The sequence below is a fragment of the Yoonia rosea genome, from assembly GCF_900156505.1.
Lineage (GTDB): Bacteria > Pseudomonadota > Alphaproteobacteria > Rhodobacterales > Rhodobacteraceae > Yoonia > Yoonia rosea.
On sequence record NZ_FTPR01000001.1, the window covers coordinates 1419840 to 1642624 of the forward strand.

Genomic DNA, 222785 nt, shown 5'->3' on the forward strand with positions numbered 1-222785 from the left:
ACTTTTGCTGTCACGCAGCGCAATCATCACGGTGCCTGGCGGGGTCACGCTCTTTGGGCCCGGAAACTCGCCCGAGAATATGCTGTTCTTGTTGGATGGAACCGTCAGGGTCCAACAGGTATCGGATACCGGGCATGAGATTGTGCTCTATCGCATCCATGCGGGCGAAAGTTGCGTTCTGACAACCGCCTGCCTACTGGCTTATGAAAACTACGCGGCCGAAGGAATATCGGAAACTGCCGTGCAGGCCGCTGCGGTTCCGCGCGAAGTCTTCGATGATCTTGTGGCCCAGTCCAAGTCGTTTCGGGATTTTGTTTTCGCGGCGTTTTCCAAACGCATCACAGACCTGTTTTTGATGATCGACGAAGTTGCCTTTCAGCGGATCGACGTCCGGCTTGCAGATAAATTGCTCAAACTCTGTGACGGGCAGGATGTCGTCGCAACAACACATCAGAAGCTTTCGGTCGAATTGGGGACGGCACGCGAAGTCATCTCGCGACAGCTTCAGGAATTCCAGCGCCGCGGCTGGATCGAGCAGGCGCGCGGCAGCGTGACAATCCTTGATCGTGCGCGCCTCGAACGACTGGCCGACCATTCCGCGTAACTGATCTGCGCGCTTGGTGACAATATCACCGAAGTCTGGGCCGCTAAGGTCTATGAAGAATATATCTTTCATAGGAAACAGCAAAATGACTAAGAATATTGGCACTATTGACCGTATTTTCCGGCTTGTGCTTGGCATCGTCCTGCTTGCCGCACCGTTCGTCAGCGGCATGGCCGTGTTTCAGTCCGGCACTGCAACGATCATTTCCGTTATCGTTGGCCTTATCATGCTTGGCACCGCAACACTGAAGTTCTGCCCGCTTTACCGCATCTTTGGCATTCAGACCTGCAAGATTTGATTGCATCACGTGGGCGGCGGCACAACGCGCGATGAATTTATCAAGTTCCGCACCGCTCGTGATGCGCAGCTGGCCATGCAAAAGCTGATCATCCCGTAGCGGCAAAGGAACATGCGCGCCCGAGAAATCCCTGCCGAGCAAGACGGCAACCCGATGCTGAAAGGACCGATCAACGCCCTTTGATCAGAGAGAGAGTCATAATGGATATCAAGCCACTGACCGCCGGTCTCTGTGTTAGCCCACAGATTAGGCCCGACGATATGCAAGCCATCAAAGACGCGGGTTTTCGCGCCAATATCTGCAACCGCCCTGATGGCGTACGTCAAGAAATACGACGCGCATCTGAATTTCTTCCATAACCTTGTTGCGGTTGATGGTCCTGCCAAGAAAGCATGGTTTGACGTGGCCAAGCCCGACATGCCGATGGAACGGGTCGAGATGGACTTTGACATGATGCATGTCTGCCCGCCACAGACCGCACCCGATTTCATCCGCGTTTCGCCACTGGCAGATGCGGCGGGCTGGGTTGATGTCGATCAATCCACTTTGCGCCACAAGACCTATGATAATATCTGGTCGCTGGGTTATGTGATGAACGCACCCAACGCCAAAACGATGGCCGCGGCACGTATCCAAGCCCCTGTTGTGGTCGAAAACATGGTGGCTGACATGGCGGGGAGATCTGCAGTGGCCCAATATAACGGCTACGGGTCCTGCCCGCTGACGGTCGAGCGCGGCAAGATCGTTCTGGCCGAGTTCGGCTATGGCGGGAAACTGTTGCCCAGCTTTCCCAAAGCGATCATTGACGGCACAAAGCCATCCCGTGCGGCATGGTTCCTGAAAGAAAAACTGCTGCCGCCGATCTATTGGAAAGGCATGCTCAAGGGCCGAGAATGGATGGCCAAACCTGAAAAAGTGACTGTGTAGTAAACAACAAAGACCCCCGCACCATCCGATGCGGGGACACCCAAACCGCCAGAGAAGACCATGAAAACCGATATGACGCGCTACCTGCCCATCCTGACATGGGGCCGGACATATAACCGCACTGCCCTGTCCAACGATCTTGTTGCCGCGTTGATCGTGACGATCATGCTGATCCCGCAATCGCTGGCTTATGCGTTGCTTGCGGGGCTGCCGGCCGAGGCCGGTCTTTACGCGTCGATCGTGCCGATCATGCTTTATGCGGTCTTTGGCACCAGCCGTGCACTGGCGGTCGGACCTGTGGCCGTTGTGTCCCTGATGACGGCTGCAGCACTGAGCAATATCGTTGAACAAGGCACGATGGGCTACGCGGTTGCCGCCTTGTCGCTTGCTGCACTTTCAGGCGCGATCCTTCTGGCGATGGGGCTGTTCCGCCTCGGTTTCATCGCGAATTTCCTGTCCCACCCGGTGATTGCGGGCTTTATCACCGCATCAGGCATCATCATCGCGGCCAGCCAACTCAAGCACATTCTCGGGATCAGTGCGGAAGGCCATAACCTTCTGGAACTGGTCATCTCGCTGACAGAGCATCTGGGCGAGACCAACTGGATCACTGCGATCATCGGCATCCTTGCCACAGGATTCCTGTTCTGGGTGCGCAGGGGTCTGAAACCCCTGCTCAAGCGGTTTGGCCTGCCGGATGGTGTGACCGGTGTCTTTGTCAAAACCGGCCCCGTGGTTGTTGTTGTCGCGACGACGGCGGCGGTCTGGGGCCTTGGGCTGGCGGACAAAGGTGTCAGCATCGTCGGTGAGGTGCCGCAAAGCCTGCCACCGCTAACGCTCCCGTCATTTTCGCCGGACCTGCTGTGGCAGCTTTTGCTGCCGGCCTTTCTGATTTCGATCATCGGCTTTGTGGAATCGATTTCCGTCGCTCAGACCCTTGCCGCCAAGAAACGCCAGCGTATTGATCCCGATCAGGAATTGATCGGTCTTGGTGCGGCCAATATCGGTGCTTCGCTGACAGGTGGTTTTCCCGTCACGGGCGGATTTTCACGCTCTGTCGTGAATTTTGATGCGGGCGCGGAAACACCCGCTGCCGGTGCCTTTACCGCAATCGGTCTGGCCATTGCCGCGCTTGCTCTGACGCCACTGATCTATTTTCTGCCCAAGGCAACCTTGGCTGCCACAATCATTGTGGCCGTGCTCAGTCTGGTGGACTTCTCGATCCTCAAACGCAGCTGGAACTACTCAAAGGCCGATTTTGCCGCTGTTCTGGCAACGATCCTGCTGACCCTCACGCTGGGTGTCGAGGCGGGTGTTTCCGCAGGCGTCGGGCTGTCGATCCTGCTGCATCTTTATAAATCCTCCAAACCGCATATCGCCGAGGTCGGTCAGGTGCCCGGCACCGAGCACTTCCGCAATATCCTGCGTCATGACGTGATCACCGACCCGTCCATCGTCACCTTGCGCGTGGATGAGAGCCTCTATTTCGCCAACGCCCGCTACCTTGAAGATAAAATCCAGAACCGCGTCGCGAAAGACAAAGATATCCGTCATGTGATCCTGCAATGTGCAGCAATCAACGAGATTGATCTCAGCGCGCTTGAATCGCTTGAAGCCATCAATGAAAGACTGAAAGAGATGGATGTGAAGCTGCATCTGTCCGAGGTCAAAGGCCCCGTGATGGACCGCTTGAAGCGCGAACATTTCCTGTCGGAGATGACCGGTCAGGTGTTCCTGTCCCAGTTTGAAGCCACCAAGGCCCTGCGTCCGGCATTACCCACCTGATCAACCTGATCCATCCGGCACGGACCGCGCGGCTGGTCAAACCCGTTGCCTCAGGCGCGTACCTGTGCAAATCAGTCAAAGGTGTTTACCGCTTAAACTTAAGGCGAGGCGCGTCAGCAACTGAAAGAGCGGCAATATCATGGGCTTGTTCGAGCGATATCTTTCCATCTGGATCGGGTTGGCGATGGTTGCGGGCATTGCCCTTGGCAGTGTCGCACCAAGCCTCGTGAATCTTGTTGCGGCGGCCGAGTTTGCCAGCGTGAACCTTGTCGTTGCCGTTCTGATCTGGGCGATGGTCTATCCCATGATGGTCGGGGTCGATCCGGCCAGTCTGAAAGATGTGCTCAAGCAGCCCAAAGGCCTGGCCATCACGCTGGTGGTCAACTGGCTGATCAAACCGTTTTCGATGGCGGCATTGGGTGTACTCTTTTTTGAGGTGGTCTTTGCCGATCTCATCGCACCGGCGGATGCGCAGCAATATCTGGCGGGTCTGATCCTGCTGGGTGCCGCACCCTGCACGGCGATGGTCTTTGTCTGGTCGCAACTGACCAAAGGCGACGAAAGCTATACGCTCTTGCAGGTCTCGGTCAATGATGTGGTGATGGTCTTTGCCTTTGCGCCGATAGTGGCGTTTTTGCTGGGCGTCACGGATATCATCGTGCCGTGGGAAACACTTGTTTTATCGGTCGTCCTGTTTGTCGCTCTGCCGCTTGCGGCGGGTCTTTTCACACGTGCGCGGTTGGGGTCTGCGGCACGGATCGCGGCTTTTCAGGCACGCATCAAACCTTGGTCGGTAATTGGTTTGGTCGTAACCGTTGTGATCCTCTTTGGCCTGCAAGGACAAGTTATTCTTGACCGCCCGCAAGTGATCGCCCTGATTGCGGTGCCGATCCTGCTGCAATCCTATGGCATTTTCGCGCTGGCCTATGCGGCGGCCTTTGCCTTGCGCGTGCCACACCGTATCGCCGCCCCCTGCGCCCTGATCGGCACGTCGAACTTTTTCGAACTGGCCGTTGCTGTGGCGATCAGCCTGTTCGGGCTCAACTCGGGGGCGGCCCTGGCCACCGTCGTGGGGGTTCTGGTCGAAGTGCCTGTGATGCTGTCTCTGGTGGCCTTCGCCAACCGGACGCGCGGCAGGTTCAGCGACAGATCGGCATAGCGAGGGCGACAACCGGCGGATCTATCATGCGTCCGGGTCGAATTGCTCGATCACGTCGACCTGAATGTTGGTTTGCACGGGGCCTGTCCACTGGCTCGTGCGCCAGATGCGGCCCGTCCCGGCATCAAGATAATGGACGTTGTTGAAATTCTCTCCGGCCTGCGTCGTGCAGATCTCGACAACTTCCACCACCTGCCGCGTGGCCTCTGCCACCTCGATGGCGAGGGTACGCCCCACCTGATTGCGACAGGTCGCTGTGATCTGTGCAAATTCCGTCCCACGCTTTGCGATATAATAGGTGCGTGTCACCTCGGCAGGCCATGCCCCCGCGCGCGTCTCTCGCACAAGCGGATCATCACTCTGTGTCGTCACCGCCTGCAAGTTGGTGCCAAACCCAAGGGTGGCATAGACCAACCCGCCCTCAAGCGTGATGCCACGGTTATCGTTCGCGTTATAGATAATCCGTCCGTCGCGCATCTGGATCGCCACCCCTACCGCCCCCAGCCCGATTGTCGGACTTAACACCAGCACAGCCGCAAGATCGGCCGCTTCGATGGCGGCGCGATTGACACCTGGCACCCGCATTTCGACCTCAGGGTTGGGGTTCAGGATTGCATCACGCATCTGCCCCAAGGTTCCGATACAGCCCGAGAGCGAAGCAATCAAACCTGCGCAAACAACACCTTTGATCAATTCCAGAACTCCCCAAAGCCGTCTTCGATACGTCGTTTATCCGACGCACGCAGTTCATCATAAAGCAATCCGGTGCCGGACACGCGCGACCCGAAGTCACCCGATTGGCCACCCACAAACAGATTGGTCCCCCCGACACCGCCCTCAACCGACGTCCAGGACAAGGGAATGGAGATTTCAGCACCGAATTTCAGCGGTGCTGTTTCCTCTTCGCTCCATGTCGTCGATGCGGCAATCCGCCAGCCGTTGCGGTAATTGCGACCGATGGTCATGCCCACCGCAAAATCATCCGCCAGATGCTGGCCCGCGTCGAGGATGACGAAATTGCCGTTTGTGCCGACATTGGCATAAATGCTGCCAATCAGCGTCGAGGCATCCGCGTCTTCAAACCCAAACCAGCCTTCGTAGGCGCGTTTCTGCACGTAGGTTGCCTCAAGCCCCAAGGCAAAGTTCTGTTCCGGATCGCGCCAGATCACTTCGCCGCTGACACCGCCATAGGCACGTTCAAACAGACCGGCAGATACGCGGCTGTATAGCTCTGGCGCGATCCGGAAACGGTGCCGAACCGACAGCGACTGCAGGAACGCGATATCCGGCGCGTAGGACGTAAAGTCAGACCGCGGTTGTGGTTCGGCGGGCGGGTCTTCCTGTGTCCATTGGTTCAGGAAGCGGTAGCCAACGGATGCCGCGGCGAAGGTCTGCGGTGAAAAACTATAGCGGGCATTGGCATTGAGTGTGCCCGTCAGTTCCAGCGTGTCCGACGTGATGAAATCCGCTTTGAACGACGGCGACAGCCCGTAAGTGAAGCGCGGCTCAAAACTGTCCGCGATCAGCCCCTCGGGCCGACTGCGCGGGCTCGCCTCAAAGGACGTGGCGTCCCACGCCAATTCTGCGGCATTGGGCGCACCAACCGCACGATCAAGCCCCGCCCGATCCAGTACCACGACATTGCTGTCAAAGGCCCCTGTGTTCTGTGTCACACGGAATGTCGTGACGCTGGCAGGCGCGACTGCCGAAAGAATACGCGCAACCCGGCCCGCCGTACGCGCAAAGACAACATCCTTGGCGGATGAGGCCGTCACATCAATCGTGTCGTCCTCCATTGCAAAGCGGCTGATACGGATATCTTCTTTCTCGGCGCGCTCGTTCAAGAGCGCCAAGACCTGCGCGGCGGTCGGTTGGGGCCGGCTGGCGCGCACGGGCGTGTTCGGCACGTAAGGATGCGGACCCCGCCCCATGTTTTCCTGCGCCAGTGACTGTGCGGGATTTGCTGCGAACTGCAATCGCAGGCCCGCGTTGCCTTGGTTGTTGACCAAACCGGTGACGGTCAGCCCGTCCAGAACCTCATAGGACAGGCTAGCAGCGAATGTTTCATCGGCCTCTGCACCGGCGATATCGCTGTATTCCGCAGCAGCCACAAGGCCCGCGACGCCAGTGTCCCAGACGATATTCGCGAAAGGCGCGGCGTCGCCTTCAAACAGGTGATCCGTCCGGATGGTTCCGTCATCTGTGCCACGATTTTCCGGCACAGCCAGCGCGTAGCGCCCCCACCCCATGCCGACTGAGGCCGCAAACGCACCAAAGGTCTTGCTGGCCAGCACATATTCACCCGACCCGCGATCATCGCTGCCGAAACCCACGATCCCGACAGTCAGACCGGGCGTGTAGGTGCCCTCTTTCAACAGCCGCACACCAAAGCTCAGCTCGTTGCCGCTCGAACTGCCTGTGTCATCATCATAGGTCGGAAAGCTGATCCCGATCTCAAACCAATCGCTCGGCTGAAGCCCAAGAGACAGCGCGCGGTAGTCTTCGCGGAAATCAAAAAGAATAGCGAAATCATCGGCGATGCCACTGGCCGCGCGGGGCGTATCTATTGCCTGTGACAGTCCCCCGATGCCCTCTGCAGCGGCGTTGGTCACAAATAGGGATGACAAGATGATAGTAAGGGCGATCCCGTAGGGTTTATGGCGCATGTGGTTCTTTCAACCCTTCGGTAACTGATCCGCAATAGTCAGGGCAAACTAGCCAAGGACGCAGGGCAATGTCGAGGCATTTGCCCGAATTGCATAGAGACCCTGAAAAATGTTGTTCCGCATTTACGTGAAATTAAGCCAGCGACCGTCATACGCATTCTGGGCAACAACAGCGACTTTGGCACTATGAAAAGGAGTAGTCCCAGAATGACTGACGACACGGCAAGTTTTGAACTTCCCAAGATCATGAAGGTTGATGATTGTGAGACGTTGCACGGGTTTCTGGCCGGTGCCCAAGGCAAACACATCGCATTTGATTGTTCAGCAGTCGAAAGGCTAAGCGGTCTATCGGCGCAAATTCTGGTGATGGCGGCGGGCGTGTGGCGCGGCCAGTCGCTTGACGTTACTTTTGGCAGCCCCTCGGATGGGTTCGCACAAAGCGTCACGATGCTCGGCCTGAACGATCTTCTTTTCCCAGATCAGGTGACAGCATGAGCGCGCACATCCTTGCCATTGACGATTCGCGCACGATCCGTGCCTTGCTGACCGCAACACTGGAAAAAGCGGGCTTTGCCGTGACCACCGCAGTGGACGGGGTGGACGGTGTCGAAAAGTTCCAAAGCGCCAACGCCGATCTGGTGATTACAGATGTGAATATGCCGAACAAAGATGGCTTTGGCGTGATTGAGGATATCCGCCAAGGGGCCGTGAACCGCGCGGTTCCAGTCCTTGTTCTGACAACAGAAAGCGGGGCCGCACTCAAGGAACGCGCACGCAAGGCCGGGGCGACAGGCTGGATTGTTAAGCCTTTCGATGACGACGCTCTGGTATCGGTCATCAAGCGGCTGACAGGGGCCTGAACCATGACAGACAGTGCAATTCTTGACGCCTTTTTTGAAGAATGTGAGGACCTTCTGGTCGCCCTCTCGGACGGCCTGGAAGACATGCGCGAGGGCAAGGCGGACAGTGAAACCGTGAATGCCGTGTTCCGCTCCGTCCACTCGATCAAAGGTGCGGCTGGTGCCTTCTCGCTCGAGGATCTCGTGAGTTTTGCACACATCTTCGAAACAGTTCTGGACGACGTTCGCGCTGGCAAGCTCGCAACAGATGACACACTCTTGCGGGTGCTGCAGCGGGCCGGTGACATTCTAGCGGATCTGGTGGATGCCGCCCGTGACGGGCTTCCGGCCGATGCCGATCAGGTGGATCCGGTTGTCGCAGAACTGCAATCCTTTTTGGGTGCCGAAGGCCTTGTCGAAGAGGAATTCGTGTTCGAAGCCCTCACTTTGGCCTTTGACAATGCCCCGACTACAGCCACCTATCAGGTCCAATTCAGGCCGAGCCGGGAGTTTTACGCCACAGGCAACGATCCGGCTCTGGTGATTGCAGCCCTGCAAGACTTGGGGCCCTGCACGGTGCGCACCCTGACCGGCGACGTTCCTCACGATTTTGCCGATTTCCAGTGGGACGAAGGCTATCTGACCTGGCAGGTGGATGTGGCGGATCAACAAAATGATTTGGCGATCAGAGAGGTCTTCCAGTTTGTTGACGACCTCTGTGATCTGCGTATTGCCGAGGACTTTGGCGACGAAGCGGCCCCCTTGGCCGACGACCCTGCGCCCGACGTCGCATTATCGACGGAAACCGCAGGACCTCCATATGAAACAGCACAAGAACCAGTCGTAGAGCGTGTCGTACAGCCTGCCGTAATGGAGGACGCCCCTGCAAAGACTGATAAGCCTGCCAAGCGACCTGCAAGCACGTTGCGCGTCGATCCCGAACGGGTGGACCGGTTGATCAACGCGGTTGGTGAGCTGATTATCAACCAGTCCGTTATTTCTCAGCGGATCGACGAAGCGGGCCTGCCCAATAGTGCCGAACTGCACGGTGATCTGGACGACTACAAACTTTTGGCCCGCGAAATCCAGGAAGGTGTGATGGCGATCCGCGCACAGCCTGTGAAACCGCTGTTTCAACGGATGTTGCGTATCGCGCGCGAGGCGGCCGATGCCACAGGCAAAGACGTCAACCTCGTGACGGAAGGCGACGGAACCGAGGTCGACAAGATCGTTGTCGAACGGCTGGCTGATCCTCTGACCCATATGATCCGCAACGCCATTGATCACGGCATTGAAAAGCCGCACGATCGCGTAAGTGCTGGAAAACCCGCGACCGGCACGTTGCGTCTGACAGCCAGCCAGCGATCAGGCAGTATCGTGATCGAGATTATTGATGACGGGGCAGGTCTTAATCGCAAGCGCATCAAAGAGATTGCAATCAGCAAGGGGCTCATATCTGCAGACCTCCAACTCACCGAACAGGAAATTGATCACCTGCTGTTTGCGCCAGGGTTTTCCACGGCTGCAGAGGTCACCAATCTGTCGGGTCGCGGTGTGGGCATGGATGTGGTCAAAACGGCGATCACCGCATTGGGCGGCCGCATTACGATCAGCAGCATCACGGGCCAAGGAACCACGTTTTCGATCACCCTGCCGCTCACACTGGCAGTCATGGACGGGATGATCATTAATGTCGGCGGTCAGACAATGGTCGTGCCAATTTCCAGCATCCTCGAAACCATCCGTCCCACCAAAGCTGATCTTTCGCGGATTGGCCTGCATAGCCAGTTGCTCCGCATTCGGGGCGACTATGTCCCAATTATTGATTTGGCAGAACGGCTTGGGGTGCGCTCGTCATCAGACACTATGACGGATCGGGTGCTTTTGCTCATACAAACGGAATCTGTGACGCAATGTGCCTTGGCCGTGGATGATATTTTCGACCAGCGACAGGTTGTCGTGAAAAGCATGCAAGGCAGCTACGGAGAAATTGCGGGGATTTCAGGGGCCACGATATTGGGCGATGGCAAGATCGCCCTGATCATCGATCCCGACGCCATTGCCGCAGCACCTACCACCGAATTGAAGTTGCAAATCCAAGCCCAAAGAGAGGTCGCACATGCAGCAACATGAAGATCCCAAAGCCGCAAAACAGATTGAATTTGTGACACTGGTTGCAGGCGGACAAAGCTTCTGCATCGAAATCACGCAAATTCGCGAAATCCGGCGTTGGACACCGGTTACCCTGTTGCCGCATTCACCACCCTATGTCCTCGGTGTTATCAACTTGCGCGGTGCCGTCATTCCTATTCTAGACCTTGCGGCCAAACTCGGCTTTCGCGCAATCGAGCCGACAGAGCGTCATGTCATCATCATCATCTCAGTTGAAGAACGCACTGTGGGCCTATTGGTTGAATCTGTTTCTGAAATCTTGGGGATCAGCTCCGACATGGTGCGCGAAACGCCACGCACCGAAGAAGATGAATCTACCCGCGCAATCAACGGGATCATCCCAACGGGCGATGACATGATAAAAATTCTTAGTCTTGAGGCACTCTTGCCCTCAAAGCTTGCGACGGCCGCATGATGCAGCGTATCCCGTCCTCATCTGGGGAAACACCAAACGATTTCACGTTTTCGGATCATGATTTTCAGATGATCTCGAATCTCGCGAACGCGCGCTACGGACTCTTCTTGCAGCCATCCAAAAAGGCGCTTGTTCACTCGCGCCTCGCAAAGCGCTTGCGCGCTCTCAAACTTGCCAGTTTTGAAGACTACTGCAGTCTACTCAACAAGACTGAGGGCGATGCGGAGCGTCCACATCTTCTGTCAGCACTCACAACGAACGTGACTCATTTTTTCCGTGAGATACACCATTTTGACTTTCTGAAAGACGTGCTGATGCCGCAGTTGATTGAAAAGGCGCAGGCAGGCAATCCAGTGCGGATTTGGTCTTCGGCCTGTTCATCCGGGCAAGAGGCGTATTCGATTGCGGCGGCGCTCATTGCCGCCGCACCGAAAGTCTCACAATATGACGTCAAGATCCTTGCCACAGATATCGACCCACAAGTGATTCAAACGGCAAAACGCGCCGTCTATCCTACCGAGCAGATCGCGACATTACCGCCCTTTTGGCGCGACCTGCTGACCGGTTCCAAGAGATCGCAATCCGGCGAATTCAGCATTGATCCGACGTTACAAAACCTCATCTCCTTTGGCGAACTCAATCTGATTGCCGACTGGCCGATGAGGGGCAAGTTTGATGTCATCCTTTGTCGCAACGCGGCCATTTATTTCGATAAAGCCACGCAAGCGCGCCTTTGGGGGCGTTTTGCCGAAGTGATGGTTGAAGGGGGGCATCTTATGATCGGCCATTCAGAACGGTTGAGCGGCCCGGCACAGTCAGCATTCAAAAGCGTCGGCATCACGACCTACCAAAAACTGACTGGGGCGTCGGCCCCTTCCAAAATAACGGATAAAGGAGACAAAAATTGAGCCTGAAAGACTCCTTGCGGGTAATGATCGTTGACGACATGGGCGTCAGTCGCGGCCTTTTGGTACAAGCGATCGAAGAGATGGGCATCTGGAAAAACCAGGCCGAGAATGACGGGCGCGCGGCCCTCCAAAAACTGATTGCAGATCCGGTGCACCTTGTGCTGTCTGATTACAACATGCCCGGCATGGACGGGCTGCAACTGTTACAGGCGCTGCGTCAAAATAGATCAACCGCGCGGATCGGCTTTATTCTGGTAACAGGCAACCCGACACCTGACCTGGTCAGCAAGGGCAAAGCGCTTGGCTTGAACAACATCATTAAAAAACCGTTTACCACAGCGACGATGAAACAGTGCATCGAGAGCGTGGTAGGTCGCTTATGAACGTGTTGCCGCGTAGTAGCCGGAATACAGAGGTCTCACTGAGTCAGGTCTTGCAGCAAACAGGGACCTGTCTGACGCAGTTGAGCGAAAAAATTCTTGATCTGGAACACACGATTTGGGGGGTGCCCACCTCACTCGGCGAACATGTGACGCACGCCAATGCGTTGCAGGCACTCGATTTCATGAAACAGGCCACCGATGACCTGGCGGGTCTGCTTGAAAGGTTGGGGAATGCTGTCCCGCCTGCCTTCGCAATAAGCGAGAGTGATGTGATCACCCCTATGAAACTCGAGATTTTGCGCCAAGTCATCAGTACCAATGCGAATGACTTGAACGCAGTCGAAAATCACATGGAAAAACAGGAGGTGGAATTGTTCTAGAACCGCCGCAATCTCATGAAACACGCTCTTTTGGGATCGGTCGACGTTGAATTTGCAGCATCCTATCGGATGCATGACACCCATAGCACCGATCATTCAAGGGCGCGCAGTAAACACGTGCCAGCCTAACTTTATCTAACGAAAAACGGCCACTCACCACTTCCGGACCACAAATGAAATTTCTGATCGCACATCAATCTCAGCTTTCCATGGGACGTGTCCGGCGTGCGATAGCTGCGGCGCATCCACAAGCACAGTTTCTGACAGCAACTTCCCTGACCGAAGCCTACAATTTGTCAGAACATCATGAACCGGACTGCGTCTTTATCTCGGAAACACTTGCCAGTCTTCCGGAATGCGAGCTTCTCTTGTCTTTATTTGGCATTCTCAAAATCACTTGCGTGGTCTTGACTGAGGCAAACACGCGCGCCGAAGTCTATGCGCTTCCTGACTCCCTCGCAAAAATCCCTGAAGCAGATTTGGAACAGCACCTTGGCAAGATCGTGAAGGCCGCGGGCCAGGCAACCCCCGTTGCACGCGCTGATCCGAAAAAGGAAAGTGCTGTCAGCAACTATGATCCAAACAAGTTTATCCTCATCGGCGCGTCCACTGGCGGGATCGACGCATTGATCACAATCGCACAACACTTTGGAGAAAACTGCCCGCCAGTTTTGATTGTACAGCATACCGGCGGCAGCTTTGCCAAAAGTCTGATCCGCCTACTGAATAGCGCGTGCCGTGCCACGGTGACACCTGCCGAAGACGGGTTAGACATAGAACCAGGACATATCTACCTCGCACCTGACGATAGATTCCATCTCACGCTTGCCCAACGCAGGAGACCGTCCATTCATCTAAAGTCTCACGATTTGATATCGGGGCATCGGCCTTCGATTGATGCGCTCTTCATGTCGGCCTTGCCACTGGCTCCACAAGTCACAGCCGCACTTCTCACGGGGATGGGTAAAGATGGCGCAGCCGGTCTGACCGAATTGCGCAGGGCCGGCGCGCATACGATAGGACAAGATCAGCATACCAGTGTCGTCTACGGCATGCCGCGCGTGGCCATGGAAATGGGTGGCGTGTGCCTGCAACTCCCCCTCGGCAAAATCGGGCCTGCGCTTTTGAAGGCATCAGCAGGAAAGATGCGCGCATGACTTCTACACAGAAAATGATCACAATCATTCAGGGCGACTATGCCGTTTCCAGAGATTCGGCCGTTGTCATGTCTACAGTCCTGGGATCCTGCGTCGCGGTTTGCCTGTATGATGCACAGGCCGGTGTGGGTGGTATGAATCACTTTTTACTGGCTGGAACAGGTGCTGCGCGCGGAAACGATCTCCGCTACGGCGTCAATGCGATGGAACTCTTGATCAACGAACTGCTTCGTGCCGGTGCAGAACGCCACAAACTCACAGCGAAACTCTTTGGCGGCGCGCGCATGACGGATCATTCCCGCGACATTGGTCAATCCAATGCACGTTTCGCGTCTGATTTCCTGATGCAAGAGGGTATTCCCTGCCTGTCCAAGAGCCTTGGCGGTGATCAGGCGCGCCGCGTGCAGTTTACACCGACGACCGGTGCCGCACGCCAGTTGCAGATTGCAGGTGTCGCGCCCGAGATCATTCCTGAAAAGCCGGTGGCGGCACCTGCGCCGGACATCACGCTTTTCTAGTATGAGCCGGATTTTTCATCGATCTCCTGAAGACGCTTCAGCAGGGATGACGTGTCCCAACGCCCGCCGCCAAGTTTTTGCACGTCTTTATAGAATTGATCGACCAGTGCTGTCACAGGCAAGCTCGCTCCGTTTTCATCGGCGGCATCAAGGCAGATACCCAGATCCTTGCGCATCCAATCCACCGCAAACCCGTGGTCCCATTTATCGGCCAGCATTGTCTGATAGCGGTTCGACATCTGCCAACTGCCAGCAGCACCTTGGCTGATCACCTCGACAACCGCCTCACCATTAAGGCCTGCCTTTTGCGCAAAATGAAGCGCCTCGGATAAACCCTGCACCAGACCCGCAATCGCAATCTGGTTGCACATCTTTGTCATTTGTCCGGCACCGCTGTCACCGATCCGCCGGCAGAGCTTGGCATAGGCAGCAATCACAGCCTCGGCGCGGGCATAGCTGTCTTCGGCGCCGCCACACATGACCGAAAGCGCACCATTTTCGGCACCCGCCTGCCCGCCGGATACAGGTGCATCGACAAAAGCAATGCCTTTTTCGGCAGCCACATCATGCAATTCCCGTGTGACTGCCGCAGAAACTGTCGTGTGATCGACAAAGATGGATCCTGCCGGCATGGCCGCAAAGGCCCCGTCTTCGCCCAAACACACTGACCGCAGGTCATCATCATTCCCCACGCAGGCCATAACCAACGCGGCCCCTTCCGCTGCTGCACGCGGCGTTTCGCCCAGCGCGCCACCGTGCTGCGCCACCCATTTTTTTGCCTTGGCCGTTGTGCGGTTATAGACCGTCACATCATGCCCCGCCGCCTGAAGGTGACCTGCCATGGGGTACCCCATGACCCCGAGACCCAAAAACGCTAGTTTCGTCATCACAGTTGTCCTTATCTTTCGTGAACTTAGCGCAATACTTAGTCCACCAGCTCCCAAGGTATAGTGTAGGCGTTCAACGCCGTGCCGATTTCTGCATCAGATGCATCACCTGTCTTGACGATATGGGCAACCAAACCGCGCTTTTTATCTTCGCTCACGTCACGTACCTCCGCACCAACATCCTTGAGAGCGGCGTTGAAGACGCGGGTGATCGCCAATCTGCGCAGGTCTGGCTTAAAGATTTTTCCAACCGCCGTTTTTGGCAATTCATCCAATATTCCCAGATACTTGGGATGCGCCGCGCGTTCGTGTACATGTTCCTTGGCATAGGCCATCAGGTCTTCTTCCGTCACCTCTGCCCCATCGACAAGTTCGACATAAACGCAAGGGACCTCACCTGCGTGTTGATCTGGCTGACCAATGGCACCGGCAAAGGCCACAGCCTCATGCCCGGCCAAGGCTTCTTCGATCTCTGCAGGGTCGATGTTATGACCGCCGCGGATGATCAGGTCCTTGGCGCGCCCCGTGATCCAGAGGTAGCCGTCACTGTCGAACCGCCCCAGATCACCCGTCCGTAAATATTGCTGGTCAGATTCCTCACCAGGATAGAAAAGGTTCTTGTTCTTGTCGGCCTCGGTATAAGTCTGGCCGCCAAAGACTCCGGGGTTGGAAACGCAGATTTCGCCGATTTCATCCACGTCGCGGATTTCGCCATCGGCGGGATTGACGATCTTGATGTCTGTGTAGGGGAAAGGCAAACCAATGGAGCCGACGCGCTTTTCACCAGCGGGCGGATTGATCGAGACAAGGCATGTCGCTTCGGTCAACCCGTAGCCTTCACAGATCGTGACACCTGCGGCCTCTTCAAAGCGGCGATAAAGCTCGAGCGGCAGTGGCGCCGAGCCGCAGAAGGCCAGCCGCAATGTGGAAATATCCGCATCGACCTTGCGCTGCATCAGTGCCGACATGGCCGTGGGCACGGTGATCATGAAGGTCACTTTGTGCTTTTCGATCAGCTTCCAGAAGTTATCGAACACGCCCTCGCCACGATATCCTTGCGGCGTGGGGAACACGATCTGCGCCCCCGACCCCAGCGACGCGCCCAATGACACGATCGTTGCAAAGACATGAAACAACGGGAGCGGACAGATTTGCACGTCTTCTTCGGTAAAGAGCAAACGATCGCCCAGCCACGCATTGTAGATGATACCAGAGTACCTGTGCTGCACGACCTTGGGCATGCCCGTGGTACCGCCGGTGTGGAAATAGGCGGCGACCCTGTCGGTCTTGCTATCCTCAAAATTCAGCGTCTTGGGCAGTTTGTTCATCTCGGCGTTGAAATCAAGCACCTTGGCCTTGTGGGCAACGGGGTTCTTGGGGCGGATCAGCGGCACGATCAGGCGCTTAAATCCTGTCAGATAGCGGTGCAGATCAACTTCCAGCACATGGGTGACATTGGGGGCCAGGCGCACGGCCTCGGCGGCCTTTTGGGCGACATCGGTTTTTGGAAATGCCTTGAGGGTGACAAGCACCTTGGCCTTGGTTTCCCGCAGGATGGCGGCTATTTGTTCCGCGTCAAGCAGCGGGTTGATCGGGTTCACGATCCCCGCCACCTGCCCGCCCAGATATGTCAGGACCGTTTCGGTCGCATTGGGCATCAGGTAGGCCACGACATCATCTTCGCCGACACCCAGACTGCGGAACATGTTGGCGGCTTGTGCCGTCTTGTCGCGCAGGGTGTTCCAGTCAAGCGTTTCGCATTTCGCATCGGGCTCAGAGAACAGGCTGAAGGTGACAGCTTTTCGTGCCCCATGTTTGGCGGCCGTCCGGCAAAGCAGTTCAAAGGTGGTTGTGGCCTTATCGCGGGCCTCCCACGGCTTTTCGTTTTCGATAGCGTCCCGGTCCGCGACAGTTGCAAAAGCCATGTCGTCTCCTCCCTGTTTTCTTTTTTTGCAGCGTGACGCTGCCTCCCTGAAGGAACAGGGTGGTGAAAAACATAAACAATCACAAGTCTGACGCTACGAAAAACGCAGCTATTCCGCCGCGACACCTTCTGTGAACTGCAGCCGCGCCAACCGCGCGTAGAGCCCGCCTTGGGCGACAAGCGCGTCATGTGTACCTTGGGCCGCGATTTTGCCGTCTTCCAGAACGATGATGCGGTCGGCCTTTTTGACGGTGGCCAGCCTGTGCGCGACAATCAGTGTCGTGCGGGTCCGCGCCAGTTCTTCGACCGCGCGCTGCACCGCATATTCGCTTTCAGCATCCAGCGCGCTCGTGGCCTCGTCCAAGAGCAGGATCGGTGCATCGCGCAGAATGGCGCGCGCAATCGCAATCCGCTGTTTCTGCCCACCCGAGAGCATTACACCGCGTTCGCCGACATAGCTTTCAAAACCATCAGGCAACGCTTTGAGAAAATCATAGGCGGCGGCAGCTTTTGCGGCCTCTTCAACCTCGGCGTCGGTGGCAGTGGGCCGGCCGAAGCGGATATTTTCGCGCGCCGTATCGGCAAAGATCACAGGATCTTGCGGGACAAGCGCGATGTGCTGGCGGAACTCCGAGCGCAGAAGCTCTCGCAGATCCATGCCGTCGATTTTGACCGCACCGGATTGCGGGTCGTAGAAGCGCTGCACCATCTGGATGATGGTGCTTTTGCCCGCCCCGGACGGACCAACGAGTGCAACGGTCTCACCGGCCTTAATCTCAAGGTTGATGCCATCAAGGGCAGAAACCTGCGGCCGGGACGGATAGTGGAACTGCACGTTCTCGAATTGCAGCGTGCCTTTGACGGGCTGGGGCAATGTCTTGGGCTCTGCAGGATCCTGCACGGTATCTTCGGCGGTCAGAAGCTCGACCAGACGTTCCGTAGCACCAGCGGCGCGTTGCAATTCACCCCAAACCTCGGACAGGGCCGCGACAGCGCCGCCGACCATGATGGTGTAGATCATGAACTGCACCAACCCGCCTTCGGTGATTTCGCCGGCGACCACGTCTTGTGAACCCATTTGCAAAAACAACACGATCGCGGCGAAGACCATGAAGATCACAATGGCCGTCAGCGCCGCACGCGTCATGATCCGGCGGCGGGCAGAGCGATAGCTTTGCTCGGTGACTTCGTCGAATTTGGCGCGGCTGAGTTCTTCGTGTGTAAAGGCCTGCACGGTTTGCGCTGACAAGAGCTGTTCGGACGCATCGCCACTGGATTCAGCAATCAGGTCCTGATTTTCCTTGGACAGGCTGCGGACACGGCGACCGAGAAAGAGGATCGGGAACAGGACCACCGGGATAGGCCAAAGGACCATCACACTCATCTTGACCGAGGTCAGCAACATCAGGATTACGCCACCGATGAAGATCAGGATGTTGCGCAATGCGATCGAAACCGAGCTGCCGATGACCGAAAGGATCAATGTGGTATCTGTGGTTATGCGGCTAAGCACCTCACCCGTCATGATTTTTTCGTAAAACGCAGGGCTCATGCTGATCATGCGGTTGAATACGGCCTTGCGAATATCTGCGACAACCCGTTCACCTAGCCGCGTGACTAAGTAATAGCGCAGCGCCGTTCCGAATGAGAGCAGTACAGCGATAATCAGCATTGTCACGAAGTGCTGGCTGATCTCGCCGCTGGCCAGCCCGAAGGTATCAACAACCTGCCCCGCTGCCATTGGCAAGCTCAGCGCGACCATGGCTGTAAAAACAAGCGCAAAGCCTGCCGCGATCATGTTGTAGCGGTAGGTTCTCATGAAAGGCCAAAGGGCTTTCAGCGCGCTGACACGTTTGCCGACGGGCCGATCTTCGGCGGTGGATTTTTGGGTCTCAGCCATGCACTGTCCTCAGGTTCTGGGGATGACATAAAACTGAACCAACTGTTTCACAAGGCAACCCTGCGCATCTGCGATATTTTGGTTGTCAGAAAGTGATTGGAGCGGGCGGCGGGAATCGAACCCGCGTCTCTTGCTTGGAAGGCAAGGGTCTTACCATTACACAACGCCCGCGCACAGTTAGGCATCTATTGCACCGCGGAATTGAGGTCAAGATGTGCAGGTCTCGTGCGCTCGGAATTTCCGGACCAAACCCAACAATCGACGGATTGCGGCATTTTGCGCCCCCGACCGCACCAACAATATGACTCGGCGTTAAGGCAACTCTGGTGTTAGCGTCTGGAGAGTTGCAGTCGCTCTGCGCGCCGCCACGCTTTACAACCGAAAGAGGAATACGAAGACATTCATTTCAAACTGGGAGGAACGACATGAATCTGAGACCTGACCCGACATTCCACGCGTCACCCAAACTGGCGATGGAAGCGCCGATCGAGAATTATGCTTTTACCGTCATGCTCAGCCCTGATGGATCGCAGTCTGACGGTATCGCCGTCATCGACCTTAAACCGGGTTCGGATACCTATGGCCAGATTGTCCATCAGGTGATTGTTCCCAACAAGGGCGACGAGTTTCACCACTTTGGCTGGAACGCCTGTTCGTCCTCGCTCTCGCCACTGTCAGGACACGCGTTTCTCGAGCGCCGGTACCTCATCGTCCCGGGTATCCGCTCTTCGCGGATTTATGTGATCGATGTCAAAGATCCCCTCAAGGCCCATATCCACAAGACGATTGAGCCTGAAGAACTTTTTGCCAAGACCGGCTATTCGCGCCCCCATACAATCCATTGCGGACCGGAAGGCATCTATGTGTCCTGCCTTGGCGGCGCAGGCAAAGACGGCACCGACGGACCGCCGGGCATCTTTATCATGGACTGCGAAACCTTTGACATCATCGGCCAATACGAGATGGATCGCGGCAAGCAGGACAAGCACTATGATTTTTGGTGGAACCTGCCGCAGGACTATATGGTCAGTTCGGAATGGGGCCTGCCGCCACAGTTCGAGAACGGCATCGTACCCGAGGATCTTTTATCCAACAAATACGGCCACTCGATCCACTTCTGGGACCTGCGGGCGCGCAAAAATATCCAGACAATCGACTTTGGTGAAAACTACCAGATGGCTCTGGAAATCCGGCCGGCGCATGACCCGACCAAATCTTATGGCTTTTGCGGCGTTGTCGTTGATACCACCAACCTTCAAGGCGCCATCTTTACGTGGTGGCGCGACGAGGATGGCATCTGGCAGGCCAAGAAGACGATCACGATTGACCCTCGCCCCGAAGATCCGGCCAACCTGCCGCCCCTTTTGCAGGGCTTTGGTGCCGTACCGCCGCTGGTGACCGACATCGACCTGAGCCTTGATGACAAGTATCTCTATGTTGCCTGTTGGGGCATGGGCGAGATGCACCAATATGACGTCTCGGACCCCATGAACCCCGTCTTGGCGGGCAAGGTCGAACTGGGCGGGATCGCCAAGGGTCACAAGCACCCCAACGGCAAAGGCTTTGCTTACGGTCCGCAGATGGTCGAGATCAGCCGGGACGGCAAACGCGTCTATTGGACAAACTCGCTTTATTCGACATGGGACGATCAGTTCTATCCGGACGATGAAGGCGGGCAGATGGTTATGGCCGACGTGGGCGAAAACGGTGGTCTGAAGTTGAACAAGGATTTCTACATCGATTTCCCCAAGGGCCTGCGCGCGCACCAGATACGGCTTGAGGGCGGAGACTGCTCGACAGATAGTTTCTGCTATCCTTCCGTCTAAGTGCTGGGTGAAATGACATCGGTGGCGGCCCTTTGGGGGGCCGTCATTGTTTCTGGTCTATACCACGGGATCAATCCCGGAATGGGTTGGCCACTGGCGGTCTCTGCCGCCCTGATGGAGCGCCGGCACAAGGCCATGCCAAAGGCGCTGGCGATGCTTGCCTTGGGTCATTTTCTGGCGATGATCGGCATTTTGCTGCCTTTTTCCGTGATGATCGCCTTGATCCAGTGGGAAGTCGAAATTCGCATTGGCGCCGGTCTGCTGGTGATCGCAATGGGGTGTTACCTGCTGATCAATCGCAGACATCCGAAGATTCTGGCGCGGGTGCATCCCGCGCGGCTTGCGCTTTGGTCATTCCTTGCTGCGATGGCACATGGTGCGGGGCTGATGCTTGTGCCGATCTATCTGGGCATTTGTGCGGTCGGTCAGGAAGAAACAGGGCACTTGGCCGCGCAAAGCCTGATGGGCGACAACATTATGACGGCCTTTGCTGTTGCGGCCGTTCACACATTGTCCATGACGCTCGCGGGCGGGCTGATCGCCGTGGTGATCTATGTCTGGCTTGGCCTGAAGTTCCTGTCGCGGACATGGTTCAATCTGGATGTGGTCTGGGCGCTCAGTCTGGTTCTGGTCGGTGCGTTCGGCATTTACGCCGCCAAGCTGGGCCACTGAGCCAGCCGCACAAAGCCCTGCGGCACAGGGCTTTGTGCATTAGGCGCGTATCAGACAGCCGCCGCGATGGCCTTGCCACATGTCACTGTATCTGCTGTACCGCCGAGGTCACCGGTGCGCAAAGCCGGATCTGTCAGAACGGTTTCAATGGCTGCCATGATGCCCTGTGCAGCCTCCGGATGCCCCAGATGTTCCAGCATCATCGCACCTGACCAGATCTGACCGATCGGGTTCGCGATGCCCTTGCCCGCGATATCGGGGGCAGAGCCATGCACAGGCTCAAACAAGGATGGGAACTTGTGCTCGGGGTTGATGTTGCCCGATGGCGCAATGCCGATGGTACCGGTGCAGGCCGGCCCCAGATCGGACAGAATATCACCGAACAGGTTCGACCCTACGACCACATCAAAGCGGTCGGGATGCAGCACAAACATCGCCGCGAGAATATCAATGTGGTACTTATCAACCGTGACATCGGGATAGGATTTCTGCATCTCCAGAACACGTTCGTCCCAATAGGGCATCGTGATCGAAATTCCGTTCGATTTGGTCGCAGAGGTCAGCTTGCCACCACGCTTGCGCGCAAGATCGAAAGCATAGCGCAAAATCCGGTCCACACCCACGCGTGACATGACGGTTTCCTGCATCACGATCTCGCGGTCGGTGCCGGGGTACATGCGCCCGCCGATGGATGAATATTCGCCTTCGGTGTTTTCCCGCACGATCATCATGTCGATATCACCCGGTCCGCGCCCCGCCAAAGGAGACGTGACGCCCGGCATAAGCTTGGCAGGCCGCAGGCTCACGTATTGGTCGAACTCACGGCGGAACTGCAAAAGCGACCCCCAGAGCGAGACGTGATCCGGCACCGTATCCGGCCAGCCCACAGCACCGAAGAAAATCGCGTCATGGCCGCCAATCTGATCTTTCCAGTCATCCGGCATCATCTGGCCATGCTTCTGGTAGTAGTCGCAGGATGCGAAATCGAATGTATCAAAGTTGAAATCGAGACCGTATTTCACGGCCGCTGCGTTCAGGACACGGATACCTTCAGGGACTACTTCCTTGCCGATCCCGTCACCGGGAATAACCGCAATGTTCATCTTGTTCGTGGCCATGATCGTGTCCTTTTACATTGTGATGGACAGGCGAGAAGGAGCGCCATAGGGCCTGTGGTAAGGCCCTCAAACTGGTGCGGTCTTGGCCTTGTGACGCATGTCCATGCAGTGATTGCGAAATGAAAGCGAGATGATGGTGTAATTCACCAAGCCGTCAGGAAATGCAATCCACAGCTAGCAGACCAAAACCAAGCCGTTTGCGCAGCCTTCTCGCTCAGAGGGACTGCCGCACGAAATCTGCAATGTCCCGTGCAGGCCCGCGCGCCGGACAAACGCGCGCCTTCGCGGCCTTTGGCATAATCACGGTGCACGCACCCGGATTTGACAATGATCAATCGCTGCGCGGCCAACGGCCCTAATTTTGTCGCTGGGCATCACTGCGTATACACCGCAGCCCTTTGAAAATGCCGGATATGACCTAATTAGAGAAATAGTGATAACAATTTTGCTTTCGCGTCACAGGCGCATTGATGGAGGATAAGCTGCACAAGGGGCATCTCCATCGCACATTTGACGCGGAACCTCTCGTTTGGAGGCTGAGATGTTGGACCTTGCTGCGCGTACTCTTTTGTTTCCTGTCCTTGTTGTCCAAGGCGCCCTGGTGCGCCGGTCGGCCCTGCATCTGGATGATCCGTCCGGACGGCGCCATGGTGTGAGCGGACAGGGACCTGACCTGCGTCTTTTGATCATCGGTGACAGTTCTGCGGTCGGCGTCGGGACATCGCATCAGGAAGAGGCCCTTTTGGGTCATATGCGCAAACGGCTGTCCCAGACCAACACGGTCTATTGGTCGGTCGATGCCAAGACAGGCGCGACAACGGCCGAAACGATCGCGCGGCTACAGCAGCATGCGCCTGAGAAATTTGATGTGGTGTCGGTATCACTGGGCGTGAATGACATTACCTCACGCGTGCCTCTTGCCAAATGGCTACGAAGTGTTTCAACTCTGCTCGATCTGATCGAAGACAGGTTTGAGGCCGATGTGATCTGCGTGTCGGGGATTCCGCCGATCCGGTATTTTCCTTTGCTGCCACAACCGCTGCGCTGGGTCTTGGGCGCACAAGCCACACGCTTTGATCAGGCGCTGCGCGCGCTTGTCGCTGACCGGTCCGGATGCCGGTTTGTCGAAATGGATTTTGAACCCGACGTGACAAAAATGAGCCCTGACGGCTTTCACCCTGGGCCAAAGATCTATTCTGAATGGGGCCGAAAGGTCTATCGCGCGATCCGTCGCGATATCCGGCAGCTGCATAAGACCTGAAGCTGACTTGGCTTGAACTCTAGCTGCCGCTGAGACATCATGAATGCTCCGGCCGGTGTTGTACGCCGCCATCAAGTAATTTGCAGAACCAAGGCGATTTTTCATGAGCGGACTACTGGCCCTACTTGACGATGTCGCAGCGATTGCCAAACTCGCTGCCGCGCAACTTGACGACATCGCAGCACAAGCCAGCAAAGCCGGTGTAAAAGCCGCAGGTGTTGTCATTGATGATGCCGCCGTGACACCAAAATATGTTACCGGCCTTCCTGCGGCCCGCGAATTGCCGATCGTTTGGAAAATCGCGCGTGCGTCTTTCTTCAACAAGCTCGTCATCCTGCTTCCGGCAGCACTTCTGTTGCAGGCCTTTGCACCGTGGCTCCTGACCCCGCTCTTGATGCTCGGCGGTGCGTATTTATGTTTTGAAGGGGCCGAGAAAGTCTGGCACCTCTTCGCGCCGCACAAAGAGCACGGCCCCCAGCAGGCAAAGACGCTTGATGCGGCGCATCTGGAAGAGCAGCGCGTTAAAGGGGCCATCAAGACAGACTTTATCCTCTCTGCCGAAATCATGACGATTTCACTTTCGCAGATCGACACTGATAGCTTTTGGATTCAGGCGGCCGCACTGGCAGCGGTCGCGATTGGTATCACGGCACTTGTCTATGGCGCGGTGGCGCTGCTGGTCAAAGCAGATGACTTCGGGATGTTGCTAAGTGCGCGGGGTCGGCTTTCCCTGACGCGGGCGGTTGGACGCGGGATCGTGAAATCAATGCCTGCGACCATGATCGTGATCGCAACCATCGGTACTGTCGCGATGCTCTGGGTGGGGGGCAGCATCCTGGTGCACGGGATCCGCGATCTTGGCTGGGCTGTGCCCTATGACATGATCAAACATGCCGCACAGGTAGTGGCTGATGGTGCCGGTACAGCACAAGGCTTCCTGCGGTGGTTTGTGACTGCAGGCCTTGACGGGATCATCGGGCTGGCGGCCGGGTTTGTACTTATTCCGATTGTCCTGAAAGCGGTAGTGCCGACAGTGACATGGCTCTTTCCCGAAAAAGCCTGATGTGATGAAAACCGTGCAGCACCCGCGCGATTTTGGGTTGCTGGCGGCGCGTTGATCAGCTTATTCCCAAGGTTAACCTCGTATTTGGCGTGACATGGGAAGCCCTGGAATAGATGAAACTCACGCTTTTTATGGTCTTCTATCGTCTGCTGTGGGCCCTGCTTTTGCCGCTTGTCCTGCTTTATCTGTGGCGCAGGGGGCGGCGGGATCCTGATTACACCGCGCACCTGGCCGAGCGCTTCGGGTTCTACAGTACCCCTTTGCCGCAACAGGCCATCTGGTTGCACGCCGTCAGCATCGGTGAGACGCGCTCGGCCATCGCGCTGATCCGGCGCATCCTTGCACGCGGGGACAAAGTGGTCCTGACGCACTTTACCCCCGCAGGCCGCCGCGACTCGACCCGCCAGTTCGCAGCCGAGATCGCCTCGGGGCAGCTGGCCGTTGTTTGGGCCCCTTTCGACATGCTGTGGTGTTACCGGCGTTTCTTTGGCGCGTGTCAGCCACAGATCGGCTTGCCCCTTGAGGTCGAGGTCTGGCCCGCCATGATCTATGCCTCCCGTGCCGCCGGTGTGCCGCTTTATATGTGTAACGCACAATATGCCCCCGGCCCCTTCGCGCGTGACCGCAAATGGCTGCGGTTCCGGCGATGGTGTATCGCCGCCTTTGCCGGTGCTTTTGTAAAGTCCCAAGGTCAGGCAGAGCGGTTTGCCTTGGTGGGCCTGAAGAATGTGAAGGTCACGGGCGAATTGCGTTTTGATCAGCCGGTCCCGCCGGCGCTGATAGCCGCAGCGCAAGAGTTGCGCCCTGCCCTTGCGCCAGAGCGCGAGATTGTCACGATTGCCAGCGGGGTTGAACGCGAAGAGGATCTTTATGTCGCGGTGCTGTCACAGCGCATTGCAACCTACCGCGCCACAGGCAAAGCGGCACCGTTTTTCATCTATGTGCCACGCGCGCCCGAAAGGTTTGATGCGGTCGCGGCCAAATTGCAGAACGCAGGACTGTCGGTGTGCAAGCGTAGCGATGTGCTTGATGAAACACTCAAGCCGCTCACCACGATTGGCGATCACGACGTTTTGCTTGGCGATAGTCTGGGAGAGATGTTCTTTTACCTGTCTCTCGCTGACCGCGTGATCGTTGGTGGCGGCTTCACACCGCGCGGGGCGCATAATATTATCGAGCCGCTGTTGCTGAAAAAGCCGGTCCTGACAGGTCCTTGGGTCTGGCCGATCGAATTCCCCTTTACCGAAGCCGCAGCGGCGGGGGTTGCGATGAGCGTAACCGATCAGGACGCACTCCTGGATGCGCTGAATGCACCGCTTGTGCATCAAACCGGACAGATTGACGCTTTCCTTGCCCAGCATATCGGCGCAAGCGAACGCACTTTGCGCGAAATTGATGCGGTCATCGGTAAAACACCCAGGACTTCATAGCGTGGTTGCATGGCCACAACGCATGGCGGAGCCAACAATCTGACAGCAGATTCAGCTTTGAACTGCTGGCAATTGTGACATGCCCTGTCCTGAACCGCCCAAAAAATGAGATTTTGAGGCGTCCAGAGCCTCATCACGACCCCAATTCCTTGCAAAAACGAACAAGTCTGGTCCTGCGGACGCGCAAAAAGACCGCCAATCTGGGCGTTGATGCAGTCAAACAACACACGTTTCAGGGTCAGATGACCCTACGTTAGCGGTAACACGCAGCACCTACCCGAATGCATCTGTCCCATCTCTTGCGCCACCATCGTGGGCGAACGGCACCTGCACAGCGGCATGTATAAACCGTTGTTAAAGCGGTCCATTTTTTGGATCGTCTTAACCTGCACCCCAAAACGCCAGCCTTACGAGATGCCGAAACCAAGGGCGTTTGCCACTTCCAAGGATCAACCACACCTGCCCCTGAAACGCACCTCAACCACAGCAAACACAACGAAGTGCAGGTGATAGAGGCTCAAAAAAACTAACAAAGAAACAAGATTTGGACACAAATTGATCCAAATCAGCTGTTTGTTTCGACATCAGATGAAGGACACGAGAAGGGTGCGCCCATCCATCACAGTGGCTTTGGCTTTTTGTTTGGTCTGAGCCGGGGCAAGAGATTTAAAGAGGAGAATCAGCATTGGCTTACGATCTCAAGAACCAACTTAAGACCTCGGCGGCAGCTGTCGCTTTGGTATCGGGACTTATGTTCCCCGTCGCAGGTGCGGCAGACCAGATCAGCCTGAAGTCAACAGACGGCACGATTGATCTGGTTGGTGAATTCGTAGAATTTGCCAACGACACATACATTATCCGGACATCGCTTGGTGACCTGCGCATTTCTGCGCGCAGCGTGGTTTGTGAAGGCGCAGCCTGTCCGTCATTTGAAGACATCACCGCTGACGTCGCGATTGTCGGCTCTGACTCGGTCGGTCTTGGTATGATGCCATTGCTGATGACCGGTTTTGCTGCATCCCTTGATGCAGAAGCCGAGATCACCAACCCCTCTGCTGGTGAATCGCTGGCGTCACTGATTGATGACGGTGGTTTTGGTGACGAGATCGGGACATTCCTTGTGTCGTCCACCAATGACAACAACGCGTTTGAATCCCTGCTTGATCGTAGCGCGATGATCGGCATGACATCCCGCCGGATCACACAAGACGAAGCGCGCGCACTGCGTGCAGACGGTGCTGGCAGCATGGTAAGCCCCGAGCAAGAGCGCATCATCGCGGTGGACAGCATGGTTATCGCGACACACGCATCCAACCCGGTTGAGACGCTGACACAGGCGCAGCTTCAGGGCATTTTCTCGGGTCAGATCACAAACTGGTCCCAGGTTGGTGGTCCGAACAAGCGCATCACAGTGATCGCACAGGACGAAGACTCTGCCAGCCATGACTACTTCATGTCATACCTGTTTGGTGAAGAGCGTCCTGACTTCAGCCCACAGGCGATTTCACCTGACGACCAGACCGTTTCCAACGTTCTGTTCCACGACACGAATGCCATCGGCTATCTTGGCTATGCGTTCCAGCGTGGCGCCAAGCCGGTGACGCTGGTCAACGAATGCGGCATTGCAAACACGCCGGATGCGTTCTCGGCGAAAACCGAAGAATACGAGCTTGGCCGTCGTATGTATCTGTATAACCGTGCAGACAATCTTGATACGAAAGCGCAACAGTTTCTCGATTTCGCAATCTCGAGCGAGGCCGACAGCGTTATCGGTAAATCAGGCTTTATCGACCTGGGCATCCTGCGCCGCAGCCAAGCGGAAGGCGATGCACGCCGTGCCGCACTGAACACCGAAATTGCCCGCTATGATGTTGGCTTTGAAGGTGAAGTCATGGGCGACATGCTTGCGCAGATGGACAACTACGACCGTCTTTCCACAACATTCCGCTTCCGCACGGGTTCATCCCGTATCGATGAACGCGGTCGTTTGGACATGCAGCGTTTGATCGATTATCTTGAGGATGCTCCTGAAGGCACAGAACTGACATTTGTCGGCTTTACCGATGACGTTGGTGCCTTTGAAGGCAACCGCCAACTTGCGATCCAGCGCGCAGAAGCCGTGCTGGAAGAAGTTCGCGCTGTTGCTGATGACCGCCTGAACAACGTCACAATGAAAACCCTTGGCTATGGTGAGATTGCACCATCGGCTTGTAACGTGACCGAGCGTGGCCGTGCGATCAACCGCCGTGTTGAAGTATGGGTCTCCAAGACACAAGAGAGCTAAAACCTGCGCAGCGATACGGGCAACGATTGCCCGTATCCTTGCATCGGAAAAACAAAACGGGCCCTTTGGGGCCCGTTTTTTTGTGGTGAACTTTCCAATGCGCCGGAAACGACGATCAGTGCCACTCACCTGCAGCGGGGCAAGAAATCTGTGGTCTATGCAGGAATGACAAGCTTTAGGTCATCTTCTGGCGCATCAAGCGGCAGATGGTTCTCTTCAAGAACCAGCAAATTCTCGATGCCGATCACATCGCTCTTGGTTTTATAGCCGATCAGGTCTTCGACATTCATATCGAGGTGCCGCGCCATCAGCATCGTTTCTTCCGAGGAAAAGTTGGTCAGCCCGCGCGCTACCTCGGCGCCCTCCTCGTCATAGACATGCAACACATCACCCTTTGTGAAATCACCTTGAATCGAGATCACATCATGCCGCCCGACGCCGCAGTCCCCTGCAACAAGAGCGGCAGCAACGGCGTTTGGCACCACCAAGGTGCCCGAGACCTGCAATCTATTGCTGAGCCAGACCATAAGCGGCGACGCTGTCTTGCCCGTGACAAGGCAGCGGGTGAACCGACGCTCGTTTTCAAGAACCGATGAAATTGGGCGCTCAATGATACCCTCGGCGATAATGGTCTCGACACCCGCGTTCTGCGCCATGTTTGCCGCTTGCATCTTCGTCAACATACCGCCGCTGCCCAGCGCGCTGATGGCAGTGGTAGACTCCAGATGTTCGCTGACGTCGTTAATTTCGGCGATGAACTTGGCATTTGGTTCGGACGGGTCACGATCATAGAGGCCCTCAACGCTGGTCAGAATGACCAAGAGATCTGCATCCACCATCTGCGCCACTTTGGCGGACAGGCGGTCGTTGTCGCCCACACGCAGGTCACGGGTTGCGACAGAATCGTTCTCGTTGATGATGGGCAGAATGTCGTTTTCGAACAACCGTAGCATCGTGTTTTTGATGTTCAGAAACCGGCGTCGATCTTCCATGTCATCGACTGTCACAAGCATCTGTGCGACGTCCATATTATGCTCTGAAGCGATCTGTCGGTAGGCATTCATCAACAGCGGCTGACCACAGGCAGCGGCCGCCTGCTTGTCCAAAATGCCCGCATCTTCGGGGCGTTTTCCGACCATGTTCAGGCCCAAAGCAACCGATCCGGAAGAGGTCAGGATGACATCATGTCCCTCTTTTTTCAGCGCGGCCAAATCGCTGAGCAGGCCATTGATAAAGGCATAGCGCAGGGTCAGGTTTTCGTCATTCGCAAGCAGACTTGAACCGATTTTGACGACAATCTTTTTCTTCTTTGGCATGGAAGCCTCCGGTAAATTATTGTTTTTAATGAATGAAAAGCTATCGGTTTGCGTCACACGACGCAGCCCTGTAGCACTGCTCATTCAATGATTCGCCGACGTATAACATGTACTGCGCCCCTGAACGCAAACAGGTCGCCGCATAGAGCTGCCGATACGCAGGCCTGTACCGAACCGGTGATTGACAAAAAATAGTCCGGCTGATGCGCGATGCGATGCTGCAGAGCAGCAACCAAGAAGTGCGTCCCGTCAGCTCGGAAGAAGGAGACGAAAATGAACATACTTTTGATTGGCTGCGGAAAGATGGGCGGTGCGATGCTGCGGCAGTGGACAAACCACGGCGGGAACAGTTTTACGGTCGCCGATCCTGCGGCAAGTGACCTTCCCGACGGTGTGGCGCATGTGTCAAAAGCGACAGATTTGCCTTCACAGGAATTCGACGTGGTTTTGATCGCAATCAAGCCACAGATGATTGCAGATGTGCTGCCCGCCTACACACATGCGCTCAAAGACGGCGGCATCTTTGTCTCGATTGCGGCGGGCACCAGTGTTGCGTCTTTGGAAAAGGTCGTGGGTGACGCGGCGATTGCGCGGGTCATGCCGAATATGGCCGCACTTGTCGGCATGGGCGTATCGGGGCTTTACGCCAACGGCCGCTGCACTCCCCAGCAGACACGCGACATCGTGGCACTTATTGACCAGACCGGCACGTGCATTGCCGTTGAAAGCGAAGACGAGATCGACCGCCTGACCGCTGTCAGCGGCAGCGGGCCGGGCTATGTCTTCGAGATATTGCGCAACTATGTCGCCGCCGCCGAGACGCTTGGTTTTGACCATGAGACAGCGCGCACGCTGGTATTTGATACCGTCACCGGTACGGTCGAAGCCGCGCGCCAGTCTGAGTTGAATTTGGAGGAACTGCGCAATTCTGTGACCAGCAAGAACGGCACAACGCAGGCCGGGCTGGGTGCATTGATGCAGGACGGGACGCTGGACACCCTGCTCCACGGCACGTTGCAAGCGGCCTACGCCCGCGCAGAGGAACTAAGATAGGACGGAAAGGGAACACAATGAACGATATGAGCACCGAACCGAAAGGGTCCGACATCGCCACCATCGTGGCCGATCTTGGCCAGCGCGCCAAAGCAGCCGCCCGCGATCTGTCCATGGCCACCACTGCGCAACGCAATCTGGCACTGACCGAGGCGGCCAAGGCCCTGCGCGCGAAGACCGCCGATATTCTGGCCGCGAATGATAAAGACCTTGAGAGCATCCGCGACAGTGGCAAGGATGCCGCGTTCATCGACCGGCTGAAACTAACCGATGACCGCGTGGCCGCCATGGGAGATGCGCTCGATGCGATTGCGGCACAGGATGATCCGCTTGGCCGCACACTGGCCACCTTCGACCGTCCGAACGGCCTTAGGATCGAGCGCATCAGCGTGCCAATCGGCGTGATCGCCATGATCTATGAATCGCGCCCGAATGTGGGGTCCGACGCTGGTGCACTATGCATCAAATCCGGCAATGCGGTTATTCTGCGTGGCGGTTCAGAAAGCCTCCATTCTTCGCGCGTGATCGTCGCGTGTCTGGCGCAGGGCCTTGCCGCTGCGGGCCTGCCCGAAGATGCCGTGCAACTGGTCGACACCCGCGACCGCGAAGCGGTGAAGGCGCTGCTGCACAGCACAGACACGGTTGATCTGGTTATTCCGCGCGGCGGGCGCGGTCTTGTGTCCCTTGTGCAGCGCGAGGCACGCGTGCCGACGCTGCTACACCTTGATGGCAACAACCATACCTATGTGCATGAAAGTGCCGATATCGAAAAAGCCATCGGCATCATCCAGAACGCCAAAATGCGCAGAACAGGTATCTGTGGCGCGACCGAATGCGTTGTCGTCGACGCCAAGATCGCTTCACAGGTCCTGCCCTTGATGGCCGTGGCTTTGAACGATTGCGAATTGCGTGGCGATGACGCGGCACGGGCGATCCTGCCGGACATGGTGCCCGCAACGGATGACGATTGGCACACGGAATACCTAAGCAATATCCTGTCCGTGAAAATTGTGGATGATGCCGATGCGGCCATCGCATTCGTTCAGGCCCACTCCTCGGGCCACACCGATGCAATCGTCGCCGAGGACGCGCAAGCCGCGAAACGCTTTATGACGGCGATCGACTCAGCGGTAGTCATGCACAACGCCTCGACCCAGTTTTCGGACGGCGGTGAGTTTGGCATGGGTGCAGAGATCGGGATCGCCACCGGCAAGATGCATGCGCGCGGCCCCGTCGGTGCAGAGCAGCTGACCAGTTTCAAATACTTCGTTCATGGTGACGGGCAGCAAAGGCCCTGAGGCCAGCAAGAAGCGCCAAATGATTGCGGGGCCCCTATCACGGGGGCCCTTATCTGCTTTCACAAAGCCGCCATAGGCATTAGGCAGGCCTATCTTCGCTATTCCGGGGCATACCATGGCGCAAAAATCCACGATCTATAAAGTCGAGCTTTCTGTCTCCGATATGGATCGTCACTACTACGAGACCCATAAACTTACCGTTGCCAAACATCCCTCAGAGACGGACGAGCGGATGATGATCCGTCTTGTGGCCTTTGCGCTGAATGCCGGTGAACATCTAGAAATGACCAAGGGCATTTCCACCGATGATGAACCCGATATCTGGCAGAAGAGCCTGAGCGGCGAATTGGAGTTGTGGGTCGCGCTCGGCCTACCCTCTGAAAAGATCATCCGGCAATCCTGCGGCAAAGCCAAAGCCGTGCGCATCTACGCCTACGGCGGCAAACCAGCCGAGATGTGGTGGGAGAAGGTCAAGAACAGCACCACCCGCTTTGATAACCTGCAAGTGATGAATTTCGTGGAAGAAGAGACCAAGGCGCTTGGCGAACTGGCCAATCGCGCGATGAGAATTCAGGTGAATATTCAGGACGAGGAGGTGATGGTCAGCGTGGATGATACCATCGTCTATGTGACCCCACAGGAATGGAAGCGCGCCCAAGACTGAATCGGCGCGCCACCAGAGAATATTATCCCAAAACCGTGGTGACCGCCTGCACAGTTGCCGCAACCACCTGATCGGCTTCGTCATGGGTCAGACAGAACGGGGGTGCAAAACCCAGAATATCGCCCTGGGGCATCGCACGGGCAATCACACTGTTCTGCTCCAGCAGCTTGGCTGCAATTTGTGGGCCGATTTTGTCGCCCGCGTCATAGAACGTCCGGCTGTCTTTATCGGCCACGAACTCGACCGCGCAGATCATGCCTGTGCCGCGCACGTCGCCCACATGGGGATGATCGGCGAGTGCGGCGCGCATCTGATCATTCAGGTAGTTGCCGACAGTCCCCGCGTTCTCGACCAGCCCCAACGTGTCGATCAGCGCCAGATTGGCGACACCCGCGGCCGCACCGATCGGATGCGCCGAATAAGTCCAGCCGTGGCCGATGGGCCCGTTCTCGTCCGTGCCTCTTTCAAGCACAGACCACATCTTGTCAGAGACAATAGAGCCCGACAGCGGCGCGTAAGCGGATGTCAGCCCTTTTGCGATCGTGATCAAATCGGGGCGCATCCCATAGTGATCAGACCCGAACATCGTGCCAAGGCGCCCGAAACCGGTGACCACTTCGTCTGCGACCAGCAAAATATCATGGCGGTCCAGAACGGCCTGAATGGCTGGCCAATAGCCTTCGGGGGGCGGCACAATCCCGCCTGTGCCAAGCACAGGTTCACCGATAAAGGCCGCGATTGTGTCAGCCCCTTCGCGGTCAATCATCGCCTCCAGTTCGGACACACAATGCGCCACAAACGCGGCCTCGCTTTGTGCCTGATCCGCGCGGCGGAAATAGTATGGTGCCTCTGTGTGAATGACCTGCGCCAGTGGCAGATCAAACTTTTTGTGGAACAGCTCCAACCCCGTCAGCGATCCGGTCATCAGGCCAGACCCGTGATACCCCCGCCAGCGCGAAATGATCTTCTTCTTTTCGGGACGGCCCAGAATGTTGTTGTAGTACCAGATCAGTTTGATGTTGGTCTCATTCGCATCCGACCCCGACAGACCGAAATAGACCTTGGACATATGATCCGGCGCACGGTCCAGCACCATCTTTGCAAGGGTGATTGACGCTTCGGTGCCATGCCCCACATAGGCGTGGTAATACGCCAGTTCCTTGGCCTGTTCCGCAATAGCCTCGGCAATCTCAGGCCGCCCGTAGCCGACGTTCACGCAGTAAAGGCCGGCAAATGCATCCAGCATGCGATTGCCGTCGCGGTCCTCGATGTAACAGCCCGAACCACCCGTAATCACCCGGTGCGGCAGGTTTCCGCGCGCAAATTCGGCTAGGTGGGTGGAGGGATGAAAGAAGTTCTCACGGTCCCATTGTTGCAGCTGATCATTATGTAGCATGACTTATCCCTTCGCGTGGCGGCGCGCCGCCTCATGATTATTGAAAGGAGCCTGTGTGCACGCTGCGGGTCAGAGTTGACGCCGCCAATGAGCAGAAAAGGCTCCGCTCACCCAAGCAGCAGCGCGCAATGCCTTTATTGCCAAGGTCGTATGATCGTTGAACCATGGCCCAACATGCAAGATCAACCATAATCTTCGGCGCAGAGGCCGAAACCGACACGCAGCGCGGCCTGCAATCACGTCATCAAACCAGCCAACGCACAAGAAGCGGCACGATCAGGCTTGTCAGCAGCGCATTCAATGCCATTGCGATGCCAGCGTAGGCACCCGCAACCGGATTTACCTGAAACGCACGCGCCGTCCCGATACCATGGGCGGCCACGCCCACCGCAAATCCGCGCGCACGCCAGTCCGTGATGCGCAGCAGGTTCATGACAGGTGTGACTGTCACGGCCCCGATGATCCCCGTCAGGATCACCAGAACAGCCGTCAGCGCCGGTAGCCCGCCGATGGCTTCCGATATCCCAAGTGCCACGGGTGCGGTCGTGGATTTCGGGGCCAATGACAGCAGCACCTCCATCGGAAGAGAAAAGGCACGCGCCAACAAAATCGCTGACCCGGCCGCCACGAGAGACCCTGCAATCAAGGCCAGGACAATCGGTGCAACCGAGGTGCGAATGGTTTCACGATTTTCCCAAAGCGGCAAAGCCAACGCGACCGTCGCGGGGCCCAGCAGAAAATGGATGAACTGCGCCCCCTCGAAATAGGTCGGGTAGTCCGTATTGGTCAGCCAGAGAACAGGTGCGATCAAAAGAACTGACAGCAGCACCGGATTGGCCCAGGGTGGGTTGCCAAGCCTGCGCGCCAGCCCATCCGCGACCAGATAAGCCAGCGTCGTTGTCGTGAGCCAGATCAGCGGCGTTGTGGACAGATAGCTCCAAAGCTCGGCAACGTCGGTCATGTGGTCTTGCCTTCAATAAGATAGCGCACACCAATAAACGTGCCGACCGCCGCCAGCATGGAAAGCACGGTCGATACAGTCAGGATGAACAGCAATACCAGCCCGTCATCTGAAAACACCTGCAAGTTGCCGATCACACCGACACCTGCAGGGACAAAGAGAAACGACAGATTGGCCAATATGACCGTTGTTGTGGGCCTCAGCTGTTCCGTGAGTGCGGGCCTCAGGCTCAGGAGCAGGACCAACAACGCAAGCCCGAGCACCGGACCGGGGATCGGCAGGCCCGCGCCACGGACAGTAATTTCACCCAAGAGCTGGCAGCCTAACAGAAGACCAAGTGTCTGAAGCATGAGAATTCTCCGCTGAAGGTACTTGCCCTTTCAGTCTGATCGCAAACACGCTGCAGGACCAATGGAAATGTTCAGGTCTTTAGACGGGGATGCGCTTGCAGGCGTTCGTGAAAACCGAAATGTCTTTGGCAAAACGCTCAGGTGCCTCAAGGAACGGCGCATGGCCGATCCCTTCATATGGCACGTATTGCCCGTTTTGCATGGCATGCGCCGCCGCCTCTCCTGTCGCTGGCGTGACAACCTCATCCTGCGTGCCGTGGATCACCAGAGCGGGGCAGTTCATCTTGCCAAAGACGGGCCGTAAATCCACATCGGCGCGGAACAAGGCCCTGCGGACATGGGCAGGGCAAAGCATGTTTGCGCCCACCATTTCCGCATAAGTCCTGCGGTCCAATGGCGCGGAAGTGCAGGCATCGACAAAACGCGCCGTGGCGGCAAGTCGGCGGGGCACGTCATCGGTGTAAAGATCACGGTCGAGGCCCGGGCTTGCGGGCCCCGCCATCCAACTTTCGCGGTGGGCTCCGATAGCGAGAACGCCACCTGCAAGGACGACACCAGCGATATCGGCATCGCCCTTGACGTCAAGATAGGCCGCAATCACACGCGCGCCGTAAGACCACCCCACCAGCACGGGCATATCCAGTTTTGCCGCATCCATTACCGCCTGAACATCCTCTGCCCAAAGGGCAGTGTCGGTATAGGCCGCCTCGTTTTCCGGTTTATCTGAGCTTCCATGCCCCCGAAGGTCCATTGCGACGACAAAGTAGTGATCTTGCAGTCTTTCCCAAAGGGGTTGCCAACACATCCACTGCTGGGCCCAGCCATGGATGAGCAAAATAGAAGGACGTGTCGCGTCACCAAAACAGGTGAATGCGATACGCGTCCCGTCCGATGAGATGGCATGTGACGTTGACATAAGGTTCGGTAACAGCGTTCGCTGCAAAGGAAAAGGCGCGGGCCTTCGCAGGGTCGGACGAGGCTGTATCAATATCGACAGGCTTTTTCGCGCACGGCAATACAAATCGCGCATTAAAGACGCACATCTTGTTGCGTTTCACCAACAACACAACATGTCTGGCTCTTAAGAAAAATGGTGCCCCCACACGGACTCGAACCGCGGACCTACTGATTACAAATCTCTTTTGCCGGAAATACCACCATTTACCGAAACGTGGCCATCTTATTGACTTGTTTACCGAATATCAATTTGATTTACCGATTTGGAAGCATCGATTTACTGCAATTTCCCGAACAGACGCGTCCTATATGCGTCCTAGGGTGTAAGGTGAAAAATGGCGAACCGTAACAAAACACCTGCAAAAGCGCGCCTCAGTGCAAAATTTATCAATAGTCTCGTTGCAGGTGACAGAGACTACTGGATAGCTGAAGAAACCTTCCCAAAGCTGAAGCTCAAAGTAACGCCTTTGGGTAATCGGAGTTTTGTTTTGCGGTACCGCAACGCGCAGGGAACGGAAAGAAAGCTAAAGCTTGGGGACTTTCCTGACATCAACGCCGACCAAGCCAGACAGCTCGCGAGCCGCTATGCTGCTGAAGTTGCCAGCGGCGGCGATCCGGCGGCACAAAAGCAGGAAACTCGCCATGGCCTCACGCTGTCTGATCTAGGACAACGCTTCCTTGAGGAACATGGCGAGTTGCACCTAAAAGCCACAACGCTTCAAAACTACAGACAGATATTGAAAGCCGTTATCGATCCGAGCCTTGGTAAGCAGCCCATTGTCAGTATCTCGCGGGCGCAATTGCTAACGCTTCAGAAAAGCATGGCGAACAGACGGTATCAGGCCAACCGAACAATCGGTTTCATTCGTACGCTCTATAATTGGGCTAAGAAGAACGGACTTTATCAGGGCACAGATAATCCTGCACAAGGCATACCGCCATATAGGGAGCGTAAGGTTGAGAGTTTGTTATCAAAGGAGCAGACCGCCGAACTCTGGGAGGCCATCAAGCAAATTCGGCGAACGCATCCGGGACGAGAAACTGCCCTAAACGTCATAACCTTTTGCTGGCTTACTGCATGTCGTCGAGGCGAAGCCTTCAAACTCCGCTGGGAAAACGTCGACTTCGAGCGTTCGGAAGTACACTTTGTCGAGGCAAAAGCTGGCAGTCGCAAGCAAAAGATGTCGACGCAGCTAAAAGCATTTCTAAGTCAGCTCAGTAGTCACGGTAGCGATGCTTATGTGTTCCCAGGAATCAAACGCGATACTCCGTTGACTGACATTAAGAAGACTTGGGACCTTGTTAGACAGACCGCGGGGCTCCCAAATTTCCGCCTACATGACATACGGCATAACGTTCTAAGCGATATTGCCGCGGAGTATGACCTTGCAACGGCTGCTGCTGTCGGCGGACATCAAAGCATCCGATCCACGATGAGGTATGCTCAGGCAAGGCAGCAAACAACGGCTGATGCACTCGAGAGGTTAGGAAGCAATATTGCAAGGTATACAGAGGAAGATAGCTAATGCCGCTACCCAAACGTCGAATTCGTCTTCGCCATATTGAAAAGAACAAGACAGGTGTGAAAAAAGAACAAGCCGCCAAAGTGAAGAAGACTAGGCGTCCGGTTCATACCGCAGCTGGCGAGTTGAATGAGATTGCTGCAGCCGAGTTCTTGAACAAGTCAGTTCAAACGCTTCGAAACCGTCGCAGCCTCGGAAAACCACCAAAATTCAAACGCGTAGGAAGGTCTGTATATTACATGCTGTCTGATCTTGAAGATTTTCGAACAGCAATCACAAGAAACGGAACCATTATTTCGGAATGATGCGTTAGCACCCCCGGGGCATTGCTAACTGTCGGAAAAATTTTGAGTGTCTATCAAAATCACCATCTCACTTTGCCCGGCATCACAGATTGATAGGTCACTTTTTCCTCTCAGTACCGTCACACCCGCTACCCTAGTAGTTCTGTATAACGAATTAAGAACTAAGTATCTGACAAGAAACAGTAAATGTTCATTTTAACGTCAATAGCCCGACCAACTCTATCACTACAATCGATTGTAACTTTTTATACAAACATATCAGCCACTTAGCGGTTTTGAATCAAATATGTATTCACACGCGTAAAAAACCCCTCATTTCCTGAAAGCACCTTTACGGAGAGCGTGCAGATTCCCAGATGTTCTGTACACAAGCGAACCAACATTCGTAGGAGCACAGCATGGATTTTTCGGACAAATATATTTCTTACATTCGTGTCTCGACTGACCGACAAGGAAAAAGCGGCCTTGGGCTAGAAGCACAAAAAGCGGTTGTCGACGGATTTGTAGAACAATCTGGAGGTCAACTAATTAATGAGTATGTCGAAGTAGAAAGCGGCAAGCGCAATTCACGGGCACAACTCCAAGCCGCTCTCGAAGAATGCAAGCACAAACACGCCACTCTCATCATCGCCAAGCTAGACCTGCTTGCCCGCAACGTCTACTTTATATCCGGTTTGATCGAAAGTGGCGTTCCCTTCCGTGCTGTGGATATGCCCGAAGCAAACCGCTTTGTTCTCCATATCATGGCCGCAGTTGCTGAACACGAAGGCAGGGCAATCTCGGAACGTACCAAAGCAGCCTTGGCAGCAGCAAAAGCTAGGGGTGTTAAACTTGGCAGATCATGCCAAGCACTTGCGGATCGCAAAATTGCAGATGCCGATGATTTTAGCGATAAGCTGGGGCCTTTGATCAAACAACACAAGATTGACGGGCTGTCGGTTAGAAAAATTGCGAAAAGGCTTAATTTCGACAAGGTGCCGTCTTACAATGGTGGAAAGTGGTACTCTTCTACAGTTCAACGGGTATGGAAGCGTTACACTAGTCGCAATTCTATAACCATCGGGAAAACCCCCAGCCCCCCATGTCAAATCCTATAGTAAGAAGAGACAGTTTTGTTCGATCACTGTCCGCCCAAACCCAGATCACAGCTGAAAATGCTTTTATTGATCGCATCCGCCTTGATGTGGGTGATTGGGCGCTTTCCGGTGATACAGATCAAATATGTGATGCTCTCACAAATCTTCGAGAAGCTGAAACCTATACGGCTAATGGTGAGTGCGTACAGCTTTTCAACAATCATATCATTGAAGCGATTTGGAATGTCCGAGGGCTAAAATTCAACTCCAACCCAAACAGAGACAATTTAGCGCAAAATGCTCCGCTGCTGTCTGGAAAAGTTGACCTAGCAATGTGGCAATATCGACCTGTGAGCCGCCAACCCGGCGAGCAAGCTCGTATCGTTTTTGAAACCCAATTAAACCTAACCCGTTTCATTCAAGCTCAGCGACTGAAGCGAATAACCCGACTTGATCGGCCAAAACTTGCATCAGAGTATATACTTGCGATTTCTCCAGAAGAAAGCTGGTATGAAACCGAAACCCCACTGAGACCGGCAACCAACCTGATTATTGGTCCCAATAAAAAGTATGCATTTGCACTTAGCCAGTCGATGACACAACAACTCGAACACTATTTAACCGTTGCATGTGACACTTTATCGAATGTGATGTTGGAGGCATTTGATGGGTCCAGAGCAACCGCTACCCACATCCCCTACTTATCGCTCAAGGAAATTGAGTTTTATTGGGAGTTCGATTCCGATGCGCCAATTGATTGGGTGCTTTCAATGAGGGAAATACTCGCGCAGCAAAGCGAAAGCTTCGGCGAGGATATGTATCAGACGACACACCCTTCCTTACAAACCCAAAATCAAAGCCCTTGTTTCACACTCCGGATGACACAATTCATCAGGATAAAGGTATACGCCAAAACCAATAGACGAGTTCGATTCGAAGTCAAACTGAAAGAAAATGCGATAAACAATACGGCTGGTCGACGAACGCATGACAGTATCGACGGCGTTTTATCCATGATTGCTCCACTCGCTCAGGAGGCAGCAAAAAGACTGCGACCAGTCCTGCAATCGATTGCAGCGGAGCCTCAACCGCGGGGCAGTTTTACAGCAGTCGAGCTGATGCACCAAATTCTCCGTGCATCTGACGATCCACACGTCTCCGAGACGATCATCGCGTCCCTTGTAACGTTTGGCCGTATCGCACCTTACAATAACGATCCGATCCGTCACGCGATCAAGAAATTAAAAGAACTCAAAGTCCCGATTCTTCGCCCTCGTATCCCACGCAGCCGAATTTGCGTGGTTACAGACGAATATCGCGACGCTTTGGCCAGCCTTCGGCTTTATCGATAGGTTTCATCCGACAACTGAACTGCTATATGCCGCCTTCTCTAATCCAAACACCACCCGTTCTGCGGAAACCGGCACCAAAATCAATGCTCGGCGACCGAAGCACCCTAGCATCGCCAAAGCCCACGAGACGGCTCTCCAGGTTGCCAACTATTCCCATGATGGCCGCGGAGCACAAACCGCTAGGTTGGATTGTCAAACAAGGCTACAGCTCGGAAGGCGGTAACATTAGACTCCTAGCAATCGGAATTGCTTTAGACATGAGCTGATCCCAACGCACAAAGGGGAACAAAGATGGAACAATATTACCGTTCCTAACGTTTAACCGTGGTCAACCGCGCAACATCTAGCTATCATAAATATGGCAAGTACCTTATGACGGGCGTTCGCCGCTACACACGTACTTTGACCTGAGGGCCAAAATGAACCAGAACAGAACTATCGTCAGCTTGTTTTCCGGCATCGGTGGGTTCGAAGTAGGATTTGCGAAAAGTGGTATTCCAACCTCTTTGGCCTGCGAGATTGAACCCACTGCGCAACTTGTGCTGAAGTCTCACATTGCCAATACTCGGATCTATGACGACGTGTCCGAGCTGAAGTCCATCCCATCCGCATTTGCTGTTACCGCTGGATTTCCGTGTCAAAACTTGAGCTTGGTTGGCGATAATAGTGGCATTCAGGGGCGTGATACCAAAATCGTCTTCGACATGTTTTCGCTTGTTGCGAAGTCACCAGATCATGAATGGTTAGTTCTTGAAAACGTTCCTTTCATGCTCTGGCAGAGAAAAGGCGAAGCTATTCGTTTTGTAACAGAAAAACTATCCAGTTTGGGCTACAAATGGGCATACCGAGTGGTCGATGCTAGGTCATTTGGGATACCTCAGCGCAGGAGGAGAGTAGTAATTGTTGCTTCGAAAAAACACGACCCAAGAGATGTTCTTTTTTCCACGGACTGCGACTCGCCTTCATGGATTGAAGATGATGGCAAAGTTCCTTGCGGTTTCTCATGGACCGAGGGTCGGTATGGTCTAGGGTGGGCTCCTAATGGTGTGCCAACAATCAAAGGCGGTTCGAGGATAGGAGTGCCTTCTCCTCCCGCGATTTGGTTTCGAGATACTGGCCTGATTGGCACACCATCCATTGAAGACGCAGAAAGGCTTCAGGGTTTTGATGCGCATTGGACAAAAGCTGCAACAGGCCCGAAAGGGCAACTTGGAGCCCGATGGAAACTGGTGGGAAACGCCATACCTGTGGGAATCGCTGATTGGGTCGCTCGGCAACTTGTTAGCCCAGGGACATTCTTGCTGGATGATCGAGTTAAAGTTTGGAAAAGTAGGATCTGGCCGAATGCTGCATACGACGTCGGCGATGGTGTCATGAAGGTAGACATTGGTGAGTTTCCAGAAAAACACCAATGCGAAGGGCTCAGCAAATTTCTTTGCTTCCCAGTTAAGGAGCTTTCAGAGCGCGCATCCCTAGGATTTCTCAAGCGAGCTAGAGAAGGAAAGCTTCGGTTCAAGGATGGCTTCTTAGACGCAGTAGAGCAGCATGCTAACACAATGTCTCAGAAAAATTATGTAGCTGCCCGTACTGCGGCAGAATGACGGGTCGTTCTTATGAATTACGAAAGTAAACGGGACTTTGCTACAGAAAAACCCGGCGTTCTGAAAGAGTCATTCACTACCGACGGCCAACGTATCTTTCGGAGAGTTCACGATACGGATGGAAACGAACTTTCTCGAAGCGCTGTCGGGTTAAACTGCTCTTTGGAAGGGAAAACTCAACTAGAGCTTTCAGGGTTGTTTTACCAGCATTGGTTGCGCCTCAAGAATCCAATCGAAAGCAATCCTCAACGGGGGGCAATGCGAATAGTTGATCTTTTTGCTGGTTGCGGAGGGCTTTCACTTGGAATTGATGAAGCCGCAAAAGCGTGCGGTTTTAGACCCCAGCACCAGTTCTTTTCCGAGATTGATAGCAAGATTGCAGACGTCTTCTCAGAGAATTTCTCCACGTTGAACGGGCATGTTGGTGACATATCGGAACTTATCGACGGTGTTATAGGAGAGCGCCCGACCTCCGCAGAAAATCATTTTATTAGTCACGTAGGTAGCGTTGACTTGCTTTGTGGAGGGCCTCCTTGCCAAGGTTATTCTGACCTAAACAATTATACTCGCCGCGACGATCCAAGGAACTCACTTTATTTCTTAATGGCTCGCGCCGCCGAGCTTTTGAAACCAAAGGCACTTCTAATTGAAAATGTTCCGGGCGTCTTGAAGGATCGGACAGGGAGCTATCAGTCTACGATCTCAAATCTAATTGCGCTTGGCTACAAAATTGAAACTATCACCCTCAATGCATCTAGTTTTGGAGTTCCTCAAAGCAGGAAAAGAACATTCTTGTTTGCTGCACGATCAGTTGAGCAAGCTACCAACTGGCGAAGGTCAATTGAAGAACTCAAAAGTAGCAATCTGCGAAACCCGCTTTGGGCTATTTCCGATATTTCGGAATACACAGAGAGCCAAGGCTTTCGGGCCCCATCCAAGCTCTCAGCAGAAAGCAAAATGCGGGTAGACTGGCTTTTTGAAAACGATGAGCATGAGTTGCCCGATCGACTTCGACCGGACTGTCATCGTTTGAAATCCCATAGCTATAACTCAGTTTACGGCAGGATGTATGCGGAAGGATTGGCACCAACGATCACGACGGGCTTCTTGGTCATGGGACAGGGACGTTTCATTCACCCCACAAAACGAAGGACCTTAACCCCTCATGAAGGCGCTCGGTTACAGACATTTCCTGACTACTTCAAATTTGGAACACAGATACGGTCAAAATACGCAAAGATGATCGGAAATGCAGTCCCACCGCTATTCGCATATTATGTTGGCTTGGCTACGATTCATGCGGCCATTGACTAATAGTAGTAGCTCGCCTTCTATTTCGTTCCATTTTTTGTTTAGGTTGATTGTACAGACGGAAAAGTGGTGCCCAAGAGTTGAGAAATCTAACCTCAAATCCTCATCAATCCTTGGGTAAAGCAACATTCCAGAAACTGAAAGATCGGAACTAAGCGTACTTTGATGCGATACATAAGCCTGGATCTGATAAAAGTGATCTGATCTAATACGTTTTGAGCCAAATCTTTTCTGGAAAATTGACCCTGAAAACTTTGTATCTATAATCAGTACGCAGTGGTCGCCGAAAACGGAAACATCCGTTTGCATTGACGGAATCAGACTTCGAAGCCGAGGTAGAACCTCCAACCCCACAGGTGCAAAACGCTTGGATGCAATCGAATATCTCGACCCTAACTTTGCCTTCAAAAAATTTCGAACAAATGCCTCAAACAGTCTCCGCATCGCCAATTCATCATTTATGTAGTCGCTAAACCAACGCAATCCTTTACCATCGGACACGTACATTTGGTCAAATAGAAGCTCACATAGCGCCAAAGGAAACCGATAGCGTCGCATAGAACGATCTAGGTTAATTGCCGCAAACCGGCGCTTTGAAAGCGGAACATCAGCAACAACTTTGAGCATTTTGAATATTTTAGCGGCCTGTTCTCGGATGCCCTGATCGATTGATCGATTGGACACAAGGGCCTTGAATGTTGCTTTAATTATTTGGTTTTCTATACCATCCACTTCCATGCTTGGATAATGACAAATCAGCATCCCAGCTCTGAAATCCGGGAGTAGAGTGGACCGCGTTACGTCAATTTTGCCACGTACTCCATGCATGCGCTCAGTCCTAAAACCGTGCTTCTTAGCTAGAGATTCACGAAGAATTTCTTGTGTCGCCTCGCACAGCATGGATGCAAGGAAGTCAACCGGGGCCTCAATGTCAGACGCTTGAAGTGTCTTGAGGCTGCCCGGTCGAAACTCTCCCCATGCATAAACAAACATGTGAAAGAAATTGAGAACTGGGATTTGAACAGCCATCCGCGTTAAACCTGCGGGTCGCTTTCTTCGCCTAATGGCGACTCTGGAACAATTACTAACGGTTCTTTTAGCAATGCCAGTTGTTCAGTTACTCTTTCTTCATCATCCATCCAATAATCGCGCAGAAGCGGTTCTATTTCATGTTTGACTATGTTGGAGTACCAGTCCTCTGGCGACTGATCCTTGGGTATAAAACCACAGAAATAGCTATGACCCAATTCAAACCCCGGGCCCAGCGCTCGCGTATCTTCCGTAATTACTCTGTTCAGATTCAAAAATCGCTCCGACACTTCGTCTATTAGTCCAGAGGGCACACAATTGCGGGACAAGAATTCATGAAACTCAGCAGTCCCGTATGCGGGCTCTAGATCAATAAAAGAGAAACGGCGGCGCAACGCATAGTCGATAATCGAAAGTGACCGATCCGCAGTGTTCATAGTAGCCACAACGAATACGTTCTTCGGTACAAAGAACGTTCGCTCGTTTTCAGGGTCCGTGTAAGCTAAAGAGACGGCAAACTCGCCATCTCTTTTTGTAGCTTCAATTAGTGACAAGACTTCGCCAAAAACTTGTGAGACATTCGCCCTATTGATTTCATCGATGAACACAACATATGGGTCGCCTTGGTTTTCTCTGGCTATATCACAAAACTTTAAGAAGGCCCCCTCCAAGACGCGGAGATTGCCCTCACTTGAGGGCCTCCAACCGACAACAAAATCTTCATACGAGTAAGCCTGATGAAACTGTAAATTTAGAACCCGACTTTGATCAAGTGCCGTTTCATTTGAAATGCTTTTCCCGACCACAGTCTTGCCAGTGCCGGGCGGGCCTTGGAGACAGATGCACTTTTTGCGCATCAACTCTGATCGAATAGTCCGTCTTGTTTTCTCTAAAAGAAATACTCCATCGGCCACTGGATCATCGTAGTCACTGAGATTCTTTGTTAGGTTCCTCCGATCACGGACTTTTACTTCTTTTGCTTTTGAAAAATCGTAGTCTAAGAATTCACAAATACCTTGAGCAGTTTTACGTTGATCTTTGTCGAAGTAGACCCCAATGACCCGCCAATCTGGTTTGGCGCCAATAAAAACGGAAATGCCACCTAAAATATACGCGTTTCGATCCATGTAGCTGAGGATTTTTGAGTAGGTTTCGGTCTCACCAGTACATCTACCGACAAACACCCAATCAAGCATTTCGACATCAGACCGGACTCGCTCAGCGATTGTTTCACTTGCAGCCCTTCCAGTCTGTTTGTCATCATTGAGTGCACGGATACTGATATGATTTCGAGGTATGCCAACTGCTTTCGCGAGGGGCCCAGCAAACGCGTCTCTTTGGCTGTCCGTTAACTGGTTCCGGCCACTATCACTTGTACCACTTCCTCCGAGATTTTCGTAAAGGTCTCTCAGGTTAATTTTGGGCTCTGTTACTGCTTCGTTTCCGCCTCCCACCAAATCAGCCTCAGTCTGTTCATTCATCCCTAATGCTCCCAGCATTGCGTCAACACATTTATCTGCGCAAGTATGCGAGATTGCTACGATAGTTGCAGGTACGGTTGCAATTCCTTTATAGGAACGACTGCGTCCCTTAGATTTACGCGTCCTATGTACGTCCTGACGGATCGCTCAAAGATGCCGCACTCAGGCCTTCAAACTAAAGCATTGTTTTTAAATGATAAATTGGTGCCCCCACACGGACTCGAACCGCGGACCTACTGATTACAAATCAGTTGCTCTACCAGCTGAGCTATAGGGGCACTGGTGCACCGTCGGTGGCGCATCGGATCGTCCGAATGCGCGGCGTATAGCAGGGACAAACGGCGGTGTGCAATGGTGTTTTCGCATCGCCCGCAGAAAAAATTGTCCTCAGGCGACGTCCGCACCACTGATGCTATGATACCTGCTTTCGCGCAGGGCAAATCGCCCTATGATGGCGCCACCCCGAACCCGCAAAAGGACCCTTTATGCAAATCGCATTTCATATCGGCGCGAATTGCACGGATGAAGACCGGCTTCTGAAATCTGTTTTCAGGAATGCCGATGCCTTGCTGCAGCAAGGTATCGCGGTTCCGGGCCCGGGGCGGTATCGCAAACTGCTGCGCGAGGCCATCGACGGTCTGGATGGCGCGCGCCCAACATCTGACGCCCGCGATGTGCTGCTGGATGCGATTGTCGAGGACGACAAGATCACTCGCCTTGTTTTGAGCAACGACAATTTCCTGACGATTCCACGCCGGATTTTCGATCACGGCGTCTTTTATCATCAGGCCGAAAAGAAGGTGCGCGGTCTGCACAGTCTCTTTCCGGATGATGACATCTCGCTCTTCATGGGGATGCGGCACCCTGCAAGCTTTCTGCAGGAAACCGCAACGCGTGCCGGTGTGACAAATCTGGGGGAGTATCTTGGCCTGCTTGCGCCGCTTGACTTGCGCTGGTCAGACGTGATCCGCAGGATCAAAAGGGCCGCACCGCAGATCCCGCTTTATGTCTGGTGCAACGAAGACACGCCATTGATCTGGGAAGAGCTGATCCGGCTGTTTTCCGGCGTTCCCGCGGATATGCCGGTTGCGGGCCAGTTCGATGTGCTGTCCGGCATCGTCACTGCCGAAGGACTTGAGCTGCTGACATCAGGGATCGCAGCGCTGGACCATAACGATGTTGACGCGCGGCAGGACCTGATTGCCGATATACTGGAAACCCACGCCCTGCCCGAGCAGGTGGAAGATCGCATCGACCTGCCCGAACTGAACGACGCGGTGGTTCAGGCCATGACGGCGTCCTATGAGGCCGATCTTGATCTGATTGGCCAGATGGAAGGGGTGGCGCTGATCCTCCCCTTCGATTGAGGCCTACATGCCCAAAGCGGCCAGATACATTTCCATAACAGCTTCTTCTTCGGCCAGATCATTGGCGTCGCGCTTGCGGATGGCGACGATCTTGCGCAGGACTTTGGTGTCATAGCCACGGCCTTTGGCTTCGGCCATCACCTCTTTTTGCGCGTCTGCGATGTCTTTCTTTTCCGCCTCAAGCCGCTCGTAGCGCTCAACAAACTGCCGGATTTCCTGGCCTGCGACGGTGCTTGCGGTATCGGTCACTGAATCGTTCATCAAAGCTCTCCTGAAAAGTTGCCTTTCACTAGCCCCTGCCCCCGAAACCCGCAACCCTTGCGCCGACACCTGTGGCACGCTAGGTCCGGCAAAAAGAGGTATTGATCATGGAAATCGTTGTTTGGATTGGTGCGGGTCTTTCGGTCATCGGGCTATGCGGGATCGTCTATAGCATTGTGGCTGTCACACGGGCCAAACGCGCGAACCTGCCCGATGAGGAACTGCGCGCGCGCATCGCAAAGGTCTTGCCGGTCAACCTTGGGGCGCTACTGATTTCCGTCATTGGCCTGATGGCTGTCGTGATCGGGGTGATGCTGGGCTAAAGGTCTGCCCCTTCGTGCATGACAATCGTGGCCATTGCCGCCAGCGCCGGAACCGCTGCCCCGTATTTGCGCGCCATTGCAGGGTTTGAAGCATTGCCAGCCGCGGCACGTGCCGCAACCCCCGCCAGAATTGCCGCCAGCCGGAAGAAGGCGAACACCAGATAGAAAGGCCAGTTGTCGATAGCACCCAAGCCGCGCCGTGCCGCATAGGCGGCCACATATTGCGCCTCATCCGGCAGGCCGCAAGCTGCGCGGTCGATCCCGGCCAACCCGCGCATGTCGCCCGCGTTGGGCAGCCGCCACTGCATGCATTGATAGGCCAGATCAGCCATCGGATGGCCCAGCGTTGACAGTTCCCAATCCAGCACGCCGATGATTTGCGGCGTATCAGGCGCAAACATGATATTGTCGAGCCGGTAGTCCCCATGCACCAGCGCCACCTGTCCGTCATCGGGCGGCATATGGGCGCCAAGCCATGCCATGATATCTGTCATTGCCTCTGATGGGGTGTCGGTTGAGGCTAGATATTGCTGGCTCCAGCGATCCAGCTGGCGGGCGAAGTAATTGCCCGGCTTGCCGAAATCAGCCAGACCAACTGCCGCGGGATCGATATCATGCAAAGCCGCCAAGGCCGCATTCATCGCGTCATAGATCGCCGCGCGTTCATTGCGGTCACTCTCGGGCAAGGCCGGATCCCAAAAGATTCGGCCCGGCAGATAGCGCATGACGAAAAACGCGCGTCTGCTGGGCGACATCTCGGCCTCTGCAAGATGCAGCACCGCAGGGACCGGCACATCCGTGTCTGCCAAGGCCTGCATCACACGAAATTCACGGTCCACAGCATGGGCCGAGGGTAAAAGCCGCCCAGGCGGTTTGCTGCGCAAGACATAGGTGCCGCTGTCGGCAGTGAGCTGATAGGTCGGGTTTGACTGGCCTGTGCCGAATTTCGTCACCGCCGTCAGTCCCGCAAATTCGGGGATCGCATTGCTTAGATATACATCCAGATCAGGCAGGCTGATCCCAAGGTTTTTTGCGGCTTCTTTCATGACCGCATTAGGGCTGGCCGCTTGCGAAACTGCAAGCCTTTGATTGACACCCCGCCCCCACGGTGCACGATAGCGTAACACAAATACGGGGCGCGAAAATGGACCTTGGACATACCGAGCGGCTTTTGCCGGTACTTGCGGCAGTGAAAGCGATGATCACCGATGAGATCGCCCCTTTGGACGAAGAGTTCCTGTCCGAAGTCAGCATCGGCGACCGTTGGACATTCACGCCACGCCAGACCGAAATTCTTGAAGGCCTCAAGGCCAAGGCAAAGGAACGCGGGCTTTGGAATTTCTGGGACACTTTCCGCGATGGACCGCAGCTGAATACAGTTGAATATGCCTATCTGGCCGAGGAAATGGGCAAGAGCCATCTGGCCGCCGAGGTCTTTAACTGCAACGCGCCTGATACCGGCAATATGGAGGTCTTTGCCCGCTACGGCACTGACGCCATGAAAGAACAGTGGTTGAAACCGCTGATGGCGGGCAGGATCCGCTCGGCCTATCTGATGACAGAGCCGGATATCGCGAGTTCGGATGCCACAAACATCGCCATGCGCTGTGAGCGCGACGGGGACAGCTATGTCTTGAATGGCCAGAAATGGTGGGCGACGGGTGCAGGTGATCCGCGCTGTGCCGTGCATATCGTGATGGTACGCACCGCCTATGAAGGACCAAAGCATCAGCAACACTCCATGATTGTCGTGCCTGCCGATACCCACGGCATCACGAAACTGCGCCCGATGGAGGTTTACGGCCATGACGATGCCCCCCACGGCCATATGCATTTCCGCTATGACGATGTGCGTGTGCCTGCTGAGAATATGCTGCTTGGTGAAGGGCGCGGTTTCGAGATTGCGCAAGGGCGGCTTGGACCAGGACGTATTCACCACTGTATGCGCGCGATCGGACAGGCCGAGAAGGCGCTGCAATTGATGTGTGAACGGTCATTGGCACGCGAGGCCTTCGGCAAACCATTGGCGCAACTTGGCGAGAACTTCGACATCATCGCCAAGGCGCGCATGGATATCGAACAGGCACGGCTTTTGTGCCTGAAAGCCGCTTGGATGATGGATCAGGGCGACAAACGCGCCGCGGCCCCTTGGATCAGCCAGATCAAGGTGGTCGCCCCGCAAATCGCACTCGATATCACGGATAAGGCCGTGCAGATGTACGGGGCAGCCGGCGTGTCACAAGATACCCCGCTGGCACGGCAATGGACCCATCTGCGCACCTTGCGGCTTGCGGATGGGCCGGATGCAGTACATCGCAGGCAGGTCGCACGGGCCGAACTGGCCCGTTACTCGGTGGGGCAGAACAGCTCGTAAACCCGTTCAAGCAGAGGGCGGATGCGCGGGTCGGAAAGGCTATACCGCATGCTACGGCCGTTGCGCTGACAGGACACAAGCCCCTCGTTGCGCAGACGCAAAAGTTGCCCAGAGACATACGACTGGCTCGCGCCAAGCGCTGTTTCCAATTCGCTTACACTCAGATCACGCGGAACTAGCGCACATAGAATGCGCAATCGGCCAGGATTGGAAAGCGACTTGAAAAGGTCAGCCGCTTCCGCTGCTGCCTCGTCCATTGGGTCTGCGAGTTCTTGAACCGGATTTGTCATGCGAAATAAAATACCTCATCGTTAAATACATTTCAACATTGAAATGTGTTTCGAACTCCCTATTTTGTACTCCAAAGGAGATTCGATATGACCCCTCATGTAAAAGCATTCTTCGACGACGCAACCAACACAGTGTCATATGTCGTCCGCGAGCCGGAAGGTCGCACCTGTGCGATTATTGATAGCGTGTTGGATTATGATCCCGCCTCTGGGCGCACCAACATGAAATCCGCCGATGAGATCATCGCTTGGGTGAAGGCCGAGGACCTGCAGGTTGCATGGATTCTGGAAAGCCATGTCCACGCCGATCACCTTTCGGCGGCGCCTTATCTGCAAGAGCATTTGGGCGGCAAGATCGGGATTGGTGCGAATATCACCATCGTGCAGGACACATTCGGCAAGGTCTTCAACGAAGGCACCGAATTCCAGCGGGATGGGTCGCAGTTCGATGCGCTGTTTGAAGATGGTGACAGTTTCCACATCGGACAAATGCGTGCTGACGTGCTGCATACACCCGGCCACACACCTGCTTGCCTGACCTATGTCATCGGCGACGCGGCCTTTGTGGGTGATACACTCTTTATGCCTGATTTTGGCACCGCCCGTTGCGACTTCCCCGGTGGCTCTGCCAAGGATCTCTACACCTCGATCCAGAAAATCCTGTCCCTGCCTGATGAGACCCGCATTTTTGTGGGCCACGATTATAAGGCGCCGGGGCGTGATGAATTTGCGTGGGAAACGACTGTCGGCGAGCAAAAGGCGCTGAACGTCCACATCGGTGCAGGCCGCCCGATGGAAGAGTTCGTATCCATGCGGCAGGAACGGGATGCAAAACTTGGCATGCCACGGCTGATCTTGCCGTCATTGCAGACAAATATGCGCGCGGGGAACCTTCCCGAGCCGGAAGACAACGGGCAACGCTACTTCAAAGTGCCCATCAACACACTGTAAAACCACGGAATGGAATAGGACTAAACATGCCAATAGATTGGATCATGGGGCTTGTCGGTGGCGTGCTTATCGGGACGGCCGCTGCGATTTTCCTGCTTGTGAACGGGCGGATCATGGGCGCATCGGGTATCATCGGCGGCCTCGTCGATGGCAGCGGGCGCAGTGACTGGCAAGAGCGTGCGGCGCTGATTGCGGGGCTGTTTGTCGTTCCCGGCGTCGCGGCACTGGCGATGGGCGGATCAGAAACAAACCTGACCGGCAACTGGGCCATCATCATCGTGGCCGGCCTTCTGGTGGGCGTTGGGACGCGTTTTGCCAATGGCTGCACCTCGGGCCACGGCGTCTGCGGGATTTCGCGGCTGTCTTTGCGCGGCATCGTCGCAACCGCCTTCTACATCGGTGCCGGCGGCCTGACCGTCGTTCTCTTCAAACATATTCTGGGAGTGATCTGATGCGCACCTTCGTTTCTTTCCTTGTCGGGTCACTCTTCGGCCTTGGCCTGTTGATTTCCGGCATGACAAACACGGCCAAAGTGCAAGGTTGGCTTGATATCTTTGGCGATTGGGACCCGACGCTTGCCTTCGTGATGGGCGGCGCGATCATTCCGATGGCCGTCGCATGGCGGTTCACAATCGGGCGCAAACCGGTGCTGGCCGAAGCCTTCCCGCCCGCGCCCGAGCAGAAGCTGGGGCGGAACCTTGTGCTGGGCTCAACACTCTTCGGCATGGGCTGGGGGCTTGCAGGACTATGCCCTGGACCGGCCATCGCCTCGCTGGGTTTCGCAGGTCCTGGCGGTTGGCTCTTTGTCGGTGCGATGATTGCTGGCATGTTGGCGGCACCTTCCTTGCGCGCACGTATGGACCAGCGGGCTGTGGCGGTTTAAAGAACGCTTATGGATATTCGCCAGATCAGCCCGACCTACGCCGTCACGCCACAAATCGCAGTGGAGGATATCCCTGCGATTGCCGAAGCCGGCTTTCAAACAATTATCTGCAACCGGCCGGATGCAGAAATCCCGCCATCCCACCACGCCAGTGTGATTGAGGCCGCGGCCAAGGCCGCAGGGCTGAACTTTGTGATCAACGAAGTGACGCATCAAACGCTGAACATGGATATGGTCGCCGCGCAGAAGGCCGCGATGGACGCATCAAGCGGTCCTACCCTTGCCTACTGCGCGTCGGGCACGCGGTCGACGATTGTTTGGGCGCTGGGACAGGCCAGCGAGATGTCGGCAGACGACATTCTGTCTGCCGCATCGGCGGCAGGCTATGATCTTGGCGGGATGCGGCCACAGTTGAATGCGCTTGCAGGCAATTAAAGCGGGTCTGGATCGAAAGACACATCCGGGAAATCCGGCATATCCGCACCCGTAACATCAAGCGCCTCTGCTGCGTTCGGCAGATCAAGCATTTCTGATGACGTTTCTGGTAAATCTGCCGGAAGCGTCATTGCGTCAACATCCATGACATCGGGCATCCCGAGATGCGCTGCGGTTGTTTGATGCGGTAGTTCTGAAAGCTGAGGCGAAGGGGCGGCTTCGAGCCGCACAGCACGATAGCCGCCGATTTGACCCAGCTTTGCCTGCGCCACCTCATGCCCGTCAGGGGACAAAAGCCGGACCGAGTTCACCGTACATCCGGGCAGCGGCAGCACAGTACCCACCTTCAACGCCTGTGCGGTCGCCAGTGAAATCGGCGCGCGATACAAAAGCGCTTCAAGACAGGCGGGCGCATCATGGACATTTTCGCGAAAGATCTGATGCCAATCAACGGGCACAGGCGGTGCCGCCTCTGGCACGGCCGCAACTTCGACTAGCGGCAGCGCGATCACCAATTGCGCGCGACGGTCCGCAACCCCAAGATCAACGCTCATCCTGACAACCCGATAAGTGCAGTCCACCAAAACAAGCCCGGCGGCACGCGCGCTTTCCACCTTTGCGCCAATAGCGATACCATCCATCCAGCCTTCCAGCGGGGTTCCAAGAACAGCCTGTGGAAAAGCGCCAAGAAAACTCTGCAGCACAGGATCGCAAAGCGCCTTGTCCGTCTGCGTGGGGGCCCGCGTATCCGCTGGCCGTGTCAGGACCGCCCCGATGGTTTCCATTTCAAGCACGGCCGCGCGCATTTCCATATCAAGCGCAATCAGACCGGACAGCGCCCCGTCGCGTTCCAGCCCCACAAGCATTAGATCCGCCCCCAGGGTCGCCAGCATATCATCCAGTGCGATCACCTCTTCGCCCACGCTTTCGACCGTGAGCACCAGACCCACACTGTCATTCGCGGCCTTTGTTAGCGCCAGTCGCACAGCCCGCGAAGAGGTCAGCGGGTTTTCAGTCTCCCCCTGCCCTTGCGGACGGGTCATCCGCCGCAGCAATGTCACTTGTGTGCCTGTCGTCATTTGCCTGCCACAGATATTGAAACTCTCTGATAGGCAAAATTGGTTACGTCTTTTCTAACGCCGCCGTTGTTTTCGCTTGCGGCAACCGAACCCGAAACGCGGCGCCGCGGCTTTGGGCAAGATAGAGCACTTCGCCACCCAAGCGCTGCATGATTTCGCGGCAAATCGCGAGCCCAAGCCCCGCACCGCCCGCCTTGGACCCATCCGCCACCCGCGAGAATTTCTCAAAGATCAGGTCCTGCTTGTCAGGCGCAATGCCGCTTCCGTTGTCGATGAAATCAATGAGGTAACCGGTGTCATCCTCGCTGACCTTGATCGTCAAATGCGGGGCCTTTGCATCACAGTATTTTTGCGCATTCGCGATCAAATTAATAAAGACCTGCCCCAGCCGGTCGATATCTGTGGTCAGGGTCACATCCTCGGACGCAGGGTCACGACTTACTTTCAAAGGGCCTTCATGCAGCCCTGCCGCCCGCACCGCACGGTCAAGCAAATCCGACAAATGCCCTGTCTGCTCGCGCAGTTCGACCTGCCCATTCTCAAGCACCGACAGATCGAGCAAATCATCCAGTAGCCGTGTCAGGCGCACGGCCTCGTCATAGATAATGCCTGCATATTTCTCATGCTCTGCATCACTTGTGACCCCATCACGCAGAATGTCCGAAAAAGACCGGATCGAAGTCATGGGCGTACGCAGTTCATGGCTGATCTGGCTGAGAAACGAATCCTTCTGGATCGACAGCGCCGTCAGCTTGTCGTTCGCTGCGCGAAGGGCGCGCGCGGTGCGTTCCTGCTCTTTGGATTTGGCCTCAAGCCGGTTCGAATATTCCAGAATTTGCGCAGCCTCATCTGCCACTGCGATCAGGTCTTCCACGGACACGCTGCTGCCACCAATCAATTGGCCGATCATTGCGTGGGCGGTCGCCGCCCCCACAGAGCCTGCAAGACTTCGCTCGAGCCTTTCGATGAAATCCGAGGTCACCTCGGGCAAATATCCGACCTTGCCTTGGCGCAGTGCCTCTGCCTCAAAGATCGCCTGCGCTTCTGCGCCGCCAAGAATGCGCTGGGACATGATCAACAGATCCTCGGCTCCTGTTGCGGCACCAGTCCAGGCCGGCGCGGCGGAAGAGTGATCAAACACATTCACGAATTGCGCGCCCTGCAAGCGTTCCAGCGGGGCGGGGAACGTGACCAGTGAAAACAGGATAAAGGCGGCAGTATTCAACAGCATGGACCAGACGATCCCGTGGACCAGCGGATCAAGACCGTTCGCGCCAAAAAGCGCTTGTGGTCTCAGCCACGACAACCCGTATGGGCCCTGCTCCATCACCGTCTGGCTGATAAAAGCATCAACACCAAAGCTTGGCAGGAAAAGGGTCCACATCCAGATCACCAAGCCGGTGATCAGCCCCGCTGCAGCGCCGATGCCCGTTGCACCGCGCCAGAAGATGCCCCCGATCATCGCGGGCAGCATCTGCACCGACCCGGTAAAAGAAATCAAACCAATCGCCGCAAGCGCTGCACCGCCACCGGAGAGACGGTAGTAGACAAACCCCAGCAGCAGAATACCCGCAACCGAAAGCCGCCGAGACAACAAGATCACGTGGCGCACGTCACCAGACATGACTGCCTGCTGGTTACCTTGCAAATATAGCCAGAAGGGTACGACCATATGGTTAGAGACCATTGTCGCCAAGGCAATCGTCGCCACGATGACCATGGATGTGGCCGAAGAGAACCCCCCAAGGAACGACAGCACCGCCAAACCGCCGCGCCCTTCGCTGAGCGGAACAGTCAGAACAAAAAGGTCGGGGTTGCTTCCGGCAGGCATCAGATCAAGACCGATGACAGCGATGGGCACCACGAAAAGGCTCATCATAAAAAGATAAAGTGGAAAGGCCCAGCTTGCGATATGCAGGTGGCGTTCATCCGCATTCTCGATCACCAAGACCTGGAACATGCGCGGCAGGCACAGGAACGCAGCGCCTGAGAGAAAAATAAGGCTGATCCAGCGCCCGCTTTCCTGATTCCAGAGCACAATGTCGGACTGATCAATCCGCGTCAGCATCTCGCTTGGTCCACCCGCGATACCCCAGACGACAAAAATGCCGACAGCAACCAGCGCGCAGAGCTTGACCACCGCCTCAACCGCGATGGCGATGACAACGCCGTGGTGGCGCTCGTTGGCATCAAGGTTGCGGGTGCCAAAGATTACGGTAAAGACAGCAAGACCGATCGCGACCCAAAAGGCCGCAAAGTTAAAGTCGTTTCGCTCCCAGCCGACTCCTTCGGTCTGCGCAAAAACGGCAAAGGACAAGGTGACGGACTGCAATTGCAGCGCAATATAAGGCATGGCCGCGATCACCGAGATCACGGTTACGATCACACCCAATTGCGTTGATTTGCCGAACCGCGATGACACCATATCCGCGATTGATGTAATCCGCTGCGCCCGCCCGATCCGCACCAGGCGGCGCAAGACCCACCACCAGCCAACCATAACCAAAGTGGGGCCAAGGTAGATGGTGACAAACTCAAGTCCGGAACGCGCGGCATAGCCAACGGCGCCATAAAACGTCCAGCCGGTACAATAGATGCTGAGCGAGAGTGTGTAGATCCAAGGCGAGGTCAGCCAATTGGAATGCCCTCTGGCCGCGCGGCGTTCCGCCATAAAGGCGATCGTAAAGAGCAACAGCACGTAAGCTAAAGCAATGACAATCAGGGCGTTGAAGGACATCATTCCTCTGATGTTTCCTTATCAACCTGCTGCGGGTTTGACCGGATCAGACCAGACAGCACCGCCGTCAACCCGATCAAAACGATCCAGACCCCGAAGATATAGACCAAGGCAGACGCGTTTGTTGTGGCACCTTGTGCATCGTCCTGCCAAGTCAGCGGTATCATCAGCAAGACCGCGCCAAACACAGGAACAAGCTTGGCCGCGTCACGCACCCGCCGCTGGCGATAACTGGCCTTTTGAAAGACAACGGGCGTTTGGGGGCGTTGGCTCATGCCTCCATCAGGTTACGCACCTGGTTGCGCACCTCTTCATTTGAAAACGGCTTCGTCATAAACAGCGATGCGCCAAGGCGCATGGCAAGTTCGCGATCCTTATCCTGCCCCCGCGCCGTCAACATCATCACCGGCGTTGCCTTGGTCACTTCGTTGCCGCGCAGGTCGCGCAGAATATCAAAGCCGCTGCGCCCGGGCAGCATGACATCCAGGATGATCATATCGGGTGGCAAGGCCAGCACCTTGGCCATCGCGGATGTGCCATCTTCATGTGTATGCACAGTCCACCCATCGCGTGACAATATGAAGCTGATTGCCTCGATGATGTTCGGCTCATCCTCGATCAGCAGGACACGTTTGCCCATCTCATCGCCTCCCCTTGCGATATTCTCTTTTTGCAAAGAGCCCCTTGGTTGAAACTATCACGGCAAACACGGCAACTGTCAAAGTTCTGATTTCGGTCCGACGCCCCCGATTGCAGGTTCACGGCGGCTGCGACATGCCGTACGCGGGCAAATCCGGCATGACAAACCGACGCCATGCGGTTCTGAGCCAGATTCAGGCGGATCCGGCAAAAGAAGCATCACGCTTTGCAACGCAGATGGCACATCGAAAACAACAGGCCCTATAGGTTCCGCCAAGGCAAAACACAAAAACCTTGTCGCGTTGGGGGCCGGCAATTGCACCTCCATCCGGATCGGCTGATGCGGCCGGCTGAGCGCCCCGTAAAGCGGCCAGAGCGGACAGGCCCCACCTGTGCGCGGCATGGTGAAACCTGGCACGGATTTAATGAATATCAGCGCCCCGGATGCATCGCACACCACAAGCGCCATCGGCGGGTGTCCCTGTTGGGGCGGAAGCTGTGCCAAACGCCGCATCACCTGTGGCAAGCGCGCGTCAAGGCTTTGGGCAATGGCGGCGGGATCATAGTTCAGGGTGCGCGCTGTCTTCTCAAAGGCTGCCAGCGGCAGCGCGGCGGCATCGTCGGCATAGATCTCAAGTATGCGAAGCAGCACTTTTTCCGCAGGGCCTGGCAAGCCTGCCTCTTTTGCGACGACCAAGGGATCGGCACCGCTCTCGAGTGACGCCACATGAAAACCCGACTTTGCCAGATAAGCCTCGACCGCCTCAAAGGGCGAACCGGAATGTTCCAGCACCGCCTCGGGCGCCTCAAGGTAGGTGATCAGGGCTTCACTGCTGTCGGCCAGCCGCAAGCTGTCACTGTGGATATTTTCGTGAAACCTGCGTTGCCAGTCCCGGTCGATATCTTCGGGACCGACCAGAATGGACGCGGTTGAACGGATCGCGGACACGGCCGAGATCACCTCGTGCAGCGAGCCTGCAAGTTGCGGATCATAAGAGATGCGATCCGTCAGGATCCGGCTTTTTTCCTCGAGTGCAGCGATCCTGCGTGCCTGCGTGGCGATCAGTGCCCCCCACCCCGGGTACCGCGCGGCAAGCTCTTCGGTGCGTTCAACCTCGACACGATCGCCCATGCTGGCCGCCGCACTGCGCATTTCATCCAGCATCTCCCGCTCGGCACCATCAGCCAGAAGCGCTGTGTCCACTTCCAGCACGCGCGCAAGGTCGGCAAGGAGTTTTCCACCGATTCTGCGCCTATTGTGTTCAATCAAGTTCAAATAAGATGGGGAAATACCGACTGTTTCTGCAACAGCAGCCTGCCGCAATCCGCGATCCAACCGCTTCTCACGTATACGGGACCCGACAAGGCTATCACTGGACACTCGGAATTCTCCCATAGGTTTCAGATGGTTTCTGCGCGCGCAAGAAAAGTCATTGACAGAATTTCACGATTATCTGTTCATGAATTTACAAATAAGTCCAGCCCCAAGAATGCCTTATTGTCGAAACGGGGCATCGTCTCTGACACTGTCGCAAGTACTGTAAAGTGCTCGACGGCTGGGAGAAGTGGATCGACCAGCTTCAACCTTTAAGGGAGGATATTTATGTCCAACAATAGTTTCTCGCGTCGTGGCGTGCTGAAAACTGGCATGGTTGCCAGTGCCGGTCTCGCTTTGCCGCAGTATTTGCGTGCACAAGAGTCAGGTTTCACCAATGCGCCGGGCGCAAGCGAAGTCATTCTTGGCTTCAACGTGCCCCAGACGGGTCCATATGCAGACGAGGGTGCAGACGAACTGCGCGCCTATGAACTTGCAGTCGAGCACCTGAACGGTGAAGGCGACGGCGGCATGTTGAGCACGTTCTCGTCCAAGGCGCTTGAAGGTGCGGGTATTCTCGGCCGTCGTGTCGGCTATGTGACAGGTGACACGCAGACCAAGTCTGACGCCGCCCGCGCATCTGCCCGTTCGATGATCGAAAAAGACGGCGCAATCATGATCACCGGTGGTTCTTCCTCTGGTGTGGCCGTGGCTGTGCAGGCGCTTTGCCAAGAGGCTGGCGTTATCTTTATGGCTGGTCTGACGCACTCCAACGACACAACAGGTAAAGACAAGCGGGCCAACGGTTTCCGCCACTTCTTTAACTCATACATGTCCGGTGCGGCACTCGCGCCTGTGTTGCAGGCAGCATACGGCAGCGACCGTAAAGCCTATCACCTGACAGCGGACTACAACTGGGGTTACACCACAGAAGAAGCTGTGCGCACATCCACAGAAGCCATGGGTTGGGAAACTGTGAACACGGTCCTGACACCGCTGACACAGACCGACTTTTCGTCCTACATCGCACCAGTTCTGAACTCGGGTGCCGACGTTCTGGTTCTGAACCACTACGGCGGGAACATGGTGAACTCGCTGACGAACGCTGTTCAGTTCGGTCTGCGTGAAGCACAAGCCAACGGCAAGAACTTTGAAATCGTTGTTCCGCTCTACTCGCGTCTGATGGCACGTGGTGCGGGTTCTGCGGTTGCAGGCATCTTCGGTTCGACAAACTGGCACTGGTCGCTGCAGGACGCAGCATCGCAAGCCTTCGTGCGTTCGTTCGGCACAAAGTACGGCTTCCCGCCATCTCAGGCGGCGCACACATGCTACGTGCAGACCCTGCTTTATGCAGACGCCGTAACACGTGCAGGGTCGTTCAACCCATGTGCGGTTGTTGAAGCCCTCGAGGACTTCGAGTTTGACGGCTTGGGCAACGGCCCAACGCTGTACCGTGGCGAAGACCACCAGTGCTTCAAGGACGTGCTGGTCGTGAAGGGTAAAGAAAACCCAGAAAACGAATTCGACCTTCTCGAGATCGTTGAAGTTACACCAGTCGCTCAGGTCACATACCCTGCAGACCACCCGCAGTTTGCTGGTGGCGCATTGGGTACATGTAACCCAGGCGCATAAGCCATACACATGATCAGGTCACCCTTCGGGGTGGCCTGAACCCATCCGGGTCAATTCACGCCATCTGCTGGCAGTGGAATGGCAAAGAGCACCCGCAGCTCACCCCCAATAACTGATCAGAGGTCACACGATGGACCAGTTCATTCTTCAAATTCTCAACGGGTTGGACAAAGGCTCGGCATATGCGCTGATCGCGCTTGGTTTGACGCTTATCTTCGGCACACTTGGTGTCGTGAACTTTGCCCACGGCGCACTTTTCATGCTTGGCGCCTTTGTGGCCGTCACGATGAGCAATCTGCTGACGCTGAGCCATAAAGTGGTGGACGAGACGCGGACAGACTTTCTGGGCAACCCGCTGCAAGTCGATGTGCCCTATCTTTACGACATCTTCGGACAGGCCGCCGGTGATACGATCATTGATTGGGCTGTCCCGATCTCGATCCTTGTCGCCATCCCGATCATGGTCGCTATCGGTTTCGCCATGGAGCGCGGCCTGATCAAGTACTTCTACAAGCGTCCGCATGCGGACCAGATCCTTGTGACCTTTGGTCTTGCCATCGTGATCCAAGAGATCGTCAAGTATTTCTACGGTGCAAACCCGATCCCGACCCCGGCACCTGAGGCCTTTGTCGGCAGTTTCGATTTCGGTGTTGTGCTTGGATTTGATCCGAACGCGATCATCTATCCCTACTGGCGTCTGGTCTATTTCTTCTTCTCGGTCGTCGTGATCGGTGCAGTTTTTGCCTTCTTGCAGTTCACCACCTTCGGCATGGTTGTGCGGGCCGGCATGGCCGACCGCGAAACCGTGGGTATCCTCGGGATTGATATCGACAAGCGCTTTACGATCATGTTCGGCATTGCGGCGGCCGTCGCGGGGCTGGCGGGCGTCATGTATGCACCAATCAATTCACCCAACTACCACATGGGCATGGACTTTCTTGTGCTGAGCTTTGTGGTGGTCGTTGTGGGCGGCATGGGCTCTTTGCCCGGTGCGGTCGCAGCCGGGTTCATGCTGGGTATTCTGGAAAGCTTTGCCTCTATGTCGGCGGTCATCGACCTGCTGCCAGGCATCAACCAGATCATCATCTACCTGGTCGCAATTATCATTTTGTTGACACGTCCGCGAGGCCTGATGGGTCGCAAAGGCGTGATGGAGGAATAAGCAATGCTTGGTCTCGAAAAGAAAGACTTCCGGCTGCTCCTGATCGTCATCGGTCTGACGGCGTTCGCCCCATTCCTGCTTAATCCCTTCCCCGAAGGCTCGGATTTGGCACAATTCAACGCAGGCTACCCTGACCTGATGCAGCGTTTTGTGATCTTTGGTATCTTCGCCATCGGTTTCAACATCCTGTTTGGTCTGACCGGCTATCTCTCATTTGGCCACGCCGCCTTTTTGGGCGCGGGGTCATACGGGGCGGTCTGGATGTTCAAACTGCTCAGCATGAACGTGCTGCCGGCGATCGCGATCAGTGTTGTGATTGCGGGCCTCTTCTCGCTGCTGATTGGCTATATCTCGTTGCGGCGTTCAGGCATCTATTTCTCAATCCTGACACTGGCCTTTGCGCAAATGTCCTTTGCGCTGGCCTATTCGGTGCTGACACCGATCACAGGCGGCGAGACAGGCCTGCAGCTGGCATTAAACGATCCACGGATCTTTGGTGCCGCGCAGACAGCGACAGGCAACATCCCTGTCCCTGCTCTCTTCGGGCTCGAGATGCGCTCAAGCTTTGAGTGGAACGTGGGTGCATGGCTGTTCACGTTCAATGCGGGCTACTATCTGGCTGCATTCTTCATGATCATCGCCTTCTATATCTCGATCCGGATTTTCCGGTCACCCTTTGGCATGATGCTGCGTGCGATCAAGTCCAACCAGACCCGGATGAGCTATACAGGTCTGAACGCCCGTCCCTATACGCTTGCGGCCTTTGTGATCTCCGGCATGTATGCGGGTCTGGCCGGTGGTCTGATGGCATCAATGGACCCTCTTGCAGGGGCCGAGCGGATGCAGTGGACAGCATCGGGCGAAGTCGTTCTGATGACGATCCTCGGCGGCGCAGGGACCTTGATCGGTCCGGTGCTTGGCGCGGGTATGATCAAGTACTTTGAAAACATCTTCTCCAAGATCAACGAAACGATCCTGCACGGGTGGTTTGCCTTCCTGCCGGATGGTCTTGAGGATGTGGTTGTCGCGATGATCTATCCGTTCATCGGCAAAGGCTGGCACCTGACCCTGGGTATCATGTTCATGCTGGTCGTGATCTTCCTGCCCGGTGGCCTTGTGCAAGGTGGCCAGAAAATCGGGGCTCTCTTCAGCCGCAAGAAACCCGCAGAGACCAAGCCAAACGCCACTGAACCGGCCGAATAAGGAGACAGACGATGGGTTTGTTAGAAGTAAAAGGCATCAACAAGCGGTTTGGTGGTTTGCAAGCGCTGGGTGACGTGAACCTGAGCATCAAGGAAAACACCACCCACGCGATCATCGGGCCCAACGGTGCGGGCAAATCGACCCTGCTGAACGTGCTGGTGGGCAAGCTGATCCCCGATAGCGGATCGGTGATGTTTGACGGTCAATCCGTGCTGGGGCGCGCCCCGCATGAGATTAACCAGATGGGCATCAGCCGCGTGTTCCAGACACCGGAGATCTTCAGCGATCTGAGCGTATTTGAAAACGTGATGATCCCCTGCTTTGCCAAACGCGATGGCGCGTTCCGGCTGCATGCGATCGAAAGCATCTTCGCGGAAAAAGGGATCCAGCAGCAGGCCGAAGCGATCCTTGATGACGTCAACATGCTTGAGAAACGCGATATGCTGGCATCGAGCCTGTCACGCGGCGACAAGCGGCGCCTAGAAATGGCGATGTGTCTGGTGCAGGATCCCAAACTCTTGCTCTTGGACGAACCCACTGCGGGCATGGCGCGGGCGGATACGCAGAACACGATCGCTCTGCTGAAAGAAATCCGCGAAAAGCGCGGGATCACGATGGCCATCATCGAGCATGACATGAATGTGGTGTTCTCATTGGCCGAGCGGATCACCGTGCTCGCGCAGGGCACCCCGCTTGTGGAAGACACCCCTGACAACATCAAAGGGCACCCAAAGGTGCGCGAGGCATATCTGGGCGAGGCGCAAGTCTAATACCAGCGGGTCCTAGCAATAGGGCCCGGCGAGCCCAATACCGGAGTTACAAACATGAACGCACCTTTCAACAAGAACGCCAATAACGCCGCCACCCACCCTGCTTTCCTGAGCCTATGGGAGGTCGAGGCCTATTACGGCGAAAGCTACATCGTCCAGAACGTCAGCTTCAACGTCCACGAGGGCGAGATCCTCGCGCTTTTAGGGCGTAACGGCGCTGGCAAGACTTCAACGCTGCGGACCATCGCCCGTCTGGATGATCCGGCATTGACCCATGGTGAAATCTGGCTGGATCATAAACCCCTGCACGAGATGAAATCCCATCAGGCGGCGCAACACGGTATTTCCCTTGTGCCAGAGGACCGCCGCATCATCCCCGGCCTGACGGTGGAAGAAAACCTGCAACTGGCCCAGATCGCCCCGCCCAAAGGCTGGTCTTTGGAACGGATTTACGAGCTGTTCCCGCGTCTGGGTGAGCGCCGCAAGCAAGAGGGTGTCACCCTGTCGGGTGGTGAGCAGCAGATGTTGGCGATTGCCCGTGCGCTTGCCCGTGACATCAAGGTGCTGCTGCTGGACGAACCCTATGAGGGTCTCGCCCCGGTCATCGTGCAGGAAATCGCCAAAACACTGGGCGTGATCCGTGATCAGGGCATCACGACCGTGATCGTGGAACAAAACGCGGTTGCCGCGCTCAAACTGGCGGACCGCGCGGTGATCCTCGACATTGGCAAGGTCGTTTTTGACGGCTCTGCCAAAGAAGTTCTCGAAAATACCGCGCTGCGCGAGCAATACCTCGCCATTTGATCCAGCGTTAATCTTAAATCGCAGAGATATTTATCTCTGCGATTAAGGTTTCAGTAATCCGGAAAAGCGATTCTTGAGGTGTCAACTTCACGCTTTTCGGAGCCTTGATTATGGAAATACCACTTTCTTTTCCTGCGCCTGCCGCCGCCACTGCCGTTGGTCCTATCCTTCCCCGCGCAATCACGACCAAAGTGCAGGCCATTGAACCAACAGACCCCAGCGCGACACTGCCTGACAACAAACACTATGTGGCGCAGGTTGTGACGGCGCGGCTATCCGGTGCGGAATATCCTAATAATCCGTCGGAAATAGCCCCACCAGAGCGGACGTTGCGCCCTTATGACGTGCCCATGCTCCCGTATGAGGGCGAGAGCGAGACCAACCTACCAACCGCAGCAGACGCAACGACCGCAGCGGATGATGGTGACGAAACGACAGCATAAGCGTTTTTCGAGATCGCTGCGCTTTCCACCTTCGTTGGCTTGCCCTATAAGAACGCTGATGCTTTGTGACGTAACGTCGCTAAAGCCAGAATAATATGGGCAACCGGCCGAGGAAAACATGGGCAACAAAACTTCTCACGATAGCGACGTCAGCTTTATTGCGGCATTGGCCGAGCTGTTGCGCGAAAATGATCTGACTGAACTGCAAGTTAAAAGGGACTATGGCGAAAACGACAGCCTGAACGTGCGCGTCAGTCGCCAGACCCAGACAATCGTGCAAGCCAGTGCGCCTGCGGCCGCAGCACCAGCAGCCCTCGCCCCTGCGGCACCGACTGCGCCTGCAGCGCCCGCGGCTGATATGTCCGACCCATCTAATCACCCCGGTGCGGTGACATCCCCCATGGTCGGCACAGTCTACATGGCCCCCGAGCCAGGAGCGGCCCCTTTTGCGACAGTCGGCGCGACAGTCAAGGAAGGCGATACAATCCTGATTATCGAAGCCATGAAAACGATGAACCACATTCCTGCGCCACGCGCCGGCACGATCAAGCGCATTCTGGTCGAAGATGGTGGTCCGGTCGAATTCGGCGCACCTCTTGTGATCATCGAATAAGGGCAGACCCATGTTCGATAAAATCCTTATCGCGAACCGGGGCGAAATCGCCTTGCGCGTCGTGCGCGCCTGCCGCGAAATGGGCGTCAAATCCGTTGCAGTGCATTCCACCGCTGACGCTGACGCCATGCACGTGCGCATGGCGGATGAGGCGATCTGCATCGGCCCCCCTTCTTCCGCGCAAAGCTATCTGTCATTTCCCGCCATCATTTCTGCGTGTGAAATAACCGGCGCGCAGGCCATTCACCCCGGTTACGGCTTTCTGTCCGAAAACGCGGCCTTTGTGCAGGCGGTCGAAGACCACGACCTGACATTCATCGGCCCTACAGCCGAACATATCCGCGTCATGGGCGATAAAATCACCGCCAAAGACACGATGAAAGCATTAGGCGTGCCTTGTGTGCCCGGCTCAGACGGCGGCGTGCCAACTTTGGCTGATGCCAAGCGCATCGGCGAGGAAGTCGGCTATCCGGTCATCATCAAAGCCACCGCTGGCGGCGGTGGCCGCGGCATGAAAGTGGCGCAAACCGCTGCTGACATGGAGCAGGCGTTCCATTCGGCCCGCGCCGAAGGCAAAGCCGCTTTCGGCAATGACGAAGTCTATATCGAGAAATATCTGACCACGCCGCGCCACATCGAAATTCAGGTCTTTGGCGACGGGAAAGGCAACGCAGTCCACCTTGGTGAACGTGATTGCTCGCTCCAGCGCCGCCACCAGAAAGTCTTTGAAGAGGCCCCGGGCCCTTGCATCACACCCGAGTTGCGCGCACGGATCGGTAAGGTCTGTGCCGATGCTGTCGCCAAGATCAACTATATCGGCGCGGGCACGATCGAGTTTCTCTTTGAAAACGACGAGTTCTACTTCATCGAAATGAACACGCGTTTGCAGGTGGAACATCCTGTGACCGAAGCCATCTTTGGCGTCGATCTGGTGCGTGAACAGCTGCGCGTGGCGTCAGGTCTGCCTATGTCGTTCACGCAGGACGATTTGCAAATCAACGGGCATGCCATTGAAGTGCGGATCAACGCGGAAAAACTGCCAAACTTTTCGCCCTGCCCCGGCACGATTACGCAATATCACGCGCCCGGTGGCTTGGGTGTGCGGATGGATTCAGCGCTTTATGACGGCTATCGCATCCCGCCCTACTACGACAGTCTGATCGGCAAGCTGATCGTGCATGGCCGCGACCGCCCGGAGGCGCTTGCGCGATTGGAGCGTGCGTTGGGAGAGTTGATCGTTGACGGCGTCGATACCACCATCCCGCTCTTCCACGCGCTCTTGGCCGAAAAAGCCGTTCAAACCGGTGACTATAACATCCACTGGCTTGAACACTGGCTTGAAGACCACCTCCACTAGCGCGCCATGAAAGATAATGCGCCCACCCTGACCGCCGATCTGCTTTTGCAGGCCTATCAGGTGGGCGTATTTCCGATGTCAGAGGGGCGCGACGACCCCGAGGTCTTCTGGGTCGATCCACGCATGCGCGGCGTGTTCCCTTTGGACGGTTTCCGCATTTCCCGCAGTCTGGCGCGGCGGATGCGGCAAAGCACCTATACTGTCACATTTGATTCGGCTTTTGCCGATGTTGTGCGCGGATGTGCGGACCGCGATGAGACATGGATTAACGCCACGATCTTTGAGCTTTACTGCGAATTGCACGCAACCGGCTTTGCCCATTCCATTGAGGTTTGGGACAAGGAGCGGCTTGTCGGCGGGGTTTACGGTGTGACCATCGGGGCGGCGTTCTTTGGCGAAAGCATGTTCAGCCGTGCCACAGACGCATCAAAAATCGCCCTCGCCTATCTGGTGGACCGGCTGCGTCTCTCGGGGTTTCAGCTTTTTGATACGCAGTTCATTACACCGCATCTGGCCAGTCTGGGTGCTGTTGAAATTCCGCGCGAGCACTATCATGCGCTCTTGGCGCAAGTCCTATCACAGGACGTTTCTTTTGATGCAAAGAGTTCCGTTCCGAAAGCTCAGGACGTGATACAGCGCAACGCCCAAACGTCATAGCGGGGGTGGTCCATCGCGTTCAGTGCGGGGGATGAGGCCAGCATCCAGCCGCTGAAAAGCGGCGTGGTTTCGCGCGTATCCCGCACCAGAAGTTCCGCAAATGCATCGCCCGACGGGTTTTCGACAGGATAACGGCAGTCGTTCATCGTGACCGTAAGAAAGCCAAGACTGGCGGTTTCGCCTGTCCCAAGGGTAAGGTCGGTGACGTAACCGGTCAGCTTGTCCAACACGCGCAGCTCGCCGGATGTGGCACTGGCCACCTGCAACGTGATGGCCTCTCTGACGGTCGTCAGCAGCTCTTCTTCTTCCTCATTGGGAACTGTCGTCAGCTGACCAATCAATTCATCAAGCGGGATCTGCTCAATCGGGGTTGTCACAATGTCCTGCGCGCCAAGCGGTGCTGCGATCAGGGACAGGCCAAGAAGAGAAGATGCAAAAAATGACCGCATGACAGCGCGCCTATTCTGGCGTCCACGCCTCATAGTCCGAGCGTGCAACGGGTGCTTTCCTGCGGATGGACCCCGCAGGAGCATAGGCCGCCATCGTGCCGGTCTGGTTTTCCTGATGCGGTTTTTCCCAAGCTTTGTGCGCAACGGGCACTTCGGTCGGTGGCTGGTCCCATGTGTGGTGGAGCCAACCATGCCATTCGGGGGTCACGCGTGTGGCTTCATTGTCGCCGTTGTAAATCACCCAGCGGCGGCTATCGTCCTTGTTGCGGTAATAGATATTACCCTCGGCATCTTCACCGACCTTGTTGCCATTGCGGCTTGTCCAAAGCTGGGTGCCAAAAGACTGGCCGTCCCACCATGTGAAAATACGTTTGATGTTGTGACCGAGGCTCATATCACGTCTCCGATTGATCGCCCTTTCATGCACGAATGACGCAGAAAGGTCCAGTGGGTTCAGGCGGCAACCCGCGCAGTCACCTCGATTTCGATCTTCATTTCCGGCGCTTGCAGGTCCGCCGAAATCATCGTCGCGGCAGGCCTTGCCTGCGCGAATGCCTGCGATGTGATGGGCCAGCACTTGGGCCATTCAGATTTGTCCGGCACAATATAATTGACCCGCACCACATGATCGAGCCCGCTGCCCGCCTCTTTCAACGCTTTGGCGATCGTTGCGAGCGCGTTTGTGCATTGCTCTTCAATGGTCTCGGGCATGACCATAAGGGTATAATCGTATCCCGTGGTGCCCGCCACAAAAACCCAGCCATCAGCAACAACAGCACGGCTATAGCCGATTTGGGCTTCGAAAGGGGATCCAGTGCTGATGTGACGGACGCTCACGGTCTTAGCTTGCGGTCGCAGATTCTTTCTTTCTGCCATCATCATGGATCATCAAGGGGGCGACATCAGATGTGACCGCCTCTTCGTTGACGACCACTTCGGTCACAGTATCCATGCCGGGCAAATCAAACATGGTATCCAGCAGAATATCTTCCATAATTGACCGCAATCCGCGTGCCCCCGTCTTGCGCTCGATCGCGCGTTTGGCAATCGCGCTCAGGGCATCCTCGGTAAAGCTCAGCTTTGTGTCCTCAAGCTCGAACAAGCGCTGGTACTGTTTCACCAAAGCGTTCTTTGGCTGGGTCAGGATCGTGATCAGCGCGTCCTCGTCCAGATCCGTCAGCGTTGCAATCACTGGCAAACGACCGACGAATTCCGGGATCAGACCAAACTTCAACAGATCCTCAGGCTCCAGATCCTTGAAAATCTCGCCAACGCCGCGGTCGTCTTGCTCACGGACATCCGCACCAAAGCCCATGCCGGACCCTTTGCCGCGCTGTGCGATGATTTTATCAAGGCCTGCAAACGCACCGCCGCAGATGAACAGAATGTTCGTTGTGTCCACCTGCAGGAATTCCTGCTGCGGATGCTTGCGCCCGCCCTGCGGCGGCACAGAGGCAACCGTGCCTTCCATGATCTTCAGCAGCGCCTGCTGCACACCCTCGCCCGACACATCACGTGTGATCGAGGGGTTGTCGGACTTGCGCGTAATCTTGTCGACCTCGTCAATATAAACGATGCCGCGCTGTGCGCGTTCCACATTGTATTCAGAGGCCTGCAGCAGTTTGAGGATGATGTTTTCCACATCCTCGCCCACATAACCCGCTTCGGTCAGGGTCGTTGCATCGGCCATGGTGAAGGGCACATCCAGAATCCGCGCCAGCGTTTGCGCCAAGAGTGTCTTACCACAGCCTGTCGGCCCGATCAGCATAATGTTCGATTTTGCCAATTCGATATCGGTCTTATCGGCGTGGTTCAGGCGCTTGTAATGGTTATGCACCGCCACGGACAGCACACGCTTGGCGTGCATCTGGCCAATGACATAATCATCCAATACGCCACAAATCTCGGAAGGTGTCGGAACGCCGTCGCCTGCTTTCAGGCCTGCGGTCTTGGTCTCTTCGCGGATAATATCCATGCAAAGTTCGACACATTCGTCACAGATAAAGACGGTCGGACCGGCAATCAGCTTACGCACCTCATGCTGGCTTTTGCCGCAAAAGCTGCAGTACAGCGTGTTCTTGCTTTCGGTGCCGCTCGTATTCGCCATTTCAAACCTCTTGACCGGTCAGGTCATTCAAACATCATTCGGACTGCTTCTGCAACAACACTAGGACAGCCCGCCAAGGTCCACAATGTCAAAATGACCATGCGCACATCGTCGTTAACAACACACTAATGCGCTGGCAAATCAGCCATGGAACCATAATTCGTCAGAAAAAAGACAAACGCGGCCGAAACCGCGTTTGTTTGCCGCAGCGTTGCGAAAAGGCCTTAATCCTCGGCTTTGACGCGGTTTTCGACGATCTCGTCAATCAAACCCCACTCTTTTGCCTCTTCAGGCGACATGAAATTGTCACGCTCCAAAGCGGCCTCAACCTTTTTCAGGGTGTTGCCGGTGTGCTTGACGTAGATCTCATTCAGACGGGTTTTCAGCTTCTGGGTTTCTGCGGCGTGGATCATGATGTCCGTCGCCTGTCCCTGATAGCCACCCGATGGCTGGTGCACCATGACGCGGCTGTTGGGCAGGGAGAAACGCATGCCTTCATGCCCTGCGGTCAGCAAGAGCGAGCCCATGGAGGCGGCCTGCCCGATCACCAGCGTGCTGACCTTGGGGCGGATGTATTGCATCGTATCATAGATTGACAAACCGGATGTCACCACGCCGCCGGGGCTGTTGATATACATGCTGATTTCTTTTTTCGGGTTTTCCGATTCAAGGTGCAGAAGCTGCGCGACGATCAGCTGGCTCATGCCGTCATGGACAGGGCCATTCACAAAAATGATGCGCTCTTTCAACAGGCGCGAGAAGATGTCGTAGGCGCGCTCACCCCGTGCGGTCTGTTCGACCACCATTGGGACAAGGTTCATATAGGTCTCGACGGGGTCTTGCATAACTACTGCCTCATATTCGGACGAAGGGTCCGCGTTCCATTATCAGGGCTGACTCTAGTGTTGGGCGTCAGGGGCTTCAAGGGCTGAGGCGACGTAAGTATGGTTAACGGCGCCGGGGCGTAAGGTGGGTCTTGACCCACCTTACATTCAGCCAACGTGGAACAGTGACGCGAAAAGCCTTGGATCAAGACTTTCTGCCGCGAATGTGTCGCCCTCTGTCAGCACTGACACCGCGTCATGGCTGTGCAGGCTTTCTTGATGGCTTGCAATCACGCGGAAATCGGAAATCCGCGTATCCAACTGTAATTGCTCCGTAAAGAGCCGCGCCGCATCCTCGACAAAGATCGGATTGGCGGCATTGAGTTCGGCAAAGGCCTGCTCATCCTCGCGCTTGACCATCACTTGCGTTTCGGTCGGCACTGCCGCGCGCGCGCGGTCAATCAAATCCTCGAACCACAGCACATCGGCACCATTTTCCAAAAGCACCGAAATGCGCGCGACCGAACGCTGTGAATGTGGTGTCGCCAGTTGTCCGCGGAATTGGCGGGCATGTTCGGACAATTCCAGCGAACACGGGCACGTCGACGAATAGACATAATCAAGGTGCACGATCTTTTTGCGCACCCCTGCGCTTTCCACCAGTTCCAGTGCGATATCGTAATACTGATAGCCAGACAGACCGGACCGCAGGCTTTCCACCTTCATTGGAAAGCTGAACCGCATCTGGATGCGCGCGTCAAAGCTTTCCAGATCGGTCTTATAGGCATCCAGCGCTTTCTCGATCACTTCAAAGCTAAAGGTCTCGCCCGCGTGCTTGTAGAAGGTCCGCATGATGCGGGACATGTTGATGCCCTTCTTCTCCGCCTCAAGCGATACGGTGCCGGTTACAGAGGTTTCCAGGGTCAGATCTCCGTTGTCGCGGGTATGGAACCGGATCGGCAAGCGGAAATTGGAAATGCCCACATGCTGGATCTGCTGCTGCGCCCCACGGATCAGGCTGGATGGCCCGTTCTGCAAATCAGGCATCGACGCCTTATAGGCCTCGTCCACCTCGAAGTCTTCAGGATAGGCCCGCGCCAAAGCAGGATAGTTCGACACCTCTTGCCCGGGGATCAAACGTGAGACCAGCGGATCGAGTGTCGCCACTTCCTCGGCTGTCACATCGACCGCCCAGCGGCGCAAAAGCGCCAAAGCGGCCTCGGCCTCGGCCCGTGTAGGTTCGCGATCCATATCACGAGAGTGGATATTCATGTCTGTGCTCCCCGTTGGTGCTATCGACACCCCAACATGGGGCTGCGCATCGGATTTTCCAATGATATCTTTGTAGATACGTTGCAAATCCGCGCGTGGATCAGTCATGAGCCTGGCCTTTCTGACCCCTTCACCTGTGCGATTTAAGCATAATTCAGGTTGCACGTCACCTCATCACAAGGACGCGATTGCCGCGCGCAGGTCAGCCAGCAGATCATCTGGGTCTTCCAGACCGACACTCATCCGGATCAGACCCGGAGTAATCCCCAAGATCGCCTTGGTTTCCGGCGTCAGCCTTTGGTGCGTTGTCGTCGCGGGATGTGTCGCGATGGATTTCGCATCACCAAGGTTGTTGGAAATTGTCCAGATTTCTAGCGCGTTCAACAGCGCAAAGGCCGCCTTTTGCGAACCTGCATCAATCGCAAGCACGGTGCCACCCGCCTGCATCTGCGCCATGGTCAACGCGAATTGCGCATGGCTGGCAAGACTGGGGTAGATGACATTGGCAAGTTTGCCGTCCGCCTCAAGCTGTTCTGCCAGATACAGCGCCGTCGCCGCCTGCGCGCGCACCCGCAGGTCGATTGTTTCAAGCCCTTTGAGCATCATCCACGCAGTAAACGGCGACATCGAACCACCGGTGTGCTTCATGTAGGGCTCTACCGTACCACGGATAAACTCGCGCGTCCCGAGGATCACCCCGCCCAGCGCACGGCCCTGTCCGTCGATATGCTTTGTCGCCGAATAGACAACCACATCCGCCCCCTGTTCCAACGCATTCGAAAAGACTGGCGTTGCAAAGACGTTATCCACGATCACGGTCGCATCCACGGCGTGGGCAAGCTTGGATACGGCAGCAATATCAGTCACTTCCAGTGTCGGGTTCGAGATGCTTTCAAAGAACACCACCTTGGTATCGGGCCGGATCGCGGCCTCCCAGGCAGCAAGATCGGTGCCGTCGACAAAGGTCACCTCAACGCCATAGCGCGGCAGGATTTCTTCGAGAATATAAAGGCACGAACCGAAAAGTGCGCGGGCAGATACGACATGATCACCGGCCTTGAGCATAGACGTCAGCGCCCCGTTGACCGCCGCCATACCCGAGGCCGTGGCAAACCCGTCCTCGGCCCCTTCAAGGGCCGCAATCCGGTCTTCGAACATCGCCACGGTGGGGTTTCCGTAACGCGCATAGATGAATTCGTCCGCGCCCGCCTTGATGAACCGCGCCTCGGCGTCTTCGGCTGTGTCATAGACAAAGCCCTGGGTCAGATAGATTGCTTCGCTGACCTCATTATACTGGCTGCGTCTGATCCCTGAATGCACCGCCTTGGTGCGCTTTTTCCACGTATCCATCTTTTCTTCCTCGCGCATGCCGCACGCAATAAAAAACCCCGATACCGGATAAGGGGCATCGAGGTTGAACAACCTAGAGTCCTCTTTAGCGGCATGTTTAACGTGGCCCGCAATCCGGTAACAAATCGCCACGCTGCCACCATTACGCCGCGATCTGGCTTGCGTCAAGCGCTCCGCTCTTGCCCTTTCCCAGCTTCCTGCGATGCTGTCGGACAAGAACCAAGGACAGACCCATGACCCAACCGATTGATCTTTATTTCTGGCCCACACCCAACGGATGGAAGGCCACGATTGCACTCGAGGAGATGGGGCTGCCCTATACGCTCCACCTGGTGGATATCGGGGCGGGCGATCAGTTCAAACCAGACTTTCTGGCGATTTCGCCCAACAACCGGATGCCAGCGATTGTCGATCCAGATGGGTCGGACGGCGCCCCGATTTCGATTTTCGAATCCGGCGCGATCCTGCAATACCTCGCCCGCAAGACCGGCCAGTTCTATGGCGCAACCGAACGCGACCGCATCAGCGTAGATCAATGGCTGATGTGGCAAATGGGCGGGCTGGGTCCGATGGCGGGCCAAGCGCATCACTTTCTGAAATACGCGCCCGCGATGGACCCACCCAATGACCTGCCCTATGCCAAAGACCGCTACCGCAATGAAACCGCACGCCTCTATGGGGTGCTGGACAGACAGTTGGCCAAGCATGAATTTGTAGCGGGCGATTTCTATTCGATCGCGGATATGTCGATCTGGGGCTGGGCGTCGCTTTGGGAAGGCCAGCAGCAAACTTTGGATGACAAACCGCATATGGCGCGCTGGCTCGAGACGATGGCTGCGCGCCCCGGTGTTCAGCGTGGCCGTGCGGTTGCAGCGGAAAAGCGCGGTGATTTCCGCAAAGACACCGGCGCACAGAACGTCCTTTTTCGCAAGCAGACGTAACGATTTGTTAGTAACGCAGGTTTAGAAAGGGTCCCAACCTTTAGATTGGGGCCCCATCATGCAGTACCGCCAACATCGCTATGCAACACAGTTTCCGATCAAACTCTCCACACCGGCAGGTGTATTCGAGTGTTCGGTGATCGACGTAAACAATACCGGTGCACGTCTTGCAGGTGCGGGCCAGTTGACACGCGGTGACAAGGTTGCGTTTCAGGTTCTCAACCACAAGGCAGAGGCAATTGTCCGCTGGGTGTCAGGAACACGTGCAGGCATTACATTTCGCCCGCACCTGAGCGATATCCAAGTCGATACACTACGCTATCGCCGCGACAGAGCCAATTATCACCAGCACCGCGCCGGCGGCATGCACTATCGCGAAATGCGTTAGTCTTTTGCAGCCTCTGCAGGCTCAATAAAATATTGCTGCAGTCTGTAGATCTGCACCCACAGGAACACCATTAGCACCGCAGGGAACGCAAAAGTCTCTAGCTTGACCCACAGGTCAGTCGTCTGTGTGCGCCAGATAATTTCATTCGCAATTCCCAGAGCCGCAAACATATAGCAAAGCCGGCGGGTAAAGATCATCCAGCCCTCTTTCTCCATCGGCAAGAACTCTTCCATGACGTACTGCAAATAGCTCTGCCCCCGCAGCAGACCGATTCCCAGCAGGCCAGCCATGACGCCGTAAACGATCGTGGTTTTCATTTTGAAAAACCGCTCATCGTTGAAATAGGCCGTCAGACCGCCAAAGAAGATGACCATAAATGCGGTGAAAACCTGCATCCGGCTCAGCTTGCCTGTCAGCATCCAGAGCACGGCCATTGCCGCCAGAAGGATCGGGATAAAGATCAGGGCAGAGACGATAAAACCGGTATACTCGGTGCCACCAAACGTAAATGTCTCATCCCTGATCCGCAGATAAATCAGGAAAAACGCAAGCGTCGGCCCAAGTTCCAAGACCTGTTTCAGAATTGGATTGATGGTTTTCTCAGCCATAGATGTCTCCTTTAACCCCCCATTTCCACGATGACGGCGCCAAGTGCAACCAACGTCATCAAGAACAGGCGGCGCGGACCTACTTTTTCGCCCATGATAAACCAGCCGATCAATGCGGCAAAAACCACGGATGTTTCGCGCAGCACGGCCGCTTCACCGACTTGGTCCAACCGTGTCGCCAAAAGAACGCCACCAAAGCTGACCCATGCGATCAACGCACCGATGAAACCGCGCCAAATGAGTGGCCCCAGTACCGGTTGCTGCGCCATCCGCCGATAGCGCCACGCCGCGAGGAGCGGAAAATCAATGGCCGTCACAAAGAAGAACCATGCCAGAAAGGTAAAGGGATCAGGGCTTTGGCGGATCCCGTAGGCATCATAGGTTGTATATATTGCCACCAAGATCCCGCCCGCCAAGGCCCACAGCAAGCCCAGTTTCAGCGCCCGCGGGTCCAGCACCTCTTCGATTATATTCCGTGCCGCCAGCAGCAAAATACCCCCGCTGAGACACGCCACCCCGACCCACTGCATAGGTGTAAAATACTCTCCAAAAAACAGCGACGCCGCCAGCACCGTCACCAAGGGCCCCGTGCCACGCACGACCGGATAAACCACCGTATAGGCCGCCCGTTCATAGGCCATGGCCATTGTCACCTTATAGGCAAAATGGATCACGATCGCGCCCACGAGGATGACAGCCGTGGTCAGGTTCGGCCAGGGCACGACAAAAAGCGCAATTGGTGCAGAGAGCACGAACAGCCACCCATCAATTGCCCCCCGCGTCAGCCACGGATCATAGCGCCCCTTCTGCAACGCCCCGAAAATTGCATGGGCCAGCGCCGAAACCAGCGCAAACACGGTGGCCAGCTGCGCCCCCTCCGGCGTGCCCGAGATCGCAACCAGCCAAGCGCCCAGCTCGTTCACATGCGCCCCGGATTCCAGATGACTGCCAGCGTCGTGTCCTCCAGTGCCGCAGCGAATGCTTTGGCAAGTGCGGCCTCACTGGGCGCATGACCCAACGCGAGGAATGGCGCGACAAGTGCCGCAATCGGCCGCGCTTCGGACGCGTCCATCGTCACCCGTAGCGTCCCGCGCGCATTCGGGGCAGCGCCGATAAACCGCAGAAACTCCCGCTTGGTGCGACTGTTCACTTGCGCCTCACCAACCCCGCGCAAAGCCGTATCGACCGCAGAACGCGTGACTTCGGAGAAGTCGATCTGCAAATCAGCCAACACATCAGGCGTGACAGTGAAATCAAAAGAAAGAGTTGTGAAAGTCATCGCCGCGAGCGCCTCTTGTGCCTGCGCCGCATCTGCAAACGGGGTGGCACGCAACTGCCCTGACATACGCAGGCCACGCCCGTCCCCACCCTGTATCTGCAAGTCATTTACCTGCACTGAGCCGGTCTGAATGTCTTGTGTTGCCGCGAACCGTCCGTCGAGCGGCCCCAAAGGGGTGTCGCCTTCACTGAAGAACATTTCAACGGATCGCGTGTCTTCGCGCGCGGAAAACCGCACCCTGCCCTCGGCATTTGCGGGCCGGAATGATGTCGCATTAGAATCCGTAAAACGGCACCAGCCTTCTGCGCCGGATGTGACCGACCCGGTCAGGTTCGCAACCCCAAAGGATGCCGCAAAGGTGCGGATTTCTGCCCAGGCCCTCGCGCAATCCGTGTCGGCCAGCGCCGGTAACGGCAGAAGCGCAAAAAGCGATGCCGCAAGCAACCGTCTCACCGGTCCAGACCCACCAGCGCCGCCGCGAAATCATCCGGATCAAAGGGGGCCAGATCATCAATCTGTTCCCCGACGCCGATTGCATGGATGGGTAAGCCAAATTTATCAGCCAAAGCGACCAGAACGCCGCCCTTGGCGGTGCCGTCAAGTTTGGTCATCACAAGGCCGGATACATCCGCCAACTCTTGGAACACCTTGACCTGCTGCACCGCGTTCTGTCCGGTGGTGGCATCCAGCACCAGCAGCGTATTATGTGGCGCGTCGGGGTCTTTCTTGCTAATGACCCGCACGATTTTGGCCAGTTCTTCCATCAGATCAGCACGGTTTTGCAAACGGCCGGCCGTGTCAATCATCAAGAGATCCGCCCCATCCGCCTGTGCCTTGGTCATCGCGTCAAAGGCCAGACTGGCAGGGTCGGACCCTTCGGGCGCCGTCAGCACAGGGACGCCCGCGCGATCACCCCAGACCTGCAGCTGTTCGACAGCAGCCGCACGGAAGGTATCGCCCGCGGCGATCACAACCGATTTTCCAGCCGCCTTGAACTGGCTGGCCAGTTTGCCAATTGTCGTCGTTTTCCCCGATCCGTTGACTCCGACCACCAGCACCACTTGTGGCGTTTTGGCGTAAAGCGGCATCGGACGGGCGACAGGTTCCATGATCCGCGCGATCTCTTGGGCCATCAGTTCCTTGATCTCTTGCACAGAGAGCCGCCGGCCCAGACGTCCCTCGGCCATATTCGCGGTCACACGCAGGGCCGTATCAACACCCATATCCGCCGAGATCAGCAGCTCTTCGAGCTGTTCCAGCATGTCATCGTCAAGGGTGCGTTTGACAACCGTCTTGGCCGTAGCGCCGCCACCGAAGAAGCGCCCGAGCAAGCCCTTTTTTTCTGGCTCGGATGCGGCCTGCTCGGTGAGAGGCGCCGTCAGGTCGACATCAAACTGCACAGGGTTCGGTGCCGCCTCGGGTTCGACAGGCGCAGCGGGTGTCGCATCTTCCACCTGATCATAGACTTCAGGCTCAGGCTCAGGCTCAGGCTCAGGCTCAGGCTCAGGCTCAGGCTCAGGCTCAGGCTCAGGCTCAGGCTCAGGCTCAGGCTCAGGCTCAGGCTCAGGCTCAGGCTCAGGCTCAGGCTCAGGAATTGGGTCGGCTACGGGGGGAACCGGCGCAACCGATTCTTCAACAATTTCCTCTTCCTCGCCGCCATCCTGCACGATAGCGTCCAGCCCCTCGTCGATCTTGGACGAGGATTTGAACATCCGGGATTTGAGTTTTTTGAAAAATGACATCTCGATCAACCGCAGCAGCCTTTCCTATCACCTAATGATGCAGGACAGGTTTGGAAAGCCTCAACGCGGTTTAACCCGATACCTCTTCCTTGAAATGCTGCATCACCAGCTTGATCGGATTGGGCGCCGCCTGCCCCAGACCGCAGATTGATGCATCGGCCATCGCCGTGCACAGATCGGTCAGCAAGGGTTGATCCCACGTATCCGCCTGCATCAGCTTCACGGCCTTTTCGCAGCCCACACGGCAAGGCGTGCATTGCCCGCAGCTTTCATCCTCGAAAAACCGCAGCATGTTCAGCGCCGCATCACGGGCGCGGTCCTGATCGGACAGCACGACAACAGCGGCAGAGCCGATGAAGGTGCCCAAAGGCTGCAATGTGTCGAAATCCAGCGGCACATCATTGATCGACGCAGGCAATAGACCTGATGAGGGGCCACCCGGCTGATAGGCTTTGAACACATGCCCGTCGGCCATGCCGCCAGCGGCGTCGATAACATCCATGATCGTTGATCCCGCAGGCAACAGATACACTCCAGGCGCGGCAACCCGGCCAGAGACAGAGTAGGACCGCAGCCCTTTGCGCCCGTTCTTTTCCACACTGCTCAGAATTTCAGGCCCTTCACGGCAAATCCGCGCAACCCAATAAAGCGTTTCAACGTTGTGCACCAAAGTGGGGCGATCAAAGATGCCGACCTGTGCCACAAAGGGTGGCCGGTGGCGCGGAATGCCGCGTTTGCCTTCGATGCTTTCGATCATCGCGGATTCTTCGCCGCAGATATAAGCGCCCGCACCGCGCCGCAGGTCGATATAGCCTTCCGCGACAAGGCCTGCCTCCTCAAGCGCCCTGATCTCGCGCGCCAGAATGTCCAGCACTGCTGGATATTCGTCGCGCATATAGATAAAGCAGGTCTCTGCCTCGACCGCCCAGGCGGCGATCAGCATGCCTTCAAGGAACACATGCGGGGTGCGTTCCAGATAGTAACGGTCCTTGAACGTCCCCGGTTCGCCCTCGTCCCCGTTCACGGCCAGATAGCGCGGCCCCGCGTTGCCGCGCACAAAACCCCATTTCTTGCCCGATGGAAAACCGGCACCACCCAAACCGCGCAGGCCAGAGGCCAGCACTTTGTCCTGGACGTCCTCCCAATTGCCGCTGTCGCGCAATGACTGAAGCTCTGCATAGCCACCTGTCGCCGCGTAATCCGCATAGCCTTGATAATCGGGCAGATGCGCGTGCGTTTCACCCGCCGCAATGGCCGCTTGCACCTTTTCGACCGTCGCATGGTCGATATGGTTATGCCCCAACTCCAACACCGGCGCGGTGTCACAACGCCCCATGCAGGGCGCACGCAAGACGCGGACTTCGGCGGGGTCCAAACCCTCTTCGAGGGCCGCTTTCAACTGCTGGGCGCCCGCCAATTCGCATGACAGGCTATCGCAGACCCGAATGGTCAGCGCCGGCGGGGCCGCTTCGCCTTCTTTCACCACATCAAAATGGGCATAGAAGGTCGCGACCTCGTAAACCTCGGCCTGGCTCAGGCGTATTTCCTCGGCCAAGGCGCGCAGATGCGCGGCAGAAAGGTGGCCGTAGGTATCCTGGATCAGATGCAGAAACTCGATCAGCAGATCACGCCGACGCGGGCGATCACCCAAGAGCGTGCGGACCTCGTCCCATGCGGCGTCATCAAGCGCACGCCCCTTGGTACGGTGCCGCCCTTTGCCCTTGCCGGATTTCCAAACACCTTTGCGGTTGTCCAAAGCCATCACGCCTTTCCTCATCTCGTTAGGGCCAACATACGTCTCCGCGCGCCGCCAAACCACGCAAAAGCGACACCCAAGACGGCCAAACCGCGCAGCAATGCAATTTCCTCTACACCATGCGGAAACCCGTGCTAACTATCCGAAACATGGAACCACGTCTTTTGCATTTCGGCCTTGCCACCCTGACCCCCGCTGCGCTGATCGGCGCCGGCGCCTTTCTGGGCGGCGGCTGGGTGATTGCTGCGGTTGTTTATCTGACAGCAATGACAAGCCTGCTGGACCGGCTGATCAGGAAAGAACCCGCGGCCGGCGCGGCGTCGCAGGATGCCGTTTTATCGGTTGCAATTGCGCTGACCCATTTTTGCCTGCTGCCCGTCGTTGTATGGTCCCTCGCGAAGGCTGACATCACGCCACTGGCGAAAACCGGCATCTTCTTTGCTGCGGGGCTTTGGTTCGGCCAGATCAGCAACGCCAATGCGCATGAGCTGATCCACCGTCCCACCCGCGGCCTGCACAGGCTTGGGATGTGGTGCTACATCACGCTGATGTTCGGGCACCATACCTCTGCGCATGTGCTGGTACATCACCCGCATGTAGCCACCCCTGCAGACCCCAACACATCGCGCAAAGGCGAAAGCCTCTATCGCTATATGATCCGCGCGTGGACTGGCTCATTCCGTGCAGGCTACCGCGCCGAAAAGGCGCGTCTGGACCGCGTCGGACGCCCCGCATGGCGCAACCCCTACGCGGTCTATGTGGGTGGTAGTCTTCTTTGTCTGACATCGGCGTTCCTGCTGGGCGGATGGCAGGCGCTTGTCGCCTATGGCGCACTTTCGCTATACGCGCAGTCGCAACTCTTGATGTCTGACTATGTGCAGCACTACGGGCTTGTCCGTGCTCTCCGCGACAACGGCAAACCCGAGCCTGTCACTGCCAGACACAGCTGGAACAGCCCGCATTGGTTCTCTTCCATGATGCTCCTGAACGCCACGCGGCACTCTGATCACCACGCGCACCCTGCGCGGCCTTATCCTGAACTGAACATCCCTGATGACGCCCCTATGCTGCCCCGTCCGCTCCCGCTGATGGCCAGTATCGCGCTGGTCCCCCCGCTTTGGCGGCGGATCATGGACCCGCGGGTTGAAAGGTGGCGCAATGCGTAGTCTGGCGATATGGCTCCTGCTCGCAACCCCTGCGGTGGCGCAAGACACCATGAGCGGCCCCGAATTTGACGCCTATGTCACGGGCCGGACCATCACATTCCGCACAGCAACCAATCCGCTTTTCGGAATCGAGCGCTATCTGGAAGACAAACGCGTCATGTGGTCAGATTTCGACGGCACCTGCCAATACGGGGTCTGGTTCGAGAGCAAAGGCGATATCTGTTTCCGTTATGACGGTGATCCGGAACACAAGTGCTGGGAAATCTATGCGGAACCGGAAGGCCTGCGCGGGGTGTATACCACGCGGCCAAATACAACCGTGATCTTTGAGGTCCCCGAAAGCGACGCACCGCTCATCTGCAACGATCTATCGTCCTGAGCCAACCTGCAATTTGCCATCTGCAAACTCGATCTCGAGCGCGGTTGCTCCGGCTGCCGCGGCCTCGGTTGTCACCACTGCGCCGTCACCACGCACCACGGCATATCCGCGTTTGAGGGTTTCGACATAGCCCAGCGTCTCGCGCAACCGGTCCAGCGCATCCAGCCGCGCCAAACGTTCGGCCTGCTGGCGCGAGGCGCGGTCTGACAGACGGCGCAGCAGCACTTCTAGCCGTTCAGTATGACGTGCGACGCGGTCTTGCAGAACCGTGCCGCGCAAACCGCGCGCTGTCTGCTCAAGCGCTGTACGCCCGTCCCGTGTCCTGCGTTTCAACGCAGGCGCCAGCCGTTCGGACAACCCCGCCAAACGCCGCTGATCCTCGGCCAGCCGGCGTGACAGAATACCCGGACGCAACGCCGCCTCGCTCATCTGCAGACGCTTCTTGGCAGCGGCACCCTTCAGCGCGGATGGCAGTCGCTCACTCAGGTAATCCAGCCGCTGGCGCGGCCCTTCGACCAATGCATCCACCTGCGGCAAGGCCCGCCCCAGATCGCGCACGCGTTGCTGGCGCTGGCCAAGACCCGTTGTCAAAGCACGGCTCAGCCGCGCGCCTTGCTGGTCGGCCCAAGCGAGCAACTCCATCCGCACCGGCACAGCCAGTTCCGCCGCTGCCGTCGGTGTCGGGGCACGCATGTCCGAGACAAAATCAATCAGCGTCGTATCGGTTTCATGCCCCACAGCGGAAATCAGCGGAATATCCGATGCCGCAGCCGCCCGCGCGACAATCTCTTCGTTGAACCCCCACAGATCTTCAAGCGAGCCACCGCCGCGCGCCACAATCAGCAAATCCGGGCGCGGCAATGCGCCCCCCGGTGTGAGCGCATTAAACCCTGCAATCGCGGCAGCTACTTCGGGCGCGCATTTGGCTCCTTGCACCGCCACAGGCCAAACCAGAACTTTACGCGGAAAACGATCACGCAAGCGGTGTAGAATATCGCGGATCACAGCCCCCGATGGTGATGTGACCACCCCGATAATTTCGGGCAGATAGGGCAAGGGTTTCTTGCGCTCGGGCGCGAAGAGCCCCTCGGCCGCAAGTGCCGCCTTGCGCTTTTCCAGCATCGCCATCAGCGCACCGGCACCGGCAGGGGCGATATCCTCAATCACCATCTGGTATTTCGACTGACCGGGGAATGTGGTGAGCTTGCCCGTGGCAATCACCTCCATCCCCTCTTCCGGACGGTGCGCCAGCCCCTGCGCACGGCCTTTCCAGATCACACCGGCCAGAACCGAGCGATCATCCTTGAGGTCCATATAAATATGGCCCGATGCAGGCCGCGACACGCGCCCCACTTCTCCGCGCACGCGCACATGGGAAAACCCGCCCTCGATCGCCTTTTTGACTGCGCCCGAAATCTCGGACACCGAAAACTCGGGGGTGTTATCGGCGGGCCCATCGTCGAAGAGGTCCATTATATTGCTTCACCTTTTCCATGCGCCTCTAATGGCAAGGACGAGAACTGCCACTTCAGGAAAAAGGCTGTCAGGCATAACACTCCCGCCAGCACGACAAAAAGAAAGGTTTTAAAAAGCAGCGCCAACATCAGGGCCAAGCCACCGCTGGCGAACAAGAGAATGCGCGAAATCCGCACCGTTGCAAAATCGGGATCCGGCCAGAACTGTACCTGCGCACGGCCAAATTCTTCTGCATAGTGATCCAGAGTGCGCCCATAGGCCGGATCATCCGCAAACTGCACAAGATCGTCAGGGCGATAAATGATGCGGCCAATGATACGGGGACAAAAGTCTTCGAAATACGCCTTTTCATCCTGCACATGCATCTTCCAGACGACATCCACGATGGGTGATGGCACAAGCGTTTCACCGGTACTGCCCACCAGATACATAAAGCGGCGATATTCTTCGACGAGAGTGTAGCACACATCAATCGAATGGCCGGTTTCCTCGTGCAGACGGTCGACCAGTGAACGCGTCAGTGGACGCTCGTGAAAGCTATAGCCTTCAAGGCGGTGCCAAAGCTTCCGGTCCTTTTTGATCGGTTTCATCTTTGCGTCTATGCTCGCATTGGTTGTCTCGCTTACGACACTAGTCTGATGCGGCACGCGCGCCAAGCACCAGAGACTAAAAAACCTTTGATTTGGGTGACACTTGTGGTCACGCCATCCCCGTCTTAGAACCGTGGCACTTCAATTCTTGCAGGGACGAATATGAACATTCTCATTTTGGGCAGTGGCGGGCGCGAACATAGTCTGGCTTGGGCCGTCAAACAGAACCCCAAATGTGATCGCCTGATTGTTGCCCCCGGAAATGCGGGGATCGCGGCCCATGCGGAATGTGCAGACATCAACATTCTCGACGGTGGTGCAGTAGCGACATTCGCCGAAGAGAACGCGATTGATTTCGTCATTATCGGCCCCGAAGCCCCCCTTGCGGCCGGTGTGGCCGACCGGCTGCGCAGCGCCGGATTTCTGGTCTTTGGTCCAAGTCAGGCGGCGGCCCAGCTTGAAGCCTCGAAGTCTTTTACCAAAGCGATCTGTAACGCGGCAGGCGCGCCGACAGCTGCCTATGCGCATTTCACTGACGCGGATGCCGCCCGCGCCTATATCCGCGCCAAAGGTGCGCCGATTGTGGTCAAGGCTGACGGGCTTGCCGCCGGCAAAGGCGTGATCGTTGCCATGACGGAAGGCGAAGCACTTGCCGCGATCGACGATATGTTCGACGGCAGCTTTGGCGCGGCAGGTGCCGAGGTGGTGATCGAAGAGTTCATGGACGGTGAAGAAGCTTCATTCTTTGTGCTCTGTGACGGCAAAACCATCCTGCCCGTGGGCACCGCCCAAGACCATAAACGCGCTTTTGACGGCGATACGGGCCCGAACACAGGCGGCATGGGCGCTTACTCCCCCGCCCCTGTGATGACCGATGCGATTACACAAAAAGCGCTGGACGAAATCATCACCCCCACGATGGATGAGATGCGCAAGCGCGGCACCCCTTTCCAAGGTGTTCTTTTTGTCGGCCTGATGATCCAGAATGGCCAGCCGCGTCTGGTGGAATACAACGTCCGCTTTGGCGATCCCGAATGCCAGTGCCTGATGATGCGTCTGGGCGGGCAGATCCTTGATCTGTTGCAGGCATGCGCCGAAGAGCGTTTGGACGAGATGCAGGTCAACTGGGCGGATGATCACGCGCTGAACATTGTCATGGCAGCAAAGGGGTATCCCGGAAACTATGCCAAGGGCAGTGTGATTGGCGGGCTGGACAGTCAACCCGAAGACAGCTTCCACATGGTATTTCACGCGGGCACCGCGCTGAAAGACGGGCAAATCACCGCCGCAGGCGGACGCGTTTTGAACGTGACAGCACGGGGGGCAACCTTGGCCGAGGCACATGAAAAGGCCTATGCCATGGCTCAGACGATCGACTGGCCCGACGGGTTTTACCGGTCCGACATCGGCTGGCGGGCACTGTAGTCGTACAAAAAAAGGCCACGCTTGATGCCAAGCGTGGCCTTTTCTATCTCTAAATGTCGAAGCGCTTATGCGGCGCGGCCGACCAGAACAGAATCGATCTCTGCCGCGGCAGCATTCTCATCGTTACCCGCCACAGCAGCGATTTCGCGGGTCAGGCGCTCGAGTGCGGCTTCATAAAGCTGACGCTCAGAATAGCTCTGCTCGCGCTGGTCGTCCTGGCGGTGCAGGTCGCGCACGACCTCTGCGATGGCAATCAGATCACCCGAATTGATCTTTTGCTCGTACTCTTGCGCACGGCGCGACCACATGGCCTTTTTGACCTTTGCCTTGCCGCGCAGTGTCTTCATTGCATGGCTGACCACATCAGGTGTCGCCAAGGCACGCATGCCCACGTCGGTGGCTTTGTCAGTCGGCACCCGCAGGGTCATTTTGTCTTTCTCGAACGAGATGACAAACATCTCAAGCTCGAAGCCAGCAATCTCTTGCGTCTCGATCGACACAATTTTGCCGACCCCGTGGGCGGGGTAAACGACAAACTCGTTGGGGCTAAAGTCGTATTTCTTCTTGCTCATGATCGTCCTTTCATGACGGCCAGCTGATGACGACAAAAAAACCGCCGGGGGCACTTCGCCTCCGCCGGAGCTATCGTCTAATGATCTGGATCACGTCGTTCGCAACATTCCACTTAGTATACCATAAAAATAGGCCCAGCGGAAGCTTCCCGAGTCAACGCACGAACCACTTGTAAACAAAGGTCTTTTGCATCAACTCAGTGCGAATCAGCCACCTTCACCGGCGGCTTCCGAAAAGAGCTCCATCTTGCCTTCTTTGCCGTCCATTTCTTCGGCAGTCGGCAGCGGGTCCTTCTTCGTGATGATCACCGGCCACATCTCGGAATACTTGCGGTTGAATTCAACCCATTTTTCCATGTCCGGCTCGGTGTCCGGACGGATCGCATCGGCAGGGCATTCAGGCTCGCAAACACCGCAGTCAATACATTCGTCAGGATGGATCACCAGCATGTTTTCACCTTCGTAAAAACAATCTACGGGGCAGACTTCGACGCAGTCCGTGTATTTGCAGGCGATGCAGTTGTCGTTGACGATGTAGGTCATAAGGCGCGGTTCCGATCAGTTCACGCAGCCTAGCTAGAATAGACTGGCCGCGCGTTCAAGGTCCAACAGTCCAACGAAGGCGGCGAAGTCCAAGATTGCGACAAGATGCGCGAAATTGCTGCGGCGCCTCAAGATGCTGGACAGCACGAAATCTACCAACCATCCTGTCACTCGCGAATTCACAACAAAGAATTTTGACCTCGGGAGCGAACATACAATGTCACTTATGAATACAGTTGCGAAAATGGCGGTCGGCTTTGCCGTCGCCAAGGGCATGGAATCAGTACAGAAAAACGGTGGCCTCGGTGGGCTGCTCGGCGGCCTCACAGGGGGCGGCACACAGAAACAAGCCAGCGGCATGGGCGGTTTGGGTGACATGTTGGGCCAGTTGGGCGGCGGCAGTGCGGCACAATCCTCTGGCGGGCTTGGCGGTATGCTGGGTCAATTGACAGGCGGCGGCGCAGGCGCGAGCGGCGGTCTGGGCGGTTTGCTGGGCCAGCTTGGGGGCAGCAGCAGCAGTGCCGCGGCGGCAGGCGGACTTGGCGGCTTGGGCGCGCTTTTGGGTGGTTTGGCCGGCGCACGCGGCGGGGCCTCGGGCGCGGGACTTGAGGCGCTGCTGAATCAGGACAACCCAGCCGATGAACCCGATGAAGACGAAATCGCAAAACTGATGCTGCGCGCAATGACCCAAGCCGCACGTGCCGACGGTGATCTGGATCAAGGCGAAAAGGCGAAACTGTCCGCCCTTCTGGCCGACAGTGACCCCGGCACCGTCGAGACCCTGCAGAACATCCTGTCTGCCCCCGTCAGCGCGGCCGATTTGGCAGCGGACACACCAAAGGGCTTGGAAACACAGGTCTACACAATGTCAGTGAACGCGATCACACCCGACAACCAGGCCGAAGCACAATATTTGCATGAACTGGCCAGCGCCCTCGAAATTGCCCCGCAAACGGCAAACGCGATCCACGACAGCCTCAACGCACCCCGGCTCTATAACTAGTCTAGCCCCATATCGCGGCGGTCTTTCTTTGTCGGACGACCGCCCTTTTCATAGCGCGGGTTCGCGCCCTGCGTCTCGGTAGGGCGCGGTTTGGGTGCAGGCGTGAGGTCTTCGTAGAGCGCTCGCGCTTCGGGCGCAGGCCCGCGGCGTTCGCCACAGGCCACAACCCGCACCACCTTGGTTTCTTGGGCCTGCACAAAAGTCAGCACATTCCCTGGTCCGATCGCGCGGGCGGGTTTGCTGACAGGCTGGCTATCCACACGGACCTTGCCCGCGGTGACAACACCGGCGGCAAGGCTGCGCGATTTGAAGAACCGCGCATGCCAGAGCCATTTATCCAGCCGGATTGTCGGGCGGGGGTCGCTCAATCCTTCTTGAAACCTGCCAAAGCGGCAGCGAACGGATTGTCAGGATCAATCTGCTTTTCGCGCTTGGGTTTGGCTTGGAAGGTTTGCGGTTTGTTGTTGCCGCCACCCTGTGGTTTGCCTTTGCCCTTCGGCTTGCCTTTGCCACGGGGGCGGGCATCACCTTGGGGGCGTGCAGGACGTGCCGCGCGACCACCCCATGTAAAGGTATAGAACACCTCTACTTCGCTTTCGGCGCGCGCTTCCGGCGTCTGCGCAGGTATTTCCTGAGGGGCATCCGCAGGTGTCTCTTGCGGTGCGTCCGGCGGCGTTTCCACAAGCGGCGTATCCGGCATCTCTTGTGGCGCATCCGGCGCATCGGACGTTTGCGGCGGCTGTGCCGCTTTCACCTTCGCGCGTTCACCTTTTTCGGCCTTGTAACCAAGACCTGTCATCAGATCGGCGAACTGTTCCAGCGTCATGCCGGTGATCGATAGCATGTCGGGGTTCGCTTCGAACCCCCCACGACTATCCTTGTCGCGCAGCATATCGGCGAGGCGTTCCAGCATATCAATGCGGATCGCGCGGTCGCCAGCAGCGCGGTAGCCGGCCATCGCATAATACCCTGCCACAGCATCCTGAGCCGTGGGCACAGTGACCAGACCGGGGGGCGGGCTTTCAGGGAATTCGCCCAAACCCTTGGACAGCGACCACAGCACAAGACGCAAACGTGTCGGTGCAGGCTTGAGCAGCAGCGGCATGAAAATCGTGAACTGGCCGAAACGCACACCGTGTTTGCGCAACGCGCCACGGGCGTCCTGATCCAGCGCCTTGACCTCGTCGGCGACTTCACCGCGCGGGATGATCCCGAATTCTTCGGCCATGCGATAGGCAAACCCCTTCGCGGCCCCTGTCAGCGCCTCATCATTCTTGAGCGCGATAATCGGCTCGAATCCGGCGGCGATCTTACGGTCGATGAAATGCTGCAAGCGGCGCTGCACTTTGGTGGCGACATCGGCGCCCGCCTCTTCATCGACAAAGGCCTCGACACCCGGCTTGAACGGATCGTCACCTTTGACCAATTTGCCAACCGCCTGGCTGCCCCACATCAGGCCGCCCTGTTCGGTGAAATCAATCTCGGGATCGGGGGCGTTATAGAAACGGTCCGCCAGCAAATGGAACTGTGGCACCAGCGCCTGCACCGAAGCCTGACGCAACGTCTTGGCCTCATCGGGGCTGCCCGCTTTGTCCATCCGGAAACGGAACCCTTCCAACCGTCCGACGAATTCGCCCTCGACGGTCACTTCACCCTTGTCATTCACGTCAGCCAAAAGGCTCTCCTTCTGTTTGAGCCGGCGAAGCAGAATGCTGGTCCGCCGGTCCACAAATCTTTGTGTCAACGCGCCATGCAGCGCATCTGATAATCGGTCTTCTACCGCGCGGGTTGCATCTCGCCAATGAGATTCGTCAACCAGCCACCCTTTCCTTTGTGCCACATATGTCCACGTACGGATATACGCGAGCCGCTTGGAGAGCGTATCAATGTCTCCGTCGGTGCGGTCAATGCGTTTGACCTGCAGCGCGAACCAGTTGGCGGACACATGCCCAAGTTGGTGCAGATCGTTGTAGATATGCGTCAAAAGGGCTGCGTGTTCACCTTTGCTGATACCGCGAAAATCAGGCACGCGGCACACATCCCAAAGCAGTTTGACCGATGGACCATCCGTGGCACGCACCGCCACCTCAGTATCCAACGCCAGTGCTTTTAGTGCGGCCAGATCATCACTTTCGCGTACACGGGTCAACCACGGGTCCTCGGTGCGGTCTTCCAGCGTGGCAATCAGACGCTTGACCGATCCGAACTGCAAACGGCTGTTGCGCCATTGCAGTTTCTTGATCGGGGCAAAGCGGTGATCGCAAATCGCCTGCGCGACACCTTCGTCCAGCGGCGGCGCCTCACCGGTGACGCCAAAAGTGCCATTGTCAACGTGCCGCCCCGCACGACCCGCGATCTGACTCAACTCGTCAGGTTGCAAAAGCCGCATTCGGCGGCCGTCAAATTTCGTCAGCGAGGAAAACGCCACATGGCTGATATCAAGGTTGAGCCCCATACCAATCGCATCGGTCGCGACGAGGTAATCGACATCGCCGTTTTGATACATTTCCACCTGCGCATTCCGCGTGCGGGGGCTCAGCGCGCCCATCACGACAGCCGCACCGCCTTTGGTACGGCGCAAGAGTTCTGCGATGGCATAAACGTTCTCGACCGAAAACCCCACGATTGCCGAGCGTGCAGGCATCCGGCTCAGTTTCTTGGACCCTGAATAGGTCAGCTGCGACATCCGCTCACGGCGCATGAAGGACGCATCAGGCACCAAGGCCGAGATCGCATCACGCATCGTTTCCGCACCCAGAAACAGCGTCTCATGCAGGCCGCGCGCATTCAGCAAACGGTCGGTAAAGATATGGCCCCGCTCGGGATCTGCGCAGAGCTGGATTTCATCAACGGCCAGAAAATCGCACCCCATGCCTTCCGGCATCGCCTCAACCGTACAGACCCAATAGGCCGCACGCGGCGGCACGATCCGCTCTTCGCCTGTGACAAGCGCCACGACACCCGGTCCACGCACAGCCACAATCCGGTCGTAAACCTCGCGTGCCAGAAGCCGCAGCGGCAAACCGATCACACCGGTGCGGTATGATAGCATCCGCTCAATTGCGTAATGCGTTTTGCCAGTATTCGTCGGCCCAAGCACGGCCGTGATCCGGGACACCGTCATATTCTTCCCCGAACCAATCGGAGCGCCAGTGCCTAGAGCGCCTGACCCTCAAGCTGCAGTTCCAACCGATCGACCGCATCCAACGCTTCGCGCGCATTGGGGTGGATCGCAAGAACCATTTCATAGACTTCAAGCGCATCTTCGGGGCGCTCTAATTCTTCCATCATCAAGGCAAGTCCGCGCATCGCCTCAAAGTGACGCGGGTTCAGTGCCAGCACCTGACGCACATCGTTCAGGGCTGGGCCAATCCGCCCGAGCAAATAATAAGCCGACGCGCGCCCATAATAGCCTTCGGCAAAATCCGGCGCATGATCGACCAAAGCCGTGAAATGTTCTACGGCCACTTCGGGCGTACCGTCTTCCAGCGCCTCCTTGCCGCGGCGCAACAGCAGGTCCATCGCAGGCGAGCCGCTGTTTTCCCACTGCGCGATGATTTGCCGTTCGATACGCGCGGACGTGCCTTCATCCGCGGCGGCGAGCTCTTGAAAAAGTTCATCCAACGGCGTTTGCTGCGCGTAACCGGGTAAGGAAAACCCAACCGTCAGGCAAAGTGCCGTAACGATACATTTGAAGCGATGTGCGTGCATAACCATAGTCGTAATGTAGCGCACTATGCGGCCAACACCAGAGGTCGTAGTGTCATATCAAACAATAGAGGACGAAAAAATGAGTGATGTTGTAGCAGAGGCCGTCGCCGCCCTGAACGCCAAGCTGGGTGGGGCCGGTTTTGACGGCAGCGCAAAATTCGACATCGAGGGTGAGGGAAGCATCATCATCGACCAGAATGGCGCACATGCCAGTGAAGACGACGCAGACGTGACCCTGACCGCCACCACCGAAACGTTCAAAGCGATCCTCGACGGCGAAATGAACCCGACGACCGCCTTTATGACAGGCAAACTCGGCGTTGACGGTGACATGGGTCAAGCCATGAAACTGGCCGGCGTTCTGAGCTAATGCTGGAAGCGGCCCCTCTTTTCGAAGATATCGCAGGCGGTCCTGCCGGAGGGGTCGCCCATTGGCTGACAACATCTGACGGGCTGCGCATCCGCGTGGGCCATTGGCCGCTGGCCAATGCCAAAGGCACCGTGCTGATCTTTCCGGGCCGCACCGAATTTGTTGAAAAATACGGCAATACCGCGCAGGCCCTGCAGGACCGCGGCTATGCCAGTCTGGCGATTGACTGGCGCGGCCAAGGCATTGCCGACCGCATGACACCCAAACGGGCGATCGGGCATGTCGGTGCATTTTCAGACTATCAAAAAGATGTGATCGCGACGCTCGCCTACGCACAAGAAGTCGGTCTTCCGCGTCCCTATTTCCTGCTGGGGCACTCGATGGGGGGATGTATCGGTCTGCGCGCGTTGATCGAAGGTCTGGACGTTCAGGCTGCGATGTTCTCGGCGCCGATGTGGGGCGTCCAGATGGCGACCCTGTTACGCCCCGTCGCGTGGGGGCTCTCCGCGATGAGCACATCCTTGGGGTTTGACGAAAAAATTGTCCCCGGTCAGTCCGAAGAAAGCTATCCCCTGCGCGAGAGCTTTGAGGCCAACACACTGACCAATGATCCCGAGATGTGGGCGCATTTCGGCACGCAGCTTCGCCAACAGCCCGATCTGGGCCTTGGCGGGCCGTCTTTGCGCTGGCTGAACGCCTCATTGCGTGAAATGCATAATCTCTGCACCGCCCCCTCGCCACAGATACCCTGCCTGACCTATCTGGGCACCGACGAAGTGATCGTTGATCCCTCGCGTATCCGCGAACGGATGGAGAAATGGCCAAATGGCGTGTTGCGCGTCATTGAAGGCGGCAAGCACGAGATGCTGATGGACATGCCCGAAATGCGCGACATGATTTTTGATGAGACGGCCGCGTTTTTTGACGAACAACTGGCGCCTGTGGCCTAGGCAAGATCGCTATCCGTGCGCACCTGAAAACCCGCGCCACGCAACTCACTGACCACCTCTGTCACATGTTGCCGGTCGCGGGCTTCGATCACGATCTCAAGCTCGGCTTGTTTCAGCGACACGCTCTGCATCATCCGCTGGTGGATCACCTCGATCACATTGGCCCCCGCCGCACCAATAATGCGCGAGATATCCGAAAGCTGGCCGGGGGTGTCGTCAATCTCGAAGGTCAGACGGGTAATCCGGCCGTCACGCACCAGACCGCGCAAGATCAGCGTCGAGAGCAGGCGTGAGTCAATATTGCCGCCGCAGACAACAAGCCCGACCTTTTTGCCTGCAAAATCCGCGGCATGCTTTTCGATGACGGCAAGACCAGCGCCCGCCGCCCCTTCGGCGACGATCTTTTCCTGAGACAGCAGATCAAAGACCGCCGCTTCGATTTCTGATTCCGTGGCGGTTTCCACACGGTCGACGTAGCGCTTAATGATGTCCAGATTGGCAGGGGCAGGTTCGCGCACCGCGATCCCTTCGGCCAGTGTTGCGCCGCCAAAATTGGTGCCGACAGCATCAAACTGCGCTTTCACCGCATCAAAATTCGCAGCCTGCGCGCCGATGACCTGCACGTCAGGGTTCACCGATTTCGCCGCAACGGCCATACCGGCGATCAAACCACCGCCACCAATCGGGACAACAATGACATCCAGATCCGGCTGCTGCTCTAACATTTCGAGCGCGACGCTGCCCTGCCCTGCAGCGACGACCGGATCATCAAAGGGATGCACAAAGGTCATGCCCTTTTCCGCAGCCAAATCCAGCGTGAACTGTACGCTTGCATCAAAGCCCTTGCCATGTAGAACCACATCCGCGCCGAAATCCTTTGTCCGTTTGACTTTGTTAAAGGGCGTGCCCTCGGGCATCACAATGACAGCAGGGATACCCAAGCGACTGGCATGATAGGCCACGCCCTGCGCATGGTTTCCGGCACTGCAGGCGATTACACCGGCGGCGCGCTCCGCATCGCTGAGCGTCAAAAGCTTGGCCAAGGCACCCCGCGCCTTGAACGCGTTGGTGTGCTGGAGGTTCTCAAGCTTGAGGTACAGATCAAAGCCCAATTGCAGCGACAAACGCGCGGCATGGACAGTCGGCGTGCGCATCGTGGCCGATTTGATCGCCTCATAGGTTTTTGTAATCAGTGCAGGATCAAGGGCCATCGGGCCACCTCGTTCAAGATAAATCACCCATAGCCCTACACCGTAAGGTGGGTGAAACCCACCCCCCACCATTGGCCCGCCGTGTTGGCGCTCTATAGTCGGTTGATGGCAGATGTACTTACCTTCACCGACAGGGGCATTTATTGTCCTGCGGGCGATTTCTATATCGATCCGTGGCGCCCCGTGGACCGCGCTCTGATCACCCACGGCCATAGCGACCATGCGCGCTGGGGGATGCAGCGGTATTTGGCAACAACAGGCACAGCGCCTGTTATGCGGCACCGCTTGGGCGATATCACGCTTGAAACCACGGATTACGACGTTGAGACCCGCATCGGGGACGCAACCGTCTCTTTCCACCCCGCAGGTCACGTGCCCGGTTCAGCGCAGATCAGGGTGGCGGTGAAGGGTGAGGTCTGGGTCGTCTCGGGTGACTACAAGACGGTGGCCGACGGGTTGTCGGAACCTTTCGAACCGGTCCCCTGCCACGCGTTCATCACCGAATGCACCTTTGGCCTCCCGATTTTCAAATGGACACCCGAGGATATCTTGACCCGCCAGATCAACGACTGGTGGGCGGCCAATGCCGCCGCAGGACGTATATCAATCCTTGGGGCCTATGCCTTGGGCAAAGCGCAACGCCTGCTCAGCACTGTGAACCCCGATATCGGCCCGATCCTGACCCATGGTGCGATTGAAAACACCAATGACGTGCTGCGCGCCCAAGGGGTCACTCTGCCCGACACCATCCGCGTCAGCGCCGACACCACCCACAAAACCCACCCCGGCGCGCTTGTGCTGGCCACGCCCAGCGCGCTTGGCACGTCTTGGGCGCGCAAATTCGGCACGGCTTCGACGGCCTTCGCCAGCGGCTGGATGGCCCTGCGCGGCGTACGGCGCAGACGCGCGGCTGACAGGGGTTTTATCGTTTCTGACCATGCCGATTGGGAGGGGCTGAACACTGCGATCAAGGCAACCGGCGCAACCAAGGTTTTCGCCACACACGGCTACACGGGAGCGTTCCAAAAATGGCTGTCCAGCCAAGGCTATGACGCGCATATCGTCAGCACGGATTACCAAGGCGAAGGGTTTGACCAAGCCGACGAGGCCGAGGCATGAAGGATTTCGCCGCCCTCTTTACCCGCATCGACGAAAGCACCAAGACCAGCGTCAAGACAGCCGCACTTGCCGACTATTTCCGTACCGCAACGCCCGAAGACCGGCTTTGGACCATCGCACTTTTCACAGGTCGTCGCCCCAAACGCACGATCACGGCGACAAAGTTGCGGGAATGGGCAGCAGAGGTCGCGGGCTTGCCGGACTGGCTGTTCGAGGAAAGCTATAGCATCGTGGGTGATCTGGCCGAGACGATCGCACTGGTCCTGCCACCCGCCACGCAAAGCCAAGACCACACGCTGACCCACTGGATCGGCTATATCAAAACGCTCGCGACCCTCGAAGACGACGTACGCAAAGCAGGCATTCTGGAGGCATGGAACAGCTTGCCCCCTACCGAAAGGTTCCTGTTTACCAAACTTCTGACAGGCGGTTTCCGCATTGGCGTCAGCGCCAAACTGATCACCCGCGCGCTGGCACAGGCGACCGGCCAGCCCGAAGCAGAGCTCACGCACAAGCTGATGGGCAATTGGACGCCGGACAGCACCACATGGGACGCACTGATTGAGGCCGATGACCCGACGGCGGACCTGTCACGCCCCTACCCTTTCTATCTTGCCTACCAGCTCGACGGTTTTGACGATCTTGGCCCGCCGGCCGATTGGAACGCCGAACGCAAATGGGACGGCATCCGCGGTCAGCTGATTGTCCGCGGCGGCGAACACCACCTATGGTCGCGCGGCGAAGACCTGATGACCGACCGTTTCCCCGAACTGGCGCAACTGCGCGATTACCTGCCAGATGGTACGGTGATAGATGGCGAGGTGCTGGCCTTTGCCGATGAAAAACCCCTGTCGTTCAATGCGCTACAAAAACGGATCGGCCGCAAAACGGTGCCAAAGAAATTGCTGGCCGAAGCCCCTGTGATCCTGATGGCCTATGACCTCCTGGAACATCAGGGGGCGGATGTACGCGATCAACCTCTGAAAGACCGCCGCGCGGCATTAGAAGATCTGATCAAGGATGCCCCTGTGACAGCCCCCCTGCGGCTGTCCGCCTCCGTCCGTTTCCAGACATGGGATGATCTGCACACCGCACGCGACCAATCCCGCGATCTGGGCGCCGAAGGTCTGATGCTCAAACGCCTAGACAGCCCTTACCTTGCCGGGCGCAAACGGGGCGACTGGTGGAAATGGAAGATTGATCCGCTGACCATCGACGCGGTGATGATCTATGCGCAGGCTGGGCATGGACGCCGCGCGAACCTGTTCACCGACTACACATTTGCTGTCCGCGATGGCAATGATCTGGTGCCCTTTACCAAGGCCTATTCCGGCCTGACCGACAAAGAATTCCGCGAAATCACTGCATGGGTGCGCAAGAACACGCTGCAACGCTTTGGTCCCGTGCGCCAAGTGCCCGCCGAACATGTGTTTGAAATCGCCTTTGAGGGCATCCAGGCCAGCCCGCGCCATAAATCCGGTGTTGCTTTGCGTTTTCCACGTATGTTGCGCTGGCGGCGCGACAAACCCGTGGATGAGGCCAATACGCTGGACGATCTCAAAGAGATGCTGGCCACCTACGGCTGAACGCCCTTAACACTTTTCGCAACAATGCCTATGTAAGCCCCAACACATGAAAAACAGAGGTAATCCCATGCCATTCCCCCAGCCCGTCTTTGATGCCAACACCAGCGGTGGAAAGGATCTTGGCAATCTGCCCGAGTGGGATCTGAGCGATCTTTACACTGCCGAGGACAGCCCCGAACTGGCGCGCGACATGGCATGGCTGGAAAAAGAGTGTGCGGATTTCGCGGCAAGCTATGAAGGCAAACTGGCAACACTGGACGCGGGCGGGCTCTTGGAAGCCGTTCAACGCTACGAACAGATTGACGTGATCGCGGGGCGGATCATGTCCTTTGCCGGCTTGCGCTATTATCAATGCACAACCGATAGCGGCCGCGCGAAATTCATGTCGGATTGTCAGGACAAGATGACAACGGCCACCACGCCGCTGGTCTTTTATGGTCTGGAATTCAATCGCCTTGATGACGATCACCTTGCCGATCTGCTTTCCGCCAATACGGACCTTGCGCGGTACAAACCTGTCTTTGACCGCATGCGCGCGATGAAGCCGCATCAGCTCTCGGATGAGCTGGAAAAATTCCTGCATGATCAATCCACGGTCGGTGCCGCAGCATGGAACCGGCTTTTTGATGAAACCATGGCAGCGCTCGAATTCGTGGTGGATGACGAGGTGCTGAGCCTCGAAGCGACGCTGAACCTGCTGACCGAACAGGACCGCGCCAAGCGCGAGGCTGCGACCCATGCACTGGCAGCCGTGTTCCGCGAGAACATCAAGATCTTTGCCCGTGTGCATAATACGCTGGCCAAAGAAAAAGAGATCGAGGACCGTTGGCGCAAAATGCCAACGCCGCAAACCGGACGGCACCTGTCCAACCATGTTGAGGCCGAGGTGGTCGAGGCGCTGCGCAACGCTGTTGTCGCCGCCTATCCGCGTCTGTCGCACCGCTATTATGCGCTCAAAGCCAAATGGCTGGGGCTGGACCGGATGCAGGTCTGGGACCGCAACGCGCCTTTGCCGATGGAAAGCGACAAGATCGTCAACTGGGACGAGGCGACAGCCACCGTGATGGACGCCTACGCAGGGTTTGATCCCAAAATGGCCGAAATCGCCAAGCCATTCTTTTCTGAGGGTTGGATCGATGCAGCCGTCAAACCCGGCAAAGCGCCGGGCGCTTTCGCGCACCCCACAGTGACTTCTGTCCACCCATATGTGATGCTCAACTATCTTGGCAAACCGCGTGATGTCATGACCCTCGCCCATGAGCTTGGGCACGGCGTGCATCAGGTGCTGGCGGCAGAACAAGGCGAGTTGTTGTCCTCAACCCCGCTGACACTGGCCGAAACCGCGTCGGTCTTTGGCGAAATGCTGACGTTCCAGAAACTGCTGGACGGGGCGAAGACGAAAGCAGAACGCAAGATCCTGCTCGCGGGCAAGGTCGAAGACATGATCAACACCGTCGTGCGCCAGATCGCGTTCTATGATTTTGAATGCAAACTCCACGCCGCCCGCGCCGAGGGCGAATTGACGCCGGATGATATCAACGCGCTCTGGATGTCGGTGCAGGCCGAAAGCCTTGGTCCTGTGTTCGATTTCGCGGATGGCTATGAAACCTTCTGGGCCTATATCCCGCACTTTGTGCACTCGCCCTTCTACGTCTACGCCTATGCGTTCGGCGACGGGTTGGTGAATGCGCTTTACGCGGTCTATGCCGAGGGCGATCCCGATTTCCGCGAGAAATATTTCGACATGCTGCGCGCTGGCGGGTCCAAGCACCACAAGGAGCTGCTCGCACCCTTTGGCCTCGACGCGTCCGACCCAAAGTTCTGGGACAAGGGCCTGTCGATGATCGAAGGCTTCATTGACGAATTGGAAGCGTTAGAGGACTAAGTGCGACGCAGTCCCGGATCAAGTCCGGGACCGCACAGCGGCCTCAATCCAGCTCGGTCCATGGCCACGGCTTTACTTCGCTCGCGGCGGTCTGATAGCGCGCGGCTTTGGCCATCCAGACACCCATCGTTGTGCCCATTTCGGCCAGTTGATCATTCGGCTGACGCTGATTGACCAACATAATCAGGAACTGCGCCACGGTCATGATCCCGAGCAATGTGCTGGCCATGCTCATCAGCACGGCAATGATCACCATATGCACCAAGCGCAGCCAGATGTTTTCGTAGTCGTCCACATTTATGTCGGAGCGGTCATCATCATTGGGCATCGTCATCTCCTAAGCGGGCCGTCCACCAGCCGCAAAAACCATATCGATCATCTTCTGCGTTCCGCGCGAAAACTCAAGCGGGCATGGATAGGCGGCACCAGTCTGCACCGATTGACAGAAATTTTCCACCTGCAGGACATATTGGTTCACCCCCGGCCAACGCTCGGTCGTGACGGTCTGGCCATCGGTTGTCATCGTCAGAACAGCCGCATCAAAGACATTGGCATTGTAAGGACAGGTCAATCTGAGCACGCCCTTGTCGCCGTGAAAGGTGATTTCCTGACGCGGGAACATGCGGATCGAAACCATCGCTGCATAGCTGAAGCTTGGAAAATCCGCCGCGACCTGCGCAAAGATATCGACATCATTGTCGAACCGCAGCTTGGCATAGGGAACCGCAAGTGGCTCTTCTCCGGAAACAAAACGCGCGGACCCGAAGGTATAGACCCCGATATCACGCAAACCGCCACCACCCGCGGCAGGCTGATTGCGGATATTGCGCGCGTCATCATTAAAGAAACTGAACGCCGCATCCACATGCACCAAGGTACCAATTGCGCCGCCTTGCACCAGTTCGCGCGCGCGGATGAATTGCGGATGATGCACGATCATATAGGCCTCGGCGGCCAGGACACCCGCCGCATCCCGTGCGGCGATCAACTGATCAAACTCCGCTTCTGCGAGCGTCATGGGCTTTTCGCATAACACATGCTTGCCCGCCGCCATCGCCTTGAGCGACCATTCCACATGCATGTGATTTGGCAGCGGAATATAGACCGCATCAATCGCCGGATCAGCCAAAAGCGCATCATAGCCGTCATGGACCTGAATGCCCGGCGCAAAGGCCTGAAAACCGGCGGCTTTTTCAGGGCTGGATGTGGCAAGGGCTACCAGTTCGGCGCCTTTGGCCGCGTGTATCGCAGGCCCCATGTGTTTTTCAGCAAAGTTCGCGGCACCCAGAATGCCCCAGCGCAGTGATTTCATCATCGTTTCCCCTTTGGCGCGATGTTAGCGCCACCAAGGACCAAAAGGAAATACGCGCAGAAACGAAAAATCCCCGCCAGCAGCGCTGACGGGGATGATTATTGCGAAAGCGATACGGCTTTACGCGTCAGCCAACATGCCCTTCTGGCGCGCCAGCTCCTGCATCTTTGCCTGCAGCTTTTCAAATGCACGCACCTCGATCTGGCGGATACGTTCGCGGCTGACGTCATACTGGCTGCTCAGATCTTCAAGCGTGACGGTCTCCTCGGACAGACGACGCTGCATCAGAATGTCTTTCTCACGCTCGTTTAGAACCGACATGGCATCGGCCAAGAGTTCGCGGCGCGCATCAAGTTCATCATGCGCTTCATACTCGGCCGCTGTATTCGCGCTCTCGTCCTCAAGCCAGTCCTGCCATTGCGCGGCACCTTCACCATCGGCACTGACCGTGGCGTTCAACGATGCGTCCCCACCGGACAGACGGCGGTTCATGGAAATCACTTCGTCCTCGGTCACACCAAGATCGGTCGCAATCCGCTGGACGTTTTCAGGGCGTAGATCACCGTCTTCAAGCGCACCAATGCGGTTCTTCGCCTTGCGCAGGTTGAAAAAGAGCTTCTTCTGCGCTGATGTCGTGCCCAGCTTCACCAAAGACCATGACCGCAGGATGTATTCCTGGATCGAGGCACGGATCCACCACATGGCATAGGTTGCCAGACGGAAGCCCTTTTCAGGATCAAAGCGCTTCACCGCCTGCATCAGGCCGACATTCGCCTCTGAAATCACCTCAGCCTGCGGCAGACCATAGCCGCGATAGCCCATGGCGATTTTAGCCGCCAGACGCAGATGCGATGTCACCATCTTATGCGCAGCTTCCGTATCTTCATGGTCAACCCACCTCTTGGCGAGCATATATTCTTCTTCAGGCTCCAGCATCGGAAACTTGCGGATTTCCTGCATATAGCGGTTCAGGCCACCTTCCGGCGTCGGCGCTGGTAGATTCTTGTAGTTACTCACTGTATCTGCCCTCCTATGTATAAAGGCTTAACATGGATATGGGAACGCTAACAATTGGTTTCAAGAGCGGTCATATCCGATTCCATTAAAAAGAATATGAACTAATCAGTTCAGTTTTGCGACCCATGTTTCCGTGCATTCACGCACATGGGATCGATTATTTCAGCCCTGAGCGCCGAGAGCGCGCAAAAGATCGCGCATATCTTGGGGGATTTCCGCCTCAAACTGCAGAAAATCACCCGAAACAGGGTGCTCAAACCCCAACGTTGCCGCGTGTAGCGCCTGACGCGGAAACGCGGCCACAGCGGCGACACCCGCCTCACCAATCGCTTTGGGCGACAGCTTGCGCCGCCCGCCATAAACCGGATCACCAATCAACGCATGACCACAATGCGCCATATGCACCCTGATCTGATGGGTCCGGCCCGTTTCCAGCCAACATTCGACCAGAGCCGCACAAGGCGGCGTGCCCAGCGGCTCCACAATGCGCGACCGCGTCACGGCGTGGCGGCCACTGCTGAAAGACACCGCCTGCCGCTGCCTGTCTGTGCGGTGTCGGCCCAGAAACGTCTGGATCTTCAGAATATTGCCCGGCTCAAACGACGTCCCCTTGATCCCGCGCAATCGCGGATCGTTCTGATCCGGCAGTCCATAGCACACTGCCAGATAACGCCGCTCGACTGTATGGGCGGCAAACTGGTCGGCCAGATGATGATGTGCGCGGTCCGATTTTGCCGCCACCAGCAACCCTGTGGTTTCTTTATCAATGCGGTGCACGATACCCGGCCGCTTCATGCCCCCCACACCCGAAAGCGTATCACCACAGTGATGGATCAGGGCATTGACCAAGGTCCCGCCCGGGGTGCCTGGCGCCGGATGCACAACCATCCCGCTGGGTTTATTGACGACAATCAGGTCCTCATCTTCAAACACAACATCCAGCGCGATGTCTTCCGCACCGATGTGGCTTTCCTCGGCAACAGCGACAGTCACAGCCACGACAGCGCCTTCCGCAATCCGGAACCGAGGATCACTGATGACAACGCCATCAACCGTTACAGCCCCGTCGGCAATCAGCTTGGCCAACCGCGACCGGCTTAATGATGCTGCCTCAGGCACGTCGCGGCCCAGGGCCTTGTCAAGGCGCGGCGGCGGGGACGCTGCAATCACAAACTGAATGATCTCAGACACGCGACTGCTCCATCATCTTGCCCAATAAACTCCCGCCGGAGGCTCCGACATCTCAAAACGCGCAAACCTTTGGGGGGGATGGTACCGCCTCCCCGGCTTGAACGGGGGACCCCTGGTTCCACAAACCAGTGCTCTAACCAACTGAGCTAAGGCGGCAACAGGGGTGATCTAGCGGGATGAGATCACGATTGCAAGTCCCTACGCAAGGAAACTGTCGGGGCTGAAAGCTTCATCCCCTTGCCAACGCAGCATGCTGCGCTGTAGGACCAAAGCCAGCAAATCTAAGGGGCTACCATGGGTATCAACAACGAGCGCGACATTGAAGCGAACATGCAAATCGGACCAACCGATCTGGGCATGGTGCGGATCTTCATCGAAGCCGACGGCGTCGAAATCCCCATGGATTTTGACCCCGAAGAGGCTGACGAGATCGCAGAAGAGATCAAGGCCGCGGCAATGGCGGCACGCGCCGTCAAAAAGCGGTAACAAACCCCGGATCGCGCGCGGCCTGCGCGCGCACCGCTGCATGGCGCGCGAATTTCTGCACCATCACCTTGCGCCGTGCAGGCGCCAGTTTCGTTTCAGGCCCCATCCGGATGATTTCAGCATCATAGGCATCCGCGAGAATCAGGCCCGTCTCTTCCGGCAATAGTTCGGTCGGAAAATTGCTGTCGACCGCCCAGAAAAACCGGTCGCACCATTCCAGATATCCCTGCCATTTGCTGTCTGACTGAAAATCAGCGCGGCTGGACTTGCATTCGATGATCCAGATCTCGCCCTTTGGCCCCAACGCCATGACGTCAACACGCAAGCCTGATGTCGGCACCAACTCTTCGACACTCACAAAATCATGGCCCCGCAACGCGCGGCTGACCCCCCGCGCCAAAAGCTGGCCGGGCATCAGGCTCGGACTGTGGGACAGGTCGGACATGCCTTTTACCCTGAACAATAGGTGAACATAACGCAAGGAGAAACCGCGCCGGTGCAATGCGACTCAGTGGTGCGGGCCTGCAAAGTCAAAAAATCGAAACAATCACCCTCCGGAAAGGAAGATTGGTCAGGCAGGATAATTTTACCAATTTGTTATCAAGAGATTAAGTCAATTTCAGCGTTTTAAGAAAAGTGAAACCCGTCACATTTATGACTGAAACGGGACACATTGGCCCCAATCGCTGGGGGTAAAAGCCTTGCCCACGTCACGTTTTCGACCGCTTTGCTACTTATCAATGAAGATACCGAAGAGGAGCGTAAAGAATGTCACTGTTTGCCAATATCACCTTTTTTGAAGTTTCCATGGCACTTGTCTTTGTGGGTATCGCAGAGCGACTGTTGCTGGGTTACGCCCCCGCCGAAATGGTTGGCGCAAAAGGCTGGCTTATCCGCGGTGACATCGAAGAATAAGCTGTTCGAGGGGCTTGCCCTTCGTCACACACAACCCTACCTGTTGGGCGACGGGTTCTGCGCCTCTCGTATACCATAGGTACAAATCCAGTGGCCTTAAGCAAATCCGAGGGAGCTGGCTCTGTTCTGACCCTGGTCTGATTACCTGGCGCCCACCTGTACATACAGGTCCTCGGGATTAGTTACCTCTACGGTTGCCGTGGTTCCCGTCACTTCCCACAAAATGCGCTACCTACCGCGTGATGCGCGCGCTTCAACGCGGATCGGGATGAGCGGGCCCCGATGGTCATCATCGTCGTTGTCATCCGCTTGGCTCATGACCACGATTGCAAACTGAACGCTGCCAAAGACCGTTCCGTTGAAAAACCACAGCAGAAACACCGCCAGATAGCCCTCATCTGAGCCAGCAATCAGGCTGCCAAGAGCCGCCACGTCATGCCAGAGGATCAGAGCGACAAAGACCGCTGACAGCACAAAGCCGATAGCGCAGTGGCGCAGATAAAGACGCATCAGATCCGGTTCATTCTCGGGGCGCATGTGCGGTCCTCCTGAACATCAGGATAGACCTAACCTCGGCTAAGGCAAATCACGATGATGATCCGAATGCCTCCGGCTGGGCTTCGCGGGCCATATGATCGAGCACGGCATTCACGAACTTTGGTTCTTTGCCATCTGCCGAAAACGCCTCAGCCACGCCAACGAACTCGCTGATCACGACTTTTGGTGGTGTCTGCCCCAACATCATTTCCGCACCGGCCGCACGGAAGAGCGCGCGCCATGTGGGGTCAATGCGCGCAATCGGCCATTTCGCCACCAATGCGCGGTCGGTCATCTGGTCGATCGCGGCCTGATCATCAACGGCCTTTTCCATCAACCCGCGGAATGTATCCACGTGGCCCTCGGCCATCTCGCCGTCCTCATAAACAGCGCCAAGGCGATGATCCTCGAACTCGCGCGTGACCTGATCGACGGTCTGACCACTGGCCTCCATCTGGAACAGGGCCTGCACCGCATAAAGCCGTGCGGCGGATTTCATTTTGCGGAGCTGGTTGTTCGAAAGGGTCATATGGTGGTCTTGCTATCCGTATCGCCGGCCATCAGGATGTCGCGGGTGAACCCCACGCCCTTGTCGGCCTTGCCCCACTTACGGGCCAGCGCAATCAGGTGCAAGGCCGCAGCAGCCGCCCCGCCGCCTTTGTTCATTTCAGCAGGATCAGCACGCACTTCGGCCTGCGCGCGGTTTTCGACCGTCAGGATACCGTTGCCGATGCACAAACCCTGCAAGCCCAAAAGCTGAATCGCGCGGCTGCTGTCATTGCACACGGTGTCATAATGCGTTGTCTCACCTCGGATCACACAGCCCAGCGCGACATAACCGTCAAAGTTGCTCATCCGCTCGGCAATGCCGATGGCGGTGGGGATTTCCAACGCACCGGGCACCTCGACAATATCCCATGTCGCACCCGCTTTCTCGATTTCAGCCTTGGCACCCGCAATCTGGTTATCAGAGATGTCCTTGTAATAGGGCGACGCCACGATCAGAATTTTCACGGGTTTGTCGAATTCCGGTAGCGGCATAATGTAGTGGGAAGGTCCGGCCATTATCCGATCTCCGAAATTTTACGTGTGCCGACAATTTCCAACCCGTAGGCGTCTAGCCCCACCACCTTGGGTTTGGGTGAATTGGTCAGCAATTCGATCTCATGCAAGCCCAGCGAGCTAAGGATTTGCGCACCAAGCCCGTACTGGCGCAGCGTTTGTGGCGACACTTCTTCGCCCGCTTCCAGTTTCATATGCACATCGCGCAGCAGAACCAGCACACCGCGCCCTTCTTCGGCAATCAGTGACATCGCGTCGCCGAACTCATTGCGCCGTCCCTTGGGGCCTGCGCCCACAACATCCAGCAATGGGTCCATGGCATGCATCCGCACAAGCACAGGCTCTGGCGTCGTTATATCGCCTTTGATCAGGGCGATATGTTCCGCCCCTTGGGTTTCATCGGTGTAGATGCGCAATTCCCACTCACCGCCGAACTCAGACTGGATCGTGCTCGTTTCACGCACACGCACCAGATTGTCGTGGCGGCGGCGATATGCGATCAGATCGCTGATCGTCCCGATTTTCAGGTTATGCAGCTGCGCAAAGGCAATGAGATCAGGCAGGCGCGCCATCTCACCATCTTCCTTCATGATCTCGCAGATCACACCAGAGGGGTTCAGCCCTGCAAGGCGGCTGATATCCACGGCGGCCTCGGTATGGCCTGCACGCACCAGAACGCCGCCGTCGCGCGCACGCAGCGGAAAGACGTGGCCGGGCGTTGCGATATCAGCGGCCCCTTTTGACGCGTCAATCGCGGTGGCCACGGTGCGCGCGCGGTCATGGGCGGAAATACCGGTGCTGACACCCTCACGGGCCTCGATGCTGACGGTAAAGGCAGTTTCATGGCGCGACGAATTCTGCGATGCCATCAAGGGCAGGCCCAGCGCATCAATGCGTGCGCCCGGCAAGGTGAGGCAGATCAAACCGCGCCCGTGCTTGGCCATAAAGTTGATCGCATCCGGCGTCGCCATCTGCGCAGGGATCACCAGATCGCCTTCGTTTTCGCGGTCCTCATGGTCCACAAGAATGAACATCTTGCCGTTGCGCGCATCTTCAATGATGTCTTCGATCTTGCTGATGGCGTCGGACCAATCCCGTTCAACGGGGCCGGGTGTTTCAAATTGCTGGGTCATATCTGTCTCCGCAGGCGTCTTGCCTGAGGCAGATAGCCCAGAGGCAGCGCTTTGGAAAGCGTCTATGGGTGCGTTAACGTAAGGTGGATCAAGATCCACCTTACCCGCAAAAGAACTGCTCCGCCCGCAAATAGCCTGCAGTCCGCGCAGCCTCGGCCCATTCGCGCTCGAACGCGGTGTCACCGACGATCACAAAACGGTCCGCAGGATGCCCCTCAGCCGTGATCATTGCGCGCATCCGGTCACGCATCACAGCCCAGCTGTCACTGTATGCCGGTGCCGCATGGGCACCGGAAAGGCCGGCCAAGGCCCCGAGGTGTCTGGGCGTGACAGGTTTATGCGCAACGCCCTTGCACACCGTGCGCACCAAGCCTGCCAGCTTATCAGCGCGATCCACCGGAAGCGGCTGCCCTTCGCGCAAAACCCGCAAGGCATTGTTCGAAAATAGAAAGCCGATCAGATCATGGCCGGTGCTGGCGCGGATGCCTGCATAGGTCTTATAAGGCAAACCCAACTCGGCTGCGCGGCGCACGCGCAGGCGCACCACTTCAATCGGGAGGGTGGGCATCAGGTCTTTGCGCGCCCGCGTCCACACATGGGTCCGCCAGCTTTTGCCGGGCTCATCAACCCGACCCGAATTATGACCGATGCCTGCCATCACGCGTATTCCTGCAACCGCGCCACATAACGGGCCATTGTATCAATTTCGAGATTGATCCGGTCGCCAACCTTGGTGTCACCCCAAGTGGTGGCAACCTTGGTGTGCGGGATAAAGTTGATGCCAAAATCTGCGCCATCTACTTCATTCACCGTCAGCGATGTGCCATCCAGCGCCACCGAGCCTTTCGGCGCAATAAACCGCGCCAGATCCTGCGGCGCACGGAAGGTGACCCGCGTGCTGTCGCCTTCATCTCGCATCGCAATCACCTCGGCGACACCGTCCACATGCCCCGACACGATATGCCCGCCAAGCTCATCGCCGACCTTCAGGGCCCGCTCAAGGTTCAGGCGCGTCCCGACAGACCAACCGTCGACATTGGTCGCCCCCACAGTTTCGGCGGAGATCTCGACATCGAACCAGTTCTGCGGCGTGCGACCCAGCGCAATGACCGTCAGGCAAACCCCGTTGCAGGCGATTGACGCACCGATATCAATACCAGCCACGTCATAACCTGTCCCGATCCGCGCCCGCAGGTCGCCGCGCTGTTCAAGCGCGAGCACTGTGCCGATATCTGTAACAATTCCTGTGAACATTGCTGCGCGTCCCCTCTTTGCTCTGCCCTGACCTAGCGTTTCAGGGTCGCCACGGCAAGCCGGACGCTTGCCAGCGATGCCTTATCAGGTCAGTAAGAAACACAGGATATCTTTCATTCAACGTCGTTATGCCAAATCAAAAGTCTTTTCTTTTTCTGCAGGGCCCACATGGCCCGTTCTTCCGCCAGTTGGGCCGGATGCTGCGCCGTGCCGGTGCCAATGTCTGGCGAGTCGGATTTAACGCAGGGGATGCGGCCTTTTGGGGCCGTGCACCGGGTTACATCCCGTTTCAGCAAGACCTTGGCACATGGCCCGCAACACTGGCCACGATCCTGCAAGACCACGCCATTACCGATATCGTGCTTTACGGTGACACCCGCCCCACCCACGCAGAGGCGGTGCGACAGGCCAAAGCCCTGGGCCTGCGTGTGCATGTTTTCGAGGAGGGCTATCTGCGCCCCTATTGGGTGACCTATGAACGTGGCGGCAGCAACGGTCACTCCCGTCTGATGGATATCTCCGTGGATGAAATGCGCGACAGGCTCGCGCAATCGGATGTCGACCTGCCTACCCCGCCTGCGCATTGGGGCGATATGCGGCAACATATCTTCTACGGCGCGCTCTATCATTGGTTCGTGATGTTCCGGAATCACCGCTACCCGGGGTTCAAGCCGCACCGCGCCCTGCCTGTCCACCGCGAGGCATTGCTTTATACAAAGCGCCTTCTGCTCATGCCCTTCCTGCGGCTGCACAGGCGTTGGGCCACAAGACTTATCAAGGCTGGCGGCTATCCCTACCATATCGCTTTGCTGCAACTGGAGCACGACGCGAGCTTTCAGGCCCATTCCCCATTTGCGACCATGCAGGACTTTATCGCCGAGGTGATTGCGGGCTTTGCCAAAGGCGCGCCTGCGCATCACCATCTGGTATTCAAAGCGCATCCTTTGGAAAGCGGGCAATCCCCCTTGCGGCGCATGATCCACACACTGGCAAAAGACCACGGTATCTATGCGCGGACGCATTACCTGCGCGGTGGTAAACTGGCGCAAATCCTTGGTGATGCCCGTTCTGCCGTGACCGTGAATTCCACCGCAGGACAGCAAGCACTCTGGCGCGGCATACCGCTGAAGGCCTTTGGCACAGCCGTTTACAGCAAGCCCGAATTCGTCTCGGACCTTCTATTGCCTGCGTTCTTTGCAGCCCCTGAACGCCCCGACGCCAAAGCCTACCGCACCTATCGCCAGTTCCTGCTTGAAACCAGCCAGGTTCCCGGTGGCTTCTATTCCGCCTCAGGCCGCCAGCAACTCTTGCGTCACCTTGTCGATATGATGCTGCAGGACGCCGATCCTTACGATGCCCTGTTGCCCAGACAATCGCAGGCAAGCCCGCCTTTGCGCGTTGTACAGCGCGGACCGCTGCAATAGTTTGCCGCCAATGACACAGGAAAAACGCCAGAACCTCTACGTCTACAATGGCGGTTTCCTGACCAAAGGACGGGTCAGGCGGATTGTGGAACTGGCCGGATATGACATCAAGATCGGCGCACCGGGTGACGGGGATCTTGTTGGCGTCTGGGGACACAGCCCGACAGCCCCGCGCGGTGAGGCGGTGGCCGCAAAGCGCAATGCACCAATCCTGCGCGTCGAAGACAGTTTTCTGCGCTCTGTGGGGCTGGGACGCGACGGCGCGCCACCCATTGGCCTGAATATTGACCGGCGTGGCGTGCATTTCGATCCTGCAACTGAATCTGATCTGGAACTCATCCTTGCCGAAGAGCCTTTGGACGATACCGCCCTGCTGAACCGCGCGCGCGCCGGGATCGAAATGCTGAAGTCGGGACATCTGTCAAAGTACAATGCCTTTGATCCTGCGTTGCCCGTTCCTGAGCCGGGCTATGTTCTGGTGATCGACCAAAGCCGCAAAGACGCCTCGGTCACAGCATCAGGCGCGGACAGCAATACTTTCCGCGAGATGCTGTTCTACGCGCAAACCGAATTTCCCAACGCCCAGATCCTGATCAAGTCACATCCGGAAACCGCGGCAGGGCACCGCAAGGGGTATTTCACCAAGAAAGACACAAACGCGCGCATTGCGCTTGCTGATGACAACCTGTCGCCTTGGGCGCTGTTGGAAGGGGCGATTGCCGTCTACACGGTCAGCTCGCAACTTGGCTTTGAAGCCATCCTTGCAGGGCACAAACCTGTCGTCTTCGGCCAACCGTTCTATATGGGCTGGGGGCTTACAGATGATCGCAAACCGCTGCAGCGCCGCCAACGCAACCTGACCCGCGCACAGCTTTTTGCAGCGGCCATGATCCTCTATCCCACGTGGTACGATCCGTTCCATGACCGGTTGTGCAGTTTTGAAGAGGCCGCAGCGACTCTGACTGCCGCGGCACAGGCATGGCGCGACGATTATCAGGGCTGGGTTGCCGCCGACATGCGGCTGTGGAAACGCAAGACCCTGCAGGATTTCTTCGGGCGGCCCAAGCCTGTGACGTTCCTGCGCGGCCCCAAGGCCAGCCATAACGCCCACGCCAAGAACCGACGTCTGATGCGTTGGGCCAGCACCGGCGCACAGGACGCGGTGTTGCTCGAGGACGGCTTTCTGCGCTCCCGCGGGCTTGGTGCCGATCTGATCGCGCCGCTTAGCCTCGTTCTGGATGATCAGGGCATCTATTACGACGCCACGCGGCCTAGCCGGTTGGAAACACTGCTCAACGCCGCGGCAGATCTGAGCGAACACGAACGCGCACGGGCGGCAGCATTGATCGAACGGATCACCGAGGCGCGGTTGTCAAAATACAACCTCACCGCCAAGCCGCTGCCCGATCTGCCCAAAGGCCGCCGCATCCTTGTGCCCGGTCAGGTGGAAGATGACGCGTCCGTCATCCATGGCAGCAGTGAGGTGAACACCAATCTGGCCCTGCTTGAGATCGTGCGCAAAGCAAATCCCGCCGCCGTGATCCTGTATAAACCTCACCCTGATGTCGAAGCAGGCCTGCGCCCCGGTGCGGTCGCCCATGCGGCGGAGCTGGCTGATGTCGTGCTGACGGGCACCGATCCCATCGACGCGATCGACGCGGTGGATGAGGTTTGGACCATGACCTCTCTCTTGGGTTTTGAGGCACTTTTGCGCGGCAAGAAAGTCACCTGTCTGGGCACGCCCTTCTATGCTGGCTGGGGCCTGACCGATGACCGCGCCATGCCCGAGCCGCGCCGTCAGGCGCGGTTGGATCTCGCGGCTTTGGTGCATGGCACACTGATCACCTATCCGCGCTACCGCGATCCCGTCACGGGTTTGCCCTGCCCTGTCGAGGTGATCGTCGATCGTATTGAAAACAATGACTTGCCGAAGCACAGCATCTTCAACCGCAGCCTGGCAAAACTTCAAGGTATGTTTGCCAGCTACGCGTTTTTGTGGCGCTAGACGGCAGGCAGGCGCGACCACATGTGGCAGATATCCCGTCCCACAGGCGTGACGCTGTCCAATGCAAAACGCGGCGCAGAGGCCAACCGATCAACCCCCATCGCCGCCAGCATCGGCGTGCCTTCGGCCCCGATTGCGGCCCCCGCAGAATAGACAATCAACTGATCCACCAGACCCGCGTTCAGCAGCGACGCGGCCAGCATGCCACCGCCTTCGCAGAACACGCGGGTCACACCCTTTGCGACCAGTACTTGCATCACCGCGCGTGGGTCCACCTGGCCCGATGCCGTGGCACAGGGCAGGCTCTGCGCGCCTTTTGTCGTCCACTCGGTGACATCCGCTTCGGCCCCGTGACAAAGCCAGACAGGTACCTCATGTGCCGTCTGCGCAAGCTGGGCTGTGGCGGGGATTTTCATCGCGCGCGACACAACAACACGCACCGGTTGGCGCGAAATCCCCAGCCCCCGCACTGTCAAGGACGGATCATCTGCCCGCACCGTTCCCGCGCCCACCATCACCGCGTCATGGCGCGCGCGGTGCATATGCACATTGCGGCGCGCCTCGGGGCCGGTGATCCATTGGCTTTCACCGGTCGCGGTTGCAATGCGCCCGTCCAGCGTACCGGCCATTTTCAACGTCACAAAGGGACGGTTTTGGGTGGTCCGCAGCAAGAACCCCGCATGATCGCGCTGTGCCTCGGCTTCGCACACACCACAGTCCACGGTTATCCCCGCATCACGCAACATCGCAATGCCGCGCCCTGCAACACGGGCGTCAGGATCACCCGTCGCCACGACAACACGGGCCACACCCGCCCCGATCAGGGCCTGAGAACACGGCGGTGTCTGTCCGTGGTGGGCGCAGGGTTCCAGCGTGACATAAGCGGTTGCACCCGCCGCCGCAGCCCCGGCCTGTGCCAGCGCGCGCGTTTCCGCATGAGGCCTGCCACCATCAGCCGTCCACCCGCGCCCGACAATTTGACCCTCTTTGACAATCACGCAGCCCACAGCGGGGTTTGGCCAGACACGCCCCATCCCACGCCGCCCCAACATCAGGGCGAGCGCCATAAACCGGTCATCTTGGGGCTTGGTCACGCGTCCAGATCGTCTTTGTGATCAGGGCGCAATTCGCTTACGAATTTGTCAAAGTCGTCTGCCGCTTGGAAGTTCTTGTAAACACTCGCAAAGCGCACATACGCCACGGTGTCGATCCGCGCGAGGCTTTCCATCACGATTTCGCCGATTGTGCCGGATGGAATATCCGTCTCGCCAAGGCTTTCCAGACGGCGCACGATGCCGCTGATCATCTGGTCAATCCGCTCCGGCTCGACAGGGCGTTTTTGCAACGCGATCCGGATCGAGCGTTCCAGCTTGGGCCGGTCGAAATCTTCGCGGCGGCCATTAGTCTTGATGACCACAAGGTCGCGCAATTGCACCCGTTCGTAGGTGGTAAACCGTCCACCACAGGCCGGACAAAACCGCCGCCGGCGGATCGCCACGTGGTCTTCGGCGGGGCGGCTGTCTTTGACCTGTGTGTCAACATTTCCACAAAACGGGCAACGCATGTTCAGTCCTCATTCATTTGCGGGGGGCTACGACTGGTAGCACGGCCCTACTTATCCACAGGCACTATATGAGCGCAGGTAGGTTTTGGGTAGGGGGGAAATGAAGGCGCAATATGCAGGGCTCAGGTGTTGCTTTTGCGACTCGCTGCACCCGTTCGCTCAACCCAGATGCGCAATCACGCGCCTCTGGTGCGGCCTGTCGCGGTGCTCAAAAAGATAGATCCCCTGCCACGTGCCCAAGGCCAGCCGGCCATCGGTCACAGGAATGCTCAACTGGGTCGGCAGCATGGCTGCTTTGATATGCGCAGGCATATCATCAGGGCCCTCATAGGTATGTGTCAGATAGGCCATGCTGGGGTCGGTCGTGGGCGGCACCAAGCGCGCAAAGAAGTTCTGCAAATCCACCTGCACTTCGGGATCGGCGTTTTCCTGAATAACAAGACTGGCCGAAGTGTGCTGGACAAAGAGTGTCAGCAGCCCTGTCCCCTTGGCCCAATCGGCCACTTGGTGGGTAAACTCGTAGAGGCCCGGGCCGTTTGTTGCGATGATCAGTTGCGTTTGCATGATGTCAGCATCGGGCGGCGCCCCACAAAGCGCAAGCATGGTCTTCAGAACCGAAGCAATCGGCAGGCTACGGGCATCATCACTGCCCCAAAAGGCAGGATCATCCTTGCCCTGCGTGACCCGTTGGGCACCTGCGTGATCTGTGATCTGAAGCCGCGCAAGGCCGACCTTGCACATTTGTACCCTGCCAGGCTTTTTACGGGACGTTTACCGAAACAACCGATCACCCTGTTCGTCGATCATCTGCTTGGCCTTGGCCACCGACGCCTCCTCGGCCTGCTCTTTGGACTGCAGCACATCGGCGCGGATCAAATCATGCACCTGCCCGTCCCTTTCGATGCGCGCCCCGATCCGCCAGCCATTGCTCGCGCTCTCGGGGGCCGGGGTGATGGTGAAATCCTTGTAGGTTTCGGTTTCGGCTTCAGGCGCGGCCTTGCCGCCGAAAAGATTGGAGAAGAATGGCATGAGACCTCTCGCTCTTGTGCTTTAGGGAACCGTCGCGCCGCCGAATGCCGTGATCATCCCGCGCAGATTGCCCAAATCACCTTGTGACACATAGCGATATCCAAGGCCGACGGACGCCTTGGGCAAGCCAAGCATCTTGGCGATGTTCTGTTGAAGCTCAAATGCAAAAACAAAATCCGTCTCTGGGACCATCACACTTATCACATCAGCTTCGGATACACCTTCGGCCAAAGCAGCATATGCGGCAGGGTTCGTCAGTGCAGGCTTCTTGTGTTCCTCGCCGGTATATTCGTCCCAGTAGTCCGGTGTCGAATTGTAAGAACCAACGCGCGCGCCGCCGCCAAACACATCGACCGACAGGATGTCATCATCGTGGTTCATAAACGAAATCGCCGGGGCAGGCATTGCCGCAGTGATCAAATTCCCCAATCTGTCGACCTCAGTCTGGTCCTGGGACTCAATCTTCTCAGTTGTCACAACCAGCCAACCGCTGCGATCATCGAGCAGAAAACCCTCGCCAACGCCGCGCCCAAGCACGTCAAGCAAAGCCGACACATCATCGGTCTTCACACAGAGGTTGACGTAGAAATTTCCCATCTCCCCTACTGGTCCAGGAACGACCGCAGTTTCCTGCTCCGGCTCGGGTGCTTGAGCTTGCGCAGCGCCTTCGCCTCAATCTGGCGGATACGTTCGCGTGTCACGCTGAATTGCTGGCCCACTTCCTCAAGCGTGTGGTCGGTGTTCATGCCGATACCAAAGCGCATCCGCAGCACACGTTCCTCGCGTGGCGTCAGTGATGCCAGTACCCGCGTCGTGGTTTCTTTCAGGTTCTCCTGGATCGCTGAATCCAAAGGCAGGATCGCATTCTTGTCCTCGATGAAGTCACCAAGCTGGCTGTCTTCCTCGTCGCCAATCGGCGTTTCCAACGAAATCGGCTCTTTGGCGATCTTCATCACCTTGCGAACTTTTTCCAAAGGCATTTGCAGCTTTTCAGCCAATTCCTCTGGTGTCGGTTCGCGGCCGATCTCGTGCAGCATCTGACGACCGGTGCGGACCAGCTTATTGATCGTCTCGATCATATGGACCGGAATACGGATCGTGCGGGCCTGATCCGCGATAGACCGCGTAATCGCCTGACGGATCCACCACGTCGCATAGGTCGAGAATTTGTAACCACGGCGATATTCGAACTTATCGACCGCCTTCATCAGACCGATGTTACCTTCCTGGATCAGATCAAGGAATTGCAGACCACGGTTGGTGTATTTCTTGGCAATCGAGATCACCAGACGCAGGTTCGCCTCGACCATTTCTTTCTTGGCCTGACGCGCCTCTTTCTCGCCCTTCTGGACCTGCTGCACGATGCGGCGGAATTCCGTGATATCAACGCCCACATACTGACCGACCTGCGCCATGTCGCCACGCAGTTCTTCGATCTTGCCGGATGACTTCTCGATCATCATCTGCCAGCCACGGCCGGATTTTTCCGCCATGTCATCAAGCCAGTTCGGATCAAGTTCGCGGCCGCGATAAGCATCCACAAATTCACGGCGGTTGATACGGGCCTGATCGGCCAGTTTTACCATGGAGCTGTCGATCGACATGATCCGGCGGTTGATGCCATATAGCTGGTCGATCAGCGCTTCGATGCGGTTGTTGTGCAGGTGAAGTGAATTCACCAGTTCCACGATTTCCGACCGCAGTTTCTGGTACTTCTTTTCCTGCTTGTCCGAGAATGATGAATCCTCGTTCAACGTGGCCGACATCCGCGCGTCCTGCATATCGGACAGGGCCGCAAAGTCGCGCGCAATCAGTTCCAGCGTTTCAAGCACGCGGGGCTTGAGTGCGGCTTCCATTGCCGCCAGCGACATATTGGCCTGATCGTCTTCATCGTCGTCATCGTCCTTGGCAATCGGGTTGCCATCGGCGTCAAGTTCCTGGCTCGCTTCTTTCTTCTCTTCGGTCTGGCCCGCGGCTGCGGCAACGACGGTTTCTTCACCCTCTTCGCCCAGCTGGTTGCCGAATGTCGTTTCCAGATCAATCACATCGCGCAGCAAAATGTCTTCAGACAAAAGTTCGTCGCGCCAGATTGTAATCGCCTGAAAGGTCAACGGGCTTTCACACAGCCCGAGGATCATCGTGTTGCGCCCGGCCTCGATCCGCTTGGCAATCGCGATTTCGCCTTCGCGTGACAAAAGCTCGACCGAACCCATTTCACGCAGATACATCCGCACCGGATCATCCGTGCGGTCCAGCTTCTCGGCCTCCGCCCCGCCAAGCGTCACTTCACGTGAACCTGCAACGGTCGCCAGTGCCGTGTTGCCCTGGTTCTCTTCGGTCTCTTCGCTTTCTTCTTCTTCGGTGACCTGAATGCCCATTTCGGACAGCATCGACATCACGTCTTCGATCTGGTCAGACGACACCTGCTCGGGCGGCAGAACGGCGTTCAGTTGGTCGTATGTGATATAGCCCCGCTCGCGCGCATCAGAGATCATTTTCTTGACCGCGGCTTGGCTCATATCAAGGCTGATATCACCATCCTGGTCAGCGTCCTTACGATCATCATTGTCTTTCGCGGCCATGCGGAATGCCCTTTCGGATGCGTTATTTCGTGCCAAAGTGATTCGGCTGATTCGGTTAATTTCGAATCAACCTCGCATCGAGGTGATTCGCAAGCAGTTGACTTATTGTTCTTTGTACCTGTTGCGCAAACTACGACTTAGGCCGATCCCGCCCCTTTGCAAAGGAGATTTGCTCAATCAGTTGCGCAAATGCGCTTTTCTCTTCTTTCTTCATCCGCGCGCCATTCGCGCCAATCGCGTATTCGGCTTTGTCTTCGTTGTCGCCGCGCCCTGCCTGATCCACCGCTTTGGTGGCCTGTGCAAGCCGCCACGTCAGCCCTTCATCCGCCACGCCACCAAGGTCTTCGACGGCATCTTCGATCTCTCGGGCATGTCCGCGGCGTGCCGCAAGTTTGGCGAACTCCTCAGCAAGGCACAAACGCGCGATCTCTGCGTCACCACCCCGCCGCACAGCGGGGCTAATGGCCACATGGTTCTGCGCGAACAGTTTTTCAAGGGGCATCTCTCCCATCTCCTGGACGATGCAAAGGCGCAAATCCTCTGCGCCAAGATGACGCAGGAGGCAGCCCTGAAGGTCGCGGTGCATCGGATCACGACTGTCCATCTGTTCCAGTGCCGTTTCGAACTCGGGTGCAACAGCGGGGGCCGCAATCAGCGTGGCAAGGATGACCGCTTCGCGCAAATGGTCCTGATCGGTGGCCCCTGCCGCGAGTGCCGAGGCGCGTGACGTGGCCACAGGGCTGACATCGCGCTTCCAAGGGTCAAGACGCGGGTTCCATCTGCCCCCCCCGCTCTTGCGCGCGACGGGCGCCCTGCGGTTGGAAAACAGCGCCCAGCGCATGTCCTTGATCGCCTGCCCGTAGTGGCTGCGGATAGAGGGATCCTTGATAAGCATGATCTTTTCGCGCAGCGCCTTATCAAGGGCGGCCTTGCGCTCGGGGCTGTCAAAATTGCGGCCCTCGGTTTCGCGCTGCCACAACAGCTGCACCATCGGGATCGCCTGATCGAGCAGCTTTTGCATCGCCCCCGCACCCTGCGCCTTGATCAGATCATCGGGGTCCAGCCCCTCTGGCATCAACGCAAAACGCAACGATTGCCCCGCCTCAAGCAGCGGCAATGCGATATCAATCACGCGCATCGCGGCGCGCAGACCGGCGGTGTCACCATCCAGCGCGATAATCGGCTCGGGCGCCATACGCCACATCAGGCGCAACTGATCTTCGGTAATGGCGGTGCCAAGCGGCGCGACCGTCGCAGTAAACCCCGCCTCTGATAGCGCAATGACATCCATATATCCCTCGGCCACGACCAAAGGCTTGCCCTTCCCCGCCGCCTCGCGGGCGGGGCCATGGTTGTAGAGGCTGCGGCCCTTGTCAAAAAGCGCGGTTTCGGGAGAATTATAATATTTTGCCGGATGGTTCGGGTCCATCGCACGACCGCCAAAACCAATGGCCCGCCCCCGCGCATCACGGATCGGAAACATGATCCGGTCGCGGAACCGGTTATAAAGGCCACTGCCTCGGTCACTCTGCGCCGCAAGCCCCGCATCAACGATCAGTTTCGGGTCGATCCCCTTGCCCGAAAGCTGCTCGAGCACGCCACCGTTGGCAGGTGCAAAGCCGATCTCCCAGCGCGCCTGCACTTCAGGGCTTAGCCCGCGCCGCGCCAGATAATCCCGCGCATCCGCCGCAGCCCCTGTCTGCAACTGCAACCGGTGATACTGCACCGCCTGCTCCATCACATCGACCAGCACCGTGCGCGCATCCGCCTTTTCCTGCGCGCGCGGATCCCGCTCCGGCATCGTCATCCCCGCCTCAGCGGCAAGGATTTTGACAGCCTCCATGAAGTCCACATTTTCGGTTTCACGCACAAAGGAAATCGCATCACCTTTGGCATGGCAGCCAAAGCAGTAATAAAACCCCTTGCGGTCATCGACGTGGAAACTGGCGGATTTTTCCTGATGGAACGGGCACGGTGCCCAAAGATCGCCCTTGCCCTGATTGGACTTGCGCGTATCCCACATAACCTTCCGGCCCACGACCTGTCCCAGCGACAGCCGATTGCGCAATTCATCAAGGAAACCAGGGGGCAGACTCATGCGCGCAGTATGGCCCAACACCTCGGGACTTTCCATGTCCAATCAAACTTCCGCCGGAGGCATTCCAACGGCGCGCCTAGCGGAACGCCACCGCCCGCATCGCCACCTCAATGTCATGCACCAAAGTTTTGGCCATCGACCGCATCGCCATGATCTCGAAACTGTCAGGACCCGTACGGATGACCGTCACCGCCATGTGCCCCAACATCGTCTTGGCCACATGATTTGTTTTGAAGACCTTCCCGCGCAAATCAACCGGCACCAGCCGCGCCAGGACATCCTCGGCCCGCGCCCCTGACATTTGCACCACGGCAAAAGCATCACTCTGATCCGTCACAGCAGCCCCGCCCAACACCACATCCACAGCCACCATCCAAGTACCATGCCCGAACCACGTCACGGCCCCACTTCGGCGGTTGGGCGCTGCAAACCCTGCCCCGGCTTGCGCTTCCAATTGCGCCGATACCGCCGCCTCCTGTCCCGCAAAGGGTGCAACAGACGTCAATCGCACGGGCAAGACCTCCACCGCTTCGACACGACCATGGGCCAGCGGCAACAGCCCCGCACAGGGCGTCAATGCAATCAGATCAGCCACGGGCACGCCCTCCGGTTGGATCGAAGAAAACAGGATCGCAGACCGTCACCTCTTCACTGATCCCCCGCAAATGATCACGCAGTTTGATCACCTCGCCGTGGCGGGCACGGCCATTCTCCAGAAAGCCCAAAGCAAGATAGGTGCCAAACGTCGGCGAATAACACACCGAGGTCACATACCCCTGGCTATTCTCCCGCGTCTCGGCGGCCGCGCGTGCAAACAAATGCGCCCCGGCGGTTAGCGCGTGATCGGCACCTTTGGCACGCAAGCCCACCAATTGCTGCCGTTCGGCGCCAAGAAGGCCCGGACGGGCCGCCGCGGCCTTGCCGATACAGTCCTTTTGGGCGCTGATCATCCGTTCCATCCCGAGATCATATGCGGTCGTGCGCCCGTGCATTTCGGCATGCGTGATAAACCCCTTCTCGATGCGCAGCACATTGAGGGCTTCCATCCCGTAGGGCCCGCCACCCAGCACTTCTGCCTGCGCCACGAGGATGCGAAAGAAGCTCTCACCATAACGCGCCGGGACCGCAATCTCATAGGCATGTTCGCCCGAAAACGAGATCCGGAACAAACGCCCCGCGACCCCGCCGACGCGGACCGCGCCACAGGCCATGAACGGCCAACTGTCATCATCAATCTCTTGATCCAGAACTGTATTGAGAAGTGTGCGCGCCTGCGGCCCTGCCACCGCAAACTGCGCCCACTGCTCGGTGACCGAGATCACCTTGGCATCCAGATCAGGACGCAGAACCTGCAAGACAAACGCCAGATGCCGCATCACCTGACCGGCCGCAGCGGTGGTTGTCGTCATCACAAAATGCATCTCGCCCAAGCGCGCCGTGGTGCCGTCATCCATGACATGACCGTCCTCGCGCAGCATCAACCCGTAGCGCACACGCCCGACCTTCAGGGTCGAAAACGTGTTGATATAGACAAAATCCAGAAGTGCGGCGGCATCCGGTCCCTGAATGTCGATCTTGCCAAGGGTCGACACATCACAGACCCCCACCGCATTGCGCACATAGCCCACTTCGCGGTCACAGGACTGTCGCCAATGGCTTTCATCTTTCAACGGGAAATAGCTCGGACGATACCAGAGCCCTGCCGCGATCATCGGCGCACCCTGCGCGACACTGGCCTGATGCGACGTCGTGAACCGCTGCGGCGCAAATCCCTTGCCCTGACTGCCCGCCCCCATCGCGGCAATCGGCACAGGCACATAAGGCGGGCGGAACGTGGTCGTGCCTGTCTCGGGGATGCCCCTGCCGGTGGCATCCGCCAGGACCGCAAGGGCAACCACATTCGACGACTTGCCCTGATCCGGTGCCATCCCTTGCGTCGTATAGCGCTTCATATGCTCGACCGAGCGGAAGTTCTCCTGCGCGGCCAGCTTGATATCCTTCACATGAACATCGTTCTGGAAATCAATCCATTTGCGCCCTTTGCCGGGCACAGCCCAAAGCGGCGTGACAGAATAGGCCACATCATCAGCAACAGGGACCGTCACCTTGGGTTTCAACCCAAGGCCCCCTGCAACCTGCGCCGCCACCTCTGCCGCTTCGATCAAACATCCTGCCGTGCTGAACGTCCCGTTGCAGGCCCCCGCTGTCACCAGCCCCGGAACACTGTCAGGTGTCGGCACAAAAGACGCGATCTCTTCATTCCATGTGGGCCGCCCGTTCATATGACAGGTCAGATGCACCGTCGGGTTCCAGCCCCCCGAGACCGCCAGACAGTCCGCCTTGATCGTCCGCGTACCACCTTTGTGGCTGATCGTGATGCTTTGCAGTGCATGACGGCCCCGCGTCCCGGTCACCTGCGCATTAGTGTAAACGGGATAGTCACCGCCAAGTGTCACATCGTGACGATTATCCGTCACGACAGCCTCGCCGTCACGGCTATCAATCACAGCAACCACCTTTACACCGGCCACCACCAGATCACGGGCTGTAAGGTAGACATCATCATTATTGCCAAAGACCGCGACGGCATTGCCGGGAACTACGCCCCAGCGATTGACATAGGAGCGCACGGCGCTCGCCATCATGATCCCGGGCCGGTCGTTGTTGGGAAAGGCAATTGGACGCTCCAAAGCACCAGCGCACAGGATCGCCCGTTTGGCCACGATGCGCCAAAAACACGCCACCGGTTTATCCGGCATACGCGGCCCCGCGACATGCTCAAGCGCGCCATAGGTACCCTGGTCATAGGCCCCCGTGACCGTTGTGCGGGTCATTAGTCGGACATTCGGCATCGCATCAAGTTCCGCCAGCACCTCGGCCACCCACTCCCTGGCGGGTCTGCTGTCGATCTGCTCGTGCTCGCGCAGCAACCGACCACCCATGGCGGTATCTTCATCCGCAAGGATCACATCGGCGCCCGCGCGCGCGGCAGTCAAAGCCGCCATCAGCCCCGCCGGTCCCGCGCCAATGACAAGCACATCACAAAAGGCAAAGCCCTTCTCGTAGGTGTCCGCATTATGCGCGCCACTCAACGCCCCCAGTCCGGCGGCACGCCGGATCACGGGCTCGTAAAGCTTTTCCCAGAAACTGCGCGGCCACATGAAAGTCTTGTAATAAAAGCCCGCAGCTAGGAACGGCGCGACAAAGTCGTTCACCGCCATCACATCATAGCGCAGCGACGGCCAGGCGTTCTGGGACCAGACCTCGAGCCCCGCGGCCACCTCCAGCGTGGTCGCCCGCACGTTCGGTTCGGCCTGCGCGCCGCGCCCTACGGTGACCAACGCGTTCTGTTCCTCTGACCCCGCCGACATCACCCCGCGCGGGCGGTGATACTTGAACGACCGCGCCACCAGCTTGATCCCGTTGGCCAAGAGCGCCGCCGCGACAGGTTCGCCCGGCACGCCTCTGATCCGCCGCCCGTCGAAGGTGAAATCAACCGTGTGCTCAGGGGCTTGCAGTCTCATCTGGGCGACCGTTCGGCCAAAGCGGTCTCAAGCACCGCATGGGTCACCGTGTTCCGGGTGACCACCACCCAAGCCCCGCACCCCGCCTCATGAAACCACAGGTCGCGTATATCGCCCGCGGTATTATCGCGGTTGTGCAAATAATCATCCCAGGCTTCCGACCCCGCATCAGGTGCAGGACGCAACAACGCCACAGCATCACCCTGATAGTAGAATTCCCTGCGGTCACGTTCGCCGCAATTGGGACATGTGATCCTCATGCTATGCGCATCCCATCATCTTGCCATAAATACTCAAAACTCGCACGCCAGCCTCTAGTGCAGGTTGTGCTGAGAGCCCGTGCCCTCTTCATCCATCAAGCCCGCACCGGTGCGGAAGCGGTCCAACCGGAACTTTGCCGCAGGCGCGTGATGCTGACCGGTCGCCATCAGATGCGCAAAGCTGAACCCCGATCCGGGTACAGCCTTGAACCCGCCGTAACACCAGCCACAATCGATAAAGAGCCCCTCCGTCGGCGTCTTGTCGATAATGGGCGATCCATCCGGCGTCATATCCATGATTCCGCCCCAGGACCGCAGCACCTTTGCCTTGCCGATCATCGGCATCAGGGTCATCGCCGCATCCATCACATGCTCTTTCATCGGCAGGTTGCCCCGTGCGGCATACGAGGCGTAAAAATCAATATCGCCGCCAAAAACCAACCCGCCCTTATCCGACTGGCTGATGTAGAAATGGCCCATCCCGAAACTGACAACATGGTCGATCACAGGCTTTAGCCCCTCGGTCACAAAGGCCTGTAAAACATGGCTTTCTATGGGCAATCGCATCCCCGCCATCGCTGCCACCTGGCTTGAGCGTCCGGCCACTACAATGCCCACTTTCTTGGCCCTGATCGCCCCGCGCGTGGTTTGCACGCCTTTCACGACGCCGCCTTCGATATCAATGCCCGTGACCTCGCAATTCTGGATGATATCCACGCCCCGCTGATCCGCGCCGCGCGCATAGCCCCAGGCGACCGCATCATGGCGCGCCGTGCCACCGCGCGGGTGGTAAAGGCCGCCATAGATCGGGAAACGCACGTTGTCGAAATCAAGATAGGGCAGATGTGCGCGCACGCCGTCCTGGTCCAGCAGGATCGCATCATCACCCTGGTTGATCATCGCATTGCCCCGGCGCGCAAAGGCATCGCGCTGGCCGTCGGAATGGAACAGATTGATCAACCCGCGCTGCGAATGCATGACGTTGTAGTTCAACTCCTGCTCCAGTGTTTCCCACATTTTCAGCGAATGGGAGTAGAACTCGGAGTTGCCGGGCAGAAAGTAATTCGCGCGCACAATGGTCGTATTCCGCCCCACATTGCCGCCGCCGATATAGCCCTTTTCCAGCACGGCAATATTGGTCATTCCGTGCTCTTTGGCCAGATAAAACGCGGTCGAAAGCCCATGCCCGCCACCACCGATGATCACCGCGTCATACGCCGCTTTCGGTGCGGGATCGCGCCAAACGGGTTTCCAGCCTTTCTGGCCGAACAGCCCCTCTTTGATCACGCGAAAGCCGGAATATCCCATGCCGCATCCTCTCTGGTTCTGGACGAGCCTAACAAGGGGGCAGACCGGTTGCATATCCTCTTTTCGACGCAGCAACATCTACCCGCGACCCTCAGAGCGCAGGCACGGCAAAAACCACGTCCGCGCCCGGCAAGGCTCGGTTCCAACACCCCTAATTTTCAGGTGAAATCGATTCGCTGCCCGGTCAGTCGCGCCATAAGCAATGTAGATTTATTGCTCATTTTGTGGTCTTTTGGCTTCACACTTTGGCCAACTGTTTCCGAAAAAATTACAGTGCACTCTGAAACATAGCACTGTATCAGCAAATAAGTGGTGCTTTGCCCACACCACGGCACCACGTCATTTTTTTGCCACATCAAAATGTTGAATATGGTACCAACTCTGAGTTTAAGTCTGCCAGCGCCATTTTTTGCGCCGAACGCCTGGGGATCCGATGATGCTGAAATTTAAGAACCGTGAAAACAAATTGGAAAAGTTGCAAAAGGCGCGCCGCGCCTATGTTGAACAACTCGCTTTCATCCGACAGTTCAAGAAAGACGAGGACGGCGGACTGATTGTCTTGACGCTTCTGCTGCTGATATCGATGCTGGTCGTCGGTGGTATGGCTGTCGATTTCATGCGCTTTGAAGCCGAACGGACCAAGCTGCAAAGCGTTTCGGACCGCGCCGTTCTTGCTGCTGCAAACCTGAACCAACAACGCGATGCAAGCGCTGTTCTGACCGATTTCTTCACCGCTGAAGGTTATGCGGATGCGATCGTCGGTGAGCCATTCGTCGAGAAAACTGCAAACGGAAGTGAAATCCGGCTCTCCTCCGCGATCAATATGGACACCTTCTATTTGCGTCTGATCGGTATGGACACCTTAACGGCACCAGCTACCGCAAGTGCTGTCGAAGGGACCGGCAACGTTGAAGTGTCTCTCGTTCTCGATATTTCCGGCTCCATGGGGAGTTCGATGACCGGAAATATCTATCGCCGAAATGCAGATGGTGACCCTATTCGCGATGCGGATGGTAATATCGAGACCTTTGAAGGAACGCGGACACGGATGTTCTTCCTTCAGCAAGCTGCAAACCAGTTTGTTGAAGACCTTTTGCTTCCTGAATATGAGGACCGCATTTCAATCAATCTGATTGCCTATTCACAGCATGTCCGGCTTGGTAACGACCTTTACATGGCGCTAAGAACGACGCCTGACTCGATGAATGAAAATAACGTCATTGGCAGTTCGTTCAGCTCGCTCGAAGATGGTTACTCGGCCCCGCCAGAGTATATTTGGGTCGATGCAGACGGCAATGAAGTGCCAGCGGGCACCGAAGGGGCCAGGCTGCAGGCACCTTGGGATCAGCCTGTGAATGTGGAGTGGGCTGGTGGTTTTGACGTTTACACAAACCCTTCCCGCTGCGTGACATTCGAGGACGACGAATATGAAACGCTGACTTTTGATACGGCCCGCGTTTACGAACAAGTCGAATGGGTGGATTTTTACTCACGTCCGGTTGGACGATCGCGTTTCGACTCCAGCCTACAGAGCGAATCGCAGGGTGATTTTGTAAGAGAGCCGTGTTCTCCTGAAGAGTCGCACGGGATCATACTGATGTCACAGGATATTGACGAATTGCAGGCTGCCATCAACTCTTACTATCCGACTGAAAATACGTCGATTCATCGGGGGATGAAGTGGGGCGTTTCATTGTTGGATCCGTCAATGCGTGACCTGATCGGCAGAATTCAGACCGTCGATGACGCATTCCGTGGCAGAAGGCCCGCCGAATACACCGACCGTACAACCTCGAAATACGTGGTGATCATGACGGATGGTGAAACAGTTTCATCGCAACGGATACTGCCTGAACGTTATGATGAATATGACGAACGTCTCGGATTGTCCGAAACTCCGGCAAATTATTACCCTCGCATTGACGACGATCCTACAACAACTGCAAGTTATGGCTGTTACCAGAATGGGACGTGCGTCTGGTACACCAACAACATCACGGAAACGATCGGTAGCGAAGAAGACCTCAATGAAAAACTGAGTGACATCTGTGAACTGGCCGGAAATCAAGTGACCGAGGTCTATACAATCTCAATGGGTCTTTTCAACGAGACCATGACAGATTGCGCCAGCAAAGAGGGTAATGCATTCCGGTCGACGATCACGAATGATCCGGGCGAACCTGGACTGGACGAGATTTTCCGGAAGATTGCAGAGCAGATCACAGCGTTGCGTCTGGCATTGTAATGGGATCGTTCGCGATGAAAACTCTGCTCCAACATTTCTTGAAAGACGAACGCGGAACCGCGTCGATCGAAATTGTGCTGGTGTTTCCCGTGTTCTTCGGGTTTTTCCTGATGACATATGAGTCAGGGGTCTACTCTGCACGGCAAGTGATGCTAGAACATGGTGTTGACGTCACTGTCCGCGAGATACGCATCGGCGTCATCACAAACCCGGACCGGGATAACCTGCGTGCACGGATCTGTAGCGCGGCCCGCATATTGCCGGACTGCATCCGACAGCTCGAAATCGAACTGGAGCAGCGTGACCCAAGGACTGCTTGGGTTGCGCTTGACGCGGAAGTACGCTGCGTCGATCGGGGTGATCTTGACGCGGATTATGGCGGAACAATTGATCCGACAGGCAACAATGAACTGATGTTCTTGCGGGCTTGCATCCGCATTGACCCCTTCTTGCCATCATCTGCCCTGGGCAAGGCCTTTATCGAAGCGAATGCAGGCGATTCAGCTGCTGGTGAATCCTATGCATTGATTGCAACGGGCGCATTTGTCGTCGAACCTTTCCGGAACGATTAACCATGAAGAGCATTTCATCACTTCTCCGGGCTTTTCGCGATGACGAACGCGGTTCAATGGCGATTGAACTGCTGCTCGTTGTCCCGATCCTGCTATGGGTCTTTTTGTCAACATTTGTCTACTTTGACGTATTCCGTGTCGAAACGAACTCCGTCCGCGCGACGATCACGCTCGCCGAAATGTTCAGCCGCGAGGACACTGTCAATAACACTTTTTTGAACAGTGCGCGAAGTGTTCTGCAAACGCTGACATTTGAAGAAAGCAACCCAGATTACAGGGTGACGGTCTACACATACAACCAGAGTGAAGATGAGTTCCAAGTTGTTTGGTCGCGCAGACGCGGCGATGGCTTCGCGGAAAACTTGAGAACTGCTGACCTTGATGTTCTCAGAGCAGAAGGCCGCCTGCCGCCGATGGATAATTTTGATCAGAACATCTATATTGAGACACGCACAGAATATGACGCGCCTTTCAATATCGGTTTGGGCCCTTTCACTGTGACCAATCTGGAAGACCTGACATTCACGAGCGACATGATCATCCGCCCACGTGGCGTAAGGCTTTGCTTTCAGCAGAACAACGGAAACTCGCTCTGCGGACCAGGTTAATCCTTGATCATCATGCTGATCCGCTCAGCCATGAATTTGGATTGACCTGCGTTCGTCACCCCACCCACACCAACACGGCGCCCAAAGCGCCACCAAAGCCCCGGCAGCCATGCGCGGGGCTTTTTACTGCGCAGCACCAAGGTAAACCCGTTTGACGGCTTAAACGCAAAAACACCCCGATCAACGCTGCGAATGTCGTCAATCCGCGCAAGAACGGTGCCGGTACTATCGCGCAACTCTGTTTCTGTCAGCGTGATGGTAACATGGGTCGCACGGCGGAGCCGTTCTGCCTGCCAGAGCATCAGCACGCCGAACACCAGCATAAACACCATCCAGTGAAACGCAGGAGGGTGCACCAGCGTCAGATAGACCACCAGCGCCCCTAAGCCGAACAGGACACCATAGGCAAAAATGCGGCGCGCAGGCGAGGCCTCTACGACCGCAAGAACCCCGTTTTCATCTGGTTCGAACATGATTTGTCTCCGTGACTGCAGAGGCCTTATCCTACCTTGCAGAGGCTGTCACGGCACGGCGAACCATGTCCCAGTAGATCGCTTCAATTTTGTCGCTCTCAAGCCGCCCGCCTGCACGATACCAATTGCTGATCCCTGTCAGCATCGCAATCAGCGCCATTGTGGTAATGCGCGGATCAGGCACGGCGAAAACGCCCTCTGCTTCGCCATCCCGGAGGATGCTTTCAAGTACATCCTCATAGGCTCGCCGCAGCGCCTCGACGGCTGCGAAATTCTCATCCGTCAGGTTGCGGAGTTCCATATAGGACACAAACACCTGATCGGGGCGCGGCAGATGAAACCGGATATGAAACCGTGTGAACCCTTCCAGCCGCGCAAGACTGTTGCCCTGCAAATCAGCCGCTTCCAGCGCGGCCAGTAGATCAGTCATATGACCCTGCATCAGGTCGAACAAAAGCGTCTGTTTGTCGGGCGTGTAGTTGTAAAGCGCGCCCGCCTGAATACCGACTTCCGCCGCGATCTGGCGCATCGACACCGCCGCATAGCCGTGTCGTGCAATCAGTCGCAACGCCGCAGCGCGCACCCTTGGGCCGGTAATATCAGAGTGGGAACCTTGCTTGCGTGCCATACCAGCCATTTAACTGAACGCTTGTTCATTTGGAAACCCCTCATCGGCAGTTGCCCCCGCCCTACGACCACAGGTATGGTGGCCATCATGCGTCACCTTTGGCTCCTTCCCTTTCTGCTGATCCCCGCCTGCGCCACATTTCCCGCGCTGGACGGCACGGTCAATGATGCCGCAAGGCAGGCCCCGTATCCCACATTGACACAACTTCCCTCACTGCCGCCCGTTTCCGGTTCCGAAAACGCAGATTTACAGGCCCGTATCGCGGCATTGCAGGCCCGCGCAGCACAACTGCGCCAGATTGATATCGCCGCGTTGCAGTAGCCGCGCGCTTTCGCTAGACCCGTGCTGACACAGCACAACGATGGATTCATACAGATGACAACACCACTTCGCCTTGGAATCGCGGGACTTGGCACCGTGGGTGTAGGCATTGTCCGGATTGTGCAGAAACATAGCGCGCTGCTGGCGCTGCGCGCAGGCCGCCCTGTTGAAATCACCGCTGTTTCGGCACGGTCCAAAACCAAGGATCGCGGCGTGGATCTGTCGGCCTATGCTTGGGAGGACGACCCCGTTACCCTTGCAAAACGTGACGACATTGATCTTTTCATCGAAGTGATGGGCGGCCACGAAGGCCCTGCCAAAGATGCAACCGAAGCGGCCATTGCCAGCGGCAAGGATATTGTCAGCGCCAACAAGGCCTTGCTCGCCATCCACGGCCAGGCGCTCGCTGAAGCGGCCGAGGCCGCGGGCCATGTGATCCGCTTTGAAGCGGCTGTCGCTGGGGGCATCCCCGTAGTCAAATCCCTGACCGAGGGCCTCGCGGGCAATGAAATCACCCGCGTCATGGGCGTGATGAACGGCAGCTGCAACTACATCCTGACCCGCATGGAAGATGCGGGGCTCAGCTATGAGGCGGTCTTTGAAGAGGCCAACCAACTCGGCTATCTCGAAGCCGATCCCGAATTGGACGTAGGCGGCATTGATGCGGGTCACAAACTCGCGCTTCTGGCGTCTATTGCCTTCGGCACGCAGGTTGATTTCGACTCGGTCGAGCTTGAAGGGATCGGTTCGGTGACCATCGAGGACATCCATCAGGCCGCCGACATGGGCTTTAAGATCAAACTCCTGGGTGTGGCCCAGATGACCGGACGTGGGCTGGAACAACGGATGTCACCCTGTCTTGTTCCCGACACATCACCCCTTGGCCAGTTGCAGGGCGGCACCAATATGGTCGTGCTCGAAGGTGACGCGGTCAACCAGATCGTTCTGCGCGGCCCTGGCGCGGGCGAAGGCCCCACTGCAAGTGCGGTCATGGGCGATGTGATGGATATCGCGCGCGGATGCCGCATCTCGACCTTTGGCCAGCCCGCGAACACCCTGCGCAAAGCACGCGCCGCGCGCGCCGCTGTGCCCGCTCCTTATTACTTGCGCCTGAAACTGCTCGACAAACCGGGGGCGTTGGCAAAAGTTGCGCACGCCTTGGGCGAAGCAGGCATTTCGATCGATCGGATGCGCCAGTATGACCACACGGACACAACAGCACCCGTTCTGATCGTCACCCACAAGACGACACGGACCGCATTGGAAGAGGCGCTTTCCGATTTCAAATCCACCGGCGTGGTCAGCGGCACCCCTGTCGCAATCCGCATCGAGGCGGTTTAGCGCAAACAGTCTTGTAGCCCGCGCGCGGACAGGCTTTAGGTGGGGTAAGTTACAAAAGGACTTTTCTGATGCCCGCCGCACTTGATTTCAACGACCGCAACCTGTCTCTGGGCCTCGCCCGCGTCTCCGAGGCTGCGGCTATCGCCTGCACACCACTGATCGGACGCGGCGACGAGAAGGCGGCAGATCAGGCCGCGGTAGATGCCATGCGCACCCAGTTGAACAAGCTGGATATCGCAGGCGTCGTGGTCATCGGCGAGGGCGAACGCGACGAGGCGCCCATGCTGTTCATCGGTGAAGAAGTGGGCACTGGCAACGGCCCCGGCGTGGATATCGCCCTTGATCCGCTGGAAGGCACGACACTGACCGCAAAAGACATGCCCAACGCGCTGGCCGTGATTGCGATGGGACCGCGCGGGTCGATGCTGCACGCGCCTGACGTCTATATGGACAAGCTCGCTGTCGGCCCCGGCCTGCGCCCCGGCGTTGTGACCCTTGATATGTCCCCCTCCGAGCGTGTCTCGGCGCTCGCCGCCGCCAAAGGCTGTTCGACCAACGATATCACCGTCTGTGTACTGGAACGCCCGCGCCACGAAGACATGATCGCGGAAATCCGCAGCACCGGTGCCGCAATCCGTTTGATCACTGACGGTGACGTGGCCGGTGTGATGCATTGCGCCGAACCCGACGTGACCGGCATTGATATGTATATGGGTTCCGGCGGGGCGCCAGAAGGTGTTCTGGCCGCAGCCGCACTGAAATGCATGGGTGGGCAGATCTTTGGCCGTTTGCTGTTCCGCAACGATGACGAACGTGGCCGCGCCAAGAAAGCAGGCATCACCAATTTCGACCGCGTCTATACCCGCGACGACATGGTGACAGGCGATGTGATCTTTGCCGCGACCGGTGTGACCGACGGATCGCTCGTGCCGGGCATCAAGCGCGAGGTCGGCTTTGTGACTGCCGAAACGATCCTGATGCGCTCCAAGACCGGATCGGTGCGGCGTATGATTTACCGCAACCCAACCAGCTAGACGCGGATTTTTGGCCACGACGCGCAGGAAGCCGTGGCCAAACGCTGGCACACCGCATAGTGTGTCAGATAATGAATACACCCCAAGATAAACCCGCATTTTTGAATGTGACTGTCTCTGCGACGGGTCGGCGCTGGGTTGGTCCCAGCGTGGAAGAAGACCGGCTGTCAGAGGCGATGGCCCAGGAAACTGGCCTGCCCGCCCCGCTTTGCCGTCTGCTGGTGCGGCGCGGTGTCAGCGCACAGGACGCCCCCGGCTTTCTTGCGCCGACCTTGCGTGACCTTTTGCCGGACCCGCGCGTTCTGAAAGACATGGATGCGGCAACAAAGCGTTTTTTGCAGGCGCTGGACAAGAACGAACGCATCGCCATTTTCGCCGACTATGATGTGGATGGCGGCACCTCGGCGGCCCTGCTGATTTGCTGGCTGCGCGATATGGGGCAGCAAGCGACGCTTTATGTGCCCGACCGGATTGACGAAGGCTACGGCCCCAATGATGAGGCCATGGCCGCCCTTGCGCGCGACCACGATCTGATTATCTGCGTCGATTGCGGCACGCTTTCTCATGGGCCGATTGCGGCGGCCAAAGGCGCCGATGTCATCGTGCTCGACCACCATTTGGGCGGCGAGACGCTGCCAGATGCGGTGGCGGTCGTGAACCCCAACAGGCAGGATGAGACAGGCGATCTTGCGCATCTCTGCGCGGCGGCTGTGGTGTTTCTGATGCTGGTCGATGCCAACCGGCAATTGCGCGAAGCAGGCCGGAAAGGCCCCGATCTTATGGCGATGCTTGATCTCGTGGGTCTTGCGACCGTGGCCGATGTGGCCCCGCTCATCGGTGTGAACCGCGCCTTTGTGCGCCAAGGGCTGACTGTGATGGCACGGCGTAGCCGCATCGGTTTAACCGCTCTTGCTGATGTTGCAGGGCTTGACCAGGCACCAACCAGCTATCACCTCGGGTTCCTGCTGGGCCCGCGCGTCAACGCCGGCGGGCGCATCGGCAAAGCTGACCTTGGCGCGCGGCTCTTGGCCTGTGACAACCGGCATGAAGCCGAATCGATGGCCGCCAAACTGGATCAGTTGAACACAGAGCGCCGCGAGGTCGAAGCGCAGGTGCGTGATATGGCGCTGGAGCAAGCCACCGCACGCGGGCTTGACGGGCCGCTGGTCTGGGCCGCAGGCGAAGGCTGGCACCCCGGTGTTGTGGGCATCGTCGCCGCACGCCTGAAAGAGGCCACCAACCGCCCCGCCATCGTCATCGGGTTGGATGGCGACGAAGGCAAAGGCTCGGGCCGTTCGGTATCCGGTGTTGATCTGGGCGCCGCAATCCAGCGCACCGCGCAAGAGGGCCTGTTGATCAAAGGCGGCGGGCATAAAATGGCGGCTGGCCTGACCGTTGCGCGCGACAAGCTCGATGAAGCCATGGCGCGTTTGGGCGACCTACTCGCAAAACAGGGGGCCGCTGACATCGGCCCTGCAGACCTCATTATTAGCGGCATCCTGATGCCCGGTGCCGCCACCGTGGACCTGATCAACCAGATTGAGGACGCAGGCCCTTTCGGCGCAGGCGCCCCTGCCCCGCGTTTTGCCTTCCCCGATTGCCAGATCCACTTTGCCAAACAGGTGGGCGCGAACCATCTGAAAATCAGCTTCGGCGATGGCTTGGGCGGCCGGATTGATGGAATCAGTTTCGGCGCAATGGACGGACCGCTCGGGCCAATGCTGCTCAATCATAACGGGGCACGGTTCCACCTGGCGGGGCGGCTTGAAATCAATAGCTGGCAAGGCCGCCAGTCCGTGCAATTAAGGCTTGAAGACGCCGCACCCGCCCACTGAAAATAGCCTGCAAAAAACGAAAAAAGCCTCTTGCGCGCCCCGCGTGGTTTCCCTAAAAGCGCCACACCAACTGCGGTCCCTTCGTCTATCGGTTAGGACGCCAGGTTTTCAACCTGGAAAGAGGGGTTCGATTCCCCTAGGGACTGCCATTGGTCATCCTTCAGCATCACATTTGATATTCGACTGCGCCATTTCAGGCCGGCGTTTGGTTATATCTGCCTGCGCGATTCCGTCGGCAAAACACCCCTCAAACACCGGACGCTTGCCTTTCGGCTTTCAGATACCGTCCATGATAGATATTTTAAGAGCTTGCTCTGCCCAAGACTGCGGGGCTAGTTTTACTATCAAGCGTCCGACGCGGCTGGTTTGCACCCGTGCGACCGCAAAAGCCATTTTACGAGGGGACAAAACAATGGAAACCGACGTCACTTTGAGCGCACGCATTGCCGATCATATGGCGCAGGCGATAAGAGCAACAGCAGTCGATACGGTCCCCTGCCAACATGCCATGCTGTCGGGGCTGTTTCCGGACGATGTCTACCAGCGCATGCTGCAAAACATCCCCGCACGAGATGCATTTCGCCCAATGAGCCTTGACCTGTTCCATGATAAGCACGGTGTATCGACCCGTGATCTCATTGAATTGCCCGAAATTGGCGTCGCGCGGATCAGCAAAGACCAGCAAAGCCTCTGGTGGGCTGTCGGCACCGCAATCATGTCGGATAAGGTGAAATCAGCGGTTTTTGACGGGCTTGCCGAAGACCTTGCGCCGGTCCTGAATGTCGACAAATCTCAGGTCAATAATCAAGAGGTTTTTGTCAGCACGGCGCTGCGTTTCGAGACAGAATCCTATTATATGCCGCCCCATTTTGATGACTTGCCTCGGGTTGCGACCATGCTGATCTACCTCCCCGAGGACGACAGCCTTGATGGGCTGGGCACCTCGCTTTACGATTTTGCGCCCAAGTGGCAAAGGCCGTTTCGCGCGGCCCATCGTGAACTGCGCCGCGCGCCGTTCCTGCCGAACAGTGGAATTTGCTTTTCTGGGAACGGGCGTAAAAAACGGCCCGGCTGGCACGGCTTTGAACGCGTGGACAAAGCGACGCTCGGTGATGCGCCCCGCATCAGTTTGCTGACAACATGGTATACCGGAACCCGCGAAACACATGCCAGCACCCCCGATATCCTGCCGGTCACGGCTGACGTCTGACGGTACCTGACCGCTTGCAGGGCCAATAGGGGTGGAGCGCGGCCAAACACGTTCATTCGTCAAAACGACGGTGCAGGCATTTACTGTCACGCGCGAAACACTAGGCTATTGGGGACAATACCGAAACGGAGCACCCAATGTCCCTGAAATATCTACACACGATGGTCCGCGTAAAAGACCTTGAGAAATCAATCGCTTTTTTCGAACTGCTCGGCCTGAAAGAAACACGCCGGATGGAGAGTGAAGCGGGGCGTTTCACCCTGCTTTTCATGGCCCCTCCCGGGCAAGAAGAATGCCCTGTTGAGCTGACATACAACTGGGACGGCGATGACGGCCTGCCTTCGGACAGCCGGCACTTTGGACATCTGGCCTACCGCGTGTCCAACATCTACGAGGTCTGCCAGCATTTGATGGACAATGGCGTGACCATCAACCGTCCGCCCCGCGACGGACACATGGCCTTTGTGCGTTCGCCCGATAACATCTCGATCGAGCTTTTGCAGGAAGGTGACAACCTGCCTCCGGCCGAACCTTGGGCCAGCATGGAAAACACGGGCCATTGGTAAAATCCGGCGTCCTGTTCTGCCTTTGCATGGCGGCAGCGCCCGTTGAGGCCTGCCGCCTTGCGCTTGTGCTTGCGCTTGATGTTTCATCCTCGGTCGATGCCGATGAAGACCGGTTTCAGCGTGGCGGCCTTGCGGCGGCCCTGCTTGCGCCCGAGGTGCAAGAGGCCTTCTTCGCCAGCCCCGATCCTGTTGCGCTACAAATCTTTGAGTGGAGCGGTAAGTACAACCAGACCGATCTTTTGAACTGGACGCTGATCCGGTCACCTGCCGACCTGCTCTTGGCCGCAGAGGCGCTGAACAACAGCACAAGAAGCGTCAACGACATGCCAACGGCGATGGGCTATGCGCTGGGCTATGCATCCATCAAACTGCGATCCGCCCCGCCCTGCCTGTTCCAGACAATCGATATGGCCGGGGATGGCGTTAATAATGACGGCTTTGGCCCCTCCAGCGCCTATATGGCCTATCCCTTTGACGGGGTGACGGTGAACGGGCTGGCCGTGGCCGCAGCAGACAACACCGCCCGCGATTATTATCTGGCAGAGGTCATCTACGGCCCGAATGCCTTTCTTGAGGTCGCCTACGGCTTTGCCGATTTCGAAGATGCGATGCGGCGCAAACTGGTGCGCGAACTGTCATCCCAGATTATCGGGCGCGCGCAGGCACGTAGCGAGGCCGAGGGATGATGCGGGCATGCCTGTTTGTGATGCTCTTGCCGGGCATCGCCCAGGCCGCTTGCAGACAGGCACTTTCGCTTGGTCTCGATGTGTCAAGCTCGGTCGATCAATCCGAATATGAGCTTCAGCTTGACGGGGTGATCACCGCTTTGAACGCACCGGTCGTGATGGACATCCTCTTTTTGCAACCTGACGCACCGGTCCGCCTGCATGTGTTTGAATGGAGCGGGCCCGTCAATCAAACGGTCATTGTGCCGTGGACAACAATCAACACGCCCGCAGATATCTCTGCGATCAGCACGCGCCTGCGCGCACACGAACGGGGCGTGCCCGCGCCAACCACTGCTGTCGGATCCGCGTTGCTTGCAGGCTTTTCCTACCTCGAAGACCAGGCGGACTGCTGGATCCGAACCCTTGATCTGTCAGGGGACGGCGAAACCAATACCGGACCGCTGCCCGAGGACATACCTGACAGTGCGACCCCCGCTGGTGTCACGGTCAACGGGCTCGTCGTGGGGTCGGGCAACTTTTTCGGCGATCAGGTTAGCCGCACCGCGCTGGCCGATCTCGAAGTCTATTACCGTGAGAACGTCATCCGCGGACCGGTTGCCTTTGTCGAGGTGGCGCAGAACTATGACGACTACGCCGCCGCTATGGAGCGCAAACTCTTGCGCGAGCTTTCCGCCCTGGCGGTCGGACAATTAGGCCCCCGACAAAGAACAGACGGGTGATCCGCTTTACCCGTCACTTTTTCGCGCTGTCCGCCCTGGGCAGGGTCGGAACCTATTAAATCCACAGGTTCAATCGCAATGAGTGCAGTTAAGAGACTGCAGCTTGCAGGGTTATCAAACGCGCCAGACAGCCATGCGGTACGCGGCTGTGGGGCTTATGCCCCTGCGATGGAACCGAAACCGCTGCGTGAACTGACCCGCCTCGCCATCGGCGCTGGCGCTTCTGAAGCATACTGATTGGCACCTGGATTGCCGCTTGGATGTAACACGGGCCGCCACGCAACGTGACGGCCCGCAAAAACACGATCCTCGTTAACAACAAGCGCTACAGGACACTTGCGGAAGCGACAGTTCAACCGTGCCGACAAGGACCTATTGACGCAACTTGCCCGATCAATAGATGTACCGGATCTGTTCGGTCCAATACCGCTCAACCCGCCGCAGCGATGCGGTGATATCCTCGACACCTTTTTGATCCAGCACGCCACGATCCATCAGACCCTCAGCGTGGGTGCGGAACAACCGTGACACAAGGACATGTACGCCACGCCCTTTTTCGGTCAGCCGCACGCGGACAGAACGGCGGTCGATTTCGCTGCGCTGATGGTGCATATAGCCCGCTTCGACCAGTTTCTTGAGGTTATAGGATACGTTCGAGCCCTGATAATATCCGCGGGATTTCAGCTCGCCCGCCGTGACCTCGTTGTCGCCAACGTTGAACAGCAGCAACGCCTGCACGGGGTTGATCTCAAGCAGGCCAACCCGTTCAAATTCATCCTTGATCACGTCAAGCAACAAGCGGTGCAACCGTTCAACAAGGTTCAGGGCGTCAAGATAAGAGTCCATGAACGCCACACTGCGCGCGCCCGGCAATTGGGTCGTTCCAACCTCGTCCAAATCGGTATGAATGCTCATTTATCTGTTGCTCCATGTAATCTCCGCAATTTGGGATAAAACGAAACAACCAATATTCGGTTAAGCGCAGAACACTTTTTTACGCAGGCCGCGTGACCCCTTCGGCACCCTCCGAAATCCGTGTCACAAGATCAAGGTACTCGGGGGGTGTCGGAAACTGGCCACCAACCCAACCATAGATATCGTGGTCATTCTCCGACAAGAGCCGGTCATACAAGACCAGCGCCTCGTCCGAAAACGCGGCCAGATGTGCATCGGCAAAAGCCGACAGGATCAAATCCATTTCCTTGATCCCGCGCCGCATGGAGCGCATGCGCAGGCGTTTGATCATTGTCTCACGTGTCTCAGACATCTTGGTCCTTCAAGGCTTTGCGCAGGCGCTTTTCCAGCCGCCCCAGTTTTTCACTCGATTGTTGCATCTGGCCGCGCAACACCCGCATCTCGGCCAGCAGATCAACCAGATCACTGGTCAAGCTGGTCTCGCTATCGGGGGCGTCGGGGCCTTCACCCTCACCGGTCAGAAGCCAGCTCATCGACACACCGACAACACCAGATACCATCTGCAAACGGTTCGCGCGGGGTTCCTTGGTGTCGTTCTCCCACGCTGCAATTGTGTTCGGTTTCACGCCCAGCTTTTCAGCCAGCGCTTGCTGCGTCAGGCCCGCTGCTTCACGCGCACCCGCGAGACGGTCGCCAAAGGTGGCAATCTCTTCGCTGTACCAGTCCTGATCACTCGCCATCATCTGCTCCTTCAATTGCTTGCCTTATAGCAGTCAGGCATCCTATGTCATAGGCAGCGCCTTTTTACCACCGGATGATCCCATGACCTTTCTTTCTGCGACACTGTCCCGCGTCAAACCGTCCCCCACAATCGCCGTCACAACAAAGGCCGCAGAACTGAAGGCCGCAGGCCGTGATGTGATCGGCCTTGGCGCGGGCGAGCCTGATTTCGACACGCCCCAGAACATCAAGGACGCCGCCGTCGCGGCCATTGCGGCAGGCAAAACGAAATACACCGCAGTTGACGGCATCCCCGAATTGAAAGAGGCGATCTGCGCCAAATTCAAGCGCGACAATGAACTGGCCTATACGCCAGCCCAAGTGACTGTCGGCACAGGCGGCAAGCAGGTACTCTATAATGCCTTCATGGCCACCCTGAACCCCGGTGACGAGGTCATTATCCCTGCTCCTTACTGGGTCAGCTATCCGGACATGGTCCTTCTGGCCGGTGGCACGCCGGTGACGGTTGAGGCTTCGTTAGAGGCGAATTTCAAAATCACCGCCGAACAACTTGAGGCGGCGATTACGCCAAACACCAAGTGGTTCCTGTTCAACTCGCCTTCCAACCCGACAGGTGCGGGCTATAGCTGGTCCGAGTTGAAAGCCCTGACAGACGTCTTGCTGCGCCACCCCCACGTCTGGATCATGACCGATGACATGTACGAACATCTGGCCTACGGAAATTTCAAATTCTGCACGCCCGCACAGGTCGAACCGCAGCTCTACGACCGTACGCTGACGGTGAATGGCGTCTCGAAAGCCTATGCCATGACAGGCTGGCGCATCGGCTATGCGGCAGGGCCGGAAGATCTGATCAAGGCGATGCGCAAGGTACAATCGCAATCCACCTCGAATCCCTGCTCCGTCAGCCAATATGCAGCGGTCGAGGCCCTGAACGGCACGCAGGATTTCCTTGCCCCGAATAACACGCTTTTTGAACGCCGCCGCGATCTTGTGGTGGATATGCTGAACAAGGCGCCGGGGATTGTCTGCCCGAAACCCGAAGGGGCATTCTATGTCTATCCGTCCATCGCAGGCTGCATTGGCAAGACCTCGGCGGTGGGCACGGTGATCGACAATGACGAAACATTTGCCACGGCGCTGTTAGAGGAGACAGGTGTCGCGGTCGTCTTTGGCGCGGCCTTTGGCCTGTCCCCCAATTTCCGTGTCAGCTATGCCACGTCTGATGCAGCGCTCAAAGAGGCCTGCCAGCGGATCATCACCTTCTGCGAAGGCCTGACATGACAGACCTGCCCGAACTTTATTTCCGCATCCGCGAGAACGGCGCAGCAGTGTTCCGCATCAACACCGCAAACCGTGAGCGCCGGATCGAGATGGAACAGATCGCCGTGGTGAACACCAACCGTGGTGATTTCAAAGCGCAGGGTGACGCGACGCTGAGTGCGACCGAAGAGCGTGCCATTGGCGATTGGCTGCAAGCACGCCTGAACCTGCTGGCCGCGCGTGATATGGACGATATCCATCGCGCAATCGACCATCTGAACCTGACAGCACACTGGGCGCAGGCCAAAGCGACAGATGCACAGCTTGAGCAGGTCACGGATAGTCTTTTGATGGCCATGCATGATCTGCGCAACGTGCTGGTGCGCAAAAAGGCGGATCGCCTGCAAGGCTAGGGTATGGCGGGCCACCAAAGCGGCCCGCCGCCAGACAATCAGTTGCCCATTTGATGCGCGCTGTGGTCCATGTCACCATGGTTCATCCCACCATGGTCATTCATGCCACGCGCTTCGACAGTGAACACAATGTCGATCCGGCCTGCGTTCTCGAAGACCAGCGTTGCAGGCACCTGCTCGTCCACCTCGAAGGGATCGCCGCCAAGGCCCATGAACATCACATGAAATCCACCCGGCTGCAGCTTCACGGTTTCACCGGCGGGCAGTGTAAGCCCCTCTTCCAGATGGATCATACGCGCCACATCGCCGTCCATTTCAGTGGTGTGAACTTCGACGCGCGGATAATCAGCCTCAACCGCAAGCAGCCTGTCTGCTGTGTCGCCGGTATTCGTGATGGTCATGAACCCGCCCGCCGTTTGCGCGGTTTGCGCGGTTTCAAAGGCCATCGGGTGGTCGATCACAAGATCACCGATCTTGTATTCATGTGCTGTTGCAGTGGACGCAAAAACACAGAGGGCGGCGGTCGCCGCGTAGGACATAAGTTTCATAAGAGGGTCTCCAATGTGCGGTCCCTTCTTGGGCCGCAGGTGTTTGATCGTTTCAGTGAGGGAAAGATCAAACCATTGGCGGCGCGCGCACCGGACACGCGGGATTGGCAGCATGTGCAGACGGCGCCGCTGCGGCGTAGCCCGCGACGTGCAGCAGATGTGCTTCAAGCTCTGAAGGCGCGGCTATCGCAGCTGATGGGACCACAGCCCCATAGACCAAACGGCAAGCATCACAATGGCCACCACCGGCATCCCATTGGCCGGCATCGCTACAGATATCGGCCAGCGCACCACCGGCTGCCACATAGGCAAGCAGGCTGTCATCAATATCCGGTGTCGCAAAGCGATGCGCAAAACCGGCACCCGCCATCGCGACAAGCACCGCGAAAGTCAGAAAAAACCGGCTGAACTGAGAAGCTAGATAACGCATGTTGCGGTCGATATAGTCCCTGCGCGCATGGCAATCCAGACCCGATCTGCGGGCACGCCGTTACACGGCCTGCGGCAGCGGGCGGCCTTCTTCCCATGCGATGATATTGTCCAGCGCCATCTGGCCCATCGCCTCACGCACTTCAAGCGCGGCAGTGCCCAGATGCGGCAGCAGCACAACGTTCTCCAGCGCACGGAACGCATCCGGTACGTGCGGTTCATGCTCAAACACATCAAGGCCCGCGCCAGCAATCTGACCCGCCTGCAACGCCGCGATCAGCGCCGGCTCATCCACAACATCCCCGCGCGCGATATTGACGAAGATCCCCGTTGGCTTCATCGCGGCCAATGCAGCCGCATCAATCATATGCGTGTTCTCGCCGCCCCCGGGGACAGTGGCCACGATAATATCACAGGCCCCCATCAACGCCGTCAGGCTCTCGACCTGTTCGGCAGGGAAATCCACGGTCTTGGGAGAGCGGTTATAGAATTTCACCGGCATCTCGAACCCGTAATGACAGCGCCGCGCCACAGCCTGCCCGATCCGGCCCATGCCGACGATGCCCACTGTCTTGCCCGTCACATGGGTCCCCAGCATCTGTGTCGGGCCCCAGCCTGTCCATTGATCGGCACGCACCAGCCGCTCACCCTCGCCAGACCGGCGACAGGCCGACAAGATCAGGGTCAGACCGATATCGGCGGTGGCATCCGTCACCACATTAGGTGTGTTCGACACCAGCACATCAGCCATGCGCGCCGCCTCGACATCAATGTGGTTATACCCCACCCCAAAATTCGCCAGCACCTTGCACCGCAGATCACCGATAAAGGCCTCGGCCGTAAACTGATCCCCCAAAGTCGGCAAAATCGCATCATACTCCGCCAGGGCCTGGGCCGCCTCAACCATTGTCAGACCCACGGCAGTATCGCGCACAGTCACGTCAAAACGCGCACGGGCGGCAGCCAGATTGGCCTCGGGCAGTTGGCGGGTGATCAGCAGTTTCTTCAATGTAGACGTCCTCCTAGGGGTACAGGGTGATCAGGGCCGATCAATACGATTTCACCATCTGCATCAGGCAGGCCCAGCACAAGAACTTCAGACATGAACTTGCCGATCTGACGGGGCGGAAAATTCACAACAGCCATCACCTGACGGCCAACCAAAGCTTCAGGCGCATAATGCGCTGTGATCTGGGCCGAGGTCTTTTTCTCGCCGATATCCCCGCCGAAATCGATCCAGAGTTTGATCGCAGGTTTACGGGCCTCGGGATAGGGTTCGGCGCGCAGAACGGTGCCGACGCGCACATCGACCTTCAGGAAATCGTCAAAGGTAATCTCACCCATTCGCCAACTCGCGCGACCGGTTCGCCGCCGCCGCTACCGCGCGGCGCAACAGATGTGGGAACCCTGTCTTGGCATCCATCAGAACCTCAAGTGCCGCCTGCGTCGTGCCATTGGGTGAGGTCACGTTGGTGCGCAACTGCGCGGGGTTTTCGTCCGATTGCTCGGCCAGATCACCCGCACCAGCAACAGTGGCCTTGGCAAGCTGCATCGAGAGCTCTGCCGACAGACCCTGCGCCATGCCAGCAGCGGCCAAGGATTCGATCAAGTGGAACACATAGGCCGGACCCGAGCCCGAAATTGCCGTAACCGCATCCATCTGGTCTTCGGCATCCAGCCGGACAACATCGCCCACCGACAGCATAAGCGCCTCGGACAGGTCCAGATGATCATCTTGCACCATTGCATTCCCGATGATCGCGGTGATCCCCCGACCGATAGAGGCGGGCGTGTTGGGCATGGCACGTACGATAGGCGTCTTCGGCCCCAGCACCTCCTCAAAAGTGCTGATCGGGGTGCCCGCAGCAACCGAGATGACCAGTGTCTTGCCATTGCCCAAAGACTTCACGTCAGGCAGCGCATCAGACATCATCTGTGGCTTGACCGCGATGATCACTACGGCTGGATTAGGGGGGGTCTCGCCGCTGATCGCCACGCCCTGTTCTTTCAGCCAATCGGATGGATTGGGGTCAATCACCCAAACGGATGTTGGGGGCAATCCGGTGCGTAACCACCCTTCCAACATAGCCGACCCCATCTTGCCGCAGCCCAACAACACAAGCCCGCGCTTTGCAACATCAGTCATATTCATTGACGCACCTCTTGAATAACTCTCAAGAGGTTAGCCAAGCCGAAGGGCAGTTGGAAGATGCGTTCTGCAAATTAGAGAGATGGCAAAGGCGGCCAGACCCTAACATGGGTAAGCCTATGCTCTGTCTCAGGAGCGAGAACCACTCGCAGCGCTCACGCAAGGCATCACAACGACACCCGATCGGCAGTTCACATAAAAAACCCCGCCGCGCACAGCATATGTCGCTGAGATCACGGCGGGGCTAATGTTTTGTGTAGATGGCCGCTTACATCAGGCTCTGTACGTTGATACCAAATGTGACCGCACCAATCACTTCACCGGTTTCCGGGTCTGTAATCGACATAGAACCCTGCGACTGGTAGAAACCGGTGCTGTCGTCAAACTCGACTTCGCTGATATGCAAAGCATCGGGGCCGACAGTGTAAGTTTCCTGCCATTTCGCTTCGTCGCCCTGCCAGTAGTCAGAGGTTACAACACTTTGTGCCACGTTCAGACCCTTGTTATCCATCACGAAGACTTCTGTGACAAACCCGGCTGTCGCGTCTTGCTGTTCCAGCAACCAAGATGAGACAGGCGATGTCAGCAGTTTATCCACAAGTGGGCCGTTGCCAGCGCTGGCTTCGGCGCGCCATTGCTGGTCAAGTACGAGGATATCATCCTCTGACAAACCGTCATGTTGCGCGTTCTGCGCCTTGATCGCAGCAATCAGGTCCTGATTTGTCAGCCAGTTGCTCAGCTCTTCGCGTGCATAGGCCTCAAGCGGGACGCGGTAGACACCGTCCTGCCCTGGCGTCGCGATCAGGTAGAGCGTGATTGTATTGTTCATCCCAACCGAAAGCCTGTTGGCCAACTCGGCGGCGGCAGCGACATCTTCGGCGGCTGGCGTTTGGCCAGCGAGAGCAGCATCGAAAATACCGCGCTGGTTTTGCCAAATCTCGAAAGTGCTCTCGAGGCTGGCCCGCACCGCGTCATTGGGCGGCGGGTTGATGCCGGCCGCGGGGAAACCGTCACGCAAGGCAATCAGGGTCTGCTGGAACTGATCGACAGATGTTGCCAGTTCCTGCTGCGCATCTGCAGAGGCGGAACCGGTCGCAAGTTCACACATTGCACGGGTCATCCGATAGGCAAGGGCACGCTGTCTGACAGCAAAGTTCAACACGGTGGCATCGCTTTGCAACAGCTGCGTCGGGTCCGTGTATTGTCCCGCCACAACGGCAGCCAACTGCTCGGTCAGCTCAAACAAATCCGCGAAGCCTGCTTTGATCGTTGCGGCATCTTCATCTGTGCCTGCACCCGACGCCAGGTTTTGCGCCGCTGCGTTCAACGGCCCCCAGGACTGTGCAGTCGTGGTCAAAGCGGTCAGCGTGCGCCCGCTTCTTTCTGCACCCGGCATACCAAGAGCAGCGCTCCCGTTGATCAAACCATCAATAATCTTATCAAAGTCGGCGCGCACAGAGGCGAGTTGGGCCTGGGCACTCTCCGCCCCGATCCCAGCGTCTACACGGCAACTGGCCGATGCCATCTCCTCGGTCAGTGACCGCAAGCTAGCAGAGCGATTAACCCGCGCCTTACCACCGTCATAAAGTGACGGGTCAATGCGCTGCGCCTCGGCAGGCTCTGCGCTGATAAAGACCGCGGAAGGGCCGGCCATAACTGCAAACGCGATCAGCGCGATTTTTGAAACGCCGCGCATCTTTAATGCAGAGCTCTTGATTTGGCGGAGGGTTGTTTTGTCTTTGATTTGCATTGCATGGTTCCTAGCTTTTATAATTCACTTATTGATTTAAAATCAACAAGTTAGCGAGCGAATAAATCGCGGCTCGCCGCACAAGATTTGATCTACCACCGTATTGGAGACCCTGGCTTTCAGATGATGGTTGATCGCGTGGTCAGAGCCGGACGTGTTGCGCGCACATGACGCAACTTCGCGACGGTTGACGGGCGACCTTTCGACGTTTTCAAACCAACGAAGCCCTGCAACGCATGACGCATCTGCATGGGACCGGGACGACGCTGGAAAACGACCACAGAAAAATGCGCGCACCGCCGCAGAGACTTCAAGGGCGGTCTTGCGTATGTGTGTCAATACTTCATCTCCCTAGGTTCGGGGCGGCCACCAAGGACCCGATCAAGGTCCGTCCACAGGCAAGCCGCGCATCACTTCCGGTCACTACTCGCTGCTTCTCACTTTGCGATACAAACCAGAGTATTTAGCTATAATTGTGTCCAGTTCGTGGTTGTTTTCGAAACTTTTTGAGGCAGGTCGGACCACCGCGCGACGCGCTCATGCACCTGTGTGCGCTGTCGCTTGCACCTGTTCGACCCGCTCCATTTGATGTGTAAGTCATTGACGTTGCGAGGGTCGCGATTGGTTGCACAGGCTGCGGTGGGCTCTCCGGCACGCGATGCCCAGAATGCGGCAAACGCCACGAAAAAACCTGCCACAAAAAACAAAATGGGCAGGCCAATGCGATGGCCTGCCCAATTATTGTACGAATGTCTTTTGTTTGGTTACGCCCGCCCGTAGGCTCCGCCAATTGCCACCTGCACGGCCTCTTCAGGCGTCCGCTCGGCCCATGTGACCAACTGGATTGCAGGGTAATACTGCTCACAGGCCGCAACGGCCGCCCCGATCATCGTATCAATCTGGTCCGGCCCTGCGACCTGATCACCCGCCAGCATCAGCCCGTAACGGTACACCATCAGGTTTTGCTCTGCCCACCAGGTAAAGGCCCCGGCCCAGCAGCGGTCATTGATCACGTTCAGTGTCTCGTAGAGGGCCGGCATCCGCTCTGCGGGCGGCTCCATATCAAAGGTGCATATCAGGCGGAGCGTTTCGTCATACGCAGACCATGCAAGTGTAATGGAATATGTGCGCCACTGGCCTTCGACGGCCATGGCGATCTGGTCGTCGTGGATGCGGTCGAATTCCCACGCGTGGTGCTCTGCGATGTGCTCCACCAGATCAATGGGATGAAGATCATCAGCCTCAAGGTAATGTTCGGACAATGCCATATGCTCGGCCTCACTGCTTTGGCGCATGGGTCATGGCAGTGCCCAAGCGCTAGGTGCCTGCTCTAGGGGCGGTGTTGTTCACGTTTATCCCCTACTACATATCGTGGCGAACGCAGATGCATGTGTAAAGTCATTTTTTGGGGATAAATGCGCAGTTGCGGAAAATTCGTGTGGATAAAAATAGCGCAATAGTTGTGTGTTGCGCTTTCTGACAATTACCCCCTTCCCATCGCCTTAGATGAAAATGGTCATTTTCCAGAATTGGCTTGGCAATGAAACTGAACGCAATTAACCAAGCAGGGTATCAACAACGAACGATTGGAACGCGCTATGGTATTTAAAGCTATCACAAAAATCTCTGTCATCCTTTTGGGGTTTTCTCTCAGTGCCTGTCTTCCGGCAGAGACAGGACAACAAAACGGTGCATCGGCTGAGATGGCTTCAGGTACACAAGCCGCAACCAGAGCGCGTGCCTCAACAAGCAACCCGGTTGTAACCGCAAGTTTTGCCGGCGCGCGGTCCAGTTGGAATGATGGTAGCACAGTGATCTTTCGATTTACTGCAATCGAACGTGACGAAGAGATTTTTCTTTGTGGCGCCTATACCGGATCCGGATCATCATTTAGTTCCCAAATGAACCGCCAGCTACTGCGCCGATCTGCAGCCACTGTGAATGGTGAAACAGTGATGAGAAACCTTTCCTTTTTCTACGGAGCTTCCGCAGACATGGAGGACTCGCTGCTTGTGGGCAGCGAAACGCGTTGCAAATCAACCGGACTTGCTGCTGGCAGCGTCCCGCTCGAGGCGGTGAAGGTCGAATTGCGCCAAGGGCGAATCGCCATTCGTACGTGAACCGAAACGCCTCAGGACAAGATCGCCCTCGCTGGAAATAGTCTTTGACGCTAACGGTGTCCTAAGACGAAGCTCCGTCAGATCGTGAGGGTGAAGAGCACTAACCTTCGGTAGCTTTTGGACATGCCATAGGCCCTGCGTCAATCTATTGGCGCATGGGTTATGGCAGCGTCTAAAAGCCGGGTACTTTCTTTCGGGGCGCGGTTGTCCACCGTTCAAATGCTCTGATTACTGTAGCCAATCCGGACTTAGCTACAAAGAAATCTCTTGCGGATAATCGCGCAGGTGCAAAAATTTCATGTGGATAATTGCCTTCTGCCCAGCCAGCGCGCAGTTTGGCGTCAAACAAAGGAGCACCCGATGAACACCGACCTTCTCAAACGGCTTTGCGAAATGCCCGGCGTTCCGGGACATGAAGAACGGGTCCGTGACCTGATCACGTCGGAAATCAAAGGTCTTTTCGATCACATCGAAACCGACCCGATGGGTTCGCTTCTGTGTCGCCGCGACGCAAAGAAGAAAGGTGCGTCCAAGATCATGCTGCTCTGCCACATGGACGAGATCGGCTTTCTGGTCAGTCACATCGACAAGAGCGGATTTCTCTATCTCCAGCCTGTTGGCGGCTTTGACCCCCGCAACCTTTTCTCGCGCCGTGTGCTGGTCTGCACCGATCAGGGCGATTTCAAAGGGGTGATGAATCCCGGCGGCAAACCGGTCCATATCTCGGCCCCCGAGGACCGCAAGAAAGTGCCTGAAGTCGGGGAATTCTTTGTCGATCTGGGTATGGGCAAAGCCGCAAAGGATATCGTGAAAATCGGCGACTACGTCGTCATGGATGAACCTTTTCTGGAAATGGGCGATAAATTCGTCTCCAAGGCGCTGGATAACCGTATCGCCTGCTGGCTTGGGATCGAGGCGATCAAGGCTTTGGGCAAAAAAGGGCGCGGTGCCGAGATTCACGTGGCCTTTACCTGTCAGGAAGAGGTCGGATTGCGTGGCGCACGCACCGCCGCCTATGCGATCAAACCCGACATCGGGCTGGGCATCGACGTGACACTGGCCTGCGATACGCCCGGCATTCCCGAAAAGGATGCCACGACGCATCAGGGCAAAGGGTTCGGCCTGCACGTGCGCGACAGCTCGTTCATCGCCGACAAAGCACTGGTCGCCGACATCGAAGCCCTCGCGATCAAGAAAAAGATCCCCTACCAGCGCACCATGCTGGCCGCAGGCGGACAGGATGGCGCAGCCGCCCAACAAGCGGCGGCTGGTGCCCGCGCGGTGGGGATCGTGGTTGGTACACGCTATATCCACACAGTCACCGAGATGGTCGCAAAAGACGATTTGCAGGCCGCGCTGGATATTCTGGTGGCGTATTTGGCCGAGTTTGAAGGGTAGGACGGGTCAAACCCGGATATCCCGAAAAGATTACTCTTCCTTCGGTGCTATGCGCAGCGCACCCGGCGCATTTCCCGGAGCATAGATCAAACGGTGGTACTAACTTTAGATAACTGTGCCGCAGCGCACAGATAATACTGCAGCAATCCTCAACCTATACGTGTGCTATCCTGCACAGAAACTAGGAGAGATTTTATGAACGATGTTTTTAGCATGTTCCTGCGCAATCTGTTAAGCGACGATACGCTCTTGCGAAAATTCCTTGCAGACCCCGTGAAGACTGGCGGGAACGCCGGTCTCAGCAAGGCGCAATGGTCGGTTCTGCGCCGTGTCATGGTCGAGGCAAGTACAGCCTCAACAAATGGCTACTCTGTTGTCCGCCCGTTGTCGGGATACCGTCAGGCAGCGAAAATGCTGTATAATGTGATGCGTCAGCAAAGTATCAGCGCGCTTGCATCCCCCGAGGCCTGTGCCGGTACTGTCTCGATTGCCGTAAGCTGGGGCCCCGACCCGGCTAACCCTGGGCAATGCCCTTTCCAGAACATCGCTGTTTGGCAAAGCGCACCCGTGACCGGGCCCGTTCTGATTTCAGACGTTATGGATCAGATTTCCAGCAGCCATCAGCTCAGCGTTTATTCCTCACAAGGGGGTAATTTCGCATTGAGCTTTGCCGATGATCACCAGTTTGACCCCAAGCGGATCATCGGATCCTTCGATATTCATGGAACCACCTACACGGCACCTCCACAGGCGATTTCAACGCATGCACCGTTCTGGTTCTGGTCAATCAACGGCTATCCAAACCCACATGACTCCGGCTCTTTGGCCGAAAGCTATGCCACCAAAAAGGTGAACTCAGGCGATGTCGTCTATTGGGATTGCGTCGCACCCGGCCCCCAATATGGCTTTCCAGCCTGTGCGCCGACGGACGGGATGCATACCCAGAACCTCGCATAGACATTGGGTGTTTGAAAACGATAGCGATGATGTCCTTGGTAGGGCGTCATCGCAATTTTTGTTTCGGGAACCCCCGCTCTCGTGCACTTACGAACCATGCATTACGGCAAGGCAGCAAGAGTTACAGGCGGTGCGCGCTATTCTGATCGCAGCTTTGAAAGCGCTCTCCGGGCTTAACCCGGCGGTTAGGACCCGATTTTGGAAAATCGCGGCGTAAAAGGTTTGGCTTTTTCAAGAACCGCGACGGAATCGTAAATATGCAGTCCGCTTATGTGATTGTAATCCGCACCGGTACCAAATTGCACATCTTCATTGAGATAATTGCGGTGCATCACGTCGGCAATGCGTCGCAGGTAATTAAAGAAGTTGCCGTCTTCGGTCAGACCACCACCAAACTTGGGCCAATATGACGTGTGCAAATCTTCGATCATATAGACCCCGTTCTCCGCAAGACGCGGAAACAAGGTCTCAAGCGTGACCGGAATATGATCCATGTGATGGCTGCCATCATCAAGCACAACATCGATCCCGCCCATTTCATCAACGACCTTGTTGAGAAAATCGGGATCATCCTGTGATCCGATCCGCACCTGCGCTGCCAATCCGTCAAATTTCGCGCAGGCAGGATCAATATCAATTCCAAAAATGACGGCATCGGGCCCCAGATACTTCCGCCATATTTCGAGAGAGCCCCCCTTTGAAACGCCGATTTCAAGAAAGCGCGTCGGCCGGTTCCGAAACTGATCAAAATATCTGGTGTAGATCGGGAAATAGTGATGCCACTTGTTCACGATTGGCCCTTTGTGATCTGCAAACAGCTTTGCAAGATCATCATTTGACGAAGCGTGGGCTGTTATGCTGCCCAAGACGTCGTCACCACGATACCTGAATTCCCGATAGCGTGCCATGCTGCTTACCCCAACTCTACATCCGCGTTTGGCGTAGATGGCTTCGCCAATCGGTTCAACCCTTGTGATCCGTTTTTGCAGCATTTCATGCCAATCACCCGCAAGGTATTCGGTTCAGGAGACCCGAGGCGCAATGGCAGTCATCGGGTGAAATTCAGGACGCACCCCGACCTATTTCTTGCCTTCCAAAGCGGCAATCCGCGCCGCCAGCGCCTCGTTCTCTTCGCGCGCTTTCTGCGCCATTGCGCGCACCGCGTCGAATTCTTCACGGGTCACGAAATCACGGTCCGCAAGCCAGCGGTCGATCATCGACTTCATCGCGGTGTTCGCCTCGTCCTTGGCGCCCTGGGCCACGCCCATGGCATTCGTCATCAACTGGCTGATGTCATCGAGGATTTTGTTGTTGCTCTGCATGGTACGCTCCATCTGCTGCTTGTTCCTTATATGGGCTTTCGCGCGCAGCACCACAACCCAAGGCAAGAGCGGTTGACTTTGCCGCACCGCCAGACAAGGAATAGCGCCATGTTTGCCGCCATTCCCTTCCCCGATATCTCGCCCGAGATTTTCTCGTTCACGCTGTTCGGTGCCACCATCGCGCTGCGCTGGTACGCGATGGCCTATATCGTGGGAATTGCGATTGGTTGGCAGCTGATCAAACTGGCGCTGACACGCCCCGCACTGTGGCGCAATGGTCCACCAATGCAGGTCTCTCAGCTTGAAGACCTGCTAACCTATATTGTTGTCGGTGTGATCGGCGGTGGGCGTCTGGGATATGTGCTGTTCTACAGGCCGGCCGATTTTCTGGCCGCCCCGCTGGACATCATCAAAATATGGGAGGGTGGTTTGTCCTTTCACGGCGGGTTCCTTGGCGTTGTGGTCGCGGTCTTCCTCTTCAGCCGCCGCCACAAGGTGCCGCTCTCCGACCTGGCCGATATCATCGCCGTCGCCGCGACCCCGGCAATCCTGCTGGTACGCATCGCGAATTTCATCAATGCCGAACTCTGGGGCCGCCAGACCGACCTGCCATGGGGTGTGATCTTCCCGGGCCAAGCCGCCCAAGCCTGTGCAACCGCACTGGAGCCTTGCGTGCGCCACCCCTCGCAACTTTATGAAGCAGGCCTAGAAGGGCTGCTGCTGGGCACCATCCTGATCCTGCTCGCTTTCCGCTTTGGCGGGCTGAAGAAACCGTGGCTCTTGTCCGGCATCTTCTTCATGGGCTACGGCATTGCGCGTTTCCTTGTGGAATTCGTGCGCCAGCCGGACGCGCAATTCGTCAGCGTCGGCAATGAACTGGGACTTGCGTTCCACATCGGCGGCTACGGGCTGACCATGGGCCAGACACTGACCCTGCCGATGATCCTCGTCGGCCTCACCGTCGTCATCGCGGCGGCACGCAAATGACCGCCTTGGGTGATCTGCTGATCGCCCGCATAACGCGGACTGGCCCGATGTCACTGGCCGATTACATGGCCGATTGCCTGATGCACCCCCAGCACGGCTATTACGCCACGCGCGATCCATTCGGGTCTGCGGGCGATTTTATCACGGCCCCAGAAATCAGCCAGATGTTCGGCGAGCTGATCGGGCTGGCACTGGCCCAAGCATGGATCGACCAAGGGCAACCAGCACAAATCACGCTGGCCGAACTTGGCCCCGGTCGCGGCACCCTGATGCAGGATGCGCTGCGCGCCACACGCGGCGTGCCGGGATTTCACCAAGCACTCTCGGTTCATCTGGTCGAGACCTCCCCCGTCCTGCGCAAAGCGCAATCCGACCGTCTCCACGACGCGACATGGCACGACAGTATCGCCACCTTGCCAGATGCGCCGCTTTATCTGATCGCGAATGAATTCTTCGACGCCCTGCCGATCCGCCAATTCATGCGCAGCGGCGATGGCTGGCGCGAAAAGATGGTCGGCGTGACGGATGGCGCGCTCACTTTCGGCCTTTCTGCAGCAGCACCCATTGCCACGGTCGAACACCGCCTCACCGACACGACAGAGGGTGATCTGGTCGAGATTTGCCCCTCTCTCCCTGCCATTGCCGAAACGATCGGTGCGCAGATCGAAAAATCCGGCGGTTGCGCGCTCATCGTCGACTACGGCGACTGGGTCTCACAGGGCGACACCTTGCAAGCGCTGCAATCCCAATCCTACAGCGACCCGCTTGCCACCCCTGGCCAAGCAGACCTGACCGCACATGTCGATTTCGCAGCCATCGCCCGACATGCCGCCCCTGCCAAATATACGCGGCTGACCCCGCAAGGTGTGTTCCTTGAACGCCTCGGGATTACCGCGCGCGCGCAGGCACTGGGTGCGAAACTGGCAGGTGAGGCCCGCACGGCCCATATCGCCGCACATCGGCGCTTGACCCACCCTGCCGAAATGGGCGACCTTTTCAAAGTGCTCGGCCTTTATCCGTCAACCGCAACACCACCTCCCGGACTGGAGCCATGACGCTCGACATTATTACCTCGCCGCTTCTGGAAAGTGTCCCGCACGGGTTCTTTACCCGCGCAGGTGGCGCATCCTCGGGCGTGTTTGCGGGGCTGAACTGCGGCTATGGCAGTTCGGACCAGCACGAGATCGTGGCGATCAACCGCGCACGCGTTGCCAAAACGCTAGGCGTCGATGCGGAAAACCTTGTCGGTGTGCATCAGGTCCATTCCGCAGATGTCGTGACGCTGGGCACACCCATGACACCTGCCCCCAAAGCCGACGCGCTGGTCACCGCCACCAAGGGCATAGCGCTGTCCATCCTGACCGCCGATTGCCAGCCTGTGCTGTTTGCAGATACGCAAGCGGGCGTGATCGGGGCGGCGCATGCGGGATGGAAAGGGGCCGTCAACGGCGTGCTTGAGACAACTGTCGCCGCGATGGAAAATCTTGGTGCGACGCGCGCCAATATCGTCGCAGTCATCGGGCCCTGCATCAGTCAGGCCAACTATGAGGTCGGACCAGAGTTCTACGACACATTCGTTTCCGCTGATCCCCAATTCGACCGCTTCTTCCGCCAAGGCAACGGCGACCGGTTCTACTTTGACCTGCCCGCCTTCGGGCTTTTCAAGCTCAAGCAGAGCGGTATCCGGACGGCAGCATGGACACATCATTGCACCTATGCAGACCCTGGCCGATTCTACAGCTACCGGCGCAGTGTCCACGAACGACAGGCCGACTATGGGCGGCTGATTGCGGCAATAAGGCTCTAGCCCCGCGCCGTTTAACGAAATGAGGCAAAATTTGCCTAGGTTTGTTAAACAAGCCCGTCTTCCGCGCTCTTCTGCATTAGATAATTTATAATATTATCAAATACATACGCATTTTTCGCCGAATTCATGCGCGCGACTGAATCTTTTCCCCAGTTGGTCAAAATCTCGCCAGTATGATCCCACATGCTGATCCTCAATCGGCGCTCGCTAAGGGCACCAAAAAGAAAGAGGTATCACCATGAAAAGCCGCTGGCAGAAATCGCTCGAAACTGCAGTCGCCACTTATGACACACCAATGCCTTGGGCACGTGGCAGCCTGCGTGACGCTATGATCGCACGCCGTTCAGAGAATGCAGGCGATACAGCGCAACCTCTCGAACAGATCGCGCAAGGCGCTTAACGCGCTTGCCCTTGCGCCTTTGCTGCAGTGCGCAGCAGGCGGCACCGGGCAAAAAGACAGATGTAGCCATTCAAAGGACGCTGCGCCGTGTGCTGGTGCTTACGTTGGCTGTATCGCATTGCCGGGCAAAGGTGCCCTGCAAGTCTAGGCAACTTAACTATTGCTCGGATGTTGTTGGTGGGACAGCAGATGACGACAGCTCTGAAAAGGCTTTTTTATGGAACCGTCCCCGACCCCAGGCACATCGCAGACTTCCGACATTTTCAGCCCACAGATCAGGCTGACACCTGCCCAGCGGCAACATGCAAGGACGCAAAACAGCGAAGTCGCCCAGCGCAAGTACGAGGTGATGTACCTTGATGCGCAAGGCCGCTTCAATGAATTCAACACCATCGCCCGCGCCCATCCGGCCTTTGAGGAAGCTTTCGCCGTCCTCGGTCACGCCGCAATTGTGCAGACCCAGAACGGGTTTTTATCCGTCGAAGACGTATTGCCGGGCGATCAAGTCCGCCTTGCCGATGGCAGCTATGAAAAGCTCTTGTGGCGCGGCCGGATCACACTTGGTCCCGCAACAAATGCGGCCAATTCAAAACAGCCCATGATGACACGGATCACCGGCGACGCCTTCGGCTATAGCCGTCCGTCACAGGATCTGGTGCTGGGGCCATCGGCCCGTCTGCTGCACCGCGCGAATGGCATCCGCCGCATCGCTGGCAGTGATGCCGCCTTCATCCCCGCCGCTGATTTCGTAGACGGCAACACCGTTCTGAGCCTTGAGCCTGCAACACCCGTCAGCGTCTTCCAGTTCGGATTTGCCGGGCAGCGCTGTGTCGTGGTCAACGGGTTGGAAATCGAAACATTGCATCCCGGTTCCGCCTTCAACCTCGGTCTGCGGGGCGATGCATTGCGCGAATATCTTTCGCTTTTCCCGCACAAAAGCGGGTTTGAGGATTTCGGCCTGATGGAGCACCCGCGCCTGCGGATGCGCGACCTAGAACTACTCGGCTAAAACCTGTGGGGCGATCTTCACTGAGCGCCCCCAGAACCGCCACAAAAGCAGGACAGCGGCAATGGCCAGCCCGATCACAAGACCGAGCCAAAGCCCGACCGCACCAAAGCCCAAGGTAAAGGCCAGCAGATAGCTGACCGGCAATCCGATCACCCAATAGCTGATTGCGGCCATGACCATTGGCACGGTCGTATCCTGCACACCGCGCAGCAGGCCAAGAGCCAGCACTTGCAACCCGTCAACCAGTTGAAACAAGGCCGCGACCATCACGAGGCTGGCGCCGATGCGTAGCAGGTTGGCGCGCTCTGGCTCATTGGGGTCGATAAAGAGCGACACCAAAGCCTCTGGCATCGCAAGAAAGATGAGCGACGTCACAATCGCATAGATCGCTGACATTCCGATGGCTGTCATGCCGCCACGGCGCAAGGATATTTCATCCCGTCGCCCCAGAGCACGGCCCGCCCGCACAGTGGCCGCCTGACTGAAACCAATATGGACCATAAAAGTAAGGCTCGCCAACTGGATCGCGATGCCATGTGCGGCAAGCTCAATCGGCCCGATCCAGCCCACCATGATGGCAGAGGCACTGAACAGCCCACCCTCGGCCAGCGACGTGACACCAATGGGCCAGCCCAGCATAAATACGCGGCGCAGGATCGTGCCGTCACTGCGCCAGAAATTCTTGAACAGTTCAAATTGCGGCAGGACACGCAGGATATAGATCATCAGCACCAGAACCGTGATCAGCGTCACGCTCAATGATGCAATCGCAGCCCCCATGATCCCCAGTTCCGGCATGCCCCAGTTTCCGAAGATCAGCGCATAATTGATAAAGACATTCAGCACCGCCGTCCCGATCGTCGCCCACAGAATAATCGCCGTATGCTCAAGTGCCGCCAGAAAGGACTTGAACGTCATGACGATCAGCGCAGGGATCATCTGCCAGATCACGATCTGCAGATAGATATGGGCCAGCCGCGACACCTCGGAATCCTGGCCGATGGCAATCAGGATTTCTTCGGCCCAGAAGAACGGGATCGTGACAATGAATCCGTAGAAGATTGACAACCACAACCCCATCCGCGTGACGCGTCGTACCTGCACTTCATCACCCTGTTCCGCAGCTGACGCCACCAAAGGCGTGACCGCCTGCGCAAAACCTGCGCCCACGATGAAGATGACAAAGAACAACGTGCCGGCGATGGTCGAGGCGGCAAGTGCAGTGACATCATACCAGCCCAGCATCACCGTATCGGTGATATGGATGGCAAACTGCGCCAGATTGCTCAGGATCAGGGGCATCCCCAGTTTCCAGATCGCACGGCTGTGGTCTTGATATGTTTGTGCGACAGGTTGCATGGCCAAACCCTTAGGCCCGTTCCGCGTGCCGGTAAAGTGCAATCAGATGCTGCGCAGCACCAATTGGCTGGCAAGCAATACGACAATCGCACCTGCCAAAATCTCGGCCCAGGCCAAGGTCCGCGCCACCGCCCCGTGCTGCACCAACTGCAAGGCGCTTTCGCGCAACCCAACAGCGGCGAAGGCCACCATCACGGTAATGCTCGCGGTGCCAAGACCCATGACAAAGGCCCCGATGATTCCCGCCCAGTCGATGCCCAACCGCCACGTCAGGATCAGCAGGAACAGCGCGCCAGTGCAGGGCCGGACCGCAATCGTGCCGATCACCACCATCGCATCCCGCCAGGAGCGCACAGTCTCGGCCTGTTCCATTGTCGGCCCATGGGCATGTCCGCAAGAGGCACAGACGTCACTGTCGCCCGCATGGGCATGGTCATGCTTGGATCGCAAATGGCGCAGGCCCCGCAGCATGAGCCATAGCCCGACTGCGCCGATCAATGCATAACTGAGCGGGGCCAGCACATCATCGGCCACCCCTGTCATCTGTTCGCGCCCCCAGCCGAACACAAAGACGGCCGCGTAAACCAGCAGCACCGCTGTCAGCGCCTGCGCCAGTGAGGCACCCAGCGCCAGCCCTGCCAAGCGCCGCGCAGGGACCCGCGTGCCTGCGCCATAGCCGCCAATCACCAGCTTGCCATGGCCCGGCCCTGCGGCATGGACAAACCCATAGGCGAAACACAGCCCCCAAAGCGTGGCCAATGCCCCCGGCTCACCTGCGCGCAATCCGCGCAGGGCCGCAGCCATGGCGTTTTGCACATCGCGCTGGGCAGCACTGGCATAGCGCGTTACCTGATCCGCCCCGCCAAAGCCCCAAAGCCAAAGCGCCAGCGCCCCGAAGGCGGCAAGGATCAGAGCGGGCCAGCGCATGTCACCACAATCGTGTCCGCAAACGCATCGCCAATGGCTGGGAAGTAGTCGTCGGGGCCAATCTCATCGGCGCTTTGCCCGTCAAGCAGGCTTTCAGCGAGCGCATAGGCGGCATCGATATCGGCGGGAATGACCTCAGCACTGCAATCATCGCGCCCTTCGATCAGCACAGGACGGCGCAAATCATAAGCGGTGTAAAAGCTGGGGTCGTACACCCGTATCTGCAGCGGCGACGTGCGATCGGGAACATCCGGCACAGGCCGCAGGTGTGTCTCCACAAACAATCCCTCAACATAGGTCATGCGATGATCCTGCTTTTCCCCCAAAGCCAGCACCGCATCGGCCTGCGCGACCTCGAGATCACCGGCATATTCGGGGGGCCAGGCCGCAATCTGGCTGTCGAGCAAAGCCTGTTCATCCGCGGTCAGGACCAGATCGCCATCCATGTCGATCCCAAGATCGGTTGTCACCAGAAGCGAAAACAGATCGTCATATTGCCAATCAAGTCTGATCCCCATGTCGCCAGCCTCATCAAAGACGACAGTGACCTGTGCCTGCACAAAAACATGCGGGTGGGCGGCCGCGGTGACGGGCACGGCCAAAGCGGCAAGAAGGGGAAGGACAACACGCATGCAGCCTATGTAGGGGTATCTTGGCGCATCGACAATGCGCTTGCATCCAACGCCCCGCAGCGATCAATTCTTTGCCAAAAATTGATCGGAGAGTCCGAAGATTTTTCGCCGCGCAATCTGTGGTCACGCTGTATGTGCAAGCCACCCGCGATAATGCACCATCGGCGCACCTGTGATGGGGGCCGACAGCGCCACATCAAAATGAAACCGCCCCGCATCTTCATATTCCCGCGCCACACTGACCGGCAAAAGAAAGCGTGGAAAAGGCACAGGCCCCACGCGCCCTGCCTGCACTGGAAAATGCAACTGCCCGTCTGCCACGTGCAGCCCCAGCGTGAAGGTAAAGGGACCGAAACGCTCGGTCATCTGCCCGTCCTGCACCCGCAGGAAAGACCAAAACCGCGCGGCGCCGAACTGGCGCTGCCACAACTCACCGCCCTGTTGCGGGGTCATGGTGACGGTGACAGCAATATCATCTGTCGCAGGCGGAAACCGGAACAGGAAGGCAATCAGCCGCGCCCAACGCGACGCACCCCGCGTGACACTGGCACGCCCTGCCCACTGGCTTGGCGCAGTGACATTGTGCAGGTCACGGACAGCCGGTGGAAGGTCGGCGTAACTTTCCCCCAGATAGCCCGCGAAGAGCGGCGCGTTTGATGTCACCCCAAAACCTCACGCCACGAATGTTTGGGTGCAAAACCCACCATCCGCTTGGCCTTGTCGTTGGCATAGAATGTCTCATCGGGGCGCATGTCGCGCATTACAGGCACCCCTTGATAGAAGCGCTCGATCACCTCGTCTGATGTGATCCCTACCGAGAGATCATCATTGGAGACATTGAAGACCTCATACCCCAGACCATCGGTTTTGAGGCAACAATCCACCATATGCCCCAGATCGCGCGCATCAATATAGGCAAAGATGTTGCGGCGGCGCAGGGCGGGATCATCCATATAGGCGGGGAACTGTTCGGCGTATTCATGCGGCTCGATCACATTGTTGATGCGCAGCGCATAAATATCGCTGCCCGTGCGCGCCTGAAACGACCGCCCCGTCACCTCGTTACACACCTTCGACATCGCATAGCTGTCGTGGGGCACAGTGGGGTGGTCTTCATCAATGGGCACGTATTCAGGTTTCAGTTCGCCATCGGCAAAACAGACAGCATAGGTCGTCTCGGAGCTGGCAAAGATCACCTTGGGGATACCCAGCTTCACTGCCGCCTCGATCACATTATAGGTAGAGAGGGTGTTCTGGCGAAAACACTCGCCATCGGTCCCAATCATCACGCGCGGGACGGCGGCAAAATGCACAACAGCATCATATTTCGGCACACCAGTGCCCGGATCCAGCTCGTGGAAATCCGCATATTGCGACATCGCGCCAATCACCTGGCCACTATCACACAAATCAATCAGCAATTCCGACACATCAAGCCCTGAGGGTACACGGTCCGCATTCACGACCGTATGGCCCTGCGCCTGCAGATAAGTAATCGCATGACGGCCCGCCTTGCCGCTGCCGCCTGTGAAAAATACGCGCATGATGTCCTCCGTTTTGCATGGCAGAGGATAGTCCGACATCCGCCAACTGCAATGTTTGTTCATTGCCGCGATGCGGCAGTCAGCTATGATTGCGTTCTCATTCACAAAAGGGGAGCGTTTCAATGCGCAAAATTTCATCAGCCGTTTGCCTAGTGGCCGCCACCGCAGGCCATGCCGAAAACCGCATTGATATCATCCGCCCTGATGCGCCCGCGCTTGCAGCATATGGTGATTACAAGATCGGGGTAAGAACTGCGACATTCACGAACCCCGACCAGATTGACGTGGCCGCCACCGCCGAAACAGGGACACCGCCGCGATACTCACGCGACATTACCGTCGAAATCTGGTATCCGGCCAGCGCCGACACGACACCCGGCGGCACCTATACCGCCCTGATCCGTGACGGGGTCACCCCGGCCGCGCTAACGGGCCAAGCCGCCCGCGATGCGGCGCCTGATACATCCACAACCTTTCCGCTTGTCATCATCTCGCACGGATACCCCGGCAACCGGTTTCTGATGTCACCACTGGCCGAAAATCTGGCCTCCAAAGGCTATGTCGTGGCCTCTATCGATCATCCGGACAGCACATATGATGATCAGACGGCATTTGGCTCGACGCTGGTGAACAGGCCATGGGACCAACGCTTTGTGATCGACAGTATGACGGGTCTGACAGATGATCTGGGTGGCGTCATTCAGGACGACAGTGTTGCCATCATCGGCTATTCGATGGGGGGCTATGGTGCGCTGATCTATGCAGGCGCAGGCGTGACCGAGGCCAGCACGCAGTATAGCTGGGGTGCACCCCAAGGGCTGCTGGAACGCAACATGATGGGCACTGATAGTCATGCCGCGCTTGCAGACGATCGGGTCAAGGCATTCGTGGCTTTTGGCCCTTGGGGCAACAATACCGGATTCTGGGACGCTGACGGTTGGGCAGGCATCAATAAACCGCTGATGCTGATCGCAGGCAGCGTCGACGATGTTTCACAATATCCCGCGATCAGGGGTATCTTTGACGACACGGTCAACACGACGCGTCACCTGTTGACGTTTGAGAACGCAAACCACAACGCAGGCGCGCCGATGCCCGCACCGTCGGAAAGCTATGCGGTGTCAGAAACGCTCGGATATGCGCCCTTTGACCACTACGCCGATGCGGTTTGGGACAACGTGCGGATGAACAATATTAGCCAGCACTTCATTACAGGCTATCTTGACCTTCACCTCAAGGACATCACCGAGAATACGGCGTATTTTGCCCTGACGCCCGTTGCCGCAGATGGGGTCTGGGCGGTTGATGACAACGGAAACGAAACCGCAGATCACACATATTGGGCGGGGTTCCCCAACCGGACAGCCAGCGGGCTGCGGTTTGAAACGAAAACGGTTGGTGAGTAGGCCAAACAGGGCGAACAGGTAATCGCCCTGGGTCAGATCACCGTCTCGCGTGAAAATGGCGGGGCAATCCACGCAAAGGACGCAGCGCATGCATCCTTTCACGATTGCCCCGCGCACGCCTGCCTGCCATTATGTCCCAAACCAAAGAAATGAGCAGTACCATGGCCAACGACCTCCTCTCCGGGGCCAGCCCCGACGACTACAACGCCGACAGCATCGAAGTGCTTGAAGGGCTCGAACCCGTCCGCAAACGCCCCGGCATGTATATCGGCGGCACGGACGAACGCGCGCTGCACCATCTGGTGGCCGAGGTTCTGGACAACTCCATGGACGAAGCCGTCGCAGGGCATGCCAACCGGATCGAGGTGGAATTGCACGCCGATTATTCGGTGACGATCAAGGACAACGGGCGCGGCATCCCGATTGATCCGCACCCCAAGTTCCCCGACAAATCCGCACTCGAAGTCATCCTCTGCACGCTGCACGCAGGCGGCAAATTTTCGGGCAAAGCGTACCAGACCTCGGGTGGTCTGCACGGTGTGGGCGCGTCGGTGGTCAACGCGCTGTCCGACAGCATGGTCGTGCAGGTCGCGCGCAACAAGGAACTTTACGAACAACGGTTTTCACGTGGCATCCCGCTGGGGCCTGTCCAAAAACTGGGGCCCACGCAAAACCGGCGCGGCACCACGGTAACCTTCCACGCGGATGCGGAAATCTTTGGCAGCCAGCGGTTCAAACCCGCCCGCCTCTTTGCCTCGATCCGCTCCAAGGCCTACCTCTTTTCGGGTGTCGAAATCCGCTGGAAGTCCGAGATCGACGACAAGGAAACCCCGCTTGAGGCGACCTTCCACTTCCCCGGCGGCCTGTCGGACTACCTCAAGGAAACGCTGGGCACCGCATCCACCTACGCCGACAAACCCTTTGCCGGCACCGTGGACTTTAACGAAAAATTCGGTGAACCCGGCAAGGTGGAATGGGCGATCAACTGGACGCCCGTGCGCGACGGTTTCATCCAGTCCTACTGTAACACCGTGCCCACGCCCGAAGGCGGTACGCATGTCAGCGGCTTCTGGGCCGCGATCCTGAAAGGGATCAAAGCCTATGGCGAGCTATCAAACAACAAAAAAGCCGCGCAAATCACCCGCGAGGACCTGACCTCGGGCGGCTGCGCGCTGGTGTCGTGCTTTATCCGCGACCCTGCCTTTGTGGGGCAAACCAAGGACCGCCTGTCCTCGGAAATTGCCGCCAAAATGACCGAAGGGGCGGTGCGCGACCACTTTGACAACTGGCTGGCCAACGACACGAAATCCGCGGGTGCCATCCTTGATTTTCTGGTGTTGCGCGCCGAAGAACGCCTGCGCCGTCGTCAGGAAAAAGAGACCGCACGCAAATCCGCCACCAAGAAACTGCGCCTGCCCGGCAAGCTGACGGATTGCACGTCGAAAGACCGCGCGGGAACCGAATTGTTTATCGTTGAGGGCGACAGCGCGGGCGGATCAGGCAAAGGCGCGCGCAACCGCGTCAATCAAGCGCTCTTGCCGCTCAAGGGGAAAATCCTCAACGTGCTGGGGGCAGCGTCATCGAAACTGACGACCAACGCCGAAATCAACGACCTCTGCGAGGCGCTGGGTGTCGGCATGGGCACGAAATTCAACATTGACGACCTGCGCTACGACAAGATCATTATCATGACCGACGCCGACGTCGACGGCGCACATATCGCGTCGCTCTTGATGACCTTCTTCTTCACGCAGATGCGGCCCCTGATCGACAACGGCCACCTCTATCTGGCCTGCCCGCCGCTCTACCGCCTGACGCAAGGCGCGCGCCGCGTCTATGTGGCCGACGACGCCGAGAAAGAGGCGGTCATGGCCAAAGGCCTTGGCGGCAAAGGCAAAATCGACGTGCAACGCTTCAAGGGCTTGGGCGAAATGGACGCCAAGGACCTTAAAGAAACCACCATGGACCCCGCCACCCGCAAACTGATCCGCGTCACCGTGCATGACGATGTGCCGGGCGACACCGCCGATCTGGTCGAGCGTCTGATGGGAAAAAAGCCGGAGTTGCGGTTCCAGTATATTCAGGAAAACGCACGGTTTGTGGAGGAGTTGGATGTTTGACTTAGAACAAGGAAAACAAAGCGAATAAACCAGCAGGAATTCCGATCATTGCAGAAATAAATGCCACTACCCTCGCCGGTCTGCTTTCCAGTGCCCTGTCCATTCTAACCGGCAAAGACCGCCCTGCCGTTTTGAGCTTGCCCTTAGAAGCACGCTCCAAGACATACCGAAAAAACTCAACCTTCGAAATAGTAGAACTATTCATTCGAATAAATTCTTTCCTACCAAAAGCCGAAGCTTCTTCTTCCCCAGTGAGAAACCGAGGGTCTCTTGTACCGTTTATTTCCATCAGCTTTAGCATTCTAGGATCGGGGGCATAGTCAGGACCATAATTGTACTTCAAAATATCGCTCACGTTTACACGATTATCAAAAGGAATCGTTGGTGGTTCTTTTTTTACAAGTACCCTGAAACGATGCTCCAAATGCTCAAAGCCAAACACCGTATTTCTCATATTCCAATGCAGCCAGCATTTGTCAAAATGGTTCTGGGCGAAGCCAAAGAACCGCTCTAGTAATGCTTTCTCAATCTGGTCGTATTCCTCCTCAACATTCTCCCTTGGAATATCCAGTTCTTCAGCAATGGCATGTAGAGAAAAATTCGTAGTCTGTCTGTTTTCAAAAAACATCACCACGATGGACGTAATCCTTGGTGAATAAGCGTTCTCAACTTCATCAAAAAGTGATTGAGAGGAATAGTGAATGATAAGGTAAGTTGAAGGTTTGCTCCGGAGGAGCTTCAAGGTGTTCTTGATATGATACATGATTTCCTCAAAAAAGAAGCTCTACAGAATTCAATATCTATTCAACTTTGATAAAGTCTCTCGAAAAGTCACGCCAGGCGATATCATTAGTGTGTAGAGAGGCGTCGCAGCCACACCAATTAATGCCAAAGTCCAAACGTATAGCCGTTTAGATTACACCACAAAGGTCGCGTCCAATCTCGACCCCATTTGCTCCCGCACGACGACAAACTATCCCCTCAAACCACGCAACGGTCATGACACCCCCACCGTCGCAAAAGCGCCCTCCGGGGGGAGGTCGGGCGCTGCCCGGCGGTGCCGGGCGGGGTGTTTGGTGAGAGGCATCGCCAAACTGGCAGGGGGGGCCCAACCGTGCCCCTGTGTACATACGCCTTGTGTACAGCTTGTGTACGCAAAACATACGCCCCTTTCCCTTGCGTCACGCCGCCCTATTTCCCCCTTATGCGCTATTTGATTCTTGCCCTTTTCCTCGCCTCTCCATTGGCCGCACAAGAGGTTGAAACAGACCTCGAATTGGTCCTGCTTGCCGATGCCTCCGGCTCAATCGACGCCGACGAGCTGCTGTTCCAGCGCCAATCCTATGCCACAGCGATCACCGATCCGGCGGTTGTTTCGGCCATTCAGAACACGCTCTACGGCTCCATCGCCGTCACGTATGTCGAGTGGGCCGCGACCCAAGCGACCGTCGTCGGATGGACCGTGATCACGGATATGGACAGCGCCACCGCCTTTGCCAACGCCCTCATTGGCCCGCCGCGTCAGGCGCGCGGTGGCAATGCCATCGGATCGGCACTGCTGTACGGGATGGAGCAGATAGAGGGTAATAATATCAGGGGTTTCCGCCGCGTGATCGACTTTTCGGGTGACACGATGGCCAATTCCTATGGCCCTGCCATCACCGACGCGCGCGATCAGGTGGTCGCCAATAATATCACGATCAACGCCCTGCCAATCCTGCGCGGCGGCGATATCATGCGCAATCCGCTCCCGCAGCTTTACGAGGAAAACATTATCGGTGGCCCGAATGCGTTCGTCATGCCTGCGTTTTCGGGGCCCGAATTCACCAACGCCGTGCGCCGCAAGCTGATCCTCGAGATCGCAGGCACCACGCCGCAAACCGCATATGCCTTACTCCTGCTGGAGGGATTGCAGGTAGGCCAATAGGTCGACAATCGGCTGCGACGTCAGAATGGGCTGCCCTGTTTCGGCCTTGGCGGCCACATCTGTACCTTCAAAGAAGTCCCCGTAAACCGGCATCATGCTGCCATGACTGACCAGCGGATCACGCCCGTCAATCCGCATGATCACACGTGCGGTAGGAAACACGCCACCATTCTCGGCGGCAAGCCGTGTCAGGTTGCTGGGCGCCACTACCAAAGACGGGGACATCGGCCCGTTGCCGGTGGCCGCGTTGCCGTGGCAGGTGGCGCAGTAAAAGCCGAAAAGCGCCTCGCCCTGCATCGCATCCTGCGCTGCAACAGGGGATGCAAGGCCCAACGCCAGTATCGCGGGAAAGATACGCATCACGGTCTCCTCTATGCTGCTGGGACCAGCCTAGCAGAGGATGCGCCTTATGCGTTGATGCAAATCAACTAGCGTAGTGTCAGACCACCAATCGCAGCCCGGATCACGCTGTTGGTGTCATCACTGTCACCCGATACGGCCAGCCCGATCAGCGCCCCTTTTTCACCGCCAAAAGCACGGGCATAATCCGCCGCCAGATCAACGCTTTCGTTGAACGATCCGGTCCCGGCCTGCCGCAGCGCAACCGTCACCCCCTGCCCTGCAGGACCGTAAGGCGACGGGATCACCTGCCCGCGCGCATGGTTGCCACCCCAGGCGTATTGGATGATCCGCACATCATCATTGCCCAGCAGGGCGCGGATATTCGCCCCTTCAAGGCTGGGCGCAATGCTTTGCGGCACAAACACGAAGTAGAGCGAGATGTTGCGATCATCCCCGCCTTTCAGGCTCAGATCCGTGGGGGGCACGGATTGTTCGACGCTCCAGTTCCACGTCGCGGCGCGCGTCCCCCAATCTGCTGGCGCCACACGGCTCCAGGCGATTGACACAGCGCCTTCCGATACCAGCCCGAGGTTCTGGCCAAAAACATAGTCATTTGAACTGAACAGCGACAGGCGCTGCTCTTGCCAACCGCTGTCGAAGCGCACTTCGCCTGCCTGCGCACTTGCGGCGAAACCAAGGGCAAAAACTGTCGCAAAAATCCGGTGCATGAAAATATCCTCTGTAAGCTTGAGGATAGAATTAGCCCAGTTACGATACGCAGGCATCCGGCATCTGCCGTTTTCACGCGAACGTTAGCGCAGGTTACTGCTGGATGGATTCCAGATATTCAGACAGCATCAAGAGTTTCATCGGTACCGGCGTGCCCAACCCCTGCTCTTCCACGATCACGGTTTCACCCAGATCACCCGCGCCGAATTCCGGCATCGCAGCGCTGAAATGCGCGCCACGGTCCAGGCCGTCGATGGTGCTCATGACCTGATTGACCGGAAAAACACCGCCATTACGTGCAGCGATCGTGGTCAGATCAGGCGGGGCCACGGCCAGACCGCGCGCTGCCGGACCGTTGCCTTTGCCATCGGCCCCATGGCAGCTGGCGCAGTTTTCCATATAGGCTGTCCGCCCGTCGATAGGTTCTTCGACACAAGCCGTCAGGCCCAGCGCCAGCAAAATAATGACGTACCGCATATCAGCCTCCTGTTTTGTCCAGACTGTAACAAAAGCACAGGGCCTGCCACCATGATTTGTATCAATTCGCAGATTATGGTCATTCAGGCCGTTTCGAGCACGCCACCATTCAAACGTACCTGACGATCCATCCGCGCGGCCAGTTCAAGGTTATGTGTCGCAATCACAGCCGCAAGGCCCGTATCGCGCACGAGGCTCATCAGTGCGGCAAACACCTGATCCGAGGTATCAGGGTCAAGGTTTCCTGTCGGTTCATCCGCCAGCAAAAGCGCAGGTTCATTGGCCAAGGCTCGGCAGAACGCCACCCGCTGTTGTTCGCCCCCCGAAAGCGCCGCAGGACGGTGGCCGGCACGCGCCGCGATCCCGACACGATCCAGCAAGGCCATCGCGTGTTTCTCGGCCGCGTGCTCGGAACGGCCGTTAGCCAGTTGCGGCAGGACGATGTTTTCGAGCGCTGAAAACTCCGGCAGCAGATGGTGGAACTGATAGATAAACCCCACGGTTGACCGGCGCACTGCGGTGCGTTTGCGGTCAGACAGGCGGGTCATATCCGTGCCCTCAATCTGCACGGTGCCGTGATCGGGCGTGTCCAAGAGGCCAGCGATATGCAGCAAGGTGGATTTCCCCGCACCAGACGGGGCGACCAGCGCCACCACTTCACCCGGTTTGACGTTCAATGAAACGCCTTGCAGCACACGCACTTCATTCGGTTTGCCGGCGTTGTAGGTTTTCGTCAGGTCCGCGACCTGTAGTGTGAAATCACTCATAGCGCAGCGCCTCGACAGGGTTCATCCGGGCGGCACGGCGCGCGGGAAAGATCGTGATAATCCACGACAGGCCCAACGACAGCGACACCGCTTTGAGCACATCAACAAGCCGCAATTCTGCGGGGATATTGTAAATCCCCCTGATGGAGGGATCCCAGACACCGCCCCCCGCGACATAGTTCACAAAGCTGAAAATCGTGTCGATGTAGATGGCAAAAAGGCAGCCAAGGATCACGCCCAGCGCAGTCCCGATCGTACCAATTCCCGCGCCGCAGATGAAAAATATCCGCAGGATCGACCCTTCGGTCAGGCCCATAGTGCGCAGGATGCCCACATCGCGCCCCTTGTTTTTCACCAGCATGATCAGCCCGCTGATAATGTTCATCGACGCCACCAGCACGAGGATCGACAAGATGATAAACATCACATTGTCCTCAATCGTCAGCGCGCGCAAAAAACGCCCGACGCGGTCCTGCCAGCTATAGGCCCACATGCCGGGGCCCGCGGCATTTGCGATCTCTTGCTTGAGAACCTCTGACTGGTTCAGATCGTCCAGCCTGATTTCCAACTCATCCGCGACACCGTCACGGTTCATGATCAGCTGTGCGACGTCAAAGGGCAGATAGACACGTACTTCATCAATCTGGAAGCGGCCCGTCGAGAAGATATAAACCACCTCATAGGCATTGCGCCGTGTGGCCTGCCCCATGGGTGTGGACGCGCCCGAGCGCGTGGTCAATTCAATCCGGTCCCCGATATCAAGGCCAAGGTTCGCCGCCAAAGCAGAGCCAATCGCAATCCCGTTCGGCAGGTCGTCGATATTGCCCGAGGTGCGTTCGCTTTGCACAATGGCGTCTGACGCTTTGAGATCCTCAAGCCGGATGCCGTGAATATCCGCCAGCCCGATCCGCCCCGACGGACCCGACGCCATCGCCTGCCCGCGGATCAGCGGCGCGACGGTCCGCACCCCGTCTACCGCGCGGATATTATCAGCCACCTGCTCGAAATCCGTGATCACCCCGCGCGGCATCACCACACTGACATGGGCGTTGGCCCCCGCGATTGTGTCAATAAACTCGGCGCGAAAGCCCGAACGCACCGCCAGCGTTGCAATCAGCGCAAACACCGCGAGTGTGACACCGATCAGGCTGATCCATGTCATCACGCTGACACCGCCCTCGGCACGTTTGGCGCGGATATAGCGCCACGCGATCATCCATTCGAATTTTGCAAAGGGACGTGTTGTCCTGACCTCGGCCATAAATGCTCCTGCTTGGGTTTGCCGCAAGGTGGTGCGCGGAGGCGCAATGGTCAAGCGGGTGCGCGCTTATCTTTGTACGCCCGCAAGTCGTGGCCTGTTGGGCGGCGTTTCCGCCACAAGCGTCGGACGCGTCACAGGCGGGTCGGCCTTGATCACTGGCGCGCGGCGCTTCTTGGTCGCGGGCACGGGCTTTGCGCGGCGGAACGGCATGGAAATGAACGCCGCCAATATCGCGAAACCGGCCCAGCCGCCCAAGAAACCTGTTCCGGCAGAGGCGGCCCCCGCCACGCTCAGCGGCACAGCCGGTGTGAAATCATCCCAGACCGCAGCAAGCGTCGCAGGATCAGCCATGCGGTGCGGCAATGTCAGTCGCTCCAACGGGGTCGCCGCGCGCAAGACCATCAGGTTCTCGCTCAGCCGCGCATGACGGGCAAAGGTCCGGCGCCAAAGCGCCTCTTGCGAGGCCACGAGCGGGGTGTCTGCCATCGCCTGCAGCATTTCTTCGCGCCCCATGCCATCGGCAAGGGCGGTTTCGTCGAAGTCCACAACCTGCCGCGTGAGCTCATCCACCTGACCGGCCAGCCGTTGCAGGTATTGCTGCGAAAATTCAGGGTATTGCGACAGGCCAGCGGCACCACTCAGCCCACCGATCAAACAGAGGACCCTGATCATGCCAGCACCCAATTGCGGGAAATCATTGTCATCTGCTGCCTCAACGCATTTTGTTTTGGGGCAAATTAGCAAATTTCGGCAGCGCTGTTAATGCGCAATCCGCGCTATGCGCGTTCTTCCGCGTGTGTCCGCAGCCAATCAATCACATTCGCCGCATCCTGATCGGGTGGGAACACCGGATAGAATACTTTGGCAATGACCCCGTCACGCGCAATCATCGTCAGGCGCTTGTGCAGATACTTGCCGTCCGCTTCCATGCCCGGCAGATCAAGCGCCTTGCCGAATGCCAGATCGGCATCAGACAAAAGCGCGAACGGCAGGTGCAGGCGTTCGGCCGCCTCGGTCTGATAGCCAGTGTCCTGCGTGGAAAGCCCAAAGAGGTTATCCACGCCATAGGCCTGCAATTCGGCGAAGTGATCGCGGAAGGCACAGGACTGTGGCGTACACCCCCGCGCACCGGGGATGTCGTTCCAGCCTTCGGGCAGGTCACGGTCAGGGCGGCCCGTCATCGGATAGACATAGATTACGGTCACACCGCGCAAGTCGCCGAGCGTGATTGCCGGGCCGTCGGTGGCTTTCAGGGTCACATCCGGCAGCGACTGACCTTCAAGATGCGCCGCCTTGCCATCATCAGCAGGTGCGGGGATCAATGTCCAGTCGACGTCGGACAAGCTCACGCAATTCCCTCGTAAATCTTGGCGATTTTCGCCACGGCCTCTGCGGGGGGCAGTTCTTCGCTCTCGCCTGTCCGGCGGCTGGTCAGCTCAACCACACCGTTCTTCAGGCCGCGTGGCCCTACGGTGATGCGCCAAGGCAGGCCGATCATGTCCATGGTGCCAAACTTGGCCCCTGCCCGCTCGTCACGGTCATCATAAAGCGGTTCAAGGCCCAGCGCTGACAGCGACGCGTAAAGCGACTCGCAAGCGGCATCCGCCTCGGCATCACCGGTTTTCAGGTTCACGATCCCGCAATGGAACGGCGTCACACCCTCAGGCCAGATGATGCCCTTGTCGTCATGGCTTGCCTCGATGATCGCACCCAGCAGGCGCGACACGCCGATGCCGTGGCTGCCCATATGAACCGGTACCTTGCCGCCCTTGCCATCATCGACCAAAGCGCCCATTGCCTCGGAATATTTGGTGCCAAAGTAGAAGATCTGCCCCACTTCGATCCCGCGCGCCGTGCGCTTGCGCTCCTCCGGGATCGCATCGAAAAGCGCCTGATCGTGGGTTTCATCGGTGCGGGCATAGCGCGAGGTGAATTCCTCAAGCACTGCCTGACAAGCGGCGTGATCATCATAATCAATCTCGCGGTCGCCGAACTTCAGTTCAGTGATCTCGCTGTCATAGAAGACCTCTGACTCGCCCGTATCGGCCAACACAAGGAATTCATGCGTATCATCGCCACCGATTGGGCCACTATCGGCGCGCATCGGGATCGCTTGCAGGCCCATGCGTTCATAGGTACGCAGATAGCTGACAAGATGGCGATTGTAGGCGTGCAGCGCGTCTTCTTTGGTCAGATCAAAGTTGTAGCCGTCTTTCATATAGAATTCACGGCCCCGCATGACGCCAAAGCGCGGGCGAACCTCATCGCGGAATTTCCACTGGATCTGATACAGCGTCAGTGGCAGGTCTTTATAGCTGGTCACATGGGCGCGGAAGATATCCGTCACCAGTTCCTCAGCCGTCGGTGTGAACAGCATCTCACGCCCGCCACGGTCCTTGATCCGCAACATTTCTTCGCCGTAGGCATCATAGCGACCACTTTCGCGCCACAGGTCTGCCGACTGGATCGTGGGCATCTGGATTGCGATGTGCCCCGCACGCGCCTGTTCTTCGTGCACGATATTCTCGATCTTGCGGAGCACCTTAAAGCCGAGCGGTAACCATGAATAGATGCCCGCGCTGGCCTGTTTGATCATGCCGGCCTGCAACATGTAGCGGTGGCTGACGATCTGCGCCTCGCGGGGCGTTTCTTTGAGAACGGGCAGGAAATAGCGGCTCATGCGCATGGGTTTGACCTTTTCGGAGACAAGTGTTGGGTGAGGGTTTAATCCGCTGCGGTGCCCCTCGCAAGCAGTGTGATGATTTCGGGGCAGATCAGTTTCTGATGGCCGGGTCTTGCGTCACGGCGCGACACATCGCATCTATGGATCAAGCAATTACGGATGATCCATGGCACTTCCTGTCGGACAACAAGCGAAATACTGGGGCATCGCGACAGCGGTGTTTCTGGTCTCTTTGTGGTTTCTGGGCGATGTGATCCTCCCCTTCGTGCTGGGCGGGGCAATTGCCTATTGCCTTGATCCCATCGCGGACCGGCTTGAGCGCCTGGGATGTAGCCGCATTGCTGCTGTCGCTATTATCACGCTGGTCGCACTCTTCGTCTTTATCTTGCTGATCCTGCTGGTCATCCCGACACTGGTGCAACAAACCGCATCGCTGATTGAAACGGCCCCCGCGCTGTTTGACCGCCTGCGCACGGGGCTGACCGAGCGCTTCCCGCAGCTGATGGACAACCAAAGCGTGGCCTATCAGCAGCTTTTGACAATTGGCGAGGCGATCCAGTCGCGCGGCGGTGAGCTGATCAACGGGCTGCTCTCGTCCGCTCTCGGGCTCATCAACATCATCGTTTTGCTGGTCATCGTGCCGGTTGTGGCGGTCTATATGCTGCTCGATTGGGACAATATGACCGCCAAGATCGACAGCATGTTGCCGCGCGACCACGTTGATACCATCCGCCAACTGGCCCGCGATATCGACGCGACGCTGGCCTCGTTCATTCGCGGACAAGGCACCGTCTGTCTGGTGCTGGGCACCTACTATGCCGTGGCGCTGATGCTGGCGGGGCTGAACTTTGGCCTGATCGTGGGTTTCATCGCCGGTCTGATCACCTTCATTCCTTACGTCGGCGCCTTGGTCGGCGGCACTCTGGCCGTCGGGTTGGCGCTGTTCCAGTTCTGGGGCAGTGTCGAGGTGCCGGATGGCGACACGATAGCCTATGGCACCAACTGGCTACGCATCGGAATTGTGGCAGGCATCTTCGGGTTGGGCCAGTTTCTTGAGGGCAATATCCTAACGCCGAAACTTGTCGGCGGGTCCGTCGGCCTCCACCCCGTGTGGCTGCTCTTTGCGCTTTCCGTGTTCGGAACACTTTTTGGGTTCGTCGGCATGCTGGTGGCCGTACCCATTGCCGCAATGATCGGTGTTGTCGCGCGCTGGGGTCTGGCCCAATACAAAGACAGCCTCCTTTATCGCGGCAAATCCGAGGACGACTGAATGTCAGACCAGCTCGCTTTCGACTGGCCAACGGGTGTTGCGCTGGGGCCTGATGATTTCTTTGTCTCCGAGGCGAACGCGCAGGCCTATGCCATGCTAGACACGCCCGAGACATGGCCAGAGCGTAAACTGGCCCTGATCGGCCCGACAGGCAGTGGCAAAAGCCATTTGGCGCGCGTGTTCCAAAGCCAGAATGACGCGGTCTTGGTTGAGGCCGCAACGATTGGCGCTGATTTCCGGACCGACGCGAAAACGGTTATCATCGAAGATATCGAGGGGCTGCCGACCCTGGCCGAGGAAGCGGTGTTCCACCTTCACAACAATCTGCGCAATGCGCGCGGTACTTTGCTGCTCACGTCGCATGTGCCGCCAAGCCGCTGGTCTATCGCCCTGCCTGATCTGGCCAGCCGGATGCAGGCGACCACCGTTGTGCAAATCACCAACCCCGACGATGCGCTGCTATCGGCGCTGATCATGAAGCTCTTTTCTGACCGGCAGATCAACCCGCAGCCCCATCTGGTCCAGTATCTGACCACCCGTATCGAACGGTCCTATGCGGCCGCCGCCGAGATCGTCGCCCGTCTGGATACGGCCGCCTTGGCGCAGGGTCGCAAGATCAACAAGGCACTCGCCGCCGAGCTGCTGGACAAAATGTAACGAAGCCCGCAATACTTGTCATATTGCCGCAATAAATGCGGAACAAAAGGCCTTCATGATCGACGCAAATTTCTTAGAAGGGGCATACCCCGCCCCCACGACACTCGATATTGACCCAGAAAGCCCCGCGCGTTTCGTGAACCGCGAGCTGAGCTGGATCGGCTTTAACTGGCGCGTGCTGGAAGAGGCGGAAAACCCGCGCGTGCCTTTGCTGGAGCGGCTGCGGTTTCTGTCGATTTCAGCCACCAACCTTGATGAATTCTATACCGTGCGCGTCGCCGGCCTGCGCGAATTGGCAAATGAGGGGAATGTGACCCCTGGCCTTGACGGCCTGACACCGGCCGAGCAGCTCGTGGACATCGATATTTCCGCGCGCGCGCTGATGACGCGCCAGCAAACGGTCTTTACCGAATTGCAAACGCTGATGGCCGAACAGGATATCCATATTCTGGACCGCGCAGCCCTCAGCGACGATGACATCAACTATCTTGAAGACGTGTTTCTGGAACAGGTGTTTCCGGTTCTTTCGCCCCTCGCGATTGACCCCGCACACCCGTTCCCGTTTCTGCCCAACGAGGGTTTCGCACTGGCACTCCAGCTTGAGCGGCCCAGCGACAAACGCCAGTTGCGGTCACTTCTGCCAGTGCCCGCGCAAATCGCCCGCTTTGTGGCACTGCCCGCCGAAACAGGGCACCGCTTTCTGCCGCTAGAAGAGCTTCTGGTGCTGCATATCGGGCGGCTTTTCCCCGGCTACAAGATGAAGGGCAGTTGCGCTTTCAAGGTCCTGCGCGACAGCGATCTGGAACTGGAAGACGAAGCCGAAGACCTTGTGCGCGAGTTTGAAACCGCCCTGAAACGGCGCCGGCGTGGCGAGGTTGTGCGCCTGAAACTCTCGGCTGGCGCACCTTCAGCGCTCAAAACACTGATCATGTCGGAACTGCATGTGACCGAAGATACCGTGGTCGAGGTCGACGGCCTGATCGGGATCGCCGATCTGGGCGAACTGGTTCTGGACAGCCGTCCTGATCTATTGTGGCCAACCTTTTCACCACGTGTGCCGGAACGTGTGCAGGATCATGACGGCGATATGTTCGCCGCAATCCGGCAAAAGGACATGCTGCTGCATCACCCCTATGAAACCTTTGACATGGTGGTGCGCTTTCTGACACAGGCCGCGCGCGATCCAAATGTCGTGGCGATCAAACAAACGCTCTATCGCACCTCCAAACGCTCGCCCATCGTCGAGGCGCTTTGTGAGGCCGCCGAAGACGGCAAATCGGTTACCGCGCTGGTCGAGCTGAAAGCCCGTTTCGACGAGGCCGCAAACATCCGCCAGTCGCGGCGACTGGAACGCGCGGGCGCGCATGTTGTCTACGGGTTTCTGAAGTTCAAAACCCACGCCAAGATCTCCACAGTGGTCCGGCGCGAAGGTGACAAACTGGTGACCTATACCCACTTTGGCACCGGAAACTACCACCCCATTACCGCGCGCATCTACACCGACCTGAGCCTGTTCACCTGCGATGCCGATCTGGGCCGAGATGCCACCAAGGTATTCAATTATCTTTCGGGTTACGCCCAGCCGGAGGGGTTACAGAACCTGTCGATCTCACCGCTCACGCTCAAGCAGAGCTTGTTAGACAGTATCGCGAAAGAGGCCGAGAACGCGCAGGCAGGCAAGCCCGCAGTGATCTGGGCCAAAATGAACTCATTGATCGAAACCGACGTGATCGACGCGTTATATGCGGCAAGTCAGGCCGGCGTGAAAATCAGCCTTGTCGTGCGCGGCATTTGCGGGCTGCGGCCCGGTGTCAAAGGCCTGTCGGAAAATATCCGCGTGAAATCCATTGTCGGCCGGTTTCTGGAACATTCGCGCATTGTCTGCTTTGGCAACGGCAATACGCTGCCGTCCAAAAAGGCGAAGGTCTATATCAGTTCCGCCGACTGGATGGGGCGCAACCTCAACCGGCGGGTCGAGACACTGGTCGAAATCAAGAACCCCACGGTCAAGGCCCAGATCGTCAGCCAGATCATGGCCGCGAATATGGCCGATATCGCACAAAGCTGGGTGATGGCGGCAGACGGCAGCTTTACCCGCGCACCGGTCGAGGAAGGGGTTTTCGCCTTCAACTGCCACCGCTTCTTCATGGAGAACCCGTCACTCTCGGGTCGTGGTTCGGCAGGCGCATCCGACGTTCCGCAGTTGACGCATACGGATGATTGATTGATACCGTTCCCCTGGGGATGAAGACCGAGGGTTCCGATGACACAAGCGCCTGCCGAGGAAACAATCGACTGGGGGCCGTTCGGGCGTCCTCTGTTTGAGGATGCTGCCGCCAAACGCCTTAGCCGCGTGGGTGTGATTGACGTGGGCTCGAACTCGGTTCGTCTTGTCGTGTTTGATGGTGCGGCTCGCTCGCCCGCTTATTTCTACAACGAAAAAATCATGTGCGCGCTGGGTGCGGGCCTGTCCCAGACAGGGCACCTGAACCCCGAAGGCCGCGTGCGGGCGCTGTCGGCGATCCGCCGTTTTGCAGCACTGGCCGAAGGGATGGGTATCCCCCCTCTGACAGCCGTGGCCACGGCAGCAGTCCGCGAAGCCAGCGACGGCAAGGAATTCCAGGAAGATGTCCTGCGCGAAACGGGCATCAAGCTCTGGATCATCGACGGACAGGAAGAGGCGCGCCTGTCGGCGCAAGGCGTATTGCTGGGCTGGCCCGGCAGCTATGGTCTTGTTTGCGATATCGGCGGGTCTTCGATGGAGCTTGCTGATCTGGCGGATGGCCGCGTGGGCAATCGCCTGACCTCGGCACTGGGGCCGCTGAAGCTGCGCGAAATCAAAGGCGGGCGTAAAGCGGTCAAAGCATACGTACGCGAAACCATGGCGCAGTTGCATGACCAGATGGGCAACGCCACGGGGATGCGCCTGTTTCTGGTTGGCGGGTCCTGGCGGGCCATTGCACGGGTCGATATGGAACGGCGGGGCTATCCGCTGACGGTACTGCACGAATACCGCATGAGCGCGCGGCAGATCAGCAAGACTGCCGAATATATCCGTGGGTCCGACCTGAACGAGCTGCGGGGACGTTGCAATATCTCGGACAGCCGCATGACACTGGTCCCTCTGGCGACAATTGTCCTCAAAGAACTGATGCGCACCTTTAAGCCCAAGGATGTGGCGATCTCATCGTACGGGATCCGCGAAGGGATGCTTTATGAGCAGATGCCCCGTGCGTTGCGCGAACGCGACCCGCTGATCGAGGCCTGCCGCTTTGTCGAAGCAAAAGACGCCCGCCTGCCAGGGTTCGGGCGGGTCCTGTACGAATTCATCAAACCTTTGTTTCCACGCGCGAACTGGCAGCGCAAACGGATTATCAAAGCGGCCTGCCTGCTGCATGATGTCAGCTGGCGCGCGCACCCCGACTACCGTGCCGAAGTCACATTCGACAACGCCACACGCGCCAATCTGGGCGGGTTGAAGCATTATGAGCGCGTGTTCCTCGGGCTTGCGCTGATGAACCGCTACACCAGCAAGACGGCGAATTCGCGGTTCACGCCGCTTTTCGCGATGCTTGATGAGAGCCAGATCAAAGAAGCCGAAATACTGGGCAAAGCAATGCGCCTTGGCGCCATGCTCTGGCTGACCGCCGATGAAAAGCCCGGCACTTTGAAGTGGAAGCCGCAGAAACGCGAACTGAAATTGAGCCTGACCGAGCACGCCCGACCACTCTTTGGCGAAGTTGCACAAGTCCGGTTTGCGGCATTGGCTACTGCGATGGATGCGACCAGTACCGTAGAATTCACCAAGTGACCGGAGCGGGATGCGTAAAGCACCGCTATGATTCCACCATCAAGCTGACCCAAGGGCACATAGCAGTCGCAATCACCATACTTGATATGAACAGTAACTAAATAAAATAAGGACTGTTTCCAGAAAATGCAGTTTTTTTGGCACATAAGTTAACTGGAAATTAATAATTCCCATTTAGACACTCAAAAGACGGATTTTTGCCGCATTTCATTCACTTTTGTGGCATGATTGATAAAGGCGAGGGTCACAGATGGCTCTAACCTGTGTTTGTAAAATTCTGCCGTGTTGGCAGATATGTGATTTTGGATGGTAAACGTGGTAGACGAAGCAATCAGATTTGATGTTGCAACGGCAGCAACAAAAGGCGAACGGGACTATCAAGAAGACAGTCTGATCGCCAGTTTTCCCCAAGGGCAAGAAACCGGTTTTGCAGTACTCGCCGATGGCATGGGCGGGCATATGTGCGGTGATGTGGCCAGTGCGCTGGTGATGTCCGAGGTGTTTAGCCAGATCAAGATGAACGAAATGCTGCTGAGCAAACGCATCACCGATATTTCCAGCATTCTTCACATGACAGCGACCGCTGCCAACGACCGCATCAGCCAGTATGTCGATGAGCGCCCTGACTCATACGGCATGGGCGCCACGCTCTTGGCGACCGTTATTCGCGGGAATGAGCTTTACTGGGTATCGGTCGGCGACTCCCCGCTTTATCTGTTCCGTGATGGTGTCTTGACCCAATTGAACCAGGATCACTCGATGGCACCGCAAATTGACATGATGGTCAAGGTCGGCGCGATGTCGGAAGAAATGGGCCGCGACCACCCCGACCGCAATACGCTGACCTCCGCGATTGCCGGTCACGCTATCGCCAAGATTGACTGTCCGGACGCGCCCAAAACAGTGCGGACGGGCGATATCATCATTGCTGCAACGGACGGGCTCCAGTTTTTGTCGAACGACGCGATTGCCGCGATCCTGCAAGAAACACACACAAAGCCAAGCATGAATATTTCACACGCTTTGATGGCCGCATTGGACGACCTTGCAGACCCTGATCAGGACAATACCGCATTCACTGTGATCAAGCTTGGCGCAAGCCAGCAGGTTGACCAGTCCGAAACGGACGACTTGGAAAGTGCGGCGTTTTACCGGCGTCCCGACCTAGCCATGACGAAAACCCCGATCTTAGAGACTGTTGCCACCAATCTCGCGCCAAGGACGCACGCAGAGATAGACCCGATCGACATTCCCCAAAAGCGCGTAATCCGTCTGGTTACATCGCAAACGCTGGATTTCAAACAGACAGCGGCGTCATCGGAAACCGGCGCAGCGGTCGCACCGAGCAAATCGCACGGCAACACAAGCTGGTATCGCCGCCGTACCTCAAACGACTAGGCGCCCACTAAAGCTCTATTTCAGTTGTGTCCGGCTCGGGCTCCCATGCAGGGGCGTCCGGGCTGCGGCGCATGATGATATCGCCATTAGGCAAGATTTCGGGCGCTTCATAATAACGAAGATCGTCAATCCGTTCGAGCAGTGCGCCGAACGCCGGACCGACCGATTGGACAAATTCACCCAAGGCGGGCCCCATTTGTTCAACGTTATCCCGAAGCGCATCCAGCGCAGGCTCCATCTCTGACATCAAGCCGCGCATCAGCATCCGTGCGCCCTCTTCTATGAGGTCGAGACCTTCGCCCATGTCGCTTTCGGGTGCATCCTCTGCCATGGCAGGCGCGCACAAAAGCGCCGCGGCGACCGTGAGTGCGAGAATCTGTTTCATACCGCGAAAATAGGAATGCCGGGGTACGATTACAAATCACAAATCAATATCAAGCACGACCGGGAAGTGATCTGACGCCATCAGGAGCGCTTCGCGAACTGCGTCATCCGCATAGCAATCGGGATGATCGAAAGGGTGCCAGATCTGCCAACTTGGCGATTTCGCAGTCAAACTTGGTGACACCATGATGTAATCAAGCAGGGCCTGCAGATACGGCTGCCCTTTGCGTTTGAACCGTGCCGTGACCGGCGCCGCCCCGATCCTGCGGCCCAACACGATCTGCGCGTGCGGATCGAAAAGCCGCGTTTCGCCATTCTCGCCCAAGACAATCTCGACCCCTGAACGGCCGAAGAGTTTTTCATACTCGTCAAGCCCCGGACCGTCATTGAAATCCCCCAGCACGATCAGGTCGTCACCAGCCGCCAGATGCTGTTCCACGCGTTTGCGCAGCCAGACACATTGCGCCAGTTGTTTGCGGCGGTTCTGGATCGAAATACGCGTGGCCTCTGCCGCATTCCGCGCACCATGCGGGGCTTTTGACTTCGCGTGCACCCCGATCAGGCGCAGCGGCCCGTTTGCAGTTGTCATTGCGATTTCAAGCGGCGGTTTGGACCAGACAATCGGGTCAGGATGGGCGTCCACATCGACATCCATCCGGAATTCCCCGTCAAACCGCGGCACGGATGCATCGCTTTGCGGGTCATGGCGTGCAGAGACAACATCAGGGTCAAAAAGCAGTGCGATTTCCTGCTGCGTGTCGTTGGTAAACCCCGTCACCGCCTCACGCGCGCGCAGACCGAAACGTGCGGCGAAATTCTCCAGCGCCACCCGCGCATCGCGACGGTTGCTTGAATCAGGGGCCTCAATGATCATGACCGCATCCGCGTCCATCGCGGCAAAGACGACGCCCAATCCGGCGGTCTGTTCGGCCTTGGTGACATCCCAGCGTGCCGACCATGTGCCGTCGTCAATCAGCCTGTCATGGCGGTCAAAAAGGCTGTTGAACCATTCCACATTGTAGGTCGCGATCCTCACGCGTGGTTCCCCTGGATCTCTTCCCAGGCGCGGTTGATTGCCACCATCCGCCGTTCCGCAAGCTTCACCGCCTCTTCGGGCACGCCGCGCGCCATCATCTGGTCCGGATGGGTGTCGCGCACCAGTTTGCGCCACGCCGCGCGGATCTCGTGCTTTGACGCCGTGGGGTCCACCCCCAGCACATCGTAGGGATCGCGCTCGGCTTCATCCACAAACTGGGCGCGGATGCTGCGGAAGCGGCGCTCGTCAAATCCGAAAATCGTAGCGACATTTTGCAGGAAATCGTCTTCTTTGGGGTGATACAGACCGTCGGCCAAGGCGATGTGAAACAGCCCCTCCAGCAGGTCGCGCAGCGGGCGCACATCATCGCCATACATGGCCTTGATGCGGCGCGCATAGATATCGTAGCCCGCTACGTCCTGACGTGCGAGGTTGAAGACACGCGCCGCGTTCGCCTCTTCCGCAGCCGGGATCACGAAAACCTCGCGGAAGGCCACGACCTCATCCTTGGTCACCTGCCCGTCAGCCTTGGCCATCTTTGCGCCCAGCGCAATCACGGCGATCGCAAAGGCCACGGTCCGATCCGGTGACGCACGCAGTTTCTCGAAGACAGCCGACAGCCCCTCACCTTTGGCGAGTGCAGCGATTGCTTCGGCCATGCGGGACCAAATCGACATAAAGTACGGTCCTTTTTACAGGCGTTTTTGCATCAGGACTAAATCAATCCAACGCCCGAACTTGAACCCCACTTCGGGCAATCTTGCAACCTCTGCGAACCCCATACGGGCATGAAAGGCGACTGCACCAGCGTTTTCGGCGCTGCATCCGGCGAACATGCTGTGCTTGCCTGCCGCCGCGGCTTGGGCGCAAAGTGCCGCCATCAACTGCCGTCCACCGCCCTGTCCGTGCGCGTCCTGATGCAGCATAATCGTGTGCTCGACCGTGAAACGATAGCCTTCGCCACCCCGAAACGGAAAATACCGCGCAAAGCCCAGAACGCGGCCATCCACCTCCCAGACCAGACAATCCTGCGCCGTCAGATCCGCCACTTCCCCATCAGATTTTTCGACCGGATTGAACGTAATGGTCGTTTCGCGGATCGCATGGTTCCAGATTACCGCGATCTGTGGTGCATCCGCCCGGGTCGCGGCGCGGATCATGCCAGCGTCCTGACCCCGCTGGGGGTGTCAAAGGTCGCCCGCAACCCGAACGGCCCCGTGACCATTTCGACGCGGCTGTCGGCAAGATCCATCATTTGCATCAGGTCGGACGCATCAGGGTGGCTGACCTCCAATTTGCGCAACCGCACACCGCTTGGCGTCAGCCGTGCGCTGGGATGCTGCATGCCGGCGCCCCATTCAATCAACGTCGGAAAGGCCCCCTGATACGGCAGGCTGCCATCGTCGGGCACAGTGATTTGCCACTGCAAATCGCCCCGCGTCAACGCGCGCGCGCTGCCCGCCGCTGCAGGTGCTTTGGCCAAGGCCCCCGCAAGATCATCGGTCTGGCAAATCCAGTTTGCAAGGCGCGGCGGGCCGGTAAATTCATCCAGCCCGAACCACGCATGGCCCGCCTCGGGCACGGCGCCGGGTTCTTTCGCAATCACCTCGAAATAGAGCCCATCGGCCAAACCAAGCAACGTATTGTAAGTGCCGTAACGGGGATGTTGCCCGCCGGGTTGCAGGGTCACGCCCAATTGTTCTTCGACCCACGCCGTGCCTTCGGCAAGGTCGGTACAGGCGACGGCAAGATGGTCCAGTTTGATCATCATCCGCTCCTATGTGCGCGCACTGCGGATCAGGTCCAGAATATCCGCAGCCGCCTTGGGAATATTTGTGCCTGGTCCAAAGATCGCCTTCACGCCGCTATCATAAAGGAACTGATAGTCCTGCTGCGGGATCACGCCGCCGCAGATGACAATAATATCATCCGCACCCGCATCTTTCAGCGCCTGCACCAGTTTGGGTGCGAGAGTCTTGTGGCCCGCCGCCTGTGACGAAATCCCGATCACATGCACATCGTTGTCGATGGCATCCTGTGCAGCCTCGGCAGGGGTCTGGAACAGCGGGCCCACGTCCACGTCAAAGCCGATATCGGCAAAGGCCGTGGCGATCACCTTGGCCCCGCGGTCATGCCCGTCCTGCCCCATCTTGACGACCAGCATACGCGGGCGGCGTCCCTCTTCTTCGGCGAATTTTTCGACGCTTTCCTGAATAGCAGCAAAGCCTGCGTCGCCCTCATAGGCTGCGCCGTAAACGCCCGCCAATGTCTTCACCTCGGCGCGGTGCCGTCCGAATGCTTTTTCCATGGCCATGCTGATCTCTCCGACTGTGGCGCGGGCGCGTGATGCATCGACCGCGGCTTCGAGCAAGTTGCCGCCTTCATGGGCGCGGCGGGTGATTTCGGTAAGGGCGGCCGCGCATGCCGCTTCGTCACGGGCGGCTTTCGTGGCCTCGATCCGTGCGATCTGCGACAGGCGCACCGCCTCATTGTCGATATCCAGAATGTCGATGGGGTCTTCGTTGTCCTTGCGGTACTTGTTGACGCCCACGACCACCTCGGTCCCGCGATCAATGCCAGCCTGACGCCGCGCTGCAGTTTCCTCGATCCGCAGCTTGGGCATGCCCGAGGCCACGGCCTTTGTCATGCCGCCCATTTCTTCGACCTCTTCGATCAGCTTCCAGGCCTGTTCCGCAAGATCATGGGTCAGCTTTTCGACGTAATATGAGCCCGCCAGCGGATCGACGACATTGGTGACCCCTGTTTCCTCTTGCAGGATCAGCTGGGTATTGCGGGCGATGCGCGCGCTGAACTCGGTGGGCAGGGCAATCGCCTCATCCAGCGCGTTCGTGTGCAGCGACTGTGTGCCGCCCAAAACCGCGCTCATCGCCTCATAGGCGGTGCGGATCACGTTGTTATACGGGTCCTGTTCCTGCAACGACACGCCCGAGGTCTGGCAGTGGGTCCGCAACATCGAGGACTTGGGGTCCTTGGGCTCAAACTCGGCCATGATCCGCGACCATAGCAGGCGCGCGGCGCGCAGCTTGGCGGCCTCCATGAAGAAGTTCATGCCAATGGCAAAGAAAAAGCTGAGGCGTCCGGCAAACTGATCCACATCCATGCCGCGCGCGATGGCGGTGCGCACGTATTCGCGCCCGTCGGCCAGCGTATAGGCCAGCTCTTGTACAAGGTTCGCCCCTGCCTCTTGCATGTGATAGCCAGAGATCGAGATTGAATTGAATTTCGGCATCTCTTTTGTGGTGTATTCAATGATATCCGCAATGATCCGCATCGACGGTTCGGGCGGATAAACGTAAGTATTGCGCACCATGAATTCCTTCAGAATGTCGTTCTGAATGGTGCCCGACAGCACGTTGCGGGGATGCCCCTGCTCTTCTCCAGCCACGATGAAGTTAGCGAGGATCGGGATAACCGCGCCGTTCATCGTCATCGACACGCTGACCTGATCAAGCGGAATCCCGTCAAAGAGAATCTTCATGTCCTCGACACTGTCAATCGCCACACCGGCCTTACCGACGTCGCCCTCAACGCGGGGGTGGTCGCTGTCATAGCCACGGTGGGTCGCCAGATCGAAGGCCACCGACACGCCCTGCTGTCCTGCCGCCAGAGCCTTGCGATAGAAGGCGTTGGATTCCTCTGCCGTGGAAAACCCCGCATATTGCCGGATGGTCCAGGGGCGGCCTGCGTACATCGTGGCCTTCACCCCGCGGGTAAACGGGGCCTGCCCCGGGATGCCACCCATATGCGGCAATCCGTCCACATCCTCTGCGGTATAGAGCGGCTGGACGGGGATGCCCTCCAGCGTGTCCCACGTCAGGCCTTCCAAAGGCTTGCCACGCAGCTCTTTGCGGGCAATTTCTTCCCATTTTTTCTTGTCAGACATTGTGACCTCCGGCGGTATTTCTGGTGGCGGACACGCATTTGTTTGTTGCAAAATGCAGTTGCCCCTTAGCTTTTGGCGCAAGCGCCTCTATATCCAAGTTTATGAAGTTACTGATCAACATCGCTCTCGCCGCACTGCTGACATCACCCGCAGTGGCACAGGAAAAAACTGTTCTTGAACGCTGGGAAGAGATGCCCACAACCGTCTTTGACGGCAGCGAAATCGACCTTGAAGAACTGAAATGGGTCCTGCGGCCACTGGTCGTTTTTGCAGACACACCCAACGACCCACGGTTTCGCCAGCAATTCGATCTGCTGATGGCGGACATTGACCGGTTGGTGGAACGTGACGTGATCATCATTACCGATACTGATCCCGATGAAATGTCGGATGTGCGGACAACACTGCGGCCGCGTGGATACATGATGGCGCTGGTCGGCAAAGACGGGCGTGTCGCCCTGCGCAAACCCGAACCGTATGATGTGCGCGAATTGTCCCGCTCGATCGACAAAATGCCCCTGCGCCAGCAAGAGATTGCAGACCGGCGCATGGTCCAGCCGTAGTCCCGCTCAGTCAAAGGATGCGCGCTTGACTAAATAGCGCCCTCCGAAAAACAGTATCAGGACCAACAGGATCACGGCTGGAACCTCATTCAGCACGTCCTGGATAATCAACGTGAAGCACACCAGCGCCGTGATGCCTGTAAAGGCCGCCGCAATCACGCTGTTTGTCCAGCCAAGCCACCGGTCAGAAAACGCAGCAAAGCTGACCACAAAAACAGCGAGCGCCACGGCCAAAGGCATCAGGATGACGACGGCAAAGAAGCCTGCCATGTCAAAGCCGCTATTGGACATCACAACGCCGAAACCGACGAAATAGCCGCCAGCGGCAGAGGCAAGGGCGATCCCGAAGGCTGCCAGATATGCCAGCCACTCTTGCAAACTATTCGAACTCCATGATCACTTCGTCGACGGCAAGGCTATCGCCAGCACCGGCCTTGATCGCCTTGACGGTGCCCTTGCGTTCAGCGCGCAGGATGTTTTCCATCTTCATCGCCTCTACGGTGCAAAGAGCTTGGCCTTCCTGCACTTCATCACCTTCGGCCACATCGATTTTCACGATCAGCCCCGGCATCGGGCAAAGCAGGTATTTCGACGTATCGGGGGCCACCTTTTCAGGCATCAATGCCGCCAATTCCGCCTGACGCGGTGTGCGCACATGTACTTTGATGTCCGCACCACGATAGCGCACGCGGAAACCACCCGAGATCTTGCCGATCTTCAGAACCAGTGGCGCACCATCTACCATCAGACGCGCCAACGGATCACCCGGTGTCCAATCGCTTTCGACACGCAGTGATTTGTCACCGATCGCAACATCCGCACCGGTTTTATCGGCGCTGATCATGACATTGCGGGACTCCCCTTGCAGGCTCACAACCCAGTCTTCGCCGACATGGCGTTCATGGTTGTCCATTCGTCCCGAAATGCGTGTGCGGCGAATTTCGGCAACGCGGTGCATCGCGGCGGCGGCGGCGGCGACGCGTTCGCAGTCGGTCTTGCCAAGGGTCACCCCTGCGAAGCCATCGGGGTATTCTTCCTCGATAAACGCCGTGGTCATCTGACCGCTGATGAATTTAGGGTGGTCATAAACCGCCGCCAAAAATGGCAGGTTATGCCCGATCCCTTCAAGCTCAAACCCGTCCAGCGCCAGCCGCATTTCCTCAATCGCGGTGGCGCGGTCGGGCGCCCATGTGCAAAGCTTTGCGATCATCGGGTCGTAATACATGCTGATCTCGCCGCCCTCGAACACACCGGTGTCGTTGCGAACCGCACGTGTCGGCGTCGCTTCCTCCGCAGGCGGGCGATAGCGGGTCAGACGCCCGATCGACGGCAGGAACCCGCGATAGGGGTCTTCGGCATAAAGGCGGCTTTCCATCGCCCAGCCGTTGATCTTGAGGTCCGACTGCTGGAACGGCAGCTTTTCACCTGCCGCAACGCGGATCATCTGTTCGACAAGGTCGATGCCCGTAATCAACTCGGTCACAGGGTGTTCCACCTGCAAACGGGTGTTCATTTCGAGGAAGTAAAAGTTCCGGTCGCCATCAACGATGAATTCAACCGTGCCTGCGCTGGTGTAGCCCACCGCCTGTGCCAAGGCGACGGATTGTTCGCCCATCGCCTTGCGCGTGACTTCGTCAAGGAACGGGCTCGGCGCCTCTTCGATGACTTTCTGGTTGCGGCGCTGGATCGAACATTCGCGTTCGTGCAGATAGACCGCGTTGCCGTGCCCGTCGCAAAGCACCTGAATTTCGATGTGGCGGGGTTGGGTGACAAATTTTTCGATGAAAATACGGTCGTCGCCAAAGCTGTTGGCGGCTTCGTTCTTGGACGACTGGAACCCTTCGCGCGCCTCTGCGTCATTCCACGCGATGCGCATCCCTTTGCCGCCCCCACCGGCCGAGGCTTTGATCATCACCGGATAGCCGACCTCATTGGAAATCTTCACCGCCTCATCGGCATCCGCAATCAGCCCCATGTACCCCGGCACCGTCGAGACATTGGCCTCTTGTGCCAGCTTCTTGGAGGTAATCTTGTCGCCCATGGCCTCGATCGCACCTTTGGGTGGGCCGATAAAGGCAACGCCTGCGGCTTCAAGCGCCTCTGCGAATTTGGAGTTCTCGGACAGAAAGCCGTAACCGGGGTGTACGGCTTCTGCACCGGTCTGCTTGATCGCATCCATCACCTTGTCGATGACGATGTAGGACTGGTTCGCAGGGGGCGGACCAATGTGTACCGCCTCATCCGCCATCTTCACGTGCAGCGCGTTGCGGTCCGCATCCGAATAGATCGCGACGGTCTTAATACCCATCTTGCGGGCGGTCTTGATCACGCGGCAGGCGATTTCACCACGGTTGGCGATGAGAATTTTCTTGAACATTATTTTACGTCCCCAAAAACGAAAAAACCGCCATCGGGGGCACACCCCGACGACGGCTTCTTTTTATTGCACGCCCCAGACGGGCGCGGTGATTTACCTTAGCGGCAGGCGCGGACGCCTGCGTCGTCGCACAATACGCCAACGGCGGCACCAGCGAGCATTGTTCCTGTGCGGTCTGTGCCAAGCACCTCGGCAGCCACGAGACCACCTGCCGCGCCAGCGACACCGCGCTCTGCGTCGTTATCGAGGCAACCTGCCAAACCAAATACTGCCACTGTCGCAAGGATGATTGATGTCTTCTGCATAATCTTAAGCCTATCGTTGTTATGTCGACCGCCCCACAATTGGTGCAATCTGCGCCACGATGAATAGCGATTTCCCCGTGATATCCAATATCACGCCTATTTTTCCGTGCGGACAGGCGGATTTCCGTTATCGGCCTGCCTGGTGAGTAAGCAGGCCGATGAGGGGAAGGGTAACGGTATAGAGAATCTGCAGCAGAAACCGCATTGTTTCGTCCTGCTACATTTCCTACCGTGCCGTAATATCCCGACCCTGAATACCCTTGTTGAAACGCAACGCGAAATTGAGCGATTTCCCGCCTAGATTGCCTCGTTAACTTTCTGTTCACACTGGCAAAAATCATCATTCATCCCCGAAAATTTCAGGGAAATTCTGGCGCGCAACTTTGACGTCGATCCGCAACATCGCCTCATAGCTGGCGGGGTCAAACGGGTCCTCGGCAGGGATGACTTCCCGCCCGAAAAGCCAGCTTAGTCGGCCTGCATCCAGATTGCCGCGCACGAAGGGTTCTTCGCCGAAGTTTTCCCAAAGTGCCTGCATAAAACCGGCATCGGCACGGCGGTCTGCCGGACGGCGGTCCGGATAACGGATGCGCTCGCTTAACGCGGTCGCCCCATCCTTGTTGGCGCGGCGCAAGGTGAACTGGAAATCCGTTCCCGGCAAACGCCCCGGAAACCCGCGGTGTTTATCCATGTATGGAAGATTAGCCATGGGCACCTCCCATTTTCAGAGAGGTGGTTCGGATGGGCCCGTAGGCCCATCCCCGATAGTGATGTTCGTTAGAAGAGCCCGTCGTAATTGACGTGCTGCTGTGCGGCCACATCAGAAGTGATCTGCTGCGGAGCGCGGTCTTGGCTGCCTGAAACGGCAACCAGCGCCATGAGCGCTGCCACCGTGAAAGCCAGAAGTCCTTGTACCATTCTTTTTGCCTGCCTCTATGCATGCAAGGCTTTTGACGATCTGTGTCACCTTGGCCCTGCGGACACGCGAGCTTAGTCTCGCGCACCCACATATTAGGCAAAAGTTCCTTTTTTCCAAAGGCCTCCAAGGCGGACTGCACCCGCTGTTGCGGCAAAGTCTCAGAACTTCGGCGGTGTCCCGCTGACCTGTCTAGATTTCGGGCGGACATCAAAAATAGCTCCAAATATAGTAGCCGGACGCAGCAGGCGTCACAGCAATCGTCGGCAGTTCTTTGCCACAGACAGAAAACAGTGACAGGCCCTGCGCGGATTTATGATCACACCGGTACATCAAAGCGGAATATTGTCGTGCTTTTTCCAAGGCGTCTGGACCTTCTTGGTACGCAGTGAGGCAAAGGCACGGCAGATCCGCTTGCGCGTGGAATGCGGCATGATCACTTCGTCGATGACACCCTTTTCGGCGGCGACAAACGGATTAGCAAAACGGTCTTCATAGTCTTTGGTATGCTTGGCGATCTTTTCGGGATCACCTGCATCGGCACGGTGGATAATCTCGGTCGCCCCTTTGGCACCCATCACCGCAATCTCGGATGTGGGCCATGCGTAGTTGAAATCACCGCGCAGGTGCTTGGACGACATCACCACATAGGCCCCGCCATAGGCTTTGCGCGTGATCACGGTGACCTTGGGCACCGTTGCCTCGCCATAGGCAAACAAGAGCTTGGCACCGTGCTTGATCACACCCGCATATTCCTGACTGGTCCCAGGGAGGAAGCCTGGCACATCGACGAGGGTCAGGATCGGGATATCGAAGGCATCACAGAACCGGACAAAGCGCGCGGCCTTGCGTGAGGCGTCAATATCAAGACAGCCCGCAAGCACCATCGGCTGGTTGGCCACCACACCGACGGTTGATCCCTCAAGGCGGATAAATCCGGTCAGGATATTCTTGGCGAACTCTTCCTGAATTTCGTAAAAATCGCCCTCGTCGGCCAGTTTATGGATCAACTCTTTCATGTCGTAGGGCATGTTCGGGTTGTCGGGAACCAGCGTATCAAGGCTTTCCTCGATGCGGTTCACGTCATCAAAGAAGGGGCGCACAGGGGGCTTTTCGCGGTTATGCAGCGGCAGGAAATCAATCAGCCGGCGCACCTCGGCAATCGCCTCGACGTCGTTTTCAAAGGCCGCATCGGCCACGGATGATTTCTTGGTGTGGGTGCTGGCGCCGCCCAGTTCCTCGGCTGTGACCTGCTCATTGGTCACGGTCTTGACCACATCGGGGCCCGTCACAAACATGTAAGAGCTGTCTTTGACCATAAAGATAAAGTCGGTCATCGCAGGTGAATAAACCGCGCCGCCTGCCGTTGGCCCCATGATCAGGCTGATCTGCGGGACAACACCCGAGGCCGTGACATTGCGCTGGAAGACTTCGCCGTAGGCAGCAAGGCTGGCCACACCCTCTTGGATACGTGCGCCGCCACTGTCGTTGATCCCGATGATCGGCGCGCCATTCTGGATCGCCATATCCATGATCTTGCAGATTTTCTGCCCATGCGTTTCGGACACCGATCCGCCCATGACGGTAAAATCCTGACTGAAGACATAGACCAAGCGCCCGTTGATCGTGCCCCAGCCTGTGACCACACCATCACCGGCAGGGCGCTCTTTTTCCATGCCGAAATCGGTGCAGCGGTGGGCTACGAACATATCGAACTCTTCGAACGAATCCGCATCCAAAAGCAACTCGATCCGCTCGCGCGCGGTCAGTTTGCCTTTGCTGTGCTGCGCGGCAATCCGCTTTGCGCCGCCGCCCATCCGGGCCGCTTCGCGCCGCGTTTCCAGTTCCTGCAAAACATCCATCAGATCACACCTCTGCCTATTGTCAGGCCTGTATAGCCCGCACCCCCGCGCACGAGAAGCGACTTCAGGAATATTTGCAAATAATGTTGTTTGCTAATTCCAATTTATGCAAATCTGCAAATCAAAGAAAATTCCGGCGCTTTGTCCCGCAGCGATGGACAAGACCTGACCAGAGGCCTAGATCACAGATATGGCTTCTCTTCCGATGATCCGCTTTCTGGATCGCACTACACCACCGCATATCATCACGCTTGTGTTGATTACCGGCATGTCCGCACTGAATATGTCAATCTTCCTGCCGTCACTGGCAACGATGACGACCTATTTTAACACTGACTATGCCATCATGCAGATTTCCCTGTCGGGTTATCTGGCGGCGACGGCTGTCTTGCAGGTCTTCGTCGGCCCGATCTCTGATCGCTTCGGGCGGCGGGTGATGGTGTTGGGATCGCTGCTTATCTTCGTGCTTGCCACCATTGGCGCGCTGATGGCGACCACAGTCGAGACATTTCTATTCTTCCGCATTATCCAAGCCGCTGTCGCGACCTGCATGGCGCTGGGACGTGCGATCGTGCGCGATATCGTTCCCGAGGATCAAGCCGCCTCAATGATCGGCTATGTCACGATGGGTATGGCGCTGGTTCCGATGCTGGGCCCGATGCTGGGCGGCGCGCTGGAACAAGCCTTCGATTGGCATGCGACCTTTGTTTTTCTGGCCCTCGCCGGCATGGCAACATTCGCGCTATGCTATTTCGACTTGGGTGAAACCGTTGCAGGCAAAGGCACCAGCTTCAGTGACCAGCTTGCCTCCTATCCCGAACTCCTGCGTTCACCGCGGTTTTGGGGCTACGTGCTTTGCGCGGCCTTCGGCTCGGGCGCGTTTTTTGCCCTGTTGGGTGGCGCATCCTTCGTCGCCTCCGAGATTTTCGGCCTTTCACCGGTATGGAGCGGGATCGCGATTGGCGCACCCGCCCTTGGCTATGCTTTCGGCAATTTCCTGTCGGGACGGTATTCAGTGCAGTTTGGCATCAACCGTATGGCCTTGATCGGGACAGCGATCACGATTGCCGGTCTTGGCATCTCGGCCATCCTGACCTTGGCAGACGTGGTTCATCCCCTCAACTTTTTCGGGTTCTGCGTCTTCCTTGGCTTGGGCAACGGCATGACGCTGCCCAACGTGATGGCAGGCTCCATCTCGGTGCGCCCGCATCTGGCAGGAACGGCAAGCGGGCTTGGCGGGGCCATCATGATCGGCGGCGGGGCTGCGCTTTCGCAATTCGCGGGCGGCATCCTCACCGTAGAAAGCGGCACACTGCCGTTGCAATTGCTGATGCTTGGCGTGTCGGTTTTGGCCATGCTGTCGGTGCTATTTGTCGTCTGGCGGGAACGCCGCATCGCTTGACGCGTCCTTTGCAGTGGCTAATGTGATTTAGCAAACTTGCAAAGGTGCGATATGGCTGTTCAGAAACTTTATGCCGGAGCAAAACTGCGTGAACTGCGTGGCAGGCTGTCCCTGACGCAAAAGAGTTTTGCCGAAAAACTCGGGGTATCGCTGCCTTACCTGAACCAGATGGAAAACAACAACAGGCCGGTTTCAACGGCGGTTGTTCTGGGGTTGGCGCAGGAATTCGGCTTTGACGTAACCGAACTGCAATCGGGTGACGAGGCCCGCCTTGTCAGCGATATGCGCGAGGCGCTGGCCGATCCGGTCTTTACCGGCCCTGCCCCTGCGCTCGCGGATATGCGCCTTGCGGCGGCGAACGCCCCTGCTCTTGCGCGCGCCTTTCTTGATCTGCACGCCGCATACCGCCAGACCCACGAACGGCTGGCATCATTGGACGAGGCCTTGGGCCGCGAAGACGCCCGCCTGCGCCCCAGCCCATGGGAAGAAGTGCGCGATTTCTTTCATTATTGCGACAATTATATTGATGCCGTCGACCGCGCCGCCGAACGGTTCGCCAGCCGCACAACCCCCGGCGAGGCAATGGCAGATGCCGCCGTGCGCATGCTGGACAGTCACGGGATTACCACCGTGTTCAAGGATGTCGCCGACATGCGGCACTTTGATCCGGCAACCAAGACCCTGACGATCTCGCAATATGCCAGTCACGCCACACAGACCTTTCAGCTTTTGCTGCAACTGGCGCTGATCGCACAAGAGCCGCTGCTGGAAGCCACGCTTGACCTTGCACGCTTTCAATCGGACGAGGCGCGCAGCATCGCCAAAGTGGGGCTGGCCAATTATTTCGCAGGGGCCGCGCTGATGCCCTATGGCGCATTCCTGTCCGCGGCTCAAGCCACGCGGCACGATCTTGAGGTTCTTTCAGCGCGGTTTGGCGCATCCATCGAACAGGTCGCCCACCGGCTGTCCACGCTGCAACGCCCCGGTGCCAAAGGCATCCCGTTCTTCTTTGTCCGCGTCGATCAGGCGGGCACGATCACGAAACGGCACTCGGCCACAACCCTGCAATTTGCACGCTACGGCGGGGCGTGTCCGCTGTGGAACGTGCATCAGGCATTCGAATTGCCCGGACAATTCCTGCGCCAATTGGCCGAAACCCCCGATGGCGTGCGCTATTTCTGCCTTGCGCGGGATGTAAGCAAATCGGGCGGTGCCTATAATGTCCCGACCCGCCGCTATGCCATCGGGCTGGGCTGTGAGGTGAAACATGCACCCGCCTTGGTCTATGCCGACCACATGGATCTTGGCGCCGCCGAGACCTATGCGCCAATCGGGATTTCCTGCCGGATTTGTGAGCGGCGGAACTGCCATCAACGCTCTGTGCCACCATTGGAACGGCAATTGCGCGTTGACCCCGACCGTCGCGGCATCCTGCCCTATCAGCTTGACTAAACGACGCATTCCCGCTGCTATGATCACATTCAGGGAGGAACGCTCATGGAACTGAAAGGTTCAAAAGTCATCGCCGCCGATATTGATACGGTATGGAGACATCTCAACTCACCAGAAACACTCAAGGCCTGCATTCCGGGATGTGAAGAGTTGACCGGTTCGCCCGAAGAAGGTTTTGCCGCAGTCGTCAAACAAAAGGTCGGGCCCGTAAAGGCGACGTTCAAAGGCGAAGTCACCTTGGAAAATGTCGTGCCCGGCAAGAGCTATACCATCACCGGCGAAGGCAAAGGTGGCGTTGCCGGATTTGCCAAAGGCGGGGCCGATGTGGTGCTGACCGAGGTCGAGGGCGGCACCGAACTGACCTATGACGTCGAGGCGAAAGTGGGCGGTAAACTGGCGCAATTGGGCAGCCGGATTATCGGAGGATTCGCCCGCAAGATGGCGGACGAATTCTTTGAACGTTTTCAGAACGCCGTCGAAGACGGTGAAGCAGCCTGATCAGGCCGCCCGGAGCGCCGCCGCGACCTGATCCTTCAGTAACATTCGCTGTTTGCGCATCTCGCTCATGTGCAGATCATCCGTGGGTTCGACATCTGTTTCGGCCCGATGAATCGCGCGGTTCAGCGCATGGTATTCTTCGTAAATCTTGGCGAAATGTGCATCATTTTCCTTGAGCGATTGCATTGCTACGATCTGGTTTGGAAACTCTTCAATAAGTTCGTGCGGGGTGTGCGACATCACAATGATCCTTTGTTGATTGGTCACTGTGATCCTAGCGTTCCCGAGCGCGGCTTTCATTGATCCGGATCAACTACCGGCGGGCCGCGCGCCAACCTGCGGCTTCGGCCTCGGCCCGCGTACAGAACCAACGCTCGCCATTGGCGGGGTTGATACGGGTGCGGTTGTAATGTTCCTGTCCGGGCATGTGATAGATACGACCCGAGGACGAGATATTACCTTTGATCGCGCAATTCCGGTTCGGCACCGGATCATCTGCGAATTGGGTGGCGCGAAAATCGGATGGCATCTGCACGTCCACGGCCCAAAGCCCGCGTTCCGCAATCGCGGCAGCCTTTTCATCAAGATCATAGGTTTCGGAATAGCGCCGGAATGCCCAGGCCATGCCGGAATAGACAATCAACTGGCCCATGTCCTGCCCGTCGACCGTACATTGCGCCACGACGCGGCCGTAACGGTCGATGTCGCGCTGTTGGCAGCGGGCATAGGTGCCTTCAAAACGATTGCGCACCGCATCGCGGGTCCAGGCGCCGCAATCCCACTGCCGCCCGTCCGCCGAACAGGGTTGCCCCATTTCCGGCGCATCAATCCCGAAAAGCCGCACCCGTGTGCCGCCCACGTCGATTGTGTCGGCATCAATCACGCGGACCGTGCCGTTGGGGGCCGCCATCGCTGGAGTGGCACAGAGCGCCACAAGAAGGGTCAACAAGCGAAACATTCTCTGAGTTAGAGAAGAGTTAAGCCCTGCTTCAAGCCCGATTGGGGATAAAGGTTAAAAGAGTGTTAACATGTCACAGGTTTCTTACCGCTGCTGCGTTTCCCAGTGCGGATGGATCCACGGCTGATCATTTGCGGGCGCCAAAGGTTGCCGTTGCAGGATGTGATCTGCCGCCTTCTCGCCAACCATGATCGAAGGCCCGTTGGTGTTGCCATTGGTGACACGCGGAAAGATCGAACTATCCGCCACGCGCAGACCCGTGACCCCGATCACACGGGTTTCAGGATCGACCACCGCCATCGGATCGCTGGGGTCGCCCATCTTGCAGGTGCCGCAGGGGTGATAGGCGCTTTCAGCGTGTTCACGGATCACGGCGTCAAGCTCTTCATCGGTTTGGGCCGCATCACCCGGTTGGATTTCATGGCCACGGAATTCATCGAATGCCGGTTGCGCAAAAATCTCGCGGGTCAGGCGGATACAGGTGCGGAAGTCTTCCCAGTCCTGCGGATGGGACATATAATTGAATTCGATTTTCGGGTGATCATTCGGGTCGGCTGACCGCAACGTGACCTGCCCGCGCGATTGGGATCGCATCGGCCCGACATGCGCCTGAAACCCGTGGCCTTCGGGGACGGTCTTGCCATCATAGCTGACGGCAATCGGCAGGAAATGGTATTGGATATCGGGATATTTGACGCCCGCTTTGGAGCGGATGAAACCTGCGCTCTCGAATTGGTTCGAACTGCCAAGGCCGGTTTTCCACAAAAGCCACTCCAGCCCGATTTTCGCTTTGCCGCGGATATTCCAATGCGCGAAAAGCGAGACCGGTTTTGTCGCGGCCTGCTGGATGTAAAGTTCCAGATGGTCCTGCAGGTTCTGGCCGACACCGGGGCGGTCGGCGATGACCTCAATCCCGTGCTCCGCCAGATGTGCGGCGGGGCCAATGCCCGAAAGCATCAGCAGTTTGGGTGAGTTCAGTGACGAGGCCGCGATGATGACCTCTTTATTGGCTTTGATCACCTCGATCTTCTTGCCACGGCTGACCTCAACCCCGACGGCGCGGCCATTCTCGATCACGATGCGCCGCGCCAGCGCATGGGTGATATTACAGTTGGGACGCTTGAGCGCAGGACGCAGGTAGGCCGTTGCCGCCGACCAGCGCTTGCCTTTGTAAATGGTGGCGTCGAACGGTCCGAACCCTTCCTGCTGCTCGCCGTTATAGTCATCTGTGACAGGATAGCCCGCCTGACGCCCTGCTTCGACAAAAGCGCGTGTGAGGGGGTTTTTGCGCGGGCCGCGGGTGACATACAGCGGCCCGTCTTTGCCGCGCCATGCCGGATCACCGCCATGGCCACCATCGTGCCAATGCTCCATCCGTTTGAAATAGGGCAGCACATCGGCATAGGACCAGCCGTGCGCACCGCTTTCTGCCCAATAGTCATAATCGCATGCGTGCCCGCGCACATAGATCATGCCGTTGATCGAGGAAGATCCGCCGATCACCTTGCCCCGTGGCGTGACCAACTGCCGCCCACCCAAATGTGGCTCGGGCTCGGATTTCATGCCCCAGTCATAGCGCGACATATTCATCGGATAAGAGAGTGCCGCCGGCATCTGGATGAACGGCCCTGCATCGGAGCCGCCATATTCGATGATAAGGACCTGCTTGCCTGCTTCGGCAAGACGGTAGGCGATGGCGCAGCCAGCAGAGCCTGCGCCGACGATGACATAATCAGCCTGCATCAGCGCGCTCCTTGCGCCTGACGGCGCTCGTCGCGGGGCGAAGAATGCGCGCAAGCGCGTGATGAGCGGGTGTTGGTATCATGGAGCATAGGGCAGAAGCCTCCGGCGGAAGTTTGAAAGGACATGGAAAGACGCGGTTATTCACCACGCGGGAAGCGCTGGTTCTCTTCGAGCACATTCAGGTCCATATGATTGCGCATGTAGCGTTCGGAGGCCTTTTGCAGCGGCTGGTAGTCCCACGGGTAATAATTGCCGTTGCGCAAGGCTTCATAGACCACCCAGCGGCAGGCTTGGGATTGGCGCACGGCTGCGTCGAATTGGGCCAAGTCCCAGCGCGTTTCGGATTTGGCGCGCAGTTGTGCAAGCGTGCCCTGATGGGCCGGGGCGTCTGCGAGGTTGATCAGTTCGTGCGGATCTGCCTCCAGATCAAACAACTGATCAGGGTCCAGCGCGCAGCGGGTGTATTTCCATTTGCCATAGCGCAGGCAGACCAAGGGCGCTTCGCTGCCTTCGGCCGCGTATTCCATGGCGACAGGCGCGTCGCGGGTGCTGCCTTGACCGAGAGGCACAAGGCTTTCGCCGGTGGTCCAAGGGGCAACTTCGGACATATCGACGCCTGCCAGTGCACAGAGCGTCGGCGTCACGTCGATTGTGCTGACAGGGGTCGTGTTCAGGCCCGGTGCCATATCAGGGCTCGCGATCATCAAGGGGACGCGTGCAGAGCCTTCAAAGAAGGACATTTTGAACCACAGCCCCCTCTCGCCCAGCATATCGCCGTGATCCGACACGAAGACGATTGTCGCCTCTTGCCGCGTGTCCTGAAGCGTTTGCAGTATCTCTCCGATCTTGTCGTCCAGGTAGGAGATATTGGCGAAATAGGCGCGGCGCGCGCGCCTGATATCGTCATCCGTGATCTTGAAGTTGTCACGGTCGTTGGCATCAAGGATCCGCCGCGAATGCGCATCCTGATCGGCGTAGGGGATTGGTCCGACCTGTGGCATCAAATGGGCGCAGTCTGCGTAAAGGTCCCAGTATTTCTTGCGCGCCACATAAGGATCGTGCGGGTGCGTAAAGCTGACCGTCAGGCACCAGGGCCGCGCGTCATGTCCGCGTGACAGGTCATACAGCTTGCGTGTCGCATTATAGCAGACCTCGTCATCATACTCCATCTGGTTGGTGATTTCGGCCACACCCGCGCCTGTCACAGATCCCATGTTGTGATACCACCAATCAATCCGCTCTCCGGGTTTGCGATAGTCAGGGGTCCAACCGAAATCAGCGGGGTAGATGTCAGTTGTCAGACGTTCCTCGAAGCCGTGCATCTGATCCGGGCCGACAAAATGCATCTTGCCCGACAGGCAGGTCTGATAGCCCGCACGCCGCAGGTGATGGGCATAGGTCGGGATTGAAGAGGCAAATTCGGCAGCATTGTCATAGACACCCGTCCTCGATGGCAAGAGCCCCGACATGAATGATGCCCGCCCCGGCGCGCAGAGCGGTGAGGCCGTATAGGCGTTGGCAAAGCGTGTTGACCGTGCCGCCAGCGCCTTGAGATTTGGTGCATGCAGCCAATCGGCAGGCCCATCGGGAAACAGCGTGCCATTCAACTGGTCAACCATGATGATCAGGATGTTGGGGTGTGTCATTGGGTCCGTCCCGCCAGTTCAATGTGTAAAAGAGCAAGCGCCTGTCGCGTGGCATCTGATTGCTCGGATGTCATCCGCGAAAGTCCCTGCCGTAGATAGAGCCCGTCGATCAGTGCAGCGATTCGTGTTGCGGCCCCTTCGGCGCGATCGCCAATAAGCGGGCGCAGATCGTGCAGCAAGTTACTGTGAAGCCGTCTTTGATAAATGCGCAGCAGCGCATGGGCATTGGCGGAGGTCTGCGCCAGCACATAGAAATTCAGCCATGCGGCAATCACCTCGGGCTGGAAATTGTTTGCAGTAAACCCCGCGCGAACAATCGCCTCAAGCCGCTCTTTATGGCCTTTGGCCTGCCTCAGCGCGCTGCATACTTCATGTCTGTAGTCCGAGAGCGTGTGGCGCATGGCGGCCAGAAAAATCTGCTCCTTGCCGCCAAAATAGTGATGCGCCAGCGCTGACGACATGCCCGCACGCTTGGCAATATTGCTTACCGTCACGTCCAGATTTCCGACAGCACCGATTTCGTCAATCGTGGCTTTCACTAAGGCCGCGCGGCGGATAGGCTCCATTCCAAGCTTGGGCATGTTTTCCTCTTCATGGGTGTGTCCGAGCAGATAATTGGTTCTTTATTGACTCGTCAATCAAGAAAAAACTGGGAGAACGATATGAAACTGAAATCAACCCTTTCCGTGCTGGCGATCTGCGCGGCCGCGCCGGCCTTGGCGGACTGTGACACCGTCACCTTCTCTGATGTGGGCTGGACCGATATTACCGCGACAACAGCCGCGACAACTGTGGTGCTGGAAGCGCTCGGCTATGACACCGACATCAAGGTGCTTTCCGTGCCTGTGACCTATATCTCGCTGGCCGAAGGCGATGTGGATGTGTTCCTTGGCAACTGGATGCCCACCATGGAAGCCGATATCGCACCTTACCGCGAAGCAGGCACAGTCGATACGGTCCGCGCGAACCTTGAAGGTGCCAAATATACGCTTGCTGTGAACCGCGCGGCCGCGGACATGGGGATCGCCACCTTTGCCGATATCGCGGCAAATGCAGATGCGCTGGACGGCAAGATCTATGGCATCGAACCCGGCAATGACGGCAACCGCCTGATCATGGATATGATTGCGGCTGATGCATTCGGCCTGAGCGATTTTGAAGTCGTCGAAAGTTCCGAGCAGGGTATGCTGGCGCAGGTTGACCGCGCCTCTGGCCGCGATGAGCCGATTGTTTTCTTGGGCTGGGAACCCCACCCGATGAACGCTAACTTCGATATGTCCTACCTCGAAGGCGGCGATGACTGGTTCGGCCCCAACCTTGGTGGCGCGACCGTGTTCACCAACACCTCGGCAGGTTACGCAGAAAGCTGCCCGAATGTCGGCACGCTTTTGAACAACCTGGAATTCTCGCTCGCCATGGAAAACGAGATCATGGGTGCCATCCTGAATGACGGAGCCGATCCTGCGGATGCCGCAACGGCTTGGTTGAAAACAAACCCTGATGCTTATGTGGCCTGGCTTGACGGTGTCACCACCAAGGACGGTGGTGATGCGGTCACAGCCGTGAACGCCGCCTTGGGCATGTAAGACGGTTTTGACAGGCCCCCACGCGGGGCCTGTCGCATTTAAGACGGAAGGTGCGGCATGGACTGGCTGACGGAGAACAAAATTCCGATTGGAGCATGGGCGAAATCCATCTTTGATTGGATGAACAACAACCTCGGCTTTTTCTTTGACTGGCTGTCCGACACGATGGAAGCGCTGATCGATGCGATCCTCTGGGTGCTCGAAACACCGCATCCGTTCTTTATTATCGCCGCCTTTGCTGCGCTCACGTGGTTGCTGCAACGTAACTGGAAAACACCGCTCTTCATCGTGGTTGGATTCCTGTTCATCCTGAACCAGGACTACTGGGAAGAGACGATGCAGTCGCTGACGCTTGTGCTCTCGGCCTGCGTCGTCTGCATGGGAATTGGGGTGCCTGTGGGGATTGCCGCCGCGCATCGCCCGCGCCTTTACCGCGCGATGGTGCCGGTGCTGGACCTGATGCAAACCCTGCCCACGTTTGTCTATCTGATCCCCGCGATTGTTTTCTTCGGCATCGGCATGGTGCCCGGCCTGATCGCAACGGTGATCTTTGTTCTCCCTGCCCCGATCCGTCTGACCTATTTGGGCGTTTCCTCGACCCCTACGCCACTTTTGGAAGCCGCCCAAGCCTTTGGCGCGACCAAACGGCAGGTACTCTTCAAGGTCGAACTGCCCTCCGCCCTGCCGCAAATCATGGCAGGGCTCAACCAGACGATTATGCTGTCGCTGTCGATGGTCGTGATCGCGGCCTTGGTCGGGGCCAGCGGGCTTGGCGTGCCGGTGATCCGCGCGCTGAACACGGTGAACACCTCTCTGGGCTTTGAAAGCGGCTTTGTGATCGTCGTGGTCGCCATCATGCTGGACCGGATGCTGCGGGTGAAATCGAAATGAATGCTGTTGAATTTGATAACGTCTCGATCGTCTTTGGCGCACGGCCGGAAACCGCCCTGCCCTTGATGGATCAAGGTCTGGAACGCCCCGAAATTCGCGAAAAAACCGATCAGATTTTGGGGGTGCATAATTGCTCGCTCAATGTCGCGGCGGGCGAAATTCTTGTGCTGATGGGGTTGTCGGGGTCAGGTAAATCCACACTGTTGCGGGCCGTCAACGGCCTGAACCCCGTGATCCGTGGCGAAGTCCGCATTTTCGACGGCGACTGGACCTGCAGTGTCGGCAATAGCTCCGAGGCGGACTTGCGCCGTGTGCGCCGCGAAAGCGTCTCGATGGTGTTTCAGCAATTCGGCCTGCTGCCATGGCGCACCGTGCGCGATAACGTGGGCCTCGGGCTTGAACTGGCGGGGATGGAGCCCGCCGCACGACGTGCCCGGGTCGATCAGGAACTTGAGATGGTGGGGCTGGCCGACCGCGCCGATGCGCTGGTGGGCGAACTCTCGGGCGGCATGCAACAGCGCGTGGGGCTTGCACGCGCCTTTGCCACCGATGCACCGATCCTGCTGATGGACGAACCTTTCTCGGCGCTTGATCCGCTGATCCGCACGCGGCTGCAAGATGAGCTGCTCGAACTGCAAAAACAACGCGGGCGCACGATTATCTTTGTCAGCCACGATCTGGATGAAGCCTTCAAGATCGGCAATCGCATCGCGATCATGGAAGGCGGGCGGATTGTCCAATGTGGCACCCCGCGCGATATTTTCACCAATCCCGCCAATGGCTATGTGGCCGAATTCGTCGCCCATATGAACCCGCTGGGCGTATTGACCGCACGCGATGTGATGACCGATGGGACCGCAGAGGGTATTGCAATTGATGTGGAAACACCGGTGCAGGCGATCATTGACCAGATTGACGGAACCGGCCTGCAAGTTACCGAAAACGGTGCGCCGATTGGGGTGGTGACACAAAGCTCGCTTATCGCAAGGCTCAGTCCCCAAGCGGACTGATCCGATATTTTCCATGTCCCTTCAAACTTCCGCCGGAGGCATCACACCTTTGTCGCAGGTACCGCAGGCGTGATGTTACGCCGCGCCACAGCCTCGCGCCACGTGATGAAACTGACCGAGGCCATAATCACAGCACCACCGAAGATGACCCAACCATCCATGGCCTCACCGAAAACGACAGCGCCGAGCAAAACCGCCCAGACCAGTTGCAGGAACGTCACCGGTTGCGTCACCGTCAGCGGTGCGGCGGCAAAAGCCAGCGTCATGGAATAGTGCCCCGCCGTGGCAAAGCAGGCCACCAGAAACAGCCATCCCATTTGCGACAGCGTCGGCGTCACCCAGACGGCCCAAGCAAAAGGGGCCAAGCCCACGGTCACTGTGATCGACAGCATGCCGACAACGACAGGGGCCGATACTTCGCCCGACAACTGCTTGGCGATCAGGTAGCCGATCGCAAAAAACACGGCCGTGCCGAGCATCGCGATATGGCCGATTTCCACCTCACGCACACCGGGTCGCAGGATAATGATCGCACCAATCAGCGCCATGATGACGGCCGTCAATCGGCGCGGCGGAAGGCGTTCGCCCAAAAACAACGCCGCGCCCAACGAGACATAAACTGGCGAAAGATAATTCATCGCCGTGACTTCCGCGATGGGGATCCGCGCCATGGCAAAAAACCACAGGATCACCGCCAGCGTATGCACAGCCCCCCGCGCCCAGAACAGCTTTTTCTGCCGGCCCGTCAGATGGGCCGCCAGAATGGGCCGGATCATCGGCAACAAAAACACCAGCCCCAGAACATAGCGCAGAAACGCGGCCTGCGCGGCGGGCACGTCATCGCCCACGTGTTTGACCACAGCCGTGACAGCGACGAACATCAGGCCGGTAAAGACCATCCAGAAGATGCCCACAACTGGGCGCGATTGTGCTTGGGATGCCATGCGCTATCCGTGGCACTAGAGCGCACCAAAGGCAAGCGCGCAAAAACCGCTGGATGAAGACGCGGAAGGCTCGTAACAACGGTTGCATGAAAATACTCTTTCTTGGCGATGTCATGGGCCGTGCGGGCCGCGCTGCGATTACCACCCACCTGCCCCGCTTGCGGGCGGCGTGGAAGCTGGATTTCGTCGTGGTGAATGGCGAAAATGCGACCTCTGGCATGGGGCTTTCGGGTGATCATGCGAACCTGCTGCTGGATGCGGGCGCGGATGTGGTGACCTTGGGCGATCATGCCTTCGACCAAAAGGACATGCTGGGTTTTATCGAGAAAGAACAGCGCATTATCCGCCCGATCAACTACTCCAAAGCCGCCCCCGGCGTCGGTGCACGGGTGTTTAACGCACCCGGCGGACGCAAGGTGCTGGTCGCGCAGGTGCTGGGGCAGGTCTTTATGAAGCGGCCCTTTGATGATCCGTTTTCAGCGCTGGACGCTATCTTGCGCCAGTACCCGATGGGCGGTCAGGTCGCGGCCAGCCTGATTGACATCCACTGCGAGGCCACGTCCGAAAAAATGGCTGTTGGTCATTTCTGTGACGGGCGTGCCAGCATCGTTGTCGGCACCCACACCCATGTGCCCACGGGCGACGCGATGATCCTGTCCGGTGGCACTGCCTATATGACCGACGCGGGCATGTGCGGTGACTATAACTCTGTTATCGGCATGGAAAAAACCGAACCCCTGCGCCGGTTCATCACCGGTATGCCGAAATCACGCTTCACCCCTGCGGCGGAAGAAGCGACACTCTCTGGCCTGTATGTCGAGACCGACAATATGACGGGCAAGGCGACCAGAGTGGAAATGGTGCGCCAAGGCGGGCGACTGTCACAGGCGGGTCCTGCATGATGTCTGAACGCGCGCGGCTGACAGGGTTCCTGTTGCTGCTGGGGTGTGGATGGGGGCTGACGACGCCGTTGATCAAGATCACGGTGACGGCAGGGTACCAGCCCTTCGGGATCATCTTCTGGCAAATGCTGATTGGCGCCGTTCTTTTGGGTGTTCTGCGCTGGCGGCAGATGGGGCGCATGCCGGTCACGGCCAAAACGCTGGCTGTCTGGCTGATGATCGCAACGATCGGCACACTTATTCCCGGCACGGCGAGCTATCGCGCGGCCTTTCATCTGCCGTCCGGCATTATGTCGATTGTTATTGCCACCATCCCCATGATGGCCTTTCCGATTGCCTTGGCTTTGGGCAACGACCACTTCTCGATCCGCCGTTTGGCCGGACTTTGCCTTGGTCTGATCGGCGTCGGCCTGATCGCCCTGCCCGAGGCAAGCCTGCCGGAACGCGCCATGATTGCCTTTCTGCCCTTGGCGCTGGTCGCCCCCCTTTGCTACGCCTGCGAAGGCAACATCGTGGCCCGCTGGGGCACAGCGGGCCTTGATCCGTTTCAGGCCCTGTTCGGGGCATCGGCCATCGGCACAGTGATCGCACTGCCGATCGCACTTGGATCGGGACAGTTCTTTGTGCCAGCTGCCCCCTTCATCTTGGCGGATTTCACGCTTTTGGTCGGTTCAATTGTGCATGTGCTGGTTTATGCGGGCTATGTCTGGCTCATTGCGCGCGCGGGATCGGTCTTTGCGGGCCAAGTCAGCTATGTTGTCACCGGATCCGGCGTTTTCTGGGCGATGCTGCTTTTGGGCGAAACCTATAGCATCTGGGTCTGGCTGGCACTCTTGTGCATGGGCATCGGGCTGAGCCTTGTACAACCACGGCTTGCCGAACCAACGCCACTGGGCGAAACTAAAGTTCATGGATAATTTTCTGTCACTCACACAGACGCAAAGCGCCATCCTCACCATGGCCGTCGTGCTGGGCATGTTTGTCATGTTCCTGCGCGAAGCCTACCCGACCGAAGTCGTGGCCATGATCGGGGTGTCGATCCTGTTGGCCACCGGTGTGCTGCCATATGAGGCGGCGGTGGCCGCCCTTGCCAACCCAGCCCCTTGGACGATTGCGGCCATGTTCATCATTGTCGGCGCTTTGGTGCGCACCGGTGCCCTGAACGCCCTCACCCAACTGGCCGAACGGCAGGCCAAGGTCAGCCCTGCACGCGCAATCGGCGGGGGGCTGATCTTTGTTGCCTTTGCAAGTGCGATCATGAACAACACACCACTCGTTGTTGTGATGATCCCCGTCTTTGTCCAACTCGCGCGGTCCTTGGGCACCTCTGCATCGAAATTGCTGATCCCGCTCAGCTATGCCGCGATTGTCGGCGGCACCATGACGCTTTTGGGGACATCGACAAACCTCTTGGTGGATGGGGTCGCGCGGGCGGCAGGGCTTGCGCCCTTTGGTATCCTCGAGATTTTCCCGATCGGTGTCGTGGTGGTGCTTTGGACATTCACCTACCTCTATTTCATGGCCCCCCGCCTGCTGCCCGAACGGCAGAGCATGGCGACGATGCTCTCGGACCGGTCCAAGAAAAAATTCTTCTCCGAGGCTGTCATCCCACCCGACAGCAACCTGATTGGTCGCGAAGTCATGGGTGTGCAACTGTTCAAGCGTGATGGTGTGCGCCTGATCGACGTCGTGCGCGGGGATCAATCGCTGCGCCGCAACCTGAAGAATGTCACCCTCCAGGTGGGCGACCGGGTCGTTTTGCGCACCGAGATGACCGAGCTTCTGTCGCTGCAAAACAACAAGGAGTTGCGGCGCGTCGACCAGCTGTCCGCCGTGGAGACAAAGACCGTCGAGGTCCTGATTACGCCGAACTGCAAGATGGTGAACCGCCGGCTTGGATCAATGCGCCTGCGGCGGCGTTACGCGGTTTATCCGCTGGCCTTGCACCGGCGGAACGCCAACATCAGCGCGCAAATCGACGATATTGTCATTCGCGTCGGTGATACGATCCTGCTGGAAGGTGCCCCCGAGGACATCCAGCGTCTGGCCGAAGATATGAACCTAGGTGATGTGTCCGAAGCGTCCCAGCGCGCCTACCGCCGCGGTCATGCTCCGGTGGCGATTGGCGTTCTGTTGGCCGTTGTCACATTGGCAGCCCTTGGCGTGGCCCCGATCCTGATGCTGGCGATGCTGGGTGTCACGGTGGTGCTGATGACCGGTTGTATTGACGCGGATGAAGCATTTTCCCATGTGGATGGCCGCTTGCTCGCGTTGATTTTCGCGATGCTGGGGGTGGGATCGGCGCTGCAGTCCTCTGGCGCTGTCGGCATGATTGCCGACACCTTGTCGCCGGCCATGCTGATTATGCCGCCCTTTCTTGTGGTGCTTTGTGTCTATCTGCTGTCCAGCATCCTGACCGAGCTTGTCTCGAATAACGCGGTTGCCGTCGTCATGACCCCGATTGCCATCGGCCTGGCCAGCGCCCTTGGCGTTGATCCGCGCCCCTTGGTCGTGGCTGTGATGATTGCAGCAAGTGCAAGCTTTGCCACGCCGATCGGCTATCAGACCAACACGCTGGTCTACGGCCCCGGCGGGTATAAATTCTCAGACTTTCTGAAATTCGGCATCCCGCTGAACCTGTCGCTGGCGCCAATTGTTTCCTTTGTGATTCCCTTTATCTGGCCCCTCTAGACGGGGTTGCGGGGGCCGTGGTGCTTGCCTTATAGAGGCGCAGATCAAGGCTTTATCACACGAGGTTTTCCGATGGCTGGCCACTCCAAATGGGCGAATATTCAGCACCGCAAAGGACGGCAGGACAAACTGCGCTCCAAGCTGTTTTCCAAGCTTGCCAAGGAAATCACCGTGGCCGCCAAAATGGGCGATCCCGATCCCGATAAAAACCCGCGTCTGCGTCTGGCCGTCAAAGAGGCCAAATCAAACTCTGTCCCCAAGGACGTAATCGACCGCGCGATCAAGAAATCACAAGGCGGCGACGCGGAAAACTATGATGAAATCCGCTATGAGGGCTATGGCCCCAATGGCGTGGCCGTGATCGTCGAAGCGATGACCGATAACCGCAACCGGACGGCATCAACCGTGCGGTCGACCTTTTCCAAAAACGGCGGCAACCTTGGTGAAACAGGGTCTGTCGGGTTCATGTTCGACCGCAAGGGTCAGGTGGTTTACCCGGCCTCGGTGGGCGACGCCGACACCGTGATGATGGCCGCAATCGAGGCCGGGGCAGAGGACGTGCAAAGCGATGATGAAAACCACGTCATAATCTGCGCCGACACCGACCTGAACGATGTGGCGAATGCGCTGGAAGCCGATCTTGGCGAAAGTGAAAGCACCAAACTGATCTGGCAGCCCAACATCACCACCGAGGTGGACCTTGAAGGTCTGATCAAGCTGATGAAGCTCTTGGATACGCTGGAAGAAGATGATGACGTGCAGCGTGTCACGGCAAACTTCGAGGCCTCTGATGAGGTCATGGCTGCATTCGCGGAAAGCTAGGGCGTTATCACGCCCGTTTCGGTCACAATCAAATCAAGCGGTTGGTCTGTCGGCTCAAGCGGCAGATCATCATCTTCCTGTGCCCCGTAGGCAAAACCTATTGCCATGGTCGGTTGCACCGCGCGCAAGGCCTCTAGTGTCCGGTCATAGAACCCGCCGCCATAGCCCAAACGCCCGCCACGCCTGTCGAAAGCCACGAGAGGCACGACTACGATCTGCGGGATCATCCAATCGCCTGCCTCGGGGATCATCGCGCCGAATGCGCCTTTGATCATGGCGCAGTCAGGCTCCCACAGACGAAACTGCAACGGCTGCCCTGCCCCGATAATGACAGGCACACCGACGGGTCCATGGGCCGCAGCCTCTTCCATGGCGGGGGTCGGATCAATCTCGGTCCGCATCGCCATATAGCCTGCCAGCGGTACACCGCGATACCCTGCGAGAACCTCGCTCAGATAGCCTGCCGTCGCCCTGGCCGTCGCCAGCGCATGCGCTGCCTTGCGCCGTTCAAAAGCGGATGTGCGCGCCGCCGACTTGTCGATCACAGCAGCCAAATCGCGGCCAATCCGAGAAATGCGAAAAAGCCAACAACATCGGTCACTGTCGTCACGAAAGCGCCAGAGGCGAGCGCGGGGTCAATCCCCAACCTTTCAAGGATCACAGGAATCACAGTTCCCGCCAGCCCCGCCACAACCATGTTGATGACCATTGCCACCGCGATCACGACGCCCAGCATGGGCGAGCCGAACCAGACGACACCAACGACGCCCATGACGACAGCAAAGATCAGACCATTGATCAGACCCACCAGAACTTCACGCTTGATCACCCGCCAGACGTTTGCGGTGGTCAGATCGCGTGTTGCCAACGCACGCACGGCAACGGTCAGTGACTGGGTACCTGCGTTCCCGCCCATGGACGCCACAATCGGCATCAGCACGGCAAGCGCAACAAGCCCTGCAATGGTTTCTTCAAACAGCGAAATCACCAGTGACGCAAAGATCGCGGTTAAAAGGTTCACGGCCAGCCACGGAAAACGCGACTTGGTGGTGGCGATTACGCGGTCCGACAGGCTGCCTTCACCGACACCGGCCAGACGCAGAATGTCTTCCTCGGCTTCTTCCTCAAGAAACATCATCGCATCATCAATTGTGATGACACCCACGATCCGGTCGTCATCATCAACCACGGGGGCGGTTATCATGTGATAGTGGTTGATGGCCTGCGCCACCTCTTCCACGTCCTGTTCAACGTGGAATGTGCGGAAGGTATCTTCCTTGAGATCGCGCAGCGGCGTGTCGCGCGGATGGCTGAGCACACGGCCCAAAGTGACATAGCCCAGCGCCTTGAGGCGGGGATCAACAAGGATCACGTGATAAAACTGGTCGGGCAGCACCACATCCGAGCGCAGATAATCAATCATCTCGCCCACGGTCCAATGTTCCGGCGCGCGCACCAGTTCGGACTGCATGTGACGACCGGCAGATTCTTCGGGATATGACAGTGCCTGTTCGACCACCACACGGTCGCTGGCATCAAGCGCATCCAGCACCGCCTCTGTCTGCGTATCATCAAGGTATTCGACAAGGTCGACAACATCGTCGCTTTCCAGATCACGCACCGCATCGGCGAGTTCACCCGGATCAAGCTGGCCGATCACCTCTTCGCGCAGCTCTTCATCAAGCTCGGAAAGGACCTCACCTTCAAGGTTGCCGGGCCATGCGGTCAGCAGCGCGCGCCGGTCTTTGGTGTCGATCTGTTCCAGCAAATGCGCCACGTCGGCGGGGTGCATGGTATCCAGCGTTTCGGTGAGAAAAGCACCGTCATCGCGTTCCACAGCCTCCATGACCTCACTGACCAGACGGTCGGTGATACCAAATGCTTCTTCGTCGTCGATGGGGTCAGCTTCGGCCATGATGCATCCTTTGTTGAACTAAGAACATAATCGTTCGTGGCGGCGGCACAACGCGGTTTTCGCGATTTACCCCGTTCTTGGGGACTCATATGGTCGCGATATGACAAAGCACTTACTTTTGGGGCAGACCCTCGGTTTTTCGGGCAATCCGTTGACAGGCAACTGGCAGGATGCTGTCCAATTTGACAGCGCGGGTGGCGTGCTGATCGAACACGGACGGATCATTGCCACAGGCAATGGCGCCGCCCTGCAGGGCGCCCACCCCGATGTGGCGGTGACTGACTATGGCAACGATGTGATCAGCGCGGGCTTTGTTGATGCGCATATGCACTATCCCCAGACCGGCATCATCGCCAGTTGGGGCAAACAGCTGATTGACTGGCTGAACACCTACACCTTCCCCGAGGAAAGCCGGTTTGGTGATCGCGCATATGCCGATCAGGTGGCGGGCGAAACGCTGGATCTGGCGATTGCCCATGGCACGACCACGCTGACGAGTTTTTGCACCATTCACGCCGAAAGTGTGGATGCGTTTTTTGAAGCCGCGGCAGCGCGCAATATGGCAGTGATCGCAGGCAAGACCTGCATGGACCGCAACGCCCCCGATACCCTGCGCGACACCGCCCAGAACGCCTATGACGACAGCAAGATGCTTTTGGAAAAGTGGCATGGCAAGGGACGTGCGCATTACGCGATCACACCGCGTTTCTCGCCCACATCCACACCCGCGCAACTGCAGGCATTGGGTGGTCTGTGGGCCGAGCACCCCACATGTCTGATGCAGACCCACCTGAGCGAGCAACTGCCTGAAATTGCGTGGGTCCGTGAACTGTTTCCGCAGGCACGCGATTATCTGGACACCTATGAAGCCTATGGGCTGCTGGGTGAAAACGGGCTTTACGGCCATGCGATCTACCTTGAACCGCGCGAGATCGACCGTCTGAAAGAGGTCGGTGCGGCGGTCGTGCATTGCCCCACCTCAAACACCTTCATCGGCTCGGGTCTTTTCGATCTGATGGGGCTTGCCAAAGCGTCGCTGCCTATTGGCCTTGCCACGGATACAGGTGGCGGGTCGTCGTTTTCAATGCTGCGCACGATGGCTGCAGCCTATGAGATCGGGCAGTTGCGCGGCACGGCCCTGCATCCGGCACAATTGATGTGGTTGGCCACAGAGGGGTCAGCAGGCGCGTTGAAAATGGCGGGCGAGATCGGGCATCTTGGCGCAGGTGCTGCCGCCGATCTGACCATCCTCAACCTTCAATCAACGCCAGCCATTCGCCAACGCGCGGACCGGGCTGGTGATATGTGGGATGCTCTTTTTCCAACCATAATGATGGGCGATGATCGCGCGGTGCGGGACGTCTGGATCGCAGGGGTCAGGCAGTCGCGTTAGCAGCTTGCGGCCAGTTTCAGCACCCAGATGTTTCCTGCACGACCAAGCCCGTATTGCGTATAGTTGCGCCCGAGCATGTTGCGCCGATGGCCGCGCGAGTTTTGCCAAGCGGTCAGAACCTCTGCCTGTGACCGCTGTCCACTGGCGATGTTCTCAGCGCCGCTGCGCATCGCACAGCCACCCGCACGCGCGCGCTGCATAAAAGTACGCCCGTTCGGGCCGTTCGGGGCCTGATGCGAGAAGTAATCGCGCCGCGCCATATCTTCGGCATGCGCTTGGGCGGCGCGCGTTAATGCCGGATTTGCCTGCAAAGGGCCAAGCCCCTGCCGTGCTCGGAAGGCGTTCAAGTCTGCGCTAAAGCCCGCCCCATAGCCCGACGATGACGACGAGACCTGAATCGTGGCCGGTTGCGATTGCGTGGTGGTGTTGCACGCAGCCATAAAGGCCAACGCGCAACAGAGGAGTTTCATCTTCATGATCATCCCGAGTGAGAGTGGAAACCGGAGACCTGACTGGTCGCTTTGCAATATGGCCAAATTGGGGCGCGGCTCAGAAATCGGCGAGTTTTCGCGCGAGCGCGTTTTGCCGCGCGATAACGGCCGGTAGGTCAACGGACGTCATCTGGCCCTCTGACACGATCTGTCGTCCCTCAACAAAAAGCGCATCAACCTTCATCGGCCCTGCCAACAGCAACGCGACCGGATCCCATGATCCTGCATTCTCAATCACATTGGCATCCCAGATGGCGATATCAGCCCGTTTCCCGACGGCAATCTGGCCGCAGTCATCGCGCCCCAGTACCTGTGCGCCGCCACGGGTGGCAATCTCAAGCGCCTCACGTGCGGACATCGCATCGGCCCCGTTCTGCACCCGTTGCAACAGCATGGCCTGACGGGCCTCTGCGACAAGGTTCCCGATATCATTGCTCGCAGAACCATCAACACCCAAGCCCACAGGCACGCCAGCATCGCGCATCTGGCGCACAGGGGCGATGCCTGATCCAAGGCGGCAGTTTGAGCACGGACAATGGGCGACACCTGTGCGGCTGCGCGCAAAAAGATCAATCTCATGCCCGTCCAGTTTTACGCAATGCGCGTGCCAGACATCGTCACCCGTCCAGCCAAGGTCCTCGGCATATTGCCCCGGACGGCAGCCGAATTTTTCGAGAGAATAGGCGATATCCTCATCGTTTTCGGCCAAATGGGTGTGCATCATCACGCCCTTGTCGCGCGCGAGACTTGCCGCGTTGCGCATCAAATCACGCGTCACCGAAAACGGGCTGCAAGGGGCCACGCCCACACGCACCATGGCACCGGGACGTGCATCGTGGAACGCGTCAATCACGCGGATACTGTCCTCAAGGATATGTTCCTCATTCTCGACCAGCGCATCAGGGGGCAGCCCGCCGTCGCTTTCGCCAATGCTCATCGCGCCGCGCGTGGCGTGAAAGCGCAGGCCAACATCTTGCGCGGCGGCGATTGTATCATCCAGTCGCGCCCCGTTGGGATAAAGGTAAAGATGATCCGAGGTCAGTGTACATCCCGACAGTGCCAGCTCGGCAAGGCCCACTTGGGCCGAAACGAACATCTCTTCAGGCCCAAAGCGCGCCCAGATCGGGTACAGCCGCTGGAGCCAGCCAAAGAGCAACGCATCCTGTGCGCCGGGGACGGCACGTGTCAGCGTTTGGTAAAGGTGGTGGTGCGTATTCACCAGGCCGGGGGTGATGATCTTGCCCTTGGCATGGAAAACAGCCGCCCCGTCTGCCTTGAGCTTCTGGCCAATCGCAGCCACGACGCCACCGCGCAAAAGAATATCGGCACCCTGCAACTCATGCCGTTGGTCATCCATCGTGATGATGTGATCGGCATCTTTGATCAGGGTTTCAGCCATGCAGGGTCTGCCGTAAAATCGCCAAAGCCTCGGCATGGATCGCGGGGTTTGCGGCAGCGATCACCTGTCCGCCCTCATGCGCAGGTGCGCCGGACCAGTCTGTGACGATCCCGCCTGCGGCCTGAATGACAGCGATGGGGGCCTGAATGTCGTAGGCGTTCAAGCCCGCTTCAATCACTAGATCAACCTGGCCCGCCGCCAAAAGCGCATAAGCATAGCAGTCCATACCATAGCGGGTCAGTTGTGCCTGACGGGCAACAGCATGAAAGGCCGCCCCTTCTTCGGGTGTTCCGACTTCGGGAAATGTTGTCAGCACCGTGGCCTGCGCCAGTGGCCGTGGCGCACGGCACTGCAGTGCGGCCGCGCCTTGCGGTCCATGCATTTCGGCAATACCGAGCCCACCGGCAAAGCGTTCCCCGATATAGGGCTGGTCGATCACGCCAAAAAGAGGCCCGCTATCGTCCCTGACCGAGATCAGCACACCCCATGTCGGTGTCCCGCTGATATAACCGCGTGTCCCGTCGATCGGATCAAGGACCCACGTCAATCCTGAGGTGCCAGCCTTGAAGCCGTGCTCTTCCCCCAAAATCGCATCATCCGGGCGCACCGTGGCAAGGACCGCCCGCATCGCCTCTTCCGCGCCGCGGTCGGCGATTGTCACCGGATCAAAGCCCGCCGCGTCCTTGTTGTCCGCCGCCAGACCCGTTGCGCGGAAATGTGCCAATGTGACCGGCCGCGCGGCATCAGCAAGCGCATGGGCCACACGGATCAGTTCCGTTTGGGTTGTTTTTGAGACTGTCATCAGGATGGACCCTTCATCTGCGCCGCTGTCCCATTGGCGGTATCGCGGCGCAGTATGGCAGGTCAAGTCGTGGTCTAGGCCGCTTCACTCAACACACGGGCGAGATCAAACAGGCGCCGGCGCTGGTTCTCGGGGATCGCGTAGTAAGAGCGCAGCAATTCGAGCGCTTCTTTATCGGTCAGGATGTCAGCAGGCATATCCGATGCATTCGGCACCGCATCATGATCAACTTCGAGACCCTCGAAGAAGAAAGAAACATTGACGCCCAACACTTTAGAAATATCCCAAAGGCGGGATGCACTCACGCGGTTCATGCCTGTTTCATATTTCTGGATTTGCTGGAACTTGATACCAACCGCCTCTGCAAGCTGTTGTTGTGTTGTGCCATTCATCCAGCGCCGATGGCGGATCCGTTTTCCGACATGAACGTCAACGGGATGCTTCATGCTGTCTACCTCTTTTGCGAAGGATTATGGCAACAGTACACCACAATCCCTGGTTGCGCGCCGCAGTGCGGATAATGGCACTGCAAGCGATCTCTAATCAACGGCAAAATAGCATTCCCCAAGAACACGCAACGGTTGCATGGCGCATCCTGACCTTAAAGACAGGTTCGCGGGATCACTTTTAGACATTCAGCCGTATTTCTGAGCTATTTTACAAATGCGGTCGCGGCACCGATAAGTTACGTCAAGCCAATATTCAGAAGGAATCGCATGCCATGCGCGCATTTCAAGTAACCTCATTCGACGCGCCCCCTACGTTGCGGGATTTGGACGTCCCCACACCTGGACCAGGCGAGGTTTTGCTCGACATTGCCGCGTGCGGTTTAAATTTCGCCGATCTGCTGATGGCGAAAGGCACCTATCAGGATACGCCCGCCACACCCTTCACCTTGGGTATGGAGGTTTGTGGCACCGTCATCGCGACAGGTGACGATGTGACGTCACCAAGCGTCGGCACACGGGTCGCTGTCTTTGGGGGTCAGGGGGGCTTGGCCGAGAAGGGGCTTTTTCCCGCCGCCCTTTGCCGGCCGGTGCCGGACACGATGCCGGACGAGATCGCGGCAGGCTTTATGGTGGCCTATGGCACATCGCATCTGGCACTTTCCCGCCGCGCCCGCCTGCAAGAAGGTGAGACACTGTTGGTGCTGGGCGCCGCGGGCGGTGTCGGGTTGACAGCCGTCGAGATCGGCAAAGCCATGGGGGCCACGGTGATTGCTGTGGCCCGCGGTGCGGACAAACTGGCTGTCGCCAAGGCCGCCGGTGCAGACCACCTGATTGACAGTGACACCGACGACATCAAGACCGCCGTCAAAGCACTCGGCGGTGCAGATGTGGTTTACGATCCGGTGGGCGGGGCTGCGTTCAAGGCGGCACTTGGCGCATGCAACCGCGAAGCACGCGTGATCATCATCGGTTTCGCCAGCGGCGAGGTGCCACAGATCCCCGCAAATATCATTCTGGTGAAGAATATCTCGGTGATCGGGTTTTATTGGGGCGGCTACCTTGCCTTCAACCCAAAGGCCCTGACCGAGAGCCTGTCAGAACTGATGGACTGGCACGCGAAAGGCAAACTCAAACCACATATCAGCCATACCCTACCGCTTGATCAGGCCGCAGATGCGCTGGAGTTGATGCGCAGCCGCAAATCCACCGGCAAAGTCGTCGTTACGCCGTAAGCAATTGCGGCGCGAGGCGCGGCGCATCATAGCAGTGCTGGATAATCCGGGCCATCGCCTGACTTGGCTGATCTTCGGGCTTGAGAACGTAAAGATTGATGTTCTGAGGCTTCAGCGCGGGCAATAGGCCACCGTGCTCGACCGGCACGGTATGCGGCGGCAAGCACCCCTTCAGCGACACATGCACGGCAAGATCGGCACTGACTGCGGCCTCAACGGCACTGTCGTGATCGGAATCAACCGCCATGTTCCAATCGATTCCATCGGCGTTCAGCGCCTGCAAAACACCACTGCGGAAAATACAGTTCTTGCAGAAGGCTACGGGCAACGGGCGTCTGCGCCACGCCACGCCATCTTCTGCACCGATCCAGATCAGCGGCAGTGCGATCAGAACCTGCCCCCCCGGACCACAGGTTTCCTCGGTCGTCAGGATCAGGTCAACCTCGCCGCGCCCGTGCATCGCCAAGAGTTTGCGGGTCGGCGCGGAAATCAGACGCACCTGCATACGCGGGAATTCTGCGGCAAAGCGTTTCAGCACGGCGGGAATCACGGGGTAGATGATGTCATGCGGCACCCCGAGTTTGAGTTCCCCCTCAAATTCAGTCGCAGTCAGGCGGTTCAGTATCTCGTCATTGGTTGCCAGCATCGACCGCGCATAGCCCAAAAGCTGCTCGCCCGCCGGCGTCAGCGCAATGGTCCGCGCAGTCCGGTCAAGTAACGCGACATTCAGCGATTCTTCCAATCGCTTGAGCTGCATCGAAACGGCGGACTGAGTCAGGTTCAGCATCCCCGCCGCGCGCGTCACACCGCCTGCGTCCGAGACGGCCACGAAAGAGCGCAGAGCTGTCAGGTCGAGGTTTCGCGCCATATCACAATCCTTGATGCATCACTTCAAAAGTATTCATTTTCATTATGACCTCACCTCCCCCATATATCAAGCAATAGAATGCAAACGAGACAAACCATCACAAGAGAGAATGTTATGACACTATCAACCCGCACAAGCGCCCTGAGTATCAATACACACCCCAAGACACGTTCGATTCTGAACAGCCTGCGCGACATGATTGCGCTGTCACGCCAGCGCCGGCAGTTGCGCGCATTGGATGACCATATGCTTGCAGATATCGGGATTTCACGCACAGAGGCCGTTGCAGAAGCTCAAAAACCCGTCTGGAATGCACCGCTGCACTGGCGCAACTAGCAGACGTGCGCATCTGACCTGCGACATTCTCGCCCAAATTGGTCAGAAATACGCAAAACGCCCCAGTGAAGCCTTGAAAATGCAGGGGCCTCTGCCAATATCGAGAGCAAGGATGCCGTTTTGCGGCGCCGCTGTTTAATTTGGAGGTCTAAATGGCTCAGTACGATACAATTAGAACGGCCGGCGGAGTACGCACGGCCGCAATCGATGAGGGTCTTCGCGCCCACATGAACAAAGTCTACGGCACAATGTCCGTGGGCATGCTGATCACATTTGCAGTTGCTTGGGCCGTAGGGACATCGCCTGCCTTGCTTGGCATTTTCCGTGATCCCTTCACATTGCAGCCGAATATTCTTGGCTGGATCGTGATGTTCGCACCGCTTGCGATGGTCTTTGGCTTTGGTGCCATGATCAACCGCTTTTCAGCGGCCGCTGCACAAACATTCTTCTACGCTTTTGCAGCCGTTATGGGCCTGTCGATGGCATGGATCTTTGTGGCCTTCACCGGCCTGTCGATCGCAAACGTCTTTTTGATCACGTCGATCGCCTTCGCGGGTCTGAGCCTTTACGGCTATACCACGAAGAAAGACATCTCCGGCTGGGGCGCATTCCTCATCATGGGTGTGATCGGTCTGGTCGTGGCGATGATCGTCAACATCTTCCTGCAGTCACCTGCAATCATGTTCGCGATCTCAATCCTTGGTGTGCTGATCTTTGCAGGCCTGACAGCCTATGACACGCAAAAAATCAAGAATGACTATATCGCACATGCCGCGCATGGCGATCAGGAGTGGCTGGCCAAGTCTGCGATCATGGGTGCTTTGAACCTGTATCTGGACTTCATCAACATGTTCATGTTCCTGCTGCAGCTGTTCGGTAACCGCGAATAAGCGTTGCACATCGTTATGAATTGAGGGCTGATGGCAACATCAGCCCTTTTTCTTTGCGCGAAGGCCACCCATGATTTCTCTGCCCATTACCTCGGTCACCGCCATTTTGGCGGGGCTTCTGATCCTTTTGCTGACGATCAAGGTTATTCAGTTACGCAGACGCGGCGGCGTGGTCTTGGGGGATAATGATGATCGCATCTTGGCCAAGGCTATCCGGGGCCATGCCAACGCGGTCGAGCAGCTTCCCATTGCCCTCATCCTGATGACGTTGGCCGAGGTTCAGGGTGCATCGCAAGCCCTCCTGATCCTCGCTGCCTTGGCGCTCATTGTGGGGCGCGCCCTGCACGGGGTCTACTTTGCGGTCCACGGCACGCATTGGCGTTTCCGGTTTTTCGGCATGTGGTTGACACTGGCGGCACAGATCGCGTTGATCCTGATCCTTGCCCTGACGCTTCTGGGGCTTTGACAAACAAAAAGGCCGCGCAAGCTGCGCGGCCAGATTATTGTCAGGTCAGGCGATCAATTACTTGATCTTGCCTTCCTTGTACTCGACGTGCTTACGCACAACGGGATCGTACTTTTTGATGACCATTTTTTCGGTCATTGTACGTGCGTTCTTTTTCGTGACGTAGAAGTGCCCGGTCCCCGCAGTGGAGTTCAGGCGGATTTTGATTGTGGTAGGCTTCGCCATATCTCATATCCTCTGATTGCGGGCCGACGCGCGGCACATCGCGTGTATCTCATAGAAGGTGCCTTTTACCCGCGCCTTGGGCCGAGTCAACAGCAAACAGGTGTTCTGATGGTTTGTTTATGCGCGGATGGCCTATAAGCCGGATTCTGTCCCCCGCGGTTGCCCACGGATGGATGACCATTCATCTGGAGTGCCTGTTACCAGACACCCTCTAGCTGCCAACCCGGACCGTCTGGGGCTCAAGCATCCCCGTCTTGCGACGCGAGGTCCCTATTTGGCATTGCTCCCGGTGGGGCTTGCCGTGCCGCTTGCGTTACCGCTCGCGCGGTGGGCTCTTACCCCACCGTTTCACTTTGACCTGTACATGCCAGGCCACCTGTTCTCTGTGGCGCTTTCCCTAGGGTTACCCCCGCCGGGCGTTACCCGGCACCGTGCTTTTTGGAGTCCGGACTTTCCTCGATCCCGGATCAAGTCCGGGACCGCAGCCATCCAGCCATCCGCGCAACGCCGCAGTTAGGCGACAGCCGCGTTCACGTCAACGGGAAAGCGGTTTACCAGATCGGTGATCATGGCAAGATCAACGGTATCGCATGGGCCTATGTGGCGCGGACGAAAGCGCATGCGGAAGCTTTTGAGGAGCAGCGCATGATCCGTGGTCGCTGTATAACCGAATGCGGCCATCAACGCCGCAAACCGCGCGTCATCGGCCCCTTGCGGGCCCTCTTCCGAAGAATGCGCGCCAGCGCTTGATGAGGGCCAGACAGAGAGCCCTTCGACAGCCAGCCTGCGCCAGTCGAAACGCACGCCCGGATCAATCTTGCGGCCCGGCGCCATATCCGAATGTCCGATCACCCGTTCGGGCCGGATATCCCAACGCGCCTTGATCCCGCGCAAGAGCGCTGTCAGCACATCCATTTGTGCTGCCGCAAAAGGGGCGAACCCCGTGTTGGCCAGTTCAATCCCGATAGAGCGGCTATTAACGTCTGTCACACATCCCCAGGCGCCCGCCCCTGCATGCCACGCGCGCAGCGCCTCGGGGACAAGCGATATTACCTCACCGTCCTCGGCAATGAGGTAATGCGCGGATACCTCGGTTTCGGTATTGCATAATGTCTCTGCCGCCGCTTGCGCCGACGTCATCGCGGTATAGTGGATCACCACGATGTCAGGTGTCGCGCCATCGCGCCGCGGCCCGCAATTGGGCGAGGCCCGTGTTGTCAGCCTCAGTTCCGCACCGCCTGGATAAAGGGCGCCGGATCCCAACCACAGGCAAAGCCGTCACCATCGGGGTCAATACCGCGCCGGTCCCGCTCGGGCCCGCCACGCGCCAGAAAATCGCGCTGCGCATCATCAGGGGTCGCGTAGGTCGCACAGTTGCGGCGGAAGCGGCCTTCACCCGAAAGCAGCGACCGGCTGTACCACTCTTGCCCCTTCACGTTGGGCGCACTCAGTGCGTATTCCACGATATTCGGACCCGTGTTCGCCGGACGGTCGGGTACTGCCGTCGGTGCGATCTGTTCGCGCGCCGCAGCTTGAGCCGCACGCCGCTGCGCATCGCTTTCAATCGTTTCGCGCCCTGCAACCGCGTCAAAGCTTTGTTCATCCGACAGGCCCACATTGCCCGTCACCAAAGAAGGAGCAGGATTGCTGGGCGATGCCTGCACGCCTTGTGTGCGCAATGGATCAGCGCCAAGCCTCCCCGGGGTTTGCACAGGTGCGACGGGCGCGGGGCTTGCTGCTGCAGGTGATGCGGCCGTACCGATACCAGCCTGCGCAAGCGCGCTGGACGGGATCGCTTGGGTCTGATTGACAGGTTGCTGCGATGGGATTGTGTTCACCTGTGCGGGGGGAACAATAGTCCCGCGCGGTGCGCTGAGCTGCGCTTCGCGCCGCGCGCGTTCCAGCTCGAACTCGGTAAAATCGCCAAAACCCACGCCACGTTCGGTTGGCACCTCTCGTGGCGTGCAGGCACCTAGCCCGATCAATGTCAGTGCAATGAAGATGCCCGGTTTCATCATGTTTTACCTGTCAGACTGCGCTTTGTTTTACGAGAGTTTACCACCACTTCGCCGGCTTGGCTACAAAACCTGCAGATTGCTCAAGACGATAAGCCACATTCAGCAAATCACCCTCTTCCCAGGGCCGTCCGATCAATTGCAGGCCCATTGGCAAACCTTGCGCGTTCTGTCCGGTAGGCACCGCAATGCCCGGCAGGCCTGCAAGGTTCACCGTCACGGTAAAGACGTCGTTCAGGTACATCTGGATCGGATCAGCATTGGTCATCTCGCCCAGTCCGAAAGCCGCCGAAGGTGTGGCCGGTGTCAGGATTGCATCGACGCCATCTGCAAAGACCTTGTCAAAGTCCTGCTTGATCAACGCGCGCACGCGGCGGGCGCGGTTGTAGTAGGCATCATAGAAACCAGCTGACAGCACATAGGTGCCGACCATAACGCGGCGCTGCACTTCGGGGCCAAAGCCCTCGGCGCGGGTCTTTTCATACATCTCGGTAATGCCGTCCCCATGCCCAAGCTTGGCACGGTGGCCAAAGCGCACACCGTCATAGCGGGCAAGGTTCGACGAGGCCTCGGCGGGCGCGATCACATAATAGGCAGGCAGCGCGTATTTCGTATGCGGTAGCGAGATATCGACGATCTTCGCGCCTGCGTCTTTCAGCATCGCGGTGCCATCTTCCCACAGCTTCTCGATTTCGGCGGGCATACCGTCCATGCGGTATTCTTTGGGGATACCAATCGTCTTGCCACGAATGTCGCCTGTCAAAGCAGCCTCGAAATCCGGCACGGGGATATCCGCACTGGTGCTGTCCAACGGGTCATGGCCCGCCATGGCGGTCAGCATGATCGCGGCGTCGCGCACGTCTTTGGTCATCGGGCCTGCTTGATCCAGCGATGAAGCAAAAGCCACGATGCCCCAGCGCGACACGCGACCATAGGTTGGCTTCAGACCGGTGATACCGGTAAAGGCCGCAGGCTGGCGGATGGAACCGCCCGTGTCGGTACCCGTTGCAGCAAGGCACAGATCAGCGGCAACAGCGCTGGCCGACCCGCCAGATGAGCCACCGGGCGTCAGGGCTGTATCGTCGCCCGCACGTTTCCACGGGTTCACCGCATTGCCATAAACGGACGTCTCGTTCGACGACCCCATGGCGAACTCGTCCATGTTCAGCTTGCCCAACATGACCGCACCTGCGTCGAACAGCTGGCTTGTGATCGTGCTCTCATACTCGGGCTTGAAACCTTCAAGAATGCGCGAAGCCGCCTGTGAGGGCACACCTTTGGTGCAAAACAGGTCTTTGATCCCCAGCGGGATGCCACACATATCGGGGGCGTCACCGGCCTTGATCCGCGTATCGGCGGCTGCGGCCTGCGCCGTTGCGATCTCGGGTGTGTGGTGCACGAAAGCGCCCAACGCGTCTGCACCTTCAATGGCGGTCAGACAGGCGGATGTGATTTCGGCGCTGGTGGTGTCGCCTTTGCGCATGGCGTCACGGGCCTGCGCGATGGTCAGTTTGGTCAGATCAGCCATTATTCAACCACCTTTGGAACAGCAAAAAAGCCCTCACGCGCATCGGGCGCGTTCTTCAACACCGCCGCTTGCTGGTTGCCGTCGGTCACGACATCTTCGCGGCGCTTCAGGCGCTGGGGGGTCACGGATGTCATCGGTTCGACACCTTCCACATCCACTTCGTTGAGTTGCTCAATAAACCCAAGAATTGCGCTGAATTCGGATGCCAGCGCTGGCAGGGCGTCGTCTTCCACCTTGATGCGGGCCAGCTTGGCCACGCGGCGGGCGGTTTCGGTGTCAATCGACATGGGGAAACTCTCCGGTAAATCTATCCGCTGCGTTTACCGCCCTGTGCGGCCAGTCGCAAGCATATGGCGGGTGTAAACATGGATCATGAAACCCAGCATGATCCCATTGAGGACATGCCACATGAAATGCGTGCCAATCGGGATCGCATCGCACAGGATTTCATCAAGCGAGCGGATGGTGATAGACAGGCACAAAAGTGCAGCCCCCTGCAAAAACCCGCGGGCGATTCCCGGTTTGTGCCGCAGGATCAGGGCGTAGATGGCCAAGAGGATCGGCACGGTCCAGTAGAAGTTGGAAATGCGGATAAAGGGAAACTGGTTCAGTACAGGCACCAGCACGGCGGCATAGGGAATGAACAGGGCCGTTGCGAAAACCGCATACCAATGCCCCATTGGCACCATGTCGCGGTTCACGACGAAAAGATAGATCAGGATGAAAACGCCAATCGGCAGCACATCCAACAGCATGGCCCAGATCGTGGCATGGGTGTGAAACAGGAAACTGCCCACACCAATGGCAAAGAGAATGCCGCAAAGCACCCGCGCCATCGGCACGCCCGCGCTGCGTCGCCACAGGATCAGGGCCGCAATAATGAATGCAAGATTGGTCAGCGCGTTCAGCGGCTCGGACCAATAGGTAAAATCCGTACGCTCGCAATAGCCATCAATCTGTTCAAACCAATTCACCTTGGCCCCTCCGTTCTTTGCCCCTATCCTGACGCCAAATCGAGGGAGAGCAATATGAAAATCACTTGGCTGGGACATGCAAGTTTCCGGATCGAAATCGAAGGCGCGGTGCTGCTGATTGACCCTTGGCTTGAGGGCAATCCGTCATTCCCCAATGAACACCGCGCCGCCGCTTTGGCGGGTGCCACCCATATCCTGCTGACCCATGGTCATTTCGACCATACCTCCGAGGTGGATGCAATTGCCAAGGAAACCGGTGCTTTCGTCGTCGGCATCCCCGAACTTTGCGCGATCTTTGATGCCCACGAGACAGTGGAATTCAACAAAGGCGGCACGGTTGATCTGGGCGGTGCGCTGGTGTCGATGGTGCAGGCGACGCATTCCTCCTCGGTCGGGGCGGCCTATGCCGGCACCGAGGCCGGCTATATGATCAAGGGCGAGGGCCATACGATCTATGTCTCGGGTGACACCGATATCATGGCCGATATGGACTGGATGGGGGATTTCTATAACCCCGATATCGGTATCCTGTGCTGTGGCGGACATTACACGATGGGGATGGAAGGTGCGGCCTATGCAGCCAAACGCTATTTCAACTTCAAAACCGTGATCCCCGCCCATTACGCGACATTCCCCTTGCTGGCACAAAGCGCCCAGCCGCTGGTCGATGCTTTGCCGGACTTGGACGTGCGCACACCGGCCGTAATGGAAACCGTGGAAATCTAGCGCTTTGCGGCAAAGAAATCCTTGAGCAATGCTTCCGAGGGCTGCGCGGCAATGCCATCATAGACTTCGGGGGCATGGTGGCATTGCGCATGCTGGAAGATACGCGGCCCTTGGGCGACGCCACCGGACTTCGGGTCAGCCGCCCCGTAATAAAGCCGCGCAATCCGCGCGTTGCTGATCGCAGCCGCGCACATCGGGCACGGCTCCAGCGTGACATAGAGATCATAACCCGTCAGCCGTTCCTGCCCCAAGGCAGCACAGGCCGCGCGGATGGCCAGTATCTCGGCGTGGGCGGTGGGATCGTGCAATTCCCGTGTCCGGTTGCCTGCTTGTGCGATCACTCCCGCAGGCCCCACGATCACCGCCCCCACGGGCACCTCGCCACGGCCACCTGCGGCGCGGGCCTCTTCCAAGGCCACATCCATATAAGAGCGAAAATCCATGTCTTGTGATGCACTGGCGCGGCTATCTCTGGCAAGGGGCGATCAAAGCGGCTAAGGGATTGGATATGAGCACAGATACCCCTCCCCCCGGCGACCGGATCGCCAAAGTCCTGTCCCGCGCAGGTGTCGCCAGCCGCCGCGAAGCCGAGCGTATGATCGAAGACGGCCGCGTCAGCGTGAATGGCAAAACCATTACAAGCCCCGCGCTGAACATAACCGCATCGGACCGGATTGTCGTGGATGGCAAGCAGGTGGGCGCACCCGAGCCCGCACGCCTCTGGCTCTATCACAAACCTGCAGGCCTTGTGACCACCGAACGCGATGAAAAAGACCGCCCGACGGTCTTTGGATCGCTGCCCGACACGATGCCGCGTGTGATGTCGGTGGGGCGGCTTGATTTGAATTCCGAAGGTCTCTTGCTGCTGACTAACGACGGCGAGATCAAGCGCAAACTCGAACTGCCCGCGACTGGCTGGCTGCGCCGCTACCGTGTGCGGATCAACGGATCGGTCAGCGAGGCAAAACTGGACGAATTGCGCGCTGGCATCACCGTGGACGGCGTGCACTACCAACCCATGGTCGTGACCTTTGACCGCCAACAGGGGGCCAACGCATGGCTGACCGTTAGCCTGCGTGAGGGCAAGAACCGCGAAATCCGCCGCGCGATGGGTGAAATCGGCGTGACCGTGAACCGGCTGATCCGTGTGAGTTACGGACCGTTCCAACTGGGCGTGCTCAAGCAAGGCGACGTCGAAGAGGTCAAACAGCGGGTTCTGCGCGACCAGCTCGGGCTCGCCGAACAACCGGCACAGAAAAAACCTGTCCGCAGAACCGTCAATCGCCCCACAAGGGGGAAAAAGCGATCAAGTTGAACCTTGTCGCGATGTCCGCCCTTATGCATTCTGGGTGTTAAGACTATTTCTAGGAACGAGTGCTTTGGCTGATGTGTTTGCGACCGAAGGTATGGCCGCGTTTTTTTGCGGGCGGTTAAGGCCGCTGGCGTGCTGCCAACAAGCCGTCTTTCGGAACCGGGTGGCAGATGCGGGGCTTTTCCGAAACACTCGTAAACCTGACTCAATCTCTCTATCTGGAAGATGAATAAATCGGCGGAGTTACGCGAAAATGTTGCGATTGATCTTCATTGTTGCCTTTGTGGCGGTGGTTGCGATTGCAATCACGGCCCTAATAGGAACAATGACAACCGTCGCCCGCACGAGCGCTACAAAGGAACCTGACAAGATGCCCGCGAAATTCCGACGCGTCACCTATGCATTGCTGGTTGTCCTGCTCTTTGGGGTCACAACCGGATGGTTGGGGGGCACCTGATGGCCAAGCGCTTTGGTGGCAAATTCAGCCCTGACGGGCAGCAAGACGCGGGAAGGCCCGGGGCAAGCCCGCGAGGGGCTGTCGCAAAGCCAGCGGACGGACGGGTCAAACTGCTCTATGTGCCTGCCATTGTTCTGGCGGCAACCTCGCTGAATGACGGTCCGGTCACGTTGGTGACTGCGCTTGTTGGCGCGGCTGTTCTGGCGCTCGCGGCGTGGCTCCTGCAAGAGGGGCTCGCGGCCGAAGCAGCCTATGACACCCGCAAAGTGGCGCGGCGTCCCGCTCTGCCGCGCAAAATGCTCGCCACGGCACTGACAGGCGTGGGCGTGACCATTGCGGCCTATACAGGTGACAGCGGCGCGATTGGCGCCGTCCTCTACGGGATCGCGGCGGCGGGTCTGCATACCGCGACCTTCGGGATCGACCCCATGACAGACAAGCGCATGGAAGGGATCGACAGCTTTCAGCAAGACCGTGTCGCCCGCGTCGTTGATCAGGCCGAGGCGCATCTGGACGTCATGAAACGCCAGATCGAGACTGTCTCGGACCGCCGCCTGACAGAACGTGTCGAGGATTTTCAGGTGATCGCCCGCCGGATGATCCGCACCGTTGAGGAAGACCCGCGTGACCTGACCGGTGCGCGCAAATTTCTGGGCGTTTATTTGATGGGCGCGCGGGATGCGACGCTCAAATTTGTCGATCTATACAA

General features: G+C 57.6%; 232 protein-coding genes, 4 tRNA genes, 1 other RNA gene, 2 pseudogenes and 1 riboswitch (2 of these 240 cut by a window edge). Of the genes and pseudogenes, 112 read left to right on the plus strand and 127 right to left on the minus strand.

Annotated features, from left to right (window positions below):
* The 7 genes and pseudogenes from B0B09_RS06985 to arsB form a co-directional block, all read left to right on the plus strand.
* Positions 1–604: the 3' portion of a Crp/Fnr family transcriptional regulator gene (locus B0B09_RS06985; RefSeq protein ID WP_076658976.1), read on the plus strand. The gene continues 68 nt to the left of window position 1, outside the view; only the last 604 of its 672 coding nucleotides appear in the window; its start codon lies off the left edge, out of view; the stop codon is at positions 602–604.
* Between the two features lie 85 nt (positions 605–689).
* Complete coding sequence (locus B0B09_RS06990; protein ID WP_076658977.1) at positions 690–902, plus strand: YgaP family membrane protein; 213 nt, start codon at positions 690–692, stop codon at positions 900–902.
* 6 nt (positions 903–908) lie between these two features.
* A pseudogene (locus tag B0B09_RS18110) lies at positions 909–1085 on the plus strand (RNA-binding protein); the annotation flags it as partial.
* Positions 1086–1102: 17 nt separating this feature from the next.
* Positions 1103–1261, plus strand: coding sequence for a beta-lactamase hydrolase domain-containing protein (locus B0B09_RS07000; RefSeq protein ID WP_084190747.1), 159 nt, complete (start codon positions 1103–1105; stop codon positions 1259–1261).
* A pseudogene (locus B0B09_RS07005) lies at positions 1209–1829 on the plus strand (NAD(P)/FAD-dependent oxidoreductase); the annotation flags it as partial. The gene B0B09_RS07000 and the pseudogene B0B09_RS07005, both read left to right, overlap by 53 nt.
* Before the next feature lie 60 nt (positions 1830–1889).
* Positions 1890–3614: a SulP family inorganic anion transporter gene (locus B0B09_RS07010; protein WP_076658978.1), complete on the plus strand. Its 1725-nt coding sequence runs from the start codon at positions 1890–1892 to the stop codon at positions 3612–3614.
* 139 nt (positions 3615–3753) lie between these two features.
* Positions 3754–4773: an ACR3 family arsenite efflux transporter gene (gene arsB, locus B0B09_RS07015; RefSeq protein WP_076658979.1), complete on the plus strand. Its 1020-nt coding sequence runs from the start codon at positions 3754–3756 to the stop codon at positions 4771–4773.
* A gap of 24 nt (positions 4774–4797) precedes the next feature.
* On the opposite strand, the gene B0B09_RS07020 is transcribed toward arsB, so the two are convergent.
* Positions 4798–5466, minus strand: coding sequence for a YjbF family lipoprotein (locus B0B09_RS07020; RefSeq protein ID WP_076658980.1), 669 nt, complete (start codon positions 5464–5466; stop codon positions 4798–4800).
* On the minus strand, positions 5463–7439 hold the full coding sequence (locus tag B0B09_RS07025) for a YjbH domain-containing protein (protein ID WP_076658981.1): 1977 nt from the start codon (positions 7437–7439) through the stop codon (positions 5463–5465). The genes B0B09_RS07020 and B0B09_RS07025 overlap by 4 nt, the downstream gene beginning before the upstream one ends.
* Before the next feature lie 207 nt (positions 7440–7646).
* On the opposite strand from B0B09_RS07025, the gene B0B09_RS07030 reads away from it, so the two are divergent.
* The 9 genes from B0B09_RS07030 (at position 7647) to B0B09_RS07070 (ending at position 14211) form a co-directional block, all read left to right on the plus strand.
* Positions 7647–7934 carry an STAS domain-containing protein gene (locus B0B09_RS07030; RefSeq protein ID WP_076658982.1) on the plus strand — a complete coding sequence of 96 codons (288 nt, stop codon included), beginning with the start codon at positions 7647–7649 and terminating at the stop codon, positions 7932–7934.
* Positions 7931–8299 carry a response regulator gene (locus tag B0B09_RS07035; protein ID WP_055296517.1) on the plus strand — a complete coding sequence of 123 codons (369 nt, stop codon included), beginning with the start codon at positions 7931–7933 and terminating at the stop codon, positions 8297–8299. The genes B0B09_RS07030 and B0B09_RS07035 overlap by 4 nt, the downstream gene beginning before the upstream one ends.
* A gap of 3 nt (positions 8300–8302) precedes the next feature.
* Positions 8303–10411, plus strand: coding sequence for a chemotaxis protein CheA (locus B0B09_RS07040; protein ID WP_076658983.1), 2109 nt, complete (start codon positions 8303–8305; stop codon positions 10409–10411).
* Positions 10398–10865: a chemotaxis protein CheW gene (locus tag B0B09_RS07045; RefSeq protein WP_055296513.1), complete on the plus strand. Its 468-nt coding sequence runs from the start codon at positions 10398–10400 to the stop codon at positions 10863–10865. The genes B0B09_RS07040 and B0B09_RS07045 overlap by 14 nt, the downstream gene beginning before the upstream one ends.
* Positions 10862–11773, plus strand: a complete 912-nt coding sequence (locus tag B0B09_RS07050) for a CheR family methyltransferase (RefSeq protein WP_207552135.1) — start codon at positions 10862–10864, stop codon at positions 11771–11773. The genes B0B09_RS07045 and B0B09_RS07050 overlap by 4 nt, the downstream gene beginning before the upstream one ends.
* A complete protein-coding gene (locus tag B0B09_RS07055; protein ID WP_055296511.1) occupies positions 11770–12156 on the plus strand; it encodes a response regulator in 387 nt (128 codons plus the stop codon). Before B0B09_RS07050 ends, B0B09_RS07055 begins: the two co-directional genes overlap by 4 nt.
* Entirely contained in the window at positions 12153–12536 is a 384-nt protein-coding gene (locus tag B0B09_RS07060) for a DUF8776 family protein (protein WP_076658984.1), read from the plus strand. The genes B0B09_RS07055 and B0B09_RS07060 overlap by 4 nt, the downstream gene beginning before the upstream one ends.
* A gap of 173 nt (positions 12537–12709) precedes the next feature.
* Positions 12710–13693 (plus strand): CheB methylesterase domain-containing protein, encoded by a 984-nt coding sequence (locus B0B09_RS07065; protein WP_076658985.1) that lies wholly within the window; start codon positions 12710–12712, stop codon positions 13691–13693.
* A 134-nt stretch (positions 13694–13827) separates the two neighbouring features.
* Positions 13828–14211, plus strand: coding sequence for a chemotaxis protein CheD (locus tag B0B09_RS07070; RefSeq protein WP_242654358.1), 384 nt, complete (start codon positions 13828–13830; stop codon positions 14209–14211).
* Here B0B09_RS07070 and B0B09_RS07075 read toward each other — a convergent pair.
* The 4 genes from B0B09_RS07075 to B0B09_RS07090 all read right to left on the minus strand — a co-directional run bounded on the left by B0B09_RS07075 (position 14208) and on the right by B0B09_RS07090 (position 19093).
* On the minus strand, positions 14208–15098 hold the full coding sequence (locus B0B09_RS07075) for an NAD(P)-dependent oxidoreductase (RefSeq protein ID WP_076658987.1): 891 nt from the start codon (positions 15096–15098) through the stop codon (positions 14208–14210). The two genes, B0B09_RS07070 and B0B09_RS07075, sit on opposite strands and share 4 nt — an antisense overlap.
* Before the next feature lie 38 nt (positions 15099–15136).
* Positions 15137–17023, minus strand: a complete 1887-nt coding sequence (locus tag B0B09_RS07080) for an acyl-CoA synthetase (RefSeq protein WP_076658988.1) — start codon at positions 17021–17023, stop codon at positions 15137–15139.
* Between the two features lie 108 nt (positions 17024–17131).
* Positions 17132–18922 (minus strand): ABC transporter transmembrane domain-containing protein, encoded by a 1791-nt coding sequence (locus B0B09_RS07085; RefSeq protein WP_076658989.1) that lies wholly within the window; start codon positions 18920–18922, stop codon positions 17132–17134.
* A 97-nt stretch (positions 18923–19019) separates the two neighbouring features.
* Positions 19020–19093, minus strand: a tRNA-Gly gene (locus tag B0B09_RS07090).
* Positions 19094–19347: 254 nt separating this feature from the next.
* Here B0B09_RS07090 and B0B09_RS07095 point away from each other — a divergent pair.
* Both B0B09_RS07095 and B0B09_RS07100 read left to right on the plus strand, forming a co-directional pair.
* Positions 19348–20748: a selenium-binding protein SBP56-related protein gene (locus B0B09_RS07095; RefSeq protein WP_076658990.1), complete on the plus strand. Its 1401-nt coding sequence runs from the start codon at positions 19348–19350 to the stop codon at positions 20746–20748.
* A 12-nt stretch (positions 20749–20760) separates the two neighbouring features.
* Positions 20761–21420, plus strand: a complete 660-nt coding sequence (locus B0B09_RS07100; RefSeq protein WP_207552136.1) for a hypothetical protein — start codon at positions 20761–20763, stop codon at positions 21418–21420.
* A 50-nt stretch (positions 21421–21470) separates the two neighbouring features.
* Here the strand turns inward: B0B09_RS07100 and B0B09_RS07105 are convergent, their stop codons facing one another.
* Positions 21471–22538 (minus strand): tartrate dehydrogenase, encoded by a 1068-nt coding sequence (locus B0B09_RS07105; protein WP_076658992.1) that lies wholly within the window; start codon positions 22536–22538, stop codon positions 21471–21473.
* Between the two features lie 541 nt (positions 22539–23079).
* Between B0B09_RS07105 and B0B09_RS07110 the strand changes: the two genes are divergently transcribed.
* The 4 genes from B0B09_RS07110 to B0B09_RS07130 all read left to right on the plus strand — a co-directional run bounded on the left by B0B09_RS07110 (position 23080) and on the right by B0B09_RS07130 (position 28576).
* On the plus strand, positions 23080–23799 hold the full coding sequence (locus B0B09_RS07110; RefSeq protein ID WP_076658993.1) for an SGNH/GDSL hydrolase family protein: 720 nt from the start codon (positions 23080–23082) through the stop codon (positions 23797–23799).
* Between the two features lie 103 nt (positions 23800–23902).
* The gene (locus B0B09_RS07115; RefSeq protein ID WP_076658994.1) at positions 23903–24862 is read left to right on the plus strand and encodes a DUF808 domain-containing protein; all 960 of its coding nucleotides are present in this window, start codon (positions 23903–23905) and stop codon (positions 24860–24862) included.
* A gap of 113 nt (positions 24863–24975) precedes the next feature.
* Positions 24976–26292, plus strand: a complete 1317-nt coding sequence (locus B0B09_RS07120; protein ID WP_076658995.1) for a 3-deoxy-D-manno-octulosonic acid transferase — start codon at positions 24976–24978, stop codon at positions 26290–26292.
* 685 nt (positions 26293–26977) lie between these two features.
* Positions 26978–28576, plus strand: a complete 1599-nt coding sequence (locus B0B09_RS07130) for a phosphate ABC transporter substrate-binding/OmpA family protein (RefSeq protein ID WP_055296487.1) — start codon at positions 26978–26980, stop codon at positions 28574–28576.
* A gap of 155 nt (positions 28577–28731) precedes the next feature.
* Here the strand turns inward: B0B09_RS07130 and proB are convergent, their stop codons facing one another.
* Positions 28732–29892, minus strand: a complete 1161-nt coding sequence (gene proB / locus B0B09_RS07135) for a glutamate 5-kinase (RefSeq protein WP_055296485.1) — start codon at positions 29890–29892, stop codon at positions 28732–28734.
* A gap of 273 nt (positions 29893–30165) precedes the next feature.
* Here proB and B0B09_RS07140 point away from each other — a divergent pair, with 273 nt between their 5' ends.
* From B0B09_RS07140 to B0B09_RS07150, 3 genes are all read left to right on the plus strand, one after another.
* Entirely contained in the window at positions 30166–30945 is a 780-nt protein-coding gene (locus B0B09_RS07140) for a pyrroline-5-carboxylate reductase family protein (RefSeq protein ID WP_076658997.1), read from the plus strand.
* Between the two features lie 17 nt (positions 30946–30962).
* The gene (locus B0B09_RS07145) at positions 30963–32243 is read left to right on the plus strand and encodes a glutamate-5-semialdehyde dehydrogenase (protein ID WP_076658998.1); all 1281 of its coding nucleotides are present in this window, start codon (positions 30963–30965) and stop codon (positions 32241–32243) included.
* Positions 32244–32358: 115 nt separating this feature from the next.
* A complete protein-coding gene (locus B0B09_RS07150; protein WP_076658999.1) occupies positions 32359–32907 on the plus strand; it encodes a YaeQ family protein in 549 nt (182 codons plus the stop codon).
* Between the two features lie 22 nt (positions 32908–32929).
* Here B0B09_RS07150 and B0B09_RS07155 read toward each other — a convergent pair whose 3' ends face one another.
* The 4 genes from B0B09_RS07155 to B0B09_RS07170 all read right to left on the minus strand — a co-directional run bounded on the left by B0B09_RS07155 (position 32930) and on the right by B0B09_RS07170 (position 36530).
* A complete protein-coding gene (locus B0B09_RS07155) occupies positions 32930–34303 on the minus strand; it encodes an aspartate aminotransferase family protein (RefSeq protein ID WP_076659000.1) in 1374 nt (457 codons plus the stop codon).
* Positions 34304–34547: 244 nt separating this feature from the next.
* Complete coding sequence (locus B0B09_RS07160; RefSeq protein WP_055296475.1) at positions 34548–35264, minus strand: LrgB family protein; 717 nt, start codon at positions 35262–35264, stop codon at positions 34548–34550.
* Entirely contained in the window at positions 35261–35614 is a 354-nt protein-coding gene (locus B0B09_RS07165; protein WP_076659001.1) for a CidA/LrgA family protein, read from the minus strand. Before B0B09_RS07165 ends, B0B09_RS07160 begins: the two co-directional genes overlap by 4 nt.
* A 79-nt stretch (positions 35615–35693) precedes the next feature.
* Positions 35694–36530: an alpha/beta fold hydrolase gene (locus B0B09_RS07170; protein ID WP_076659002.1), complete on the minus strand. Its 837-nt coding sequence runs from the start codon at positions 36528–36530 to the stop codon at positions 35694–35696.
* Positions 36531–36906: 376 nt separating this feature from the next.
* Here B0B09_RS07170 and B0B09_RS07175 point away from each other — a divergent pair, with 376 nt between their 5' ends.
* The 6 genes from B0B09_RS07175 to B0B09_RS07200 all read left to right on the plus strand — a co-directional run bounded on the left by B0B09_RS07175 (position 36907) and on the right by B0B09_RS07200 (position 43742).
* Complete coding sequence (locus tag B0B09_RS07175) at positions 36907–38097, plus strand: tyrosine-type recombinase/integrase (RefSeq protein ID WP_076659003.1); 1191 nt, start codon at positions 36907–36909, stop codon at positions 38095–38097.
* Positions 38097–38399, plus strand: a complete 303-nt coding sequence (locus tag B0B09_RS17785) for a hypothetical protein (protein WP_131825009.1) — start codon at positions 38097–38099, stop codon at positions 38397–38399. The genes B0B09_RS07175 and B0B09_RS17785 overlap by 1 nt, the downstream gene beginning before the upstream one ends.
* 398 nt (positions 38400–38797) lie before the next feature.
* On the plus strand, positions 38798–39496 hold the full coding sequence (locus tag B0B09_RS07180) for a recombinase family protein (protein WP_076659004.1): 699 nt from the start codon (positions 38798–38800) through the stop codon (positions 39494–39496).
* Positions 39481–40827 (plus strand): hypothetical protein, encoded by a 1347-nt coding sequence (locus B0B09_RS07190; RefSeq protein ID WP_131825010.1) that lies wholly within the window; start codon positions 39481–39483, stop codon positions 40825–40827. Before B0B09_RS07180 ends, B0B09_RS07190 begins: the two co-directional genes overlap by 16 nt.
* A gap of 419 nt (positions 40828–41246) precedes the next feature.
* A complete protein-coding gene (locus B0B09_RS07195) occupies positions 41247–42428 on the plus strand; it encodes a DNA cytosine methyltransferase (RefSeq protein ID WP_076659007.1) in 1182 nt (393 codons plus the stop codon).
* 12 nt (positions 42429–42440) lie between these two features.
* Positions 42441–43742 (plus strand): DNA cytosine methyltransferase, encoded by a 1302-nt coding sequence (locus tag B0B09_RS07200; protein WP_076659008.1) that lies wholly within the window; start codon positions 42441–42443, stop codon positions 43740–43742.
* On the opposite strand, the gene B0B09_RS07205 is transcribed toward B0B09_RS07200, so the two are convergent.
* The 3 genes from B0B09_RS07205 to B0B09_RS07215 all read right to left on the minus strand — a co-directional run bounded on the left by B0B09_RS07205 (position 43692) and on the right by B0B09_RS07215 (position 46527).
* The gene (locus B0B09_RS07205; RefSeq protein ID WP_076659009.1) at positions 43692–44768 is read right to left on the minus strand and encodes a 5-methylcytosine restriction system specificity protein McrC; all 1077 of its coding nucleotides are present in this window, start codon (positions 44766–44768) and stop codon (positions 43692–43694) included. The genes B0B09_RS07200 and B0B09_RS07205 overlap by 51 nt on opposite strands.
* 5 nt (positions 44769–44773) lie before the next feature.
* The gene (locus B0B09_RS17615) at positions 44774–46249 is read right to left on the minus strand and encodes an AAA family ATPase (protein WP_165689304.1); all 1476 of its coding nucleotides are present in this window, start codon (positions 46247–46249) and stop codon (positions 44774–44776) included.
* 202 nt (positions 46250–46451) lie between these two features.
* Positions 46452–46527, minus strand: a tRNA-Thr gene (locus B0B09_RS07215).
* A 207-nt stretch (positions 46528–46734) separates the two neighbouring features.
* On the opposite strand from B0B09_RS07215, the gene B0B09_RS07220 reads away from it, so the two are divergent.
* Positions 46735–47616 (plus strand): alpha/beta hydrolase, encoded by an 882-nt coding sequence (locus tag B0B09_RS07220; RefSeq protein ID WP_076659010.1) that lies wholly within the window; start codon positions 46735–46737, stop codon positions 47614–47616.
* A gap of 3 nt (positions 47617–47619) precedes the next feature.
* Here the strand turns inward: B0B09_RS07220 and B0B09_RS07225 are convergent, their stop codons facing one another.
* Entirely contained in the window at positions 47620–47877 is a 258-nt protein-coding gene (locus tag B0B09_RS07225) for a DUF2312 domain-containing protein (RefSeq protein ID WP_055296468.1), read from the minus strand.
* Positions 47878–47984: 107 nt separating this feature from the next.
* On the opposite strand from B0B09_RS07225, the gene B0B09_RS07230 reads away from it, so the two are divergent.
* Positions 47985–48200: a hypothetical protein gene (locus B0B09_RS07230; protein WP_076659011.1), complete on the plus strand. Its 216-nt coding sequence runs from the start codon at positions 47985–47987 to the stop codon at positions 48198–48200.
* On the opposite strand, the gene B0B09_RS07235 is transcribed toward B0B09_RS07230, so the two are convergent.
* On the minus strand, positions 48197–49246 hold the full coding sequence (locus B0B09_RS07235) for a phosphotransferase family protein (RefSeq protein WP_076659012.1): 1050 nt from the start codon (positions 49244–49246) through the stop codon (positions 48197–48199). The genes B0B09_RS07230 and B0B09_RS07235 overlap by 4 nt on opposite strands.
* Positions 49247–49344: 98 nt before the next feature.
* On the opposite strand from B0B09_RS07235, the gene B0B09_RS07240 reads away from it, so the two are divergent.
* A complete protein-coding gene (locus tag B0B09_RS07240; protein WP_076659013.1) occupies positions 49345–50574 on the plus strand; it encodes an acyl-CoA dehydrogenase family protein in 1230 nt (409 codons plus the stop codon).
* On the opposite strand, the gene B0B09_RS07245 is transcribed toward B0B09_RS07240, so the two are convergent.
* Complete coding sequence (locus tag B0B09_RS07245) at positions 50547–50864, minus strand: ArsR/SmtB family transcription factor (protein WP_055296461.1); 318 nt, start codon at positions 50862–50864, stop codon at positions 50547–50549. The genes B0B09_RS07240 and B0B09_RS07245 overlap by 28 nt on opposite strands.
* An 87-nt stretch (positions 50865–50951) precedes the next feature.
* Here B0B09_RS07245 and B0B09_RS07250 point away from each other — a divergent pair, with 87 nt between their 5' ends.
* Genes B0B09_RS07250 through B0B09_RS07265 form a run of 4 tightly spaced genes read left to right on the plus strand, consistent with a single transcriptional unit; the run spans position 50952 to position 53133 of the window.
* The gene (locus B0B09_RS07250) at positions 50952–51815 is read left to right on the plus strand and encodes an MBL fold metallo-hydrolase (protein ID WP_076659014.1); all 864 of its coding nucleotides are present in this window, start codon (positions 50952–50954) and stop codon (positions 51813–51815) included.
* A 26-nt stretch (positions 51816–51841) separates the two neighbouring features.
* Positions 51842–52267, plus strand: a complete 426-nt coding sequence (locus B0B09_RS07255) for a YeeE/YedE family protein (protein ID WP_076659015.1) — start codon at positions 51842–51844, stop codon at positions 52265–52267.
* On the plus strand, positions 52267–52698 hold the full coding sequence (locus B0B09_RS07260) for a DUF6691 family protein (RefSeq protein WP_076659016.1): 432 nt from the start codon (positions 52267–52269) through the stop codon (positions 52696–52698). The genes B0B09_RS07255 and B0B09_RS07260 overlap by 1 nt, the downstream gene beginning before the upstream one ends.
* Before the next feature lie 9 nt (positions 52699–52707).
* On the plus strand, positions 52708–53133 hold the full coding sequence (locus B0B09_RS07265) for a protein tyrosine phosphatase family protein (RefSeq protein ID WP_076659017.1): 426 nt from the start codon (positions 52708–52710) through the stop codon (positions 53131–53133).
* Here B0B09_RS07265 and B0B09_RS07270 read toward each other — a convergent pair.
* From B0B09_RS07270 to B0B09_RS07290, 5 genes are all read right to left on the minus strand, one after another.
* On the minus strand, positions 53130–54176 hold the full coding sequence (locus B0B09_RS07270) for a FliM/FliN family flagellar motor switch protein (protein ID WP_242654359.1): 1047 nt from the start codon (positions 54174–54176) through the stop codon (positions 53130–53132). The genes B0B09_RS07265 and B0B09_RS07270 overlap by 4 nt on opposite strands.
* Before the next feature lie 79 nt (positions 54177–54255).
* Positions 54256–56952: a sensor histidine kinase gene (locus B0B09_RS07275; protein WP_076659019.1), complete on the minus strand. Its 2697-nt coding sequence runs from the start codon at positions 56950–56952 to the stop codon at positions 54256–54258.
* Positions 56949–57224: a hypothetical protein gene (locus B0B09_RS07280; protein WP_076659020.1), complete on the minus strand. Its 276-nt coding sequence runs from the start codon at positions 57222–57224 to the stop codon at positions 56949–56951. Before B0B09_RS07280 ends, B0B09_RS07275 begins: the two co-directional genes overlap by 4 nt.
* Positions 57221–57589, minus strand: coding sequence for a response regulator transcription factor (locus B0B09_RS07285; protein ID WP_055296453.1), 369 nt, complete (start codon positions 57587–57589; stop codon positions 57221–57223). The genes B0B09_RS07280 and B0B09_RS07285 overlap by 4 nt, the downstream gene beginning before the upstream one ends.
* A gap of 78 nt (positions 57590–57667) precedes the next feature.
* Positions 57668–58984 carry an XRE family transcriptional regulator gene (locus B0B09_RS07290; RefSeq protein ID WP_084190750.1) on the minus strand — a complete coding sequence of 439 codons (1317 nt, stop codon included), beginning with the start codon at positions 58982–58984 and terminating at the stop codon, positions 57668–57670.
* A 207-nt stretch (positions 58985–59191) separates the two neighbouring features.
* Between B0B09_RS07290 and B0B09_RS07295 the strand changes: the two genes are divergently transcribed.
* The 9 genes from B0B09_RS07295 (at position 59192) to aat (ending at position 67544) form a co-directional block, all read left to right on the plus strand.
* Positions 59192–60535 (plus strand): substrate-binding protein, encoded by a 1344-nt coding sequence (locus B0B09_RS07295; RefSeq protein ID WP_076659021.1) that lies wholly within the window; start codon positions 59192–59194, stop codon positions 60533–60535.
* 130 nt (positions 60536–60665) lie between these two features.
* Complete coding sequence (locus tag B0B09_RS07300; protein ID WP_055296450.1) at positions 60666–61697, plus strand: branched-chain amino acid ABC transporter permease; 1032 nt, start codon at positions 60666–60668, stop codon at positions 61695–61697.
* A gap of 3 nt (positions 61698–61700) precedes the next feature.
* The gene (locus B0B09_RS07305; protein WP_076659022.1) at positions 61701–62900 is read left to right on the plus strand and encodes a branched-chain amino acid ABC transporter permease; all 1200 of its coding nucleotides are present in this window, start codon (positions 61701–61703) and stop codon (positions 62898–62900) included.
* An 11-nt stretch (positions 62901–62911) separates the two neighbouring features.
* Entirely contained in the window at positions 62912–63670 is a 759-nt protein-coding gene (locus B0B09_RS07310) for an ABC transporter ATP-binding protein (RefSeq protein WP_076659023.1), read from the plus strand.
* A 54-nt stretch (positions 63671–63724) separates the two neighbouring features.
* Positions 63725–64474: an ABC transporter ATP-binding protein gene (locus B0B09_RS07315; RefSeq protein WP_076659024.1), complete on the plus strand. Its 750-nt coding sequence runs from the start codon at positions 63725–63727 to the stop codon at positions 64472–64474.
* A gap of 110 nt (positions 64475–64584) precedes the next feature.
* Complete coding sequence (locus tag B0B09_RS07320; protein WP_076659025.1) at positions 64585–64917, plus strand: hypothetical protein; 333 nt, start codon at positions 64585–64587, stop codon at positions 64915–64917.
* 118 nt (positions 64918–65035) lie between these two features.
* On the plus strand, positions 65036–65530 hold the full coding sequence (accB, locus tag B0B09_RS07325) for an acetyl-CoA carboxylase biotin carboxyl carrier protein (RefSeq protein ID WP_055296445.1): 495 nt from the start codon (positions 65036–65038) through the stop codon (positions 65528–65530).
* Positions 65531–65540: 10 nt separating this feature from the next.
* Positions 65541–66887, plus strand: a complete 1347-nt coding sequence (gene accC, locus B0B09_RS07330) for an acetyl-CoA carboxylase biotin carboxylase subunit (protein WP_055296444.1) — start codon at positions 65541–65543, stop codon at positions 66885–66887.
* Between the two features lie 6 nt (positions 66888–66893).
* Complete coding sequence (aat, locus tag B0B09_RS07335; RefSeq protein WP_076659026.1) at positions 66894–67544, plus strand: leucyl/phenylalanyl-tRNA--protein transferase; 651 nt, start codon at positions 66894–66896, stop codon at positions 67542–67544.
* Here aat and B0B09_RS07340 read toward each other — a convergent pair.
* From B0B09_RS07340 to metZ, 7 genes are all read right to left on the minus strand, one after another.
* Positions 67508–67993: a DUF2155 domain-containing protein gene (locus B0B09_RS07340; protein ID WP_084190751.1), complete on the minus strand. Its 486-nt coding sequence runs from the start codon at positions 67991–67993 to the stop codon at positions 67508–67510. The genes aat and B0B09_RS07340 overlap by 37 nt on opposite strands.
* 10 nt (positions 67994–68003) lie before the next feature.
* A complete protein-coding gene (locus B0B09_RS07345) occupies positions 68004–68387 on the minus strand; it encodes an NADH:ubiquinone oxidoreductase subunit NDUFA12 (protein ID WP_076659027.1) in 384 nt (127 codons plus the stop codon).
* A 59-nt stretch (positions 68388–68446) separates the two neighbouring features.
* The gene (locus B0B09_RS07350) at positions 68447–68830 is read right to left on the minus strand and encodes a RidA family protein (protein WP_076659028.1); all 384 of its coding nucleotides are present in this window, start codon (positions 68828–68830) and stop codon (positions 68447–68449) included.
* A 4-nt stretch (positions 68831–68834) separates the two neighbouring features.
* The gene (gene clpX, locus B0B09_RS07355) at positions 68835–70100 is read right to left on the minus strand and encodes an ATP-dependent Clp protease ATP-binding subunit ClpX (protein WP_076659029.1); all 1266 of its coding nucleotides are present in this window, start codon (positions 70098–70100) and stop codon (positions 68835–68837) included.
* A gap of 224 nt (positions 70101–70324) precedes the next feature.
* Entirely contained in the window at positions 70325–70945 is a 621-nt protein-coding gene (locus B0B09_RS07360; protein WP_055296440.1) for an ATP-dependent Clp protease proteolytic subunit, read from the minus strand.
* Positions 70946–71092: 147 nt separating this feature from the next.
* Positions 71093–72196, minus strand: coding sequence for a GTP cyclohydrolase FolE2 (gene folE2, locus B0B09_RS07365; RefSeq protein WP_076659840.1), 1104 nt, complete (start codon positions 72194–72196; stop codon positions 71093–71095).
* 174 nt (positions 72197–72370) lie between these two features.
* Positions 72371–73546 (minus strand): O-succinylhomoserine sulfhydrylase, encoded by a 1176-nt coding sequence (gene metZ, locus B0B09_RS07370; protein WP_076659030.1) that lies wholly within the window; start codon positions 73544–73546, stop codon positions 72371–72373.
* A gap of 64 nt (positions 73547–73610) precedes the next feature.
* Positions 73611–73688, minus strand: a riboswitch (SAM riboswitch).
* Between the two features lie 91 nt (positions 73689–73779).
* On the opposite strand from metZ, the gene B0B09_RS07375 reads away from it, so the two are divergent.
* Together B0B09_RS07375 and B0B09_RS07380 are read left to right on the plus strand one after the other, a co-directional pair.
* Entirely contained in the window at positions 73780–74487 is a 708-nt protein-coding gene (locus tag B0B09_RS07375; protein ID WP_076659031.1) for a glutathione S-transferase N-terminal domain-containing protein, read from the plus strand.
* Between the two features lie 58 nt (positions 74488–74545).
* Positions 74546–74875, plus strand: coding sequence for a PilZ domain-containing protein (locus B0B09_RS07380; protein WP_076659032.1), 330 nt, complete (start codon positions 74546–74548; stop codon positions 74873–74875).
* Here the strand turns inward: B0B09_RS07380 and B0B09_RS07385 are convergent.
* The 5 genes from B0B09_RS07385 to B0B09_RS07405 form a co-directional block, all read right to left on the minus strand.
* Complete coding sequence (locus B0B09_RS07385) at positions 74872–75483, minus strand: inner membrane-spanning protein YciB (protein ID WP_076659033.1); 612 nt, start codon at positions 75481–75483, stop codon at positions 74872–74874. The genes B0B09_RS07380 and B0B09_RS07385 overlap by 4 nt on opposite strands.
* Before the next feature lie 11 nt (positions 75484–75494).
* Positions 75495–76397, minus strand: coding sequence for an EamA family transporter (locus B0B09_RS07390; protein WP_165689325.1), 903 nt, complete (start codon positions 76395–76397; stop codon positions 75495–75497).
* Positions 76398–76402: 5 nt separating this feature from the next.
* Positions 76403–77215, minus strand: coding sequence for a hypothetical protein (locus B0B09_RS07395; RefSeq protein WP_076659035.1), 813 nt, complete (start codon positions 77213–77215; stop codon positions 76403–76405).
* A complete protein-coding gene (gene ftsY / locus B0B09_RS07400; RefSeq protein ID WP_076659841.1) occupies positions 77212–78504 on the minus strand; it encodes a signal recognition particle-docking protein FtsY in 1293 nt (430 codons plus the stop codon). Before ftsY ends, B0B09_RS07395 begins: the two co-directional genes overlap by 4 nt.
* A gap of 70 nt (positions 78505–78574) precedes the next feature.
* Entirely contained in the window at positions 78575–80266 is a 1692-nt protein-coding gene (locus B0B09_RS07405) for an NAD(P)H-dependent oxidoreductase subunit E (protein WP_076659036.1), read from the minus strand.
* Between the two features lie 143 nt (positions 80267–80409).
* Here B0B09_RS07405 and B0B09_RS07410 point away from each other — a divergent pair, with 143 nt between their 5' ends.
* Positions 80410–81426 (plus strand): alkane 1-monooxygenase, encoded by a 1017-nt coding sequence (locus tag B0B09_RS07410; protein ID WP_076659037.1) that lies wholly within the window; start codon positions 80410–80412, stop codon positions 81424–81426.
* Complete coding sequence (locus B0B09_RS07415; protein WP_076659038.1) at positions 81419–81805, plus strand: hypothetical protein; 387 nt, start codon at positions 81419–81421, stop codon at positions 81803–81805. Before B0B09_RS07410 ends, B0B09_RS07415 begins: the two co-directional genes overlap by 8 nt.
* On the opposite strand, the gene xseA is transcribed toward B0B09_RS07415, so the two are convergent.
* Positions 81794–83278 carry an exodeoxyribonuclease VII large subunit gene (gene xseA / locus B0B09_RS07420; protein ID WP_165689305.1) on the minus strand — a complete coding sequence of 495 codons (1485 nt, stop codon included), beginning with the start codon at positions 83276–83278 and terminating at the stop codon, positions 81794–81796. The genes B0B09_RS07415 and xseA overlap by 12 nt on opposite strands.
* Complete coding sequence (locus tag B0B09_RS07425) at positions 83278–83871, minus strand: hypothetical protein (RefSeq protein ID WP_076659040.1); 594 nt, start codon at positions 83869–83871, stop codon at positions 83278–83280. The genes xseA and B0B09_RS07425 overlap by 1 nt, the downstream gene beginning before the upstream one ends.
* A 162-nt stretch (positions 83872–84033) precedes the next feature.
* Between B0B09_RS07425 and purD the strand changes: the two genes are divergently transcribed.
* A complete protein-coding gene (gene purD / locus B0B09_RS07430) occupies positions 84034–85296 on the plus strand; it encodes a phosphoribosylamine--glycine ligase (protein ID WP_076659041.1) in 1263 nt (420 codons plus the stop codon).
* Between the two features lie 65 nt (positions 85297–85361).
* Here the strand turns inward: purD and B0B09_RS07435 are convergent, their stop codons facing one another.
* Together B0B09_RS07435 and fdxA are read right to left on the minus strand one after the other, a co-directional pair.
* Positions 85362–85868, minus strand: coding sequence for a CarD family transcriptional regulator (locus B0B09_RS07435; protein ID WP_055294644.1), 507 nt, complete (start codon positions 85866–85868; stop codon positions 85362–85364).
* Between the two features lie 207 nt (positions 85869–86075).
* A complete protein-coding gene (fdxA, locus tag B0B09_RS07440) occupies positions 86076–86411 on the minus strand; it encodes a ferredoxin FdxA (RefSeq protein WP_055687558.1) in 336 nt (111 codons plus the stop codon).
* A gap of 217 nt (positions 86412–86628) precedes the next feature.
* On the opposite strand from fdxA, the gene B0B09_RS07445 reads away from it, so the two are divergent.
* Positions 86629–87414: a DUF533 domain-containing protein gene (locus tag B0B09_RS07445; protein ID WP_076659842.1), complete on the plus strand. Its 786-nt coding sequence runs from the start codon at positions 86629–86631 to the stop codon at positions 87412–87414.
* On the opposite strand, the gene B0B09_RS07450 is transcribed toward B0B09_RS07445, so the two are convergent.
* The 3 genes from B0B09_RS07450 to B0B09_RS07460 are packed head-to-tail and all read right to left on the minus strand — an operon-like array spanning position 87411 to position 91038.
* Positions 87411–87782: an Hsp15 family ribosome-associated heat shock protein gene (locus tag B0B09_RS07450; protein ID WP_076659042.1), complete on the minus strand. Its 372-nt coding sequence runs from the start codon at positions 87780–87782 to the stop codon at positions 87411–87413. The genes B0B09_RS07445 and B0B09_RS07450 overlap by 4 nt on opposite strands.
* Positions 87779–90538, minus strand: a complete 2760-nt coding sequence (locus tag B0B09_RS07455; protein WP_076659043.1) for a helicase-related protein — start codon at positions 90536–90538, stop codon at positions 87779–87781. Before B0B09_RS07455 ends, B0B09_RS07450 begins: the two co-directional genes overlap by 4 nt.
* 32 nt (positions 90539–90570) lie before the next feature.
* Complete coding sequence (locus tag B0B09_RS07460; protein WP_311135453.1) at positions 90571–91038, minus strand: tetratricopeptide repeat protein; 468 nt, start codon at positions 91036–91038, stop codon at positions 90571–90573.
* A 166-nt stretch (positions 91039–91204) separates the two neighbouring features.
* Between B0B09_RS07460 and B0B09_RS07465 the strand changes: the two genes are divergently transcribed.
* Both B0B09_RS07465 and B0B09_RS07470 read left to right on the plus strand, forming a co-directional pair.
* Positions 91205–91495, plus strand: coding sequence for an SCP2 sterol-binding domain-containing protein (locus B0B09_RS07465; RefSeq protein ID WP_076659045.1), 291 nt, complete (start codon positions 91205–91207; stop codon positions 91493–91495).
* Positions 91495–92445: an alpha/beta hydrolase gene (locus B0B09_RS07470; RefSeq protein ID WP_076659046.1), complete on the plus strand. Its 951-nt coding sequence runs from the start codon at positions 91495–91497 to the stop codon at positions 92443–92445. The genes B0B09_RS07465 and B0B09_RS07470 overlap by 1 nt, the downstream gene beginning before the upstream one ends.
* Here the strand turns inward: B0B09_RS07470 and B0B09_RS07475 are convergent.
* On the minus strand, positions 92442–93656 hold the full coding sequence (locus tag B0B09_RS07475) for a threonine ammonia-lyase (protein ID WP_084190753.1): 1215 nt from the start codon (positions 93654–93656) through the stop codon (positions 92442–92444). The genes B0B09_RS07470 and B0B09_RS07475 overlap by 4 nt on opposite strands.
* 105 nt (positions 93657–93761) lie before the next feature.
* On the opposite strand from B0B09_RS07475, the gene B0B09_RS07480 reads away from it, so the two are divergent.
* The 3 genes from B0B09_RS07480 to B0B09_RS07490 all read left to right on the plus strand — a co-directional run bounded on the left by B0B09_RS07480 (position 93762) and on the right by B0B09_RS07490 (position 98246).
* Entirely contained in the window at positions 93762–94775 is a 1014-nt protein-coding gene (locus B0B09_RS07480; RefSeq protein WP_076659844.1) for a ligase-associated DNA damage response exonuclease, read from the plus strand.
* Positions 94772–96361: an ATP-dependent DNA ligase gene (locus B0B09_RS07485; RefSeq protein ID WP_076659047.1), complete on the plus strand. Its 1590-nt coding sequence runs from the start codon at positions 94772–94774 to the stop codon at positions 96359–96361. Before B0B09_RS07480 ends, B0B09_RS07485 begins: the two co-directional genes overlap by 4 nt.
* Positions 96362–96428: 67 nt before the next feature.
* On the plus strand, positions 96429–98246 hold the full coding sequence (locus B0B09_RS07490; protein WP_076659048.1) for a M3 family oligoendopeptidase: 1818 nt from the start codon (positions 96429–96431) through the stop codon (positions 98244–98246).
* Positions 98247–98289: 43 nt separating this feature from the next.
* On the opposite strand, the gene B0B09_RS07495 is transcribed toward B0B09_RS07490, so the two are convergent.
* From B0B09_RS07495 to B0B09_RS07515, 5 genes are all read right to left on the minus strand, one after another.
* Positions 98290–98574 (minus strand): DUF4389 domain-containing protein, encoded by a 285-nt coding sequence (locus B0B09_RS07495; RefSeq protein WP_055294772.1) that lies wholly within the window; start codon positions 98572–98574, stop codon positions 98290–98292.
* A 9-nt stretch (positions 98575–98583) separates the two neighbouring features.
* Complete coding sequence (locus B0B09_RS07500; RefSeq protein ID WP_207552148.1) at positions 98584–99558, minus strand: Gfo/Idh/MocA family protein; 975 nt, start codon at positions 99556–99558, stop codon at positions 98584–98586.
* Positions 99559–99678: 120 nt separating this feature from the next.
* Positions 99679–100575 carry an RNA polymerase sigma factor RpoH gene (rpoH, locus tag B0B09_RS07505; RefSeq protein ID WP_055687569.1) on the minus strand — a complete coding sequence of 299 codons (897 nt, stop codon included), beginning with the start codon at positions 100573–100575 and terminating at the stop codon, positions 99679–99681.
* A 162-nt stretch (positions 100576–100737) separates the two neighbouring features.
* Positions 100738–101766, minus strand: coding sequence for an RluA family pseudouridine synthase (locus B0B09_RS07510; RefSeq protein WP_076659050.1), 1029 nt, complete (start codon positions 101764–101766; stop codon positions 100738–100740).
* Positions 101767–101845: 79 nt separating this feature from the next.
* Positions 101846–101922 (minus strand) — tRNA-His (locus B0B09_RS07515).
* A 138-nt stretch (positions 101923–102060) separates the two neighbouring features.
* On the opposite strand from B0B09_RS07515, the gene B0B09_RS07520 reads away from it, so the two are divergent.
* A complete protein-coding gene (locus B0B09_RS07520) occupies positions 102061–102252 on the plus strand; it encodes a DUF6324 family protein (RefSeq protein WP_055294618.1) in 192 nt (63 codons plus the stop codon).
* On the opposite strand, the gene B0B09_RS07525 is transcribed toward B0B09_RS07520, so the two are convergent.
* Positions 102239–102697, minus strand: a complete 459-nt coding sequence (locus tag B0B09_RS07525) for an MmcB family DNA repair protein (RefSeq protein WP_076659051.1) — start codon at positions 102695–102697, stop codon at positions 102239–102241. The two genes, B0B09_RS07520 and B0B09_RS07525, sit on opposite strands and share 14 nt — an antisense overlap.
* Before the next feature lie 323 nt (positions 102698–103020).
* On the opposite strand from B0B09_RS07525, the gene B0B09_RS17920 reads away from it, so the two are divergent.
* The gene (locus B0B09_RS17920) at positions 103021–103167 is read left to right on the plus strand and encodes a hypothetical protein (RefSeq protein ID WP_165689306.1); all 147 of its coding nucleotides are present in this window, start codon (positions 103021–103023) and stop codon (positions 103165–103167) included.
* Positions 103168–103395: 228 nt separating this feature from the next.
* Here B0B09_RS17920 and B0B09_RS07530 read toward each other — a convergent pair whose 3' ends face one another.
* The 6 genes from B0B09_RS07530 to B0B09_RS07555 form a co-directional block, all read right to left on the minus strand.
* Complete coding sequence (locus tag B0B09_RS07530) at positions 103396–103704, minus strand: hypothetical protein (protein ID WP_076659052.1); 309 nt, start codon at positions 103702–103704, stop codon at positions 103396–103398.
* Positions 103705–103753: 49 nt separating this feature from the next.
* Entirely contained in the window at positions 103754–104233 is a 480-nt protein-coding gene (nusB, locus tag B0B09_RS07535) for a transcription antitermination factor NusB (RefSeq protein WP_076659053.1), read from the minus strand.
* Positions 104230–104769: a 6,7-dimethyl-8-ribityllumazine synthase gene (locus B0B09_RS07540; protein ID WP_076659054.1), complete on the minus strand. Its 540-nt coding sequence runs from the start codon at positions 104767–104769 to the stop codon at positions 104230–104232. The genes nusB and B0B09_RS07540 overlap by 4 nt, the downstream gene beginning before the upstream one ends.
* Positions 104769–105899, minus strand: coding sequence for a 3,4-dihydroxy-2-butanone-4-phosphate synthase (ribB, locus tag B0B09_RS07545; protein ID WP_076659055.1), 1131 nt, complete (start codon positions 105897–105899; stop codon positions 104769–104771). Before ribB ends, B0B09_RS07540 begins: the two co-directional genes overlap by 1 nt.
* A gap of 100 nt (positions 105900–105999) precedes the next feature.
* Positions 106000–106557, minus strand: coding sequence for a hypothetical protein (locus tag B0B09_RS07550; RefSeq protein WP_084190754.1), 558 nt, complete (start codon positions 106555–106557; stop codon positions 106000–106002).
* Positions 106557–107153 (minus strand): riboflavin synthase, encoded by a 597-nt coding sequence (locus B0B09_RS07555; RefSeq protein WP_076659057.1) that lies wholly within the window; start codon positions 107151–107153, stop codon positions 106557–106559. Before B0B09_RS07555 ends, B0B09_RS07550 begins: the two co-directional genes overlap by 1 nt.
* 128 nt (positions 107154–107281) lie before the next feature.
* On the opposite strand from B0B09_RS07555, the gene B0B09_RS07560 reads away from it, so the two are divergent.
* Both B0B09_RS07560 and B0B09_RS07565 read left to right on the plus strand, forming a co-directional pair.
* Positions 107282–108577, plus strand: a complete 1296-nt coding sequence (locus B0B09_RS07560; protein WP_076659058.1) for a capsule polysaccharide biogenesis protein — start codon at positions 107282–107284, stop codon at positions 108575–108577.
* Positions 108578–108587: 10 nt separating this feature from the next.
* Positions 108588–110582, plus strand: a complete 1995-nt coding sequence (locus tag B0B09_RS07565) for a capsule polysaccharide biogenesis protein (RefSeq protein WP_076659059.1) — start codon at positions 108588–108590, stop codon at positions 110580–110582.
* Here the strand turns inward: B0B09_RS07565 and ribD are convergent.
* The 11 genes from ribD to B0B09_RS07620 all read right to left on the minus strand — a co-directional run bounded on the left by ribD (position 110579) and on the right by B0B09_RS07620 (position 122947).
* Positions 110579–111676, minus strand: a complete 1098-nt coding sequence (gene ribD, locus B0B09_RS07570) for a bifunctional diaminohydroxyphosphoribosylaminopyrimidine deaminase/5-amino-6-(5-phosphoribosylamino)uracil reductase RibD (protein ID WP_278247273.1) — start codon at positions 111674–111676, stop codon at positions 110579–110581. The genes B0B09_RS07565 and ribD overlap by 4 nt on opposite strands.
* On the minus strand, positions 111673–112146 hold the full coding sequence (gene nrdR / locus B0B09_RS07575; RefSeq protein ID WP_055294600.1) for a transcriptional regulator NrdR: 474 nt from the start codon (positions 112144–112146) through the stop codon (positions 111673–111675). Before nrdR ends, ribD begins: the two co-directional genes overlap by 4 nt.
* A gap of 159 nt (positions 112147–112305) precedes the next feature.
* Entirely contained in the window at positions 112306–112710 is a 405-nt protein-coding gene (locus tag B0B09_RS07580) for a secondary thiamine-phosphate synthase enzyme YjbQ (RefSeq protein WP_076659846.1), read from the minus strand.
* Positions 112711–112917: 207 nt separating this feature from the next.
* A complete protein-coding gene (locus tag B0B09_RS07585) occupies positions 112918–113175 on the minus strand; it encodes an HlyU family transcriptional regulator (protein ID WP_076659060.1) in 258 nt (85 codons plus the stop codon).
* A gap of 21 nt (positions 113176–113196) precedes the next feature.
* A complete protein-coding gene (locus B0B09_RS07590; protein ID WP_076659061.1) occupies positions 113197–113772 on the minus strand; it encodes a hypothetical protein in 576 nt (191 codons plus the stop codon).
* A 5-nt stretch (positions 113773–113777) separates the two neighbouring features.
* Complete coding sequence (gene rpoD / locus B0B09_RS07595) at positions 113778–115757, minus strand: RNA polymerase sigma factor RpoD (RefSeq protein ID WP_055294596.1); 1980 nt, start codon at positions 115755–115757, stop codon at positions 113778–113780.
* 130 nt (positions 115758–115887) lie between these two features.
* Positions 115888–117855: a DNA primase gene (gene dnaG / locus B0B09_RS07600; RefSeq protein WP_076659847.1), complete on the minus strand. Its 1968-nt coding sequence runs from the start codon at positions 117853–117855 to the stop codon at positions 115888–115890.
* Positions 117856–117931: 76 nt separating this feature from the next.
* On the minus strand, positions 117932–118450 hold the full coding sequence (locus tag B0B09_RS07605) for a sarcosine oxidase subunit gamma (RefSeq protein WP_076659062.1): 519 nt from the start codon (positions 118448–118450) through the stop codon (positions 117932–117934).
* Positions 118443–121379: a sarcosine oxidase subunit alpha family protein gene (locus B0B09_RS07610; RefSeq protein ID WP_076659063.1), complete on the minus strand. Its 2937-nt coding sequence runs from the start codon at positions 121377–121379 to the stop codon at positions 118443–118445. The genes B0B09_RS07605 and B0B09_RS07610 overlap by 8 nt, the downstream gene beginning before the upstream one ends.
* Positions 121376–121639, minus strand: a complete 264-nt coding sequence (locus tag B0B09_RS07615) for a sarcosine oxidase subunit delta (RefSeq protein ID WP_076659064.1) — start codon at positions 121637–121639, stop codon at positions 121376–121378. Before B0B09_RS07615 ends, B0B09_RS07610 begins: the two co-directional genes overlap by 4 nt.
* A 54-nt stretch (positions 121640–121693) precedes the next feature.
* A complete protein-coding gene (locus B0B09_RS07620) occupies positions 121694–122947 on the minus strand; it encodes a sarcosine oxidase subunit beta family protein (RefSeq protein WP_076659065.1) in 1254 nt (417 codons plus the stop codon).
* A 433-nt stretch (positions 122948–123380) separates the two neighbouring features.
* On the opposite strand from B0B09_RS07620, the gene B0B09_RS07625 reads away from it, so the two are divergent.
* The 3 genes from B0B09_RS07625 to B0B09_RS07635 are packed head-to-tail and all read left to right on the plus strand — an operon-like array spanning position 123381 to position 126372.
* Positions 123381–125192, plus strand: coding sequence for a TadE/TadG family type IV pilus assembly protein (locus tag B0B09_RS07625; RefSeq protein ID WP_076659066.1), 1812 nt, complete (start codon positions 123381–123383; stop codon positions 125190–125192).
* A 14-nt stretch (positions 125193–125206) separates the two neighbouring features.
* Positions 125207–125764: a TadE/TadG family type IV pilus assembly protein gene (locus tag B0B09_RS07630; protein ID WP_242654360.1), complete on the plus strand. Its 558-nt coding sequence runs from the start codon at positions 125207–125209 to the stop codon at positions 125762–125764.
* Between the two features lie 2 nt (positions 125765–125766).
* A complete protein-coding gene (locus tag B0B09_RS07635) occupies positions 125767–126372 on the plus strand; it encodes a TadE/TadG family type IV pilus assembly protein (RefSeq protein ID WP_076659068.1) in 606 nt (201 codons plus the stop codon).
* On the opposite strand, the gene B0B09_RS07640 is transcribed toward B0B09_RS07635, so the two are convergent.
* Together B0B09_RS07640 and B0B09_RS07645 are read right to left on the minus strand one after the other, a co-directional pair.
* Positions 126369–126845 carry a hypothetical protein gene (locus tag B0B09_RS07640; RefSeq protein ID WP_076659069.1) on the minus strand — a complete coding sequence of 159 codons (477 nt, stop codon included), beginning with the start codon at positions 126843–126845 and terminating at the stop codon, positions 126369–126371. The two genes, B0B09_RS07635 and B0B09_RS07640, sit on opposite strands and share 4 nt — an antisense overlap.
* 31 nt (positions 126846–126876) lie before the next feature.
* Positions 126877–127473 carry a TetR/AcrR family transcriptional regulator gene (locus tag B0B09_RS07645; protein ID WP_076659848.1) on the minus strand — a complete coding sequence of 199 codons (597 nt, stop codon included), beginning with the start codon at positions 127471–127473 and terminating at the stop codon, positions 126877–126879.
* Between the two features lie 87 nt (positions 127474–127560).
* On the opposite strand from B0B09_RS07645, the gene B0B09_RS07650 reads away from it, so the two are divergent.
* The 9 genes from B0B09_RS07650 to B0B09_RS07690 all read left to right on the plus strand — a co-directional run bounded on the left by B0B09_RS07650 (position 127561) and on the right by B0B09_RS07690 (position 135188).
* The gene (locus B0B09_RS07650; protein WP_076659849.1) at positions 127561–127794 is read left to right on the plus strand and encodes a hypothetical protein; all 234 of its coding nucleotides are present in this window, start codon (positions 127561–127563) and stop codon (positions 127792–127794) included.
* Between the two features lie 54 nt (positions 127795–127848).
* Positions 127849–129135, plus strand: coding sequence for a homoserine dehydrogenase (locus tag B0B09_RS07655; protein ID WP_055294579.1), 1287 nt, complete (start codon positions 127849–127851; stop codon positions 129133–129135).
* A gap of 68 nt (positions 129136–129203) precedes the next feature.
* Positions 129204–130169, plus strand: coding sequence for a class II fructose-bisphosphatase (glpX, locus tag B0B09_RS07660; RefSeq protein WP_076659070.1), 966 nt, complete (start codon positions 129204–129206; stop codon positions 130167–130169).
* A gap of 71 nt (positions 130170–130240) precedes the next feature.
* Positions 130241–132004: a single-stranded-DNA-specific exonuclease RecJ gene (recJ, locus tag B0B09_RS07665; RefSeq protein ID WP_076659071.1), complete on the plus strand. Its 1764-nt coding sequence runs from the start codon at positions 130241–130243 to the stop codon at positions 132002–132004.
* 74 nt (positions 132005–132078) lie between these two features.
* Positions 132079–132153 (plus strand) — tRNA-Glu (locus B0B09_RS07670).
* Between the two features lie 263 nt (positions 132154–132416).
* A complete protein-coding gene (locus B0B09_RS07675) occupies positions 132417–133214 on the plus strand; it encodes a hypothetical protein (RefSeq protein ID WP_076659072.1) in 798 nt (265 codons plus the stop codon).
* Between the two features lie 137 nt (positions 133215–133351).
* Entirely contained in the window at positions 133352–133780 is a 429-nt protein-coding gene (locus B0B09_RS07680) for a VOC family protein (protein ID WP_055294572.1), read from the plus strand.
* Positions 133781–133806: 26 nt separating this feature from the next.
* Positions 133807–134466: a DUF1194 domain-containing protein gene (locus B0B09_RS07685; RefSeq protein WP_076659850.1), complete on the plus strand. Its 660-nt coding sequence runs from the start codon at positions 133807–133809 to the stop codon at positions 134464–134466.
* Positions 134463–135188: a DUF1194 domain-containing protein gene (locus tag B0B09_RS07690; protein WP_076659073.1), complete on the plus strand. Its 726-nt coding sequence runs from the start codon at positions 134463–134465 to the stop codon at positions 135186–135188. The genes B0B09_RS07685 and B0B09_RS07690 overlap by 4 nt, the downstream gene beginning before the upstream one ends.
* 393 nt (positions 135189–135581) lie before the next feature.
* On the opposite strand, the gene B0B09_RS07695 is transcribed toward B0B09_RS07690, so the two are convergent.
* The 3 genes from B0B09_RS07695 to B0B09_RS07705 all read right to left on the minus strand — a co-directional run bounded on the left by B0B09_RS07695 (position 135582) and on the right by B0B09_RS07705 (position 136843).
* Positions 135582–136103: a MarR family winged helix-turn-helix transcriptional regulator gene (locus tag B0B09_RS07695; protein WP_055294568.1), complete on the minus strand. Its 522-nt coding sequence runs from the start codon at positions 136101–136103 to the stop codon at positions 135582–135584.
* A 79-nt stretch (positions 136104–136182) separates the two neighbouring features.
* Positions 136183–136455 (minus strand): succinate dehydrogenase assembly factor 2, encoded by a 273-nt coding sequence (locus tag B0B09_RS07700; protein WP_076659074.1) that lies wholly within the window; start codon positions 136453–136455, stop codon positions 136183–136185.
* Positions 136448–136843: a helix-turn-helix domain-containing protein gene (locus B0B09_RS07705; RefSeq protein ID WP_055294563.1), complete on the minus strand. Its 396-nt coding sequence runs from the start codon at positions 136841–136843 to the stop codon at positions 136448–136450. Before B0B09_RS07705 ends, B0B09_RS07700 begins: the two co-directional genes overlap by 8 nt.
* A gap of 82 nt (positions 136844–136925) precedes the next feature.
* On the opposite strand from B0B09_RS07705, the gene B0B09_RS07710 reads away from it, so the two are divergent.
* Positions 136926–138128, plus strand: coding sequence for a pyridoxal phosphate-dependent aminotransferase (locus B0B09_RS07710; protein ID WP_076659075.1), 1203 nt, complete (start codon positions 136926–136928; stop codon positions 138126–138128).
* Complete coding sequence (locus B0B09_RS07715) at positions 138125–138520, plus strand: hypothetical protein (RefSeq protein ID WP_055294559.1); 396 nt, start codon at positions 138125–138127, stop codon at positions 138518–138520. The genes B0B09_RS07710 and B0B09_RS07715 overlap by 4 nt, the downstream gene beginning before the upstream one ends.
* A 38-nt stretch (positions 138521–138558) precedes the next feature.
* Here the strand turns inward: B0B09_RS07715 and B0B09_RS07720 are convergent, their stop codons facing one another.
* The 7 genes from B0B09_RS07720 to B0B09_RS07760 form a co-directional block, all read right to left on the minus strand.
* Positions 138559–139068: a copper chaperone PCu(A)C gene (locus tag B0B09_RS07720; RefSeq protein ID WP_076659076.1), complete on the minus strand. Its 510-nt coding sequence runs from the start codon at positions 139066–139068 to the stop codon at positions 138559–138561.
* A gap of 67 nt (positions 139069–139135) precedes the next feature.
* Positions 139136–139498 carry a hypothetical protein gene (locus tag B0B09_RS07725; RefSeq protein WP_076659077.1) on the minus strand — a complete coding sequence of 121 codons (363 nt, stop codon included), beginning with the start codon at positions 139496–139498 and terminating at the stop codon, positions 139136–139138.
* A 60-nt stretch (positions 139499–139558) separates the two neighbouring features.
* Positions 139559–140506 (minus strand): 2-hydroxyacid dehydrogenase, encoded by a 948-nt coding sequence (locus B0B09_RS07730; RefSeq protein ID WP_076659078.1) that lies wholly within the window; start codon positions 140504–140506, stop codon positions 139559–139561.
* Positions 140503–140841, minus strand: coding sequence for a tRNA-binding protein (locus B0B09_RS07735; RefSeq protein ID WP_076659079.1), 339 nt, complete (start codon positions 140839–140841; stop codon positions 140503–140505). Before B0B09_RS07735 ends, B0B09_RS07730 begins: the two co-directional genes overlap by 4 nt.
* Positions 140834–141649 (minus strand): pyrroline-5-carboxylate reductase, encoded by an 816-nt coding sequence (gene proC, locus B0B09_RS07740; RefSeq protein ID WP_076659080.1) that lies wholly within the window; start codon positions 141647–141649, stop codon positions 140834–140836. Before proC ends, B0B09_RS07735 begins: the two co-directional genes overlap by 8 nt.
* Before the next feature lie 265 nt (positions 141650–141914).
* Positions 141915–143300 (minus strand): type IV pili methyl-accepting chemotaxis transducer N-terminal domain-containing protein, encoded by a 1386-nt coding sequence (locus B0B09_RS17620; protein ID WP_165689307.1) that lies wholly within the window; start codon positions 143298–143300, stop codon positions 141915–141917.
* A gap of 860 nt (positions 143301–144160) precedes the next feature.
* Complete coding sequence (locus B0B09_RS07760; RefSeq protein ID WP_055294756.1) at positions 144161–144664, minus strand: type III secretion system chaperone family protein; 504 nt, start codon at positions 144662–144664, stop codon at positions 144161–144163.
* Positions 144665–144994: 330 nt separating this feature from the next.
* Between B0B09_RS07760 and B0B09_RS07765 the strand changes: the two genes are divergently transcribed.
* The 3 genes from B0B09_RS07765 to B0B09_RS07775 all read left to right on the plus strand — a co-directional run bounded on the left by B0B09_RS07765 (position 144995) and on the right by B0B09_RS07775 (position 147871).
* On the plus strand, positions 144995–145516 hold the full coding sequence (locus tag B0B09_RS07765) for a hypothetical protein (protein WP_076659081.1): 522 nt from the start codon (positions 144995–144997) through the stop codon (positions 145514–145516).
* 360 nt (positions 145517–145876) lie between these two features.
* Positions 145877–146914 (plus strand): M42 family metallopeptidase, encoded by a 1038-nt coding sequence (locus B0B09_RS07770; RefSeq protein WP_076659082.1) that lies wholly within the window; start codon positions 145877–145879, stop codon positions 146912–146914.
* Positions 146915–147109: 195 nt separating this feature from the next.
* Positions 147110–147871 carry a hypothetical protein gene (locus B0B09_RS07775; protein WP_076659083.1) on the plus strand — a complete coding sequence of 254 codons (762 nt, stop codon included), beginning with the start codon at positions 147110–147112 and terminating at the stop codon, positions 147869–147871.
* 185 nt (positions 147872–148056) lie between these two features.
* On the opposite strand, the gene B0B09_RS07780 is transcribed toward B0B09_RS07775, so the two are convergent.
* Together B0B09_RS07780 and B0B09_RS07785 are read right to left on the minus strand one after the other, a co-directional pair.
* Complete coding sequence (locus tag B0B09_RS07780) at positions 148057–148662, minus strand: class I SAM-dependent methyltransferase (RefSeq protein ID WP_207552138.1); 606 nt, start codon at positions 148660–148662, stop codon at positions 148057–148059.
* A gap of 288 nt (positions 148663–148950) precedes the next feature.
* Positions 148951–149193, minus strand: a complete 243-nt coding sequence (locus B0B09_RS07785; RefSeq protein ID WP_076659853.1) for an accessory factor UbiK family protein — start codon at positions 149191–149193, stop codon at positions 148951–148953.
* Positions 149194–149301: 108 nt separating this feature from the next.
* Between B0B09_RS07785 and lgt the strand changes: the two genes are divergently transcribed.
* The 5 genes from lgt to B0B09_RS07805 all read left to right on the plus strand — a co-directional run bounded on the left by lgt (position 149302) and on the right by B0B09_RS07805 (position 153396).
* Complete coding sequence (gene lgt / locus B0B09_RS07790) at positions 149302–150180, plus strand: prolipoprotein diacylglyceryl transferase (RefSeq protein WP_076659084.1); 879 nt, start codon at positions 149302–149304, stop codon at positions 150178–150180.
* Entirely contained in the window at positions 150177–151235 is a 1059-nt protein-coding gene (locus B0B09_RS07795; RefSeq protein WP_076659085.1) for a class I SAM-dependent methyltransferase, read from the plus strand. The genes lgt and B0B09_RS07795 overlap by 4 nt, the downstream gene beginning before the upstream one ends.
* Entirely contained in the window at positions 151232–151987 is a 756-nt protein-coding gene (gene pgeF, locus B0B09_RS07800) for a peptidoglycan editing factor PgeF (protein ID WP_076659086.1), read from the plus strand. Before B0B09_RS07795 ends, pgeF begins: the two co-directional genes overlap by 4 nt.
* Positions 151988–152225: 238 nt before the next feature.
* Complete coding sequence (locus tag B0B09_RS17925; RefSeq protein ID WP_165689308.1) at positions 152226–152387, plus strand: hypothetical protein; 162 nt, start codon at positions 152226–152228, stop codon at positions 152385–152387.
* Positions 152388–152604: 217 nt separating this feature from the next.
* On the plus strand, positions 152605–153396 hold the full coding sequence (locus tag B0B09_RS07805; RefSeq protein ID WP_076659087.1) for a Hint domain-containing protein: 792 nt from the start codon (positions 152605–152607) through the stop codon (positions 153394–153396).
* Here B0B09_RS07805 and B0B09_RS07810 read toward each other — a convergent pair.
* From B0B09_RS07810 to B0B09_RS07830, 5 genes are all read right to left on the minus strand, one after another.
* The gene (locus tag B0B09_RS07810) at positions 153385–154755 is read right to left on the minus strand and encodes an MATE family efflux transporter (protein WP_076659088.1); all 1371 of its coding nucleotides are present in this window, start codon (positions 154753–154755) and stop codon (positions 153385–153387) included. The two genes, B0B09_RS07805 and B0B09_RS07810, sit on opposite strands and share 12 nt — an antisense overlap.
* 42 nt (positions 154756–154797) lie before the next feature.
* Positions 154798–155682, minus strand: a complete 885-nt coding sequence (locus tag B0B09_RS07815) for a nickel/cobalt transporter (RefSeq protein WP_076659089.1) — start codon at positions 155680–155682, stop codon at positions 154798–154800.
* The gene (locus B0B09_RS07820) at positions 155664–156314 is read right to left on the minus strand and encodes a DUF1007 family protein (RefSeq protein WP_076659090.1); all 651 of its coding nucleotides are present in this window, start codon (positions 156312–156314) and stop codon (positions 155664–155666) included. The genes B0B09_RS07815 and B0B09_RS07820 overlap by 19 nt, the downstream gene beginning before the upstream one ends.
* 123 nt (positions 156315–156437) lie before the next feature.
* A complete protein-coding gene (locus B0B09_RS07825; RefSeq protein WP_076659091.1) occupies positions 156438–156977 on the minus strand; it encodes a DUF4166 domain-containing protein in 540 nt (179 codons plus the stop codon).
* Positions 156974–157858, minus strand: a complete 885-nt coding sequence (locus B0B09_RS07830; RefSeq protein ID WP_076659854.1) for an NAD-dependent epimerase/dehydratase family protein — start codon at positions 157856–157858, stop codon at positions 156974–156976. The genes B0B09_RS07825 and B0B09_RS07830 overlap by 4 nt, the downstream gene beginning before the upstream one ends.
* A gap of 122 nt (positions 157859–157980) precedes the next feature.
* On the opposite strand from B0B09_RS07830, the gene B0B09_RS07835 reads away from it, so the two are divergent.
* Positions 157981–159264: an alpha/beta hydrolase family protein gene (locus B0B09_RS07835; protein ID WP_076659092.1), complete on the plus strand. Its 1284-nt coding sequence runs from the start codon at positions 157981–157983 to the stop codon at positions 159262–159264.
* Positions 159265–159425: 161 nt separating this feature from the next.
* On the plus strand, positions 159426–161384 hold the full coding sequence (gene parE, locus B0B09_RS07840; protein ID WP_076659093.1) for a DNA topoisomerase IV subunit B: 1959 nt from the start codon (positions 159426–159428) through the stop codon (positions 161382–161384).
* 1 nt (position 161385) lies between these two features.
* On the opposite strand, the gene B0B09_RS07845 is transcribed toward parE, so the two are convergent.
* Positions 161386–162147, minus strand: a complete 762-nt coding sequence (locus B0B09_RS07845; protein ID WP_076659094.1) for a hypothetical protein — start codon at positions 162145–162147, stop codon at positions 161386–161388.
* A gap of 441 nt (positions 162148–162588) precedes the next feature.
* Between B0B09_RS07845 and B0B09_RS07850 the strand changes: the two genes are divergently transcribed.
* Positions 162589–163311 (plus strand): DUF1194 domain-containing protein, encoded by a 723-nt coding sequence (locus B0B09_RS07850; protein ID WP_076659095.1) that lies wholly within the window; start codon positions 162589–162591, stop codon positions 163309–163311.
* On the opposite strand, the gene B0B09_RS07855 is transcribed toward B0B09_RS07850, so the two are convergent.
* The 8 genes from B0B09_RS07855 to proS form a co-directional block, all read right to left on the minus strand.
* Positions 163276–163671, minus strand: a complete 396-nt coding sequence (locus tag B0B09_RS07855) for a c-type cytochrome (protein ID WP_076659096.1) — start codon at positions 163669–163671, stop codon at positions 163276–163278. The two genes, B0B09_RS07850 and B0B09_RS07855, sit on opposite strands and share 36 nt — an antisense overlap.
* 68 nt (positions 163672–163739) lie before the next feature.
* Positions 163740–164381 (minus strand): DUF3047 domain-containing protein, encoded by a 642-nt coding sequence (locus B0B09_RS07860; RefSeq protein WP_076659097.1) that lies wholly within the window; start codon positions 164379–164381, stop codon positions 163740–163742.
* A gap of 94 nt (positions 164382–164475) precedes the next feature.
* Positions 164476–164859 (minus strand): c-type cytochrome, encoded by a 384-nt coding sequence (locus B0B09_RS07865; RefSeq protein ID WP_055294513.1) that lies wholly within the window; start codon positions 164857–164859, stop codon positions 164476–164478.
* An 83-nt stretch (positions 164860–164942) separates the two neighbouring features.
* Positions 164943–165626: an ABC transporter ATP-binding protein gene (locus B0B09_RS07870; protein ID WP_076659098.1), complete on the minus strand. Its 684-nt coding sequence runs from the start codon at positions 165624–165626 to the stop codon at positions 164943–164945.
* Positions 165619–166887 (minus strand): ABC transporter permease, encoded by a 1269-nt coding sequence (locus B0B09_RS07875; RefSeq protein ID WP_076659099.1) that lies wholly within the window; start codon positions 166885–166887, stop codon positions 165619–165621. The genes B0B09_RS07870 and B0B09_RS07875 overlap by 8 nt, the downstream gene beginning before the upstream one ends.
* A 66-nt stretch (positions 166888–166953) precedes the next feature.
* Positions 166954–167559 carry a DUF2937 family protein gene (locus B0B09_RS07880; RefSeq protein ID WP_076659855.1) on the minus strand — a complete coding sequence of 202 codons (606 nt, stop codon included), beginning with the start codon at positions 167557–167559 and terminating at the stop codon, positions 166954–166956.
* 104 nt (positions 167560–167663) lie between these two features.
* On the minus strand, positions 167664–168236 hold the full coding sequence (locus tag B0B09_RS07885) for a peroxiredoxin (protein WP_076659100.1): 573 nt from the start codon (positions 168234–168236) through the stop codon (positions 167664–167666).
* Entirely contained in the window at positions 168233–169573 is a 1341-nt protein-coding gene (proS, locus tag B0B09_RS07890) for a proline--tRNA ligase (RefSeq protein WP_076659101.1), read from the minus strand. Before proS ends, B0B09_RS07885 begins: the two co-directional genes overlap by 4 nt.
* Positions 169574–169736: 163 nt before the next feature.
* Here proS and B0B09_RS07895 point away from each other — a divergent pair, with 163 nt between their 5' ends.
* The 5 genes from B0B09_RS07895 (at position 169737) to B0B09_RS07915 (ending at position 176706) form a co-directional block, all read left to right on the plus strand.
* A complete protein-coding gene (locus tag B0B09_RS07895) occupies positions 169737–170840 on the plus strand; it encodes an AI-2E family transporter (RefSeq protein ID WP_055294504.1) in 1104 nt (367 codons plus the stop codon).
* Positions 170841–171497: a P-loop NTPase family protein gene (locus B0B09_RS07900; protein ID WP_076659102.1), complete on the plus strand. Its 657-nt coding sequence runs from the start codon at positions 170841–170843 to the stop codon at positions 171495–171497. It abuts the gene before it with no gap.
* A gap of 55 nt (positions 171498–171552) precedes the next feature.
* Complete coding sequence (locus B0B09_RS07905) at positions 171553–173721, plus strand: RNA degradosome polyphosphate kinase (protein ID WP_055294500.1); 2169 nt, start codon at positions 171553–171555, stop codon at positions 173719–173721.
* 39 nt (positions 173722–173760) lie between these two features.
* The gene (locus B0B09_RS07910) at positions 173761–175308 is read left to right on the plus strand and encodes a Ppx/GppA family phosphatase (RefSeq protein WP_076659103.1); all 1548 of its coding nucleotides are present in this window, start codon (positions 173761–173763) and stop codon (positions 175306–175308) included.
* A 306-nt stretch (positions 175309–175614) separates the two neighbouring features.
* Positions 175615–176706 (plus strand): PP2C family protein-serine/threonine phosphatase, encoded by a 1092-nt coding sequence (locus tag B0B09_RS07915; RefSeq protein ID WP_076659104.1) that lies wholly within the window; start codon positions 175615–175617, stop codon positions 176704–176706.
* Positions 176707–176713: 7 nt separating this feature from the next.
* On the opposite strand, the gene B0B09_RS07920 is transcribed toward B0B09_RS07915, so the two are convergent.
* From B0B09_RS07920 to scpA, 6 genes are read right to left on the minus strand one after another with little or no spacing between them, the layout of a single operon-like run.
* Positions 176714–177091: an AAA+ family ATPase gene (locus B0B09_RS07920; protein ID WP_076659105.1), complete on the minus strand. Its 378-nt coding sequence runs from the start codon at positions 177089–177091 to the stop codon at positions 176714–176716.
* A 36-nt stretch (positions 177092–177127) separates the two neighbouring features.
* Positions 177128–178126, minus strand: coding sequence for an endonuclease/exonuclease/phosphatase family protein (locus B0B09_RS07925; RefSeq protein ID WP_076659106.1), 999 nt, complete (start codon positions 178124–178126; stop codon positions 177128–177130).
* The gene (locus B0B09_RS17685) at positions 178123–178803 is read right to left on the minus strand and encodes a molecular chaperone DjiA (protein WP_055294490.1); all 681 of its coding nucleotides are present in this window, start codon (positions 178801–178803) and stop codon (positions 178123–178125) included. The genes B0B09_RS07925 and B0B09_RS17685 overlap by 4 nt, the downstream gene beginning before the upstream one ends.
* A 15-nt stretch (positions 178804–178818) precedes the next feature.
* Positions 178819–179286: a GNAT family N-acetyltransferase gene (locus B0B09_RS17690; RefSeq protein ID WP_110549924.1), complete on the minus strand. Its 468-nt coding sequence runs from the start codon at positions 179284–179286 to the stop codon at positions 178819–178821.
* The gene (locus B0B09_RS07935) at positions 179283–179894 is read right to left on the minus strand and encodes a VOC family protein (protein WP_076659856.1); all 612 of its coding nucleotides are present in this window, start codon (positions 179892–179894) and stop codon (positions 179283–179285) included. The genes B0B09_RS17690 and B0B09_RS07935 overlap by 4 nt, the downstream gene beginning before the upstream one ends.
* Positions 179895–179903: 9 nt before the next feature.
* Positions 179904–182030, minus strand: a complete 2127-nt coding sequence (gene scpA, locus B0B09_RS07940; protein ID WP_076659107.1) for a methylmalonyl-CoA mutase — start codon at positions 182028–182030, stop codon at positions 179904–179906.
* Positions 182031–182131: 101 nt separating this feature from the next.
* Between scpA and B0B09_RS07945 the strand changes: the two genes are divergently transcribed.
* Positions 182132–182593, plus strand: coding sequence for a DUF4174 domain-containing protein (locus B0B09_RS07945; protein WP_076659108.1), 462 nt, complete (start codon positions 182132–182134; stop codon positions 182591–182593).
* Between the two features lie 6 nt (positions 182594–182599).
* Here the strand turns inward: B0B09_RS07945 and B0B09_RS07950 are convergent, their stop codons facing one another.
* The 6 genes from B0B09_RS07950 to B0B09_RS07970 all read right to left on the minus strand — a co-directional run bounded on the left by B0B09_RS07950 (position 182600) and on the right by B0B09_RS07970 (position 188056).
* Positions 182600–182971: a hypothetical protein gene (locus tag B0B09_RS07950; protein WP_076659109.1), complete on the minus strand. Its 372-nt coding sequence runs from the start codon at positions 182969–182971 to the stop codon at positions 182600–182602.
* A 1-nt stretch (position 182972) separates the two neighbouring features.
* The gene (locus B0B09_RS07955; RefSeq protein ID WP_076659110.1) at positions 182973–184970 is read right to left on the minus strand and encodes an acetyl-CoA carboxylase biotin carboxylase subunit; all 1998 of its coding nucleotides are present in this window, start codon (positions 184968–184970) and stop codon (positions 182973–182975) included.
* Positions 184971–185068: 98 nt separating this feature from the next.
* Entirely contained in the window at positions 185069–185275 is a 207-nt protein-coding gene (locus tag B0B09_RS07960; protein WP_055294479.1) for a hypothetical protein, read from the minus strand.
* Between the two features lie 340 nt (positions 185276–185615).
* Entirely contained in the window at positions 185616–185966 is a 351-nt protein-coding gene (locus B0B09_RS07965; RefSeq protein WP_207552149.1) for a hypothetical protein, read from the minus strand.
* A gap of 86 nt (positions 185967–186052) precedes the next feature.
* Positions 186053–186193: a hypothetical protein gene (locus tag B0B09_RS17930; protein ID WP_165689309.1), complete on the minus strand. Its 141-nt coding sequence runs from the start codon at positions 186191–186193 to the stop codon at positions 186053–186055.
* 330 nt (positions 186194–186523) lie between these two features.
* Entirely contained in the window at positions 186524–188056 is a 1533-nt protein-coding gene (locus tag B0B09_RS07970; protein ID WP_055294476.1) for an acyl-CoA carboxylase subunit beta, read from the minus strand.
* Between the two features lie 187 nt (positions 188057–188243).
* Here B0B09_RS07970 and B0B09_RS07975 point away from each other — a divergent pair, with 187 nt between their 5' ends.
* The 3 genes from B0B09_RS07975 to B0B09_RS07985 are packed head-to-tail and all read left to right on the plus strand — an operon-like array spanning position 188244 to position 191405.
* The gene (locus B0B09_RS07975; protein WP_076659112.1) at positions 188244–189455 is read left to right on the plus strand and encodes a multidrug effflux MFS transporter; all 1212 of its coding nucleotides are present in this window, start codon (positions 188244–188246) and stop codon (positions 189453–189455) included.
* Positions 189456–189506: 51 nt separating this feature from the next.
* Positions 189507–190907: a helix-turn-helix domain-containing protein gene (locus B0B09_RS07980; RefSeq protein ID WP_076659113.1), complete on the plus strand. Its 1401-nt coding sequence runs from the start codon at positions 189507–189509 to the stop codon at positions 190905–190907.
* Positions 190908–190952: 45 nt separating this feature from the next.
* The gene (locus B0B09_RS07985) at positions 190953–191405 is read left to right on the plus strand and encodes an SRPBCC family protein (protein ID WP_055294470.1); all 453 of its coding nucleotides are present in this window, start codon (positions 190953–190955) and stop codon (positions 191403–191405) included.
* Here B0B09_RS07985 and B0B09_RS07990 read toward each other — a convergent pair whose 3' ends face one another.
* From B0B09_RS07990 to betI, 5 genes are all read right to left on the minus strand, one after another.
* Positions 191406–191645 carry an HP1242/YdcH family protein gene (locus tag B0B09_RS07990; protein ID WP_076659114.1) on the minus strand — a complete coding sequence of 80 codons (240 nt, stop codon included), beginning with the start codon at positions 191643–191645 and terminating at the stop codon, positions 191406–191408.
* Positions 191646–191718: 73 nt separating this feature from the next.
* Positions 191719–192363 (minus strand): thermonuclease family protein, encoded by a 645-nt coding sequence (locus B0B09_RS07995; protein WP_076659115.1) that lies wholly within the window; start codon positions 192361–192363, stop codon positions 191719–191721.
* 84 nt (positions 192364–192447) lie between these two features.
* The gene (gene betA, locus B0B09_RS08000; protein ID WP_076659116.1) at positions 192448–194106 is read right to left on the minus strand and encodes a choline dehydrogenase; all 1659 of its coding nucleotides are present in this window, start codon (positions 194104–194106) and stop codon (positions 192448–192450) included.
* Between the two features lie 137 nt (positions 194107–194243).
* Positions 194244–195752: a choline-sulfatase gene (gene betC / locus B0B09_RS08005; protein WP_076659117.1), complete on the minus strand. Its 1509-nt coding sequence runs from the start codon at positions 195750–195752 to the stop codon at positions 194244–194246.
* Complete coding sequence (betI, locus tag B0B09_RS08010; protein WP_076659118.1) at positions 195749–196333, minus strand: choline-binding transcriptional repressor BetI; 585 nt, start codon at positions 196331–196333, stop codon at positions 195749–195751. The genes betC and betI overlap by 4 nt, the downstream gene beginning before the upstream one ends.
* Positions 196334–196414: 81 nt before the next feature.
* Between betI and choX the strand changes: the two genes are divergently transcribed.
* The 3 genes from choX to choV are packed head-to-tail and all read left to right on the plus strand — an operon-like array spanning position 196415 to position 199239.
* Positions 196415–197338: a choline ABC transporter substrate-binding protein gene (gene choX, locus B0B09_RS08015; protein WP_076659119.1), complete on the plus strand. Its 924-nt coding sequence runs from the start codon at positions 196415–196417 to the stop codon at positions 197336–197338.
* A gap of 57 nt (positions 197339–197395) precedes the next feature.
* Positions 197396–198229, plus strand: a complete 834-nt coding sequence (choW, locus tag B0B09_RS08020; protein ID WP_076659120.1) for a choline ABC transporter permease subunit — start codon at positions 197396–197398, stop codon at positions 198227–198229.
* Positions 198226–199239, plus strand: coding sequence for a choline ABC transporter ATP-binding protein (gene choV / locus B0B09_RS08025; protein ID WP_076659121.1), 1014 nt, complete (start codon positions 198226–198228; stop codon positions 199237–199239). The genes choW and choV overlap by 4 nt, the downstream gene beginning before the upstream one ends.
* 41 nt (positions 199240–199280) lie before the next feature.
* On the opposite strand, the gene B0B09_RS08030 is transcribed toward choV, so the two are convergent.
* Complete coding sequence (locus B0B09_RS08030; protein WP_076659122.1) at positions 199281–200183, minus strand: DMT family transporter; 903 nt, start codon at positions 200181–200183, stop codon at positions 199281–199283.
* Between the two features lie 86 nt (positions 200184–200269).
* On the opposite strand from B0B09_RS08030, the gene B0B09_RS08035 reads away from it, so the two are divergent.
* From B0B09_RS08035 to B0B09_RS08050, 4 genes are all read left to right on the plus strand, one after another.
* On the plus strand, positions 200270–201085 hold the full coding sequence (locus B0B09_RS08035; RefSeq protein WP_076659123.1) for a TIGR00282 family metallophosphoesterase: 816 nt from the start codon (positions 200270–200272) through the stop codon (positions 201083–201085).
* Positions 201082–202002, plus strand: a complete 921-nt coding sequence (locus B0B09_RS08040) for a DMT family transporter (protein ID WP_076659124.1) — start codon at positions 201082–201084, stop codon at positions 202000–202002. The genes B0B09_RS08035 and B0B09_RS08040 overlap by 4 nt, the downstream gene beginning before the upstream one ends.
* Complete coding sequence (locus B0B09_RS08045; protein ID WP_055294449.1) at positions 201995–203776, plus strand: SLC13 family permease; 1782 nt, start codon at positions 201995–201997, stop codon at positions 203774–203776. The genes B0B09_RS08040 and B0B09_RS08045 overlap by 8 nt, the downstream gene beginning before the upstream one ends.
* 72 nt (positions 203777–203848) lie before the next feature.
* Positions 203849–204598, plus strand: coding sequence for a YebC/PmpR family DNA-binding transcriptional regulator (locus B0B09_RS08050; RefSeq protein ID WP_076659125.1), 750 nt, complete (start codon positions 203849–203851; stop codon positions 204596–204598).
* On the opposite strand, the gene B0B09_RS08055 is transcribed toward B0B09_RS08050, so the two are convergent.
* Entirely contained in the window at positions 204595–205143 is a 549-nt protein-coding gene (locus tag B0B09_RS08055) for a 5-formyltetrahydrofolate cyclo-ligase (RefSeq protein ID WP_110549950.1), read from the minus strand. The genes B0B09_RS08050 and B0B09_RS08055 overlap by 4 nt on opposite strands.
* Positions 205140–206513, minus strand: a complete 1374-nt coding sequence (gene mgtE / locus B0B09_RS08060) for a magnesium transporter (RefSeq protein ID WP_055294443.1) — start codon at positions 206511–206513, stop codon at positions 205140–205142. Before mgtE ends, B0B09_RS08055 begins: the two co-directional genes overlap by 4 nt.
* A gap of 100 nt (positions 206514–206613) precedes the next feature.
* Here mgtE and guaD point away from each other — a divergent pair, with 100 nt between their 5' ends.
* Complete coding sequence (gene guaD, locus B0B09_RS08065; protein WP_076659127.1) at positions 206614–207906, plus strand: guanine deaminase; 1293 nt, start codon at positions 206614–206616, stop codon at positions 207904–207906.
* On the opposite strand, the gene B0B09_RS08070 is transcribed toward guaD, so the two are convergent.
* From B0B09_RS08070 to B0B09_RS08085, 4 genes are all read right to left on the minus strand, one after another.
* On the minus strand, positions 207903–208382 hold the full coding sequence (locus tag B0B09_RS08070) for a CAP domain-containing protein (RefSeq protein ID WP_242654361.1): 480 nt from the start codon (positions 208380–208382) through the stop codon (positions 207903–207905). The genes guaD and B0B09_RS08070 overlap by 4 nt on opposite strands.
* A 73-nt stretch (positions 208383–208455) precedes the next feature.
* A complete protein-coding gene (locus B0B09_RS08075; RefSeq protein WP_076659128.1) occupies positions 208456–209796 on the minus strand; it encodes an 8-oxoguanine deaminase in 1341 nt (446 codons plus the stop codon).
* Entirely contained in the window at positions 209789–210598 is an 810-nt protein-coding gene (locus B0B09_RS08080; RefSeq protein WP_076659129.1) for an inositol monophosphatase family protein, read from the minus strand. Before B0B09_RS08080 ends, B0B09_RS08075 begins: the two co-directional genes overlap by 8 nt.
* 74 nt (positions 210599–210672) lie before the next feature.
* Positions 210673–211044, minus strand: a complete 372-nt coding sequence (locus tag B0B09_RS08085) for a helix-turn-helix domain-containing protein (protein ID WP_076659130.1) — start codon at positions 211042–211044, stop codon at positions 210673–210675.
* Positions 211045–211319: 275 nt separating this feature from the next.
* On the opposite strand from B0B09_RS08085, the gene B0B09_RS08090 reads away from it, so the two are divergent.
* A complete protein-coding gene (locus tag B0B09_RS08090) occupies positions 211320–212279 on the plus strand; it encodes an NADPH:quinone oxidoreductase family protein (protein WP_076659131.1) in 960 nt (319 codons plus the stop codon).
* Here B0B09_RS08090 and B0B09_RS08095 read toward each other — a convergent pair.
* A complete protein-coding gene (locus B0B09_RS08095; protein WP_076659132.1) occupies positions 212269–213147 on the minus strand; it encodes a LysR family transcriptional regulator in 879 nt (292 codons plus the stop codon). The genes B0B09_RS08090 and B0B09_RS08095 overlap by 11 nt on opposite strands.
* Positions 213148–213261: 114 nt before the next feature.
* On the opposite strand from B0B09_RS08095, the gene B0B09_RS08100 reads away from it, so the two are divergent.
* From B0B09_RS08100 to B0B09_RS08110, 3 genes are all read left to right on the plus strand, one after another.
* The gene (locus B0B09_RS08100; protein WP_076659133.1) at positions 213262–213483 is read left to right on the plus strand and encodes a DUF1127 domain-containing protein; all 222 of its coding nucleotides are present in this window, start codon (positions 213262–213264) and stop codon (positions 213481–213483) included.
* 152 nt (positions 213484–213635) lie between these two features.
* Positions 213636–214373, plus strand: a complete 738-nt coding sequence (locus B0B09_RS08105) for a Bax inhibitor-1/YccA family protein (protein ID WP_055294428.1) — start codon at positions 213636–213638, stop codon at positions 214371–214373.
* 70 nt (positions 214374–214443) lie between these two features.
* On the plus strand, positions 214444–214839 hold the full coding sequence (locus B0B09_RS08110; protein WP_084190757.1) for an MAPEG family protein: 396 nt from the start codon (positions 214444–214446) through the stop codon (positions 214837–214839).
* A 57-nt stretch (positions 214840–214896) separates the two neighbouring features.
* Here the strand turns inward: B0B09_RS08110 and rpmG are convergent, their stop codons facing one another.
* The 7 genes from rpmG to B0B09_RS08145 all read right to left on the minus strand — a co-directional run bounded on the left by rpmG (position 214897) and on the right by B0B09_RS08145 (position 219581).
* The gene (rpmG, locus tag B0B09_RS08115) at positions 214897–215064 is read right to left on the minus strand and encodes a 50S ribosomal protein L33 (RefSeq protein ID WP_008233681.1); all 168 of its coding nucleotides are present in this window, start codon (positions 215062–215064) and stop codon (positions 214897–214899) included.
* 119 nt (positions 215065–215183) lie between these two features.
* Positions 215184–215565, minus strand: an RNA gene (gene rnpB / locus B0B09_RS08120) — RNase P RNA component class A.
* 12 nt (positions 215566–215577) lie between these two features.
* Positions 215578–216327 carry an N-acetylmuramoyl-L-alanine amidase gene (locus B0B09_RS08125; RefSeq protein WP_110549925.1) on the minus strand — a complete coding sequence of 250 codons (750 nt, stop codon included), beginning with the start codon at positions 216325–216327 and terminating at the stop codon, positions 215578–215580.
* Positions 216288–217079, minus strand: a complete 792-nt coding sequence (locus tag B0B09_RS08130) for a hypothetical protein (RefSeq protein WP_084190811.1) — start codon at positions 217077–217079, stop codon at positions 216288–216290. The genes B0B09_RS08125 and B0B09_RS08130 overlap by 40 nt, the downstream gene beginning before the upstream one ends.
* A gap of 40 nt (positions 217080–217119) precedes the next feature.
* Positions 217120–218607 carry an Asp-tRNA(Asn)/Glu-tRNA(Gln) amidotransferase subunit GatA gene (gene gatA / locus B0B09_RS08135; RefSeq protein WP_076659135.1) on the minus strand — a complete coding sequence of 496 codons (1488 nt, stop codon included), beginning with the start codon at positions 218605–218607 and terminating at the stop codon, positions 217120–217122.
* Positions 218607–218894 carry an Asp-tRNA(Asn)/Glu-tRNA(Gln) amidotransferase subunit GatC gene (gatC, locus tag B0B09_RS08140; RefSeq protein WP_055294422.1) on the minus strand — a complete coding sequence of 96 codons (288 nt, stop codon included), beginning with the start codon at positions 218892–218894 and terminating at the stop codon, positions 218607–218609. The genes gatA and gatC overlap by 1 nt, the downstream gene beginning before the upstream one ends.
* A 33-nt stretch (positions 218895–218927) precedes the next feature.
* Complete coding sequence (locus B0B09_RS08145) at positions 218928–219581, minus strand: ceramidase domain-containing protein (protein WP_076659136.1); 654 nt, start codon at positions 219579–219581, stop codon at positions 218928–218930.
* Between the two features lie 54 nt (positions 219582–219635).
* Between B0B09_RS08145 and B0B09_RS08150 the strand changes: the two genes are divergently transcribed.
* The gene (locus B0B09_RS08150; RefSeq protein WP_076659137.1) at positions 219636–220307 is read left to right on the plus strand and encodes a metal-dependent hydrolase; all 672 of its coding nucleotides are present in this window, start codon (positions 219636–219638) and stop codon (positions 220305–220307) included.
* Here the strand turns inward: B0B09_RS08150 and B0B09_RS08155 are convergent.
* Positions 220304–220750 (minus strand): nucleoside deaminase, encoded by a 447-nt coding sequence (locus B0B09_RS08155; RefSeq protein WP_076659138.1) that lies wholly within the window; start codon positions 220748–220750, stop codon positions 220304–220306. The genes B0B09_RS08150 and B0B09_RS08155 overlap by 4 nt on opposite strands.
* Before the next feature lie 65 nt (positions 220751–220815).
* On the opposite strand from B0B09_RS08155, the gene B0B09_RS08160 reads away from it, so the two are divergent.
* From B0B09_RS08160 to B0B09_RS08170, 3 genes are all read left to right on the plus strand, one after another.
* Positions 220816–221622: a pseudouridine synthase gene (locus B0B09_RS08160; protein ID WP_076659860.1), complete on the plus strand. Its 807-nt coding sequence runs from the start codon at positions 220816–220818 to the stop codon at positions 221620–221622.
* A 250-nt stretch (positions 221623–221872) separates the two neighbouring features.
* Positions 221873–222076: a DUF2973 domain-containing protein gene (locus B0B09_RS08165; protein ID WP_076659139.1), complete on the plus strand. Its 204-nt coding sequence runs from the start codon at positions 221873–221875 to the stop codon at positions 222074–222076.
* Positions 222076–222785, plus strand: partial view of a 5-bromo-4-chloroindolyl phosphate hydrolysis family protein gene (locus B0B09_RS08170; protein ID WP_076659140.1) — the 5' portion only. It continues 187 nt past the right edge of the window; the window shows 710 of its 897 coding nt (coding positions 1–710); it begins with the start codon at positions 222076–222078; its stop codon lies beyond the right edge, outside the window. Before B0B09_RS08165 ends, B0B09_RS08170 begins: the two co-directional genes overlap by 1 nt.

What these genes read in the sequence shown, in the direction of transcription:
- B0B09_RS06990 (WP_076658977.1), top strand. Translation starts at nt 690, where the DNA reads ATGACTAAGAATATTGGCACTATTGACCGTATTTTCCGGCTTGTGCTT.
- B0B09_RS07000 (WP_084190747.1), top strand. Translation starts at nt 1,103, where the DNA reads ATGGATATCAAGCCACTGACCGCCGGTCTCTGTGTTAGCCCACAGATT.
- B0B09_RS07010 (WP_076658978.1), top strand. Translation starts at nt 1,890, where the DNA reads ATGAAAACCGATATGACGCGCTACCTGCCCATCCTGACATGGGGCCGG.
- arsB (WP_076658979.1), top strand. Translation starts at nt 3,754, where the DNA reads ATGGGCTTGTTCGAGCGATATCTTTCCATCTGGATCGGGTTGGCGATG.
- B0B09_RS07025 (WP_076658981.1), bottom strand. Translation starts at nt 7,439, where the DNA reads ATGCGCCATAAACCCTACGGGATCGCCCTTACTATCATCTTGTCATCC.
- B0B09_RS07030 (WP_076658982.1), top strand. Translation starts at nt 7,647, where the DNA reads ATGACTGACGACACGGCAAGTTTTGAACTTCCCAAGATCATGAAGGTT.
- B0B09_RS07035 (WP_055296517.1), top strand. Translation starts at nt 7,931, where the DNA reads ATGAGCGCGCACATCCTTGCCATTGACGATTCGCGCACGATCCGTGCC.
- B0B09_RS07040 (WP_076658983.1), top strand. Translation starts at nt 8,303, where the DNA reads ATGACAGACAGTGCAATTCTTGACGCCTTTTTTGAAGAATGTGAGGAC.
- B0B09_RS07045 (WP_055296513.1), top strand. Translation starts at nt 10,398, where the DNA reads ATGCAGCAACATGAAGATCCCAAAGCCGCAAAACAGATTGAATTTGTG.
- B0B09_RS07050 (WP_207552135.1), top strand. Translation starts at nt 10,862, where the DNA reads ATGATGCAGCGTATCCCGTCCTCATCTGGGGAAACACCAAACGATTTC.
- B0B09_RS07060 (WP_076658984.1), top strand. Translation starts at nt 12,153, where the DNA reads ATGAACGTGTTGCCGCGTAGTAGCCGGAATACAGAGGTCTCACTGAGT.
- B0B09_RS07065 (WP_076658985.1), top strand. Translation starts at nt 12,710, where the DNA reads ATGAAATTTCTGATCGCACATCAATCTCAGCTTTCCATGGGACGTGTC.
- B0B09_RS07070 (WP_242654358.1), top strand. Translation starts at nt 13,828, where the DNA reads ATGAATCACTTTTTACTGGCTGGAACAGGTGCTGCGCGCGGAAACGAT.
- B0B09_RS07075 (WP_076658987.1), bottom strand. Translation starts at nt 15,098, where the DNA reads ATGACGAAACTAGCGTTTTTGGGTCTCGGGGTCATGGGGTACCCCATG.
- B0B09_RS07080 (WP_076658988.1), bottom strand. Translation starts at nt 17,023, where the DNA reads ATGGCTTTTGCAACTGTCGCGGACCGGGACGCTATCGAAAACGAAAAG.
- B0B09_RS07085 (WP_076658989.1), bottom strand. Translation starts at nt 18,922, where the DNA reads ATGGCTGAGACCCAAAAATCCACCGCCGAAGATCGGCCCGTCGGCAAA.
- B0B09_RS07095 (WP_076658990.1), top strand. Translation starts at nt 19,348, where the DNA reads ATGAATCTGAGACCTGACCCGACATTCCACGCGTCACCCAAACTGGCG.
- B0B09_RS07100 (WP_207552136.1), top strand. Translation starts at nt 20,761, where the DNA reads ATGACATCGGTGGCGGCCCTTTGGGGGGCCGTCATTGTTTCTGGTCTA.
- B0B09_RS07105 (WP_076658992.1), bottom strand. Translation starts at nt 22,538, where the DNA reads ATGGCCACGAACAAGATGAACATTGCGGTTATTCCCGGTGACGGGATC.
- B0B09_RS07110 (WP_076658993.1), top strand. Translation starts at nt 23,080, where the DNA reads ATGTTGGACCTTGCTGCGCGTACTCTTTTGTTTCCTGTCCTTGTTGTC.
- B0B09_RS07115 (WP_076658994.1), top strand. Translation starts at nt 23,903, where the DNA reads ATGAGCGGACTACTGGCCCTACTTGACGATGTCGCAGCGATTGCCAAA.
- B0B09_RS07120 (WP_076658995.1), top strand. Translation starts at nt 24,976, where the DNA reads ATGAAACTCACGCTTTTTATGGTCTTCTATCGTCTGCTGTGGGCCCTG.
- proB (WP_055296485.1), bottom strand. Translation starts at nt 29,892, where the DNA reads ATGCCAAAGAAGAAAAAGATTGTCGTCAAAATCGGTTCAAGTCTGCTT.
- B0B09_RS07140 (WP_076658997.1), top strand. Translation starts at nt 30,166, where the DNA reads ATGAACATACTTTTGATTGGCTGCGGAAAGATGGGCGGTGCGATGCTG.
- B0B09_RS07145 (WP_076658998.1), top strand. Translation starts at nt 30,963, where the DNA reads ATGAACGATATGAGCACCGAACCGAAAGGGTCCGACATCGCCACCATC.
- B0B09_RS07150 (WP_076658999.1), top strand. Translation starts at nt 32,359, where the DNA reads ATGGCGCAAAAATCCACGATCTATAAAGTCGAGCTTTCTGTCTCCGAT.
- B0B09_RS07155 (WP_076659000.1), bottom strand. Translation starts at nt 34,303, where the DNA reads ATGCTACATAATGATCAGCTGCAACAATGGGACCGTGAGAACTTCTTT.
- B0B09_RS07160 (WP_055296475.1), bottom strand. Translation starts at nt 35,264, where the DNA reads ATGACCGACGTTGCCGAGCTTTGGAGCTATCTGTCCACAACGCCGCTG.
- B0B09_RS07165 (WP_076659001.1), bottom strand. Translation starts at nt 35,614, where the DNA reads ATGCTTCAGACACTTGGTCTTCTGTTAGGCTGCCAGCTCTTGGGTGAA.
- B0B09_RS07170 (WP_076659002.1), bottom strand. Translation starts at nt 36,530, where the DNA reads ATGTCAACGTCACATGCCATCTCATCGGACGGGACGCGTATCGCATTC.
- B0B09_RS07175 (WP_076659003.1), top strand. Translation starts at nt 36,907, where the DNA reads ATGGCGAACCGTAACAAAACACCTGCAAAAGCGCGCCTCAGTGCAAAA.
- B0B09_RS17785 (WP_131825009.1), top strand. Translation starts at nt 38,097, where the DNA reads ATGCCGCTACCCAAACGTCGAATTCGTCTTCGCCATATTGAAAAGAAC.
- B0B09_RS07180 (WP_076659004.1), top strand. Translation starts at nt 38,798, where the DNA reads ATGGATTTTTCGGACAAATATATTTCTTACATTCGTGTCTCGACTGAC.
- B0B09_RS07190 (WP_131825010.1), top strand. Translation starts at nt 39,481, where the DNA reads ATGTCAAATCCTATAGTAAGAAGAGACAGTTTTGTTCGATCACTGTCC.
- B0B09_RS07195 (WP_076659007.1), top strand. Translation starts at nt 41,247, where the DNA reads ATGAACCAGAACAGAACTATCGTCAGCTTGTTTTCCGGCATCGGTGGG.
- B0B09_RS07200 (WP_076659008.1), top strand. Translation starts at nt 42,441, where the DNA reads ATGAATTACGAAAGTAAACGGGACTTTGCTACAGAAAAACCCGGCGTT.
- B0B09_RS07205 (WP_076659009.1), bottom strand. Translation starts at nt 44,768, where the DNA reads ATGGCTGTTCAAATCCCAGTTCTCAATTTCTTTCACATGTTTGTTTAT.
- B0B09_RS17615 (WP_165689304.1), bottom strand. Translation starts at nt 46,249, where the DNA reads ATGAATGAACAGACTGAGGCTGATTTGGTGGGAGGCGGAAACGAAGCA.
- B0B09_RS07220 (WP_076659010.1), top strand. Translation starts at nt 46,735, where the DNA reads ATGCAAATCGCATTTCATATCGGCGCGAATTGCACGGATGAAGACCGG.
- B0B09_RS07225 (WP_055296468.1), bottom strand. Translation starts at nt 47,877, where the DNA reads ATGAACGATTCAGTGACCGATACCGCAAGCACCGTCGCAGGCCAGGAA.
- B0B09_RS07230 (WP_076659011.1), top strand. Translation starts at nt 47,985, where the DNA reads ATGGAAATCGTTGTTTGGATTGGTGCGGGTCTTTCGGTCATCGGGCTA.
- B0B09_RS07235 (WP_076659012.1), bottom strand. Translation starts at nt 49,246, where the DNA reads ATGAAAGAAGCCGCAAAAAACCTTGGGATCAGCCTGCCTGATCTGGAT.
- B0B09_RS07240 (WP_076659013.1), top strand. Translation starts at nt 49,345, where the DNA reads ATGGACCTTGGACATACCGAGCGGCTTTTGCCGGTACTTGCGGCAGTG.
- B0B09_RS07245 (WP_055296461.1), bottom strand. Translation starts at nt 50,864, where the DNA reads ATGACAAATCCGGTTCAAGAACTCGCAGACCCAATGGACGAGGCAGCA.
- B0B09_RS07250 (WP_076659014.1), top strand. Translation starts at nt 50,952, where the DNA reads ATGACCCCTCATGTAAAAGCATTCTTCGACGACGCAACCAACACAGTG.
- B0B09_RS07255 (WP_076659015.1), top strand. Translation starts at nt 51,842, where the DNA reads ATGCCAATAGATTGGATCATGGGGCTTGTCGGTGGCGTGCTTATCGGG.
- B0B09_RS07260 (WP_076659016.1), top strand. Translation starts at nt 52,267, where the DNA reads ATGCGCACCTTCGTTTCTTTCCTTGTCGGGTCACTCTTCGGCCTTGGC.
- B0B09_RS07265 (WP_076659017.1), top strand. Translation starts at nt 52,708, where the DNA reads ATGGATATTCGCCAGATCAGCCCGACCTACGCCGTCACGCCACAAATC.
- B0B09_RS07270 (WP_242654359.1), bottom strand. Translation starts at nt 54,176, where the DNA reads ATGACCCGTCCGCAAGGGCAGGGGGAGACTGAAAACCCGCTGACCTCT.
- B0B09_RS07275 (WP_076659019.1), bottom strand. Translation starts at nt 56,952, where the DNA reads ATGATGTCCTTCAACGCCCTGATTGTCATTGCTTTAGCTTACGTGCTG.
- B0B09_RS07280 (WP_076659020.1), bottom strand. Translation starts at nt 57,224, where the DNA reads ATGAGCCAACGCCCCCAAACGCCCGTTGTCTTTCAAAAGGCCAGTTAT.
- B0B09_RS07285 (WP_055296453.1), bottom strand. Translation starts at nt 57,589, where the DNA reads ATGGGCAAACGTGTCCTGCTGATCGAGGATGAGCCGAACATCATCGAG.
- B0B09_RS07290 (WP_084190750.1), bottom strand. Translation starts at nt 58,984, where the DNA reads ATGGGAGAATTCCGAGTGTCCAGTGATAGCCTTGTCGGGTCCCGTATA.
- B0B09_RS07295 (WP_076659021.1), top strand. Translation starts at nt 59,192, where the DNA reads ATGTCCAACAATAGTTTCTCGCGTCGTGGCGTGCTGAAAACTGGCATG.
- B0B09_RS07300 (WP_055296450.1), top strand. Translation starts at nt 60,666, where the DNA reads ATGGACCAGTTCATTCTTCAAATTCTCAACGGGTTGGACAAAGGCTCG.
- B0B09_RS07305 (WP_076659022.1), top strand. Translation starts at nt 61,701, where the DNA reads ATGCTTGGTCTCGAAAAGAAAGACTTCCGGCTGCTCCTGATCGTCATC.
- B0B09_RS07310 (WP_076659023.1), top strand. Translation starts at nt 62,912, where the DNA reads ATGGGTTTGTTAGAAGTAAAAGGCATCAACAAGCGGTTTGGTGGTTTG.
- B0B09_RS07315 (WP_076659024.1), top strand. Translation starts at nt 63,725, where the DNA reads ATGAACGCACCTTTCAACAAGAACGCCAATAACGCCGCCACCCACCCT.
- B0B09_RS07320 (WP_076659025.1), top strand. Translation starts at nt 64,585, where the DNA reads ATGGAAATACCACTTTCTTTTCCTGCGCCTGCCGCCGCCACTGCCGTT.
- accB (WP_055296445.1), top strand. Translation starts at nt 65,036, where the DNA reads ATGGGCAACAAAACTTCTCACGATAGCGACGTCAGCTTTATTGCGGCA.
- accC (WP_055296444.1), top strand. Translation starts at nt 65,541, where the DNA reads ATGTTCGATAAAATCCTTATCGCGAACCGGGGCGAAATCGCCTTGCGC.
- aat (WP_076659026.1), top strand. Translation starts at nt 66,894, where the DNA reads ATGAAAGATAATGCGCCCACCCTGACCGCCGATCTGCTTTTGCAGGCC.
- B0B09_RS07340 (WP_084190751.1), bottom strand. Translation starts at nt 67,993, where the DNA reads ATGCGGTCATTTTTTGCATCTTCTCTTCTTGGCCTGTCCCTGATCGCA.
- B0B09_RS07345 (WP_076659027.1), bottom strand. Translation starts at nt 68,387, where the DNA reads ATGAGCCTCGGTCACAACATCAAACGTATTTTCACATGGTGGGACGGC.
- clpX (WP_076659029.1), bottom strand. Translation starts at nt 70,100, where the DNA reads ATGGCGAATACGAGCGGCACCGAAAGCAAGAACACGCTGTACTGCAGC.
- B0B09_RS07360 (WP_055296440.1), bottom strand. Translation starts at nt 70,945, where the DNA reads ATGCAAGACCCCGTCGAGACCTATATGAACCTTGTCCCAATGGTGGTC.
- folE2 (WP_076659840.1), bottom strand. Translation starts at nt 72,196, where the DNA reads ATGAATATCCACTCTCGTGATATGGATCGCGAACCTACACGGGCCGAG.
- metZ (WP_076659030.1), bottom strand. Translation starts at nt 73,546, where the DNA reads ATGGATACGTGGAAAAAGCGCACCAAGGCGGTGCATTCAGGGATCAGA.
- B0B09_RS07375 (WP_076659031.1), top strand. Translation starts at nt 73,780, where the DNA reads ATGACCCAACCGATTGATCTTTATTTCTGGCCCACACCCAACGGATGG.
- B0B09_RS07380 (WP_076659032.1), top strand. Translation starts at nt 74,546, where the DNA reads ATGCAGTACCGCCAACATCGCTATGCAACACAGTTTCCGATCAAACTC.
- B0B09_RS07385 (WP_076659033.1), bottom strand. Translation starts at nt 75,483, where the DNA reads ATGGCTGAGAAAACCATCAATCCAATTCTGAAACAGGTCTTGGAACTT.
- ftsY (WP_076659841.1), bottom strand. Translation starts at nt 78,504, where the DNA reads ATGTCATTTTTCAAAAAACTCAAATCCCGGATGTTCAAATCCTCGTCC.
- B0B09_RS07405 (WP_076659036.1), bottom strand. Translation starts at nt 80,266, where the DNA reads ATGGCTTTGGACAACCGCAAAGGTGTTTGGAAATCCGGCAAGGGCAAA.
- B0B09_RS07410 (WP_076659037.1), top strand. Translation starts at nt 80,410, where the DNA reads ATGGAACCACGTCTTTTGCATTTCGGCCTTGCCACCCTGACCCCCGCT.
- B0B09_RS07415 (WP_076659038.1), top strand. Translation starts at nt 81,419, where the DNA reads ATGCGTAGTCTGGCGATATGGCTCCTGCTCGCAACCCCTGCGGTGGCG.
- xseA (WP_165689305.1), bottom strand. Translation starts at nt 83,278, where the DNA reads ATGGACCTCTTCGACGATGGGCCCGCCGATAACACCCCCGAGTTTTCG.
- B0B09_RS07425 (WP_076659040.1), bottom strand. Translation starts at nt 83,871, where the DNA reads ATGAAACCGATCAAAAAGGACCGGAAGCTTTGGCACCGCCTTGAAGGC.
- purD (WP_076659041.1), top strand. Translation starts at nt 84,034, where the DNA reads ATGAACATTCTCATTTTGGGCAGTGGCGGGCGCGAACATAGTCTGGCT.
- B0B09_RS07435 (WP_055294644.1), bottom strand. Translation starts at nt 85,868, where the DNA reads ATGAGCAAGAAGAAATACGACTTTAGCCCCAACGAGTTTGTCGTTTAC.
- fdxA (WP_055687558.1), bottom strand. Translation starts at nt 86,411, where the DNA reads ATGACCTACATCGTCAACGACAACTGCATCGCCTGCAAATACACGGAC.
- B0B09_RS07445 (WP_076659842.1), top strand. Translation starts at nt 86,629, where the DNA reads ATGTCACTTATGAATACAGTTGCGAAAATGGCGGTCGGCTTTGCCGTC.
- B0B09_RS07455 (WP_076659043.1), bottom strand. Translation starts at nt 90,538, where the DNA reads ATGACGGTGTCCCGGATCACGGCCGTGCTTGGGCCGACGAATACTGGC.
- B0B09_RS07465 (WP_076659045.1), top strand. Translation starts at nt 91,205, where the DNA reads ATGAGTGATGTTGTAGCAGAGGCCGTCGCCGCCCTGAACGCCAAGCTG.
- B0B09_RS07470 (WP_076659046.1), top strand. Translation starts at nt 91,495, where the DNA reads ATGCTGGAAGCGGCCCCTCTTTTCGAAGATATCGCAGGCGGTCCTGCC.
- B0B09_RS07475 (WP_084190753.1), bottom strand. Translation starts at nt 93,656, where the DNA reads ATGGCCCTTGATCCTGCACTGATTACAAAAACCTATGAGGCGATCAAA.
- B0B09_RS07480 (WP_076659844.1), top strand. Translation starts at nt 93,762, where the DNA reads ATGGCAGATGTACTTACCTTCACCGACAGGGGCATTTATTGTCCTGCG.
- B0B09_RS07485 (WP_076659047.1), top strand. Translation starts at nt 94,772, where the DNA reads ATGAAGGATTTCGCCGCCCTCTTTACCCGCATCGACGAAAGCACCAAG.
- B0B09_RS07490 (WP_076659048.1), top strand. Translation starts at nt 96,429, where the DNA reads ATGCCATTCCCCCAGCCCGTCTTTGATGCCAACACCAGCGGTGGAAAG.
- B0B09_RS07495 (WP_055294772.1), bottom strand. Translation starts at nt 98,574, where the DNA reads ATGCCCAATGATGATGACCGCTCCGACATAAATGTGGACGACTACGAA.
- B0B09_RS07500 (WP_207552148.1), bottom strand. Translation starts at nt 99,558, where the DNA reads ATGAAATCACTGCGCTGGGGCATTCTGGGTGCCGCGAACTTTGCTGAA.
- B0B09_RS07520 (WP_055294618.1), top strand. Translation starts at nt 102,061, where the DNA reads ATGGGTATCAACAACGAGCGCGACATTGAAGCGAACATGCAAATCGGA.
- B0B09_RS07525 (WP_076659051.1), bottom strand. Translation starts at nt 102,697, where the DNA reads ATGTCCGACCTGTCCCACAGTCCGAGCCTGATGCCCGGCCAGCTTTTG.
- B0B09_RS17920 (WP_165689306.1), top strand. Translation starts at nt 103,021, where the DNA reads ATGTCACTGTTTGCCAATATCACCTTTTTTGAAGTTTCCATGGCACTT.
- B0B09_RS07530 (WP_076659052.1), bottom strand. Translation starts at nt 103,704, where the DNA reads ATGCGCCCCGAGAATGAACCGGATCTGATGCGTCTTTATCTGCGCCAC.
- nusB (WP_076659053.1), bottom strand. Translation starts at nt 104,233, where the DNA reads ATGACCCTTTCGAACAACCAGCTCCGCAAAATGAAATCCGCCGCACGG.
- B0B09_RS07540 (WP_076659054.1), bottom strand. Translation starts at nt 104,769, where the DNA reads ATGGCCGGACCTTCCCACTACATTATGCCGCTACCGGAATTCGACAAA.
- ribB (WP_076659055.1), bottom strand. Translation starts at nt 105,899, where the DNA reads ATGACCCAGCAATTTGAAACACCCGGCCCCGTTGAACGGGATTGGTCC.
- B0B09_RS07550 (WP_084190754.1), bottom strand. Translation starts at nt 106,557, where the DNA reads ATGGCAGGCATCGGTCATAATTCGGGTCGGGTTGATGAGCCCGGCAAA.
- B0B09_RS07555 (WP_076659057.1), bottom strand. Translation starts at nt 107,153, where the DNA reads ATGTTCACAGGAATTGTTACAGATATCGGCACAGTGCTCGCGCTTGAA.
- B0B09_RS07560 (WP_076659058.1), top strand. Translation starts at nt 107,282, where the DNA reads ATGCCAAATCAAAAGTCTTTTCTTTTTCTGCAGGGCCCACATGGCCCG.
- B0B09_RS07565 (WP_076659059.1), top strand. Translation starts at nt 108,588, where the DNA reads ATGACACAGGAAAAACGCCAGAACCTCTACGTCTACAATGGCGGTTTC.
- nrdR (WP_055294600.1), bottom strand. Translation starts at nt 112,146, where the DNA reads ATGCGTTGCCCGTTTTGTGGAAATGTTGACACACAGGTCAAAGACAGC.
- B0B09_RS07580 (WP_076659846.1), bottom strand. Translation starts at nt 112,710, where the DNA reads ATGCAAACGCAACTGATCATCGCAACAAACGGCCCGGGCCTCTACGAG.
- B0B09_RS07585 (WP_076659060.1), bottom strand. Translation starts at nt 113,175, where the DNA reads ATGCCATTCTTCTCCAATCTTTTCGGCGGCAAGGCCGCGCCTGAAGCC.
- B0B09_RS07590 (WP_076659061.1), bottom strand. Translation starts at nt 113,772, where the DNA reads ATGGGAAATTTCTACGTCAACCTCTGTGTGAAGACCGATGATGTGTCG.
- rpoD (WP_055294596.1), bottom strand. Translation starts at nt 115,757, where the DNA reads ATGGCCGCGAAAGACAATGATGATCGTAAGGACGCTGACCAGGATGGT.
- dnaG (WP_076659847.1), bottom strand. Translation starts at nt 117,855, where the DNA reads ATGAGTCTGCCCCCTGGTTTCCTTGATGAATTGCGCAATCGGCTGTCG.
- B0B09_RS07610 (WP_076659063.1), bottom strand. Translation starts at nt 121,379, where the DNA reads ATGAGACTGCAAGCCCCTGAGCACACGGTTGATTTCACCTTCGACGGG.
- B0B09_RS07615 (WP_076659064.1), bottom strand. Translation starts at nt 121,639, where the DNA reads ATGAGGATCACATGTCCCAATTGCGGCGAACGTGACCGCAGGGAATTC.
- B0B09_RS07620 (WP_076659065.1), bottom strand. Translation starts at nt 122,947, where the DNA reads ATGGGATATTCCGGCTTTCGCGTGATCAAAGAGGGGCTGTTCGGCCAG.
- B0B09_RS07625 (WP_076659066.1), top strand. Translation starts at nt 123,381, where the DNA reads ATGATGCTGAAATTTAAGAACCGTGAAAACAAATTGGAAAAGTTGCAA.
- B0B09_RS07630 (WP_242654360.1), top strand. Translation starts at nt 125,207, where the DNA reads ATGAAAACTCTGCTCCAACATTTCTTGAAAGACGAACGCGGAACCGCG.
- B0B09_RS07635 (WP_076659068.1), top strand. Translation starts at nt 125,767, where the DNA reads ATGAAGAGCATTTCATCACTTCTCCGGGCTTTTCGCGATGACGAACGC.
- B0B09_RS07640 (WP_076659069.1), bottom strand. Translation starts at nt 126,845, where the DNA reads ATGTTCGAACCAGATGAAAACGGGGTTCTTGCGGTCGTAGAGGCCTCG.
- B0B09_RS07645 (WP_076659848.1), bottom strand. Translation starts at nt 127,473, where the DNA reads ATGGCACGCAAGCAAGGTTCCCACTCTGATATTACCGGCCCAAGGGTG.
- B0B09_RS07650 (WP_076659849.1), top strand. Translation starts at nt 127,561, where the DNA reads ATGCGTCACCTTTGGCTCCTTCCCTTTCTGCTGATCCCCGCCTGCGCC.
- B0B09_RS07655 (WP_055294579.1), top strand. Translation starts at nt 127,849, where the DNA reads ATGACAACACCACTTCGCCTTGGAATCGCGGGACTTGGCACCGTGGGT.
- glpX (WP_076659070.1), top strand. Translation starts at nt 129,204, where the DNA reads ATGCCCGCCGCACTTGATTTCAACGACCGCAACCTGTCTCTGGGCCTC.
- recJ (WP_076659071.1), top strand. Translation starts at nt 130,241, where the DNA reads ATGAATACACCCCAAGATAAACCCGCATTTTTGAATGTGACTGTCTCT.
- B0B09_RS07675 (WP_076659072.1), top strand. Translation starts at nt 132,417, where the DNA reads ATGGAAACCGACGTCACTTTGAGCGCACGCATTGCCGATCATATGGCG.
- B0B09_RS07680 (WP_055294572.1), top strand. Translation starts at nt 133,352, where the DNA reads ATGTCCCTGAAATATCTACACACGATGGTCCGCGTAAAAGACCTTGAG.
- B0B09_RS07685 (WP_076659850.1), top strand. Translation starts at nt 133,807, where the DNA reads ATGGCGGCAGCGCCCGTTGAGGCCTGCCGCCTTGCGCTTGTGCTTGCG.
- B0B09_RS07690 (WP_076659073.1), top strand. Translation starts at nt 134,463, where the DNA reads ATGATGCGGGCATGCCTGTTTGTGATGCTCTTGCCGGGCATCGCCCAG.
- B0B09_RS07695 (WP_055294568.1), bottom strand. Translation starts at nt 136,103, where the DNA reads ATGAGCATTCATACCGATTTGGACGAGGTTGGAACGACCCAATTGCCG.
- B0B09_RS07700 (WP_076659074.1), bottom strand. Translation starts at nt 136,455, where the DNA reads ATGTCTGAGACACGTGAGACAATGATCAAACGCCTGCGCATGCGCTCC.
- B0B09_RS07705 (WP_055294563.1), bottom strand. Translation starts at nt 136,843, where the DNA reads ATGGCGAGTGATCAGGACTGGTACAGCGAAGAGATTGCCACCTTTGGC.
- B0B09_RS07710 (WP_076659075.1), top strand. Translation starts at nt 136,926, where the DNA reads ATGACCTTTCTTTCTGCGACACTGTCCCGCGTCAAACCGTCCCCCACA.
- B0B09_RS07715 (WP_055294559.1), top strand. Translation starts at nt 138,125, where the DNA reads ATGACAGACCTGCCCGAACTTTATTTCCGCATCCGCGAGAACGGCGCA.
- B0B09_RS07720 (WP_076659076.1), bottom strand. Translation starts at nt 139,068, where the DNA reads ATGAAACTTATGTCCTACGCGGCGACCGCCGCCCTCTGTGTTTTTGCG.
- B0B09_RS07725 (WP_076659077.1), bottom strand. Translation starts at nt 139,498, where the DNA reads ATGCGTTATCTAGCTTCTCAGTTCAGCCGGTTTTTTCTGACTTTCGCG.
- B0B09_RS07735 (WP_076659079.1), bottom strand. Translation starts at nt 140,841, where the DNA reads ATGGGTGAGATTACCTTTGACGATTTCCTGAAGGTCGATGTGCGCGTC.
- proC (WP_076659080.1), bottom strand. Translation starts at nt 141,649, where the DNA reads ATGAATATGACTGATGTTGCAAAGCGCGGGCTTGTGTTGTTGGGCTGC.
- B0B09_RS17620 (WP_165689307.1), bottom strand. Translation starts at nt 143,300, where the DNA reads ATGGCCGGCCCTTCCGCGGTCTTTATCAGCGCAGAGCCTGCCGAGGCG.
- B0B09_RS07760 (WP_055294756.1), bottom strand. Translation starts at nt 144,664, where the DNA reads ATGGCATTGTCCGAACATTACCTTGAGGCTGATGATCTTCATCCCATT.
- B0B09_RS07765 (WP_076659081.1), top strand. Translation starts at nt 144,995, where the DNA reads ATGGTATTTAAAGCTATCACAAAAATCTCTGTCATCCTTTTGGGGTTT.
- B0B09_RS07770 (WP_076659082.1), top strand. Translation starts at nt 145,877, where the DNA reads ATGAACACCGACCTTCTCAAACGGCTTTGCGAAATGCCCGGCGTTCCG.
- B0B09_RS07775 (WP_076659083.1), top strand. Translation starts at nt 147,110, where the DNA reads ATGAACGATGTTTTTAGCATGTTCCTGCGCAATCTGTTAAGCGACGAT.
- B0B09_RS07785 (WP_076659853.1), bottom strand. Translation starts at nt 149,193, where the DNA reads ATGCAGAGCAACAACAAAATCCTCGATGACATCAGCCAGTTGATGACG.
- lgt (WP_076659084.1), top strand. Translation starts at nt 149,302, where the DNA reads ATGTTTGCCGCCATTCCCTTCCCCGATATCTCGCCCGAGATTTTCTCG.
- B0B09_RS07795 (WP_076659085.1), top strand. Translation starts at nt 150,177, where the DNA reads ATGACCGCCTTGGGTGATCTGCTGATCGCCCGCATAACGCGGACTGGC.
- pgeF (WP_076659086.1), top strand. Translation starts at nt 151,232, where the DNA reads ATGACGCTCGACATTATTACCTCGCCGCTTCTGGAAAGTGTCCCGCAC.
- B0B09_RS17925 (WP_165689308.1), top strand. Translation starts at nt 152,226, where the DNA reads ATGAAAAGCCGCTGGCAGAAATCGCTCGAAACTGCAGTCGCCACTTAT.
- B0B09_RS07805 (WP_076659087.1), top strand. Translation starts at nt 152,605, where the DNA reads ATGGAACCGTCCCCGACCCCAGGCACATCGCAGACTTCCGACATTTTC.
- B0B09_RS07810 (WP_076659088.1), bottom strand. Translation starts at nt 154,755, where the DNA reads ATGCAACCTGTCGCACAAACATATCAAGACCACAGCCGTGCGATCTGG.
- B0B09_RS07815 (WP_076659089.1), bottom strand. Translation starts at nt 155,682, where the DNA reads ATGCGCTGGCCCGCTCTGATCCTTGCCGCCTTCGGGGCGCTGGCGCTT.
- B0B09_RS07820 (WP_076659090.1), bottom strand. Translation starts at nt 156,314, where the DNA reads ATGCGTGTTGTCCTTCCCCTTCTTGCCGCTTTGGCCGTGCCCGTCACC.
- B0B09_RS07830 (WP_076659854.1), bottom strand. Translation starts at nt 157,858, where the DNA reads ATGCGCGTATTTTTCACAGGCGGCAGCGGCAAGGCGGGCCGTCATGCG.
- B0B09_RS07835 (WP_076659092.1), top strand. Translation starts at nt 157,981, where the DNA reads ATGCGCAAAATTTCATCAGCCGTTTGCCTAGTGGCCGCCACCGCAGGC.
- parE (WP_076659093.1), top strand. Translation starts at nt 159,426, where the DNA reads ATGGCCAACGACCTCCTCTCCGGGGCCAGCCCCGACGACTACAACGCC.
- B0B09_RS07845 (WP_076659094.1), bottom strand. Translation starts at nt 162,147, where the DNA reads ATGTATCATATCAAGAACACCTTGAAGCTCCTCCGGAGCAAACCTTCA.
- B0B09_RS07850 (WP_076659095.1), top strand. Translation starts at nt 162,589, where the DNA reads ATGCGCTATTTGATTCTTGCCCTTTTCCTCGCCTCTCCATTGGCCGCA.
- B0B09_RS07855 (WP_076659096.1), bottom strand. Translation starts at nt 163,671, where the DNA reads ATGCGTATCTTTCCCGCGATACTGGCGTTGGGCCTTGCATCCCCTGTT.
- B0B09_RS07860 (WP_076659097.1), bottom strand. Translation starts at nt 164,381, where the DNA reads ATGCACCGGATTTTTGCGACAGTTTTTGCCCTTGGTTTCGCCGCAAGT.
- B0B09_RS07865 (WP_055294513.1), bottom strand. Translation starts at nt 164,859, where the DNA reads ATGCGGTACGTCATTATTTTGCTGGCGCTGGGCCTGACGGCTTGTGTC.
- B0B09_RS07870 (WP_076659098.1), bottom strand. Translation starts at nt 165,626, where the DNA reads ATGAGTGATTTCACACTACAGGTCGCGGACCTGACGAAAACCTACAAC.
- B0B09_RS07875 (WP_076659099.1), bottom strand. Translation starts at nt 166,887, where the DNA reads ATGGCCGAGGTCAGGACAACACGTCCCTTTGCAAAATTCGAATGGATG.
- B0B09_RS07880 (WP_076659855.1), bottom strand. Translation starts at nt 167,559, where the DNA reads ATGATCAGGGTCCTCTGTTTGATCGGTGGGCTGAGTGGTGCCGCTGGC.
- proS (WP_076659101.1), bottom strand. Translation starts at nt 169,573, where the DNA reads ATGCGCATGAGCCGCTATTTCCTGCCCGTTCTCAAAGAAACGCCCCGC.
- B0B09_RS07895 (WP_055294504.1), top strand. Translation starts at nt 169,737, where the DNA reads ATGGCACTTCCTGTCGGACAACAAGCGAAATACTGGGGCATCGCGACA.
- B0B09_RS07900 (WP_076659102.1), top strand. Translation starts at nt 170,841, where the DNA reads ATGTCAGACCAGCTCGCTTTCGACTGGCCAACGGGTGTTGCGCTGGGG.
- B0B09_RS07905 (WP_055294500.1), top strand. Translation starts at nt 171,553, where the DNA reads ATGATCGACGCAAATTTCTTAGAAGGGGCATACCCCGCCCCCACGACA.
- B0B09_RS07910 (WP_076659103.1), top strand. Translation starts at nt 173,761, where the DNA reads ATGACACAAGCGCCTGCCGAGGAAACAATCGACTGGGGGCCGTTCGGG.
- B0B09_RS07915 (WP_076659104.1), top strand. Translation starts at nt 175,615, where the DNA reads ATGGTAAACGTGGTAGACGAAGCAATCAGATTTGATGTTGCAACGGCA.
- B0B09_RS07920 (WP_076659105.1), bottom strand. Translation starts at nt 177,091, where the DNA reads ATGAAACAGATTCTCGCACTCACGGTCGCCGCGGCGCTTTTGTGCGCG.
- B0B09_RS17685 (WP_055294490.1), bottom strand. Translation starts at nt 178,803, where the DNA reads ATGTCGATTTGGTCCCGCATGGCCGAAGCAATCGCTGCACTCGCCAAA.
- B0B09_RS17690 (WP_110549924.1), bottom strand. Translation starts at nt 179,286, where the DNA reads ATGATCCGCGCCGCGACCCGGGCGGATGCACCACAGATCGCGGTAATC.
- B0B09_RS07935 (WP_076659856.1), bottom strand. Translation starts at nt 179,894, where the DNA reads ATGATCAAACTGGACCATCTTGCCGTCGCCTGTACCGACCTTGCCGAA.
- scpA (WP_076659107.1), bottom strand. Translation starts at nt 182,030, where the DNA reads ATGTCTGACAAGAAAAAATGGGAAGAAATTGCCCGCAAAGAGCTGCGT.
- B0B09_RS07945 (WP_076659108.1), top strand. Translation starts at nt 182,132, where the DNA reads ATGAAGTTACTGATCAACATCGCTCTCGCCGCACTGCTGACATCACCC.
- B0B09_RS07955 (WP_076659110.1), bottom strand. Translation starts at nt 184,970, where the DNA reads ATGTTCAAGAAAATTCTCATCGCCAACCGTGGTGAAATCGCCTGCCGC.
- B0B09_RS07960 (WP_055294479.1), bottom strand. Translation starts at nt 185,275, where the DNA reads ATGCAGAAGACATCAATCATCCTTGCGACAGTGGCAGTATTTGGTTTG.
- B0B09_RS07965 (WP_207552149.1), bottom strand. Translation starts at nt 185,966, where the DNA reads ATGGATAAACACCGCGGGTTTCCGGGGCGTTTGCCGGGAACGGATTTC.
- B0B09_RS17930 (WP_165689309.1), bottom strand. Translation starts at nt 186,193, where the DNA reads ATGGTACAAGGACTTCTGGCTTTCACGGTGGCAGCGCTCATGGCGCTG.
- B0B09_RS07975 (WP_076659112.1), top strand. Translation starts at nt 188,244, where the DNA reads ATGGCTTCTCTTCCGATGATCCGCTTTCTGGATCGCACTACACCACCG.
- B0B09_RS07980 (WP_076659113.1), top strand. Translation starts at nt 189,507, where the DNA reads ATGGCTGTTCAGAAACTTTATGCCGGAGCAAAACTGCGTGAACTGCGT.
- B0B09_RS07985 (WP_055294470.1), top strand. Translation starts at nt 190,953, where the DNA reads ATGGAACTGAAAGGTTCAAAAGTCATCGCCGCCGATATTGATACGGTA.
- B0B09_RS07990 (WP_076659114.1), bottom strand. Translation starts at nt 191,645, where the DNA reads ATGTCGCACACCCCGCACGAACTTATTGAAGAGTTTCCAAACCAGATC.
- B0B09_RS07995 (WP_076659115.1), bottom strand. Translation starts at nt 192,363, where the DNA reads ATGTTTCGCTTGTTGACCCTTCTTGTGGCGCTCTGTGCCACTCCAGCG.
- betA (WP_076659116.1), bottom strand. Translation starts at nt 194,106, where the DNA reads ATGCAGGCTGATTATGTCATCGTCGGCGCAGGCTCTGCTGGCTGCGCC.
- betC (WP_076659117.1), bottom strand. Translation starts at nt 195,752, where the DNA reads ATGACACACCCCAACATCCTGATCATCATGGTTGACCAGTTGAATGGC.
- betI (WP_076659118.1), bottom strand. Translation starts at nt 196,333, where the DNA reads ATGCCCAAGCTTGGAATGGAGCCTATCCGCCGCGCGGCCTTAGTGAAA.
- choX (WP_076659119.1), top strand. Translation starts at nt 196,415, where the DNA reads ATGAAACTGAAATCAACCCTTTCCGTGCTGGCGATCTGCGCGGCCGCG.
- choW (WP_076659120.1), top strand. Translation starts at nt 197,396, where the DNA reads ATGGACTGGCTGACGGAGAACAAAATTCCGATTGGAGCATGGGCGAAA.
- choV (WP_076659121.1), top strand. Translation starts at nt 198,226, where the DNA reads ATGAATGCTGTTGAATTTGATAACGTCTCGATCGTCTTTGGCGCACGG.
- B0B09_RS08030 (WP_076659122.1), bottom strand. Translation starts at nt 200,183, where the DNA reads ATGGCATCCCAAGCACAATCGCGCCCAGTTGTGGGCATCTTCTGGATG.
- B0B09_RS08035 (WP_076659123.1), top strand. Translation starts at nt 200,270, where the DNA reads ATGAAAATACTCTTTCTTGGCGATGTCATGGGCCGTGCGGGCCGCGCT.
- B0B09_RS08040 (WP_076659124.1), top strand. Translation starts at nt 201,082, where the DNA reads ATGATGTCTGAACGCGCGCGGCTGACAGGGTTCCTGTTGCTGCTGGGG.
- B0B09_RS08045 (WP_055294449.1), top strand. Translation starts at nt 201,995, where the DNA reads ATGGATAATTTTCTGTCACTCACACAGACGCAAAGCGCCATCCTCACC.
- B0B09_RS08050 (WP_076659125.1), top strand. Translation starts at nt 203,849, where the DNA reads ATGGCTGGCCACTCCAAATGGGCGAATATTCAGCACCGCAAAGGACGG.
- mgtE (WP_055294443.1), bottom strand. Translation starts at nt 206,513, where the DNA reads ATGGCCGAAGCTGACCCCATCGACGACGAAGAAGCATTTGGTATCACC.
- guaD (WP_076659127.1), top strand. Translation starts at nt 206,614, where the DNA reads ATGACAAAGCACTTACTTTTGGGGCAGACCCTCGGTTTTTCGGGCAAT.
- B0B09_RS08070 (WP_242654361.1), bottom strand. Translation starts at nt 208,382, where the DNA reads ATGAAGATGAAACTCCTCTGTTGCGCGTTGGCCTTTATGGCTGCGTGC.
- B0B09_RS08075 (WP_076659128.1), bottom strand. Translation starts at nt 209,796, where the DNA reads ATGGCTGAAACCCTGATCAAAGATGCCGATCACATCATCACGATGGAT.
- B0B09_RS08080 (WP_076659129.1), bottom strand. Translation starts at nt 210,598, where the DNA reads ATGACAGTCTCAAAAACAACCCAAACGGAACTGATCCGTGTGGCCCAT.
- B0B09_RS08085 (WP_076659130.1), bottom strand. Translation starts at nt 211,044, where the DNA reads ATGAAGCATCCCGTTGACGTTCATGTCGGAAAACGGATCCGCCATCGG.
- B0B09_RS08090 (WP_076659131.1), top strand. Translation starts at nt 211,320, where the DNA reads ATGCGCGCATTTCAAGTAACCTCATTCGACGCGCCCCCTACGTTGCGG.
- B0B09_RS08095 (WP_076659132.1), bottom strand. Translation starts at nt 213,147, where the DNA reads ATGGCGCGAAACCTCGACCTGACAGCTCTGCGCTCTTTCGTGGCCGTC.
- B0B09_RS08100 (WP_076659133.1), top strand. Translation starts at nt 213,262, where the DNA reads ATGACACTATCAACCCGCACAAGCGCCCTGAGTATCAATACACACCCC.
- B0B09_RS08105 (WP_055294428.1), top strand. Translation starts at nt 213,636, where the DNA reads ATGGCTCAGTACGATACAATTAGAACGGCCGGCGGAGTACGCACGGCC.
- B0B09_RS08110 (WP_084190757.1), top strand. Translation starts at nt 214,444, where the DNA reads ATGATTTCTCTGCCCATTACCTCGGTCACCGCCATTTTGGCGGGGCTT.
- rpmG (WP_008233681.1), bottom strand. Translation starts at nt 215,064, where the DNA reads ATGGCGAAGCCTACCACAATCAAAATCCGCCTGAACTCCACTGCGGGG.
- B0B09_RS08130 (WP_084190811.1), bottom strand. Translation starts at nt 217,079, where the DNA reads ATGAAACCGGGCATCTTCATTGCACTGACATTGATCGGGCTAGGTGCC.
- gatA (WP_076659135.1), bottom strand. Translation starts at nt 218,607, where the DNA reads ATGGCTGATCTGACCAAACTGACCATCGCGCAGGCCCGTGACGCCATG.
- gatC (WP_055294422.1), bottom strand. Translation starts at nt 218,894, where the DNA reads ATGTCGATTGACACCGAAACCGCCCGCCGCGTGGCCAAGCTGGCCCGC.
- B0B09_RS08150 (WP_076659137.1), top strand. Translation starts at nt 219,636, where the DNA reads ATGAAAATCACTTGGCTGGGACATGCAAGTTTCCGGATCGAAATCGAA.
- B0B09_RS08155 (WP_076659138.1), bottom strand. Translation starts at nt 220,750, where the DNA reads ATGGATTTTCGCTCTTATATGGATGTGGCCTTGGAAGAGGCCCGCGCC.
- B0B09_RS08160 (WP_076659860.1), top strand. Translation starts at nt 220,816, where the DNA reads ATGAGCACAGATACCCCTCCCCCCGGCGACCGGATCGCCAAAGTCCTG.
- B0B09_RS08165 (WP_076659139.1), top strand. Translation starts at nt 221,873, where the DNA reads ATGTTGCGATTGATCTTCATTGTTGCCTTTGTGGCGGTGGTTGCGATT.